We start from the raw sequence: 200,698 nt of genomic DNA, 5'->3' as shown, positions 1-200,698 counted from the left end.
TCACTCAAATTCGAAACACTCACAATTTTACTTAATAAAGCGAATTGACGTGTTTGACTCTCGTAAGACTTCAATTTCTTTTTTGAAGCCCCAGCGAGCGCCCACACAAATTATCTGATTATCTATTTTAAAGAGCGTTGCCACTACATTGTGGCGAGGTCGTGTATATTACGACTTTCTATTCGAGATGCAAGCGTTTTTTCAATAAAAATACCGTTAATTTCTTAATTAACGGCATTTCAATGAGTTAGCCAAATGGATTATTAAATAAAGCGTTTTTATTTAATCTCAATCGCTTGAGCTTCGATCTTAGACTTCCACTCTGCAGGGCCAGTAATGTGTACCGACGTACCTTGAGAATCAACGGCAACCGTGACAGGCATATCCACGACATCAAATTCATAAATGGCTTCCATCCCTAATTCAGGGAAGGCAATCACATCTGCTTTTTTGATAGCTTTAGAAACCAAGTACGCAGCGCCGCCAACAGCCATCAGATAAACCGCGCCGAATTCTTTAATTGCTTCAATTGCAATCGGGCCACGTTCAGATTTACCTATCATACCAAGTAGACCCGTTTCATCTAAGATTGTACGAGTAAATTTATCCATCCGAGTCGCTGTTGTTGGACCTGCTGGACCAACCGCTTCATCTCTTACAGGATCCACAGGACCAACGTAATAAATAAAGCGACCTTTTAGATCCACTGGCAGCTCTTCGCCATTGGCGATCATTTCTACCATTTTCTTATGAGCGGCATCTCGACCTGTTAGCATCTTGCCATTAAGCAAAACAGTCTCACCAGGTTGCCACTCTTTGACTTGCTCCGGTGTGATTTCGTTAAGATCCACTCGGCGAACACTGTCACCCACTTCCCATGTAATTTCTGGCCAATCATCTAAAGATGGTGGCACCAAATCCGCAGGACCAGAACCATCTAACACAAAGTGCGCATGACGAGTCGCGGCACAGTTAGGAATCATAGCAACAGGCAAAGAGGCGGCATGCGTTGGGTAATCCATGATTTTAACGTCTAACACCGTCGTTAAACCGCCCAGACCTTGCGCACCGATACCTAAATTATTGACTTCTTCAAAGATGGCTAAACGCAACTCTTCTACGCGGTTTTGCGGACCGCGTGCTTTTAGCTCATGAATATCGATTGGCTCCATCAGAGATTCTTTTGCCATTACCATGGCTTTTTCTGCTGTACCACCGATGCCTATACCCAACATACCTGGCGGGCACCAGCCAGCCCCCATAGTTGGAACAGTTTTCTTAACCCATTCAACAATGTCATCTGAAGGGTTCAACATGGCCAACTTGGATTTATTTTCCGAACCACCACCTTTAGCTGCCACATGAACTTCAACGGTATCACCTGGAACCACTTCCATATGAATAACAGCAGGGGTGTTATCTTTGGTGTTTTTGCGTGCACCAGCAGGGTCATCAAGAATGGAAGCACGAAGAACATTATCTGGATGAAGGTAAGCGCGACGTACACCCTCGTTAATCATGTCAGCGACACTTTTCGTGCATTCCCACTGCACGTTCATGCCGACTTTAACAAACACGGTAACGATGCCCGTATCCTGACAAATAGGACGCTTACCTTCCGCACACATACGAGAGTTAATTAGAATCTGTGCCATGGCGTCTTTCGCCGCCTGACTCTCTTCGCGTTCGTAAGCCTCATGAACCGCATTAACAAAATCCAGCGGATGGTAGTAAGAGATAAATTGCAGCGCGTCAGCAACGCTATCAATCAAATCATCTTCTTTAATAATGCTCATGCTTCTCTCCTGCTGAGTATTATGAATGAATCAAAGATCGAAATGGTAAAAGATGCGGGGCCGCAAAGAAAGCTTTATGAGGGATTTTGAAAAGATATACCCCTTATTATTGACATGAATAAGGGGTATATTCAGGAAGGAAACTAATTAATTTTGTGCTCTTTGGTTGAGTTGGGCTTCTGCACAGAGTGCTGAATATACTCTTCTAAGATTTTTGCGGTAAATTTTTCACGCTCAGGCAAAGATACAATCTGCTCAGCCTCCCAATTAATCAAACGAATAAACACAGAATATTTTTTGATATATTGATAACCGATATCTCGAACACCAATATCATTTGACTCCATTAAATAAAGCACCTGCTCTAAGCTCTTCTGCGCCTCAAACTGCCCACCTTCACTCGCAGCAACCAATAACCTTTGAATTTGCTGAACAGGATTCTCGGATCTTTTCGTTTCTTTCTTGCTATAGTTTGAAGTTAAGAACTTATCCAGCATCTCTTCGGTATAACCTTCACGCTCCTGAACATCAGGAATGAGTGCCGACTCCCGTTCTAGCAAACGAATAAATAAACTCTTATTCTTGATGTCAGAAAACTCAAGATCCTTTAAGGACAAGCTGTTTTCTTCCATGATTTCAATCACTCTATTGTAAGACGTACTCGCCTCACTTCCTGTCGAGACTGACAACATGAGCTGCCGACGCAATTCATGCATAATTTTAGCAGCTCGATAATCTTCTTTTCTCTGCAAGTGTTGCTGAAAAGCATCTTTATTCTGCTCTAGCGCCTTACTTACTGACTCATAGCCCTGAATGGCCTCTTGCTCATCCCTTAAGCGGTCCATGCGAATATTATTACAACTCGCTTCCCAGGCCTCATAAGATTTGGCTCTCGCTTGAAAAGCACGCTCAATTGCTTCTTCAAAGCTCTGCTCAATTCTGGCTCTTTCAGCACGCTCAAGCACCTCTTCCTGCTCATGCTCGTAACGCTTTTTCTTCTTTAACTGAAGATTTTCTTGAGCCAAAGTCAATTGAGTACCCAGATCTTCGATATCAGACTGAACTTTTGCCTCATCAAAGTCGGCTAATTTTTCGTATACACCAGACCAATACTCATCCTCTGAAAACGGCACACTTGGATCACTGGTGGAATATTGGGTTTTAAGCGCTTCCCCAAAGTCAGTATGAGCAGGACGAAATGCCTGCGCAGCATCAATCACATTGTCATTAAATGCATTGGTAGAGGACACTACCTCCTCTTCCTCTTGATTGCTGGCATTTTCAACATCATCAACAAGATTTTCAGCGGCCATATTATCCATATCCTGATCATCTAACATATAAGTATCGATATCTGAAACCGTATCATCAAAGGTCTCGACCTGAGAATCAGGTCTGAAAGTTTCCTGATCGCTTTCTTTTGAATTGAAATGATGATTAGCGTCACTGCTCACATCTTCTTCCATATCATCTAAAATTGTTCTAACTGACTCATAAGCACGATTAGGATCTACTGTAGACTTTTCGCTAAAACGGCGCTGATACACCGAATCAGATTGCACATTTTTCGGAGCAGGTTCCTTTACAAATCTTGGCGCGCTATTACCCCAGCTTACTTTATAAAGCATGGAACGATCACACAGCTGCAACATCGGCAATTCTCGCTGCGCGATGCTGTATTGCCGAATTAAAGACTCAGCATGGCGCAAGGCCAAATTAGACTCACTCAAATTGCTTGATGTCGCGAGATTAAGTAGTTTAACAACTTTCTGAATGGCCTTTTTTCTTCTGCGTGTGCTCATAAAACAGGCTTCCAAATGGGCTTAGTCAAATTAAAGACAATAATGAATACAAACCAACAACCTAATAATACAAATCCGCTTCATCACTAGGCAATTGCAAATCATCACTTAACAATACTTGAACCTTTTGCAAAACTTCAGCCAACTTTTCCTTATCATACGGAACAGCAGGGAATTTCCCCCAAATAGGGCCAGGCCAGCAAGAGTCCGTATCGTAACGAACAATATGATGGATATGTAATTGTGGAACCTGATTCCCCAAAGCGGCAACATTTAGCTTAGTTGCGGTAAAAGCATCATGCAGGGTTTCCGCCAGCAGGCAACTTTCTGCCATCAATTGCTGTCTATCCTCATCAACCAACTGATAGATTTCAGTAATATTGTTGCGCCGAGGAACCAAAATAAACCAGGGAAATTGAGCATCATTTATCAAACGCAATTCACACAAAGGCAAGTTACCCACCAAGATGGAATCACGGCACAACACGGGATCTAACTGAAACATCTTCACACATTCCTATTTACAAAAAACTCATTCATAAGCACTATAGCACCCTATTTCAAAAACACTCAGTGACTCGGAGCTTCCATGACGGATATGCAATGTGCTGTGGACGCACAAGCAAAATTAGCAGAATGCCCACGTTGGGATGAACGTACACAAACCTTGTATTTTGTCGACATAGACTCTTTTGTACTATACGCCTACGACACACAATCGAAAACCCTAAGCAATCGTAAATTTGATGAAGAAATTGGTTGCTTCTCTTTAGCTGAGAACGGTGGATTCATTGCCGCCTTCCGCTCTGGAGTTTACACATTCGACCATCTAAATGCCGAACTAAAGCCTTATTGGAAAGCCGATTACGACCAGCAAACCACCCGCTTTAATGATGGCCGCTGCGATGCAAAAGGCCGTTTCCTTGCTGGCACCATGTATTCTCCAAAAGATGCTTTTAAAGGCGCACTTCACCAATTTAGTCAAGGTCAACAGAAAGTACTGGATCAAGCCGCTTGGACATCAAACGGCTTAGCTTTTTCCCCTGATCAAAGCATCATGTACTACTCCGACACCCCTAATCATGTGGTATATCAGTTTGATTATGATGTAGAGACTGGTGAAGCGACCAATAAACGTGAGTTCATCCGCTTCCCTCATGGCAACGGACGACCAGATGGCGCGGCAGTTGATACGGACGGAAACTATTGGTCGGCCTTATATCAAGGCCAAAGAGTTGTTAAAATAAGTCCAGCAGGTGACATCCTAGAAGAATACCCAGTGCCAGCGACTTATCCGACTATGGTAGCCTTTGGCGGGCCAAACATGAACACCTTGTATGTCAGCACGTGTCGCGCTGCACAAACAGAAGAAGAGCTGCAAACATTCCCGCACGCTGGCGGTATTTTTGCACTAGAAACATCCGTAACAGGACAGGTTGAACCTCGCTTTGCAGGCTAACCGTCACTCAAATTAATTTAAAGAACTTATATTACTATGCGCGCTAGCAATTATTTATTTTCCACATTACGTGATGCCCCAACCGATGCGGTTGTAACAAGCCACCAACTGATGGTGCGAGCTGGTATGATTCGCCAGATATCCAAAGGACTTTATACTTGGCTCCCTACTGGCGTAAAAGTATTTCGCAAAGTAGAAAGCATTGTCCGTGACGAAATGCAAAAAGCCGGTGCCCTTGAGGTCATCATGCCCGGCGTGCAACCTGCAGAGCTATGGCAAGAATCTGGCCGCTGGCAAAAATACGGCCCTGAATTACTGCGTTTAAAAGATCGCCATGATCGCGACTATTGTGTTGGCCCTACTCATGAAGAGGTTATTACGGAATTAGCACGCAATGAACTAACCAGTTACAAGCAACTGCCTGTTAGCTTCTTCCAAATTCAAACTAAATTTCGAGACGAAGTTCGCCCACGCTTTGGCGTCATGCGCTCACGTGAATTCAGCATGAAAGATGCTTATTCTTTCCACGTTAGCCCAGACTCACTACAAGAAACCTATGATGTAATGCACCAAGCATACTGCAATGTGTTTGACCGCATTGGCTTGGATTATCGTCCAGTCCTCGCCGACACCGGTAGCATTGGTGGCGCCTATTCTCATGAGTTTCATGTATTAGCGGATTCCGGTGAAGACGACATTGCCTTCAGCGATAGTTCAAACTTCGCAGCCAACGTGGAACTAGCAGAAGCCATTTGCCTAAAAGAAAAAGCCGACCCAGCCACTCAAGAATTAACAGAAGTTTTCACCCCGGATTGTAAAACAATTCAAAAAGTCGCTGAATTCTTAAAATTAGAGGTCACGGAAACGGTCAAAACCATGCTCGTTAAAGGTACTGACGAAAACGAACAAGAAACCATAGTGGCTCTTGTTCTGCGTGGTGATCACAACATCAATGAATTAAAAGTTGAAAAGCTGGATGGTATTGTTTCACCATTTGAGTTTGCTAGCGAAAGTGACATCATTCATAAAATTGGTTGCGCGCCAGGCTCCATCGGTCCAAAAGGTCTAAAAGAAAAAGGCATTCGCATTATCGCTGATCGCTCAGCGGCCATAATGTCAGACTTCTGCGCGGGCGCTAACAAAGACGATTACCACTTTACCGGCATCAACTGGGAACGTGACTGCCCCGAGTTTGAAGTCGCTGATTTGCGTAACGTTGTAGAAGGCGATCCTTCTCCAGACGGTCAAGGCACTATTGTAATCAAACGTGGCATCGAAGTAGGTCATATTTTCCAACTTGGCCAACAATATGCTCAAGCCCTGAACGCCAGCGTTCTTGATGAAAACGGCAAAGCACAAATCATGCACATGGGCTGTTACGGCATCGGCGTTTCTCGCATTGTTGCTGCCGCTATCGAACAAAACTTCGATGACAAAGGCATTTTATGGCCAGAGAGCATCGCACCGTTTGATGTTGCCATTGTGGCAATGAATTACGACAAATCTGAAGCCGTTCGTAAAGCTTGCGAAACACTCTACCAAGAATTGACAGCAAAAGGTCTGGACGTGCTACTGGATGATCGCAAAGAACGCCCAGGTGTTAAATTTGCAGATTGTGAACTACTTGGCATTCCGCATCGTTTTGTGATTGGTGACAAAGGTTTGGCAAATAATACCTTTGAATACAAGAATCGTATTCAAGGCGAAAACCAAGACATTGCCATCGGTCAAGCATGTGACTTCATACTGTCCACAAAGAAGTAACAAACCAAACGCCATTCTTTTGAGTGGCGTTTTTCTTTAAAGCAGATTAAGCGACTTAACTATGACGATAATTTACCACAATCCACGCTGCTCTAAATCACGACAAACGTTGGCGCTGTTGGAGGAAAACGGCATTCAGCCTGACATTCGTCTTTATCAAAAAGAGCCTCTCAACAAGAGCGAACTTGAACAGCTTATTGCGCAATTAGACATCCACCCCATTGAACTTATGCGCACTAAAGAGACGATCTACAAAGAACTTGGCTTAAACAAAGACAGTTCAGACGAAGAGCGCATTCAAGCCATGCTTAATAATCCAAGTCTAATTGAACGCCCTATCGTTGTTCACAACAACAAAGCTAAGCTGGGCAGGCCACCAGAAAATGTATTGGATTTATTTTGATAACTTCATCGCCTTACATCTTAATACTCTTCTATAGCCGACATGGCTCCATTGCCGAGATGGCTAAGCATATTGCTCGTGGCGTCAATAAAGTCACTGGAGTGGAAGCTAAAATACGCCAGGTGCCAAATGTCTCGAGTAATACGGAATCAACCGAGCCAGCCCTTCCAGATGAAGGCGCACCTTACTGCACCTTAGAAGAACTGAGTGGATGTGCTGGCCTAGCAATGGGCTCACCGTCTTACTTTGGTAGCATGGCCGCCCCTCTCAAGCACTTTATAGATCAAACTTCGACCTTGTGGATGACAGGTCAACTGATCGACAAACCCGCTTGCGGTTTTACCAGCGCCAGCACAATGCATGGCGGCCAAGAGCAATGCCTACACAGCATGATGACGCCACTTATTCATCACGGTATGATTTGGCTTGGACTTCCTTACAAAAATAAAGAATTGATCAGCACCACCAGCGGCGGCACTCCCTATGGCGCAAGCCACTTAGCCAGCAGCACACAGGAAAACACCCTGACTGCAGAAGAAAAGAAACTGTGTGAGGCTCAGGGTGAGCGAATTGCCCTCATGGCACTTAAGCTTACCTAAAAGAACCCAGCATAATTCAGCAATAGCCATAAAAAAGCGCCGTTTATTTTCATGGAGGCGCTTTTTTATACAAGATTCGCTAATGACGAGGCAGTTCAATGCCTTCAAATAATTGTTCGACTTCTTGGCGATTAGGCGCTTCCATAGCTGCCACAACTAAGTCTTTGGTCAAATGCGGTGCGAAAGACTCGATAAATTTGTACATATAGCCACGAATAAATGTATTGCTTCGTATACCGATTTTAGTACAGCTATCCGCAAATAAGTGCGATGCATCAAGCGCAACTAAATCTGAATCCAATGACTCATCATAAGCCATGGACGCAACAATACCGACACCTAAACCGAGACGCACATAAGTTTTAATGACATCCGAATCCGCCGCAGTAAAGACGACATTTGGCTCTAACTCAGCTTTCTGGAAAGCCTCATCTAACTGAGATCGCCCCGTAAAACCAAACACATAAGTCACAATGGGATAGGCCGCGAGAGCTTCTAGAGTCAATTCACCAATGCCGGCCAAAGGGTGATTTTTTGGCACAACGACAGAACGATTCCAAGTGTAACAAGGCAACATCACCAAATTACCGAACAATTCCAATGCTTCTGTCGCAATCGCAAAGTCCACCACACCATCATTGGCCATTTCTGCGATTTGCATGGGTGTCCCCTGATGCATATGCAGACTGACTTCCGGGTAACCTTCGATAAATTGATTAATAACCTTTGGCAATGCGTATCTTGCCTGAGTGTGTGTCGTTGCTATGTCTAATGAACCTTTGCGCTCGTCACTAAATTCACTCGCGACACGTTTAATATTCTGTGTCTGATTAAGCACTTCACCTGCCAAAGCAATAATTTTTTCACCGGCAGGCGTGATGTGCGTTAAGTGCTTGCCACTTCTTGCAAACACCTCAACACCCAACTCATCTTCCAATAAACGAATTTGCTTACTCACACCGGGTTGAGAGGTATAAAGGCTTTGCGCAGTAGCCGACACATTCAAGTCATGACGCGCTACTTCCCATATATATCTAAGCTGCTGTAACTTCATCGACTACCTTATTCTAAAAAGAGTTAAAAACATAAGAAAATATTACTTTATAGAATAGTAAAAAAGCTCTAAGGTTGCCAGCTCAAATCATTTATTTACGGCAATTCGATGGATTTTATTTGGTATATTTTTGCGGGTGCAGCCGTTGGCTTAGCCGTCGGCATCACAGGGGTTGGTGGCGGTTCATTAATGACGCCACTACTGCTGCTTTTTGGTTTTCCACCACACATCGCAGTTGGAACCGATCTGATGTATGCCGGCATTGCCAAAAGCACCGGCGTTGTGATGCACGCCAAACGTGGCAATGTAAATTGGAGCATTGTCTTTGCCATGGCATCAGGCAGTGTCCCCGCTTCAATTTTAACCATTTGGTTGTTATCACAATTTGACAAACCAGATCATTACCAAGAAATTCTCACCACAAGCTTAGGCTTGATGCTCACACTGACCGCCATTGTTGTACTTTTCCGAAACAAGCTTATTCAATCCCTAAAGCTGAATTTTACAGAACAAAAAAGCCGCAGAATCATTATGGTTTGCGGCTTTATTCTGGGCGTTTTAGTAACACTCACTTCGGTCGGCGCTGGCGCATTAGGCACAGCCATTATGATGCTCCTTTTCCCATTAATGCGCGCCAAAAATATTGTTGGCACCGATCTCGCTCATGCCGTTCCATTAACACTTATCGCTGGTACAGGGCACATTTTCTTAGGCAATGTAGACTACGCACTATTAGCCGCGTTATTAATCGGTTCAATTCCTAGCATTTATATAGGCACACGCATTGCGTCCCATGTTCCTAATAAAATACTACAGCCTATCTTAGCAACCGCCCTACTTTCGTTTGGAGTTAAATACCTTTTCTTCTAAAAGGCTTACAAATAAAGAAAAATCGCCTTCAAAGGTTCATTCGATTTAAAAAAAAGGATATGGTTGACCGCCATAACTAAAAAAGCAGCAAGCAGGAATCCCCCGCAATGAGTAACAAGCGTCTTGAAGACCTAAACATCGCTTCTTTTGACTCCTTGGTAACCCCAAGTGAACTAAAACAAGCACTCCCAGTCAGCGACATTGTCAGCAATCACGTTGCCGAATCTCGTGACACGATCAAAAACATCATGGACGGCAAAGATCATCGCCTAGCGATCGTGATTGGCCCATGCTCCATCCATGACCCAGAAGCCGCTTTGGACTATGCGAAGCGCTTGAAATTGCTGTCAGAAAAATTAGACGACACGCTATACATCATCATGCGCGCTTATTTTGAAAAACCTCGTACGACGGTAGGCTGGAAAGGCTTAATCAACGATCCAAATCTAGACGGCACGTTTGACATCGACAAAGGCATCCGCATTGGTCGTAAATTACTGATTGATCTTGCGGAACTGGGTCTACCACTCGCGACGGAAGCACTTGACCCCATTTCACCTCAGTACATTCAAGACCTTATTAGTTGGTCCGCCATTGGCGCACGTACAACTGAATCACAAACTCACCGTGAAATGGCCTCCGGTTTATCTGGCCCAGTTGGCTTTAAAAATGGTACCGATGGCAGCATGACCGTCGCCGTAAATGCCATGCAATCCGTTTCTCATGGCCATTCATTCCTTGGTATCAATGAAAACGGCAAAGTCAGCATCGTTAACACAAAAGGCAATGCATACGGACACTTGGTACTACGTGGTGGCAATGGCAAACCAAACTATGATGCCGCCAACGTTGCGTTGAGCGAAGCCGCGTTAACGAAAGCCAACCTAAAACACAACATCATGGTGGATTGTTCACACGAAAACTCGAACAAACAACCAGAACGCCAAATAACCGTAATGGAAGACTCAACTCAGCAAATTCTAGCGGGCAATCAATCCATTATGGGCTTAATGATCGAGAGTAATATCGGCTGGGGCAATCAAAAAGTCCCTGCCAATCTTAGCGATCTAGAATATGGCGTTTCAATTACCGATGCTTGTATTGACTGGGAAGCCACAGAAAAAGCCTTAACTCAAATGGCAGATGAACTTCGCAGCACATTACCAAAACGCCAACGCGGCTAATTTTTTTGGCGTTAGTGACTTGAAACAAAAAACGCGAACCTAGGTTCGCGTTTTTATTATCCTGAATGTCTTTTCGCTTTTAGTAACGTTTAAATAAAAGTATAAGACATTACATAAAGGCGTTGTCTGTCACAGTATGATCGGTAGAGTCTTTTACCGCAGTTAAGCCCGCAACTTTTTCAATTAATGTTTTCTCAACACCTTCTTTTAAGGTCAAGTCGACTGCACTACAACCTTGACAGCCACCTCCAAATTTCAATACAGCCACGTCACCATTAATCACTTCAACTAAACTAACTTCGCCACCATGAGCGGCCAAGCCTGGGTTAATTTCAGAATACAGCACATAGTTAATCTGATCTTCAATTGGACTGTCTTCTGTGACTTTTGGCATTTTCGCGTTAGGCGCCTTAATAGTCAGCTGACCACCCATTTTTTCAGTGGCATAATCCACGAATGCCTCATCTAAAAAGTTAACTGAATTTTTCTCAATATAAACTTTTAATTTTGGCAAATTCAGAATTTCATCTGTTTCATTAACTTCATCAGGGCGACAATAAGCCAAGCACGTTTCTGCGTATGGCGTACCCGGTTGTTGGATAAAAATACGCACAGCCATACCTTCAATCCCCTGTTTTTCTAATAAAGAAGCAAGGTATTCTTGAGCGGCATCGGTAATAGTAATGTTCATATACAACCTTAAATCTAGGTAACGATTAATAAGACTTATATTAACTCAGTTAAAGGATAAAACCAAAGACCCAGTAAAAAACTAAGGTATTTTTCCTCTTTTTATTGAGAGTGTTTATCAACAGCATTTAAGAGCCTTTCCCAACAAAAATATGCGAATAAGCCTTATTAGGAAAACCCCTAAAGATATAGATAAATATTCATTTTTAGAATAAAGAGTTTTTGCTAGTATTCGCTTACTTAATTTTATTAATCACGGTTCAATTCAATATGTATCAATACGACGCCATTGACCAACAGCTTGTTGAAGAGCGTGTTGCCCAGTTTCGCGACCAAACTCGTCGCTATCTAAACAAAGAACTAAGCGAGCAGGAATTCCTGCCATTGCGCTTACAAAATGGTTTATATGTGCAGCGCTATGCGCCGATGCTACGTATTGCCATCCCATACGGTATGCTGTCTAGTGTTCAGCTTCGTAAACTGGCTGACATCAGTCGTCGTTATGACCGAGCTTATGGTCACTTTAGTACCCGCCAGAACCTACAGTTAAACTGGCCGAAACTAGAAGATGTTCCAGACATTCTAGCTGAGTTGGCTGAAGTACAAATGCACGCGGTACAAACCAGTGGTAACTGTATCCGTAACACCACCACAGATCAGTATGCTGGCGTCATCTCGGATGAAGTGGTTGATCCTCGCCCATATTGCGAGCTGATTCGTCAGTGGTCTACTTTCCACCCTGAATTTGCGTTCTTACCGCGCAAATTTAAAATTGCCGTCAATGCCACTGAGTCCGCTGACCGTGCAGCCACTCAAGTACACGACATTGGTTTGCATATTAAAAAGAATGACGCAGGCGAAATTGGCTTCAAAGTCATTGTTGGTGGTGGCTTAGGTCGTACTCCAATGGTTGGCGTTACCATCAGTGAATTTGTTCCTCGTGAAGATCTATTGACGTATCTTGACGCCATTATCCGTGTCTACAATCAGCAAGGTCGCCGTGACAACAAATACAAAGCCCGTATCAAGATCTTAGTAAAGGCACTAGGCATCGAAGAATTTCGCCGCCGCGTTGATGCGGAATGGGCGCACCTTCGCGGTAAAGAAAGTACCGTGCCAATGAGCGAATTTGAGCGTTTAGCGTCTTTCTTCACAGCACCGGCTTACCAAACATTGAGCGACCAACCCGCTAAACTAAGCAGTAAGCTTGCAGAAAGTGCTGGCTTTGCACGTTGGTATGAGCGCAATACCTTCGAACATAAACAAGCCGGTTACCGCATCGTTACCCTCACTCTGAAAAAAGCAGGACAAGCACCAGGCGACGCAACATCAGAGCAAATGGAAAAAGCCGCCGATCTTGCGGATCGCTTCAGTTTCGGTGAATTGCGTGTCAGCCATGAACAAAACTTGGTCCTAGCGGATGTTCGTCAAGACCAATTGATTGAACTTTGGGAAGCCGCAAAAGAAGCAGGCTTTGCAACACCAACACTTGGCTTACTCACTGATATGATTTGCTGTCCAGGCGGTGACTTCTGTGCTTTGGCTAATGCCAAGTCCATTCCTATCGCAGCACAAATTCAAGACACCTTCAGTGATCTAGACTACCTGTATGACCTAGGCAATATCGATCTAAACATTTCAGGCTGCATGAATGCCTGTGGACACCACCATGTAGGTAACATCGGCATCCTAGGCGTTGATAAGAAAGGCGAAGAGTTTTATCAAGTCTCTATTGGCGGTGCTTCTGGTCACGACGCCAGCATTGGTAAAATCTTAGGCCCTTCTTTTGCACAAGAAGAAATCAGCAGCGTCATTCAAAAACTGATGCAAGTCTATGTCGATAATCGCTCAGCTGAGGAACGTTTTATTGACACTTTCCGCCGTATCGGTATTGCTGCATTTAAGGAGGCCGCTTATGCCAAAACTAATTAAAGATGGCGCCATTGTCGACAATCAGTACGAATGGCAACAAGACGCAGAAACCACTGCTAATGAAAACAGCATAGTGGCGGCTCAACGCTGGCTAGCAGAGAAAGATTCAATTGGTAAAGTAGCGGGCATCTGGCTGGAAGCTGGTGATGGCACTGAAATCTTAGAAGGCATTGACCTCAACCAATTTGATGTCATCGGGATCCACTTTCCTGCTTTTGCTGATGGTCGCGGATTCAGCTATGCACGACTGTTAAGAGAACGTTTTAATTATCAAGGCGAAGTACGTGCTCTGGGCGGTTTCATTCCGGATCAATTAGGCTATTTATTGCGTGTCGGCTTCAACAGTTTTCAATTCGCCGAAGAAGTGGATCTGGAAAAAGCCTTGTTACTGCATAAGCCTTTTTCAGTCGCTTACCAAGGTGATGTGGCAGATCCTAGACCGATATTTTTACGCCGCTAACTCTCACATTAACTATTTGTCACATAAAAGGCCATTTCGATGGCCTTTTTCTATTGCGTCTTGCCTAAGTCATGATTATCGTTGTAAAAGATCGATTCATTGTGAAAGGAATAACACGTGACAAAGATGCACCTAATCAGCCTATTGGTAGGCAGTGTTCTATCCGCTTCCGCTTCTGCGGTGACGGTATATGTTTCCGACATTCAGTTTGTGGCTATTCGAGAAGGACAAGACAATAGCACCAGAGCTGTCGAGCGAGGCATCAAAAGCGGCACGCCATTGGAGGTGTTAGAGCAATCCAATGGCTACAGTAAAGTACGCACACCGAATGGAGCGGAAGGCTGGGTAGCCGATTATTATCTATCCGACGATATGGTCACCCGTGATCAACTAGAGGAATTGCAAAAACGCCTCACCACCGCCATTCAACGTCGAAACAACATCAACAATGAGCTAAAAGAGAGCCAAGCAGAAGCCCAAGCATTACTCAACACCCAAACCGAACTGCAACAAGAAAACCAAGCGTTAAAAGCACAATTAGAAGATGTTCATTCTATTGCAGAAAAAGCAGAAATCATCGTATCGCAAAACGACACGGTTACGTATCAGATAGAAAGCCTAAAGCAACAAGCTAATATTGCCGAGCAAACCAGTCAGCAATTGCAAAATAGCCACCAACAAAAGTGGTTCATGATAGGGGCTGCCACACTGTTCGGAGGGTTATTACTTGGTACCCTTCTCCCCTTGTTAAGACGAAAAAAAGCAGGCACCGGCAACTGGTAAGAGAGCATACATAAATGGCTGACGTTTCGATTGTTCACTCCTTTTTTCTGATTTTTTCTGGAGCGGCAGTCGTTGCTTCAGTCGCACTGTACACCCGTCAACCCATGATCATTGCCTACATTGCCCTCGGCATTCTACTAGGGCCTTCTGCCCTATCTTTAATTAATGAACCCAAACTAATGGATGAAATGAGCCATATTGGCATCATTTTTCTGCTTTTCTTACTAGGGCTGGATATGCAACCTAGCCACCTTATTAATATGCTAAAGAAAGCATCCTGGGTGGCACTTTTAAGTTCCGCCATATTCGCAGCGCTTGGTTATCTGGTTTCCTTCCTGTGCGGCTACACCCAGACCGAAAGCCTTATTATTGGTGTGGCTATGATGTTCTCTAGCACCATAGTCTGCATCAAACTGTTGCCCACGACCGTATTACACCACAAACATACAGGTGAACTGGTTGTCGGCTTATTACTGCTTCAGGACCTAATTGCGATTGCGGTATTACTCGTCTTATATAGCATGTCTGGCAATGACAGTGCCGGCGTGATGAACTACTTGAAACCTCTCTTTGCTTTGCCCATTTTAATCTGCGCGTCTTTTTTATTCGTTAAATACGTTTTATTAAAATTGATCACTCGATTTGATCGCTTTCACGAATACATTTTTCTCGTGTCCATCGGCTGGTGTTTATCCATGGCAGTACTCGCCGAGACGGCAGGACTGTCTGCTGAGATGGGGGCATTCATTGCAGGCGTGAGCTTAGCCACAAGCCCTATTTCACAATACATAGCAACCCATCTAAAACCCTTACGGGATTTCTTTTTAATACTTTTCTTTTTCTCCATTGGTGCCAGCTTCAATTTAGACTTACTAGGGGCCGTTATCGTACCGGCTTTGATTTTAGCCATTGGCGCCATGCTCATTAAACCCGTCATCTTTCGTTATCTTTTAAAAGGTATGAAAGAAGACTCAAACACAGCTTGGGAAGCCGGTTTTCGTCTTGGGCAAGTGAGTGAGTTTTCGCTATTAATTGCTTATTTAGCCGCTAACATTGGCCTGCTCGGACAAGAGGCCTCTCATGTTATTCAGGCGACTGCAATTTTGAGCTTTGCTTTCTCAACCTATGTTGTGATTCTCAATTACCCAACCCCCATTGCCATCTCCGACAAACTTAGAAGAGATTAACCCCGAATGCGCCATTTTGTTAGGCTAAAGAAAAACGAAACCAACAATTATCAATTGCTTCAATCTAACCCTTTCTTTAGTCACACAAAATATAATAGAATAGCGCGAAATACCTGACTCTTCTCGAGAAGTCTTGTATAATAACGCGCAAATTTCGTCCTCACTTATTTAGAGTAATGTAATGGCTGACTTATCAAAATACAGAAACATCGGTATTTTTGCCCACGTAGACGCGGGTAAAACAACCACAACAGAACGTATTCTTAAACTTACTGGTATTATCCATAAAATCGGTGAAGTTCATGAAGGTGAATCGACTACAGACTTCATGGAACAAGAAGCTGAGCGTGGTATTACCATCCAGTCTGCTGCGGTTAGTTGTTTCTGGAAAGACCACCGTTTCAACGTTATCGACACACCTGGACACGTTGACTTCACTGTAGAAGTATACCGTTCCCTTAAAGTTCTTGACGGTGGTGTTGGTGTATTCTGTGGTTCTGGTGGTGTTGAGCCACAATCAGAAACAAACTGGCGCTACGCAAACGAATCTGAAGTTGCTCGTTTGATCTTTGTTAACAAACTAGACCGTCTAGGCGCAAGCTTTTACCGTGTTGTTGAGCAAGTTAAAAAAGTTCTTGGTGCGACACCTCTAGTTATGGTTCTACCAATCGGCACTGAAGATGAATTCGTTGGTGTTGTTGATTTGCTTACTCGTAAAGCTTACATCTGGGACGAAAGTGGACAGCCTGAAAACTACAAAGTTGAAGACGTTCCTGCTGACATGGTTGACCAAGTTGAAGAATACCGTGAAGCTTTGATTGAAACAGCGGTTGAGCAAGACGACGACCTAATGATGTCTTACATGGAAGGCGAAGAACCATCTTTGGAAGACCTTAAGCGCTGTATTCGTAAAGGTACTCGTGACCTTGCGTTCTTCCCAACTTACTGTGGTTCTGCCTTCAAAAACAAAGGCATGCAGCTTCTTCTTGACGCTGTTGTTGATTACCTACCTAGCCCAACAGATGTTATCCCACAGGATCTTACTGATGAAGAAGGTAATCCAAACGGTGAGAAAGCAATCGTTGATGCTAGCGAACCATTCCGTGCACTTGCGTTTAAAATCATGGATGACCGTTTCGGCGCATTGACATTCGTACGAGTTTACTCTGGTAAGATCAATAAGGGTGACACCATCCTTAATAGTTTTACAGGTAAGACCGAACGTGTTGGCCGCATGGTAGAGATGCAAGCGGATGACCGCAAAGAAATCAGTTCAGCACAAGCTGGTGATATCTTAGCAATCGTAGGCATGAAAAACGTACAAACTGGTCACACTCTTTGTGATCCTAAGCACCCTTGTACGCTTGAAGCCATGGTTTTCCCAGAGCCAGTTATCTCTATCTCTGTGACACCTAAAGATAAAGGTGGTAACGAGAAAATGGGTATTGCAATCGGTAAAATGGTTGCTGAAGATCCAACGTTCCGTGTAGAAACAGACCAGGATTCTGGCGAAACAATTCTTAAAGGTATGGGTGAACTTCACCTAGATATCAAAGTAGATATCTTGAAACGTACTTACGGTGTAGACCTAGTTGTTGGTCAACCACAGGTTGCTTACCGTGAAACCATCACCAAAGAAGTTGAAGATACCTACACGCACAAGAAACAGTCTGGTGGTTCTGGTCAATTCGGTAAGATCGATTACCGCATCAAACCAGGTGAGCTAGGTTCTGGCTTCACATTCTCTTCTTCTGTTGTGGGTGGTAACGTACCAAAAGAATTCTTCCCAGCAGTCGAAAAAGGCTTTAAGTCTATGATGGAAGAAGGCGTTCTAGCAGGTTTCCCTGTACTAGACGTTGAAGTTGAGCTGTTCGACGGTGGCTTCCACGCAGTTGACTCCTCTGCTATTGCCTTCGAAATCGCTGCTAAAGGCGCTTTCCGTCAGTCTATCCCGAAAGCTGGTCCTCAGTTGATCGAGCCTATCATGAAAGTTGACGTATTCACGCCAGACGATCACGTTGGTGACGTAATCGGTGACTTGAACCGTCGTCGCGGCATGATCAAAGACCAAGAGAAAGGCGCAACTGGCGTTCGCATTAAAGCCGACGTTCCTCTTTCTGAAATGTTTGGTTACATCAGTACACTACGTACAATGACATCAGGTCGTGGTCAGTTCTCTATGGAGTTCTCTCACTACCTACCATGTCCATCAAACGTAGCAGAAACTGTTATTGCTGCGCAAAAAGAGAAGAAAAGCCAAGACTAATCTTTCTTGAGCGAATAAAAAAAACCGATGCTTGGCATCGGTTTTTTTTGCCCTATTGGTTGGGCTTTAGTGAAACCAGCCAATAAAAAAGCCGGGCGCATAAAATGCGGCCAGCTTTTCATAAGTCACAAAAGAAAGAGTAAAGCCTTAGAAAGGAACGGGGTACTCTTTAAAGACCGTCATAATGTCATTCAATGCCTGATCACTAAGCATCATATCAAAGGCAGCCATATCTTCTTGCAACTGATCTAACGAAGTAGCACCTATGATGGTCGAGGTGACACCATCCACTTGGTCACACCAAGCCAATGCCAGTTGCGCTGGCGTCATATTATAAGTATGAGCCACATCCAAATACGCCGACACAGCTTTATCCACTAACGGCGTATCACGAAAAATACCATTCCGTTGTGCATAGCTCCAACGACTGCCTTCAGGGCGAGCACCACCAAGATATTTACCCGTTAACGCTCCAGCGGCGAGGGGCGACCATGGCAAATAAGCCACATCTTCATGGACACAGTTTTCAATCAAGTATGGCCAATCTTTGGTATGCAATAGACTGAACTCATTTTGAATGGATGCCACTCTTGGCAAATTATGCTTTTCACTCAAACGAAGATATTCATTAATGCCCCACGTAGTATCATCAGACAAACCAAAGTGGCGAATTTTGCCCGCTTTTATACACACCTCAATGCCTTGTAAGATATCCAACATCTGATTGGAGTGCTCAACACCATCCACATCAGTGAAACGAATGTGATTCGGAAAGTGCTTAGCAAAATGAGGAGATGTACGATTAGGCCAGTGCAGCTGATACAAATCGATGTAATCCGTCTGCAAACGCTTCAAAGACGCATCCACCGCCTCAATTACAGCCTGCCCAGTAATCGGACCGCCATCACGAACGTACTTCAATCCAGCCCCAGCTATTTTAGTCGCCAGTACAAAATCCTCTCGCTTAGAAGGATGTCGCGATAACCAATCACCAATAATCGTTTCAGTCTTACCATAAGATTCTGGTGTCGGCGGAACCGAATACATTTCCGCCGTGTCCATAAAATTAACGCCGTTGTCTAACGCATATTCAATCTGCTCATCTGCGTCCGCCTGCGTGTTTTGAGTTCCCCAAGTCATGGTCCCTAGACAGACCCTTGAAACCTCTAAACCTGTTCGGCCTAATGGCACATATTTCATCGTTCATATCCTTCTTAGGAAAAAGAAAGTATCCATGAAAACAAAAAACTGGTCATCAGACCAGTTTTATCAATGAAAACAATGAGGACGTGAAATAAAAAGCTAATCGATTACGGCAGCGGAATCATCCAATAAAGGCTCATAACGCTGATCTGTTAGCGTTTTCAGAAAAGCGACAATGGCATCCACTCGCTGATCGGGCAATGCAGGCCCTTTTTCCAATTCGACAAAATCAATATTCTCAGACACTTCCGGTTCTGCCCAAGGTTTACCTGTTTCTGGGTTAATTGTGCGCGTTGGGTTGTTATATTTGTCATAGAACAACACCACAGTACGCAAATCTTTAAATACCCCATTGTGCATGTAAGGCCCAGTAACCGCGACGTTTCGCAAAGAAGGGACTTTGAACTTACCCGCCTGCTTAGGATCATGAATATCAGGATTATCCAACAACCCTCGATCAATCACACCGCCACTATGTGCCACTAAAGCCGGATTAGCAGGCACACCAATGTTTCTGTATTCGTAATTTGTAAACGTCTCTTGCGAATTAAATGGCGAACTATTTAATTGGTGGCAAGCATTGCAGTTGGTAAATTGTTGTGAGAAAAATAAAGTTTTGCCTAACTCTTCTTGTGGCGTTAATTTCACCTCTCCGCGTAACGCCCTGTCATACTTCGAGTCAAATGGCATAAAGAGTTCGGTTTTTTCAAAGCTGGCAATGGCGTCAGCAATGGCATCATAACCCGCTTTAGGGTCATCCAATATCCCGTCACCATACAAAGCATTGAACGTCTGCTGATACTGTGGGTTTTCCTTCACTCGCTGAACCACCGCATCGCCATCTGACAACGCCATTTCAACAGGGTTTACAAATGGACCTTGAGCCTGCTCCGCTAACCCTGAAGCCCGACCATCTAAGAACTGTCCACCACGGTATTCGCCATTAGACATTTTATGAAAAGCGGGAGAGAAGGCAGCATAACCCGCCGCTGGTGTATTACGCCCACCCATTGAATGCCCATCACTGCCCAACGAAACAGCCCCACCAACCGCATCTAAGCGTTTATCGACAAACGCCGTGGCAATCGCATGACAGGTCGCACAAGACTGATTTCGCTCTTTGGATAAGTTGGTATCAAAAAACAACTGCGATCCCAACAAAGCTTTAGGATCGGTTAGGGGAATTGGTAACTCGTTTGACGCCTGAGACTGAGACGTTTTGGCGTGATTTACCGCTTTAGTTTGACTGGCAACCTGATTTGACTCGCCACAAGCAGCCAAAACAATAGCAGCGGTGATGCCCAAAGAAATTCGCAATATCATTGACTACTCAGCACTCTGTTTCCATTGTGAGGGCATAATACACCCAAGACAAATATCAGTAAAACAATGACAATCATTATTATCCAATTTCCCCCAAAGAAAGCATTTACCACGATGTAAATCAAACAAGGTGACAAATGCCCTTACACTGGCATGGATTAGATATGAATTATTGGTCGGGAAGGGTCACATTTAATTCTAAAACAGAACATTCATCTGTATTGTCTAATTGAATCTGGACATCTTCACTGCCAATTTGCACATACTTTCGAATGACATCAATAATTTCTTGCTGCATTTGTGGCAAATAATCTGGCTGCTGTCGCTTAGTGCGTTCATGCGCTACGATTATTTGCAGCCGATCTTTTGCTACAGAAGCCGAACTTGGTTCAGCTTTGCTCTTAAAATAATCAAAAATCCCCACACTAACCTCCTAACAGGCGCTTGATAAAGCCTTTCTTTTGAACTTCTAAAAAGCGAAATGGTTTTTCTTCACCCATTAAGCGATCAACCGCATCAGTATAGGCTAAGCCCGCTTCGGACTCAGTCTCTAAAATCACTGGCGTACCTTGATTTGATGCTTTTAAGACGGCCTCAGACTCCGGAATCACACCCAATAGAGGAATCGCCAAAATGTCTTCCACATCAGACACACTCAACATTTCACCCAGCGCAACACGTTCTGGATGGTAACGAGTTAAAAGCAGATGCTCTTCGATTGGCTCTTTACCCTCTTCAGCACGTTTTGACTTACTTTGTAAAATGCCCAAAATACGATCCGAGTCTCGCACCGAAGACACTTCGGGGTTTGTCACAACAATGGCCGCATCAGCAAAATACAAGGCCATCTGAGCCCCTTTCTCAATACCGGCTGGTGAATCACAAATAATGTAGTCAAACTCTTTGGAAAGCGCTTCCAGAACCTCTTGAACCCCTTCGATTGTCAATGCATCTTTATCTCTGGTTTGAGATGCTGGAAGAATAAACAAGTCTTTGGTACGTTTATCTTTAATCAATGCCTGTGATAGGGTTGCTTCTTTGTTGATGACATTAACAAAGTCATACACCACTCGACGCTCACACCCCATAATCAAATCAAGATTACGCAACCCCACATCAAAGTCGATGATGACGGTTTTGTGCCCTTTCAGTGCAATGCCAGTACCAATTGCAGCACTAGACGTTGTTTTCCCAACACCACCCTTACCCGAGGTAACGACAATAATCTTTGCCAATGTTTTATCCTCCAATGACTCGAAATGAACCATTTTAATTAATCTATCAATCTACAACGGAACCACTTCTAATTGTTCGTCCGTTAAATATACTTGAGCGCTGTCTTTCCATACTATCTTCTGCAATGCATCACTCAACATAAAATTACCCGCAATCGAGACCAGCTCAGCCTCTATGCTTTTGCAAAAAATACGTGCTTCTGTATCCCCTTTCACGCCTGCCAAAGCACGCCCACGCAACGCACCATAAACATGAATATTACCATCAGCCAACACTTCAGCACCGGCACTGACTTGGGTTAATACAATTAAATCCCCTTCCGCATACACTTGCTGACCTGAACGAATCGGCTTAGTAATGATTTTTGTGGCTTGCGGAACCCGCTTTTCTTCAACAACCGTTTTGACCACAACATCTGGACTGACCTCGGCTGACGACACTGGCGCCATATTGATCGCACGGGCTTTACTGGCAGGTAACAAAGCAATCGATACCTGCGCATGCCATACTGGCAGCGCTTCGGGATCACATCGCCAACCTATGACACTTAGTCCAAGCGTCGAAATAGCTCGTATTAATGCCTCAAACTCTTCGATACGAATGCCACGCTTCATCTTCGACAGATCTATGATAATCGGTGCTTGATTAAAGAAATTCGGCACTTGTGCAATTTTTTGCTCTAATTGAGTAACAATCCCCTCTAATGAAAACGAGCGAATCTCCAACAAAATAGTAGTAACCACACTTCCTTTTAATTGGAAGCCAGAATCAGTCATCTACATTATCCTTATTAAACAGTCTAAACAGGGCCACATACGCAAGAAATAGCTCACAGCCTTAATACCGCAGCATTCTACCAAGGCCGCCAACGAAAGAAACGCTAATAAACCGTATTTTTACAATAAAGAAACACAATTATTTGCTCTCTTATAGTGCCTCATGTAGCTTAAGTGCTCAATATTGAGCGATCTTTTAACTTTATGATTCCATTAAGGTTTTACAAGTTACTTACATACTTGTTCCCATTAAACTGGGGAAAACTTTTGCACCATAGATAATCATTCTGTAACGGCAAATTCAGGCGCCAATCGACTCACCCCCAAACCACTTTGCTTCGTTAACTTAATTTGCACCGGAATTCGCTCTTTCAACGCACTAATATGACTGATGATGCCAATGGTCTTACCTGAAGAATGCAAATTGTCTAATGCGTCCAAGGCTGATTCCAGCGTTTCACTGTCCAGCGTGCCAAACCCTTCATCAAGAAACAAAGAATCAATGCTGGTTTTATGAGACACCAAATCAGAAAGAGCCAAAGCCAAAGCCAAACTCACCAAGAAAGACTCGCCACCAGACAAGGTTTTGGTGTCTCGACTGGCGTCGGCCTGCCAAGTATCAACAACCTCAAGGGAAAGAGAATCTTCCTCACGACGTTTTAGTTGATAACGACGATGCAATACCTGCAAATGTTGGTTTGCCAAATACACCAAATGATCCAGCGTTAAGCTTTGCGCAAACCGCCTGAACTTAGCGCCATCCGCCGAACCAATAACATAATTGAGACGCTCTAAATGAACAAAATCGATTCGTTTATTCTCCAGCGCCTCAAGCAAACTCGCCACTTGCTTGCTGCGCTGCGCTTCTTGCTTCAACTGTTCAGTGACCACGCCCCATTCGCGATGCAAGGCTTGTTGTTGAGCTTGCAGTTCATCACGTTTTATTTTTAATTCGTCCAAATTAATCAATAACAAAGACGGATCGGCAATTTTTTCTTGCGTCTCTTGGTGCCGCTGCAAGTTCTGCTGCGCTTGAGTGAACAAAGTTTGATGCTCAGCAAAGCGAGTCTGTAAGGTTTTATCCGTTGCTTGCCATTCTTGCCGTTGTTGCTCTGAAATACGCGCAGCTTGCCAGCTTTGCTCGTCGCTAAAGCCTACCTCTTCCAAGCTTGCTAACCATTTAGGTTGCAAAACTTGCTCTTTTTTCACCTGTTTTTCAATGTTAGCTTGCATGGATTTAAGCTGAGTCGTCAGAGCCAATAAGGCATCCTGCAAGTTCTGCCACTGAGTTTGCTGCGTTTGTTGCTCCTGCTCAGCGTTTGCCAACTTCTCGTTCATAGCCAGCTGTAGGGAGTCAATCGACTCTCCCCCAAGCAAATCTGATAAAGCAGCATGAAGCGTCGTACTCTGCTGATTTAGTTGACTCAGCTTGTCTTCAGCTTTTTTCACATTACTCTGACTTTCTTCTAGGGCAGATTTTAGTTTACCCTGCTCAAACTGAGCCTGCTCTCGCGTTTGCAAGAGCTTATCCTGTGACGTTATAACCTCTTTCCACGCCATAACATCTTGCTGTAAACGTGCGATCGCTTGAGTCATAGGTTGATCAAACAAAGACGGCAACACACCAGCCTGTTGCATGGCTTGCTGAAGCGCTTGCTCTGCTTGAGCGATGTTCTTCATCACCTCTTTCTGTCGGCTTTGCTCTGTTTCTAACGCTTGTTTGGCTAACTGCAGATGTGCGTCCAATTCGGCTAATCGAGCATCATAGTTTTGACGCTGCTCTTGCAAAGCTTGTCGCTCTTTTTCGAGCTGCATAACAACATTGTACTTTTGTTGAACACTAGATTGTGTTTGCTGAACAGTTTGCCAAGCTTGCATAAAGGGTAAGATCTGTTGCTGATTGTCCACAACATCAATTCGATCATTTTGGCTCTTTTCTAGATAATGAGGTGACAAACCTAAGCTAGACAACAAAGGCAAAATTTGTTGTTTTCTTTGCTCTTGTTGTTCTTGCAAACCCAATAACTGCTGACCGAGTAAGACTACCTCTTTTGCTAACAGTTTCTCATCTGCCGCTAACGTTTGACCTTGTTGCTTCACGTCTTCTAAAGACTGATTCAAAGCCATCAACTGCTGCGGATGACCGGAATCTTGCTGGTACAAGGCTTGATGCAAATCGTGTTGTTGAGAGCCACACAATGGACAAGCTTGCTCTTCCTGAAGCTGCTCACGAAGCGTGGTTAACGCGGTAATATGACGTTCCGCTTCCACCAGTTGCTCAAGAGTTTTCTGATGCGCTGCTTTTTCTTTATAAGACTGTCGCGCCTCCACCAATTGTTGTTCTATGCTTGCTATTTGATGGTTTAATTGACGGATCTTCTCTTCAAGCTGATTTTGCTCAAGCTCGTAGGACTGATAGTCCTGCAATAATTGCTCTATCTGCCGACTAATTTGCGCTTGCCTTTCTACCTGCAAAGCCTGATCCGACCAAGTCTGCCAATCTTGTCCGCCAGTAAGCTCATGAAAGGCTTGCAAAGCTTCTGCATGCTGTTGTTGATTGACTTGCCAGGCATGGCTTGAGGTCTCACCAATCATCACATGCCGTTGTTGCTGACCCAGTGCATCTTTATAGGCTTGCTGTTTTTCCTGCACCAAGGATGACGATTGCGCTAATGTCTGATGGTTTGCAGACAGACTCTCTAACTGATGTTGCCAATTGGCCAACTCTGCTTCAATCTTTTCCATACCTTGGTATTGGTCAAGCTGTTGCTGGTTATGCTCAATAGAAACCTTGATTTGAGCGAAGACATTTTCTCTTTGGGTTTTTTCATCTAACAGTAATTGATGTTTTTGATGAGCTTGCTCAACAAAATCCTTTTGCTCTTCTAACTGGCTAGATAACGTTTGCTCTTGCAAGACCAAAGGCTGAATTCTATGCTGGATCTGTTGCTGTAATTGCTCAGCTTCCTTCTTGATCGCCGCCAAATTCTCTGTACTGACCTCAAGATTTTTGGTGATCTCTTGTTGTGTTTCAAACGTTTCTTGTTTGCTCTTTTCCAGAGAAACTTGCTCTTCTTTGAGCTGAGACAAAGCATCACGAACATCCACCAGCTTGGCAAAATCTGCCTCAAGGCTTTGTGCTTTCTGAGCCTGTTCCAATGCTTTTTTCTGATCGGCAAAGGCCTGCACTGAGGCTTCAGTGTCGGCTAATGACCGAACAGCATTGCGCTCTTGTTGTTTGAGCTCTGCTTGCTTTCGTTGCCACTCAAAAGCCATTTGATGAAGCGCCACTTGCTTGGCATAAGTTGTGTCTTGTTCGGCAAACCGTGTCTCTTTTTGCTTTAAAGCTTGCAGATCATCGGCTGACATTAAAGGGGTTTGTTGACTGGCCAGTTCTAAAGCCGCAATAGCTTGTTTTTCTTGCTTGTGCTTATCAAACACCCATTTCGATACTTGCCCATAAATTTCCGTGCCAGTAAGCTCTTCCAACAATTCGGCACGCTCATTGGCTTTTGCATTCAAGAAAGCCGAAAAGCCTCCCTGAGCCAACAACATGGATTTAGTAAAACGTGCGAAATCCAACCCAGTTAGCTCGGCAACCTTGTCGATTTTATCGTTTATCTTGGTGGTAATGATGCTGCCATCGATCTCACTCAATTCACAGCTCATGGGTTGCAGCTTGCCATCACTGACATTGCGCGCTCGTCTCTGCGACCAAAAAGCTCGATAGCCCTTACCTTTTACTTCAAATTCCACTTCTGCCAAACATTCCGCAGTATGTCGAGTCATAACATCATTTTGACTGGGCGAGACTTTTAATCTAGGCGTTTCATGGTACAAGGCCAAACAAATGGCATCCAATAAGGTGGATTTGCCTGCACCAGTGGGTCCAACAATGGCAAACACACCCGCGTCATCAAATGGGCTTTTGGTAAAATCGATTTGCCATTCCCCTTTTAGGGAATTGAGGTTCTTAAGTCGTAGCTTACAAATTTTCATTCGACCGTCTCCACTTGCACCTTGCCATGACCTTCCATCTGCTCATTCACGTCTTCTAAGCATTGTTGAAAGAGTTGCGACAAGGCAGTTTTTTCCTCGTCTTTTAAATCTAAGCTGGCAGTAACACTGCGATCAAAAACCTCTTCAACCGATAACTCAGATAAGGTTTGTCGCTCAGTAAATGCCATTGACGTTTCGCCTTGTGCTCTCCTACGCATTACCCTTAACAGTTCAATGGGCTTTCCTTCCACCACTTGTAATAATTGCTTATGCAAGTCACTCAAATATTCGTCCGCTAAGACAGATACTTCCAGCCAAATGGTTTTGCCTTCTTCACAAGACAGACCTTCGATCTGAGACAACAGACTTTGTAGATCCCCTTGTAAGCTGACCATGGGTTGAAAACACGGAATCGGTTTTAACACCACAGGCTCTTCTTGCTCGGCAAACAGATCCGTCATGACATTGCAGTCTTTAGACAGCATGGCTGTAGACAGTAACTCCGTATCAAGGATAACCACCGACTTGTCACGCCCTAGTTCATCAAAACTCAGTGCGATGGGCGAGCCGGAATAACGAAAACAACCATTATTACCGATCGCTTGTGGGCGATGAATATGGCCTAACGCAAGATAATCAAAAGGTGGGAAAACCGAGGTGGGTAAGGTATCCAAAGTGCCCACATACAAGTCACGCACCGATTCGCTTAACTGACTACCAAATGCAGTAAGATGACCCGTTCCAATAATAGGCAATGGCTTTTTCCTATCGGCATTACGCAGTGCTGCTAGTTGATAAAGGCGAAGATAAAAATCTTTAATTTGCTTCAGCAAGCCTTCTTTCTTGTCTTGCTCTGATTGCCCTGATTGGCTTTGCATAATGTCTTTTGGACGCAAATATGGCACAGCACAAAGCCAAGCCGCTTCATTGCCTCGACGATCTTTTAGAGTTACGACGTGTGAATCCAAGTCAGTTAAATCCGCTTGAGAAATGACTTGAACGTCCAGATAGGCCAATAAACTCTTCGACTCGTTGAGCATACTCACTGAATCATGATTGCCCGCTATGACCACCAGCTGACATGTTCTGGCGCGCATTTCCAAGACCAATTGATGGTACATTTCGCGAGCGTAACTTGGTGGTGAGCCTGTATCAAATACATCACCCGCAATAATTACGGCCTCAATTGACTCTCGCTCTACCACAGTCAATAGCCACTCAATAAATGCCTTATGCTCTTCACGACGGGATTTACCCATGAAATGCTGCCCCAAATGCCAATCTGAGGTGTGTAAAATCTTCATTTGGTAACCTAATATGATTATTCAGCGTACGAAATGCAGCTGATGAGTTCGAATACGTAATGGTCTTAAATAGTCTTCCCACTGTTGCAGGGAACGTTTTTGACCATGATACAGAATGTTTAAATCAGTCGAGTTAGTTTTACTCAAAACTTGCGAAAAAACCTCGTTTAAAACAGCCTGCTCCGCTAGGTTTTCAGACTCATCGGATAACGTACAACAGGCTAATAGATCGCAGTTTTCATTCGCAAGCACCTCTCGCCAATGGATTTCATAAGCGATATTTTCGGCGGCCAAAACCACCAACCAAGGCCCTTGATCAACCCCTAATTCATACAACAAACGGCCTTTCCTAACCCCCTGTTGAAGCTGCAAAAAAACACGATCCGCTGGTGCAAGACTCATCGCTTTATGCCAGTCTCTAGCCGATATCTGCGACTTTGCTAACACCAGCGTCAAGGCTTGCCCTGCCGCATTTAAAGCCATGAATTCTTCCGCCAAGCCTTCTTGATCAAATGACAAGCGCAAACGATCCCCAAAAGACTCATCGCTTGGCCCCATCAAGGTCAATTCAATGCTGACTTCATCTAGCTGCTTTTTGGAAATTAAGGAGAAAGGAATACGTGTTGACACAGGTTGCGTGGTCAATGATAAGGAAGAAACAAGCTGAGTTTGGCAAGCCAAGATCGACTCACCATTATTTTGATCGTACAAACGACATGCGCCACAAGCCCCAGCACGGCAGCCATAATGAACGTCAAATTGGTTAGTAAGCAACGCCGTCAGTAAATTCTCACCCGCGGTTACACCAACCTTTTTACCATTCAGACTTATCGTCAGTCCTTGCGACCCCATGATCAAACCTAACCGAATTGAAAGCTATGATTATGACACAGTTTATCAGGGGAAGCTTGGATCCTATTCTCAGGATATCAAGCCAATTTCATTTTACTGTCACTTGCTTTATACGCCTAAATCACTAATCTGTAAGAGTGATCAAATCCCATCCATCACGCTTACAAACAAACCGTCGGAGGTTGTTATCCAGTATAGTAAAGCCATCTACAGTATGATTGTGACGCTAACCTGTTTTGGTATTAGCAACCTAGCCGCGGCGAATCATCAGGCTAAATACGAAGATTCGCCTAAAGTACAGCATGATCATTTCGGCCCAATTATATTTGGCGAACAACTCACGGACACCAAATTAGCGTTTACCGTCCAATCAACGCTTGTTGATGATTGCCAATATATTCGTTTCGACGCCTACCCGAATGTGTCCGTCATGATCATTAATCATGTTATTGAACGCATTGATACCAACCAACTCAATGTCATTGATAAAGAAAATCCTTTCTATGAATTGGCGACACACTCACTTAGCTTGACTGACTTTTCTAGGAAATACCCCACCATTGAAGTAGAACCTCATGAATATGAAAATGGTGTATATTTACGCTGGTATAATCAAAACAAAACCAAGGCCATAGTCGTGGATTACATTAACAATAAAATAGATGTCATCAAGGCTGGACTTGTGCCAAGCGTGTTATACATCGAAGGCTGTGCATAATGACAAAATCAAACCATTCATTCTCACGCCTCTGTTTGCGATCTCTCCACACTGGCCTGATCGCCTTCGTACTCTCTATATTGCTACTTTTAATATCGGCTTGCGTTCCCGTGTTTCGAACTGAATTCACATCGCCGAGCTGGACTGGCACCCTGATTGATATGGAAACGGGAAAGGCTTTATCTGGCATTAAGGTCACCGACTTAACCTCTCTTAACTCAACACTGACTGATTCAGATGGTTTCTTTAAGTTGCCTGCCACAACACAAGAATTCAGTTTCAAACTGCCCGCGGCCAGCATGGCTAAAACCTATCACATGGACATTTCGTTAGAGCAGAGAACGCTTCGTTTCAGCGGTCAACATTTGGCTTTTGACGACCAAGATCCGGACTTTCATCTCGGTTTTTTTCCCATTGAAACACACTATAAAAACGCCCCATTCATGCTGGGCAAGGATTTACAAACTGCGCTGCCAATAGCGCTTATAGAAAATTGCGGGGTACCTCTAAAAAATGCCATCAGCCTAAGTCGAGCAGCACGTCTTAGCCAATCCCTCGCTGAGCAAAAACACTCATTTGGTGGACTCGAAGTTAGCCAAGATCAGGTCTCATTAACGTATTACTGGGCATCACAAGCATGGGAAAACGTCAGTCAACAATGCTTTAAACAAGATTACAAGCAGACGGTGGCGTTTAGTACACTACATGAAATGTTTTTTGAAGAAGCCTATCCTTACTTTGAACCCCTTATCTGACATGTGTTAAGCCATTTACTAAAGGATATAAAATCGATGCGCCAAATACAGATACATACTCTTAGCATTTGCTTTACAACACTACTATTAATGACCGCTTGTGAAGCAAAAGTGGGCGGCGCTTGCCAGTATATTAATGGTGCTGAGCAAGCAACCGTCTCTCATGTCGATAAGAATTATGTAATGTTAAGCAATGAGCATAACCAGTTTGAAACAGCGCACAATCTATTTTCTTCCTCCCCCATCAAAGGGCAAAAATACACAGTCCATTATCAACACATTTCTAAAGGTAGTTGTACACCAATACTAATTGAGTCCGTACGTTTAGAAACAATGCCTTAATCAACCCTCTAACCTTGATTAAACGTCTCTCTCCTGAGTGCCACCTTTAAACCAATTTAAGGTGGCACTATAACAGCGCCTTACGCTTTTGGCGTTGACGCTAATAAGGCCACCAGTAAATCCCAAAAATCAGAGACGGAATCAATTTCCATTCGCTCCGTTGGCGAATGCGCACCACGTATGTTGGGGCCAAAAGATACCATTTCCATGCCGGCATACTTTGCCCCTATGATACCGCATTCTAAACCTGCATGGATGACTTTAACGTTCGCCTCATAGCCCATGACTTCTTTATGCACTTGCAAAAACGCTTTCAGTAAACCGGCATTCGGATCGGGTCGCCAACCAGGATAACCATTTTCCATACGAACTTGAGCATCAATCAAAGAAAATGCCGACTTGGCAACATGAGCTTGATGTTCCACAGCAGAATCAACTAATGAACGGACCAACAAACAGGCATCAAATTTCTTTTTCCCTGATGTAGCCTGACAGAGGTTGATGACGCCTAAATTGCACGATGTTTCTGTCACCCCCTCTAACTCGGTGCTCATTCTATGCACCCCATGAGGCGCACAGTATAAGGCATTTAATAGACGGTCTGTGGTCGCGGCATCCAGCTCAGAGTCGAGTGTCGCTGGCGTTAAGCCCACTTTTAAATCTGGCTCAATGACTGAAAATTCAAGTTTGCAGCGTTTCTCAAATGTTTCAATAAAGCGAAATAAAATGGCTTCGTCTCTGGCTTCCAGATTAATTGTCGCCTTGGCATCACGCGCAATGGCATTACGAAGGGTGCCACCTGAAAACGCGCTTAGCCCAAAATCACATTGTTCTTTCAACAAGGTTAGCAGCCTGACAATTAATACATTGGCACTGGCACGCCCTTTGTGAATGTCCAAGCCTGAGTGACCGCCGCGTAAGCCGGAAACCCTAATCTCATACGCCTTCTTGTCTGCTGTCGCCGGAATCGGCGTATAAAGCTTATCGATGTTGATATCGACCCCACCGGCACAACCAATGTAGACATCACCTCGATCTTCGGAATCTAAATTGAGTAGAATTTTACCCTTTAAGATCCCTTCCTCGAGCTGCAAAGCACCTCGTAGGCTGGTTTCTTCTTCTATGGTAAACAAGGCTTCAATTGGCCCATGGGCAACGTCAGTAGACTCCAATACTGCCAAGGCGGCTGCAACGCCAATACCATTATCCGCACCCAGAGTCGTACCTTTTGCCGACACCCAACCGTCGATGATTTGGGTTTGAATTGGATCCTTGGTGAAATCATGTTCAAGATCCGCTTCTTTTTGCGCCACCATATCCAAGTGACCTTGTAAGACAACGGTTTGTCTGTCCTCCATTCCCTTGCTAGCAGGCTTACGAATCACCAAATTACCCACTGGATCAATATAAGTCGATAAACCAAGTGACTCCGCCCAAGAGATCAGATGATCTCGTAATTGAGCTTCATGAAAAGAAGGCCTTGGAATATTGCATAAGGTTTGAAAATGTCGCCAAACAGGCTCTGGTTGCAAAGTGCTTAATACTTGGTTCATTCGATACTCTTAACAATGGTCGATTTTCACTAGGGTAAAGAAGCCCAAGTACTGAGGCAATCGAAATTAAGACTAGCTCTATACAGAAAACGCATGTGACTGAGTATAACTACCTCATGCGAACGTAAAATTATGAAATGGCGTTTTATTTTATGGATTCGCGTTTGATATTTCGCTAATATGAAAACCAACACCGTCTCTCAAATAATACAAATAAAGAAAAAACAGGACGTCATTATGCAAGTTGTACTGGACTATCTTACTCAATACGCGGAGACTATTTTGCGCGATTATCGCGACCCTTATCATGGCACGCCTTTATTTTTTGATGGTTGTGACCTTCACAACAAACAAGCCGTTGCTTGGAAAAATACCGATGGCCGAATTTGGCAACCCTCCAATATTGCCAGTCAACAAAACCTATTTCGTTTTTTTGTTGGTCTATCCAATATCACACAAGACCCCAAGTACAAACAAGCCGCTCAACACGCCATTCAATGGCATTTTGATCATGCCGATTCCAGTGGTTTGATCCGCTGGGGCGGTCACTCTTTTATTGATTTGAAAACCCTAGATTCAGTCGGTCCAGAAAACAAAAACATGGTGCATGAACTCAAACACCATTGCCCATTTTATGAACTCATGTACGAAACCGATCCGACAGCGACTCGCAAACTCATCAAAGCGATCTGGAACACCCACGTCACCGATTGGCAACAGATGGCAATGTCCCGTCATGGTCAATACGGCTTGGAATTCGATGAATTAAGCGTTTGGGACAAACCAAAGCAAGCCAACTTATCACCGTTACGAGAAATGAAAGGCTTGTCCTTCGTGAATATTGGCAATGATCTGGTGTTCAGTGCTGGCATGCTATACGCCATGGATGGTGATGAAAAAGCCTTATCTTGGGCGGAACATTTGATGAATCAGTATGTTAACTGTCGCCACCCTGACACTCAGCTTGGTTGTTATCAATATAACCAACCCCTTAAAACCGGCGACGCACCAATCGATGAACACCACCCTCAATACACTTTTTCGTTTTGGGGCGACAGAGCACAAAGACAATTTGGCCCAGAATATGGCGATGTCGCCAAAGAAGCCTGGGTGCTATTCAAAGTGGACGAAGACGCGCTCAATGGACCTGAAGGCATTTACGGAGATTGCGCACTGGCTCAAACCTTATTGGCTCGCGATCTAGGAACAAAAGGTGTCGACGCAAAAGGGAAGCAACTACTGGATTGGACCACACAAGGCCTAGAAGCGTGGGCGAAATACGCTTACGATCACCAAACCAATGAAATCAAACCCATGTTTGCCGATGGCAAAGACCTCACTGGGCACAAGATCCCTCGCTTTGGTTACTATGGTCAAAAAAGCCAAGAACTAATCCGCCGCCCTCTGCCAGTTCATGTATTCCTTGCCTATGTTACTAACTGGTGTGAGTCACAAAGCGAAGCTCTCTGGCCGAGCATTTGCGCTATGGCCCAACATTTTGGTCTAGGGAATTGGCAAACACGACAAGATGCAAAATTAGATGGACAAAGCGATCCGCTTTTGCTCTTTGCCAGCTTAGAAATGTACCGCACAACGCAGCAAGCGTTCTTTTTAGCCCTAGCGGATCAATTGGCAAACAAACTGTTCGAACAAACAGCCCATCAAGGGTTATTTACTCCTTCATCGGAACACATTTATTGCCGCTTTGATGATGTACCCCCCCTCGCCCTGCTTACTTGGATCGCCCATAAAAACGGGACATATAACCAAATACCGGTTTATCGCAGCCGAGGTGGCTACATTCATGGGGACATATTGCTTGATAATGGAGAGGTGAAAAACATCATGGACGTGAAGTTTATTTATAGCAAGAAAACTATTGATGACCAGAAGAAAGGGTAATAACAGTGAATTTAAAACCCACTCTAAAGGGGGAGTAAACAGAGTGGGCTTCAAACTATATTGCTTAAAATTGGTAGCCAAGACCGATAGAAAGTGTACTCATGTCATTATCGACTGTAGGATTATTTTTCAAATCAACTTCCATGGACACAAAGGAATAATCAACAGAAAGAAGCAAGTTTTCTTTAATTGAGTAACCTAAGCTTGCACCATAATAAAGGTTATTACCTGAGTCCGAACTCTTATAATTATATAGATCATCTACGCTCTGTACATCATACCCTCGTTCGAAGTCTAGATCCCAAAACATCAATCCGAGTCGAGCGTTCAAAGATAATTTTTCGTTCAATTCTATTTCTTTTTTAATCCCAACAGAAAAAGAAGATACGGATCGAGTGTCTTGACCTGTGTCATTATCACTATCAATGAAGTTAGAAGAAGCTTCTCCGTAATCATAATAAGCAACTTCAGCAGACCACGTATCTAAAAACTCATACCCAAATCTAATTGCAAGAGAAGAGTCACTTGCATCATCTATATTATTGAAACTAATTGATTGGTCTGTATTTCCCAATAATACCTCTGCGGTAAAAGGCTTTTCGACTGCAGCAGCCATAGAAGCACCTGAAACGGCTAGTAAACTCACTAATACTTTTTTCATATCCTTATAAACTCCATGTATTTGTAAAACAGCGTATAAATTACGTAAGGATTTGTAATTTATCAAAACAAATACCGTTAAGCAATTGGAATATAAAGCTTTTATAAACAAAAAAGACGCAGTAGGCGTCTTTTTAGAGGTGGTTATTTATAACTTACGATTCGATTAATCACGCTTTTTCAACGAGCCTTCCGAGAAAGTCACAAATTCTTCTGCGCTGGTAGGATGAACCCCAACCGTTGCATCAAAATCGGCTTTGGTCGCACCCGCTTTAATAGCAATGCCCAGACCTTGAATGATTTCGCCGGCATAATCCCCTACCATGTGCGCGCCAATCACTTTGTCATTCGCGTTGTTTACCAAAAGCTTCATTAATGACCGAGAGGTGCTGGCGCTTAACGTGTGTTTCATTGGACGGAAATCCGTTTGATAAACGCGGAAATCTAAACCTCTGGATTCGGCTTCTTGCTCACTCAAGCCCACAGTACCAATCGCCGGCTGACTGAATACCGCAGTCGGAATATTGTCGTAATCGAACTTAACAGGGGTACCTTCAAACCAGTAATCAATCAAGGCCATGGCTTCTTTGATGGCAACAGGTGTTAATTGAATATTGTCGGTCACATCGCCAAGTGCGAATACACTTGGTGCTGAGGTAGTGAAGTTACTATCAATGACTACCGCACCATTTTTACCTGTGATGATATTGGCGTTATCTAGACCTAAAGAACCAACATTAGGCACACGGCCTGTCGCATATAAAACCAAACCAAATTCTTCACTGCGTCCATCTTTAAAGTGCACTAAACGTGAGCCTTTAGGTTGCTTAGGATTAACCAACTCAATACGTTCCACATCCGTGTTTAATTGCACATCAATACCAGATTTTTCGTATTCGAGGCTAGCAAAGTTGCGTACATCTTCATCAAAACCACGAAGCAGTTGATCACCACGATACGCCAATGTGGTTTTTACCCCCAAGCCATTCAAAATACCGGCAAACTCAACGGCAATGTAACCACCGCCGACAACCAATGCTCTACTAGGAAGTGATTCTAAATAAAACATGTCATTGGAGCTGACCACATGATCATTACCTTCGAAGTCAGGAATAAATGGCTTAGCACCAACCGCGATCAAAATACGCTCGGCCGTGTAAGTTTGACCATTGACTTCGACTGTATTGGCATCAACAAAACGGGCATAGCCTTTGATCAAGTCCACTCCAGCATTGTTTAATAAGTTACCGTAGATGCCATTGAGTCGTTCAATTTCTTTGCTCTTGTTATCACGTAATACAGACCAATCAAACGATACGCCTTCGTGCTGCCAACCAAAGCCCGCCGCCTCTTCAAACCCATGACCAAACTCTGAGCCATAGACAAAGAGTTTCTTAGGCACACAACCAATGTTCACACAGGTTCCGCCTAATGCGCTGCCTTCTGCAACCGCGACTTTGTAACCTTTTGACGCCGCCACTCGACTTGCTCTTACACCACCTGAGCCTGCACCGATAACAAATAAATCGTATTGATAAGCCATTGTGTATTTCTCCAACATCATGCTTTATAAATCTATCTCGCCAGTGTAGCAGGGCTAGGCAAAAAAGTTCAAAAGAATCATTCTATTAGGGTGATCGAAAAAAGCATTTAAATGTGCAAAGCAAAGACAAGATTGACGTAGCCACATCTGCTATTATTGGCAAAAATACAGTTGGAAGCCTGCTATGAAATTTGTCTCTTTTAATATTAATGGTCTGCGCGCTCGACCACACCAAATTGATACTTTAGTAGAAAAACATCAACCTGATGTCATTGGTCTACAAGAAATCAAAGTCCACGACGACGCTTTTCCTCATGAAATTCCTCAAGCCGTTGGCTATCATGCTTACTATTATGGTCAAAAATCTCATTACGGCGTCGCCATATTCAGCAAACAACAAGCCACTCAAGTTGAATACGGTTTTCCAGGTGATGATGAAGACGCACAACGCCGTATGATCATTGCCACTTTTGACACGCCTCACGGACCAGTCAAGGTTTTGAATGGGTATTTTCCACAAGGTGAAAATCGCGATCATGAGACGAAATTCCCCGCGAAACGCAAGTTCTACGCCGACTTAATGAACTACCTTGAAAACCATACTGCGGATGAAAAAATCATTGTCATGGGTGACATTAATATCTCACCAACGGATCTTGATATAGGCATTGGTGAAAATAACGCTAAACGCTGGTTAAAGACAGGGAAATGCAGCTTCTTACCAGAAGAAAGAGAATGGTTTAAAACCTTATTAGATTGGGGGTTCACAGATACCTACCGTCACCTGAACCCCTCTAAAAATGACCGATTCAGCTGGTTTGACTACCGTTCGAAAGGCTTTGACGACGAACCCAAAAGAGGCCTTCGAATTGATGTTATCTTATCCTCAGCTGGATTAACGCCTTATGTGGTCGACGCTGACGTCGACTATGAATTACGAGGTCTGGAAAAACCATCAGACCACGCACCTATTTGGACACGTTTCGACTTTAAATAATCAAGATTCCACAACGGCCACTGTTTGTTTTTTAAACAAATTAGACAGAGGCCGTCTTACTTGATGAGAATATATAGTAACTAACACTACCCCCAGATTTATCCACAGACATTGTGGATGACTTTGCACCTTGTGAAACAATGCAAAGCAATGCGACAGAAAGGAAAGATGTATGGCCCACAATTCAATGACAATGCAGGAGATGATCACACAATCGTCTCAAGCTGCCGTGTTTTTAAAAGCACTGAGCAACGAGAACCGATTGTTAATTTTATGCCATTTACTGGAAGGGGAAATGTCGGTCACAGCCTTGAATGAAAAACTACCGCTGAGCCAATCGGCCTTATCGCAACACCTTGCAGTGCTTCGAAAAGACAATCTGGTCGCTACTCGTCGCGAATCCCAAACCATCTATTACAGCTTAGGCGACCAGCGAGTCAAAACCTTGATTGAAACCATGCACAGTTTGTTTTGTCCAACATTGTAAAAGCCACCAGCTATTCAACAAAACACGCCCTCACGTATTTGGCAAACAGCTGAGGCTGCTCTATCGGCACCATATGACCACAAGCATGGATATCAAACCATTCTGCGGCTTGACTGTCCTTAAACCGTTGTCGATCAGATACTGACAACAAACCATCTTCCGTTCCTGCCAAGACATGAATTGGTATCGTTAACTCTTTAAGAAGAGCAATTAAATCTGGTCGTTCTAAACTGGCTGTTAATTGTTGCACAAAAGAGGCTTCGCCCAACGCGCCATCCATCGCCTGAATCAGGGCAATCAAATCCTCCTTGTCTCGAGCAGATGCCGCCAGCATCGACTGCGCTTTCTTTCTCGGTATACCAGAATAACCTTGCTTAGCCACCCAATTGAGTGCTACTAGCCTTTGTTGACGTTCTGCTTCAGGCAATCCCGTTGCAAGATTAGAGACCAGCATCAAGCGTTTGATTCTATGAGGGTGTTTTACCGTCAATGCAGCGGCTATGTACGCTCCCATCGAAAAACCCAGTAAATTCACTGGCGAGTCAGGCAATCGCTTTAACAAACAAGCCACCATCTCATCCAATGAATTTTCAAACGGAATCGCTTGATGATTTAAAACCGTACTCTGATCTAGATATCGACTGACTTGCTGCCAGAGTCGGTCATCACACATAGTGCCAGGTAAACAATGTATTTCCGTCACGGTTCACTCTTTAGTCATTTAATAGACGGAATATCTTAACCTTTGAAAGACCGCAAAACGAGGAATACCTCGCTGGGTAAAGCCACTGTGCTTGAAGATAACCATTGAGCCCACTGCTGGCGGATGTTCTCTTTCTTGATCACTGAAACCACTGCCAATTTTAAAACGCACACCTGACGGCATTTCGACCAAAATCGCCCCCATTTTATGCTCATATTTGCCCTGACCCGGCAACACAGCAACTACTTTTGCTTCTTTTTCCTCATAAGGTTTGAGCTTCAATAAATTGTCAGTTCGACCACTTTCAAACACCGCCATTTTACGATGTAACATCAAACCTTCCGCACCGGATGCAACGTATTCATTCAAACGATCGTACAGTTCAAGCAAGCTCGTTACGGTAAATTGTTCCACTGGTATCACGTGAGCCAAATCAAGGTGCTCTAAAATACGTTTATAACGAGCATACCGCTGTTCAAACGTCATGCTTCGTTCTTGGTCTGGGGCATCAAAGATCATGTATTTTATTTGTCGCCACTCATGCTCAACTGGCTGCTTCTTTCGCACGATCGACATAACGTTGGCAAAGTCATCCCGCTGAGTCCAAAGCTCACCATCTAACCAAATATTGGGCAGCTTTTCCGTGAACCACAGCGGCGCATTAATGTCATTTCCTTTACGAGTAATCAGCTTAGATCCGGTCCAGATGGCTCGAATACCATCGTATTTTTCACTAATAAGGTAATCTTGAACGCGAGTTTCGTCACTAAATTGAGTGGCTAATTGCACATCTGTTTGAGCAACGCTTAAGGCGGGAAGGCTTATCATAAGCCCAATCAAAAAAAATCGAATCCACATATCTCACTCCTTGAGATCATTTCAAAGTTATCTGTTCCTAAGTATAAAACTAAAGTATTTAATTCTGTTTAGCAATTTTTAAGAAAAAGTTGTCTTTTTTCAAGAAGCGCCCACAAAAAAGCCAAGCATATGCTTGGCTTTTAAACTTGCAAAGAGACTGGCTTAAGCTGCTGATTGACGGCCATATTGAACCGCCTCTTTAATGTTAAATCGAGAAATACCCAACTCAGCCAATTCGCGATCTGAGTAAGATTTCAATTCATTAATCGCTTGTTTCGTTTCACAATTGTCTTTTGTGCTAAAAAGAGAAACAAGGGATGCGAAGAAAGTCGTTAGTTTAGTCATATTGAGCCTCATATGAATGATCGAATTAAACAATCTTGACCCCAATTGCATCTTGAAGCGGTTGCTTTCAAATGCATGACAAGGTTCGTTTTAGGCTGCCGAGCGGCAATTGTTATTTTTCTGAGGCTTTATCGAACGTCTTGACAATGGAATGTGGTAAAATCACCACTTGATCAAGTCGTGCATAGATTAATTTCTAACCAACTTTATGTCTAGTCTTTTACCCCTTAAAACACACTCTTTTCATAATTTTTCGTCATTAACTCACCTCCTTTTCACAACCAACAGATCGATAGACCTCACTCATCAAATATTTCACTCGATTTGGTTGTAAACGACCTTTTCTTTGTACTAAATACAAAGGCTCAGTCACACGATTAGACAGACTATGAACACGGATTAAATCCTGTTTTGCAAACGCCTTTACAGCATAATTTGGCAAAACCGCAAAACCAATTCCTCGGCTAACGGGTTCTAAAATCAAACTAATTTGATTAGAGAATGCTTTTTGGGGAATTTGTCCGACATGTTGAAAGTCCTCAAAGTTAGCCGACAGCAATAAACTGGTATGATGCTTACCATCAGGATGATCCACTAAGCCCAGTGACAATAAGTTTTGCCAAGTCACCTCACAAAATTCAGCCGGTGTTACCAATAGCAAGGCTTCTTCTGCTAATTGACTTGAAACGACATCAAGACTTTTCGCTGGGTAGGTCATCAAACCAAAATCGATCCTATCCTCCAACACCGCGACTTCAACATCCTCGTTTGAAGCAAATCGGTACTCTAACACCAATTCTTTATGGGACTGCTGTAGATCCAGTAGTTGAGGATATAACTTTAATCCAACACTGCCTGGGGACATGATACTCACCCTCCCTTCATAAGGCGGATCGTCAATAACTTTACGCTCAAGGTTGTTCAGCGACTCTAACAACCGCTTTGCCTCTTGATAAAGTTTCTGTCCCCTGTCGGTTAAGCTGAAGCGCTTACCTTCCCGCATTAACAATTCAACAGACAAATGCTCCTCTAGTTTTTTCACTTGCTGACTGACGCCAGACTGCGTCATATGCAAACTGTCGGCCGCTCTGGTGAAATGCCCAACGTCCACCAAGGTAACAAATGTTTTAAGCCAAACCGGATTAATCATTACAAAAAATACTCAAATATATAATTTTTAATAATTTTACAGAATTAAAAAGGGATTGTAACCTGCCTTCCATTAAACGAAGGAGATCATTATGCAAAAGCAATATCCAAGAAGTTTTTCTCATATCGGCATTTCTGTTCCTGATCTAGAAAAAGCCGTTGAATTTTATACTCAAGTATTGGGTTGGTATCTAATCATGGAGCCAACAGACATTACGGAAGATGACAGTGCCATAGGTGAAATGTGCACTGATGTGTTTGGGGCAGGGTGGCATTCATTTCGCATCGCCCACCTTTCCACCGGTGATCGTATCGGGGTAGAGCTTTTCCAATTTGAAAACCAACAAAACCCTGAGAACAATTTTGAATATTGGAAAACTGGCATCTTCCATTTTTGTGTGCAAGATCCAAATGTAGAAGAGTTAGCCGATAAAATCGTCGCTGCAGGCGGAAAAAAACGCATGCCAGAACCAAGATACTACTATCCTGGCGAAAAACCTTATCGCATGATTTATATGGAAGACCCGTTTGGTAATATTTTGGAAATTTATAGCCACAGCTACGAATTAATTTACAGTGCTGGCGCTTACTAATATTCCACAACCGAACAGGCTGCCCTAGCCTGTTCGATCAAGTCATTTTCACGTAAGCTAGGCTTTTATCAATTGAGAATGAAACAAGCTGATGCGTGTCGTTATATTGCTTTCTATTTTGTTAATCAGTGCCTTTGATCCAGTATTAGCCGAACCTGATTTTGCTCACATAAAACACATGGCACAACTGTCTTCGGATACCTATGAAGCCGCTCAGCAAGAAGAGCTGAACACAACCGCTTTAGCAAATAAATTGGCGCAACAAGACGAAGTTTTATTACATGATTCCGTTATACCCAATTCGGATGTACTGTATTTTTTATCGGAAAACAGCCAATACCAAACCATCGCGATTCGTGGCACTGCTAACCTAAATAATGTCATTGTGGATTTAACCGTCTCGCTGCAACCTAATACAGTACTGGGTATCTTGCTACATCAAGGCTTTGCCGAAGCCGCTCAGCAAGTGTTAGAAGATGTTAGACCCTACTTAAGAAGTAACAAACCAATTCGCATCACAGGTCACAGTCTAGGAGGCGCGATTGCCGTAGTATTGGGTATGTTGGTTCAAGAGGAATCCCTACCGCTTGAGCAAATTACGACATTTGGGCAGCCGAAGGTGACCAATGTCAGTGGTGCCAAAAAGTTTGCAGACCTACCTCTAACCCGTGTCGTGACACAAGACGACATTGTCCCCTTAGTACCACCCATCAGCCCATTGCAAATTCGGAATTTAGACATTTTTTGGCACATGGGAGAAGAGATCATCCTGTTAGCACCTCACCAATATTCCATCACCAGTGGCCTGAAGAGTGCCATGAGAGCAACCAAGTTCACTAATAAATTACCGAGTGAAGCGAACTTGCTCGCCCATACCATGGCGCAATATTTGAGTTTATTAGAGCAATTGCAGCAGGACAAACAGGGCATTCCCTATCGCATGGACATAAACCTGTTTGGCATTTCCATTGACTAGTTAGAAGATAAACGCAAACCAATGGGCAAACTCTCGCCCACTAACGAATTTAATTCTTCCGAACTGATTTCGACCTGACTCTCAAGACGGCTTGCCCATTGTGATGGGCATTTGTCTTTGACTAACTTTTTAGACACTTTGTTGCGATAGTCAGACAACCAATCCGATTCCCCAGTTGATATCTGGCACATGAGCACAGCGGCCAAACCGGCTTGCTTACGTTTCTTCCAATCTTCTTTCAATGCTCGATCTAAAATGGCCGGTAACTCCGGCTCAGGCAATCTAGCAGACGCCTCTCCAGACAATAGACGACGAGAAGCAATTCGTCCCAACGTCCACCAAGCAGTGTCTGGCTCAGACGATTTCGTCAAACGTTTTAACAACCACTCGACTAAAGTTTGCTTTTCAGACAGAGGTAAGCTTTCCAACGCGCCCATCAATCGAATGAGATCATCGCTAGAACGGGTGGCGAGCGCCTTCATCTTCTCTCTTGAGCGCTGTCCTGCAGGTGAATAGAACTGGCTGAATTGCTTAAATAAGGTCATTTGTTGATCTAATGACAAACCACCCGCAATACGGCGATACAAGGTCCAATATTGTCCCCAAACGGCCGCACTATCGAACTGAGTACCTGCTTTGGTTAAATTAATGACTTGCTGAACTCGGCTTTCATCGCCTTCTGCGCCATAACCCGGGCGCAGACAATAGCCCAATAACTGAAGCCACTGCCGTTCATGCTGGGCACTTTTCACTCGACCAGACTTTAATACCAGCAATTTATCCACCACTCTTCGAGAAGTGGCCAAACTCCAGTCGTCGCGAGCGCCGAGCAATTGATCCAGATCTTGTTTTAACGATTTCACCAAATCTGGTGATTGCTTTTGACCCGCACTGGAAAAGCATCGCGCCAAATGCTCTTCTGCTTCACCCATTTTGGCGGCGAGTAAACCTTCATTGTCGCGGCTAACACGCTCTTCCGAAGCTTGTGTGGAAAACTCCAAACGCCATTTATCAGATGAACCCGCACTTAACAGTTCCAGCTGCAGAATGCCCACCTCAGTCATTTGCGCAGCAACATTGACCAGCACTTCTGCACTGTCTTGCTGCGCATCCAGCTCAGTGGCCAAGGTAGAAATATAATGCAGACCTGACTCGTCACGCACTTCACCAAGCTTGCCAATAATATGGTCGCCTGCACGATAAAGAGGAAATTGCACTTCCTCTCCCAAGGTCACCATAAAATCCCGTGACAATGTCAGGGGTTCAGCCGTCAATGTGCCTTTCGGCAAGATACAAACAAACTGCTGCTCTGCCAGTTTTAAATACAAACTATGCGGCACACCGCTCTCAATTCGGTGCCCTTCCCCAGCTAAGGCTGTCAGGTACCAAGCAGCCCCTTTGGCAACCGCCTCGTTCGGCGCTTCCGCAAGGCATTCTAAAATAGGCTGATCACTCCAAGTATTTAACTGCTTAAGCAACTGGCTTTTTAGAGGCTCACTGTTAAATAAACCACCATTAAAAAGTACAGCGTCTGGCATAGACGACTGAGTCGCTTGCTGAATATCGGCTTGGTGTTGACGAATAAAATCCGCGATATGACGTGTAAAAGCCGGATCAGATTCATAGGCTAATCCGAGCGTATGCATCGCATATGAGCTTTTATGTACGCTATCGTTCAATGCGACCATAGGGAAAAAGCCAGAGCTAACTTGATCTAATAATGCAGCACGAGAGACATCGAATTTTTGTGCACCTCCAATCAATCGACTGCCGCCGCCTAATACCGTAATACTCAAGGATTCAGGTGCGTCATCACTGAGCAAGGTTTCTTTTGCTCGGCGGGTTTGCTGCACCAAGGCCGCTAATCGAGACGCCGATAAAGCAGAGATTTGCTTGGGATCCAACTGAAACGCCAAAGCTTGATCAAGGTTATCGCCGCCCAATAATAAGTGTTCACCAACAGCGATTCGCTTCAAGGCAATGTGGTTGTTCTTCGTACTAGGTAAAATCGATACCAAACTGAAGTCACTGGTGCCACCACCAATATCCACTACCAGCAGCATTTTTTTATCCGCAAGATCCGCTCGCTTTTGATCATCACTAATATAGTGATAACAAGCGGCTTGTGGCTCTTCTAATAAATACAGATCATTCAAACCTGCTTTCTTCGCCGCTTCTAGCGTCAAAGCTCGGGCTTCTTCATCGAACGAGGCCGGCAAGGTTAACGCCACTTGCTGCAGCTCTAAAGGTGCATCGGCAAATTGCTGATTCCAACTTTGACGAATGTGCTGCAACAAGAGTTCGCTGGCTTTGAGTGGACTGATTTTATTTTTCAGCTCACTTCCCCACGGCAGAATACCCGCACGGCGATCCACTTGACGATGACTAAGCCAACTTTTAGCACTTTGTACCAATTGACCCGCTCGACGTTGACCTAATGCCAAAGCTCCCATACCAACAATGTAGTCTTTATCTTGGCTATTATGCCAGGGTAAAACAGGGTCAATCTTACCCTGTTCATCGTCGGCTAAAAGGTAAATGGCACTGGGCAGATAATCGAACGTTTGTACTGACGCATCTGCCATGAATTGCGGCATGGATAATAACAAGGGTGCAGACGAGTCTGGTGCTAAATAAGACACCACACAGTTTGTTGTCCCTAGGTCAATACCAACTCGATAAGCGCCTTTTGTCATTAACCTTCCCTCACCTGAAACTCAATTTTCCATTGTAAATCCGAACGAGTATCGTGAGCTTGTAACAGCAACAAACCTAAATCTGTCACTTGCGCAGTAACGTAAACACGCACCATCTCGCCCTTGGCGTAATGTCCCTCATCAAGTTGAATACTTAATGGGTTCAATTCGTTTAGCTGAGCCAAGGAGAAAGAAGAAATGACCTTACCCAAGAGTTCGGCTTCACTTTTTTGCGATTGAAAGAAACGGAAATGAACGAGCTCACCCACAACCAATGAGAACTCATTTGGCAGCATTTGTTCATCACTCCCTTCTTCCAACCCAAACGGCGCCACACAGATAGCATCTATTGGTGGCGGCATTCCCGGAATCGCCGGCATGGGACTGGCAACCCCTATGTAATAGTTCGCTGCTAAACCACTTTTTACTTTGACACCGCCATTGGCTTGCACCTGAGCATAATAAGTTGCGCCCTTCGCAACCGCATGATCTAGGTGAGCAGGCGTCAACATAGTAAATTCCGCACCATCAAGCAGCTCACTCAGCCGAGAAGACAAGCTTGTCACCATAGGCAAGGCGTTAAACACACCACCGTTTAGCAAGACTTTGCTCGGTTTCACCTGATGTTGACCTATGAACTCACTGATATGCCGAGTGATCGCCGGGTCACTTTCGTAATCCAGATTGATCGTACTGATACCAGAGCGAGCTATTTTTTGAGTTTGCTCACCCGCGCTCACCGCAGGGAAAAAGCCCTCAATTAATAACTGCTGAACATCACTCTGCGTTAACGTCGCTTTGATGCTTTTGTTAAAGATGCTGCGCCCACGGCTTGGCACAACAACCGAAGCGTCCGTTAGCTCAGGATTAGCGAGCAGACGCTCTTTCGCATCCCGACACACTTGAGTCAAACCACTAATTTGCCATGGCTCTAGCTGGGTGCCTTGTTGTGCTAATTGCCCAGCCAAATGGTAGGTTAACGTCATGTCCATATTGTCGCCGCCAAGCAAAATATGACGACCAACAGCAATACGCTCTAAACCCAACACTCCCGATTCTTCGGTAACTTGAATCAAAGATAAGTCGGTAGTACCACCGCCGACATCAACCACAAGAATCTGTTCGCCTAGCGTTAACTGGCTTTGCCAATCCTGCTGATCCGCTAACCAAGCGTAAAATGCCGCTAAAGGCTCTTCGATGAGTCTCGCCCTTAAGCCTACTTTCTCAGCCGCTTGTTCAGTAACCGTTCGAGCCGCAGGGTCAAATGATGCCGGCACCGTGATCACAACATCTTGTTGTGACATCGGAGACATTGGAAAAGCATGATTCCAAGCAGACACCAAATGACTAAGCAAACTTTCAGTCACCTGCGCGGGCGACACCTTGTCGACTTCTTCCAAAGCATCGATTGGCAATACCGCTTCATCTGGGCCAACTTGCGAATGGCATAACCAACTTTTCGCACTTTGCACCATACGCCCCGATGATTTTGCACCCAATTCACGGGCCAGTTGACCAAGAATGTACGAGGTTTTCCCCCACGGCAACTGTAAGTCACTTTCAAGAAATTCCGTGGCATGAGGGTAATACACAAAGGATGGCAATAGCGGACGTTCTACCACCTGCCCTGCAGCACTTAACTGAGGAATCAGTAATTGCTGTAAGCCAGGAGACAGCTCATTCGCTTTGTTTTTCTCTAAAAAGTAGACAGCCGAATGCGTGGTACCTAAATCGATACCAATAACATACTCACTCATGATTACACCTCGACTTCAGCAGGCGCCAGAATAGACAAGCTTTGGGTTTGGCTGACTTTAGGTAATCGTATGTCTGTCACTTGCCAGCCTGGGTGAATCAAGTTCCCCGAATATGGACCTGTTCCTTCGACACGACCTTCCAGCTTGATTTGCTGTGCATCATAATCCGCTGGGACAGTCACCGAGGTATTTTCAGGCGCCGAATTCACTACCTCAATGGTAAAGTTTTGCGCCAAAACCTTGCCGCTACCAGCGTGAATTTGACGCGCTGCAGCACCCACTTCTTCATCGGAATAAGCATCGATGCTTTCCTGCACGAAGTCAATAAAGCGCGCTTCTTGCTGTAAAAGTTGCAGCAATTGCAATGCACCATCTGTATTCACAGACGCGAGAGCTGGCGCTGCCACCTCGATCTCGCGAATCACTTCAACTTCTTCTGTGATGACTTTCGGCTCTACTTCAAAGGCCAACTTTTCACCTTGGCCTATGGCAAGACAACGTGCCGCATAATCCCCATTGCTCAAATATTTAAAAAATTGACCAAAGGCACCAAATAAGCGCGGAATAAAAGACACTTTCGTTAATGTTTGACTCATGTTTTATCCGTTCTGCATTTCTTCTAACTCAAGCCAACGCTCCATTGTTGTCTCCAGTTCTTGTTCTTTTTCGGCCATTTTCGCTAAGGTGTCCTGTACCTTTTGCGCATCGCCGCTGTAAAAATCTGCCGCACCTGTTATTTGTTGAAAGGTTTCCAGCTCAGCTTCTAACTTAGCAATGGCATCTGGCATGCCATCGAACTCTCGTTGTAATTTGTAGCTCAGCTTACTTTTCGCTTTACTGGCTGGCGCTGGCTTGTTTACTTCCGTTGTCGAGGTATCAGCTTTAGCTTTAGGCTTGCTCTCGGTCGTCTGTGAGGTAGATTCCGCTGGGAACTTACCACCCTGACGTATCCAGTCTTGATAACCACCCACATACTCGCGCACCACGCCTTCACCTTCAAAGGCAATAACGCTGGTCACCACATTGTCTAGAAAAGCACGATCGTGACTCACCAATAACAAGGTACCATCGTAGTTCATTAATAACTCTTCCAATAACTCAAGGGTTTCAACGTCTAGGTCATTGGTCGGTTCGTCCATCACCAAAAGGTTTGCAGGCTTAGTAAAGAGTTTCGCCAGCAAGACGCGATTTCGCTCACCACCTGATAACGCTTTCACTGGAGTACGCGCTCGCTCTGGCGGAAACAGGAAGTCACCTAAATAGCCAATGACGTGTTTATTCTGGCCATTGATCTCAATCGTTTCTTTGCCTTCACCGACGTTTTCGGCCACGGTTTGTTCTGGGTTGAGCTGTTCTCGTAGCTGATCAAAATAGGCAACGTTAAGCTTAGTCCCTTGACGTACGGTACCTGAGCTCGGTGCTAAATCTCCCAGCAGAATTTTTAAGAAAGTACTCTTACCACAACCGTTCGGACCGATTAAACCAATGCGATCACCGCGATTAACCATAAAGTCCATTGGCTGCAGAATCACTTTGTCTTCGAATGCATGACCGACTTGCGCAAACTCAGCGACCAACTTACCGGATTTCTCTTTGGTCTCAATCGACATCTTAGCGTTACCTTGACGATCAATGCGCTCTGAACGCTCAACTCGCAAAGCCTTCAATGCTCTGACTCGACCTTCATTGCGAGTTCGACGAGCTTTGATCCCCTGCCGAATCCAGACCTCTTCCTCGGCCAAACGTTTATCGAATAAGGCATTGGCACGCTCTTCTTCTTCCAAGAGCTTTTCTTTGAAGACTAAAAATTCATTAATATTGCCAGTAAAAGACAACAAATTACCGCGATCTAATTCGACAATACGATTGGCCAATTTTTCAAGGAAGCGTCTGTCATGGGTAATAAACAGAATTAAGCCACGAAACTGTAATAGCTGTTGCTCCATCCATTCGATTGTCGGTACGTCCAAATGGTTAGTTGGCTCGTCCAGTAGCAAAACATCTGGGGCCGAAATTAAAGCTTGCGCTAAAATCACTCGACGACGCCAACCGCCAGACAATTCAGACATCAACTTATCTGCAGGCAACGCCAAACGCTGAATCATGTGATTGACACGTTGTTCTAAATCCCAACCTTGTAGACGATCGAGATCATTTTGAATGTGGCCCAGTTCATCGGAATGATCCTGCTCCATATCTTCCAAAAGCTTAAAATAGCGCGTCATCAATTGATGTATTTCACCCGCGCCTTCACTGACTACTTCACGTACCGTTTTACCATTTGCTTCTGGTAACTCTTGTGGCAATTGCGCAATGCGCATGCCACCTTCTAGACGCACCACACCTTCATCTGGAATTTGTTCACCAGATACCACTTTTAAAAAGGTTGATTTACCAGCACCATTACGACCAATGATTGCAACACGTTCACCCGCCTCTGCGGAAAAACTGATTTTTGACAGCAGCGGGTTATGCCCAAATGCAACACTCACCTGCTCTAAAGACAATAGACTCATATCTATCCAGTTATAATAGGGAAAATTTGTGGCGCTATCATATCACTCTTCCTTTGGAAGGTTTAGCTTAGAGCTTGTGTTATCACTAAGAACTTAAAATTAAAGAATTTTTAACAGGCATTAAGGGCGAGTTTAAAGCAGTTTCAGACATGTGGAAAAAATAAATAACTGATATAACGACATTCTATATACCTAAAACAGTTTTTCTTTATATTATTTAATATAATTATTTCGTTATAACTATATATAACTACAAATTTTACAATTCACGGAGTGGTCGATGGAATTAAAAAGTAAGGCGGGAATGATTACGGCAATCGGCTTAACCTGTGCCGCTGTCGCTTGGATGGTCCTTGGCGGAAACGGCATTACTGTCAGTCCAACTAACACAAACAACGTACCGCAAGAAAATACTCTTGTCACTCAAACCAATGAAAGCCAACTCGCCTATTCAGTACAAGCTAAAACACTGAGTGCACAAATCATTGAAGTTCACCTACCATTAAGTGGCCAAACAGCAGCAAACGAGACTTTAACCCTCGTAAACAATTACCAAGGCAAAGTGTCTAAGTTAGCTGTTGAAAAAGGCGATTCAGTCAAACAAGGTCAAGCGATTCTCGCCATCGACACGCGAACCTTGAAAAGCCAGATTGAACAAGCTCAACTCTTAGTTAAGCAACGTGCTTTGGAATTAGACGGCATCAAAAAATTGAACGCGGGCAATTTCAGCTCAAAAGTCAATCTAGCCCAAGCTGAAACCGATCTCGCTTCCGCAAAATCGGCGCTAAAAGCACTAGAGATCGATCTTGAAAATGCCACCCTAACGGCACCCTTTTCTGGCATAGTGAACAGCTTGGATGTAAAACAAGGACAAGTATTGTCTGTTGGAACACAGGTTGGCAACTTGGTGTCATTAAACCCGATTAAAATCAGCGTGAACATTCCGCAAAACAAAATCCAACAAATTCAGCTCGGCACTGTGGGTAAAGTCACTCTAGAATCAGGCTACGAAGCCGAAGGTGCTGTGTCGTTTATTAACGCAACCGCTAACTCATCCAGCCGAACCATTCAAGTCGAAATGGAGGTGGACAATCCTGATAGCAAAATCGCGGCAGGCTTAACCGCCAGTGTCGATTTTATTTTAGAAGCGCAAAAAGCACATGCTTTCTCACCAGCCCTTCTTACTTTAGATGACTCTGGGCATACAGCCGTAAAAACCATCGATATTGATAATAAAGTGAAAATCATGCCTGTTGTTATCGTAAAGTCGGAGCGTGATCAAATATGGGTCAAAGGCCTACCAAATAATGTGAACATCATCACCGTCGGTCAGGGTTTTGTGTCCGAAGGCGATACCGTTAACGCACATTACCAGGATTAACGAGGCTTTAACCCTATGCAAACATTAATTGAAGCCGCTTTGGCCCGCTCTAGAACCGTTATGATGTTCTTTGTACTAGTGCTGATTATGGGCACCGTCTCCTATATTGAAATACCGAAAGAAAATGATCCAGACATTACGATCCCTATGGCCTATGTCTCGGTGACACTGGATGGCATATCTCCAGAAGACGCAGATAGCCTATTGGTCCATCCTCTGGAAAAAGAGCTACAAGGCTTAGAAGGGTTAAAAGAACTTAAATCCACCGCTTCTGAAAGCCATGCCTCAATCATGCTGGAATTTGAATCCGGTGTAGACATTGATCAAGCGATTAGTGATACACGAGACAAGGTCGATCGCGCCAAAAGTGAGCTGCCTGATGACGCTGAAGAACCCACTGTCACCGAAATAAATCTATCCACCTTTCCAGTCATTCGAGTCAATTTGTCTGGTAATGTTGATTTCGCCACGCTCAGTCAAACAGCACAACACTTACAAGACTCTATTGAAGCCATTGATGGTGTATTGGAAGCCGACATCAGTGGTGATCGCGAGCAACAAGCACAAATTATCATCCGACCTGAACAGCTTGAAACCTATAATTTGTCCTTGACCGAAGTCGCCAACTTTGTGGCGGGAAACAACCGTCTTGTAGCAGCAGGTAACTTGGATACGGGCGCAGGTCGTTTTTCTCTGAAAGTCCCTGGTTTGCTTAAAACCAAAGAAGACATTCTAAATCTGCCCGTCAAAGTTGATGGAGATCAAGTCGTTTTATTAGGTGATATTGCGACTGGCGAACTGACGTTCGAAGACCCAAATAGTTATGCCCGCGTAAATGGTAAGCGCAGCATTACACTCGGCGTTTCTAAGCGTGTTGGCGTTAACATCATTGAAACCATCGAAGCGGTCAAAGCCGTGGTTGAAAAAGAAAGCCAATCTTGGCCTGATGGCGTGCAATATAGCTTAACGGGTGATAAGTCAGTTGATATTAAAACGTCTCTAAACGATCTCTTCAATAATGTTTTAGCCGCGACCTTACTCGTGATGATCGTTATTGTTTGGGCGCTAGGCATACGCAGCTCAATTTTAGTCGGTTTGGCCATTCCAGGGGCTTTTCTAGCAGGCATACTATTGCTTAACCTACAAGGATTCACCATTAACATGGTGGTCTTGTTTGCTTTGATCTTGAGTGTCGGCATGTTGGTAGATGGCGCTATCGTCGTGACAGAATACGCTGACCGAAAACTCGCAGAAGGGGCATCTAAACGTCAAGCTTACAGTGAAGCTGCGAAACGCATGGCCTGGCCTATTACGGCATCGACGGCCACAACCTTGGCCGTGTTTATGCCATTGTTGTTCTGGCCAGACATCGTTGGTGAATTTATGCGATTCATGCCCATCACGATTATTGCCACCCTTGCATCTTCTCTTGTGATGGCCTTGATTGTATTGCCAACCATTGGCTCGATTATTGGCAAAAAAGGTGCTTACAGTCAAAAAACCATGAACACTTTACGAATCACAGAAACTGGCGATTTAAGCCAATTAAGTGGTTTTACGGGTGCATATGGTCGAATGCTAACACGCTTGGTTGAACGCCCTATTTGGGTTTTACTCTTTACCATTACGCTACTGATTTGTGTCCTCGTAGGTTACGGTAAATTCGGTAAAGGTGTTGAATTTTTCCCTAATGTAGAACCTGAATCGGCTAACTTAGACATTCGCGCCCGCGGCGATTTATCCTTGGATGAAAAGGATGACTTGGTCAAACAAGTAGAGGCCCAAGTGCTTGGTACACCTGAACTAAAGAGCGTTGTAGTAAGGTCCTATGCCACACCAGGCAACAGTGCAGCATCAGACAGTATAGGTTCAATCAGCATGGAATTTGTTGATTGGTATGAGCGCCCTTCCGCAAGCCAGATTTTGGACAAAATACGAGAAAAAACTAAGCAAATACCAGGCATTGAAGTCAGTGCCGAGAAAGAGCAAGGTGGTCCACAATCGGGTGCCGATATTCAATTACAACTCAGTTCTAATTACAGTGAAGCCCTGAATATGGCTGCCGACCAGATCTCTAGAGAACTGTTACAACGAGACGAAATCGTTACGGTTAGTGATGATCGTTCCTTGCCTGGAATAGAGTGGCGAATTGATATCAACCGTGAAGAAGCGAGCCGCTACGGTGTCGACGTAAACAGTTTAGGGAATGTCATAAAACTGGTAACCACTGGCATCACCTTAAGTGATTTCTTGCCAGAAGGCGCTGACGATAAAATTGACATTGTCTTACGCTATCCAGTTAACCAACGCAGTCTGGAGCAACTCGACCAACTGCAAATCCCCACTAACCAAGGCAGCATTCCTGCGAGTAATTTTATTCATCGATATGCGGCACCTAAACAAGGAGTCGTAAACCGTACCGATGGAAAGAAAACCATTGCCATTGATGCGGATGTGGTCGACGGACTGGTCGTGGACGAAGTCATCAAGAAAATCAAAGCCAAGCTAGACGCCTCAGATCTAGATCAAACAGTGTCGTATGAGTTCCGCGGAAATACTGAAGAACAACAAAAGTCGATGATTTTCTTGGCAAAAGCTTTTGGTGTGGCCTTTTTCATCATGGCCATTATCTTGGTGACACAGTTCAATAACTTCTTCCAGTGTCTACTCATTCTAAGCGCTGTAGTGTTTTCAACCATGGGAGTTTTCATCGGTTTAATGGTGAAGGGACAACCTTTCGGTGTGGTCATGAGTGGCGTTGGTGTCATTGCCTTAGCCGGCATTGTGGTGAACAACAATATTGTCTTAATCGACACCTTTAATGGCCTACGAAAACAGGGCATGAAGGTAAGAGAAGCCGCCGTACGCACTGGTGTTCAGCGTTTGCGCCCTGTTATCTTGACGACCATCACCACCATTCTTGGTTTAGTCCCCATGGTGTTCCAATTGAACATTGATTTGGTTCATCAGTCACTTAGTGTTGGCGCACCTTCCGCTCAATGGTGGACCCAACTGTCGACAGCCATTGCTGGCGGTTTAACCTTCGCGACCCCGCTTACTTTGATCCTAACACCTTGTCTTTTAGTATTAGGCTACCGTCGCAAAGAACGCAAACAGCTTGAAGCATTAGAAGTGGTAGAAGACTCTGAATTTGACAACATGACCAACACGCCTAATGAGCCGTCCACCCCCCAGTCAACTTAATACCCCTCCTAGTCTTGTTGGTTGAAATTACATTGATTGAAACCAATAAGACAGACACAAAAAAGCGGGCTTAGACTACTCTAACCCCGCTTTTTTTTATTTTCTGTCATTAAGCCAGTTGCGATAATGCCGCTTCTACATCGGCAATAATATCTTCTACATCTTCCAGTCCAACCGAAACACGAACTAGACCTTCTGCAATGCCCGCTTTGGCTTTTTCCTCATCGGTTAGACGACCGTGAGTGGTCGTTGCCGGATGCGTCACGAGGGTCTTGCTATCCCCTAGGTTACCAGTGATCGACATTAACTTAGTGCCATTAATGAATGCCCAAGCAGAATCACGTCCACCCTCTAATTCAAAAGACAACAAGCCACCAAAATCTTTTTGCTGCTGTTTAGCAAGCTGATGATATTTATGACTTGGCAAACCACCATAATTGACCTTGAGCACTTTTGGATGCGCTTCAAGGTATTCCGCCAACTGCAACGCACTAGCAGAATGAGCTTTCATTCGCAAGGATAAAGTTTCAAGGCCATTCAACAAAACCCAGGCATTAAAGGGGCTCATACAAGGGCCAGCACTGCGCATAAACGCCGTGAACACATCCACAATTTCCTGGCTGGCAATTAACGCACCGCCCAAGCAACGCCCTTGCCCATCGATGAATTTTGTTGCTGACTGCATGACAATATCCGCCCCTTGCGTCAACGGATTTTGCAACGCAGGCGTGGCTAATACGGTATCAACACACAATAAAGCGTTTTTCTCATGAGCCAGATCAGCCACCTTAGCAACATCAACCACTTCGTACAATGGATTCGATGGCGTCTCAAAATAGCACAAGCGCGTTTTATCATTAATCGCCGCTTGCCATGCATCGTAGTCGGTGGCATCGACATACACTACTTCCACCCCGAATTTGGTCGTGTAAGTATTAAAAAACTTCACCGTTGAGCCAAAGATGTTACGTGAACAAACGACTCGATCACCCGCACTTAATAGGCTGTACGCCAAGGTCATTAAGGCCGCCATACCAGAACTGGTGGCAATCGCAGCTTCACCTTTCTCCAACGTCGCCAAACGCTTCTCGAACAACTCTACTGTTGGATTGGTAAAACGTGAATAAACATTACCATCCTCATCACCTGAAAATTTACCCGCCGCCTCTTCAGCGCTGGCATAGGCAAAACTGGAAGTGACAAAAATGGCTTCACTGTTTTCTTGCTCTTGAGTTTGACGCGTAGCCGCATGAATCGCATTCGTTGCGTCTTTATAAGCCGACATTTTGTTCTCCACCAAACAATCTAAAACACTTCATTAATAACGCTTTCCAAAAAACTAAGCCAGGTTAGACCTGGCTTAGAATGAACACTAATTAGGTCGAATGAGTATTACATAGGGTGCATCATATCACTAGCTTGCACCGTCTCAACAGAAGCCTTGTTCTCATCATTACGACTGCCTTCCAACTTAGTCAAATACTCTAAGTCAATGTTACCCGCAATGTAAGTTGCATCAAATACTGACGTATCAAACTCTCTTACTTCTGAGTGCTTCTCATCGATACATGCTTCAATCAAATCTTGTAAGTCTTGGAAAATCAGTTTATCCGCGCCAATTAACTCACAAATTTCATCGACATTACGGTTATGAGCAATCAGCTCTTTCGCTGCAGGCATATCAATACCGTATACATTCGGGTAACGGACTTCCGGTGCCGCCGAGGCAATGTAAACTTTTTTCGCTCCTGCCTCTCTTGCCATCTCAATAATTTCTTTACTGGTGGTCCCACGAACAATCGAATCGTCAACCAATAAAACCGTTTTGTCTTTAAATTCAAATGGCACTGGGTTCAATTTTTGACGAACCGATTTTTTACGAACTGATTGCCCCGGCATAATAAAGGTACGACCAATATAGCGGTTCTTCACCAAGCCTTCACGAAATGGGATATTCAATGTCTGTGCGATTTGTAACGCGGCGGTGCGGCTGGTATCCGGAATCGGAATCACCACATCGATATCGTGCTCTTGCCATTCACGGCGGATTTTTTCGGCCAAACGGTCACCCATGTTCATGCGGGCTTTGTAAACCGAAATACTGTCAATCACTGTGTCTGGACGAGCAAAATACACATATTCAAACAAACAAGGACGAGGGGTCTTTTTCGGTGTGCACTGACGAACATGGACATTGTGATTCACATCAAAAAAGATGGCCTCACCCGGCTCTATGTCACGCTCAAGTTTGAAGCCTGCTGCATCCAGTGCCACACTTTCAGACGCCACCATGTATTCGATACCATTGTCTGTTTGGCGAGAGCCATAAATCAAAGGACGAATACCATCCGGATCACGGAAAGCAAGAATGCCGTAACCAGTAATCAATGCGACGACCGCATAACCGCCTTCAATACGATGATAAACACGCTCCAAAGCATTAAAAATATCATCAGGTTTAGGCACTAACTTGCCTTCTTCATGAAGTTCATGAGCAAGCACGTTAACCAAAACTTCTGAATCCGACGTCGTGTTGATATGACGCAAATCAGACTCAAAGACTTCCTGCTTCAACTTAGCCGTATTGGTTAAATTACCGTTGTGCGCCAACGAAATACCGTAAGGGGAGTTTACATAGAATGGTTGAGCTTCTGCTGAACTAGATGTTCCAGCGGTTGGGTAACGAACATGGCCAATACCAATATTACCCAATAATTTTTTCATATGACGAGTGCGAAATACTTCACTCACCGGACCATTGTCTTTGCGCAAACATAAACGTCCATTATGGCTGGTCACCATACCTGCAGCATCCTGCCCACGATGCTGAAGAAGGGTTAACGCATCAAAAATTGACTGATTAACCACCGACGTGCCTACGACACCAACGATACCACACATTATCTAGATCCTCGTGTTGGGGAATTGCGGCTTGATAAACCGCACGATTTTCTCTCTAATTTTCAATCACTTATAAAGTGATTAATTACTCAGGGCGCGCTCAATGAGAGCCGGATCAATCAGTTCCGAACTCTTGCCTAACATATCACGCGTCCAATCATTCAACTGCCCTAGCTGAGGGATCAATTGCGATGTTTTCCAAAAATCTGTTTCTTGGATGGCTGGACTCAAACTCAACAAGGAGACAAACGCCACTACAATTAAGCTACCACGTGCAAAACCAAACAACATACCCATAACTCGATCGGTACTGGATAGCCCAGTCACCTGAATCAATGAGCCTAATAAAAAGCTCACTAACGCCCCCACCACTAAGGAAGCAACGAATAAAGAAATAAAGGCAACGATATAGCGAATCTGATCATTTTGTACCTGTTCAACCAGCAAAGATTGCATCTGATCAGAAAACTTAACAGCCACCACAAAAGCAATAACCCAAGTTAATAAGGATAATACCTCTTTGACAAAGCCTCTTTTCAAACTTAACAAAGAAGACATCACCACGACTGCAATGATCAACCAATCAACTGTTGCCATTAATAACCTTGCTCCATGAACATGCTCGAATCGCGAGGCAGTGTATCAGATGAACACTGGATTCCAAATACTGTTAAAGACAAGTGACATTAATTCACTGAATACTTCACCACAAGACCCGCTAAACCAAATTCTTTTTTGATGTCATCACGAATTTTTTTCGAGGTATCTCGTTTAAACTCAGGTCCAACAAAGACCTTATACAAAGAGTTCGTCGTCATACTGTAGGCGTCATAATTCGCCTTTTTCAATTTCTCGACCAAACGCGTCGCATTACTTTTACTTTTAAAGGTGGCGATCTGAACGGCCCATCGATCTGCCACTTTTTTAGGCTCAGTTTTAGCCGTTTTTACGGGCTCCGGCGTTTTCACTTCTTGTTTAGGCTGAGTCGCTGACGGTGTAACAGACTTAGCAAGTGGAATAAGCTGAATGTCTTGCGGGGCTTTTTCAGCCTCTTCAGAAGCAATTTCTTGCGCCGACTTAACCGGCGAAATCTCTACCACTTCAAACGCCGGTGGATCAGAAACCACTACCTGCATATCCAGTTCAGGTGGTCGCTCGCCATCCAATACTAATGGCAGCACGATGGCAGCAGAGAGTACCATCAAGCCCGCGCCAATCAAACGATAAGTCAAACGTCTGTCAATCATAAATCATTCTTTCCCTTGGCGAATTGTAGATAGTCAGAAACCGTGACAAAAGACCCAAATACCACTAACGAACGCCCTTCTTGTCTTGCTTGTTCAGTCGCACTGATCAAAGCACTAGCCACACTAGAGTAACACCGAGCGCTGACCTCAAGCGGCGTCAAATACGTCACCAACTCTTGCGCTTTTGCTCCCCTAGGCCCAGCTAAATCAGCACAATGCCAAGTCTTAAAAGAATTAGCAAGAATGGACACGACTGAGGCAATATCTTTGTCATGCAACATACCACACACCGCAATGGGTTGCGTATCAAACGCAGCTAATCGCTGTTGTAACTCAATAGCGGCCTCTGGATTATGGGCCACATCAATATACACATCAGGTTGCAGAGATACCTTTTGAAAACGACCTGTCAATTCGACACTGGCAAATAACGCTACCAAATCGGATGCCTGCGGCTCTAACCCCATGTAGGTCAACACCGCCACGACGGTGGCCGCATTTTGCAATGGCAATGACGGAATCGGCAAATTCTCAAATCGATGTTCATTATTTTGCCAAGACCATGTCTTTTGTTTAGCCCAAAACTGGAAATCAATGCCTTTTTGTTTTAGCACAGCACCAATATTAGCCGCGGTATCCGCAATCCCCTTAGGCGGGTTCACAACACCACTGACTAGTAATTTCCCTTCACGCGCGATACCTGTTTTTTCGCAAGCAATGACATTAATGTCGTCACCCAACCAATCAACATGATCGAGAGCAATGGACGTCACCACCGCTACATCCGCATCAATCATATTCACCGAATCAAGCCGTCCGCCTAAACCCACTTCCAATACCCAATAATCCAGTTCAGATTGGTCAAACACCCAAAGGGCAGCTAACGTACTAAACTCAAAATAAGTTAACGGGATATCAACACGCACCTGCTCGATCAACTCAAACGCTTGGCAGATCAAAGCGTCTTCACAAGGTTGGTTGTTTAAGGCAATACGCTCATTGAAATGAAGAAAATGCGGGGAAGTGTAGGTACCGACAGAATACCCTTGAGACACCAAATATTGGGTTAGCATAGCACAAGTGGAACCTTTGCCGTTGGTACCAGCAACGGTAATCACCTTATGCTTAGGGCGTTTTAAGCCCAGTTTTGCTAAGACTTTATTCCCTCTTTCTAGACCCAGCTCAATCTCAGAGGGATGTTGGCTCTCAATGTATGAAAGCCAATCCGCTAATGACGTTGGCGTCATTTAATTATGCAACCTTGTGTTTGGTCAACAACGACAATACATTAAACAAGCGATCACGCATTTCATCACGTTTGATAATGGTATCCAACGCGCCCTTATCCAATAGGAATTCACTGCGCTGGAAGCCTTCTGGCAACTTTTCACGAACCGTTTGCTCAATTACACGAGGACCAGCAAAACCGATCAATGCGTTTGGTTCAGCCACGTTCAAGTCACCTAGCATTGCCAACGAAGCCGATACACCACCGAACACCGGATCTGTCATCACAGAAATGTAAGGAATTCCTTCTTGCTTCATGCGCTCAAGACCGGCACTGGTTTTGGCCATCTGCATCAAAGAAATCAAGGCTTCTTGCATACGTGCACCACCACTGGCAGAGAAACACACCAATGGGATACGCTTTTCAAGACAAACGTTTACTGCTTGAATAAAGCGTTCACCCACGATGGCACCCATGGAACCACCAAGGAAACTGAATTCAAACGCCACCGCTACGACAGGCATACCATTCAATTCGCCTTGCATCGCGACCAAAGCATCTTTTTCGCCCGTTGCTTTTTGAGCATCGGCGATGCGATCTTTGTAGCGCTTGGAGTCTTTGAATTTCAATTTGTCTTCTGGCTCTAAGTGCGCACCAATTTCAGTACGGCCCTCTTTATCTAAAAAGATGTCCAAACGACGACGCGCATTGACACGCAAATGATGATTACACTTAGGGCAAACATCCAGATTTTTTTCTAACTCTGGGCGATACAAAACGTTTTCACATTTTGGGCACTTCTTCCAAAGACCTTCTGGCACAGAACCAGATGATGTACGTCGTGATTCACTACGCACAATGGAAGGTACAAACTTATCTAACCAGCTACTCATTTATTTCTCCATACTTCTGTATTTGCTGCCACTCAGGCGTCCATTTCACTACGCATTGGAGTCAAAATTGCCCCCAGAGCGTCAGCTATATATTCTTTTTGTTGATCTTTATTTTCAGCGATGCAGTTCACTAATACGCTACCGACAATGACACCATCAGAGCAACGACTTACAGCCGCTGCGGTTTTGGCATCACGAATACCAAAACCTACCCCGATGGGTAAAGATGTCACAGTACGTAGGGTATCCACATGCTGTTTAACACTGTCCACGTCCAACTCACTGGAACCTGTTACGCCTTTCACTGAAACGTAATAAACATAACCAGACGCTAAGTCGCAAATTTTCTTTGCTCGCTCAAGTGTGGTGGTCGGTGACAATAAGTAAATCAGATCAATCTCATTTTGTCGGAAGCATTCTACTACATCTGTCGCCTCTTCTGGAGTCAGATCTACTAATAAAACACCATCCACACCAGCTTGTTTTGCCGCATCAGCAAATTTCTGGTAACCGTAAAACTCAATCGGGTTCAAATAGCCCATTAACACGATGGGGGTAGTCGCATTGCCTTGACGAAATTCAGCAATGATATCCAATACTTTTTTGACACTCGTACCGGCCGCCAAAGCGCGCTCACAAGCCAGCTGAATAACTGGGCCATCCGCCATTGGATCTGAAAACGGCATACCGATTTCGATTACATCGGCACCCGCATCTACCAAAGCATTCATCATGGTCACAGTGTATTCAGGTGAAGGGTCGCCTGCTGTGATATAAGGAATGAGCGCCTTTTTACCAGATTTTTGTAGATTTTCAAAACATTGCTTTATTAGGCTCATACTTCAATCCCATCCAATTCAGCCACGGTCAAAATGTCTTTATCACCGCGACCCGACAAATTCACCACGACAACCTGATCAGGACGCATGCTAGCAGCCAACTTCATACCATAAGCAACCGCATGACTGGACTCTAATGCTGGCATTATGCCCTCAAGGCGCGTTAAATCACGGAACGCGTCCATGGCTTCATCATCATTAATAGCCACATAATTGGCACGCCCTACGTCTTTCAACCAAGCATGTTCTGGTCCTACGCCTGGGTAATCCAACCCAGCCGAGATAGAGTGAGTACCGATAATTTGTCCATCATCATCCGCCATGACATAAGTTCGATTACCGTGCAGAACACCGGGACGACCAGCAGATAGCGGCGCAGCATGACGCCCCGTTTCAAGACCATCACCGCCGGCTTCAACACCGTACATGGCCACAGACTCATCCTCAATGAAAGGGTGAAACATACCGATTGCATTGGAGCCGCCACCGACACAGGCAACAAGTGCATCCGGTAAACGACCTTCATGCTCAATACATTGCTGCTTCGTCTCACGACCAATAATGGCTTGAAAATCGCGCACCAACTTAGGATAAGGGTGAGGACCAGCCGCCGTACCTATGATGTAAAAGGTATCATCCACATTACCAACCCAGTAACGCATGGCTTCATTCAAAGCATCTTTCAGCGTTTGCGTACCGGACTCAACCGAAATCACTTCTGCGCCCAACAGTTTCATACGATAGACGTTAAGCGACTGACGACGAATGTCCTCTGCCCCCATAAACACCTTACATTTCAAGCCAAGACGAGCGGCAACCGTTGCCGAAGCGACACCATGTTGCCCTGCTCCTGTTTCAGCAATGATATTCGGCTTGCCCATGTGCTTGGCTAGAAGCGCTTGACCTATGGTGTTGTTAATTTTGTGCGCACCTGTGTGGTTTAAGTCTTCACGTTTTAAATAAATTTTTGCGCCACCGGCTTTTTGTGTCAGGCGCTCAGCAAAGTACAAAGGAGAAGGCCGCCCCACGTAATGAGCCAAATCGTAATCAAAGGCGGCTTGAAAATCTGTATCCTTTGATAAAGTTTCATACATTTTCGACAAATCATCCAATGCCGACATCAGTGTTTCGGAAACAAACACACCACCATAATCACCAAAACGCCCGTGCTCATCTGGCAAATTGATATGATCTTTCTTGCTATCCACGCTTTGCTCCCGTTATAAACTCTGTCACTTTCATATTATTTTTGATGCCTTTTGATTGCTCAACACCACCACTCACATCAACTGCATAAGGCGCCACTTGGTCCACCGCTTGAGTGACGTTATCTGGTGTTAAGCCACCCGCCAATACAATAGGTTTAGGCAAATCACTTGGTATCAAAGACCAATTAAAGGTTTCACCTGTGCCACCGGGAACCCCTTTCTTATAAGCATCCAACAGAATGGCACTTGCACTGGGGTATTGTGACACACTGAGGGCAATATCATCACCCTCTTTCACCCGTAAGGCTTTCATATAGTGACGCTGATAAGACACGCATTCCGCCTCAGATTCATTACCATGAAACTGAATCATCCAACGAGCACTGGCACCAATAACCGACTCAATCAAACTTTTTTCGGCGTCAACAAACAACGCCACTGGCACCACAAATGGCGGCAACTGAGCAACAATGTCGTTCGCCACATCAGGACTCACATAACGTGGGCTTTTTTCATAAAACACAAAGCCCAAAGCATCCGCACCCGCTTCACAAGCCGATAGCGCATCCGCTAAATTGGTCATTCCACAGATTTTAACTCGACAACTCATAACAGGACTCGTCTGCAAAGGGTAAAAAATGAGGGCCTAATTTGCACACAGGCACATTAAAATGTTTTGGGTATTCCGCATCAACAAAATACAAACCATAGGGCGATGCAGTAGTGCCGCCTTTTGTCCTGTCTTTAGCGTCTAATACTTGTTGCGCCCATTCCAACGGCTGCTCACCAGCACCAATCGTCATCAACACACCAGCAAAGTTTCGTATCATGTGATGTAGAAACGCATTTGCTCGCACATCCAAAACGATGTACTGACCTAATTGATGAACGTCAAAATTTAAGATGGTGCGAACCGGTGTATTGGCTTGACAACCAACCGCACGAAAAGACGTAAAATCATGAGTACCAACAAAGGTCGCAGCGGCTTTTCGCATGACATTGACATCAAGTGGCTTGTAGGTCCAAGTGACGCCTTTCGACAAAATAGCGGGACAAAAGTCTGCTTGATAGATCACATAACGATAGCGACGACTTAAGGCACTGAATCGAGCATGAAAATCATCGTCTACGTGGCGGGCTGCCACAACGCTAATGTCATCAGGAAGGTAGGTGTTAACACCCAGAGTCCAAGCTCGCTCATTTCGCTCTGCTTGAGTCTCAAAATGCACAACTTGCGCACTAGCATGAACACCCGAGTCTGTGCGCCCTGCACATACGACTTTTACCGTATGATTGGCGATCACAGACAAGGCTTTTTCTAAATTTTCTTGAACACTTGGAACATCAAACTTTTGGGCTTGCCAGCCCTTATACGCTGAGCCGTTATACTCAACGACCAATACCACTTTCTTAGTCACTTGGGAACATCCGCTCCATCATACTTTGTGCTTCAGCAATTTGCTGTTCATTACCGGATTCAACTACGTCTTCTAAAATCACACGAGCACCTTCTTCGTCCCCCATATCCATATAGGCTCTGGCTAGATCAAGCTTGGTCGCAACTTCATCACCACTGGCATCAAAGAAATCAAACTCTTCTTCATCATCGCTGATTTCTTCATCCGAAGCCGCCTCGGCCTCACCAAATGCTGGCACATCGATCTCTTCGACCTCGTCCTGCATTTCAGCAAGTGTTTCTTCAATAGAATTTTCAACGCTGTCGTCTGGCACACCATTAAAGATCGCAGACTCATCGACATCTTCTTGCTCAGTGTCTTCTAACAAATTTGAAACAAACGATTCTTCTTCACTGTCAATTTGAAGGTCTTCTGGAGCGGTAAATTCGGATAAATCGTCTTCCGCTTCTGCCTCATCTAAAGCATCAAACTCATCCAGCTCAGGCTCCATGGTTGGAATATCATCAGCTTCAAACGCCTCTTCATCAGCACTCTCTTCATCGGCCAAATCCAATACAGGATCAGGCAGGTCATCTATGTCTTCGAACCCAGGAAACTCCTCTTCTGGCTCATCAGCATTTTCAAGAATATCTTCTGCTGCCACCTCTTCCTCAAAGCCCATATCCATGTCATCGGCCACTTCTGGGAAATCAGTTGAAGCAACCTCTTCATCAAAAGCATTAAAGTCTTCAGGCTCGTCTTCTGGTGTGTCAAAATCAAATGCAAAAGGGTCTTCTTCCGCTAATTCTTCTTTCGCTTCTGCCTCATCAATGGATTCATCTAACGCCACAGCGGCCGCAACCGGTGCTGCTGCCACTGCGGCAGTAGATAAATCAAATTCATCCTTTTTTGCGCTGTCGACATCCTCAATTTGTTTCTTACCCGAACGGCGCATGATTAAGCCGATCAAGAAACCTAAAAGAAGCAATACTCCAGCACCAATTGACAAGATGATAGGATTACCAAAAATGGTATTCATCAAGGAATTCGCTTCCGCCTGCTCTTTTTCGCGGCGAATCTGATCGGCTTCTAAAAGCTGATCAACGGTATTTTTTTGCTCTTGTAACGCCTGTTGAGCGCTGGCGAATTGTTGCTGTAATTCCGCCATTTGTTTATCTTTCAGACTGATCAGTTTTTCAAGGGTTTCTAACTGTTTATTTAAGTCTGTTAGCTTGTCAGATAACTCACCTTTCTCTCGCTGCTCTTTGTCTAGCATTTCTTGTGACGCAGACAACTCACTCTTCAATGAGTTCACTATCGCACTGTTACTGTCGCCCGCGTTCGAACTGGACTCTTTTTCTGGCAACACACTTTGTCCGGACGCCAAAGTAAGTTGATCACCCGTTTTGTCAGCAGCAGTCGCTGCAGGCTTGGCTTCGGCCTGAGTATTAAGTTGTGCTTGCTCAACGTTCCCTTGATCACCTTTCGCAGCTTTTAAAGCCATCCAAGCATCATGCTGACGCTGAAATTCGGCTTTGGAAACATTGTTATTAAACAGGGCAATTTGCTCTTGTGTAGGCAGGCGCAATACCGCACCTTCCTTAAGCAAGTTGATGTTTTCAGAATAGAACGCGTCTTTATTCAACGCTTGAATCGCCATCATCGTTTGATAAATGGTCAATTGATTAGTTGAACGATTGCGACCGGCGATAGACCAAAGGGTATTCCCTTTGACCACATTTAGTTCCGCTTGCATAGGCATGCTTTCAGCCGCTGCGGTTGCCTCAGCAAACGCAGATGTGTCCGTTGTTTGATTCGCAGTAGGCGCAGGCGTCACAGGAGCTGCTTGTATTATCTCACTTTGCGCTTTATCCACCAACGCCGTTTGATTTAGCGGCACTTGATATTCCCGCACCACTTGACCACTCGGCCAGCGCGCCGCTAGCACAAAATGCAATTCATCCACCATCAAAGGACGATCAGAGGAAACAGAAACGACAAAGTCGCCATTTTCCTGCGCCACATCGAACGTCAGTTGAGATAAAACACGCGTTGGCATAAAGCCAGCCTGACGAAATTCACTTTCGCTGCCTAAGCGCACCAAAATATCGTCACTGGTTAATGCGCCCACATCAGAAAGCTCAATTTTCCCGCGGTATGGCTCATTTAAGCTTGACTGCGAGGTTAACTCACCCAACTCTAGCGCGTAACTGCTGGAGACATACAAAGCTCCAGACACAGCAATACTGACGAGGGTTTTTCTGAGCATAAGCTTCCCTTTATTTACGAATAACGGACACAAATATTAAACAAGTATCTTACACAGGTGAGCATTTATCAATAGCTTTAGAATCAATGGTTTGGACTAAATGAGTTAGGCTGACTTTTTCGTTCAATATTTACACAAAAGACGCATTCTTAAAAAATGAACAGCCTCTCTAAAATCCCTTCTCAAAAAACTAAGCCCACTCTGATATAAAACGCTCTTTGAAATAAAAACCTTGCACATAATCTACCTCAATCTGACGAGCAAACGCCAAATCAGATTCTTTCTCCACCCCTTCCAATACCACTTTTTTGCCAGTCACCTTAGCAAAATCGATCATTTTTTCGACGAACACCATAAAATTAGCATCTAATCTTTGTTCTAGCACACATTTATCCAATTTAACCCACTCAACCAATTGCAGTACCGCGACCGACAACATGGATTTGGGGTTACATAAATCATCTAAAGCCGTTCTAACACCAAGCTTATTGAACACTTCAATCATCGACAAACTCATCAAGGCATCACTCATTTCAGAGTTTTCAATTAACTCAACAATCACTCTATCTTGGTCATGGTCTTGAATTAACTCTATGAAAGGATTCTCTTCGACGTCAGTTCCACATGCATAAAAGGCATCCTGATCCAGGTTTACAAACACCCTTTGTTGACGAGATAATCCTTCTAACTGAATGCGCTTTTGCGCCAATTCAACTTGCAACAATAACAACGGATTATCATGCAAAGCCGCATACACAAAATCAGGGCGAATCAAACTGCCATCCGCCATCTTAAAGCGCGACAATGCTTCATAGGCATACACATCACCGCTTTTTAATTCCACAATCGGTTGAAACTCTGCACCAAAGCGCTGTGACTCAATTAACTCTAATAACTTTCTATTGGATAACATTCTAAACAAGCCATATCTAACCGCTAAAAAAGGCTAATGATAATGATACTCATATAAAAAAAAGGCAAGCCAATCCGACCAAAAACCATATTTTTATAAGTATTTTCAAAATGTTAGAAAAAAAACAGACAATCAAATCTGCAGCACTTCACCCTTCAGAATCAAGCATTCTGATTATCGACCTAGTATGAAAAATGCGCCTCTTCACTTTTCTCTCGAAATGAGCAAGACACCACAATATAAAATTAAATCAACTAGCCAAGGAGACACTTAAATACCTAGCAGGCCTCATTAATGACACGAACACAAAAAAGCCCCGCTACCTTCCGGCAGCGGGGCTTCATTTTCAGCTAGGCTGAGGTGTTAGGGGCTGATTTACATCATGCCGCCCATGCCACCCATTCCGCCCATGCCACCCATATCTGGCATCGCTGGTGCGTCATCTTTTGGAAGATCCGCAATCATCGCTTCAGTGGTAATCATTAGACCAGCAACAGACGCTGCGGCTTGAAGCGCAGAACGAGTTACTTTCGCTGGATCCAGGATACCCATTTCCAACATGTCGCCGTAAACACCAGTGGCCGCGTTGTAACCGTAGTTACCTTCGCCTTGCTTCACTTTGTCTACCACAACAGACGCTTCGTCACCTGCGTTAGTCACGATCTGGCGCATTGGCGCTTCCATAGCACGAAGTGCTAGTGCAATACCAACGTTCTGATCTTCGTTGTCACCTTCTAGGCTAACCACTTTAGTCAATGCGCGAACCAAAGCAACACCACCACCAGCAACAACACCTTCTTCAACGGCTGCGCGAGTCGCATGAAGCGCATCGTCAACACGTGCTTTCTTCTCTTTCATTGCTACTTCTGTTGCAGCACCGATCTTGATAACCGCAACACCGCCAGCCAATTTCGCTACGCGCTCTTGCAATTTCTCTTTGTCGTAATCAGAAGAAGAGTTCGCGATTTCTGCACGAATTTGCTCAACACGAGACGTAATGTTCGCCGCTTGGCCAGCACCGTCTACGATGGTTGTGCTTTCTTTTGTCAACGTAACACGCTTCGCTGTACCTAGCTGCTCAAGTGTTGTACCTTCTAGGCTTAGACCAACTTCTTCAGAGATCACAGTCGCGCCCGTTAGGATCGCAATGTCTTCCAACATCGCTTTACGACGATCACCGAAACCAGGCGCTTTGGTTGCCGCCACTTTGACAATGCCGCGCATGCTGTTAACAACCAAAGTCGCCAACGCTTCGCCTTCAACATCTTCAGCAATGATCAATAATGGACGAGACGCTTTTGCAACACCTTCCAATACTGGTAGCAAATCACGGATGTTAGAGATTTTCTTGTCAACCAATAAGATGAATGGGTTTTCAAGTTCCGCACTCATGCTTTCTTGGTTATTGATGAAGTAAGGCGATAGGTAACCGCGATCGAACTGCATACCTTCTACTACGGCCAGCTCATCTTCAAAGCCAGAACCTTCTTCTACGGTGATAACACCTTCTTTACCAACACGCTCCATTGCTTCCGCAATGATTTTACCAACAGACGCATCAGAGTTCGCAGAAATAGTACCTACTTGCTCAACTGCACGCGTGTCAGCACAAGGTGTAGACAAGGCTGCGATTTCAGCAACAACGGCTTCAGCCGCTTTGTCGATACCGCGCTTAAGATCCATTGGGTTACGACCCGCTGCAACGGATTTAAGTCCTTCCGTTACCAAAGCTTGCGCCAATACTGTCGCCGTCGTTGTACCGTCACCCGCTACGTCGTTTGCTTGTGACGCCACTTCTTTGACCATTTGAGCGCCCATGTTCTCGAATTTGTTTTCCAATTCGATTTCTTTCGCCACGGTCACACCGTCTTTTGTCACTAATGGCGCGCCGAAAGATTTTTCGATGACAACATTACGACCCTTAGGTCCTAACGTTACTTTCACCGCATCGGCTAGTACGTTAACGCCTTTCAGCATTTGCTGACGTGCACTGTCTCCAAATTTAACTTCTTTAGCTGACATGCTCTAATACCTTTTAACTGTTTTAATGTTACAAAAATAAATAGGAAGGATAAGACGAATTAGGCTTCAATAACGCCGTAAATTTCATCTTCTTTCATGATAAGCAGTTCCTCACCGTTGATTTTTACTGTTTGGCCTGAGTATTGACCGAAAAGAACAGTATCACCAACACTAACAGCAAGCGCACTTACATCGCCATTAGACTGAATACGGCCAGTGCCCACAGCCAAAACCTCACCTTGTGTTGGTTTTTCTGTAGCAGATCCAGGTAGGACGATACCAGATGCGGTTGTTGTTTCTTCTTCTTTACGGCGAACAACGACACGATCGTGCAAAGGACGAATATTCATCAATCATTTTCTCCAATTAAAACAATACCAGGACTCCCCTGGCAGGACTTATCCCGCTTAGCTGCGAGAATCTCTATCGGACTTTTATATACGGTTGCTAATTTATTTTTCAACCCATCCAATAAATTATTTTTTATCAATTAAATCATTGTCTTCGTTAGCGTACTCGCCTTCGATGATGTCACCCTCTTTAGAGGATTCATAATAACCACGACTGCGCCACTGAGTACCGCGTGCCATTACAGAGCTCATTAACTTAACCACCAAACCTGCAGCAAACAACTTACGCAGCATAGGAATCAGCAACAAACCACCAATGGCATCGGTAACAAAACCAGGAATGAGCAAACACAAGCCAGCAAACAGCAACATCACGCCTTCAGCGACTTCTGATGCCGGCAGCTCACCACGACGCATTTTTTCTTGGGCCTTTAAAGAGGTCTCTAAACCTTGCTTACGAATCAGACTCACCCCTACAATAGCGGTTAGAAAGACCAAGCCCACTGTCGCCAAGCTACCGATTTCACTGCCAACTTGAATCAACACGGTCATTTCGATAATGGGCACAAGGATAAATAGTAACAACGCAAATCTCATGATTACCTTCTTTTGTTTTTGACTTACTCTATAACTATGGGCAATACCTTGACTAATCAAGCAATGACGCATTTTAAATCTCAAGTATTTCTGATTTTGCACCAGTCACAAACGGGTGAATGTTTCAGCTACGGAGAAATCGCCAAATTGGCAGGCTTCCCAGGTTACGCCAGGCAAGTTGGTCAGTTACTCAAAAAATTGCCTAAAGACACTAAGCTACCTTGGTATCGAGTCGTCAATGCTCAAAAGCGCATCAGCTTTGCCGAAGGAACAGACGCCTATATTCGACAAAAAGAAAAGTTAGAAAGCGAAGGCTGGCTAATTATGGGTGGAAAACTAAAATACAAAGACCAATAAATCTTGATAAAAACAGCCACCCACATTAGGTGGCTGTTTTTGCTAAAATCAGTCTCTAAAATTATTAAACTGCACGGGCTGTGACAAATCGGCACCGCGCAGTAAGGTCATAACCTGCTGTAAGTCATCACGTTTTTTACCCGTGACACGCAACTGATCACCTTGGATTTGCGCCTGCACTTTGATCTTACTGTCTTTGATCATTTTGACAATTTTTTTTGCTTCTGCTGTCTCAAGCCCTTCTTTCATTTTGACCGCTTGTGAGACACGCATATTGCCTTTTTCAATGTCTTCTTTTTCTAAACTTTTCAGATCAATACCACGATTAACGAGCTTTTGATTCAAAATATCCGACAATTGACGAAGCTGAGGCTCAGCTTCGGCTTGCATAACCACGCTGGATTTATCTTTTATTTCAAAGCTGGCTTTGACACCTTTAAAGTCGTAACGTGTTGTAATTTCTCGGTTTGCTTGATCTACGGCGTTACTTACTTCGTGCCAGTCCAGTTCAGAGACTACATCAAATGATGGCATTTTCTGCTCCTTTGCATTTTCAATCAGTTCGTTTGGCGCGATAATAGCAAGAATTGAAATAAAACACCTAATGGATCAAGTTATGAAACAATCTCCTTGGTTAGTGGTTGGCTCTGGTGCCATCGGCCTATTTTGGGCATGCAAACTTAAAAGCCTCGACCACAAAGTGCATCTGGTTTACCGAAGCACCGACCCCGGAAAAAAAATCACCCTAGATTCCTTAGTGGATGAAAGCGGACAACAGCAAGCCGAAACACACACTTATAAAATAAAGACGTTCACCGCCAACACTCTCGAAAAGCAATATCAAAAAGTACTCTTGTGCACCAAGTCATTTGACCTTGTCGAAGCGTATCAGCAAGTATCAGAACACCTAAGCGATGACGCTGACATCATTTGTCTGTGCAATGGTTTAGGCGCACAGGATCAATTACAAAAGCAAATAAAGCCTAAGCAGATCCTCTGGGCCGGCGTAACCAGTGAAGGGGTGCTTAAAATCGAGCACAATCACATCAAACACACCGGATTAGGCGATACTTATTTTGGCCCTTGGCTACCCTCGAAGGCGACCGCAGATTTTCCGCTAGAAGGGTTTGGGGTGCGTAACATTCACCAAAGAATCATCGAAAAGCTGGCCGTCAATGCCGTCATCAATCCCATCACCGCGATTTTCAATCTACACAATGGGGATATTTTGAATGATGAATATGACACCTTGATGGAAGCAACCCTAGCGGAATTAGAAAGCATCTTTACTCACCCTAAATTTGCTTACGCTGAGCACAGTCAACACTTGTCTTACGACAATCTTAAAAATCGCGTCAACACAGTCGCCAAACTTACGCGACTAAATCGTTCCTCCATGTTTGAAGACCTGCGTTTGCAAAGGCAAACTGAGAACGACTTTATCTCTGGCTTTTTGATGGAAAACAGCCCAATCAAACTAACGGTACAGCCTCTTCTCTACGAAGGCGTTAACCAGCCAAATTCTCGCCCTGAAGTACAAAAAAAGCTGCTAAGTCTTACTTAGCAGCTTTTGATAAACATACCGTTAACGTGAAAATTACAGCTTAGTCACTTTCTCTTTACTCAGGGCGATTTTCTTATCTTTATACAAAGCACCGAGTGCTTTTTTATACGTCGCTTTACTCACTTTAAATACTTTATAGATGGCTTCCGGAGACGCTTTATCAGTCAAATCCGATTCCCCACCTTGTGCATCCAAATAGTCCAATACATCATCCAGAATGTTACGTACTTTTTTGTAGCCGACCTCTTGAAGACTCAAATCGATTTTCCCGTCTTCACGCATCTGCTTAATATACGCGGTGGCTTTCTCGCCTTTGTACAACTGACGAAAAGCGTCTTCGAAGAATAATACCCCCCAAAAACGATTATCAATGATGCATTTGAAGCCAATATTAGTCTTATCACCAATCACCACAGAGACTTTATCACCCACACGATAAGGCGCGTCTTCTCGATTCAATAAAGGGTCAACCTTTGTCGTTGCTACGATACGATTGGTAATTTGATCAAGGTAAATAAACAATAAATGTGTTTCACCTTCTTCGACACGATTTTTTTGCTGGCTAAAAGGTACCAATAAATCTTTCGGCAATCCCCAATCAAAAAATGCGCCGACTTGATTGACCGCAACCGATTTCAAGGCTGCAAACTCACCAACTTGCGCTTTCGGAAAGTCAGTGGTGGCAATCAACTTATCATCGGAATCAAGGTAAACAAACACCTCAATTTCTTGGCCAATTTCAACCTGCTTAGGCACGTAGCGCTTTGGCAGTAAAATTTCACCCAATGTATCAGCATCCAAATAGACGCCAAACTCTTTTTCTTTAACGACTCTTAAGGTATTTAAGCGTCCAATTTGTGTAGCCATGGTTTCTCCGGCAAGGAATTTTTCACGCACTATACTGACTTATCTGTCGAGCGCAAGATTAGTTTGCATCCATGCAAGCTTTAAAAATGTCTTCCAATTTATTTCGCCCTAAGGCTTCCATTTTAGCAATATTTTCATCCGGTATTTGAGACGTATCGCCATAAAACTCAATGGCTTTATCCAAGCTGGCCTCTCGTAATATATGCAGCATAGGGTAAGGCGAACGGTTAGTGTAATTAGACACATCCTCCTCTTCTGCACCAGCAAAACAATAATCAGGATGAAAGGTGGCCAATTGGTAAACGCCTTCACATCCCTGATCAAACATAAGGTTCTCAGACATTTCCACGAAATCCAAGTAACGCTGAAAATCCTTAAACAAGGTAGGGAAAATGAGCAGCGTGGTTTCCGTTTCAGCATGCTCATCTAGCCACTGAATTTCAGACATCAATTCTTCTAAAGCGACATCGGTTTTTTTCGAACGTAACACGACAAGGCGCACGCTGTCTTTTTCCACTTCTCGCTTGGCAAAAGGGCAGACATTGTGACCCACAATAAAGTTTTTCACCCAATTCATTGTTTGGCCAACCACCAAATCATCTGATAACAACATACGACATTCTTCTTTCATAGTGACATTAACCACCGAATTAAATACACCTGTTTTAAAACGGCTTTTGATTTCGAAACAACATAAAACAAGGTATCATTCTGCTTATTAGCCTTTTGTCACTTTTATCGATACGAGGCACTTTTTTTATTGCAACAGAGAGATTACATGTCATTTGCTGAATTAGACCTAGATTACACGATCGAAGAAGCAATCAATAGCCTAGGTTTTGAAACACCTACCGAAATTCAACAGCAAGCCATCCCTGTTATTTTAGAGGGCTCCGACCTATTGGCGACCGCCCCAACTGGCACTGGCAAAACCATCGCGTTTTGCGCACCCGCCGTGCAACATGTTTTAGACCGCGATGAAACCTCCACAACGGCACCTAAAGTACTTATTCTAGCGCCTAGTCGTGAACTTGCCCGACAAATTTTCAATGTCATTGGTGGCCTAACACAACACACGCGCATTCAATCGCAGTTGATCATTGGCGGTACGCCATACGGGATGCAACAACAGCAACTTAGCGAACCTTGTGACATTCTGGTTGCAACACCAGGCCGCTTGGTAGAGCTTGATGAAAAGCAATGGCTAGACTTAACGGATGTCAGCTACTTCGTCATTGATGAAGCCGATCGCATGTTAGACATGGGCTTTGTTAACGCCATCAACAAGATTGCCAAAGAGCTTCCACAGGAACACCAAACCTTAATGTTCTCAGCCACCTTAGAAGGTGAAAAAATGGGACGCTTTGCCAGCGCCTTATTGAGTGCTGAAACGGAGCAAATTCGTCTTGGCGAATCATCGCGCACGGTTCCCGCTCAGATCCGCCAAGTGGCCTATCGAGTTGACGACGACGCACACAAAGAAGCCATGCTAAAGCATCTACTTAATAAAGAAGGGGTACAACAAACCGTGGTTTTTGTCTCCAATCGTGATCATGTGGATGTGTGGGTGCAAAAAATCCGCAACATGAACATCATGTGTGATGGCTTACATGGTGAAATGAAACAAGGCGATCGCAGTGAACATTTAAAACAAATGAAACGCGGACGCTTACAAGTACTCGTCGCCACCGATGTCGCATCACGAGGTATCGATTTACCAGAAATAAACACCGTGATTAACTTACGCTTGCCACGCAAAGCGGACTCTTACATTCACCGCGCCGGTCGCGCTTCACGAGAAGGTGCGCCAGGCGAATGCATTTCTTTGATCGACGTTAATGATTTACCGATGATTGAAAAGATTCAGCGTTTTATGCAAACCAACATTAAATTTGGCCGCATTGAAGGGCTCGAAGCGAAAACTAAAGCTAGATCGCCACGCAGCAAAAAGAAAAAGAAGAAAACAAAATAGACGCTAATTTTTTCCAGCTGAACAGAACAAGCGCCACCATATAAAGTGGCGCTTTTTTGTATTAAGGAAGATGCGAACAAGTCCTCTTCCTTAACACCCCTCAACAGACGTGGCACGAACCACAAACTGTTTGGCCGGACAAGCGACCGAACTCGGTACTTGTGTGGTATCACCAAAGCAGCTTCCCGCATTCATATTGACATGATTTCTCAGCACACCACGGTGTACCACAGGCCCGGTGGACGAACATTGCACGGTGAAATTTACATTCACACACGACACAAGCTCTGGCTTGATAACGGGTAATGTAGCAAAAACATGTTTTTCTCCATAACAGCTTCTTGCCCCCATACGTGCGCCTGACGTCAGTTTGCTTAGGTAAATCTGCTTATTTCTAGCCTCTTCCTCTTTGGCTCTTTGCTGCGCCAATACACGCGCCTCCTTTTCCTGACGACGCTTTTCTTCCGCTAGACGACGTTCTTCATCTTGCTTACGACGTAACGCTTCTGCCTGACGTCTTTGCTCCGCCTGACGTCTTGCTTGTTCTTGTTGTTGCTGTAAATTTGCCATAGCTTTTTGTTGCTGCTGTTGCACACGACGTTGTTGAGCCTGCTGCTCACGCTTTTGACGCTCTTTTGCTTGGCGCTGCGCTTCAATTGCCTGCATTTGACGATTAAAATCCGCTTTCTGACGGGCTAAATCCGCCTGTAGCTGGCTATTCAACTGAGTCAAAGCCGAGCTCAATGCCGCCATAGTACCGCCCGATGATGAGCCGCCTGAGTTATAGCTTGGCGCCTCGTCACGACAGTCCCAAGAATCCAAACGCCCAGCAACACATTGAGAATATTGTCGAGCAATGGGACAACGGCTAGCACAACGAGCTTCTAATTTACGCTGAGCAGCAAGGCGTTGTTTTTCTTTGTAATATTTCTCTTGATCCTTACGATAAGCAATTAACTCGTTAAGACGTTGCTTTGAATCCTGATTAAACATCAAAGGACGCGCTTTCTTGATCTCTTTATCTGCACAAACAAAGTCTTCATCGTCCGCACAGCGATAACCTGCCTCAATGGCATCATCGAACTCCATTTGATCCAGACGATCCAATTGATCCAACTGATCAAGCATTTTCAGCGTATCTTGTTGCGAGGTTTCAGCCATCGCCGTCATGGTCACTGGGCTCAGCAGCAACAAACAGATCAAGCCACCGGTTAATATGGGTTTCTTCATTAGAACAAGGCCTCCAAAGTCTCAATATTATCGAGCGTTTGCACCAGCTCTTGCTCTAGTACTTTTAGCTCTTTCATCTGCTGATGATCGTCTGGTACCGCTGACGCCATCATATTGAATATTTTCTGCTGCGCTTGTTGCGAGCCACATTGCCAATCTGTATTAGACTGAAAATCTGCTAACGCCCCAATATCAGGAATGCCATCAAAACGTGGCACCAACATTTGTATTTGCAATAACGGTTGCACATAGCAATGCTGTAAAAGTTGCTTGTCCAAACTGTTCGGTAAAGCCTGAAGTTGCGCCTGCATAACGTCTATTAACTGTAACTCAATCACAATGTCGATCACTTTACGGAACAGTTCAAATCGCAAAAACACCAACTGTCGCTCTTCAAGCAATAACTGCGCCTCCAACAAATAATCATTGTTGGCTAAGGTCGCATACACAGAATCAGACACCAATACGTCATACATTCGCTGAGCTGCGCGAGTTTGATCATATTGTTCTAGGTTTTCATAAGGATACGAATCGATCACATCCGCCAAGGCAATTAATGCTTGTTGGTAATACATGCGATTGCGAGGAAAAAAGTAACCTTGCGATTCAGCCTTTTCCAAGGAAGCCAACACCTCACCACGTGTAAATGGACTACTTTTCAATGTGTTGAACAGTGAATCTGGGCGAAGGTAGTTCAGCTCTGCATCAGATTGGCCTTCCAGCTGCAAAGCCTTATTCAATAAATCCTGCAGCAATGTGGCGCAATTGGCAGTAATAAACCGATAATTACCTCGATAGCTCCAATGGATTTCCGATAAGTCCCTTACGACTTGTTCAACCTGCTGAGCGGATAAATTTAATGGTAAAGAATACAAATCGCGATCAGCCAATAAGGTATTAGCACGAAATACTTCACGGAAAGTCGAACCAAATAAATGCGCATCATAACCACCGAAAAAGCCCTTCAACAAATTCATGGAAAAGCCATCAATCCGAGCCACATACCCTAAGAACACATGGTTAAACAGATTTCGCTGACAGGCCTCTAAGCTAGATGACATGTCTGGACACACCAGCAGTCGTACCGACACATGGCCAAAAGAAGACGCGATACCCTCACCTTCTGACGCAAACACCAGATGAACCTCTCGCACCTGCTGTGGATCGATTGACACCAATTGACCGCCTTGATTGGAGTCAAATAGATAAAAAGGAACAGGCTCATGGCAGTCGTCATAACTGACGTGCGCTTGATAACGACGAGCGAAATATGAGGCATAAATCGGATGACGGCAGGCAAAGTCTTTCTCTATTAGATATTCGCGTAGAATCAACGCATAAACGGCTTCTTGTGACTGATGCCGGTCTTTAATGAGTTCGCGAGCATGCTGAAAACGTTCATCGGCTTGCAATTCGGATGAAAGTAAATCAACAGAAAACGATTCAGATTCAGTCGGTATCTTATGCACATTGGTCAACTGAGACAACTGCCTGCACAACAAGGCGTCTTGCTGTGCAGTCATCATTAAGGCTGGTGCTTTATCAGATAGCAGCAAAACCATTGCCTCATCACAATGATTTTCTGGCTTATTTGCCTTAGGCGTTATCGTGCATCCTTGCAATAATATAAGCAGGCTAATCAGCGCACTTATTGGTATACAGCGCATCATATTATTCTACTGAGAGGCTTTTGCGACCATAGAATCCGGTTTTGCCCATCGCACCGCATGCCCTTCGATCGCATCCAGCCTTTCTTGAATGTCTTTACGGTCCGAGTACACAGTTGGAGAAGAGATAATGTCACTGAAAGTAAATAATGGCAGCCCCGTCATCAGCGTCGAACTTTCTGATGCATCTGAATTTTGAATCGCCCGTGGAAATGAGTTCAGAAAATAAAAATAAGGATTCTCATCCAACGCTTTCTCCAAGCTTTCAATTTTGGCTAAGCGATCTTTTTGCGCTTTTTGTACGGTATACTGGCGCTGCCAATACTCAGCCTGTTCTTGGCTTTTCTCCACACCATCACCGCTTTCATAGCGACCAATCATGCGCTGCATGGCAGCCAAATCCCCTTGCCCCGCTTTAGCCCAATCATCTTCCAGCGCTTGCTTGGCTAGACGCTCATTTTCAAGCGCCAATTTGCGGGCCGCTTCTGCATCTCGTTGCTTCTTCATCGCCAAACCATAAGCCGTTAAACTGGCCTGTTGCGGCATGGTGATACGAACTCGCTGGGGACGGTTGGAAGTCGCATCCACTTGCTGAGAAAAAACTTTCTCTTGCTCTTTGCTAATGCTTTGCACAGCTTTTACTTGATAAGAACCTTCCTCCAACACCACAGCTTCACGAGCAAAATCCGAACACTCAAACTTTAATTCGTCATTCACATACACCTTGACACCATTAGTGTTTTCCTGACAATAAATTCCGATTAATGCATTATCGGCCATGGTGATTGATGACCCTAAAGCAAGCAAAATAAGAGACGTTTTTTTCATAACCGCACCCTTTTAATGGTTCTATTACTGCACAACGTTATAAAAGCAATTTTTTGATCTATCTGGCTTTTCTGTCAAATATTGGTCAAGACTACTCAAAAAATGCACAGAGTCCAATTCATCAAGGCACAAAAAAGCCCCTTTCGGGGCTTCTGAAACAAAATTTAACATTTTCGCCAAGAGCTTATTAATCAAACTTCAAGGTATGCTGTTTGCGCTTCGCCTTGGTTTCTAGATACTGACGGTTGTGCTGGTTTACATGTACCTTGGTTGGCACCAATTCAACCACATCAATGCCGTGCTCTTTTAGTTGTTGAGCCTTGTCTGGATTGTTGGTGAGTAATCTCACCTTACTCACGCCCAGCGCAAGCAACATATCAGCCGCAACCCCAAAATCACGACCATCGTCTGGTAAATGCAACATTTCGTTGGCCTGATAAGTGTCATAGCCTTGATCTTGTAAAGCATAGGCTTCTAACTTGGCATACAAACCAATACCGCGTCCTTCTTGTCGTAAATACAGAATGTAACCACCCTCTTCGTTAATACGATCAATCGCTTCATCAAGCTGCTCACCACAATCGCAACGGCCGGAGCCAAATACGTCTCCGGTTAAACACTCTGAATGCAGACGAACCAATGGCACATAGTCCGTTTGTTCCGTGTAAGCTGGCTTGCCTTCAAAATATATCCCTATGTGTTCTTTACCAGAGTCATCCCCATTAAAGGAAATAAACTCAGCGGTCACGTCACCGGCGCGTACCGGAATCATTACTCGACGCTTAATGGTCAAATCTGTCATTACTGCTCTCTCTAGGGATGATTTATGACACAAAGTATAACGCCCTTACATTTGGTCAAATATGAAAAAATCAATATTAATCCGTTGTTTCTTTCATTCTTTTCTACTTGATTCACTGATTGCGGATTCACCGGCTTAGGCTAAATGATCTAACGGCAACGCAGTTCGGTTAATAATACGCCTCAATAAAAAGCTGGAATGCACACCTGTGACGCCCGCTATGCGTGTTAATTTCCCCAGTAGAAATTCCTGATATTTATCCATGTCTTCCACCACGACTTCTAATAAGTAGTCTGCAGATTGACCCGTTACCAAATTACAGGATTTCACTTCTGGGTAGGATTCCACCAAGGACTCAAAGACTTCAAACCGTTCCGGTGTGTGCCTGTCCATACTGATCTGGATAAAGGCGGTAAGTTTTAACCCCAGTTTCTTTTGATCTAATAAAGTCACACTGCGATCAATCACACCGGTCTCTTCTAACGCTTTCACACGACGTAAGCAAGGCGAAGCCGATAATCCAACGCGATCCGCCAACTCTTGATTGGTCAAGCTAGAATCTTGCTGTAACTCACGCAAAATATTCAAATCAATCTTATCAAAACCCAAAACATAAGCCTCATATTGCCAATTTATTCTTTATGTACGCAATATAATGCTATTTAGATTGAAAATTCCATAAAAAACGCAATCTTTTACCCTAGAAAATTCGCTATTATATAACCATAACGAAATCACTGAGGAAGCCACCATGCTTCCTTACGACGCAAACTGTTTACCATCGGAGCTTATCCGCTCCTTAACATAAGAAGGGAAAGATCATGACCTCTTTTGATCACACTAAGTACAGACCATTCCAGCCGGTCGCCATTGAAAACCGCACTTGGCCAGACCAAGAAATCACTAAAGCACCGATTTGGTCTAGCGTTGACCTGCGCGATGGCAACCAAGCTCTGGTTGAACCTATGACTGTGGAACAAAAGAAACAATTCTTCGCCTTACTAGTAGACGTCGGTTTTAAAGAAATCGAAGTTGGCTTCCCAGCCGCTTCTCAATTGGATTTTGATTTTGTACGTTGGTTAATTGAAGAAAACCAAGTACCTGACGATGTCTACATTCAAGTACTAACACAAGCACGCCCTGAGTTGATTGAGCGTACATATGAGTCTCTTAAAGGCGCAAAAAAAGCCATTGTTCATGTTTACAACTCAACGTCTAAAACCCAGCGTGAGCAAGTCTTTCGTTTAGGTAAGGACGGCATTAAAGAAATTGCCGTAAAAGGCGCTCAATGCGTTAAAGAACATGCCGCGAAACACCCCGAAACAGAATGGGTATTCCAATATTCACCTGAAAGCTTCACAGGCACAGAAACGGACTTCGCCGTCGAAGTGGTGGATGCCGTTGCCGACGTGTGGCAACCAACCCCAGACAACAAAATCATCATTAACTTGCCTGCAACGGTAGAAGTGGCAACACCAAACCGTTTTGCTGATCAAATCGAATACTTCTGTCGCCAAGTAAAACAGCGTGACAGCATGATCATCAGCCTTCACACTCACAACGACCGTGGTTGTGGGGTTGCGGCGGCAGAACTTGGTCTAATGGCTGGCGCTGACCGTATTGAAGGAACCTTACTAGGCAATGGTGAACGAACCGGCAACATGGATGTGGTCACTATGGCCATGAACATGTACAGCCAAGGCATTGATCCAGAGTTAGCGTTAGGCGACATGGACCGCATCATAAGTGTGGTTCAAGCTTGCACCCTATTACAAGTTCATCCGCGCCATCCTTACGCAGGTGAATTGGTGTTTACCGCTTTCTCTGGCTCTCACCAAGACGCCATCAAGAAATGCTTGGCGAATCAGACTGACGACAAACCTTGGGATGTGGCTTACTTGCCAATCGATCCTCGTGATGTGGGTCGCAGCTACCAAGAAGTCATTCGTGTTAACAGCCAATCAGGTAAAGGCGGTGTAGCTTACACTCTTGAGCAAGAATATGGCTTGGCGTTGCCACGTTGGTTGCAAGTTGAATTCAGCCCAATCGTACAACAATTTGCTGAACAAGATGGTGGTGTGGTAAATGCCGAATCCATGAAAGATTTGTTTGAATCTCGCTTTATGACGGGCAACAAGCCATACCAGCTTGGTAAATACGATCACACTAAAGACGATGTGGATACGGTACATGCAGATCTTAATAGCGAATCGGGTGCTGTGAAGATCACAGGAACGGGCAATGGCGCTCTGTCTGCTTTCAGCGAAGCCTTGGGCAAGCACTTCGGTATGCGTGTGGACATCATTCAATACCAAGAGCATGCGTTAACCGTTGGCAGCGACTCACAAGCCATCGCTTATGTACAAGCGAACATTGACGGCGATCGTTTTAATGGGGTTGCCATTGACAGCGACATCGTATCGGCCTCTGTGCAGGCCTTGATGGCAACGGTAAACCAAAAAGTATTACAAAATACGAATGCCAATGTCGCCTAACTGAATACGCTCTTCCAATCAGCGTTGTTCGAAACGCTGATGATCCCAATCAAAAGCCAAGCTGTTAAAACAGGTTGGCTTTTATTTTGCGACTTCCTCTCTTTTTTTCTGACAATCATGACGTTCGGCATCTGCATCAAATGATGCTAAACTGAAGTTCGAAAAATCTGCAGCAGTCGAAAAAGCCACATGATGCGCCGCGCCAATTAAAGCCGTTTCATAAGGCTTAATCGGCGCTAATATCAAAGTATCCTTTAATGCTTCATCAATCGTCTTCTGTGTCTCTATTAGATGCTGACAAGCATGAGTATCTTCCAAACCATAACGATAAAAACAAGCAAGTGTGTTTGAACATTGGTAACTTAATACTGACAACGCTCTAGCCAGTGAGAAATGACTCGCTCTAGCATTTTTATGCGCTTTTTTCTTTTGGTCGTTCACAGTTTCCTCTCCTGAAAACACAAAACGCTCCATAAACTTCACAGAACGAATATACAAGTTAGCGAATGTATAGCTTAGGATCGTATTTCAATACGCCGTTAGTGAGCTTCTCAATTCGCAATGCTTGTTTTTCAGGGATAACGCGACCCCATTGAGAAACCGAACTTTTAGAGATACTCAACATATTAGCCAGCTGTTGCTGAGTACCAAAATAACGAACGACTTTTTCCTTGTGCATGTTCACCAAACCATAAAGTTAAAAGTTTATTACTTTAAACAATACAAGTGAATAAAAATAAACTCAAGTTAGTTTAGCATTCTTAACATGGATATTTCAGATCGTATTCGACAAAAAATGACAGAACATCACCTAAGGGCTGTCGACCTAACAAAGATGACAGGTGCGACCAAAGGATCGGTCAGCCAGTGGCTTAACGGCATTTCATCGCCTGGTGGTAAATACATCATCCCGCTTACTAAAGCATTACAATGTGATGCCAATTGGTTATTTGGTGGCGTATCAGCCCAGCCACATACCTCATCACACCCACAGCAGGATACATCCTTCAACCCATGCTTTATCAGCAAGCAAGTCCCTATTATCAGTCACGAACAAGCTGAGACCTGGCGAGACTTTGCTGACAAAGCCAGCCTAAAAGACCAATTAGAGTGGGAATACGCGCCTGCCGCCATAAGCCATCAAGCTTTTTGGCTAAAAGTCATTGGTGATAGTATGGTCTCTCCAGTAGGCCACAGCATTAGCGAATCCCACATCATCTTAGTAGACCCTTGCATGCAAGCCCAAAACGGTGACTTAGTGGTCGCAAAGATTGATGCCACAAAAGAAGTGACCTTTAAGAAACTCATCATTGATGCTGGTCAAACGTATCTCAAACCCCTAAACCCGAACTACCGACCAATAGAAGTCACCGATAAATGTCGGGTGATTGGCGTTGTCAGAGAAGCCAGATTGAAACTCTAGGCTATTGGAAACACCAATGAAAAAAGCGAGCCTGGCTCGCTTTTTTCAGGTTTGGACTTTCAACAAATTAAAAAGTTTATTTTTATTGACTTTAAATAGGTTGTTTTTATAAACTTCTCATCATTCATTGCATCCATATTGAGGACCCCATGCTGATTTTAACCCGACGAATCAATCAAACCATCAACATTGACTCGAACATTCAAGTCACCATATTAGGCATTAAGGGAAAACATGTTCGCGTTGGCGTCAGCGCTCCAAAAGACATCACCGTACACAGAGAAGAAATTTTCAAACGCATTGAAGCAGAAAAAGTAAAAGACGATAACCTATCCTATTGGCCTTAATCATCGCACTAAAGGCAAATCTTTCCATTGCGTGGTATAGCAAGGAGATAAATGCTCGCGTTTCATGGACCATTGTGGAGTCACCCCCTGAGCTGCAAAAAACAGATTCCCCAAGCCACTCTGGTTAATATGGTCAACCACTATCATCAATTGCTTTGATTTAGCGTTATGAGTAGCAGAGTCAAAAAGGTCGGTTGGAAAGGCGCCGTGTTCATAAAAATCAGACAACATCACACCAGCCTTCATGTAACGAAACCCAGACCGCCAAATACGATTAAAAATAACATTGGCGACGTCTAGTAAATCCCGCGTATCGTCAGTGGGATTAGGCAATTCAACGGATAAGGTTTTGGCATAAAAAGGCTCATGCGGAATGTGTGGGCTGGTGCGAATAGACACACTCACCACCCGACAACAACGCCTCTCAGCACGTAATTTTTCGGCCGCACGGCACGTGTATTTAGACACGGCTTCTCGTAATTCTCGTTGCTCGGTGATTTTGTAACCAAAAGAACGACTGCAGATAATTTGCTGCTTTACGGGCCGAACAGATTCCAGAGACAGACAAGACACGCCATTAAGTTCTCGCACCGTACGCTCTAATACCACAGAAAACTCACGACGAACCAGCTTAGGATCAACTTGCGCCAGATCTAAGGCGGTATAAATCCCCTGTGCACGCAAACGCTCACTCAAACGTCGTCCGACACCCCAGACCTCACCGACATCGACTAAAGCAAGTAAACGCCGCTGTCGATCAGGGGCCATCAAATCCACCACAGCTCCTGTCGCCGGGTATTTTTTTGCCGCGTAATTCGCCAACTTAGCCAATGTTTTACTGGGAGCAATGCCGATACCAACGCTAATCCCTGTCCATTTGTCTACTTTCGCCTTCACACGCCGACCAAACGACAACAGACCTTCTGCCGCTGCGACACCACTCAAGTCCAAAAACGCTTCATCAATAGAGTACTCTTCGACTTGTGGTGCCTCTTGCTCCAACAAGGTCATCACTCGACTCGACATATCCGCATACAGAGCATAATTAGATGAAAAACATACCACCCCATGCTGCTCAATATCCGCTTGCACCTGAAACATGGGCACCCCCATTTTTATGCCCAATGCTTTGGCCTCCTTCGAACGAGCAACAATGCAACCATCATTATTCGATAAAACCACCACAGGCCTGTCTTTCAGATCTGGACGAAACAATTTCTCACAACTGGCATAAAAATTATTGCAGTCCACCAGAGCAAACACACTTTTCATGCCCCGCGCTCTAGCTTACGAATCACACTGGTAACGACACCAAACACTTCGAATTCTGACTCCTCAGTAATGGGGATCGCTTTATAGGCTTTGTTTTTCGGTCTTAGCACTACATCTGGCTTTAACTCCAATACCTTGACCGTCATTTCTCCGTGTAAGCAAGCAATAATGGTGTCACAATGACATGCCGTTAATGAGCGATCCACCACTAATACATCGCCACTGCGAATACCCGCTTCGATCATAGAATCCCCTTGCGCACGAACAAAAAATGTTGCTGCCGGATGGGGAATACACAACTCATTCAAATCCAATGTTTTCTCAACAAAGTCCTGAGCAGGAGAAGGAAAACCCGCTGATACCGCCTCACCATAGAAGGGAATCAAAATGCTGTTTTCAGCGATATAGGAAGCAGAGCCAGACGCTCCAAGATAAGTCAAACGCATACACGACACCCAAACCATACTGTATAAACATACAGTATAGTTACCAAATCCAAACTGACCAAGTGTATTTTTGTGAAAAATGCAGATTTCAGCCCAAAAATTAAGAAAGACACCGACAAGCAACTATCGAAAATCACCTATTCGATGACCTTTCCACCACTCATCAATTAGGGCCCATAACAAGAAGCCAAAAACCGAACACCAAAACTTACAAAACGAAAACAAACACCAATAGAATAAAACCAGCCACTACGCATAATAAAAACAGGATATGTGTGTACAAGGTTTAACGGTTATCTCGACGCACACGCCATTGTCGTTTCTGACCTTCATAGCATTATGATGAGCGCTTACATAAAGCATGACCTCGACAATATAACTATGACACTCATGATCAAGTAGCTCTAAATTAAGAGGAAGATTGCATGATATCCAAGCTAAAAATCTCTCATAAATTCTTCATAATGAGCACCATTCAATTGCTGTTAATTATGCTTGTTGGTGGCTTTTCGATTAATCAATTCACGAAAATTGGTCACGAAATTGAAGAAATCGCACATGATCACCTCCCTTTAACAAAAGCCTTAACTCTCATTACTGAACATCAGCTACAACAAGCCATTGCGGTCGAAAAAGTCATTTCTCACGCATTATTAGATGACATTAAAGACAAAGGCGTCTCAGCAGAATCAACGACATTAATTACCGATTTAGAAACCAATATTAAAAAGCTACATGGCGAAATCGTCACCGTTGAAGAAACCATAAAAACATTACAAGCCAATCTCGAAAGCGCTGAAGCAAAGCAAAAATACGACCTCATTTTAGAAGAATTTATCAATGTTGAAGCTGAATTTTTTGAATTGGAAAACATTCTTCTGAATTTTTTAGACACGATTAAGAACAACGGAATCAAAAGTGCTCTTGATTCTATCACTGAGATCGAGCATGCAAATGAGAAGCTGGACGAACACATTATTTCTATTTTGAATGAGTCTCAGCAGTTTGCATTAGATTCGGCCAACATTGCTTTCGACGACGAACAATATGCTGTCAATATCATTACGACCGTCCTAGCGGTTGCCATACTGGTAGGGATCATCATTCCGATCCTAATTGGTCGCTCTATCCTTGGACCATTGAGAAACCTGTTAACTCGCTTAGACGATTTGGTTAATGGGGATGGGGACTTAACCCTTAGAATAAACGTCAAACGCAAAGATGAAGTGGGCGAAGTAGCAAGTAAACTGGATCACTTCATTAGCAAACTCCAAACCACCATCACTGGTATTGCAGAATCCTCAACACGCTTAGAAGACAATTCAGCCAAAGCGTCAATCATAGTGCAGAACACGCTCTCCTCAGTCGACAAGCAAGAAACCGAAACCAGCCTTGTCGCTGAAGCGGTAAGCGAAATGAGTGACGCAACCGAAGAAGTCGCCAGAAATACCATTTCCGCATCGGACGTGGCCACTCAAGTGCTAGAACTCGTTGAAAAAGGCAAATCTACCGCAGAAGAAAACCAAAGAATAACCTCTCAACTATCACGAGACGTACAAGCTACGTCCCACAGCATTGATAACTTAGCCAAAGAAACAGACAACATCGGCGTGGTCTTAGACACAATCCAAGGCATTGCAGAACAGACTAACTTACTGGCATTGAATGCCGCCATAGAGGCCGCACGCGCTGGGGAATCCGGTCGAGGGTTCGCGGTTGTTGCCGATGAAGTACGTTCATTAGCGCAAAAAACCCAAACCTCAACAATCGACATTCAGAAACTGGTGGAAAATCTTCAGGCAGGCGCAAAAGAAGCCATGGACAGTATGAATAAAGGCATCGAAGTCACAGAGCACTGCACCATTATCGGCAAAAAAACAGCGGAACATTTTGAAGAAGTGGTCAGTGCCGTCAATAACATCGCCGATTTAAACCAGCAAATTGCCGCCGCAACCGAGGAACAATCCACCGTAGCAACTCAAATTCTCGACAGTGTTAAAAACATTAGTGAGATCTCTCAAACCACCAGCCGAGACACAGGTAAGGTCGCTACCGTCAACTTCAGCATGGCTGAAGAAGCCGAAAGCCTTAAAAAGCGACTATCTCAATTTAAAATATAACCCCAGCGTCATCCCCCATGAGTCTGCCACTGCAGACTCATGGGTATTCCTCATTAAGATCACCTAAACAATCAAGGCGATGGCTTCCACCAAGTGGACAATGCCGGTACATCGTTTATCGAAAAAATACGACCAAACTCAGGTGTACTTAACGTCACGGCTCGGCGTTTTGATTCCGTGACGACTCGATCAAAAGGGTCATACCAAGTGTGAAAAGCCAAATCAAAAGTACCATTATGAATTGGCATCATCACTTTACCTTGTAAATCGATATGAGCCTGAACACTTTCTTCTGGTGTCATGTGAATATCCGACCAGTCTTTATCATAGGCGCCCGTTTCGACCATGGTTAAATCAAACGGTCCATACTTTTCACCGGTTTCTTTAAAGCCTGGAAAATACCCCGAATCACCACTAAAGAAGAGACGGTATTCGGGCGTTGTAATCACCCAAGCCCCCCACAAGGTTCTATTTCCATCGCCCATACCACGACCCGAAAAATGTTGCGTCGGTGTAAAAGCCACTAAACCTTGTTCGGTGCTCAACTCTTGCCACCAATCAAATGTGACGATTTTATTTGCTTCGACACCCCAAGCAATCAAATCGCCATCAACGCCTTTAGGCACCAAAAACTGCTTACTTTTATCTAATAAAACTTTAACGCTGGCCTTGTCCAAATGGTCGTAATGATTGTGAGAAATCAACACTTTATCAATGGTAGGTAAATCTTCTAGGCGAATCGGTGGCTGATGAAACCGTTTTGGCCCGACAAATTGAAACGGCGATGCACGATCTGAAAACACAGGGTCAATCAGCCAATATTCACCGTGATTTTTTAGCAAGATAGAAGAGTGACCAAGTTTAATAATATGCAGGGTATCATCGCTCAGAGCCTCTAAATCGGTTCGACTCACCGCATGAACTGGAATCTGAATGTCTGGCGTAGTATCCACTTTTTTCTCGGTAAAAAAGCGAATCCATAAAGCTGCCATATCAGTAAAAGATACCGGATGGCGTGGCGCAGTATTATGAAACTTAGCGTCTTTATAGGGTGCTGACGCAACCTCTTTAATAGGAGGGACCTTAGCCTTAATATTTAGATTAACAAGATAAACGGTTAGCACGAGCGCAGAAATTACAGCCACAAAGAGCTTTATCATAAGCATGGGAGAGCCAATTTTAAGTTAAACAGCAGTTCATAATTTGGGCTTATAGAGGCATTTCAATCATAGGATTGTGTGAATAATATGCAAACGACAGCGATAAAGCAGAAAACACAGCAAAGACAAGCAATGATCCTTTCGATAAAAAGTACTAAGACATTCTCCGAATTGTTTATTCACTCGATACCACCGACTAGGCAAACTTAGGCTTAGGCCACCTACCCCCTCGCAATAATGTCATTTTTCTAACAAGACGATAGCGATATCACGGCTTTATTGTCACTACCAAACGTCGCTTTAGCTGACGGCTTGCCTTTGCTACTTATCTCGACCGAAGCATTACGCATTTCCGCACCGATGACACGAATGTTGCCTAACTCACTTTGAGGCAATGTATCGTCAACATCAATGGTAAAACTCACAGAGCCATAAGCATCGATTCGTCCAATACTGACCGATAATACGGAATCGCCATCTTTTACATTAGAGGAAGACAATAACGTTAAATCGCCTCGACTAACCTCAAAAGGTTGAAAAACCTCCACTCCGGCACCCGCTTCAGTCGTATCAAAAATAAGCCGTCCCGCACTGTTCGATAGATCCAAGTTCAACACCAAATTTTGTAACTTACATTGCCCAGTATTACTTAAAACAAACCTATCTTTGGGAGCACTTTCAACAAATACGACCTCAACATCCGCATAACTGAACGACACGCTGCCTAACAATACCAAGGCCAAGGCGGGTAAACGTGCATTTAACATAATGATCGCCTTATAAGGTTGATTTCGACATGACGTAAATTAAACGACAAAACCAACAAAATAGATCACTACCTAACCAAAAAAAGGATTTAAAAACCACCAACAAGCCATTTTCCAAATTGAGTACGTAGGCATACCAACCAGAATTCTCCCCTATAAATGCATCGTCATGACCGCGAAAAAATATCTGTATTGGGACCAAAATACACCACAGCATGATGCCGTCATTTTCTTATTTTACGGAGACTATCTAAGATGGATCAAAACAACCATATTGATTTCGAAGGTCAAGAACATCAGCAAATGATGTATTTTTTTATGCATGAAGATCATGGAGAGTTAAAAATCATAAGAAACACAAAAGAAAGGGATAACAGAGAAATCCACTTTACCGTCGAGCTCTCTACATTGGAGGAAGAAAAGAAGAAGAAAAAGAAAAAGAATATTCGAACGACTGTCACCGTAATAATTGAAAACGAGAGCGAACTAATTTGGGAAGACAGTCTTACTAGCGTGTCATCCATAGGCTATGGAGACATTCATTTACCTGAAAACATGCAAGGTAAAAGTATCATTTATTTACTTCATCATGTCTTTGCGCTAACTGGATTGGAATTAGGTGTTCAAGTATTTGAAGTCAGATCTATCGTGAATGAAGCACTAAATCACATTTGCCCTCAATGTGGTATGGAATGCTCTAACCCTTCCAGTTATGTGGGTGGCTGCAATCATGTTCAAGCGATGTCTCTTAAAAAAGCTCAAAGTCATGGTTGGTGCCTAAAATCAATAAGTAATGATATGCATTGACGATCAACGAAAGCTTAGTCTAATAGTGAAGAAAGAATACAACTTGATTAAGCTTTACTGAGATTAAGAATGGATAGAAAAGATTAGGTGGCATCTCTACCAGCCGCACCTCGGCACACAAGTCCATCGCTGTGGCTGCTTCCTTCCGGACCTGACCAGATTCACGATTTATTGTTGCGAGGGGACCAGCAGAGACACCATAAAGGAGGTCTGTTGACCTTGGGGCGAGATTATACGCGGCCAATTTGAAATATCAACCGCCTTCTTAAGGTTTTTCAAATACTTACCTTCATTGCAAGATATTCGACTCGCTCGACATAGTATGGCTTGTGATTCCTCTGCTATATCCTGCTTTTTAATTAGGGTAAGATACGCGCCATCAGATTTAAGGAGTGGCACGTTGAAGCTATTTGTAAAAAACCTAACGCACGTGGATTTTTCCTACTACGATGCTGAACGTGGATTGTTGGGTGAAAGCTGGCAGACAGACATTGTTCTGACCGGTAAATTAAACGATGAAAGCATGATTTGCGATTTCAGTATCGTTAAAAAACAAATTAAGAAATGGCTGGATGACAACATCGATCACATGCTTGCTATTCCGGCTGAGCATCCAAGCACTCAACTCATTGAACTCGACCATGATCGCGTGTCTTTTCAGTTCGCACATGAAGACGGGCGATATTTCCAGTGTGATGCACCATCACAAGCCATTTGCTCCTTACCGTGCCAGCAAATTACGCCTTCTCTAGCAGCAATTTGGGTAGAACAACAAATTCTCGATCTGTTACCGGCTGAATTGGAAGCGGTCAGTATTCGTTTCACACCAGAACCGATAGCAGGTGCTCAGTACCAATATAGCCATGGTTTAAAGAAGCATGCCGGTAATTGTCAGCGTATCGCTCACGGCCATCGATCCACCATTGAGATTTATCGAGATGGCCAAGCCGATGCAGCGTTAGAAGACGATTGGGCAAAACGCTGGCAAGACATTTATTTGGGCACCCAGGAAGATTTGCAAAAAATCGTCGACATTAATGGTCGACCACACCATTATTTCAGCTATACCAGCCAACAAGGCTTGTTTGAACTCACCATTGATAGTCAACAAGTCTATATGTTGGATTGCGATACCACGGTGGAATCTTTATCCGCTCACGTCGCTTATGTATTAGCCCACGAACATGTTGGTAGCCTCATTGAAGCGCATGGTTTTGAAGGTATTGGAAAAGGTGCCATTTCTGAATATAAGGTAACAAAATGAGTTTAAAAGCCTATGAACATTTAGCCAAAGGCGAGCAATTGCCATTGGACACAATACTAGCCAATTTAAAAACAGACGATGCTGGATTAATTGCGGCCATAGCTCAGCAACACGATACGGGTGAAGTCTTGATGTTGGCTTACATGAACGAGAAATCGATTCGCGAAACCTTAGAAACAGGACAAGTCTGCTACTGGTCACGCTCTCGCCAAACTTATTGGCGCAAAGGTGAAAGTTCAGGTCATCGTCAAACATTGATTTCCATGTCTTTTGATTGCGATGGTGATTGCATCTTATTGCAGGTAGACCAAAAAGGTCCTGCTTGTCACACCAACCGCCGAGATTGTTTCTTCTTCAAAGTAGAAGGGAATCACGTCGTCATCAATTCTGCACCAGAAAAATGATCTGAAGACCAACCAGGCATAACAAACGCACTAAAATTGGGCATAAAAAATCACCAGATCCATTTTATGCCCTATTTTTTAACCATCTTATTTTCTAACCACCTTGCATAACTCAGATCTTGTTATATTCTTTTTATTTACACACTCTTGCCATCTTGCCTATCTCACTTCTACACGCAATAATAATAACAAATTATAAAACAAAGGCCTTAACCAAAAGGTTTCCCCTCCTCTACGACTCCCAAAAGGAGAAAAGCACAGTGAAAAATAAACAGCATTTGTATCTAGATGTAACGTTAACTGGCATAGGGATTGCTCACCTCACGACAAAGACAACTCAGGAGCAACCATGCTAAATTTGTCCGTACGCACCAAAATCCTTTCCCTAATTGCTCTATTCTCCATTGTCATCATTGGCTTGAGTATTAGCTCGGCACTATCCAGTAAATCCGTCTCTTCTGAATTGCAAAGCCTTTCCTCGCAAAGTTTGCAACTGGTGAAGCATCTGGAAAAGAGCCGCCAACTACTATTACAACAATCCGTTGAATTTGAACGAGGCTATTTCCAAGTATCGATCGCCAAATCCATGGGGGGTTATGGTACTGAGCTGATCGCTGAATCGGAAGAAAAATTCAAAGCCTATACTGACGAACTACTGACCAGCATTGACAGCGTAAAAGGCATTCTAAATGAGATGCCAGAAAATGACGGACTAACGACTCTATTAGGGCACATTGATTTATTGGAAGAACAACAAGCGACCTTCTTAAAAGCCAGTACCGAAACCTACGGTTGGTGGATTAAACTGAAAACACTGCAGGCCAATAAAGCTCGCCGAATTGCTGACGCCAGCCTTGAAAGCGTGAATGCTCAAATGGAAATTATCATCAGCTCCATCAATGAATACAGCAATCAAGTGGCCGACAATCAAAACAGTAAATTGGACCAAACCATCTATGCAAGTGGTGGTTTAGCCGCATTACTCATCATGATTGGCGTCACCATCAGCTTATTAATCATCAATGGCATCTGTCGTCCTCTTATTAAAGCGGTTCGTCGCGCAGAAGGCATTGCCTCCGGGGATTTATCGCAAGAACCGGTTAACAGCAAACGTACAGACGAAATCGGCATGTTAGAAACCGCTATGGACAAACTGGTTGTTCAACTCAGTAGCATTCTTCACGATGTGGCCAAGTCCAGTGACATGCTAACCAATGCCGCCAACGACCTGAACCGTATCACAGATGAATCTTCCGACATGGTGGATCGTCAACAAGAAGAAACGCAATTGATTTCTCAGGCCATCAGCGAGATTCAGGCCACGGCGGTCCATGTCTCGGAATCCACAACGGATGCCAGTAATGCGGCTCATGATGCCGAAACCGCGGCCAATGAAGGGGCAGAAATTGTCACCAGAACCATTAACAGCATTCAAGAATTGGCAGAAGAAATCGCCGGATCAGCCCAGACGATCAATGAATTGCAAGTGAACACCAATGAAATCAGCAACATTCTGAATGTGATTTTAGGCATTGCAGAACAAACCAACCTGCTGGCCTTAAACGCGGCGATTGAAGCCGCACGAGCGGGCGAACAAGGCCGAGGCTTTGCCGTGGTAGCCGACGAAGTTCGTCATCTCGCGCAGAATACTCAGGATGCCACTCAACAGATTGAAAAAATGATCACTCTGCTGCAATCCGGCACCTCTTCTGCCGTTGCCGCGATGACATCAAGTCATCAACGCTCAACCAATGCCGTAGAGCAAGTGAAACACGAAGAAGAATCGTTATTAAACATCAATCAGTCGGTGTCTAAGATTCGAGAAATGAACGACCGCATTTCAGCCACGGCGGAAGAGCAAGCCTCAGTTACTGCCGAGGTGAACCGAAATGTGTCGAACATTACAAGCATTACAGAAAAAACCACCAACTCGATTCACTCAATCAGCCAGTCGGCTGGGCAGCTGGCCAATTTGGCAAAACAACTTTCAAACAAAATCAGTTACTTTAATGTCTAATCATTAAGATACCTGCAGAGCAAAAGGGAGACATATCGTTTCCCTTTTATCTTTCTAGCCTTATCGGCTTCTTGCAGTCAGGAGAGCAATATGTGTCGTTGGATGGCCTATCAAGGGAGCGAGGTGTACCTTGAGTCATTGTTATTTGAACAGGAGCATTCACTCGTTCACCAAAGTCTGAGCGCGAAAAAATCCGAAGTGACCGTCAATGCCGATGGCTTTGGTTTAGGTTGGTATGATGAGCGTAGTGAACCAGGCTTATATCATGAAATACTGCCAGCATGGAGCGACAGTAACCTAAAAAGTCTCGCGAGACACATCAAAAGCGGTCTCTTTTTTGCTCATGTTCGTGCCTCCACTGGCACCGCCACCAGCCGCTCTAACTGTCACCCATTCAGCTATAAGAACTGGCTGTTCATGCACAACGGACAAATTGGAGGTTATGAATCCATTCGTTATCAGCTAGATCGACTGATTCCAGAATCCCTCTATGGTGAACGCCAAGGAGCAACCGACTCTGAAGTGATTTTCTTATTGATGATTGCCAATGGTTTGGAGCAAGATCCAGAACAAGCCATTGCCGACACCTTGGCACAGATTCTCGACATCATGAAGCAAAAAGACATTCAAGAACCGTTGAGGTTTACCTCTGTGGTATCCAACGGTGATGAAATGATCGCCATTCGCTTTTCCAGTGACGAGCAAGCGCCCAGCCTCTACTGCAAAGCATTTGAAAACCACATTGTCATTGGTTCCGAACCGTTAGAACTGTCCAATCAAGGCTGGACATTGGTACCGGCAGGGCATATTGCGAAAATCAGAGGCAATCAATATCAGATTCAAGCGCTACCCGATCTAATGAAATTGAGCGCGTAGCGCGCTCAATTTCATTGCTGACCGTCAACGCTTCTAACAACCACTTTTTAGTGCTTGTCTTCTCGATACGCATAAGTGGCATCAAATCGCGATTGAATCCAATCTCCCGCTAGAACTTTTTCATACTTAGCGGGCTTACTTTCAGACTGACAACTTGGCACACAACTCACTTCCGTCTCATAGTCAGGCTCAACAAAGAATGGAAAAGAATAACGATGCACATCCGGTAAAGATGCCCGCACACGATGAGCGGTCGAGACATATTCGTCGTTTGTCCAGTGCTGCATTAAATCACCGATGTTTACCACTAAAGCATTCTCTATTGGTGTAGCATCCACCCACTCACCATGGCGATTTTTCACTTGCAAACCACCAATTTGATCTTGTAGCAACAAGGTCACACAACCATAATCTGTATGTGCGCCAGCACCATTATCATGAGCCGCTTCAGGACGTGGCGGATAGTGGATCATGCGCAGCACAGTGACGTGATCAGTAAAGCAACGAGTAAAGAAATCATCTTCTAGAGACAAGGCTTGTGCCATGGCCGTTAATAATTTTTGCGCCACCTGAAACGTCTCTACGTAATAGTCTTGCAAAACTTCAACCGTGGCAGGATCACTTGGGTTTTGGTTTGGCCCATACATGGTCGGGTATTTTGATACCAAAGGATGATCTGTTGGAAAATCCAACGCCATATCAAAGGTTTCTTTCCAGTCCGCATGAGTCACTTCATCAAGCTGTTCTTCACCAATGTTGCCATAGCCTCGGTGATTAGGGCTGTTTTTGATATCAATGGCATTTTTAACCTCTTGAGGCTGGTTAAAAAAACGCTTTGCCTCGCGCATCAACGCCTTCGTCAAAGACGCAGACACTCCGGTGTTGGTTAGATAGAAAAAGCCGATTTCACGACAAGCCTTATCTAAGGCTTTCACTTCTGCTAAGCGTACTGAATCACTTTGATGCGTTAATTTGGCTAAATCGATGAGTGGAATGGACATATAACGTCTCCTGTTACGGATTAACTCCGTGAAGAAAGCTTCACTAATTTCGTATGTTTTGGGTTAAATCGCTTCAACCCGGCTTCGCCAAAATCAACAATAATCATCTGCCTATCGTCTTCTTCTTGTCGGACAACCACCCCTTGACCAAACTGATCATGACGTACCTTGTCCCCCGGCTTGAGTCGCCCTTTACCAGCCACTTTATGACGAAAAGTGACATCAGGAGAAGGCTGAACAAACGCCAAGTAGCGCTGAAAAACAGAGCCTTTTTCCGTATCAATCACATCACCATTGCGAGCCTGATACCAAGCCTCGCAAATCTGGCTGACCGCATGAGGCTGAGCCTCAAATATAAAACGGGATAATGACAACGATTTTAAACCGGCTCGGGGAATGCTCCCCAGCTTCATTTGTTTGTTCTCTTCCGCACTCGGTGTTTCCAATAGCACCAGTTTCTGACGTGCTCGCGTCATGGCTACATAGAATAAACGCCGCTCAGCCGCCAATTCATTGGCTGCTTGCTTGTCGATCGCACTCAAGTCTTCTTCATAATACGGAAACCGACCTTCCTGCAATCCACACAAAAGTACTTGCCCAAACTCCAAGCCTTTGGATTTATGGATCGTCATCAGATGCACACCTTGTGCCACATCAGACTGGCTTTCGTTGAGGCTGGCAAGTTGTTGTAAAATGCTCGCTGCATCGCCTCCAACCCCTCGCACGTAAGCAATAAACGCCTCGCAGGTAGCGATTTTCTCCTGTGCTTGTATGTCTTTACTACTGGTACTTTCGAAATAGCGATAAATTCCCAACTTTTCCATCGTATGCACCAAACCTTGCGCTGGATCCTTGCGATATGCACTTAAACTTCGCAACCAATCCGCTCTTTCATACAGCTTCTTCGCACGCCAACCATCACTCGCATCGGCCATGTTTTCAACAATCTGCGGAAACAAATGTGGCGACTGTTTCGCTTGCTGAATCAGCTGCCGCCGTTGCGCCACCGCGCCACCTAAACTGGGCACCGTTAATAGATACTCAACATCGTCGGTATGAAAAAAATGACTTGCTACTTCAAGGCCACCCGCCATCACAGCGAGATACGCCATTAACATACGAATTTGGCGGTTCTCTAATAAGGGCGAATCACCATGTAACTGATACGGCACGGCTTTGTGCATCAGCGCCAATTGCACTGGTACCATATCACTGTATAAACGCACTAAAACAGCACAGTCAGTTAAAGCTTTGCCCTCTTCAACCCAAGCTTTTAGTTCCCCTAATAAGGCTTTACCTGTTTTTGGCGATTTGGCAAAAGACACCCGTGTCCGTTCACCAAGCCCCACCACTAACGCCTCGGGATCATTCTCACTGATGACACTTGACGCCATTAGCCCGATAGCATGACCAAAGCGAAAACTGGTACTCAATGGGTAGGTTATTGTGCTGGCAAATTCCGCATCAAATTGACGCGCCATAATATCAGGGCTAGCGCCACGCCATTCATAAATGCATTGCTGCACATCACCCACAATCATCCATTGACAAGGCACTGGGTAAAGCCGTTTTAACAATTCATACTGACAAGGATTGATGTCTTGAAATTCGTCAATCAATAAATATTGAAAATTGGGGACTAAAGCGCGCACACGCTGTAAATCTGGTTCAGATAAATCACTAACCAATTGATAAGGGTCGCTTAACAAATCGGCGAAAAAACGTATATTCTGGCGCTGGCGCAGCCCTTCTAATTCGTCAAACAGAGCCACAAAAAAATGGCGTTCCTTCGACCAACCCAGTTGCTCAAACACATCATTTACTGACAAGTTCGACGCTTTTACTTGATCAATAAAAAGTAATACGTCTTCCAACCACTCTTTCTCATCTTGAATGGTGATTTTTTCGCCGCGCTTTAACAGCCGTGACATGGCCTCTCGCAACAACTTAATTAAGCTAAAATCGTCTGTCAGCAATTTAGCGGATGCCAACCAATCTTGCTGCTCTAAGCGACGACAAAAGCGCATACCAAAAGCGTGAAAGGTCATCACACTCGGTGAGCGAATCCCTTGTGGCAGGAGTCGCTGACTCAGGCGTTGGGAAAACTCTTCTTGCGCACTTTTGTTAAACATAAAGACGCCAATTTGTGACGCGTCTATGCCTTGCGATAATAAATACTCAATACGTGAGATGAGTGTCGTGGTTTTACCTGCGCCCGCCACCGCAATGACCTTCGCTGGCTGCTGCAAATCATGATGAACCACCGCCAATTGCTCAGGGGTTAAATTCAGTGACTGGGTAGAAAATGGAGTATCGGTCAAAATAACAGGCCTAGTCTTCAAATAAATGACCGATTTCACGGTGAGCGAGATGTTCTTTACCCGCGATCTTAGCAATGGATTCGCCACACATCACCAAACGGCGTTGCACTCTGGCAAACAACACGCCGTTGGCACGAGAGACTAATGGATAATGCGACGCTTCCACATCATCGTCTAGTAAATTCACCACCTCACCAATCACTTCACCCGCTTCCACAGACTCGCCGATGGCTTTGTGATAACAGACAATCCCAGCACAAGGCGCTTTCACCAGATCCATGGCATCCAATGGGTAATAGTTAACAGCCGACACATCGGGTTCTACAACAACGCCTTGTATGACATCTCGATATATCAAGTAATCGTACAAAGCCTGCGCGTCTTGGTCTGCAAACTCATGACTAATGTCATTTTCCCCTCGTAATTCCACAGTCAAAGAACGACATCCCCAGGGAATTAAATGCGCATAATGAGCTTTTAATGAGCGCCAAACACTGACATTGGTTTCATCAAACGACGCCGCGCCGGATTCCAGTTCAGATAGACCTACAGTTGAATTTAAAAGCCCTAATAAAGGTTTGAAATAGTCTTCAAATTCTTGCGGTACATAAGCATGCATACAAGCTTCACCAGAACAGTGCAAATCAATCACTTCGTCCGCGTCCATCGACAAAGCCAATAAGGTCTTTTTCATCCCTTGCAACTCCGTCATTTCTGGTAACAAAGCCAATTCTTCACGAATTGCTTGACGCACTATGGATACATTCACTTCGGTTTCAGCGGCCACATCTCCCTTAATGCGCTTCTCTACCTTTTCCCCTAACCGAGGCCAGTTACGATTAAAATTGCCACCGCCATCAGAAAAAGCAAAACGACCAGGAATATAGCCATGGAAATTCTGCGCCAAGCCAATCGGATTCGCCACCGGCACGATAATCACTTCACCTTTAATCCACCCAGCTTGCTCGGCTTTTTTCAACCTGGCGATCAGCTTATTCAACACTAGAAAACCGGGCCATTCATCGGCATGAAGACCCGCTTGAAGGTATATTTTAGGACGAGCGCCAGCCTCTCCAAAATGATGCGCTTTCAGTACTCGTTGAGTACCGGGAGAAGCACTGGGTAAGACGTGAGAATAAATTTGGTAAGACATACAACCTCGAACTTGATGGAGCACTAAAATAATAACCTTGGCTCACAAAATAAATTCGTCCATGTTACGCTAAATCACCGTGTTAATAAAAACCAAATACTATAATAAAATCAGTGTAATAAATGGCTCATGTGGTACGTCTAAATCCTAATAGCACGTTAAACATGTGACATTCACCACAAAAATCAGGAGCACAGAGTGATCAAGTCCATCCTAGCCGCCTCCATCAGCAGCGCTTTATTATTTACATCCCCAATCACCAAGGCTGATTGGCAAGACATACAGCAAGAAGCTCAAGGTCAAACCGTCTATTTCAATGCTTGGGGTGGTGCAGACAACATTAATCAATATATTCAATGGGCCGCTGATCGTATTGAAGACCAATATCAAGTCACCTTAAAACAAGTAAAACTTACCGACACGGCCGATGCGGTGAACCGTGTATTAGCCGAAAAAGCGGCAGGACAAGACAAACAAGGCTCTATTGATCTTATCTGGTTAAATGGCGAAAATTTTCGTGCCATGAAAGACAATCAACTCTTGTTTGGGCCTTTTAGCCAAGCTTTACCAAACTACCAACGCTACATTGACGAAAATGCCCGTCAGAGTTTGACTCAGGATTTTGGTACTCAGGTAGACGGCATGGAATCCCCATGGGGTATGGCGCAAGTCATTTTTATGTATGACACAGCCACACTGTCGACACCGCCCAAATCCATGGCTCAATTATTGGCTTACGCACAGGACAATCCAGGACGCATTACTTACCCTGAACCACCACAATTTTTGGGTTCAACTTTCTTAAAACAAGCACTTTACGAACTGTCTCCCCATCGCAAAGTCTTATCACAACCGGTTGATCAAGTGGACTTCAAAAAAGTCACCGCGCCACTCTGGGCCTATTTAGACCAATTACACCCTGTGGCTTGGCGCCGCGGTCAAAACTTCCCCTCTGGTTCTGAGGAAATGATGCGCTTACTCGATGACCAAGAAATCGATGTGGCACTGAGTTTTGATGTCTCTGCTGCATCGGTACAAATTGACCAAGGCAATTTGCCAGATACGGTTCGCTCTTATGTGTTCCAAGGCGGTACCATAGGCAACACTCATTTCTTAGCCATTCCCTATAACAGTAGCGCCACCGCAGGCGCGCAAGTGGTGGCCAATTTTTTACTGTCACCAGAAGCTCAGATCCACAAACAAACCCCGACGGTTTGGGGTGATTTAAGTGTCTTGTCTTATGACAAACTCAGTACGGCAGATCAGCAAAAATTTGATGATTTACCGCGCGGTATCGCCACGTTATCCATTGAAGAGCTTGGCCAAACCCTACCAGAACCACACAGCAGCTGGGTGAGCGCGCTCGAGACAGAATGGCGTAAGCGTTATGCACATTAACACCGCTTACTAATAAACGAACTCACGTGTTGAGAAATGCCATTTCATCAACACGCTTTTTTCAATTTTTGCTCTGGAATATCACTGTTTTATGCCAACCAAATACCGTCGTATGACCACTGGGCTAATTTGCGCTTTATTACTTCTGCCCATTTTAGCCGGACTGGTTGGCACCTTACTGCCTGCTTTTCACTATTTTCCGCCACTTGGGGAAACCAAATTTTCTTTCGCCGCGTGGCAGAATCTGTTCAGTCACACCGAATTTTTCGCCAGCCTCAAGCTCACTCTGATCACTGGCATTCTAGCGTCTATTATTGCTCTTTGGCTGGCTCTAGCCTTATTAGCTTGGGGGTATGAAAAGCCGTTTTTTAGGCCCATTGAAAACCTTCTTGCGCCTATTTTGGCCATTCCTCATGCTGCTATAGCAATCGGCTTAGTGTTTCTCCTCAGCCCATCTGGCTGGCTAGTACGCTTATTCAGCCCATGGCTCACCGGCTTTGAACGACCACCGAATTGGATCAGTGTGCAAGACCCTTATGGGCTTTCTCTGATATTTGCCTTAGTCATAAAAGAGATGCCCTACTTACTCTTTGTGATGCTGGCCAGCATGAAAAGCATTCAAGCACGCGACAGCTTGCAAGCTTGTCAATCACTAGGCTATGGTCGTTTTACCGCTTGGCGTAAGGTTTTGATTCCCCAACTTTACCCTTTAATCCGTTTACCTTTATTTATCGTCATTAGCTTTAGCCTAACGGTGGTGGATTTGGCATTGATTATTGGTCCAAATACTCCTTCTACCTTAGCCGTTACCTTGTTTCGCTGGTTTAATGATCCTGATTTAACAATGCGATTTAATGCCAGCGCAGGCGCCATCAGTTTAATGCTGGTGATTGTCTTCGTGCTCGCCGGTTGGGAGTTAAGTCATCGTTTCTTAGCAAAACTGACTCGTGCTGAGCGAAGTAACGGCAAACGACGAGGGCTGTCTGATTATCTGTTGTCCCTTGGCGCCATGTTGGCGTGTTTGAGTTTGCTGGTTGGTCTGCTGGCTCTGGTCATATTGCCCATCTGGTCTCTGACCAAACGCTGGCGCTTCCCGGATGTTTTCCCTGCCACATGGACATTGGACAATATAGAACGCGCCACACCTTTGTTAATGGAACTCACCAACAACACACTGCTCATTGCACTGGTTAGCACGTTACTGGCGAGCGTGATTAGCCTAATCATGTTAGAAATCAAACGCGTGAGTCATGGCCCATCACAATACTCATCAAACCGACCATCACATGTTTTTGATTGGCTTATCTACGTGCCGATCTTGTTGCCACAAATTGGCTTTCTATTTGGCCTACATGTGTTGTTAATCCACCTCAACCTAAACGGTGATCTCATCACCGTGATGATGCTGCATTTTTTATATGTGTTACCTTACGTCTACCTCACACTAAAAAACCCGTATTTGGCTTACCATCAGGCCTATCTCGAACAAGCAAATCGACTCAAGCCCTGTATTTGGCGTAATTACCTCACGGTTAAACTGGCCATGCTTAAACCCGCTTTGTTCACCGCTTTCGCCATTGGCTTTTCGGTCAGTGTGGCACAGTACCTTCCCACCCTGATTGCCGGTGAAGGACGTTACAGCACCTTAACCACCGAAGCGGTAACACGGGCCGCATCCAGTGACAGAAAGCAAGTGGGCAGTATGGCGTTGTTACAAACTCTGTTTCCTATTTTCGTCTTTTGGCTTGCGTTGGTGGTGCCACCACGCTGGACGAGATGGCGACTGGCCTTTAACTCTCTCTTTATAAGGACGACTCGTGCTTAGTGTAAATCAGTTTTCATTAACCCTAGGTCAGCAACCTCTGATTCAAGACCTAAGCTTTCAGATCCAGCCTGGGGAAGTTTTGTCGATCATGGGCCCCAGTGGCATAGGAAAATCCAGCCTATTGCACTTTTTAAGCGGCACCTTAAACCGCTCGCTTAACGCCAGCGGTCAAGTGTATTTGGACAAGCAAGCCTTACAGGATCGCCCAACCAATAAACGCAAAGTGGGATTGTTGCAACAAATGCCACTGCTGTTCCCTCATATGAGCATCATTGAGAACTTACTCTTCGCCATACCTGCGCATATGCCGAGCAAAACGCGCCAACAAAAGGCATTACAAGCGTTAGAAAAACTGAGCATTCCTGACAAAGCCAATGCCTTGCCATCAGAACTGTCTGGCGGACAACAAGCACGCGTCGCTTTACTGCGCACCTTATTAGCTGAACCGGACTACCTACTCTTGGATGAACCCTTTAGCAAACTCGACCCCGCCCTGCGTCGTGACGTGAGAGCCTTTGTACTAGAGCAAATTCGCCAGTCAAATATACCAGCCTTATTGGTCACACATGACCCAGAAGACGCCAAAGCCATGCAAGGGCGATGTTTAGATCTAAAACCCTTTAAAATGAAAAAGTAGCATTGTTTACGCATTGATACCCTGATCCAGTAGCGATAGTGAGATACGCTAACCAACACCATATTCGCCCAATATCGCAGGGGCATCTGAAGGAGAGCAGAATGAGTACCGTACTGAACCATACCGTTAACAACATTCAAGGCGAGCCAGTCGATTTATCCCACTACCAAGGCAAAACATTACTCATCGTCAATGTGGCCTCAAAGTGTGGCTTAACCCCTCAATACGAAGGATTAGAAGCACTTTATAAAAAATATCACCAACAAGGTTTTGAAATTTTAGGCTTTCCTGCCAATGACTTCGCAGGACAAGAACCCGGTTCCGATGAAGAGATTCAACAATTTTGCAGCCTTACCTATGACGTCACCTTCCCCATGTTCAGCAAACTGGTTGTCACCGGTGAAGACAAGCACCCTTTATATCAAGACTTAATCAAAGCTGTCCCTGTCACACCAAACCGTGAAGCCATGGAAAGTATGCTTAAGCAGCATCAAATTGAGCCAACCGCTGCTCCAGAAGTGGTTTGGAATTTTGAAAAATTCCTCATCACTAAAAATGGTGACATAGCCCGTTTTGCACCGGATACCACACCGGACAATGAAATACTGGTCAGTGCCATCGAAGCAGATTTGTAGAAGCCCTCGTCTCTTCCACCAAAAAAGCAGGAATATACGTATTCCTGCTTTTTGTTTTACGCCATCAAAATACCCGACAAAAGAGCATTAGAAGACACTCTAGCCGACAAATTGCTCTGCCCAAAAGGCGACAGGAGAAGCCATTAATATGGTCAATGCCACACGCTGATACCACACCATTAACATTTGCTTAATGTTGAGCGGAATGTCTGTCGACAAGATACAAGGAATGGAAGCAGAGAAGAATAGAATCGATGAAATCGATACAACACCCACCACAAATTTCACCACAAACACACTTTTCGCCGCGATTAAGGTGGGCAAAAACATCTCAGCTAAGCCAGTTGCAGAAGCGGACGCCACCATCATAGGATCTGGCAATTGCGCAATCCATGCAAACGGATACAACAAGTAACCCAACCACTCGAAAATCGGTGTGTATTTGGCCAACAACAAGCCCAACAAACCAACGGACATAATAGAAGGCAAAATACTCATCGCCATCACCATACCTTCTTTCAAGTTTTTCCAAATGTTCGTGCCAATACTGTCTGCCTGAGTGGCTACGTCTACCCCTTCGATCAAGGCCTGCTTAAACCGTGAATGCTCAAAGTTTTCCGTTTCTCGGTTGGCGGCGGTATCGTCCATTTTACTAAGGGGGAAAATTCGCACTGTGATAGCGGTTACCACAAACGTAATGAGTAACGTCGACCAAAAAAATACATTCCAAACCGACATCAGCCCCAATGTTTTCGCCACAATCACCATAAAGGTGGCCGATACCGTTGAAAAACCGGTTGCTATAATAGCGGCTTCTTTGGCCGAATATTGACCCGATTTATAAACGCGATTGGTGATTAGCAAACCTATCGAATAACTGCCCACAAAAGACGCCACCGCATCAATAGCAGATTTACCAGGGGTTTTAAACAAAGGCTTCATGATGGGTTGCAACAACACACCGACAAATTCCAACAAACCATAGCCGATTAAAAAAGCTAAGAATACCGCGCCAATCGGCACAATAAGCCCAACAGGCACCACCAATTTGTCGAATAGGAATGGCAGCATATCTTTCTCAAACAAGAAATCTGGCCCCATGGACAAAAATGCCATAAACGCCATTACGACACCCAGTAATTTCAGTACAGACAAGACTATCTGTGTGGTAGAGGCTCGCCAATTCCCTTTATAAAAAGGGTAAAGCCCACCAGCGACCACGGCAAGCAATGCGTAAAGCTTAGCCAATTCTAGATGATGACCACGTATCCAAGAGACAATGTGATCTAACGGGATAGTTTCTTTTCCTGCGATTTGGATAGGAACAAAAAAGAAGAACAGACCAATGGCACTAAACACCACCAGCTTAATCAATGAGGACCAAGACAACTCTTTCGCTTTAAGATCGCTCGTATTCATAACGGATTTCCTTTAAAAGTGATCGTTCACATCAAGAAAAGCAAAAATCACACCAATTTGTATATACAACTCAAGAAGGTAGATTTTTGCCTTATTTCTTAACAGACCAATCGTATTTATTTTTGTTTTTTACTTTCAAATTGGTTTTTAACATGGATTAATCGCACAAATAAAGCGCAAAAAACAATTTTTGCACTATTTCGTACCTTTGTAGGTTTAATAATACGGCAGTATTTTATTTACAAAAACACTAAGAATGACAAGATATAAACTTTAATGTATATACATTAAGGGGCAAATTTTTGAATCAATGAATAATAACGCGCCAACACATTATCTAGGTGAAAGTTCGTCACGACAGGCGGCTTTATGAGGTGTTGAGCATAAGATTGTATTAGGTTAGCCGCACTGCTGGCTTCTTTTTCCAGATCATTGAGATGACTTTGATACAAGCATTCAGCGCCAAACAATTCAGGATACACTTGACGGTTAGGCAAAACAGGAACGCAGCCTACTGCCACCGCTTCCAATACAGACAGACCTTGAAATTCATGTAAAGCGGTGGAGAGAAAAAGGTCTGATGACGCTAATATAGCAAAGTATTGATCTCGACTTTCGGCGTAACCAAACTGAGTAATACGGTGTGAAAACTGATGCTGTATTTGAGTAAAAATCTCCGGCACAGTTCGAAACTGCTCCCCCATGATAGCCACTTCATAGTCCAAATCCGTTGTTTCCAATGCTTGTAGAATCGCAAACAATCGCTCTGGACCTTTATCAAATTCCCAACGCGCTGACCAAGCAATTTTCAGCTTAGCGGACTCTGTAGAAATGTCAGCTTGGCGATCTACACCAAACGACCTTTTCAGCAGAGAGCGACTCGGCCACTCAATTGGCACAGGGATGACCTGTGAATTTGTTTCCGTATTCGTTAACCAATCCGGTGACACATAGTCCGGCAGTTTTTTCAGCAGCGCCTTCGCCCCTTGAAAAAAAGACGTTTGATTAAACGCACTATTAAACACACAAAGATCCGCCGCCAAAGCGCTGTATAAGGTCACCATTTGCATCTCGATCAAACCTTGCTGGTTATCACTCGCTGGATAAGCAAACTGATTTTCATGGAAATATAGAATCCAAGGAATGTTTTGCAGATCAGGACAAAAGGCTTTTAGCCCGACACAATCGGTCATGGAGGTCGCAATGACCAAATCGTACGGCTTTTGCAATGCGTCTTTAAACTTGGGATCGAAAGCGAAACTCATGGCATTCCCACGGATACGCCAAGCAAAGTGGCGAGCTGGCAGCGAGATATATTGCCAATCATGTTGATTAAGGCCGCTCATTAACGCATTGGCCCAAACCTTATGACTGCTCGCTTCGTAAGCACTGATGATTAAAATTCGCACAACGGGACCATTTATTTATTCAGTTAATAGAAACACACCATAAGACGACATGCTTTGCGTCTAGCTCAATCAAGGCTGGTCGCTTATCATGTAAGAAAGCAACAACGCCTTTAAGGACTCACATGATCATTCAGCGTCACGACCAAGATATTACCACGCCAACCGGTACAATGCGTTGCACCGTCTATCGACCTCAAGCGGAAGGTCGCTTTCCTTGCATTATTTTTTATTCTGAAATTTTCCAACAAACAGCCCCGATTGCTCGTTCCGCCGCCATCATGGCCGGACACGGTTTTATTGTCATCGTTCCGGAAGTATTCCATGAACTGAATCCGATCGGCACCGTACTCGGCTATGATGACGAAGGCAAAGACAAAGGCAACAATGATAAATTCACCAAGCCTCTGGAATCACACGATTCTGACACCGTCGCTATGCTAACCTACTTTGAGCAGCAAGATTATTGCACTGGCCAATTCGGCAGTATGGGAGTGTGTCTAGGTGGCCATCTGGCGTATCGAGCCGCTTTAAACCCTCGTATCCAAGCGACTTTTTGTCTGTACGCAACTGACATTCATTCCAACACCATTCCTTGCCAAGAAGGCAATGATTCCTTTACCCGCACGAACGAAATACAGGCCGAATTAGTCATGGTTTGGGGGAAGCAAGACCCACACGTGCCCACCGAGGGGCGAAAGAAAATTTATCAGCAATTGATCGATACAGACCGATTATTCACCTGGTACGAAGTCAATGGTCAACATGCCTTTATGCGTGACGAAGGCGATCGATACGATCCGGCATTGGCTCTAGAATATTACGGCAAAGCCGTGGCGCTATTTCAGCGCGCATTAAATAAAGCGGTATAACAGAAAGGACGTGGTGAGCTTATTGCTCGCCACGCCATGTTGGTGTTAACGCACATTCCCCAAGCTCACCAGAAACCCACATTTCACCATCCTGAATGGTCACATTTAATTGCATTGAACGCTCACATATTTTGGCCAGCGCTAGCACTTGATGCTCTGGAAATTGCAACACACGTAGGTTATCAAAACGGCTATTTTTACCTCGATTTTGTTCCCACCAAATGTCTGATTTGTCATTGTAATTCACTACCACAACCTGCTGAGCACGACCACAGGCTTTACGCAAACGTTTTTCATCGGGTTGACCCAACTCCACCCAAAGTAAAATCTCATCGGAAAAGTTTTTCTGCCAAAGATCTGGCTCTTCTTCTGTGCTGATGCCTTTGGTAAAACTTAATTGCTCATCGCCCTCTTTTTCATCGGCCAACAAGGCAAAAGCAGCAAGTCGTACCATCATCCGCTCTTCCGTTTCAGACGGATGCAATGCCAAGGTTAAGTCGTATCCTTGATAATGATGTCTATCCATATCAGACACCTGTACCGAGGCTTTATATACCGTTGCTTTAATCGCCATAATTACTTCTCAAATAGGAACAGGAAAAATTGCGGAGCATTGTACAGTAAAAATGCTAACCACACCTTTTTATCGCAAAAAGATAAAATACGTTATTTCGATATAATGGTTTGACATAAGACAAATAATAAGGCTCAATTAAAAGGCTCAACGAGCAAAATTACCTAAATGGACCAACAGACACTAAGGAGAAGCAAGATGACCACATTCATTCTGAATAATCACCGAACTTCTTCTATGGCAACTTGTAATAAACAAGTTCGATCAACCTCAATCTGTTCGCGTTCAATGCCTGTGTAATTTTACTTCATTGACCGCGGAATTTACGCGGTCATTCCTACTAAAAACCTCGTAAGTTCCGCCTTAAATTTCATTATTTTGGAGAACACTTATGAGTATCATTGCCTTATTCAACGCCGCTAAAGACTACTTCGAAGCTCGTCGTACAAACCAAGTATTCCGTCATCTGGATGACCACTATTTAAAAGACATTGGTTTTTATCGCGATAATGGCCGCATTCGCCCCATTACTGGCGCAAACCATGATGAAAATGAATTGCAGCAAAAAAACATCCTACCGCCGGGAGAACAACCGAGCGACAGCTAGTCAGACCGTCGCATTAGAATGATCTGATGCGACGGTAAACGCCAAGCCATGACGGCATAAAACGCCTTTCCCTCAACGCAGCGAAAGGCGTTTTTATTGACATCGCTTTTCATGGTCAATTAACAACTCCGTCTCACTCACTTCTCCCTTCGTGGCCAATGCGGTTAAGCGGATATATTTTGCCGGACACCTGTGATGAACGTGTAGCCAATTCCAGACATGTGATTGCTTAACGCCTAATATTTTAGCCAACCCAGTCTGACTCCCGACGACTTCGATTGCTTTTTCTATCGCTGACATACTACCTCCTTATATACAACCTTTGCTGTATATAAAAACAACCTATACTGTTTGTCAAATACAGATAAAGTTGTAACTATCATTAGATGAGTATTTCAAAGCGCGTTAAAGAAAAACGAATGGAATTGGCACTGACTCAAGTAGAGTTAGCCAAACGTGTTGGCATTACACAGCAATCATTGCAGAAAATCGAAGATGGCCGAACGCAAAATCCGCGTAAGTTACTGTCCCTTGCCAAACAACTTCATTGTGATCCAGAGTGGCTGCTATCAGGTCATGTTGACGAGATCCGTGAAAAGCAAACCCAGTATCAACAAACGACTGCACAAATGCGTCCGCTGCTAAATCAAGACACACTGTTTGGCAAACAAGACCCGACAACTGAAAAAACCATGCTCGAAGCCCCAAGCAATGTATCACCGAACGCGTTTTGGTTTAAGGTAACTGGCGACAGTATGAGCAGCTTATCTGGCTTAAGCATTCCTGAAAGCTATCTCATTTTAGTCGAACCAGAAACCCAACCAACACATGGCGACCTGGTACTGGTCAAATTGCATACCTCACAAGATATTACGTTTAAGCAACTGGTAATGGATGCTGGAAATCGCTATTTAAAGCCCCTTAATGCCAGCTATCTTCCTGTGCAACTGGGCGCTGACATGGAAATTATCGGCGTGGCAACAGAAGCCAAACGACCGCTTCGCTAAGCCTCTATGAGAATGAATAAAAATAAACAACAAAAACTGTTGACCGCAATACAGCTTTAACTGTATTTTTAAACAGTACTCATAATTAAAGGAATATCATTATGCTCGTAGTCACTCGACGTCCAGGTGAAACCATTAATATTGGCGACGATATGGAAGTCACTGTACTCGGCGTACAAGGCAACTATGTCCGAATTGGGGTCAAAGCACCGCGCAAAATTAGCGTGCACCGCCACGAAATTTATAAGCGTATACAAGCCGATAAAGCGAAGGAACATGCGACCGAGTCGAGTAGCATGACCTAATTTTCTGAAAGATCCAATCGCAATTGGCTGTGTTTGGTTTATCACTTTTCTACCACTAAACAAGACAATTGAACCTAGTTTAGTGATTGTTAAGCGGATTAACCCATATCACGCAGATTATCTGGTCAGCTCGAAACACATTTGCAAGAGCAAACAGCATGGCGGGGACTTATTCGCATGTTCCCTTATGTTCCCCGCCTTTTTATAGATGCTTGATATTGATTCACAAGGGACTATTCTAATTTTTCCAGTACTTTCCTTTTTCTGTTTTCCCAATCCCTGGATTTAAGCTGTTCGTCGGGTCGCTCTCTTGATAAAACTTTTTAAGTGGCTCTTTAGCTTTATACAACTGCCCCACATTATGTTCAGCGGGATACTCCGCGCCTTTTTGGTCTAAAAAGGCCAACAACTGGGCCTTCACTTTTTCCGCATCGACTCCTTTTTTAAGGAAATAATCTTGATGCATAACGTGACACATGAAATGCCCCGTGTATAACTTTGTCTCGATCAAATTATCGATTTCAGGTGGCAATGTTTCAAACCAATCGGTTTCATTACGACGCAATGCAATATCAAGGGACAGCAATTCTCCAAATGTTGGATTTAACGCATAATAACGTTTCGAAGCGCCACCTGCGACAAAGCGATTCAAGAACGCACGCTTCCCTTCGTCATCGGAGCACTCGAAATACTCCCCCTCATGTTGATCAAAGAACTGACTAAGGTATTCTTTCGCTTCCTCTATCCCTTCATCAGACATTTGCAGCATTAAGTGATGTTCATATTCGTCACGATAAACACGCATCTTCTTCGGTATATGATCTGGGAAGAGCCCAGCAATCGCTTGCAGCATTTTATCGGACAAATTGTCTGGCAACATCGGCAGCTTATTGAAAAAGCGATCGACTTTATTTTTCAGTGAAAATAGCTTAGGCATATTTTCACTGCCCAACTTTTGAATAACGATAAAAGCGTCTTTGCCATACTTTTCACAAACGTCAAAGTAACTACGATGAACATACTCCCCCGCAACGGGAAGATGCTTAAAACCACTTAAAATATCTCGTCTTAAACTCGTGAGCGTCTCGGGGTTATTCACGCCTATATAAAATACCTTTTCTTTCTTCACTTTAGGGAAGGTGTCCAAACGAACAGCAAACACAATAAGCTTACCGGCACAGCCCGAAGTCTCGTATAATCGACGGCTGTCATTGTTAAAACGCGACGGCGTATCAGCGTCAACATCTCGTACACGTTCTTGATATTCTTGATCACTGGCCAAGCGCTCAGGATATTTTATATCGCTTTCTGTATAACCCCTGCTTTCTAACTTACTCAGTATCTCTTCAGGCTCCTCACCCAGCTCAATGCCTAGATGATTCACTAAGGTAAGTTGCTGATTTTCATCGATTCGTGCGTACAAAGCTAATTCCGTATAAGCTGGGCCACGTTGAACCAAAGCGCCTCCCGAATTATTGCAAACGCCGCCAACAATCGATGCTCCAATACACGAAGATCCGATAACAGAATGCGGTTCGCGATCATATTCTTCCAACGCTTTCTCTAATTCATATAAACGACTACCAGGAAAAGAGACAACCTGCTTTCCTTCATTAATTAAATGCAGGGACTGTAACTGAATGGTGCTAATGATCACCACATCTCGATCATACTCTCCGTTCGGTGTTGATCCGCCAGTTAAACCAGTATTCGCAGCTTGCATGATCATAATCACATCAGCCTCAACACAGATTTTTGCAACACGCCAAAGCTCGATGAGCGTGCTAGGGGTAATAACCGCCAAGACTTTTCCGTTTCCAAAACGAAAACCGGTCGCATAAGCAGCCGATTTTTTGGCATCGGTGATAACGTTTTTATCACCGACAATTCTTCGCTGATTAACTAAAAAATCCTTTGAATCAAAACTCATCTTTTTCATTGGGCTGCCCATATATAAACGCTAGATTTCATGGAAAAACAAAAGTAAGGAACCAACTATCCGTATATTCTAAATATTTTGTTGGTGATAACAGTATGTCAATTGATGCGGTAAGAATAATGCAGCGCCTTATTGGATACAAGGCAATCATAAGGACCAGAAAGTGATTGGAAATCAACGTAAAATCGAAGCCAATATCAGTCAATCTTTGCTTGCTTCAAACCGCCTCAGAAATAGGTTGTGATCGAAGAATGGCCTCGTCATACCATGGGCAAAGTTCAAAATAACCTACTTTTTGAGTAGTTCGGCAACGTAGTTACTGCCCAAGATCGCTAGCAATAACACGAATCACAACTTCGTCTTCTTTTGCTATTGAATATAAGAATAAGACCCTGTCATGAGACAAACCTATTTTAAGCCTTCAAGCCTTAACCACGCTCTTGCTCACACTAGCATCATGAACTTCAAGTATTCATTATAGAAACACAAACTATCACGCCAGCTTTTTAAAGAAGTAAATACATGCTTATCTGACACACCCTAAACATACTGCCCAGCAGCGAAGCCGCTACTCCAAGCCCATTGGAAGTTATAGCCACCGAGCCAACCGGTCACATCAAGGACTTCCCCAATAAAGTAGAGGCCTTTTTGCTTTTGCGACTCAAAGGTCTTAGAAGATACTTCATTGGTATTGACGCCACCTAATGTCACTTCTGCAGTGCGATAGCCTTCTGTACCATTGGGCGCCACATCAAAATGACTCAAGTACTGAAACAGTTGCTCAATTTGCTCATTAGACACTTGAGCAAACTTTTGGTCTAACCAAGGGAATGCTGCTTTTATTAAGTCAACCAATCGTTTTGGCAATTCGTTAGTCAGGTAGTTTTCCACTGTCTTTTTTGGTTGTTGATCCCGCTCTCTAACCAAGATCTCTAGGCTGAGGTGTGGTGCGATGTGAATTTGCAAGTCTTCGCCAGGCTGCCAAAAATTGGTAATTTGTAATATTGCGGGGCCACTGACACCTCGATGGGTAAAGAGCATAGGCTCTTGAAACGCCATATTGTTAGACGACGCCGTAATGTCACAAGCAACACCAGACAAAGCAGCAAGCTGTTCTTTTCGTTCTGGTTGAACCGTAATCGGTACTAGGCTTGCTCGGGTTGGTAAAACATCGTGACCAACTTGTTTCGCCATCTCATAACCAAAGCCCGTCGCCCCCATGGTTGGAATCGACAAACCACCAGTAGCAACCACTAATGACTCACAAGAGAACACACCTTGATTGGTCGTCACTACGGTTATGTCATCTTGATACTCTACGTTTAAAATACGAGTATTCAGTTTTACTTGTGCACCAGACCATTCCAATTCCGTCATGAGAATAGCCAATAAGTCTTTCGCAGAGTGCTCACAAAACAGCTGCCCAGGGGCTTTTTCAACATAATCTAAACCATGACGATCCACTAAATCGACAAAATCCTGTGGTGTGTAGCGACGCAATGCTGAGATGCAAAAGTGAGGGTTATCCGATAAGAAGTGTTTAGGCGCGGCATCCATATTAGTGAAGTTGCAGCGACCTCCTCCAGACATAAGTATTTTTTTACCTGGTTTATTCGCGTGATCAAGTACTAAAACATTTCGGCCACGATACGCTGCCGTCGCTGCGCACATTAAACCTGACGCGCCTGCTCCAATTATGATCACATCTAGCTTATCCACAACCTACCTCACGTTAATTTTGGCTGCATTATAGTGCCTTAGCTGTATTTTTTCATTGCTTACTCTTTCCCTCCTGCAAAAATAGGCAAAATTTTATTGTGCATTTTATTTTCCACAGAATCCGTGAAGAAGCTTGTGGGAAGATTGTTTTTTTCCATGTTTTTCAATCAATTACACAAAATCAAACATTTTTTATTTTTTCTTTACAAAAAAGGCAATAAGACAAAAGCAAGTGTTTTTTTAAAAAAGTTCCTAAATCCATCATTCTGAGGCTTTACATATAAACTGTATACTTATACAGTACTGTATAAACAAACAGTAAAAATTCATATTCTTAACATGAAAATAAGGATTTGGTTATGATCAAGCGCTTTGCTTCTGCCCCTAGCCTTCAAAAATTGGCTCTATTAGGACTTGCTGTCCTCGCTCTGTACGCCCCAGTAAAAGATCTTATCGATTACACGGGAACCTTGTTTGCTAAACAAAACATCCAGATAGTCGATGTCTCATTTGGTGCGAACATGCCATGGCAGAAAAGTCAGGGGCGTTATTTAAATGTCAGTAACAACGCTCAGAACAGTCTTTCACGGGCTCAAGTCATTTACACCAAATTGCGTTTTGAAAACCCCACATCCGAACCACAAACCTACCGTAAAATTTGGCTTAATTTTTCCCATGACAATGGTGATCTGGAATACACAACAGACTATACGCTTTACAATAAAGAGACTCGTCAACGCTTAATTGGTCAATCTGTACAAGTTGGCCCACACAGTTCTGTCGATGTCATTGCCGCTTATCGGTTTATTCCAAGCTACAAACATAAATCCCCTGTTAGCATGAGTGTTTCTTGGGAAGGTAAGAGCTTATTGCGTGAAAAAGCATGCGAATACGATTTGGCTAAGACAGCCGAAAATGCGTTTTATCATCAGTGCGAACTATAAGCATAATTTATCACTTAACTAAGTGGTTAACATTAAGATACAAATTACGTAAAGAGCGTGTAAAAGGACGCATTGATAATCGTTTTCATTTCAAATATAGTGTTGCAACAATTCAATATTGGAGCATCAAATATGAAACGATTACTGACCCCCGTTGCGGTTTGTGTAGCGGGTGCGCTGCTAACAGCATGTGGCACAACCAATCTTAAAAATGATTCCGCTTCTGTCACAGCAGATTCTGTTGTGACACATTATGCAGACATTGCAGAAGCCATTTATGGTGACTCTTTAACTACTGCGCAAGACCTTCGCACATCGATTAATCGTTTCCTAGACAACCCTACCGAAGCCAATCTAACAGCGGCTCGTACTGCTTGGGTGGCTTCTCGTGTTCCTTATCAGCAAAGTGAAGTTTACCGTTTTGGTAATGCCATCGTTGATGACTGGGAAGGCAAAGTGAATGCTTGGCCACTGGATGAAGGTCTTATCGACTATGTATCAACCAGCAGTTACGGTAGTGAATCAGATCTCAATCCACTTTACACAGCGAATGTCATCGCTTCTAAGAGCTTAGTGATTGGCGGTCAAACCGTTGACACAAGCAAGATCACACCAGAACTTATTGCTGAATACTTGCAAGAAGCCGATGGTGTAGAAGCCAACGTCGCCAGCGGTTACCATGCCATTGAGTTCCTGCTTTGGGGTCAAGACTTACACGGCACTAACCCAGGTGCAGGCGAGCGTAAAGCCACTGACTTTGACCTAAACAATTGCACCAATGGTAATTGTGATCGTCGTCGTGAATACCTAACTGCGGCAACAGATTTGCTAATTTCTGACTTAGAAGAAATGGCTGATAACTGGAAACAAGACGGCGCAGCACGCCAAGCCTTATTAGATCAGTCTACGGAAGAAGGTCTTTCTACTATCTTAACCGGTATGGGCAGTTTAGCTTACGGTGAGTTGGGTGGTGAGCGTACGAAATTGGGCTTGATGCTACATGACCCAGAAGAAGAACACGATTGCTTCTCTGACAACACTCACTGGTCACATTACTACGATGCGAAAGGCATTAAAAATGTATACCTAGGTGAATACCAACGTGTTGATGGCAGCTGGGTTAAAGGCGCTTCTTTATCACAACTAGTTGCACAGCAAGATACCGCGCTAGACAGCGACATGAAGCAAAAATTGGAAATGACAGAAGACGCAGCACAAGCGATGGTCGATGCCGCTGCGCAAGGTCAAACCTTTGATGTTCTGATTGCAATGAACAACACACAAGGCAACCAGTTGGTTCAAGATTTTGTTGATTCCCTAGTGCTAGAAACTCGCGTAACGGAAGAAATCATTCAAACACTTGATCTACAAGGCATCGCATTAGAAGGTTCTGATAGCCTTGATAACCCAAGTGCTGTATTTGAATAATAACACTGTTATCAAATAGTCCTAACGCGATAACAAAAGACCGTCGCGTTATAATAGGGAAGGCGTGAAATACCGAGTCATAACACACTCGGTATTTTGCCCCTTCCCTTTTACATGTATAGGGTTACAAGACGTTTGTGTTAATGAGTCAATCAATGGTGTTTGCCTAACCTATGACCAGATCGAAAAATGAAAACTTGCTCATGTTCACTGGCCTTTTCGCCAGTTTTTTGGGTTTTACCAATATGTCGGTTGCCAGTGAATATTCACAGCCACTGCCTAGCTTATCAGCAGAAGAAAAGCTGGAATTTCGCATTGGCGAAGGCGTGTTTCAGAAATTTTGGGTCCCCTCTCCCTCCTCCACAACCGCCAGTGATGGTTTAGGGCCACTGTACAACACTCGCTCCTGTAACAATTGCCATGTCAACAACGGCCGCGGCCATGCACCAGAAGCGCATGTCAGTGGTGCGACGATTCCCTCGTTTATGGTTCGTTTTGGCAAGCGCTATCCAGGCTCAATGCAGCATCACGATGGCATCTTCCCGAGTGTTGGTGACGCTCATTATGGCGGTCAACTTCAAGGTCAAAGTGCCAACGGCACTCTGCCGGAAGGCGACTTTCATCTTACCTATCAAACTCATGTCGAGGTCTTAGCTGACGGCCAGCAAGTATCACTTAGAAAGCCTATTTTGCACTGGGACAAATTGCATTATGGTCCTTTTGAAGCCGATACAGGCGTTACGCTACTTAACACCCCGTCACTGGTTGGTATGGGACTACTCGACAATATTCCTGACCCATACATAATAGCCAATGCCGACCCAGATGATTTAGATCAAGATGGCATTAGCGGTAAAGTCAGTTGGATACCGGGGCAACACAACCCAGTCGTTGGTCGTTTTGGCTATAAAGCCTCTACCCCCAGCGTCACCGCGCAGAATCAACTCGCATTTAATACCGATTTAGGATTATCAACCCTTCTGTTTCCTGCACCTTCAGGCGACTGTACCCCATTACAACTAGAGTGCTTAAACAGCCCAAATGGCAATAGCCCTCATTTGGATAATCTCGAGGTCGACAAACAGCAATCTCGACTGGTCGATTTGTTTGTTTCCTTAGCCGCGCCACCCGCCATGCGTAATTTATCGGAGCCTGATTTCCTTGCAGGAAAAGACATTTTCATCGACTCTGGTTGTGCCAGTTGCCACACTCCCAAAATGGTCACTGGCAATGATTCACCGTATTCGGTTTTAAAAAATCGCACTTTTTACCCTTTTACCGATATGCTTCTTCACGATATGGGGGCAGAATTACGTTCAGGGTTTCCCGTTTACTCTGCCGAACCTCAAGAATGGCGAACCGCCCCTCTTTGGGGAATTGGCTTATCCGAAAAGGTATCGGGACGAGTAGGCTTTCTTCATGATGGACGGGCTCGCACGATCGAAGAGGCCATCTTATGGCATGGCGGCGAAGCCCAATCGAGCCAGCAAGCTTACAAACGTTTAAGCAAAGAATATCGCCAAAAACTCATTTATTTTCTGGAGTCGTTGTAATGAAGTACCTTCCAAAAATCATGGCTGTTGCGATTAGCGCCAGTGCCCCTTTACTAGGCTTTGCAGGACAATGGCAAGGCCCTCTAAATGGCATTATTTCTGACGTTATTCGCAGCGGCTATGACTCTTATGCCGTTTCTGCTAACGCACTCGCACAACAAGCCACTCAATTATGCCGTGTTCCAAATAAAGCAAACCAAGCTGAGGCGCAAACCGCTTTCCAAAAAAACGCTCTCGATTGGCAGCAAGTACAATGGTTAAACTTTGGCCCGGTCACTTATTTCATGCGTTATTATGCATTTGAATATTGGCCAGACAAAAAAGGCGTTACTCAGCGCCAGTTACGAGCGCTGGCTCAGCAAGATCCAAGCGTGATGAAAACACCTAAATTTTGGACGTCGGCCAGTATTGCAGTACGCGGCCTAACCGCCATAGAAAGCCTTTTGTATCACCCAGACTTCTCTCCAATGGCCTCCAAGGACCACTGCCATGTATTAGAGAAAGTGACAGAGCATCAATATAGCAGCGCCAACGCTGTGGCCAAGCAGTGGCAAGACAGTCGAGCGCAGGATTGGGTATTTGCAGAAGATGGCGCGGAGTTCGATGCAGAACAAGCTGCACTGGAGCAAGTACTACAACAGTGGCTTGAGCACATGTCTGCCGTGAAAGACGCCAAACTGGAAACACCGATTGGCTACAAAGGACATGAGAATCTAAAACTGGCGGAATTTTATCGCAGCAATCTGTCATTACCTTCTATTCAAGCCAATTTATTGTCTTACCGTAAAATTTATCATGCAGGACAACCGTCACTGTACGACATTGCACAGCAACAGTACCCAAAATTGGCCGATCAACTTGAAAAAACGTTAATCAATAATCAAAAACTGGCTCTGCAACTGCCAGCGGATTATTTCCAATCTGGCTATTCAAAAACACAACGCATTGAGATGGCGACGCCACTCATCAAATCCATTTCGGCCAGCCAAACCTACTTGACTCAATTGGTTACCCAGCTTGGTTTCCAGATTGGCTTTAACAGTCGCGATGGAGATTAGCATGTTATCAAGACGACGTTTTTTAGCACTGGGCGGAGCGCTTGCTAGCGCACCGTCTTGGGCTGCAATTGCCGTCTCTGATGATAAAAGCTTATTTGCTTCGGCTTTCTCTCAGAGTAAAACAGAACATTTTTTCGGTCTATTTAACGCCAAAGGTAACCTAGTTTGGCAAACCGAGTTACCGGATCGCGCTCACGCACCAGTTGTCCACCCAAACCAGGCTATTGTTGGTATTGTGGCACGACGGCCTGGCTTTTTTATCGATTTTTTCAATGTCACAAATCATGAAAAAATAATGCGAATTGAACCAGAAAAAGATCACCACTTTTATGGCCATGCGCTCTTTACTCGAGATGGCCAACGTTTAATCACACAAGAAAATCATTACCCTTCTGGTGAAGGCAAAATTTTTGTACGCGAATGGCCAAGTGGCCAAATTTTAAACCGTTACGCCAGCCACGGCATTGGTCCTCATGAAGCTGTTTTACTCAATGACGACATTCTGGTCATTGCCAATGGTGGTTTAAAAACTCATCCAGACAATGACCGCCAAGTTCTTAACTTGGATACCATGTCACCAAATGCGACCTATTTATCATTAAAGGATGGCAAGTCATTAAACCAAGTTAGCAATGCCAAAGAGTTACATCAGCTGAGCATTCGTCACTTAGATGTTAATCAAAATGGCACGGTGGCACTTGGTTTTCAATATCAAGGTCCACTATGGGACCAAGTCCCCTTGGTTGCTTTATCTCGCATTGATCATCCTAAGTTAGATTATTTACCCATCCCAGAACAAGTAAGAACCCGTTTTAAACAGTATTGCGGTAGCGTGTGTTTTGATCAGTCCGGAGAAGTGTTAGCTATTAGCACCCCTCGTGGCGGTTTTGTCGCCTACTGGCACGTAGACACAAAAACCTTTTTAGGCGTTGATAATTGCCGTGACGTTTGTGGTTTAGTCGCTCATGACAATGCTCATGAATTTATACTGACAGCAGGCACAGGCAACCAATATGTCAGCAACCCAGTTCGTGAACACATTGATTTGATTAATAAACACCCAGCAGTTCACTGGGACAACCATTTACGGCAAATTAATACATAATTATTTAGATATAAGCCATTTCTTGCATGGTCAAAGCCATTATTTTTCGGTACTGTCTAGAACGAGCCGTTAGATGTGGTTTTTTTCTTTTTACATTATGAAGTTGATTAATGTTGATAGACTCTCTTAAGCAGTATTTTTTTATTGATTCGAATCACACCAGTGAACAGAGCGAGGGCTCCTTTCAACTGAGCATACTTCGAATCTTGATCGCATTGACCATCAGTATTTTCTGTATTTCAGAGCTACACTCACTGTTTACCCATGGTGAGCTTTTCTTCTTTGAAATGAACAGCTTATATTTATGCGTATTATTCGCTCTGCTGTATTTTAGTAAGGATCATTCTCAAACCTGCGCTTTTTTATTCGTCTTATCGCTTGTCCTTGTCAGTGGCATTATGCTATTCACCAACCCAGAACAAGACTCTGAGAAATATGCCCTTATCGCACTTTACTCCATCCCTTTAATTACTCGACTACTGTTTAGCTTCAAAGCCTCTTTAGTCGTCATGATGCTCAATTTTGTCCCTTTTTATCTCGTCACAACACAATGGCTAGACAGCTTAACGGTCAATGAATCCTCTTCATTTTACTTCCAATTGCTAACCTTTATGACGCTAAATATCGGCTTGCCCTTGGCGGTTTCACAAATCATACATTCATTAGAAAACCACAGTGCTCGAATGCGAGCCTTGTACCGTAAGCTCAACGAAAACTATCTGTTGTACGAAGAATTCTTTGAGAATACAGGCACGCCGACTCTCTTGTGTGATCAGCGCGGCGTGTTAATAAAAGCGAATCAATTAGCCAAAAAATTACTCGGACAAAAAGACAGTGCCGCATTTTCCGGTACTCGAATGGGCGACTGGCTCTCTCCACTTAACAATGACTCAAAGCTCTTTTGGCAGTCAAACAAAGCCGAGTGCACACTAAAATACAACACAGATACCCACATTCAAGTTCGTCGTGCTTCTCTCACCAATCATGGTCACTATATTTTACATTTGGATAATATGACCGAGTTTCGCGCAATCCAGCAAAAATTGGAAAACACGCAGCAAACCAACAGTCGACTCGCACACTTTGACCTACTGACCTTACTTCCCAATCATTTAAATTTTTGTCGCCAAGTAAACATCAAGATTAATGAGCAAGAGCATCACTTAACTGGTGCCATGTTTATTATTCGCATCAGTCAGTTCAAACTGCTCAATAAGCAATACGGTAAAGACAATGCCAATAAGATCATTCTCAATTTTTCCAAAGCCTTGCAGAGTAAACTTTCAAAGCAGGCTATTGTTGGTCGTTTGCGTGGCGTAAAATTTGCGTGTTTTGTGCCACTCAGCCAAACTCATCTGATCCAAAAAAATCTATCTACTCTGATTCAATCTTTACTGCCTACACAGCTAATGTTAGATGGTCAGAGACTCAATATGGACTATCAGCTCGGTATTTCTTACTACCATACAGATGGCAAAACAGCTGAAGAATTATTAGAACACTGTGAAATGGCATTAGAATATTCCACCAGCACAGATAAATTTTCTTTCTACAATCACAACCTAGAAAGCAAGCTGGTCAGAGAGCACAACCTAGGTTTAAAGCTTAGCGCCGCCATTAAAAACAGAAAAATTGATATTTGGTTGCAACCACAAGTCAGCGCGAATGGTGAAGTCCGCTCTTTTGAAGCCCTTGCCCGTTGGAATAACGAGGGAGAATTCGTTTCCCCAATGGTATTCATCAAGCTAGCGGAAGATTTAGGCATGCTGCCATTATTGGCTGAAAACCTGGTCAGAGAACTGGTCGAGACTCTAACCGTTTGGCATAAAGAACACATCAGAACGCCCATTGCGCTAAACTTAGCCGGACAAGAACTGATGAATGACGCGTTCTTTGCCTTGCTGATGACCCTGATCGCAGACAATCCTTGGTTAAGCGACATGTTAGAGCTAGAGATCACAGAAACCAGCTCTGTCATGACTCACCCATTAATACATAAACGCTTACGCAGTTTGTCGCAATATGGCTATTCCATTGCCATTGATGACTTTGGGACAGGCCAAGCCTCTCTTGGACAATTAGTCGACATTCCAGCCAACATTCTGAAAATTGACCGTCGCTTTGTGTCGCCATTACCGCAAGACCAACGACACGTTGATATTGTAAAATCCACCATCCAACTGGCTGAGTCTTTAAACATGCAAGTCATTGCAGAAGGGATTGAAACTAAAGAGCAAGCCACGCTACTTATTGCCCTTGGCTGCCACACGTTACAAGGCTATTATTACGCCAAGCCATCACCGCTTTCGGACTGGACAGCCAATGGCCACGAAAAAGCCAAACAACATAGAATGGTGTATTAATCCGCCATCTGACACCGCACCCTTTACCACTTCATTCATACAACCAACAGACATACCTGTCTTCAAGACGTCTTAGTACTTAATCACCTAGCCTCTCATCGCAAGACCATCACACCTTCCTAGTAAAATACAGAGTCACCTCTTCACCAAAACGTCCCATTAATCTATGTAAAAATAATCATTGAATTCAATGACAAGACCATGACCGACTAAATTCAGAGCAAAAAAAACCAGAACCTAGGCTCTGGTTTTATATTGAATAGAATCAATGCAGATTAGAACGCCATAGTAACAGACGCGGAGAAAACGTTTGCAGAAGATTCATAGTCTGCGTTTAACGTTCCTCGTGAAGCATCTTCCGTTAAGGAGCCATCACGATTTACTGTAACATCCTCGATCATGACGTGTGTGAAGGCAAAGCTCGCCGACGTCATATCATTGAAGTCATAAGTGGCACCAACCGAAATCCACTTACGGTCACCATCTGGTGTACGCGCTGAGCGGTATTCATCCGTAACTGGCGAGTTATCCATCGCAATACCAGTACGAAGCGTTAGTTTGTCAGAGTAAACGTAGTTTACACCGGCAGAATACATCCACTGATCTTCAAATCCAAAGCTTAATACAGAGTTAGCTTGATTACTGTCAAAATCAATGTTGATACCATCCATTGACCCCCAGCCCGTTCTAATTGCAGACAAACCAAGAGTTAATTTATCTGAAAGATCGTGTTCAACACTCAGAGTTAAAACAGATGGAAAAGTGATTGAATCAGTTACATCAGCATTTTCAAGGCTATTATTTGCTGCTAATGCGGCTGTTACATTTGTATATTTGACATCACCTTCAAAATCGAAATCGACTTCGCTTCGATAACCCGCACCTAGTCGAGTCCCTTTAACGGGTTCAAACATCACACCAACACTAAACCCTACGCCTGTAGCATCCGCTTCAATACGGCCAATACCCTCTTGTAGAGTAGGATGATTAGGTGCACCAACCGCTGATTCTAAAATAACTTCGGCTTGATGAAGTTGTAAACTCGCACCGACTGAAAGCCGTTCAGAAACACGATGAGCCAAGGCAAAACTTAAAGCAATATCTTGAATACCAGTTTCGGTGGCATGTAAACGACCAGACCATTCTTGACCATAATCTCCAGACAAACCAAAAGGTACATTTAAGGAAATACCGGCGACTGTTTTATCAGAAATAGGTTTGGCAAAATACAATGCAGGAACCAAACTATTGTCAACAGAATCGTCCGTTGCTTCAGTTCCTAAGCTACCAGTCGTTGCATCTGTAGAAGAATTAACAGTCACATCCATACTCGGCATAACATAAGCACCAGAGGCTACGAAAGTCGTACTCTCAGCATTTGTAAACAGCGCAGGGTTCCAGAAGCTAAAAGAAATGTCACTAGTCGAAGCGGCAGCACCAGCAAGCGCTGCACCAGAAGCGGTCGCACTGTGGTCGTTTAAAGCAAAACCAGCTGAATAGGCACTAGACGCTGCTGCAACGGATACAGCAACAACACTTGCTTTAAACAAACCTTTAGATGAGGTAGTCATAATAATCTCCATTATTATTTTTATTGGAATATACGATTGATCACTTTATACGTTTCTATTATAGAGTCCCGTCACATGATATTACCAGTATGTATTTCATGCGCAATACAATATGCAAAAAATAACTTCGAAACATTACGTTTGGACACATTAAAAACCTGCTGCAACAGAAAGAATATAGTGAAAAGTATAGACTTCATTCCTTAGACTAAACGTAGTAAATAAGTTCCGTAAACCCGACAAAAACAAAGGAAATGAAACAACATTGGCCAACGGACACCAAGAAAAAAACGATAAAACTGCTTTTGAATACATCATCTATCACCAGCGACACCTAAGTGGTGTAGTACTGACGTACTAACACTCATATCGGTACTATCGACTCAAATACTAAGATATAACAAGAACCGCTTATCCAATCAAAAAGCCAATCTGCCGCCCTATTTCGTTTAGAAAAGCAGTCAAAGATAAATTTCCCTTTGTGCTTTCGGACCTTGTTCGCTTGGCACTGATCATTGGCTTTCCAGCTTTAGCTATTGGCCTTATATAAAAAGTCAAGTTGATAATATCAACAGGTTACGTTGCAATTATCAACTTAATACTAAAGGTTTTTTTTCCTAATATATTGCCCATGTTGAAAAACAAAATAACAATAAGAGGTATCTTATGAAACCATCCAGTACACGACGTATTGTCGATTTATCTGTATCCTTAGACAACAATCCTTACACAGATCCACCACCTCTCTTACCAAAAATTGATTACACAGATCATCAAGAAGGCTGGCCCGAAATGGCCGCTATGTTCCCAGGTCTAAAAAAAGAAGACATGCCTGGTGATGAGGCGTGGGCGGTGGAAAAAATGGTAATGAGTGCTCACAATGGCACTCACATGGATGCGCCTTGGCACTATGCCTCTACCACTGATGGTGGCAAACCCGCATATGGTATCGATAAATTACCGTTAGATTGGTGTTTACAGCCAGGCGTAAAACTGGACTTTCGTAAGTTTCCAGATGGCCATATTATTACGGCAGCCGAAGTCGAAGCCGAGCTAAAACGCATTAAACACAAATTGCAACCTCTCGATATTGTCTTGGTTAATACTCGTGCTGGTGCGATCTACGGTGAAGCAGGCTACTTAGAAGCGGGGGTTGGCATGGGACGTGAAGCCACTATGTACTTACTAGAACGTGGGGTACGAGTGGTGGGGACCGATGCCTGGAGCTGGGATGCGCCGTTCAAATACACACGAGAAAAATTCGCCGAATCGGGTGATGCTTCTATTATCTGGGAAGGTCACAAAGCCGGACGAGATATTGGCTACGGACAAATGGAAAAACTGTCCAACCTAGAAAGCCTACCTGCGAATGGCTTCATGGTGTCTTGCTTCCCTTATAAAATCAAAAACGGCTCAGCGGGTTTTATCCGTGCCGTCGCAATTTTTGACTAGCAGTCGCTTATCAAAAGCACTCGTCGCTAAGCAAAGCATGAAATAAAAAAGCCAATACTAAGAAAGTATTGGCTTTGAACAAAAAGTTGTTAGAAAAATTTATTTATTAAATTGTACGATTGGTAATACAACACGAGGTAAACGCAAACGCTCGCACTGAGAGCTTAAAAACTCACGCCAATATGGCCAAACATGGAAACTAGCATTTTGATGCGAGAATTCGTCAATGGCTTCTTGTTCCAGTGGTTCTGTCATTTGATATTCAGCAATAAAGTCAGCTTCAACAAAGGCCTTAATATTAGGTTCTTTACTGTCGGTTGTAGCAACCCAACGCGCTCCTAAACGAATATAAATCCTCACTAGCAACTCGTCCGTATTGATTCTTAATACTTCACTTTTTATTACTGCATGCATTTGTTGGACAAGCAGTTCATTTAATTCTGTTGACTTAGGGTCAAAGTCATCTTCACATTGAGCTTGCGACGATTTTAAATAGACGTCTTGAATCTTTAATTTATCAATAGCCCGTTGTAAATTTTTACTGATCTTAGTCGCCATAACAGGCCTCATACTCAGTGAAATGAGACGTAATTAATTCTGGCTTTTCCATATTTCTATAGTCTGCAAAGTTAACTACATCAACATTGTCCCACTGAGTAGTTTGCTTACTGCGAATACCTGAATTTGCCATTAACTTATCTAACGCAACAGGTACTTCACCTGCCACTCGTAATAGCTTATCCATAGCATCGGATTGCATAATATCGTCTGTCTCGTATTTAGAAAAAGCAACTGGACCTCCACCGAAAACTTTTGCGGCTTCATCTTGGCTCAATCCCCAACGCTTACGTAATTTACGTACTTGCTCACCCGTCAATAAGCCTTGCGCCTGCTTTTTAAAAGCCACCATGGCACGTTTATTCAAACGAGCTTCTTTTGCACCAGCTTGCTCACTACCGCAAGCATCACACTCTGAATAGTGGCTTTCAATTTTGCCTTGTTGGCCTAAATGCTCAACGTTAATCCATTCACTTTGCGTATGTAATTGCCCTGCTTCACAAATCGGACACATCCTTTTTTTCATCACCATTCTCCTACTGCGATAAATGACAAGAGACAAGTAGCAATAGCTTCCCGCTCTTAGCAATCGCAAATTTCACATAATATTCGTAGCGCAAGTTTTTATAGGCATTGTCATTCCACTCATCACGGAACAAACGGTAACTATCACAAGCTGCCCAAGGACCCGTTGGCCTTTGAACACACCATTCCGAATTAACATATATGCCAGTGGTTATAATGCTTGTTTTAACAGTTCACGAACATCGGCGGTATCAAAAGCTAATTGCGCAACATCCTGTATACACTTTCGAGTCCACAGGTGCGTTTTACTATCACCTTTAGCCAATAGAGCAAGCACATCTGCAACATTATAAAGAGGGCCACCTGTTATTCGAGACCGTCCATTACTAACCTCGTTAGGCGGATGTCCCTCATAAGCGCTAATATTTGATGCATTATTTACCATAATGGTAACTTTATCCAGTTAAATTTATTCTTTCCATAATTAATGCAAAAAGAAAACAGACTTCTCTTTTGCGCTTCAGTTATTCATACAAATACTTCTGAAAACCAATAAAGGTGTCGCCTATTGCAGCGGGTGAACCAAACTCTGCGGCGGCGTCGCTTATGGTGTTGTATTTCAGTTCAACCAAGCTACGCATTTTTTTAGCCGCCAGTTCTTCTACACCATCTTCTATGTATTTATCTAAAATGAACTCGATAAACTCGACTTGTTTGTAGGTAAAAGCTTTCGATATATTTGGCTTAGCGTTGAAGACACGTTCCTTGCGGGTATGGGTCTCTCTTGCATAAGCGACAAAGGCTAATAAGTCATAAACATCACTGTCTTTGGCGTCGATAATATGTCTCATGCTATCGAGCTTTTCATCGTCGTAACCCGCTTCATGCAAATCCGTTAGTAGCTTTTCACGAGTCATCGGGTCGCTCCATATTTCACGCAATTCATCTTCGTTACCAAAAAAGCGCGGCAAGTCGCCAAACAACTGCTCGACAAACTGTGCAGCGGTGAGCATTTCACCGTCAGCGCCCATAAACAGCACGCTTTTCATGTGTTGGATTTGACGAGCTTTACCGTCTTTTAGTGTGATGACTATTTTTTCTTTACCGCCAGTTTCGCCATCGTCTTCGTCTGTATTACAAAGACAAGGTGCGTAACCACAGTCGCTACAAGGCTCACCGTTATTACCAGCACACAAACAGGGCGATTGACGACACTCATCACAAGGGTCATCAAGCGTCTCGTCTGGGCAATTACACGGGTTAAAGCCACAGGTATCACACACACAAAGACAGGGGTGACTTTCGCAAATATCGCAAGTATCAGCATCTGGTTTTTCATCGGGTGGTAATGGTTCACCGTCCCACTCTGGGTCTGAAAAGTTATGGTGCGCTTTTACAAAGTCGTAAACAGTGAAAAAGGATTTGCCATCATACATGCGCGTACCACGGCCAATAATCTGCTTAAACTCAATCATGTTTTTGCATTCACGCATCAACACAATATTACGCACATTTTTAGCGTCTACACCGGTCGATAACTTACGCGATGTGGTTAATATGGTCGGAATGGTTTTTTCGTTATCGCAGAAGGTACGCAAATCGTTTTCGCCTGCTAGGCCATCATTGGCTGTAATGCGCACACAATAATCGGGGTTTGTTGTCCATTTTTTTGCACGGGCGTATTGGTTAATGTAATCGCGCACCATGCCAGCGTGTTCTTGAGTGGCACAAAAAACGATGGTTTTTTCCTTTGGATTGATGTGATCCATCCAATACTGAACACGTTTCTCTTCCCGTTTTGGAATGGTGATAATGCGGTTAAAATCACCTTCTTTGTATACTCGGCCGGGTTCGGGTTCACCTTTAAAGCTGGCGGCATCGCCCGGCGTGTAAAGGTATTCGTCCATAGTGCCAACAATGGGATACACCTTAAACGGCGTTAAAAAACCATCACTAATGCCCTGCTTTAAGGTGTAGCTGTAAACGGGTTCACCAAAGTATTTATAACTGTCGGCATTGTCTGTGCGTTTTGGTGTGGCGGTTAACCCTAATTGCACGGCGGGAGAAAAGTAATTAAGAATATCGCGCCACGAACTTTCGTCATTGGCTCCACCGCGGTGACATTCGTCGATGATAATGAAATCAAAAAAGTCTTCTGGGTAGTGTCTGAAATTACAAGCGCTGGTGTCGGTCAATAATGGTTGTTCATAGTCTTCACTTTCCTGCTCTTCTTCTGAATCTGTATTCCCATTAGTGGCGGCATTCGTTGCTGAATCTGTCATCAAGGTTTGGAAAATCGCCATAAAGATACTGGCGTTTTTAGGCACGCCTTTGGCTTTTTTGATTTCGCTCGGTGTAATCCGTACTACCGCGTCCTCGCCAAAAGCACCAAAGTCGTTAAAGGCTTGTTTGGTTAATACATTACGGTCGGCAAGAAATAAAATACGAGGACGCTTTTTCGCATTGCTGGGATTTTTTGCCGCCTGCAAGCTCCAGCGGCTATGAAATAACTTCCATGTAATTTGAAACGCAATACAGGTTTTACCTGTGCCTGTGGCAAGAGTCAGTAAAATACGGTCTTTGCCTTGGCCGATGGCTTCTAAAGCTTGGTTAATGGCGTTTTCTTGATAATAGCGCGGTTGCCAATCGCCTTTTCTTTCGAAAGGGATTTGAGAAAAACGCTCACGCCATGAGCGGGTAAACTCAGGTTCTGCGACGCCATCGTCTCCATTAAAGACGGCTGCCCACATTTCCTCAGGGCTTAAATAACGCTCTACTTGTTTTTCTTCACCCGTTACCCTGTCTATTTGGTAAATGTCATGACCATTGGTGGCGTAAGCAAAACGACACTGTAGGCGCTGGGCGTAGTCTTTGGCTTGGCGTACGCCTTCGGTGTAACTTAGGCTTTCTCGTTTTGCCTCAACCACCGCGAGTTTTCTGCCTTTAAACTCTAATACATAGTCGCACTTGAGGTTTGCAGCACGCTTGCCGCCACCTAAAATACGGCCAGCGGTTATTTCTACTTCACGACGAATGAAACTTAGGTCACTAGCAGTCGGATCACTAACATTAGAGTCGCTAACATTAAGGTTAATTGCGCCCCAGCCGTCTAACGCCAATTTCGGCGAAATTAACTCAGCACGAGTTTCAGATTCATTTCTAGTCATGATTATCGTCCGTTTGTTTGACCGTGACATAACGCTGTTTAGGGCTTTTAGGTTTGTCTGGAATGGTCATTTCTAGTTGTCCTGAATCGAGCAATGGTATTAACAGGCTATCCCTAAAATGCTCTCGGTGACTGAGCTCTAAATGCGTCATCATTTCTTTTGTCGTTCTTGGTTCTACGCAATAGAGTAATAGCGTTTCAGCTTGTCCGGTAGCTTGTCCGGTAGCTTGTCCGGTAGCTTGTCCGGTAGCTTGTCCGGTAGCTTGTCCGGTCGCTTGCGCCTTCGTTTCCAGTACTTGGCTAAAAGGCAAAACCAAACGGGTGAAGTTATCGGTAAAATGAAAAGCGTCTTTGCTGTAGCTTTGTAATATACGCGGTATGCCAGAGCCTAGCTGTTCCACTAAATCCACGTCTCTGAACACCCGCATGAGTTCTTTGTTTTGCGGTACCGAATAGCCCATAAAGAATTCATCTTGGCTAAAGCCTTGTGGCAAACTGCCTGCGGAAGTGATTTCTAAACGATCCGCAAACAGCTCAAATTTAGGCGGTACATCGCGGCTGTAGGCATTATGGATAATCGCATTAATCACGGCTTCACGTAGGGCTATCGGGTTTAACAGCTTGGTTTCGTTACGGGTGCTATCGGTAATGGTGGCGAGGGTTTTGTTTTCTACCTTGAGTTTTTCTAGCACGGCTTTGGTCGCTTTGATCAAACAGCAATAACCGTATTCTTCGTTCTCGATGAGATCCACACGATCCAGCCCAGCGTATTTCGCCACCTTGATCGACATGCCGTTATCATCGGCTAATAAATAGGCCGCATAGTTAAAATCGCCTTCCGTGGTTAATAGCTCTAGGTTACGGGCAAATTGCTCGTTAAGGGGTAAACCACGCTCTTGGTAATAAATTTTAAGCTGCTCAAAGTGTAGGTCTTGATTGCGTGAGCGCATATTGCCAATGGAGTTACGTGTGCGGGTAGCAAATAAGGTTTCGATCATGCGTTGCGGCATAGGCTCCGCTGCCGAGCCAATACGAATAAAACAGCCTTTGGGTGACATACCCGCTTTACGTAAGTAATAAGGTTGTTCTGAACCACGGGCGACGACGATTTTGATGATGTTTTTATCTTGATAACCTTCTATCAAGACATCGAACAAGCCCATGGTCGAAGGGCTGATGTTTTGTTTAATGCGGTCTTTAATTTGTAATTGCAGTGTGTCGAGATGATCAACACTCAGGGCTTGGCCTGCGTCATCTAGGCCAATGTAAATCAAGCCGCCATCGTGAGCGTTTAAAAACGCCACCACTTCTTTTTCTAGTCCATCCGTCAACTGGCGTTTGAACTCCACTCGCTGACCTTCGACTAAAGGCGGTTGATTGACATGGCGATTGTTCAGCATTAGATCGTCCTTATCTAGTTACTCGACTATTTTTGTTAACTCGCCACTAAAGGCTTTTTGTAAGATGGATTTTTTGAGTTCGTCTAAAGCTAATAGTTTTTGCTTGTATATCTCTTCAGCTCTTGTTAAATCAGGTCTTATACTATCCAATTTCTTTACTAATGCCTTTTGTACTTTTATTGACGGAGTACTTACTTTGATTTTTCTAAAATCCCTGATGTTAATTTGCATTAAGGCTGCACCGTAAGTGGCATCCTTAATTTGGCTTTGGACCAAAGGGGATATGAATTGATAATAACCAAACCTACTCGAAATCAATTCTGGGTTAAAGCGAACAGGTACAATCCCTCTTGTTACGTTTGCACCAGCTAAACTTTTACATGCGATAGAAGTAATGCCTGTACTTCCTCTGACACACACAAGTAATTCCTCACCCTGTAAAACAGTTCTTTTATAACCTTCAGATTTGGCAGGTTCTATAAGCTTCAGACCATTAGGAGTTATAAACTCAGTTTTTAAGTCCGTAGGTCTGACAACTGGCAACCCATTATTGAAATCATCACCTGGTTGAACTATTCCATATGATAAAGAGCAATCATCGCTGACTAAACTTTCTAAATCTAGTTCTTCCCAACTTTCACCTTTCTGGCTGAAAACCTGCTGTAGATAGCTATCAAATAACTCGCGGGCGTTTTTTAGGTTTTGTTCGGTTTTGGCGCGGGTTTGTTCTAAGTCGAAAAACACAGTGTCGAGGATTGATACGATGCGTTTTTGTTCTGGAAGTGAAGGGAAATTAATTTCTAAATTTGATAGCTTCGATGCATTAAATCCACCTTGTGCACTTCCCGAGCTTCCGGCTTCAACCAGATCCCAGTACATCGATGTTTGAAAAAATATATATACAAATTCAGGAAGTATTTCACAGCTAGTTAAACGTAATCTAATTAAATATGATGCAGCAACAGAATTTTCTATTTCCTTAATTAGGAAGCTTTTTCCCGTAGTTGCTCCTGTTCGGGCAAAAACAATATCATTAGTTTCTAATTTATGCTTTATGAAATCTTGATCTGACAACTCACAAGATGGGACTGTTGACCAATTTACAACGCCATTTTGTATATCTGTAATCCGTAAAAATTTTGGCCCATCAGTTTCAAATGAGGCTTTAGCCGTATAACCATAATTAATCTGAGCTAACTCACCAAGTTTTGCTGTTGCCCAAACCATTACAACATCTCCTGAATCTTAGCCAATATCGCTTCCGACTCTTTATCCAGTGCAATGATGTCTTCAATGATAGCTTTCGGCTCGCGTAATGCTTCAACTTCTCCAATAGTGGGGTTTTTCACCGATAAATCGTAGGTAGTTTGGTCTATGTCGCTGATGGCGAGTGACCATGATTGGTCGGTTTCACCATCGGCTTTATTGCTGATAGCGGCTTTTTGCAGGGTAACGAATTCAGCAAGGTCGTTGTCGTTTAAAGGGTTGGTTTTGCCCATGTTGCGACCCACATTCAGCTCGTAAAACCAGGTGTTTAAGGTTGGCTCCCCTTTGGTAAAAAACAGCACCACGGTTTTTACGCCAGCGCCCAAAAAGGTACCGCCGGGGCAATCTAACACGGTATGTAAATTACAGTTTTCCAATAGTTCTTTACGCAATTTGATCGCGGCATTGTCGGTATTGCTTAAAAAGGTGTTTTTAATGACTATGGCGGCGCGGCCACCGGGTTTGAGCATTTTGATAAAGTGCTGCAAAAACAAGAAGGCGGTTTCGCCAGTTTGGATGGGGAAGTTTTCTTGCACCTCTTTGCGTTCTTTGCCGCCAAACGGAGGGTTAGCCAAAATGATGTCGTGCTGCTGGCTTGGTTGAATGTCCATGAGGTTTTCAGACAAGGTATTGGTGTGCAATACATTAGGCGCTTCGATGCCGTGCAATATCATGTTCATGATGGCGATCACATACGCCAATGACTTTTTCTCTTTGGCGTAAAAAGTACGGGTTTGCAGGATTTCTAAATCGCTGGTACTGAGTTGCTTTTTACCTTCTATTCCTGCTCTGCCACCTTGGCGTAAATAATCAAAGGCTTCACATAAAAATCCAGCGGAGCCTGCGGCACCGTCGTAAATGGTTTCGCCAATGTTGGGTTGTATTACATCGATCATGGCGCGGATTAACGGGCGCGGTGTGTAGTATTCGCCACCGTTACGGCCTGCGTTGCCCATGTTTTTGATTTTGGCTTCGTATAGGTGGCTAAGTTCGTGTTTTTCTTGCTGGGATCGAAAGCGTAATTCATCAATTTTTTCCAATGCGTCACGCAGTGAATAACCACTTTGAATCTTGTTTTTGATTTCGCTAAAAATCTCGCCAATTTTGTATTCAATGGTATTGGCGTTGTCGGCACGTTGCTTAAAGCCTTTTAAATAAGGGAATAGCTCACCGTCAACAAAGTCCATTAGGTCATCACCGGTTAAGGCGTTGTTGTGATCAAACTTGCCGTTTTCGTCTTTTGGGGCGGCCCATGCGCTCCAACGGTAAGGTTCGTCGATGATGAATTGGTAGGTTTCCATCATCATTTCGGCTTCTTGGGATTTGGTAAACTCCAGATCATCGAGGTATTTTAAAAACAGCATCCATGAGGATTGTTCGGTGTAATCTAGCTCGGAAGAGCAGCCTGCGTCTTTGTGAAAGATGTCGTCGACGTTTTTAAATACTTGTTCAAACATTTATTTTCCCTAGCGAGCCTACGCCCATTTTGTTCATCTGGGGTGTATTCCAGTCATCAAGCTGACACTCAGCTTATAAAGGACAACATTATATCGTAACTGCTTAGAGCGTCAGTAAGCATTTTGTATTTTACTGACCATGGCGTTAGTCGTTGAAATGATGACAAGAATACCTAATTTAGAGGAAGCATGTTGATTTAAATAAAAAAGGGAATGCCTTTTCTAAGGCATTCCCTTTTTTATATCACTTCTCTTATCTACCTACTTAAGACGATTAAAAAGAAGGAGGATTATCTCCCCTAGAATTGCCCTCGGTGAACACTTACATTGTTACTTAACACGGTGGAAATGCCCCAAAAGACAAACAGCCATTAAAGAAGAAAATAAGTCGACTAAGGCTGAGTGTATTCCCTTAACACTCAGCCTCTTTAAAGTAGAACAAGTAGGCTCTTACTTTGTCAGCCAGCTTATTCTTTATGCACTTGTTTCGGCTTGGATCAATTCCTGTAATTTTCGTCTCGCCCGCATACCAGCGACATCACCGGGAAGGTACACAGGTTTTAGTGCAATCAGATCTGTTTCTGGCATGCGTTCATGACAGGCTTCGACCATAGGTTCGTCTTCAAACTCGAACGCGTTATTGATTTGAATGCGTATGCCTTCACTTAAACCGGCATCGTCAAGTTTCTTATTGCGGGCAACCGCATAGAAATAATGGGAGGAATGTTCGGTTTCTGGTGTAATTAAATGAATACCGGGGAAACAAGCACCGTCTTCAATGGTGCCATTTTCTGCTGAAAAGCCTGTATCCAAATACAACACACTCGGTGGCTGCCAGCACATATGAGCACGCAGTGTGCCAATCGCGGGAGCGTCGTCCCAAAGCAGAGAAAATAATGGCGAAACCGGACAATTGTAATTCCAGTGCATAGACCACACGGTATTGCCCTCTACTTCTACTTTACGCTCCTCTCTAAAACCTGCTGGTGGCTCTCCATCCGAGGAAAGAAAAGAATGTAAGTAAGGAACATGACTCAGATCGAGCAGGTTATCTGCCACTAGTTCGTAGTGGCATTTTACATTGAGGTAACCATGTACCGCTGTCCAACCTTCACGGTTATCGCACTCACCAATATCGATAATACTGGCTGGGTCTGCTTGGCTTGCCTCGCCCATCCAAATCCAAATAACACCTTGTGCTTCAATGACTGGGTAATTTTTAACGCTGCACCCTTTCGGGATAGTTCCATCGCCATGGGGATTGTGCGTCCCATTTCCTTTAGAATCGAATACCAGTCCATGATACCCACAGGCAATATTATTGCCTTGTACCTTCCCTTTGCTTAGGGGTGCAAACCGGTGAGGACACCGATCTTCTAAAGCGATTGCTGTGCCATCTTCACCGCGGTAAAGCACAACAGGTTCATTAAGTAATGTAATAGCTAATGGTTTATCAACTAAGTCGTGGCTCCAACCAGCGCAATACCACGTATTTCGAAGAAATTTCATGCCCTTATCCTTCTTATTTTTATTGGAAGAACAGAATAGGAGATAAAAATTGGACAATATACACCACATAATCCATATTATCGGTCATATAATCCAATAATAAACATGTAGACTTCATTATGGACTTACTGAGTGACGTACTTTTATCGCTGAAATTACGCTCTACTATTATCTCGAACTGGCAGTTGAGTGAACCTTGGGGTTTTGAAACCAAGTCATTCCCTGCGGGGTATTGCTTTAATATTGTTGCGGGAGAGCTTTGGTTTTCTGCGCCTGACAGTGAGCCAGAATTATTGCTAGCCGGTGACTCTGTTCTGGTTCCCATCGGAGGTGAGTTTAATTTCTACTCGTCTGATAATGCACCGATAGCACCATTACACGCCCTTTGGAAAGGAGATAATTTTGCGGGTTTTGATCACTATCTGCCGAGTGAGTTGCATCAGATCGATTGGGGTGGTGGCGGAGCAAAGACAACACTACTCTCTTTTGCCTTTGAATTTCAGCCTAATGTGCAACTCGATCTATTAAAGGCATTACCCAGCGCGATCATTCTACGACAGTACCAAGGTACGGAGTTCCCCTCCTTTCAATCTGCCATTGCTTTTCTCAGTCAGGATGCCAGTAATAAGCAACCGGGTTTTGTGGCTATTGCGGCTCAATTAGTAGAGTTGATTATTATCGGCCAGCTTCGATCTTATATCTTGTCAGAGACAAAACACCCCAAAGGTTGGCTGCCAGGTTTATTGGATAAAAAAATCGGTAAAGCCCTCGCCGCGATTCATCGGCACCCAGAAAAACAGTGGAGCGTCACTCGCTTGGCGGTTCATGCAGGAATGTCTCGATCCAGTTTTGCACAACGCTTCCAACAATTAGTTGGCGTTGGCCCAATAACCTATTTAAGCCACTGGCGTATACAGCTGGCAGCGGAGCTCCTACAAACGACCAAACATTCGATAAGCGACATTACAGAGATGGTAGGCTGGACCTCTGACCGTAGTTTCAGGCGTCTTTTTAATCAAAGAATGGGCAAATCGCCACTGGCGTTTCGGCGGGATACAAAACAATAAATGCTTAAAAGTATATTGTGTTTCCCGCCCTCGCACTTGGACTGTTATAAACACCATTAAATGGTCTTTGCGACGTCTGCGATGAGTTGTCGTAGCCAAGTCAAGCCGGCATCGTTTTCGCGGTTACGGTTGTACTGCATGGTTTGCGTTAGCATGGGGATGTTCATGGGTGGCTCTAAAACTTTTATAGGCAGAGATTTGCGCACTATGCTGGCTAGCCGACTATGGACGGTGGCGATACGCTGGGTACCAATAATCAGTGCCGGCGGCGCAAGTAGGTTGGTGGTGGTAATTTCGACCCTTCGACTGATGCCATAGTTGCTCATAAACCACCCATCAAAGGCAGGGGAGTGATTTTTACCATAGCTTACGGCAACATGACCTGCTGTTTGATAATCCTCAAAGGTGATTTTGTCACCAATCGAGGTATTGCCTTCCCAGCAAATGCATTTATAGCCTTCTTGATAGAGTTCATCGTAGGGGTGGTCTTCTAAAACAAATTGACGAGGGATAAACATCAGGTCAACACTGCCCTTGTCGATTAATTCGATATCACTGGTGGATGATAGCTCTAAGCGTATATTGGGCGCTTCTTGAGCCAAGCGACTAATAACGCTAGTCATTAGCACCATGGTGGTGAGTTCCGAGGCGACAATTTTATAACAACGATCATCGGTTGTTGGGTCAAATTTCGGCTGGTTAATGATGGTGTTTTCCATCTCGACAAGGATCCGACGTACCGGCTTTGCTAGTGTCTCTGCTAAGGAAGTAGGAATCAGTTCTCTGCCGACTTGCACAAATAACTCGTCATCAAAGTATTCACGTAACCGAGAGACGGCCGAGCTCATGCCGGACTGACTCAGGTGTATACGCTCGCCTGCTCGCGTTATATTGCGCTCAGAAATAAGCGCATCTAATGCGACCAACAGATTTAAATCTAGGCCTTTAAATCGCATAGCTGTTTTACCATTATTTTTATCGTTATATAGGAGTCTTATTAATCTATTTTAAAGATGCCTTTTCGTAAATAAATAGAATTTTTTAAAGGCGACCTTAACTAAATCAACAAGCACGGTACTTAGGCTCACCCTTTACTATTGAAATTAGCGATACCAGCTAGCGCTGTTAAGGATTGGTGCATCGTGATTTGCATTGCTATATTGCTGAAAAATCACCGATGCTATTAACGCTATAACGCAGCGTGAAGTGATATGTCATCGGTAAGGTTTTACTGAATAAGATCACTCCGGGCAGGAAGTGGTCTCCTATATTATAAAAATAAAGATAGGAAAATTATCATTATGTATCCATTCAAATACAAAAGCTCTATCGTCAAAAACCGTTGGTACATGGCGGCTTTCTCTACCGAGATTACCCGTGAACCAATGGAACGTACGATGCTTAACAAGCCAGTTGTTATGTACCGTAAAGAAGATGGCACGCCTGTAGCCATGTATGGACTCTGTCCGCATCGCTATTTGCCCTTGGTAGAAGGACGAGTTGAGGGTGATGCCATTGTCTGTGGTTATCACGGTTTTAAGTTTGCCGATAACGGCGACTGTATCGATATTCCTTCACAAGACAAAGTTACTGGCAAGATGTGTCAGCCGGTCTATAAGCTGGTTGAACGTGGCCCAATCTGCTGGATTTGGATGGGCGATGAAGACAAGTGCGATACGGATTTAATCCCGCCTTATGAAGATTTTGGTTTGGATCAACCAGACTGGGATTTCCACTCAGAAAACTATTTTCATCTTGATGGCCGTTCTCAATTATTGATCGACAATTTAATGGATTTGACTCATTTACCCTATGTTCATCATCATGTTGATGGCAAAGATGCGATGGCAAAAATCCCATTGGTCACCGAAGAGCATGAAAAAAGCTACCGCGTTTTAAGACATGGTAAAGCGCCTTGGAATGATTATTTCAAACTAGTATTTGGCCCTGAAGCGCAATTCGATGGTCTTTGTGACTTCTCAATTCGAAGCGATTTCTACGGCCCTGAATTCATTTCAACCAGCCTGCCTATTATTTCCTCCATACCAGGAAAAACAGAAGTACCTAAAGAACTAGGTACCTTAATGATTCTACATGGCATCACCCCAGAAACCGACCACACGACGCATTATTTTGGTTTTTCTACCCGTAACTTCAGACTGGGTGATGAATCGTTAGATAACTTTCAACTGGCTGCTGATAAGAAAATTCGCGGACAAGATGTTGTTGCCATCAATGCGGTTGAGAAACGCTTAGATTTTGCCGTCACACAACAACGAGAGTTGTTAGTCATCGCAGACAAACCGGCCGTGCAAGTACGCCGGAAAATTGAAGCTATGTTAGCGGAAGAGAAGATTCCATTAGAAGAAGCATAACCGTTAAGTCGCCGTGACAGGAGGGCTTAATCGGCCACTCTGTCACACTCTTAGCAAAATATACTTAAAAAGGAAGTCGTCAATGATGCTATCTACATATGAGATATACAGCCGTGCCGCTTTGCGAGTCATTAGTGCGTTTTTGTTTATGCAACACGGTGCGCAAAAACTCTTTCATTACCCGCCCGGTGGCCATAACCAAGGACCATTGGAATTATTTAGCTTAGTGGGTGTGGCTGGCGTTTTAGAATTTTTCGGTGGTTTGTGTCTGCTCGTGGGCTTGTGCACTCGCAGTGTGGCGTTCCTACTATCCGGTCAAATGGCGGTTGCGTACTTTATGTTTTATCCCGCCAAAGCCTTTTTCCCCGTAGTGAATGGCGGGGAGCTCACTATTATGTTCTGTTTCGTCTTTTTTTACTTCATCTTCGCAGGCTCAGGTGCTTGGTCAATTGATGAAGTGATTAAGAATCGTCTAAATCGCTCTAAAAGCGATTGAGGTAAATTATGTTTGATGTTGTTGTTCGTAATAAAACCTTAGAAACACCTAACATCGCCAGCTTTGAACTGGCGCATGTAGGTAATGAAAAAATGCCTAGTTTTACCACTGGTAGCCATATTGATGTACATATAGCGGATGGTTTGATCCGCCAATATTCGTTGATTAACCATGATCAGTCTGATGAGTTTTATAAAATTGCCGTGCTGAATGACACGCAATCAAGGGGCGGCTCTGTCGCTTTGCATAACAATGTTCAGATTGGCGATACCCTTACTATTTCTGAGCCGCGTAATCTTTTTCCACTCAACGTCAACAGCGACAAGGTCATGCTCTTTGCGGGTGGTATCGGTATTACACCCATTATGTCGATGGCGATAGAACTGGATAGTCTTGGTGTTGATTTTGAACTGCATTATCACGCTAAATCACAAACTGAAGCGGCATTTTATGAACAGCTTAAAAACGCTTCATTTGCTGCCAAGGTATTCTTTCATTTTTCTGGTGAACGTGAAAAAAACGACGCTGCGATCAATAGCGCCTTAAGTACTTTTACCGAAAATGCCCATTTGTACACCTGTGGCCCGGTGGCTTATATGGATTATGTGTTTGACAGCGCTAGAGCAAATTCATGGCCAGAAGCTAACCTCCATAAAGAGATTTTTAAAGCCGAGCCAAAGGTGTCGGAATCTGGCGATGGTGCCTTTAAGCTTATTCTTAGTCGTTCTAGCTTGGAATTAGAAGTAGCAGCGGATCAGACGGCACTAGAAGTCATTGACGCGGCAGGCATTGCCGTGGATGTATCTTGTGAAATGGGGATCTGTGGGGCTTGTTTAACTAAAGTAACGGATGGCATTCCCGACCACAGGGATGACTTTTTAACGGATGCTGAAAAAGCAAAAAATGATCAATTCACTCCTTGTTGCTCAAGAGCGCTAAGCGATACGTTAACCTTGGATTTGTAGGGCAACAGGTTAGTTGACAAGGCATAGAGTGGGATGTTCCTTTTGGATAACTACAAGGTAACCGCCTAGCAACATAAAAAAGGTTCTGCCGGAAGGTAGAACCTTTTTTATGCTTTTCATGCTTTTTATGTTTTTATAGTCAAGGCGCTTTTGTATTAGCTGCCATCACTGATGGTGGTACCACCATCCACAACAATATTTTGCCCAGAAATAAAGCCACCAGCCTTACTGGCGAGCATCACGGCAACGCCGGCGATCTCTTCTGGTTCGCCTACTCGACGCAGCGGTGTTAGGGATAATCTACGTTCCATAAAGGGAGTGTTTTCAAGTAACTCTGTGGCTAAAGGTGTACGAATCAAACCGGGGGAAATACAGTTTACTCGAATCCCTTTCGGCCCCCACTCCACCGCCAAGTTACGAGCTAATTGAGCCAATCCGGCTTTAGATAAACCGTAAAGCCCGATGGCTTTGTTGCCTCTTAAACCTGCGATACTCGACATTAAAATCACCGAGCCCTGCCCGCGTTCCGCCATGTCAGGAAGCAAGGCAGAGCAAAGCCGTAGCGCGCTTTTTAAGTTGATCGACATCACAGAATCCCAATCATCGTCCGTGGTAGAACCTATCGGGCCCGCTGGACCTTGTATCCCTGCATTTGACACCAAAACATCAATGCGACCATAAAGTGCTTTAGCGCGCCCTACGAGCTCGTCAATGTCTTCATTGCGACTAAGATCACAGGGAATAAAATCCACACCGCTTTGGGGCTTATTGTGGTTATTAAGATCGGAAGCTATGACATTAGCACCATGGGAATGCATAGCAGAGACAATCGCGGAACCTAACCCGCCAGATGATCCGGTCACAAGAATCACTTTGTTCTGCAAAGAAAACAGTGTATTAACATCCATCTTCGTATTCTCTCTTATCAAGTGGAGCAGCAATATTAGAAGAGACTTTTGCACGATTATTGCGCGCAAAGACCTCGGCCTCTAGCAGAAAAAAGCCCCCCATTATTTTTCAATGATGGGAGGCTTTAAGCCATCTACGATGGCGGCTTACTAAAATGGTAACTGACTAAGGTGACAACTTACTCAAATAGTAAGATGAGTCGCCTACCATTCTGTTTTGAAGGCACCGTAAGTCACAGACTTACCTTCGGTCTCTTCTATCACAATCTTGTTACGTTGACGGCCAAGGTAGGTGATTTCAGAATCCATGACATCTCCTTCTTTCAGCCATGCTCCGCCGAAGTTTGCCCCATTTCCTGGAGGAGAACCCATAATGAAAAGGTCACCGGGCATTAGTCTAAGTCTCTCAGAAGCATGGGAAAGCACTTGTGATGGGCCGAAGATCATATCTTCTGCTGGCCAGTCTTGGCGCTTTTCTCCGTTCACATTTAGCCTGACTTGCATTTTATTACGATCAACAAACTCTTTAGGTACAGCAAAAGGTCCGAAAGGTTTGAAGTTAGGCTGGAACTTACTGCACCAGTCAAAGTTGAATTTGATGTCTGCACGTTTAAATTCATCAACCGTACCGATATCGTTTACCATAACGTAGGCGGCGATCATATCTTCAGCATTTTCAGGTTTAACATAACGCTCGCCTTTACCAAGGATAAAACCAAGCTCTAGTTCCCAATCAGGCTGTTCGCCAATTAACGGCAATGGCACATCGTCATTGGCACCACATAAAGAGGAATGCAAGCCAGTAAAGAAGAAAGGCGTGCCTTCACGACCACGACGGTCCACTTCTTCATAGTTACGTTTAAAGAAGGCTTCATCGTCTTCGCCTGGTAAACGCTTATCTTGGTTGAATTTATTAAAGGTCATCATCTCAGCAACGTGCTGACGATAGTTAGATGCCGCACAAATAAAGTTGGGATGAGCCAGGACCGGCAAAATATTCAATTCTGCAAAAGGTTTGGCAGGACGGTCAGGTTTTGCTGCGACTTCCTTTAACCACACCAAAGCATTATCCCAGTCGTTAAAGATAGCGTGGGTATCGGCATAACGATCAGAAACATTTAAAACATCCCCATTTGGCAACACTAACCCTGGGAAAGCGGCTTCATTTTTAAATTGATAAGTACCAATACCAAATGTGCCTTCAACTAACCCAGTAGCAGGGTTAATATTGTCAGGTTCAACGGCAGGTTTTACCTTATACATCATAAATTCACTCATAATTTCTATTCCTATATTAAATTTATTATCGAACGGATATTATTCAAAATAGCGATCAGGTGGATCGGAACGCCATACATCAATCTCTACTTTAGATATGTCATGTACTCGAGTACCGTCACTGGCTTTCAGTCGATCTGTGTCTGAGAAGGTTTCAAAGCGATTGCGATCTGGATCACGCCATACATCAAAGATATGACTGCCATGGGGATGGCGTCCCACGCCCCACACCAATTCATAGTCTTTAGATTCTAAATAACGATGGGTCATAAACTGAGCTTCAAAGTCTTGTGCTTCAAAACTAATGTGATGGCAAGCCGCTTCCCCTGTTTGACTTTGCATCAGCGAGATAACATGGTGATCCACCAGCTCTTCACCACGGTCAAGACGAACGAAGCCGACTATTTCAGCCTGTGGCATACCTGGAACGTGATAAATATCACTTGGTATTAAACCTAATACTTCTTTATAAAAAGGGAGTGTTTCAGCAAAGCTTGGGATAAACAGACCCACATGCCCTAAACGAAAGAGTTTTGCGGGTCCCAAATTACGCTTAGGCTCAAAACGACCGTCACGGCTATATTGACCTGGTGCGTTCATTTCTAAGTGCTTATAAGCTTCTTCCGGATTAACCCGTTCAATGCCATAAACCAGATCAATTTCAAAACCATTAGGGTCTATTAAAGTAACGGCAAGGCCACCGCCCGGAGTGGTTAACTCGCGAATTGGACTCGCACCGTGCTCACTAATCGCGCTTTCTAAATCGCTTTTACCTTCTACTTCAAAAGCGAGGCCAAGGAACTTAGCTTCATCGCCTTTTTCAGCGCTATAAGCAAAGGCATCGCCACCGCCAGTACGCATCACTAAGCGCTGCTCAGTACGTTCTACTGTCAGCAAACCAAAGTCTTGTGCAAAGGTTTCTGTTTTGTCCAGGTCTGGCACCTGGAACCTCACATGATGAGGACTTTTAATACGCATCTTGTTCTCCTGTTTATATTTATTTTTAAATGAGTAAGTCATCGGTACGCACAAATAGGTTTGCCCTCCTAAACCGCTATTCGCGCTAACCTTGTAAGGAATATAAAACTCAAACCTATCAGCGTCCAATACAAAAATAATAGTTTTACTATTGGCATTACTTATAGGTTAAGACAAATTCAAGTCCGCCCACTCTTCAGGCTTTATTAAGATTTAACACTCAACCCAAGAAGGCCCGCGGCGTTTAACCCTAGAATTTTAGCCTTGTCCTCTTCATCCAACTGATCATGGAATCCAAGCGGATCAGGCTCAGCCATATCAAAAGGATAATCTGTCCCCAGACATAAGCGATCAGAACCGTGAGTGCGGACGAGAGAAGCCAGTTGTTCCTTGTCGAAAACCAGCGTATCGAACCATAATTTACGAAGGTAACTGGATGGCAGTTCTTTACAATGTTCACTGCAATCAGCGCGGGCACGCCAACCATGATCCATGCGCCCCCAATAACCGGGAATGTAACCGCCACCATGTGCTACGCAGATTTTTAATCCCGGATAGCGATCTAATACACCACCAAAAATTAAGTGACCAACAGCAAGAGTCGACTCCAGTGGGTTACCAATCAGGTTATTGAAATAATATTCTTTCATGCGAGTTGCATGGGTAAAACCAAGCGGATGAATAAAAAGCAAGATCCCCAGCGCTTCGGCCGCGGCAAAAAATCTGCCTAACTCTTCATCATGCAAATCTTTACCATTCACATTGGTGTTTATTTCAATACCGCGCAAATTAAGCTCTTTGGCACAGCGCGTCATTTCTATGATCGCCATATCAATGTCTTGCATCGGTAAAGTTCCCATACCGACAAATCGTTCTGGGTTAGTCGCAACCGCTTCTGCAATACCATTGTTAATCGCTTGCGCCGCCTTTAAGCCGGTTTCTGCATCGGTATAGTAAAAGTACTGACCCGGGGTTGGGGAGATAACTTGGACATCAATTCCCTGTTTATCCATATCCTCAATGCGCAAGTCAATATTGTTTAAGGTTGCCCCTATGGTACAAAACTGCGCTTTATTGACTTCGTTGGTTTTTTCGCTAGAAAACTCATGGAGACCGGGCGGTGGACCAGGATACTTGGCCTGTACAATTTTATCGGCGGCTGGCACATTTAAATGGCAATGAATATCCACCACCAAATGCTTACCTTTTTGATTCACTAAAATAACATTATTATTCGAACAGCAATCAGTACTCATAAACTCAACCTAATCATAATTATTTTTATAGAAAAGATATCGCGTGTAGTAAGGCTGGCACATCATTCACTGTCGTATTTCAAAATGAAAATTAAACGTGCAATGCCTTCATTTAAACGGATAAATAGACCCACCAATGGTGAGAACAAGCTTACTCTTTCATTTAATACCTATAAGCGTCCAATCAGAATTATACTTGCAAGCAATAAGTATGGCTGATAGATTTGGCGTATGAGATTCGACGGATTAGATTTAAACTTACTGGTAGCCCTTGAGGCTTTAATTGAAGAGCGACACGTTTCTGCGGCCGCTAGACGCATACATTTAAGTCAACCGGCTGTTACCGGTGCACTGAAGCGATTACGAGAATATTTCGATGATGAGCTTCTTGTGCAACGTGGTCGCCGCATGTTTCTGACACCAAAAGCCGAATCCTTAGCCGAACCAGTACACAGAGCATTGCTTCAAATCAGAGGCGAAATCACTCGAGCGGGTAGTTTTGACCCGGCGACAACAGCACGCCACTTTGTGGTATCCGCTTCAGATTATGCCTACACAACCTTGTTAGCCAAGGTCATTGCTAAAGCGGCCACCTTAGCCCCTGCTGTTACCTTCGAAATTATTCCCCTTAATGAGCAAACCAATGAATGCTTTGATAGAGCCGAAATAGACCTGCTGCTCATTGTCAAAAAGCTCTCATTGCCAAATCACAACTTTATCGAGCTTTGGCAAGACGAAGAAGTCGTTATCAGTTGGGCTGAAGCAGGCTTCGACAACATAGATAAAGAAACCTTTTTTGCCTCCGGCCATGCCGTTGCAACCTTTGGGCTTGAACGCAGACCTTCTATTGCAGACAGTCATATCATCAGTAATGGATGGAAGCGACATGTCGAGGTCCAACTCCCAGAATTCGGCGCACTTTGCCAAGCCGTAGTGGGAACCAAACGACTTGCCACCATGCATCGTCGCTACGCACAGCACTTCGCCAAGCTTTACCCCATTAAACTTCATGACACTTGGGAGCCTTTCCCACATATCATTGAAGGTATGCAATGGCACAACGTAAGAAATTCGGATCCAGGATTGCAATGGTTAACGGGGCTATTAACCGATGCAGCCAAAGAGCTCAAACATGCTTAATATGTATGCTGGCAGACATGATTGATAGATCAGCCTACCAGTAAGCATGACTTCTTTATGAACCTAATAACGCTCGCTTTACTAGGTTTTTCAACTCCCCATCATGCTGAAAACCAGCACCATCCGCTGCTGGTGTTTCTAGGGGCGGAAAACGACCAAACAGGGTTTCAATCATTGGGTTCACTTCATAACGAATCCGTTCATCCGTAGGTTGTTGATAAACCGAGCCAATCGCCGCCACTAATTCCGCCATGCTGAAGCAAAGTGTCGGTAAGGTGAGTGTTCGGTGGTCTTGTATTTTGTTTTCTTGCACCGCGGCACCATGGATAAGGTTGTCGATGATGTTTGGTAAAGAAGACGCCCATGTTTTGGCTTGTGGCGACATGGGGCACACAAATGCATGGCCTTGGGATAGTTCACGAATGATGTCACTCAAGAAGGCGGATAACTGCCCTGTTTCAGCGGGAGGTCGTGCCAGTACACCCGGTAGGCGTAAAGAACGACCGTCTACCCAGCCTCGGCGGCTAAAGTCGTTGATCATGACTTCACCCACGATTTTATGAGCGCCATAGCTTAGCTGAGGTTTAAGGGGAGTGTCGTCGTTGACAAAGTCCGGCATCTTGCCAAATACGGCAATGCTGCTGGCAAAAACGAAGACGGACTTACCTTGCCCATTTTCCGTTTGTGACTTGGCGATTTCAAGCAAGGTCATGGTGGCGTCGATGTTGACTTTACGGGCCAAACTATCGTTTTGTTCCGCCATACCACCGGGAATGCTGGCCAAATGAAAAACCACGTCGATGGTGGAACCGCTCAGCGTGTCCCACAACCAAGTGCCATCGGCTAGGTCTCCCGCGTATTTTCCGATTTTAATTGAAGACACTTTTGTTGAAGGCATCTTTTCAAAAAGTGCCTCGTCAAATTGTCGATCAAGTAAGGTCAAACGGGTGATGGTTTGCTGCCCTATTTGACCGACCTCAAGTAATCGTTTTGTTAACCCTTGGCCGACAAATCCATTCGCACCCGTTATCACTACATGCATCGCATCAACCTTCTGACTAGTTAGAAACCACTTTTTGTTCAATCACACCGAATGGGCCATCGGTTCCATCGTCAAATTTAGCTTGCATACGTACTGTGTCGCCAAATTTCATGAACGCGGTTTTGATCTCTCCAAGGTCGATTTTTTCGATGACGCGACGTTCAGAAATACAGGCAGACCCTGCTTCACGCGCACTATTCGAGACGGTGCCAGATCCTATAATGCAACCTGCGGTGAGTTTACGACTACGAGCGGCGTGTGCCATTAGTTGCGGAAAGGAGAAGTTCATTTCGCTGCCGTGAGGTTCGCCAAAACGCTCGCCATTCCAACTTACATGTAATGGCATGTTCACTCGGCCATTGGCCCAAGCATCGCCTAGTTCGTCAGGCGTAACCGCCACAGGTGCGAAGCTAGAAGAAGGTTTGGCTTGTAAGAAGCCAAAGCCTGAGTTCATCTCACGTGGCCCAAGGGCGCGTAAGCTCCAGTCGTTAATTTGCACTATCAAGCGTATTGATTTGGCAGCTGCTTCGGGGGTTGCGGACATAGGCACTTCACCCATGACAACGCCAAACTCCCCTTCAAAGTCGATGCCGTCAGCTTCGCTTGGCATGGGAATGTCTACGGTTGGGCCTTGAAAGTCATCGCTGGCACCTTGGTACATAACAGGAATGGTGTCGAAGTCAGCAATAGGATCTGTGTTAAAAGCTTCTTCCATTAATTTGCCATGGTTCAAGAAGGCCGAAGCGTCTAGCCATTGGGGGCTTCTTGGTAATGGCGCAAGACAAGCGGATGGGTCAAAGTCAAAAGCAGCTTCCAGTTTGCCTTCATTCAAAAGGTCATACATGGCTTGCAGGTCTATCCATTTACTTTGCCAATTTTGTACAGCAGAAAGTAAGTTAGGGGTAATAGAGGATGCGTCTGCCGCCTGGGTTAAGTCCTTTGAAACAATGATTAAGCGACCGTCTAAGGTGCCATTAGGTAAGGTTGCAAATTTCATAAATATTCCATGTTAAGCTAAAGATTTGGCGAGTTCTTCATCATACTGTCCGCCAACTAAAATAAATAAAATGCGGCACATCTTTCCCGAACGGTTCGCCCAGGCATGGTTGGTTCCACGCTGCACGACTACACTACCGGGCTTTAAAATGGCTTCGTCTTTGTCAACGATAAGGGTTAGTTCCCCTTCGATGACAATGCCGTAATCAATGGATTCGGTACGGTGCATAAGCGGATGTGGTGAGTCGTCTTTTACTGTCGATGCACTTTCGTCGCCGACTTTAGAGAACATGTCTTTCATTTTGCCATGCCCCTGATTTAAGAACTCTTCGCTGTCTGGCGGTATATCTACATATCGAATGCGTGTTCCTGTCGGCGTAGGAGGTAATACGACCGGGCCAAGTGTTGGATCGGTTTGCACATGAGTGACAGGGGCGGGAGCTTGGTCTGTACTCCACACTTCATGGAATCGAGTACCAGGAACCGCCTCTAAATCCATAACCGTTTTCAGCGGACCATTTTCGACAATCATGGATTTACCATTGTCATCATGCCCCGTTACGATTCGATAAATATCAGGAAAGCCCATAAAAAAGCTCCTTTACAGAAAATTATAGACAACACATGAAATAAAAAATGGTAGCGATCAGTCTCAAACCATCACGCTACCCAAGGGAGTTTCAAATCAGAATTAAATAGGCTGAGCTAGAGCACCTAATGACTGCCCCATAATTTTTGAATGCTCAGCTTTGTCGCCACCATTGATTTCGATATGACATAAACGCGCCGAATTTTCCACGACCATACGACAACGCTCCCAACGACGCTCATGGAATGTATCTAATGCGACCTGAAGGTTGGTGTTAGCCGCCAATTCATCGGCTAAGACTATGCCACTTTCAATACCAATTCCTGCACCAGAAGCAAGGTGTGGAGTCGTCGCAGCAACGGTGTCACCGATCATAACCAAGCGACCTTTATTCCATGGTGTTTTCACCAACAAATTTGCCAGCGGGCGATAGTCAATATTGGCTTCTTCTTTTAGTGCATGTGGAATCAATGCTTTAACTATTGGGTTAGGGAAATTTTCCATCAGACTGGCAAAAACTTGAGGCCAAGTCGCTTTGTCGATGTGCTCTTTCTTAGGACGATCTTCTGTAATAAACATATACATATGTGTATCTGATACAGGATTTACACCAAGCTTAAGATGGTCGCCCATCCACATAGTCACACGATTAATTTCAGCAGGGCGTGGCATAATGGCACGCCAAACACCTTGACCTATGTATTCAGGGTCAGCCACTTCAGGGAAGAACTCTTTGCGGATTTTAGAATGAACACCATCCGCACCAACAACAAGATCATAGTCTTGAGTACTGCCATCAGTGAAAGACACAGTCGCGCCTGATTCTGTCTGCTGAATATCAGTGTAGGTGCAGCCTAAACGGACATTAACACCAGACTCAAGTGTTGCTGACGACATAATACGAGCAAGCGTAGGACGAAAAATGCCACCACTACCTCCCACAGTAGAACCCACAGGACTCGGAGTTGGCAGCTCCATAACCAGAGGACCGTGCGCTAAGTGAATCGCCACACCATCCGTTACACAACCTTGCTCAACAACTTGTTGATACAAACCAAGATTTTCTAATGCTCGCATGGAGGCACCATTAATAGTGATACCCGCTCCTAGTTCACACCACTCTGGATCAATCTCAACCAGATCGACTTGAATGCCGTGACTACGCATTTTGATTGCTGTGGCCATACCGGAGAAACCACCACCAATGACCAATACTTTATTTACTGCAGTCATTTAATGACTCCTTATTTTTGTTGTTAGTACAATTAATTAATGTCTGTGATTAACACTGAAACCATGCCCGCTTGATCCACATGAACTGGGACTTTTGCTAAACTCTGACCAAGGCAAGGGCCTTGAATACACAAACCAGTATCAGGCTCAAACAAAGCGCCGTGGGCATGACAAGCCACATGTTGCTTCTTGGCGTCCATATACGCATCCTTGCGCCACGCCATTGGTGCACCAGACACATGTGGACAAGCATTTCGCCAAGCGAATAAGCGACCATCAAGTTTCACAACGAAAAACAAATCATGTCCTGCGTCGTTCTCCAAAAACCCTCTTGTCGCCCCTTCTTCTATCTCATCGATATGACAAAGAACTTTAGCTTGAACCTCTTCCATCACTCAGATATATCCTGCGATTTTTGATCACTTGCGTATTTTGGCTTAAGTAAAAAGTGCGCCAGAGCAGGAAGAAGAATCAATGCGCCCAACATGTTCCAAATGAACATAAAAGCCAGCAACAAGCCCATGTCAGCTTGGAATTTAATTGGGCTTGCCACCCAAGTGATCACCCCGACAGCTAAAGTAACGCCAGTTAACATAACGACTTTACCTGTAAAGTTAAGCGCCCTTAGATAAGATTCAGATAAACTATTGCCGTTACGTAGTCCGACCAGAGTAATAGATAAAATATATAAGGCGTAATCGATACCAATACCGACCCCTAAGGCAATTACGGGTAGAGTAGCGACCTTTACCCCCATACCAAGTTGCACCATCAGCGCTTCTACCATGATGGAAGTCAGCATCAATGGCAGAATCGCAACGACCACGGCTTTAAAGGAGCGGAAGGTAATTAACGACAATAACGCAACCGCACCGTAAACAAGGAACAGCATTTGATACCAAGCCGCTTTTACTGAGATATTCGTAGCGGCTTGAATCCCCGCGCTACCTGCCGCCAATAAGAACTGCACATCCTCTGTATTATTGTCTTTAGCAAATTCCTCTACGTGATTTACAATATTAGTTAGTGTGTCGGCCTTATGATCTTGCAGATACACATACACTGTTAACAAATTACAGCTGTTGTTATACAAACCTCGCGGTGCACCTGCCGTAATGTAGTTCAACATACTTTGGTTCGGTAAAAACTCGTACCATTTAGGATTACCTTCATTCAAACCGGACAACACACGACGTGTTAACAAAGACAAAGAATTGGTCGATTCCACCCCAGGAAGCTGACGCAATTGCCATTCAAGTACGTCAATTTTTTTCAACGTATCGTATTGAGAACAAGCACCGTCAGGGGTTTTAACCATAATCGCCATCACATCACTAGAAGCACCGTAATGTTCATTCATAAAAGCAACGTCTTGGTTATAGCGACTGTCTTGACGTAACTCTGGTGCACCCTGATCTAGATCTCCTATCTTTAATTGGGTACTTAATGCAAAGGCACCAACAGTTAAAAGGAATCCACCAATCAAAGCGCCTATAGCCCATTTTCGTTGAGTGAACTTGTCTAAAAATACCCACAAAACAGGCATATTCTTCGTATTAGAAGAATCAATGTCATTTACGACACTACGTTGTGCCGCTTTTGCTCCTACACCAACGTAGGACAACATAATAGGCAGTAGAATAAGGTTCGTAAAAATAAGGACTGCCACACCAATAGAGGCAGCAATGGCTAATTCTTGAATCACTTTAATATCAATAACCAACAGAACGGCAAAACCTACCGCATCGGCTAACAAGGCCGTCAATCCGGCTAAGAACAATCGTCTAAAGGTAAAACGTGCTGCGACTAATTTATCAAAACCTCGTCCCACGTCCTGCATGATGCCGTTCATTTTTTGTGCACCATGGCTCATACCAATCGCGAAGACCAAAAAAGGCACCAAAATAGAATAAGGGTCTAATACATAACCTAATGTCGGTAAAATACCCAGTTGCCAAATGACCGCTAATATTGATGCAAATACCACAAGCAAGGTGGAACGCACACATCGGGTATACCAGAAGACCATGAGAGTCGCGATAATCACCGCTAACACGAAGAAACCAAGGACTGCCTCAACCCCTTCAATAAGATCCCCCATTACCTTGGTGAAGCCGGTTATATGGATCTCTAAACCTTTGTCTTGGTACTTTGTTCGTAAACCTTCAAGCGCTTCGGAGTATTTCGCATAATCCAATGCTTCTCCTGTCGCATCTTGGCTCAGCAACGGCATGTATATAATAGTGGACTCTTCGTCCGCTGCGATTAACTGACCTATTTGACCCGAACGAGCCACGTTGGCTTTTAGTTTTTGTAAACTAGCCGGTGAACCATCGTAATCTTCAGGAATCACCGGACCACCATCCAAACCTTCTTCAGTGACACCAATCCAGCGAGTGGAAGGTGTCCATAAAGACTTCATTTGCACGCGGTCGACGCCAGGAAGAAGAAACACGTCATCGCTTAATTGACGTAAAAACTCTAAATATTCCGCATCATAAATCGTGCCTTTGGGACTAACGACCGCAATTCTTAATGCATTACCTAAGCCAGTCAGCTCTTTTTCATAGGTCAAATAATTTTGAATGTACTCTTGATGTGTTGGTAAGGTTTTTTCAAAACTCGCATTGATGGTTAACTTAGTTGCTTGCCAACCCAATAAAGCAGTCAGTAAGGCACAAACAATAATGACAATTAAACGATTGTTAAATAATACTCTCTCAATAATAGAGCCCGTATTTGGATCAAACTGATCTTCTGGAGAAGCAAGCGTAGACGAATGATGTTTCATTTCAAATCTCCTACATCAATGGAAACAGGCCCATTAATGCTTAAAGCAAGAACACTACCATTGGCTTTTTCTAGCATGTTGTTAAGAGGTGGAAGGCGTTTACGTGTAAGTGGCACTAACCGATTTTCGGTTAAACCAAGTAGAATCCCAGCCTGATTGGCCATAATCACTTGACCATTTCCATTCATAAAAGACGCAAAAATAGAGGCATTAATTGGGTTTTTAATGCTTTCCCAAACATCGCCATTATTATTGGAAACAAAGGTATTTCCACGAAGTCCAGCAAGAACAAGTGTGCTCTTCCCGGATAATTGAGCCGTGAAAAAACTTCCTTCGTATGGAGTATCAAGAATATCGAAGGTTTGACCATTGTCCTTTGAAAGTGCAATAAAGCCCTGTTCACCGGCAATCAGAATACGATCAGCCTGCTTGCGAATGCTGTATAAATGAAAGCCAAAGTAGTTTTGAATCCGCCCCATCCAAGAGCCCCAGGTTTTTCCTCCATCCTTGGTTTCCAGTGCCAAGCCGTAAGCACCGACCACAATTAAATGATCTGGGCCGAGTAACAACATGTCTAAAAAAGGTTTATCAGGGCCATCGGAGACTAACAATTTTGCCTGATAAATAGCCTCTTCGTCCTTGGAGGCTTCGGCTTGTTGCAACAAATTTTGAGCGAGAGTGCGACCGTCCAGTAGAACCTTCCACTCTGCCCCGCCATTCGTCGTACGCAACACGATGCCACCATGACCAATCGCATAGCCAATTTTTTCATCTGAAAAATCGACTCCTGTTAAGGTCACACTGACTGGTGAGGGTTGCTGCTGCCAGCTTTTCCCTTCATCATCTGAACGGAGAATTAACCCACGCTCACCAACAGCAATCAGATGATCTCCTGCATAAGATGCAGCCATTAACACTGAATGCTCTACTAGGTGAGACTTTATAGCAGGGCGTTCTATCGCATCCGCAACGGCTGAAACAGCACCATCAATACGACAAAGTAACAATGCCATGATGGTATAGCGGCCAAGTTTGCGCCAAAAGTTAACCGAGGTGGCGGATGTCTCGGTAGTATTTTTATACAACATCATCCACCTCACACCACTGACTCAGATTGAGCCACCGCTGAACTACTTCTGAAAACACGCATGAAGCAAATAAGTGAAATGGATCCAAATACTAATGCGGCAATACCAATACCATGGTAACCCGCTAACTTAATAATGGTTCCACCTAAAATAGGACCAATGGCAGCCCCTATCATTAGCATTGCTGGCGTTGCTGCCATAGCACGACCCGATGTATCTAAACGGGCCAATAACCCAAACACAAAAGTATGAGTAAACAACATAATAGAAACAAAAAATGCAGCGGAAGCAGCGTAGAGAGCAAAACCTGTTGAGTTCATCATGATATTAGACAAAAGAATTTGCAGAACTGGGCCTGAAAATAAGACGACACGGGTCGAAATACGCTTTTCCAAAATCCCTGCTAGGGCCGCTGCGACAATATTAATCAACGCTAGAGCAATCAAAACCATAGTAATAGAGTCAGTAGCGAATCCCCTTTCGTTCCCTACTCGCTCCATAAAGCTAAAGGTCATAGCCTGAGTAATTGCCATTAAACTAATACCAACAATGCCATACCAAACACTAGTTGGAATTTTTTCAGCCTTAGTTAGTGACTCCTGTTGTTTTTCAGCGGCGCTCAATGAAGGGAAAGTTAATAAGCAAACAAACGAAGCCAACAACATAATTCCGCCAAAGATAATAAATAGTGAATACCCTCCGACGGCCTGAGTGATGTTAGGAGTTGCCCCCATGAAAAAGAACCCCATTACGCCTAACGTAAAGCCTGCAATAGCAAACAACTTATGAGGATTTTCACCGCGAGCTAGAGTGCCATGAGCCATACTCAATGCTGAACTTGCACTCAAACCAGCGACAAAATGCAATGCAGCCAACAACACAAATTCAGACGTTTGTGAGGCGCAAACAAAGCATAAACCCGATACAAAAAAACCAAATGTAGCAACCAAACGAGTGTTAAGGCGCTTGAATTTAGGGGCTATAAATAAACTGGCACAGACTGCACCAATTAGGAATAAAGTGACTAAGCTACCAGATTGCTGACTATCCAGCTTATAGTAAGAAACCAACACACCGATCCACAAAGGAAGAGCGACTAAATCCAACATACCAGCACAATGGGAAACCATCAAAGCGAGGTTACCTTTAAATCCAAAACGATAGCTCATCGTACACCTCCCGTTAGAAAGGCTGCTTCTCTTCGATCCGTAAAGCAAAAAATCCCGTATCTCACAGATATCATCAACATACTATTGTCATCCACTTTGTTTATTGTTATTTCGTGGTAGCTGCACATTTGCCGCTTACAACTTTTACGAGGCAGTAATAAACATCACTGCTCCCCCCCGTAAAAGCCTCTCGATTTATAATCAAACTCTTGTTTTTTTACACTTAATTAAAATAGGCTATTCGTATGCGCCGTTTTTACCTGAATCTTTACCCGGGGCCCATTTATCTCTATAACGCATGAGAAAAGTCTGTGAGGTGTCTGCATCAGAGGTTGCAACACGAGGTTCCCAGTTTTCATCATGCAAATCCATGTCTGCATCCATCTCGATATGGCAACCAAATGGACTGTTAAAGTACCAAAACCAATTTGATCCGAAGATGTGTCGACCTGGCCCCCAAAACGCCTGATAACCCTTTTCAATAAAGCGAGAGCCATTTTGCATCATCTCAGTTGGACCGCCAAAATGGAACGTAAAATGCTCTACACCCTGCATAAATGGTGGCGCACCAATCAAAAAGTGTGTGTGATGATCTAAAGTGCCAGCAGGTTGTAAGAATGGTCCAGTGCCTTCAAAACGATCAGTACAACGGAACCCTAAACGCTCCACATAAAACGCTTCCGCTTTGACTGGGTCAGGCACAAAATAAACGATGTGCGACAGTGTGCGTGGACGTATTTGTTCTGCGTCGTCATTAACCGCAAGATGGTTTACTGGGCGTTGAAATGGCGAACCTGGTACGTTCGAGATTTCACCTGGCAAGGTTAGCTGTTTACGTTCAGTAACTTTAAAACCAATAACAAAACCTGAATCATCGGTAGATTCGATTGAACCGTCGCTTAGCTTACGTACCTCGCGATCTTTACTTAACTCTGCGGTAATCGCTTGGATAGTAGCTTCATCCGCTACGCCCATAATGGTTTTACGCATCATGCAGCCATTACCAATACTCGCAGGCAAACTGTCATCGTCAGCGTGAGCTAACACAACAGAAGTACCATCTAATGCTTCAAAACGGCCGCCTTTATCAGTGACATCAACAGGAAACAAACCGTAATCCGTCAGAAAAGTAGCGCAACCAGGCACATCCTCAACCCCAAAAACGATGCTTTCTAAACCTACTATTTTCATTCTTATATCCTCTTTGGATTTAGGCTGTATGGCCTTTAAGCGTTTCAGCTACCCAATCAGCGATGTAAGCGCCAGCGTTAGCTGAATTATCAAAGCTAGAGTGCTGCACACCACCTTCACGATCGGTAAAAACTTTTAGCTCTCGGTTAGGGCTGTTCACCAATTGTTCATAGGTACGATGAGCCCATTTCAGCGGGATTTGTGAATCTTTTTCGCCGTGGGTCACAAGGAATGGCACTTTAATGCGATCCAGAACGCCATCAAGGTGAACTTTTTCCGCAATCTCCATGAACTCATCCATGTCTTTTGCACCCCAAACCCAACGCACGTGTTCCCAATAATGTGGAACCGGAAAACTGCCTTCTTTTTCTAAACGACGTTTTTGTACATCACGCCAGTCATGGTTCGCTCCCCAAACTACGCCACAAGCAAATCTTGGCTCAAACGCTACCGCACGAGGACAGTAGTAACCACCCAGAGATACACCTTCCATACCAATACGTTTCGCATCAATTTCTTCACGTGTTTCCAACCAATCCACTACTCGGCTTGCCCAATGCTCACTGTCGAAGCGCGCAGTAAAACCTTGTTGACGAATGGCATCGCCTGTACCAGGCTGATCCACAATTAATGAAGAGACGCCGCGTTTCGCTAACCAAGCAGGCAAACCTACTCGGTATTTCATTTCTTTTGTTGAATCCAAACCGTTCACCTGCACTAACACAGGCGCTTTGCCTTCCACGCCTTCTGCTCTAACATACAATGCAGAAAGGTACTTTCCTTCATACGGAATCTGAACTAACTCACAATTCTCTTTAGACAATTCAAGACCACGAGCAAAGATGTCTTGGAAACGCTTATATAACGCTTCTCGACCCGGTGAACCATGCCCTTGCAGACGCTCAGCCGTTAAATAATAAGTCGCTGCACGTCCATATTTATCACCAGCGGATATCATACGACCACGCTTTTCATCTTCTTCCGCTAACACACATAACTTATCCGCCATGCGCTCCCAACTTTCACGAAACGCTTTTGAGCCCGCAGCATCCTTAGCATCAGCTGCTTCTTTCAATGGTGCGCACATCTCTTGGATCTCACCAATACGAGCGCCCATTTCTAAAGCAAGGTTAATAGAAAGATCCCATGGGTAATTAGTGGGAAAGTAACGAAACATAAATACTCCAACTTCTTTTATTTGAAAGCGAACAAACAGCTTGATTTGCAAAAATTAAACTCATCAATCTGTTAAAAACCTGTATCAAAGGACGAGTAAAGCCAAAAGGGGGAAGGCAAAACTCACCCTTTGATACAAAAGAAACAAGATTAATCAAACATTAAATAAACTTATCGTGTACCCTGACGCGCCAAACCTTGACCAGTGAAAGTACTGGTAGGAAAACGTGCGACTGGCTTATTGTGAAATGATTTATCATTCATCACGTTCGCCACATACGCTTCACCTGAGAGCAAATTATAAAAACCAAAGGTTTGCGGAATGGTGCCAGGGAACTCAGGCATAACGTAATTGAACTGCCATAATGTTTTCCAAAGTTCACCATTTGAATCCCAGCGATCACCCAAAGATGCCTGCCAAGTATCTTCATCTAAGTAGTAACGGCTACGGACTGCTTGATGGCGTTTACCTTCAGCAAGTGTGGCCTCTACCACCCAAACACGGTGTAACTCCCAACGAACCGTTTCAGGGTTAATGTGGTTACCAGAAACAATTTGATCGTCACTATACTGAAGGAAGCGATTTTCATTGTATGGAATCAAGATTTCTTTCTTACCCAACAACTTCCAATCAAACACATCAGTACGACCTGAAAAAACACTTAGCTCATCGAAGGACATCAAGCCCGCTGTTGCTGGAGTAGGCGTATCGCAGCAAGCATTCGGCAACTTACGAACACGACGTTGACCCGTTAGGTAAACGTAAGATTGCGATTTATCTGCTTGTAGATTAGTACGACCAACAATCCTTTCACCTGCACGAATTGGCGGCCCATAATTTTCTAAGTTAATTTCGTTAAAATACCCATCAAACTCTTCGCTCGATCCCTCTTCGAAGTAATAAGGCTTTTGCACCTTCAATAAACCATCTGTTGTCAATACCACCTTACCGCTTGAGGTGATTTGATACTGATTAATTTCCGTTTCCCAACTCACGCCACGCCACGCTAAACGATGGTTATTAATGGCTTCCAACCCATTTTTCGGGATCGGAAACGGAATACCACCATATCCACCCTCAAGATCATGGCCTTTTAAAGTGGCTTTTAATGCATTTTGAGCGGTAAAGTTATAAACCCAATCTGGTGCTGTTGCCGTTCTATGTGTTGGGTAAACGTTCAAACGATATGTGTCTGGGTACTTTTTCAGCATCGCCTTCACACCATCCGTTAATTTTTCAGCATACTCATCCATATTCGCCGCAGTCACAGTATACAAAGGCTTCTCATCAGCAAAAGGATCAAGACGTTTACCGCCTAACTGTTCGCCAGGGATAGGTTTGTTATATCCTCCAGTCCACGCAGGAATAGAACCATCAGCACTGCCTGCTTTTTCAGCACCAAAAGGCGTTAAATCCGCACCTAATCGAGCGGCTTGTTCAGGGCTAACAGCTGCATTAGAAGCCATTGAAAAACAACCTAATACTGCAGATGCAACTAACACACTAAGAGAGTGTTTTTTATTGTTATACATTATCATTCTCCAAAAATTAAAAGGTGGTACTAACAGAGGCAGAGATAAAATCACGATCTTTTAGAGCTTGTTTAAACTGAGCCCTTGGCTTATCACCAGCATTAGGCCCATCGGTCAAGAAAGGACCTTCCTCACCATAATAAGTCACGTAGTTCATGGAGAAATTCCACTTATTTAGGTAAACCGCTTTTAGACCTAAGTTAATATCACCACCGCCGTCGACACCAAAAGCAGGCCCTAATGCGCCAGATTTACCAAATGCTCGGCTTATACCTATGGTTGGGTTTAAATCAACACCATCAAAGACTTGACGATATTGCGGGCTGTAGATCATTCGTATTGCAACAGCAGACTTGTCTGCTAGAGGGTTAGCCATCTCTTTATTCTTCGTGGTTTTAACAACCGTATTCCAAGCAATTTCCCCTAAAAATGAGGCTTCTTGAGCGATAAAAGTAGGCACATTTGCTATCCAGCTAAACTGAGCATGCGCGGTCTCACCGACGGCATACCCTGGATTTTTATCATTATCAAAATTGCGATTGGGGTCATCTTGAGAAACGCTGTTTAATGGCGCATTCATACGATATGACACTTCACCGGCAAGACTCCAACGACCGACCGTTTTGGCCATACTCGCCCCGTAGGATTCAATGCCTTCAGCAAACGCCCAACGGTAGGTGCCTGTACCAGGACCAGTAGGAATAAAGTAGTTGTTGCTAGGCCCAGCGGCATGATAACGGGTCGCGTAAAAACCATAATCCACATCAGAATCATAATCGGTGATACGAAGTTGCAGACCATATTGACCTGAGTCTGAAGCATCCATATCGGATTCATTTGTAAATTGATTTGGGCCAAATGTTTTGACCGAAGTACCTTCAACTGGATCACCCGCGGACAAATACGCACCTTGTGGAGGCAAACGCGACTTCTCCCATTCGTAACCCACAAATGCACCAAGAGAAACGGTGTCTGTCAAAGGCAGATCTAAAGAGACTTTACCAGTAGGACGAATGGTTTCTTTCGTCTTTGAACCCGGAACCGAGGTTAGCTTAACAATGTCCATAGGGCCGTTTGCCGCAGCAACACCATTCGCGCCATAGAACAAGCTTTCACCCCACAAAAGAGAGTGGCGACCTACGCGCACCGTACCTTCCATTCCATCTTTAAAAGGGAATCGAGCATATACAAAGGCGTCTAATATTTCGGCATCATCACCCATTACTTTTTTAGTATTATCGACAAACTCGTTAGTAACGGGACTATTTGAAGTGGAGGTATCATTATCATTTTTTTTGTTGTATTCGGCGTCGTACCAGGCCGCGCCACTTAGACGCACACCAAAACGATCTTGATACGAAACATCAAATTCACTGAATAAATCCAAACGATTGGAAACCAAACCTTTATCAAAGTTATTGTTACCATCATCTAAGTTTTTGACAGCATCTCCTGTTGATAAAGCATCGGACTGATCTTTAAGACGAAAAGCCGTACTGTATTTCACCGTATTATTTAAGCTCATTCTCAAATCAGAATTGCTTGTATCTATCTGAAATGCATAAGCTGTAGATGTGCTAGAAACAATTGCGAGCGCAAGCGCTTTCAGCCTAAATGGCGTCGAGTTGATTGTTTTCACGTGTTCTTCCTCTCAAATTTTATTTTTATGTTTTAAGAACAAGCTAAATGTAAATTACAGCAACCTTTCAGAAAAACCCTTTAAACTGAATCAACCATTCGATATCATCGAATGATCAAATAAGAACAACTATTGACGAGAATCTTTATGCGATTTAAAAAGCTCGACCTTAACCTTCTGGTGGCTTTAGATACTCTCCTCACCGTCCAGAGCATCACCAAAGGCGCAGAACAACTCAATATGAGCCCTTCTGCCCTAAGTAATTCACTATCGAGATTACGAGATTATTTTGAAGACGATCTGCTGACACAGATCGGCAGAAGAATGGTCATCACCCCCATGGGAGAGAGTCTAAAAGCAAATGTACGCAACGCTTTGAACAATATTGAAAGCACGATTCTGGTACAACCTAGCTTCGACCCCAAGACAACCGACAGGATATTCAGCGTATTTTGTTCAGATTACACACAAACCGTTCTAGCACCTCATGCCTTAGAATTAGTAGGAAAACAACAAAGTACGGCCCGTTTTCAATTTTTAGCACAGGTTCACAACCCCGACGAGCAGTTAGAGCAAGGCAAGGCTGATCTACTGATCATCCCATCGGATTTTGTCTCAACGAGTCACCCGAGCAAAGTTCTCTATGAAGAGGAATTTGTTTGCGTTGTCTGGAAAGACAGCGAAATAGCAAAAGGTAAGCTAACCACAGAAAAATACGCGGAGGCTGGACATGTCTTAATGCGCCCTGCGGTAGTTAAAAAAGACTTTTTTGAGACATCATTCGCACAAAGGTATGGCGTTAAACGTCGTTTAATTGCAACAACCTTCAGTTTTGCCTCATTGCCAGCCCTCGTTATAGGCTCCGAAAACATCGCCACGATACACGCAAGACTGGCAAGAAAAATGGCCAAAGTATGGCCACTTAAAATTCTACCACTGCCTTTTGACATTCCACCGATGAAACAATGCGTGCAGTGGCATCAATACCGAAATAACGACGAAGGGCTTATTTGGTTAATAGACACACTGAAATCAGCTGCAACTAACATGGACGCAGAATAACGCAAAGAAAAGAAAAGGATCTGTTCTGGCAGGTCAGGAATAGAACCTTTTCTTTATCTCTTGCCTCACCTTCTTTATTGGCGTTTGATGACTCAACAAACCGATCGTTTCGGACATTTTAGGTACAGCATGAGAAAAGTGTGACTTAAAGCCATCACATAGATAATTACGATTTAATAAGCCATCACTAGAGGGCTCAAATCGATGCTTTGGACAACCGCCATGACAAACTGAACGCACCTCACATTGATGACAATCGGTACTGATATTGGTCAACTTATCTTCCCCGAATTTCAGGTTTTGCGGCAAATTTACTAGCTCGATTAACGAGGTTTCATTCACATTACCCAGCTTATGTTCAGGGTAAACATAATGATCACAGGAATAAACATCCCCATTGGACTCCATTGCCAAACCGTTGCCACAGGTTTCACTAAACACGCAAGCCCCCGGCCGACCTGCTAGCTGGCTCATGGTTTGCTCAAAGTTCATGACGAAAATCTTACCCAGATCCTGCTGAATCCAATGATCAAAAATCGTATTAAGAAACTTACCATAAGCCTTCGCTGGAACCGACCATTCCGCTAGGTTAGATTCCCCTTCAAACGTTGGCTGAATCAATATCAAACCATCTCTATCTGGCACAATGGCTTTGCGTTCAACCAAAGGAATAAACTGCATATATTGACTGCCTATTCGCTTTAAAAAAGCATAAACATTCAACGGTCGCTTTACATTTTCGGCATTCACCACCGTTAACGTATTGAAATCAACATTATGCTTTTTAAGTAACGCAAGACCATTAAGGGTATCATCAAAGGTACTTTTTCCTTTACGAGAAAGGCGATAGGTATCATTACTGATGCGGTCTCCATCGATAGACACCCCAATCAAAAACTGGTGCTCTTTTAAAAAAAGTGCCCACTCCTCATCCAGCAAGGTTGCATTCGTTTGCAGCGAGTTGGTAATGGTCTTATAGCCTCGGTACTGCTGCTGAAACGCAATCGCTTGGCGAAAGAAGTCCACCCCCAACAACGTGGGCTCACCTCCTTGCCAAACAAAATCAATCACATCGCCTTGCTGGGATTGAATCTGATCACGTATGTAATTTTCTAGCGTCGTATCATCCATACGCCACTGTTTTTTTCTATCTGGATAAAGATGCTCTTTCTCCAGATAGAAACAGTAAGTACAGTCAATATTACAGACCGAACTACTTGGCTTAGCCATCACACCAAAGTGATTAATTCGATCCATTACCTTTTGACGCATCTTTCCCCCAGCAACTGACATGTCCGTTTATCGACCACTATAAGAGCCAGCATGCTCAACCACTTTGTTTGTACGAATGTATTCGCGATACGCTTGCTTCAATTCAGCCACCACTTCAGGATACTGAGCTGACAAATCTTTTGTTTCTCCGCGATCATTTGACAAATCATATAAGGCAAAAGGAACGTCTTTCGTGAATATTGGTGCTTTCTTTAATGGCGCTTGCTGACTCAACTTCCATTTACCACGAATGACATAGCTCGCCCCCATTAATTCATCGGCCAACACAGTACCATCGGAATGCACCTTAGTAAAAGTATCTGATTGCTGCAAGGCCGATAAGAACGACGCCCCTTTAGGCGGATAGATAGATTTACCTTTATAATGATCACCTGGCAACTCAACACCAACAGCGTCTAAGAAGGTAGGTAAAATATCAACTACCTGCATTCGAGCAGAAGACATCGGCTTACCCTTGGTTTGTCCAGCCAACTTAACGATGAAGGGCGAAGCGGTCCCACCTTCAGCGCCAGTAAAGCCTTTAAACAAACGGAAAGGCGCTGAACTTACCTCAGCCCAACGAGGCCCATAAGCAACAGCAGATCCAGGCTTACCCATATTATCCAATGAATTATCAAATTGTGTGCCCGGTATTTTCGGCAAATAAGCTGGAGCACCTTCCGCACCGTTGTCCGACATAAAAACAATCAGCGTATTGTCGTATTCACCAATATCTTTCAAATGAGACACCAAACGACCAACATGGTGATCTAGGTTACTCACCATCGCAGCGTAAATCTCCATTGATTTAGCTTCTTTCTGTTTTTCGTCGGAATTCAATTCATTCCAATGCTTTGGACCAACCGAATCTTTCGCTGGCTCTATCACATTATCAATTAAACCAAGGCGTTTCATTCTAGCCAAACGCTGCTGTTTAATAACATCGTAACCTGCATCGTAGCGCCCTTTTTGTGCATCGATATCGGCTTGAGGCGCCTGCAGCGGCCAATGTGGAGCAGTGTATGCTGCATAAGCAAAGAAAGGCTTACCATCTCCATGGTTGGCATCAATATAATCGATCAGCTTATTCGTATAGAATTCCGTAGAAAAGAAATCTTTTGGTAGCATTTTAGATGGAAACACTCGATCATCTTCAGCATACATTGTGATATCAAGCGGAGTGGGCGGCATCGAAGGTGCAAAATGCGACCCTCCACCATTGACCAGTGTAAAAGACTTTTCAAACCCTCTAGCAAACGGCAACGCACTTTTGTTAATCCGATACCAGAGTTTATGATTTTTATCTGGGGCTTTCACATCATACGCCAAATGCCATTTACCAACCATATAGGTGTGGTAGCCGGAATCAGAGAGCAACTCTGGCATAGTGGCGGTTTTTTCACTTATATGACCACGATAACCCTCTGGAATGTTATCAAAATCATAAGTATTCGATTTACCCCAAGGCGCACTGATTGGCTTATTTTGCAAAATGTTTATGCCAACCACTTCCCCCATGTTTCCGATGCCTGCCAAATGATGATCCACACCCGTCATTAGGCTTGCTCGAGTCGGTGAACACACTGCAGCGGTATGAAAATTCGTCAGTATTCGCCCTTGTGTTGCTAGCGCATCAATATTAGGCGTGTTTATTTCACTGCCATAAGCACTTAAATCGGAGTAACCCAAATCATCTGCCATAATCAATAAAATGTTGGGGCGACTTGGAGTAGAAGGAGAGGCATCAGCCTGAACAGCAACCGCAGGACTCAATAAAGAGACGGCAACTAGGCCAAGACGTAAATGAGGGACTTTGAATTTCAACAAGGCACTCATGCCATTGTTTTTAAAGCAATCAATCATAGATATATCCACTAACTAGCTGTGTGTTATTTTTATTAATGACAAAACTATCAGTTATTTGATTTAGATCAAGCCCTTAAAATTGAAACAATGTGTTTATGAAATCGAATGATAGGGTAATGAAATATGGTTCATTCAATTACAATGAATGATGATCACAGCTCTAATCGCTCATTGAACGCACAATAACAAGGCGAGAAAGCCCGTGTTATATCAAGTATCGTTTCACCCTTAGCACATTCTAAAAGACCTTGATCTGCGCCAAAGAGCTCGGGTAGAAAACGACCTAAACGGGTTAATCTAGGTTGATCAAATACTGGGCTGAGCATCAACAATTCCGTATCGTTTACCATTCCGCCATTGCGTTGAGTGAAGAGAACCGTAAAGCCCTCTTCTGTTTCAGGAAGCTGGCAAAAACCATAGAGATCAAGATTAGACGCCGCCATCATTTGCTCACTGGTCTGACCATCAATCAAACTCAAGGTCATTTTTTCATTGGGAATGCCCTTTAGAGACAATCGCAACGTTCGTGGAAAAATCACTATGGATTATGTACAAAGTGTCTTGATAAGGCATCCAACGTTTTTCTAACGCAATTTGATTAACCTGATTCAACTGAAGTAATAAACGATTGGACTCAGAGCTAAAGGCGCTCACCGATAACGCAGCACAACAAAACAATAGAAAAGATGATATGATTCTATTCATCACTCTTCACTCACTGCAAGGGTGTTTTCATAGATCTTCGCTTGTTGAATCAGGTAATTTTCAACTTCTCGAACCGTCCCTAAGCCATAACCCTCTTCATCCATTTTGTCTACACGATAACGCGCCGCTAAGTTCGCCATGTTTGGCAAGACTCTCTCAAAGTACCCCAATAATTCTTCGTCATCCTGCATGCTAATAATGCTTTTGCATTGCTGCGCGGCGGTCTCAACTTGCCAACCAATGTTTCCCCAATGACTCGTATTTTGTTGCTTATTTTTGGCGTCCTGAAACTGCCTGCTCAATAATGCCGTTATTCTAGCTTGCAGCACGTCTCGTGATATGACGTCACTCATGGCTAAAGGATTGGAAAGGGTTTCATCACTTTCTCTGCGATCATGCCAAGCCCCAGAAAACAAAGCTCGTTTTAGTTTAAAAATGTATTCAACTAAAGACGTCATAAGCCCTCTCCTTAATTAGACATTGACACTAGTTTTAGAGTAAACGAGTCACAACCACAATGAATTAAACTTTCAGCTTCAAAGTCCAAGCTGAGTTATGGACAGGCCTCGCTAAATCAAGCAAGATCCAACCGACCTTGCCATCGACCCGCCTTAAACTCCTGTTCAGTCACTTGATGAATCAAAGGAATAATGACTCTTAACATGGCCGTTTCAGGGCGATTCAACGACGTTGAAATATACACATCCCGCCATAAACGTGGCTCAACCACTTCCAACGCGTGTATCTGACCCACTTGTTGTAAATGATAAAATGCAGACGTTGGCGATAACAACATACCATAACCGTCAACAACGTAACGTAACGTGGTCATTAACTGCCCATAGGCTGGTTTATGAGGGATTTTAATACCGGTTTCCTTCTCGTACCGCCGTAATACATAACCTAATGAATCCCGTTCACCAGTGACAATCACTTCATGTTCGGCTAAATCAGCAAAGGTAATGGTCGACTTTTCTTTAAGCGATTGATGTGCAGGTACTTTAGGATCCGTTCCCATTGAAATAAACAGTTTTTCTTGGAACAGTCTTTCTTGACGAATCTGACTCAAATCACTGCCATCCGGAGAGGAAATCGCAATATCGATTTCACCCGCTAAGAGCTGATTAGAAAGGCTATAAGATAAGCCTGTATAGAGTTCTAATTTAATATTAGGGTAATGTTGCTCAACTAACGCCAACAAAGGCACTGAAATAATGTTACCAATAGGCTGTGTCATACCAATGGACAACTGCCCTGCTGGTTCTCTTTCAAATTGATGTACATCTAACTTGGCTTGCTCGACTTGACGAATAATCGACTCAGCATGTGCTTTAAAAATCTGCCCGCTCTCGGTTAACACAACGCCACGAAAACTGCGATCGAACAATTTAGCACCAACCTCATGCTCCAAATTTTCAAGTTGCAAACTAACACTGGGTTGTGCCACGTCTAACGCTCGTGCTGCTGCAGCAATACTATTGATTTCTGCGGTTTTTAAAAAGAACAGAAGTTGTTTGGTATTCATACTCACCAGCTATAAAAAAAATATGGAGCTACACCATAATCATTTTAGTTTTTTATATCCAGCCAATTATTTAACATGTTAACACTAAGTTTTTTCCATAAACAAAAATACCTAGAAAGAGAATTAACATGGCTTCTACTACTCCTCGCAATTTTGAACATCCAACTCGTTTTAACGACGCCGAATGGAAAGCCCGTGTCGACTTAGCGGCAATGTATCGCATTTTCGCTTACTTAAAGTGGGATGAATCCATCTACAACCATATTTCAGTACGAGTTCCAGGCGAAGACAATCATTTTTTAATTAACCCATTTGGTCTTCATTACAGTGAAGTAACGGCTTCTAACCTGGTAAAAGTCGATCTAGAAGGCAATATTATCGGTCACTCCGACTGGCCAATTAACCCTGCCGGCTTTACCTTCCACAGCGCAATTCATGACAAAGTAGACGATGCACATTGTGTGATGCATGTTCATACAACGCCGACTCTTGCCGTCTGTTGCTTAGAAGATGGATTGTCTTACAGTAATTTCTACTCGGCTCAACTGTGGGATAAAGTCGCTTATCATGATTTTGAAGGCATCACTTTGCATATGGATGAAGGCCAACGCATTTTAGACAGCGCGGGCGGCAAGCCACTATTAATGCTTCGCAATCATGGCCCTGTTGTGATGGGCGCATCACTTGCACAGGCATTCTCACTGATGTGGCTAGTCAACCGTGCTTGTGAAATACAAATGGCTTCGATGTCGATGGGTGCTGTAAGAGACATTCCTGAAGAAATTTGCAAAAAATGTACCGCTCAGTCACTTAACTTTGATCCGAAATTTGGTGCCGGTGAAGACGTTTTTGCGGCGATGAAACGCATTGTTGAAAAACAAGACCCATCCTTTAAGAACTAAGATTAAAACCTGTGCTAAAAAACCCAAAAAGGTCAGAAAAACAGGCAAAAATGCGTAATAACTGCGCATTTAAGCCTGTTTTTTAAATGAAGCATTGACCGAATTCTATGCGCCTCTCATCATCAAAAATCGGCTCTTCAAAGGCAAAAATTTCTATCTGATAAACACAAGCATGTCAAAGTTTGACGTGAATTTCCTATCGTGCCATTTGCCGTTGACTGGAAAATTATCACCTTGATGGTATGTCATACCTTAGTGACAGATGGAGAGCGCTCAACGATTACTGAACCATTAACAAAGAGAATTAGTCATGAAACCCTATATAAAAACGATGATAACAAGCAGAATAATGGCTTGTATTCTATTGCTTGGAACAGGCCCTATGTATGCAGCGAACATAAATACGCTCGAAATAACGACTCAACAAGGTCTCGTAAATGGACTGCTTCAACAAGATGTAGGGGCTTTCTATGGCATTCCTTACGCCAAAAACCCCTTTGTCAAAGAGCGTCGTTTTCAAGCCCCTCAAGCGTACGGGAAATGGCAAGGAGTATTGGACGCAACGAATATGGGCCAACCCGTGCCTCAACCCAGTCGAGGTAGAAATGTCGAGTTGGTTGGCAAACCAGGAGATTTGACGCTGAATATTTGGATGCCAAAAGATGCCATCCATTCAGATAAAAAATTACCGGTTATGGTATGGCTGCCTGGTGGCGCTTTTATTCGTGAAGATGCCGGCGAGCAAGTTTATAACGGAACCAGCTTTGCTAAAAATGGCGTCATTGTTGTGACTGTCAATTATCGGGTCGGTGTTGATGGTTTTATGCACCTTCAAGGCGCACCAGATAACCGAGGTACTTTGGATCAAATAATGGCCTTAGAGTGGGTCAATAAAAACATCTCTTCGTTTGGTGGAGATCCCAAAAAAGTGACATTGTTTGGTCAGTCTGCCGGTGCAGAAAGTGTCGCCATTTTACTCGGCATCAAAAAAGCACAAGGTCTTTTTCAAAAAGCGATCATGCAAAGCCCACCGATGCAATCTTTTACTCAAGCAGAAGCCGCTCGTATCACTAAGAGCTTTGCCGATAAACTGTCCGTACCGGCAACCATCGAAGGAATCGCCAGTGTCCCATTTACTCAACTGGTCTCAACCGTTATAGATCAAGGCCAAACCATCACCAACCATGATGAATGGGGTATGATAGCGTGGGGAGGAACGGCTTTTTTACCCGTTGTTGATAATAAACTCATTACGGGCTCACCAATGCAATCGTTGGTAAACAATGCCGATCCGTCCATCCCTATTATTGTCGGCAGCACAGATCAAGAAGCGAGATTATATTTGGTCCCTAACGGTGCTATCGACAATATCGCTAAAGAGGAAGTCTCTCTATTTATAAACGACCTTTCACTCAAGGGTCACCCTGCTGAAGCCTATGCAAATAAATCCATCGGTGAACGTTACGTCAATCTCCAATCTGACTACACATTTAGAATGCCTGCATTGCATATTGCTGAGCATTTGGTGAATAACGGTAATACTGTATGGCACTATAACTTCTCATGGTTTTCAACTGCATTTGGCGGTCGATTAGGCCCTGCTCATTTTGTTGATGTACCCTTTACGTTTAACACAACCCTTAGTGATGAAGCGAAAGGCATGGTGGGTGAGAATCCTCCCGAATCATTAGCTCAAGCGATGCATGATAACTGGATCCGCTTTGCAAAATCAGATCGCGCTGACTGGACGCCATACAATTTAGACACACGTCCGACAATGCGTTTTGATACTAAATCGCAACAGGTAGACGACCCAGAGGCCTCAATTCGTGAGCTATGGAGGGATTACCCCTTCTAGTCTCGAAGACCTTAATTTAACGCAACTCTAAGCGATTTCTCATGCATTCTTAGCAGACGAATCAGCAGACAAACAATATAAGCACGCCTTTACCCTGCGCATAAGGCGTGCTTATTTTTACTCATATCTTAGCGTCCAAAGTTACTTTTAAAATGCTCTTTAAGCCAAAAAAGTCGTTACCAACCGCCTCAGTCTAGTACTCAATAAAAAACCATGAGCTGCACCATATTTTTTAGTGTTTTGCTATCGTTATGCTTTTTTTACCATGCTGGGCGTCATAGAGAGAACATAGATTGAAAGGAAAAATAACATGAAAATATGTATCGTTGGTGTTGGGGCTATTGGCGGCTTCATAGGTGCACGTCTTGCTACGAATAGTCACTTCACTGTCAGTGCGTTAGCTCGTGGAGAAAGTTTAGAAGCCCTTAATAAGTATGGTTGGCGATTAGAGCAAGGCGGAGAAGTCATTCAGCGACCTTGTATTGCCGCTAAGTCTGCCGAAGAGCTTGGCGTCCAAGACATTGTATTTATTGCGTTAAAAACACCTGCCTTAGCACAGGTTTTGCCGACGCTGGCGCCACTGATTAATGAAAAAACACTGGTTGTTTCTGCAATGAATGGCATTCCTTGGTGGTTCTTCCGCGATCTTGAAAAGCAATCCGGACAAGCATTCCAGTCCGTTAATCCTGATGGCAAGAACAGCCTCGCTGTCCCCTATGAAAATATCATTGGCTTGGTGGTCCATGCGGCCGCCATTCGAAAAGAACCGGGTGTCATTCAGCATAAAGCCGGAGATAAATTGATCATCGGAGAACCTAGCAGTGGTAAATCAGAACGAGCTGAGATGCTGACCAATATATTGTCTGAAGTAGGTTTTGACGCCAAACACTCAGACAATATCCGAGCTGAAATTTGGTTTAAACTGTGGGGCAATATGACCACCAATCCGGTCAGTGCCATTACCGGAGCGACGGCCGATAAGATATTAAAAGACCCTCTTGTTCGAAAATATTGTTCAGCTGTGATGAATGAAGCCGCGATTATCGGTGAACAGATCGATTGTAAAATTAGTGAAGACCCAGAGACTCGACACATAGGAACGGAAAAGCTAGGTGCCTTCAAGACCTCCATGCTACAAGACGTTGAAAACAACCGCGCCATCGAGTTGGACTCCATCCTAGGCATTGTCTATGAACTCTCACAAAGACTGGAGATAGAGTCGCCACATATTGAATCTCTCTTTGGACTCACTCGACTTTTTGCGACAACCAAAGGTTTGTATAAAGAAGCCTAACCATAAAAAACGCCGGATGACCTAGATAAGTCACCCGGCGTCTCTTAGAACCCCTTCCTTAAGAAGAAACGATTTTCACTTTAGCTGTGTTTAGTGGCTACTATTTTTGACTGTCGATTTCATTGACGTATTTTCTGAAATCGGCCAAAGCGGCTTTTGCATCAACATCACGATCAGCAACTGAGTTAATCCAAAGCTGATCAATACCTTCAGCCAATTTATTTAGGTCTTTCACTCGCTGGTCATTTTCAGCAAGGAATACCACGTTCACCCCTTTTTCTTTCGCTTCCAAAATCCCGTTATCATCCGCTTTACCCCAAGCTGCACCAGCAAGTTGCGATAACCGTTCACCAGAAACACTCATAATGGCTTGTTGATCTTCTTTACTCAGATCTTCGAATACATCTGGATTCATGACAATACTAAAGGCAGTGGTATATAAACCTTTGGGGAATAACGTCAGGTCAGTACTCACTTCACTTAAACGGAAAAATTTCTGTTCCTGTGCCGGTAAAAATGTCCCATCAACCACACCTTGCTGCATCATTTCATAAGACTTAGGCGATGGCGCTGACACTGGAGTGACCTCAAGACGCTCAGCAAGGTCGTTAATCAACCCACCGCCGATGCGCATTTTTTTACCTTTTAAATCGTCTAACGAATTCACAGGAAATTTGGTATGAAGCTGACCAGGCCCATGCACAAACAAGCCTAATAGGTGTAAGCCTTCGTATTCATCCGCGGCTTCAAAATAGTCTTTGTAGGTACGCCATAAAGCGACAGAACCCGTTTCAGCATCGGTGATTTCACCCGGAATTTCAGCCACACCTGACAACTTAAAACGACCAGGCAAATAGGCTTCTACACTAAAACCGACATCATAAATACCATCTTCAACGGCATCATAAATGGTTTTTGGATGGCCTGTATAGTTTTCAATAACCACTTCAACTCGACCTTCGGTAGCCTCTTCAACCCACTTTTTCCAAGTTGGCCAAACGGTGGCATTTTGTGGATTGGTTGGCGGTAACCAGGTGGCAACACGTAATGTTGTTTCAGCAGCCGTCGCTGAAAGAGAAAGCACTGCACCAGCCGTTACACAAAGTAGGCTTTTCTTAAAATTCATCATTTTTATTATTCCTATTGTTTATGATTCCTATTTATTCGTCACCGCCTTAACCGTAAAGTTGGTGACACCCCTTACTAAACGCACACTATCTATAAAGAAGCTCTGGTAAAAACATCGACACTTGAAACACAAAAACAATGATCAAAAGCCGAAGAATATCCACACACCAAAAAGGCGTTACCCCTTTAAAAATGGTTCCCGCCTTCACGTCTTTCAACACCGCACTGAGCACAAAGACATTCATCCCTACGGGTGGTGTGATCAAACTGATCTCGGTGACCACCACAACGACAATACCGAACCAAACAAGATCAAACCCTAAACTGGCGACCAAAGGATAGAAAACAGGCACCGTAAGTAACAGCATTGAAAGGCTTTCAAACACCATACCCAACACAACGTAAATACATAGAATGACCAAGATCACCACAATTGGCGCAACATCCAATGCTGTGACAAAACTCAACAATGCATCAGGTAAGCCTGCACGGTTAATAAAGTCCGAAAATATAAGCGCCCCAATAACCACACTAAACAACATTGCTGAGGTTCTGGCCGTATCAATGAGTGTTTCGTATAAGCCAGAAAGGCTCAAGCTGCGGCGGGCGAAACCAATCACTAAGGCACCACCAGCACCAATGCCTGCGGCTTCGGTTGGTGTAAAAATACCTAAATAAATTCCTCCCATGACGATAGTAAACAGCATAAGTACACCCCAAATACCTTTTAGTGCAAGCATGCGCTCTTTGAATGTCATGCGTTCACCTGCAGGACCTGCAGAAGGGTTACGCCAAACCACATAACGTACGGCGGCCATATACAGTACGATACCCAACATGCCAGGAATAAAGCCTGCCGCGAATAACTCACGGATACTGGATTCGGTTAGTAAACCGTATATAACTAAGATGACACTCGGTGGAATCAATATCCCTAAGGTTCCACCTGCTGCAATAGAGGCCGTGGCCAAACTGTCTGAATAGCCAAATTTACGCATTGGTGGCATAGCCACTTTCGCCATAGTCGCTGAGGTCGCCAGACTCGAACCACAAATAGCCGAAAAGCCGCCACAAGCCAGTACAGTCGACATGGCAAGACCACCTTTACGATGCCCCAAAAAAGCATAAGAGGCGTTGTATAATTCTTGAGAAAGACCAGACCGAGTCACAATATTCCCCATTAAAATAAATAAGGGGATGACTGACAGACTATACTCCTGCACGGTTTCGACCACCCGACTAGACGCCAGAGTAAGCGGTGCGGTCCAGCGGAACGAAAATACGTTATCAAAGCCAAGACCTTGCAAGATAGCAAAGCCGAAAAAACCTACAATGCCCATCGCAAACGCAATAGGCATACGCAGGACGAGTATCAGAATTAACAGTACGGCAAAACCAATAAATACAACGGACACGTTATTCTCCAACCGACTGTGAAACGTTTTTACTTTTCAATACACAATAAGCGCCATAGGTCAGCATGCAAGCGGCCGTTACCCAACTCATTAATGCGATGTATTGAGCAATATGGCCTGAGGGTAACCCAAGATACTCAGTGAGCTCGCCGCGGCGAAGGGAACGCTCTGCCAACTGATAAATGCGAACGGCTAAGAAGTAAAAAGACGTCGATATAATAAAGACAGAAAAGATAGCGAGGATTTTGACAATGCGATTGCCTAAAACGTGATCTAAAAGATCAACAACAACATGACTACCGCGCCAAGTAATGATAGGCATTTGAGCAAATACCATGATAGCCAAACCGATTTGAGTCAGTTCAACAGCGCCATTAATAGAATTGTTAAAAAGGTATCGACCCGCTACATCAAAACAAGTCAATAATACGATCAATAGCAATACCGTCGCAGCGATCCCTTCAAGTATCAAACCAATCCATCGGTAGACATTGGGTTCTGGATATTGCTTCTCTATCCATCCACTTAATTGCATGGAAACTCCTACTTAATATTCTAGTTATTATTTTTATTTAGTTATCATGTTAACTAAATAGCCGTGAAAATAAAACCGCTTTTGCTTAAAAAAGAATCCAAACAGCGATTATTAAACAAGCCTATAAAACTTCAAAAATTTGCAGCTCAACTAAATCAGGCTGACGTACACCGGTTCCAACAAAAACACGTTCGGTTATCCATTGCATGGATGGCGAACTCGTTTCAAAAACCGGACTACAGCGGAAATAAATAAGCTCTGGATCTACTGATATGCCAGCCTTTATTTTTTGTGTGACTTCTGCTGATGCGACACGAATGGCTTTGTTCTGAATAAAGATTAACTCACCATTATCTAACTCAATGACGTATTGAGCATCGAGATGCGTCATTCTAGGGGTAACGATTAACTGGAAGTCCGCGCCACCTTTTAACACGCTTCCCTTCCAGCCATCGCCTTGCACATGACCACCCGTAATCGGAATGACTCGACGTTCACCATGAATTGAAACTCCCACTTCCAAGGGCGCATCAATTTCCACTTTTAACGTCGCAAAGTGTTTTAATTGCGGGGCTTGGATCATAGCGTACTCCTATCAGAATCAAACCCATTAAAGACGGCTTTTACCATAAGTAAAAGTACCATTTTCCACTGATGCTTGAGGCTTAGGAACCGCTGCTCCGGTTTGTGGCGATACTGGGAAAATGGCGTTGATTTGACCTGTTCCAGACGCACCAAAATACGGTGTTAGTACTTCTACTTTTTGATCGTATTCCGACCACCCAAGCGCCCCAAGCAACATAGCCGTGTCATGCATGAAGCCTTCGCCATGACCTTTTGCGGCGTACTCAGGTAGCATTTCACAGAACGTATCCCATTCAGCGTTTTCCCACATTTTGACCACAGATTCATCTAAGGACTCAAGGAATGGACTCCAGATTTTATGAGCAAAATCAGGCGCTGTACCGTTTTGAGCAAATCGATGCGACAACGAACCACTGGCTAAAATCGCCACATTACCGTCATAGTGCTTCTCGATGGCTTCTCGCAGCGCCCAGCCAAAACGAGCGGAATCATTAAGGTAATGAACCGTCAACAACGCCGAAACAGAAATGACTTTAAAATGCAGGTCTTGGTTCATATAACGCATTGGCACCAGTGTGCCGTATTCTGGCGCAAGTGTGGTTTCATCATGAGCGAGAGTTTCTACCCCTTGCTCATTACAGACTTTCGCAATGATTTTGCCTAACTCAGGATTACCATAAACCTCATAGTCCATATTCTTAATAAAGTGTGGTAACTCATTACTGGTGTAAGTGCCCTTGAAATGCGGGGCGCAATTGATGTGATAATTGGCGTTCACCAACCAATGCGTATCAAACACAATAATGGTATCCACGTTGAGTTCTTTGCAACGGCGGGCTATTTCATAATGCCCATCAATGGCGGCTTGACGAGTTCCCTTTCTTGGGCCATCTAACTCTGAAAGATACATGGATGGCACATGTGTTATTTTGGCGGCTAGCGCTAACTTACCCATAGGTAAAACCTCTTAACGTGTCACACCCTACTTAAAGAGAGCGTGAATATTATTTTTATTAAACTTAAGGACTGGGTGTAATTCCGTTAATTCAAATGATATTTGGCAGTAACTCGTATCCGTGATGGGTTTCATCCAATCACAGAGTATTTCAAATACTCTTTCTGCCACTTCTTGGCGCAATTCCATACTGCGACCGTGACCAATTTTGAGCGTCAGATTCAGCAAAGCAAAGTCTTCTCGCCCATCCGCAACACGATAATCATCACAACGAATGGCGCGACTGCGTACACCGCCCAATGGAAACGCCCCCGTCGAGACAACATACTCGTGGAAGGCTTTAAAAAGCGGCTGAAAATCCAATCTCTCTTCCAAGTTTGCTGAGTATTCAATAATAAAATGTGGCATATAACTCTCCTCCTAAAGAGATACTGTTTCAAATAAAAGGAAATAATTTCTCTTTTATTAAGTCCTCTTAACGACGTCATGAACGAAGCAAAGACAAGGCATAAAATGGACGAGGAAGCGGAGTTTATATGTCATAAATGAGCATTCCGAGTCCATTTTTAACGCTGTATTTGCGAGCGCAATAGTCGTATCTAAAAGTTAAACGCCCCACTTAGGAATATGATGACTCCCCATACTAATACACACATTCTTTGGTTCGCAGAAAATTTCGTAACTGTATGTACCACCTTCACGGCCAGTACCAGACGCTTTCATGCCGCCGAATGGGGTACGTAAATCGCGCACGTTTTGGCTATTCACAAATAACATACCCGCTTCAATACGACGCGCAATACGATGTACTTTGCCATTGTCTTGAGTCCACAAATAAGACGCCAAGCCATAGTCGTTGTCATTGGCCATACGAATCACGTCTTCTTCGTCTTTAAATGGAATCAAGACAGCAACTGGGCCAAAAATTTCTTCACGGGCAATACGCATATCGTTAGTCACATCACGGAAAGCCGTCGGACGCACAAAATGCCCACCCTTTAGATGATCTGGTAACTCTGCTGTTGGTTTTTCAGGTCCACCAGCAATTAGCGTTGCGCCTTCTTCGATACCGGTTTTGATATAGCCTGTAACTTTTTCCCAATGAGACTGACTGATCAAGGAACCCACTTTGGTGTTCATATCCGTCGGATCACCCACTTCAATCTTACTCGCACGGGCGGCAAAATCTTCACAGAATTTATCGTAAATAGTTTCTTGTACGAAGATACGTGAACCTGCAGTACAGCGCTCGCCATTGATAGAAAAAATCCCAAATACGGCCGCATCAAGAGCGCGGTCATAATCGCAATCATCAAAGATCATCACTGGAGATTTACCACCCAGTTCCATAGAGAACTTCTTCAAACCCGCAGTGGAAATAATATGTTTGCCTGTTGACGTACCGCCGGTAAAAGATATCGCCGCCACATCAGGGTTAGTGATCAAGGCATTACCTGTGGTCGCACCAAAACCATGAACCACATTAAATACACCAGCAGGAATACCCGCTTCCATTGCCAGTTTCCCTAGAAAATCCGTTGTCAAAGGCGATAATTCAGACTGTTTCATGACCGCCGTATTACCCAACGCCAAACAAGGCGCGGTTTTCCAAGTTCCCGTCATGAAAGGCACGTTCCAAGGGGAAATAAGCGCACAAACACCGGTTGGCTGATACAAAGAATAATTCAACATTTGATCGTCCATAGGATAAGTATGGCCGTTCATTTGTTTTGCCATTTCAGCAAAGAAATAGAAATTATTGGAAGCGCGCGGCACCAGCGCATTTTGTGTCTGATACAGAGGCAACCCGGTATCGGCGGTTTCCATTTGTGCCAATTCTTCTACATTATCGGCAATCAAATCGCCTAATTTGGTGATGATTTTAGAACGTTTTGCCACAGGCATGTTCGCCCAAGCAGGGAACGCCGCTTTCGCAGCCGCAACCGCTTCTGCTACCTGCGCATCCGAAGCATGAGCCACCTCAGCAAGCATTTCGCCCGTGGCTGGATTGAAGGTTTGGAAGGTTTCTTTGCTTTCGACCCATTTGCCGTTGATTAAGTTTTTTATCATTTTTATAGCCTCTTCAAAGCAGATTATTTTTCTTCTCTACAAGATTATTAGAACCTAATAAAAAAGATCTAAGTGACATCAAGCAGAGCAAAACTCATTAACATGTTAAGTAAATTATTCCTCATAAAGGAAATTGTCAAGAGACAAAAATAGGACAAAACAAATTTTCTTGAGTTCGATTCGGCAATCTTTTCTACGCTTAGTTTTAAACCAACCGATTTTTTTGAGTTGACAGAAGAAAAGGATTAAGCAAATATAGTTAACATGTTAAGCACATTAGGACGAACACCACATGCTCCATTACAAAACAAAAAAAAATGATCAGGTGATCAATTTACAAGCACAAGCGGCCTTTGAAGTACCGTTAGAAAACAGTCTTCTTCCGGCAGTTAGTGGCGCGGTTATTGGCGTGGCACTGAATGACAAAACACTTTATCAATCGTTAGAAAAACAATTCAACGAAAAGCCTCATGTTAGCCCTCCTAAAACGCCGGTTTTGCACATCAAAACCGACAACACCCATATTGGCTATGGCGATACCATTCGAATCCCAAGTGATATGGGCGCGGTGTTTTCTGGCCCTTCTTTGGGCATTGTCATCGGCAAAAAAGCCTGCCGAGTCACGGAAGAAAGCGCGCTTGATTACGTCCAAGGCTACACCATAGTGAATGAGGTTAGCTTAGCGGAAACGTCTTTCTATCGCCCTGCGGTAAAAGCAAAATGTCGTGACACTTTCTGCCCTATTGGGCCTTGGGTTATGGATGCGGCAGATGTCGAGACACCTCAAAACTTAGCCATCAAAACCTACATAAATGATACGCTCTGCCATGAAACCAGCACCAACCAAATGATTCATAGCATTGAACAAGTCATCGCGTATATCAGCAGTTTTATCACTCTAGAAGCTGGCGACATGATTATCGCAGGCACACCACTTCGCACCGAAAGCCTTGAGATTAAGGCGGATGATGTGGTCATGGTTGAGATCGAAAAAATTGGCCGCCTCGTTAACCCAGTTGCCGCAGAATAAGGAGTGATAACCATGAAACGCGCAAAGATTTTATTAAATGAAGAAACTGTCAACGTCACCATTAACGAGGCGAACCAAGTCCTTACCGAAACAGGCTCGGTGGTAGAAGAAGGGACATTTACTTGGTTACCACCTTGTGAAGGCAAAGCCTTTGTTTTGGCGATCAACTACGCTGACCACGCGGCGGAGCTGTCTTTCAAAGCGCCTGATGAACCTTTGGTATTCTTAAAATCCAGCAACACCTTAATCGGTCACGATCAAAAAACCTATCAACCTGACAACATCGACTATATGCATTACGAGTGCGAGCTGGTGGTGGTGATTGGTAAAGAGGCGAAGAACGTGTCCCTAGAAGATGCTATGGATTACGTGGGCGGCTACACAGTCGGTAATGACTACGCCATTCGTGACTATTTAGAAAACTACTACCGCCCTAACCTACGTGTAAAAAGCCGTGACACTTGCACCCCAATCGGCCCTTACATTATTGATGCCAGCGAAGTGCCAGACCCTCATAATTTGACGATCCGCACCTACATCAATGGAGAGCTGAAACAAGAAGGCTCGACTAAAGACTTGATCTTTAATGTGCCCTATTTGGTGTCTTACTTAAGCAACATCATGACGCTAACACCGGGCGACATGATTTTCACTGGCACACCAGAAGGCCTTGCCCATGTGTATCCAGGCGATGAAGTCATTACCGAAGTGGAAGGCGTTGGCGTATTGAAAAACACCATTATTTCAGAAACCGACTATTTGAATAGCCTCTAACAAAAACAACAAGGAACTCACCATGCTATCAGCCGACATCATCAAACAGTGTGCTCAGAACTTGCATCAGGCGGAAAAGGACTGCGTTCAGATTCGTCAAATATCGTTGGAATACCCCGATATTGACATCGATGATGCTTACGCAATTCAAAGTGAATGGCTCAAAATCAAATTAGCAGAAGGTCGTCAAATTATCGGTCATAAAATAGGCCTGACCTCTCGCGCTATGCAATTGAGTTCACAAATTGACGAGCCCGATTACGGCACCCTACTTGACGATATGCTCTATCACGACGGTTGCGAGATCGATACCAGCAAATTCATCGTGCCGCGCATCGAAGTCGAGTTAGCGTTTATTTTGAAAAAACCATTAAAAGGCCCAAACTGCACCATGTTCGATGTGTATAACGCAACAGATTACGTAGTCCCTGCACTTGAACTGATCGATGCACGCAGCCAATCTATCGATCCAGAAACCAAGCGCCCACGTTTGGTATACGACACGATTTCAGACAATGCTGCTAATGCGGCCATTATTCTAGGCGGCCGCCCTATTAAAATGGATGAAATGGATCTGCGTTGGGTATCGGCGATCATGATGCGTAACGGCATAGTAGAAGAAACAGGCGTTGCCGCCGGTGTCTTAAATCATCCAGCCAATGGCGTGTCTTGGTTAGCCAATAAACTGGCCCCATTTGATGTCGAACTCGAAGCGGGGCAAATTATTTTGGGCGGTTCGTTTACACGCCCAACAGCGGCTAGAAAAGGCGATACCTTTACCGTCGATTATGGTCCATTAGGAACGGTTTCTTGTCACTTTAAATAACCGATAAAATAACAAAAAAAACATGAGGATAATCGGATGAGCGCGCCAAAAAACGAATTTAAGATGGCTCTTAAAAACCGTGAAACACAAATTGGTTTATGGCTTGGCCTTGCCAATTCCTATACGGCGGAGCTCATTGCCTCCGCTGGGTTTGATTGGTTATTAATCGATGGCGAGCATGCGCCAAATACCTTGCAAACCATGGTTAGCCAACTGCAAGCCATCGCGCCTTATCCGAGCCATCCTATTGTGCGTCCAGCGTGGGCGGATCATGTCAGCTTAAAGCAAATACTGGACCTTGGTGTACAAACCATATTGGCCCCCATGATTGATAGCGCCGAACAAGCCGAACAAGTGGTGAAAGCAACACGCTACCCTCCCCAAGGCATTCGTGGTGTGGGTAGTGCTTTAGCTCGTGCTTCCCAGTTCAACCGTACACCCAATTATTTGACCACCGCCAATGACGAAATTTGTGTCTTGGTGCAAATTGAAACCCTAGCAGGCGTGAATGCGCTAGACGCCATTCTGGATGTAGAAGGTGTCGATGGTGTGTTCATTGGCCCTGCGGATTTAAGTGCATCCATGGGCTTTATTGGACAACCCAATCACCCTGAGGTGGTTGCCGTTATCGAAGCCAGTATTGCCAAAATTGTCGCAAAAAATAAAGCTCCGGGCATTTTAATGGCGGCACAAGAGCAAGCAAAACGTTACATCGCGCAAGGTGCACTATTTGTCGCGGTCGGCAGTGACACTGGTTTATTGATGAACAGTACAAAAAATCTGGTTGATACATTCTCAACAAAGACAACCAATACTGATGAAGGTGGTGACTCAGTTTATTAAGCTGAGCCTGTCAATTAGACCTTTCTTTTCTATAAAGATAGCCACCAAACAGGTAAAAAAACCATGACAAAAGAATGGATCCCCAATCTACAAATCGGTCAAGACTACGACAGTAAATACCGTGATGCAGACATTCATTTTGACCAACTTGGCGCCATGGCCGACTTTTTCGGTCGCGATATGCCTGTGCACATGCACGCTGATTTTTGCCAAATTCATTTTGTCCTAACAGGCGATACTCAGTTCAATATTGACCAGAACCTTTATAAAACCTCTGGCACGGCCATTTTTTATACACCACCAGCGACACCCCACGCCTTTCTTACCCAAGCAAATGCGCCAGGGTACGTGCTAACACTGCATCATTCTATTGTGAATAAAATGGCCGACGAGTTAGGCGCTCATGCACAAAATCGTTTCTTAATTCTGCCTATTTGCCTTACTTCTGAGAACATGAGCCCCGAAAAAGAAAAGCTTTTCAAAACAACATTAGAGCTAATCGGGATGATTAAATCCGAATGGAGCAGCGAATTATCTTATAAACATGATGCCATTTTAGGGCTCATCAAACTATTGCAGCTCAATCTTTTTCGTCTTTCTGAATCGGATAAAAAAACCAATAGCAGCACCCGTCATGAAGTTGAGATGTATAAGCACTTCAATCAACTGGTGGAAAATCACTATAAAGCAGAAAAAGCCATTTCCTTTTATTGCCAACAGTTAGATATCAATGAAAGCCGACTGAATTACGTCTGCAAAAAAGTCTCTGGTTCTCCCCCTAAAGCCATTATTAACAGTCGTATCATTCTGGAAGCAAAACGCCACATCCTTCACGCCAATCAAAGCTTGAACGAACTGTCTTATGACCTTGGCTATTTGGACCCGTCTTATTTTTCACGTTTCTTCCAGATCAAAACTGGCCTTACGCCCAGCGAATATAAAAAACGGCATAGCCAAGGGTAATACGATGCTAAACGCGATTAAACAAACGACAGAATTAAGCCATGAGAGTGCCGTTCAGCTGTGCCTCACCGCCATCATTCACGCCAATACCTTCTCCGCAAACATTGGCGTCGTGGTGTTAACACCAGCCGGAATAGAGCTCGCGGCAGTGCGAATGAACCAAGCACCATTACATGCCCTAAACATTGCACGAAAAAAAGCCTACACCGCCGCCAGTTTCAAAGTCTCTAGTCAATCTTGGCAGGAAAAACTCAAACACAAGCCCGATACCATGAGCGCCCTATTGAGAGAAGACAATTTTACCTATTTAGGCGGAGGCCTTCCGGTAATGGTCGACAACGAAGTCATCGGTGCGATCGGCGTCTCTGGCGCAACCGAAGCACAAGATGTTGACTGCGCGGAACAAGCCATCACAGCATTACTAGATTCATTATCCCAAGCAAAATAACAAGAGAATTAAACATGTTGCAATCAAGCTATCCCTTTTACCTTGCTAACAAACCCGTTTATGCCAATCAAGACTTAGCGGTTACGAACAAATACAGTAACCAAGTCGCGACTCATGTAGCGATGGCCAGCGTAGCCGATATCGATAAAGCCATTGCCGCGGCGGACAACGCCAAACATGCGATGCAAGCCATGCCAGCCTACAAACGTCAGGCCATCTTGCAACATTGTATTGCTCGCTTTAAAGAGCGTTATGAAGAACTGGCGTATGCTCTTTGTATCGAAGCGGGTAAGCCCATTAAAGATTCCCGTGGCGAAGTGACTCGCCTAATTGACACTTTCCAAATTGCCGCGGAAGAAGCGACACGTATCTATGGCGAAGTCATGCCGATGGACATTTCTCCTCGCGCAGAAGATTACCAAGGCATGTGGAAACGCGTGCCGATCGGACCCTGCTCTTTCATCTCGCCGTTTAACTTCCCTCTTAACTTGGCGGCCCATAAAATCGCGCCTGCCATTGCCGCAGGTTGCCCTTTTATTCTAAAACCAGCCAGCTTAACGCCAGTCAGTGCGTTGATCGTCGCCGAAATCCTCGCAGAAACCGATTTACCAGAAGGGGCATTTTCCATTTTGCCTTGCCACCGTGATGGCGCCGATTTATTCACTACAGATGAGCGCTTGAAACTATTAAGTTTCACCGGCTCGCCAGAGGTTGGCTGGACCTTAAAAGCCAAAGCAGGTAAAAAGCCTGTCGTGCTGGAACTTGGCGGGAATGCGGCGTGTATTGTTGATCACGACATCGACCTAGACGATGCCGTACAACGCATTATCTTCGGAGCTTATTATCAATCAGGTCAAAGTTGCATCAGTGTTCAGCGTATTATGGTGCATGAATCACTTTATGACGAAGCCAGAGCACGTCTTACCAGTGCGGTGAACAATCTAGTCATGGGCGATCCATTAGAAGAGACAACCTTCATCGGCCCAATGATTTCCGAAAAAGAAGCGGCTCGCTTATCTGGCTGGATAGAAGAAGCCCGTGCAGGTGGCGCAAACATTCTAGCCGGTGGTCATCGTGAAGGCGCCATGCTAGACGCCACATTGCTTGAAAACGTTCAGCCCGATATGTCTATTTCGTCTCAAGAAGCCTTTGGCCCTGTGGCTATCTTATCTAAGTTTTCAGATTTTGATGTGGCACTAGAAGAAGTGAACAACTCAGACTTTGGTTTGCAAGCTGGCATTTTCACTAAGGACATTTATAAAGCTTACAAAGCATGGGATGTCTTGGAAGTAGGCGGTGTCGTCATTGGCGATGTGCCATCTTGGCGTGTGGATCACATGCCCTATGGCGGTGTAAAAGACAGTGGTTTAGGTCGTGAAGGCGTCCGTTTTGCCATTGAAGACATGACAGAACTCAAACTAATGGTACTAAGAACACCAAAATAAAGCGTTTTAGACGTTCAAGAAAGCCGACGAGACAAGCTCTCGTCGGCTTTCTGCTCTGTGAGATACCTTAACAAGGACATGGTTATGACCCAAACCAATACTCAAACGCACTCTAAATGGATGGTTCCTTTACTTGGCTATTTAGTCGCTTTTGGGCCCTTATCAGTGGATATGTATTTGCCCAGTTTGCCTGCGATTGCCAGTGATCTCAGCAGCTCACAAGCCACCATTCAGTACACCATCACGTCTTTTTTGTTCGGCATGGCCATTGGCATGCTGTTCTTCGGTCCACTGTCAGATCTGATGGGGCGTAAAAAGCTATTGTTAATTGGTACCGCTTCTTACGTCATCAGTAGCATTGGCTGTGCTCTCGTTAACAATGGTGAATCCTTGGTGTTGTTGCGATTTTTACAATCCCTTGGTGCCGCCGCTGCCGGCGTGCTTGGACGAGCCTTGGTTCGAGATTTATTCCCGCTGAATAAAGCCGCGGGGATTCTCTCGAATATGCATATTATCTCGATGGGAGTGATGCTGATGTCACCTATTTTGGGTGCTTATATTGTCACTTGGTTAAATTGGCGATGGATTTTTTATTTTTTATCTGCCCTGTCATTTTTATCCCTGATTGGCATTTTCTGTATCTTACAAGAACCCCCACGAGACACGAGTAACAAGACCAGTATTAAAGGCTATCTAAAGAACTATGCTGACTGCCTTTCCCATCCAAAAGTCACTTTTTATTTACTGGCAAATGGCTTTTCCTTCGGTGGCATGTTCGCCTTTATTGCCGCATCGGCTTTCGTTTACATCGACTTTTTTGGCTTCTCTGAAACCACCTACGCCATCACGTTTTCCACCAATGTGGCCATGATCATTGCCGCCACCGTGATCAATAAAAAGTTAGTCAGCCAATTTAACGTCTACAAAGCGTTACGAGTGACCTCCGCCACCTCGTTAACGGCCGCCTTACTGATCTTTATGGTAGCAATTTTCTTCCCTAACACGGCTCCACTCTTCATTGCCGTCACCATGCTTTACATCAGTGTAACTGGTGCGATTGGCGCAAACAGCCTAGCCTGTTTGTTTGACCTCGCCCCCACAAAAGCCGGTACCATGGCAGGCTTACTCATCGCCACCCAATTTATTGTCGGTGGTCTCTCAAGCTCGGTCACCAATATGGTCTTTGATGGCACCGCCAGTTCATTGTTGATTGTCATGGGAATATGCGGCGGCTTAAGTTATGGCTTTCACCGCTTGTCACAAAGTAAAACCACATAATCAAAAAAGCCTGACAAAACTGACAGGCTTGGATTGTTTATGATGTTTAGCGCTTCAATCAGCCGACGCTTTAGCGGTCGGCTGATTGACTTGTTAGCCTTCGTTTATTACCGAACTAATAATTTTATTATTTGAAACATCATCACCAACTTTAGTTATCATGAATAACATTTCATTCGTATTAAAAAACTCTAAAGACTTTTCAAAATATTCTCTGTACAGAATAGAAGCCTTGCCACTCTCAACTAATGCTAAAAGTCGACTAGCACTAGAGTATTTTGAGCCCGAGCTATCTAAAATACTAAAATTAGCTCGAAGTAGCATATCGCTCAGCAACTGATCTTGCATAAAACGTATTACTCGCGTTTCAGTAACAACATTCCCCTTTTTTTCTGAGGAAACTTTTTCTTGAGCGAAACAATTCAAAAACAAGTTTAATGCTAAAGTTTCTTTATCTAATTTAATAGAGAATTTTTCAGTTCTGACATTCACACAATTTAAGTACCCGTTAAATGGGTCGAAAATTTTAGACTCATTAGGGCTGGGGCTAAAAGAAAGCTCAACATAAACATCTTGAGCAGCAGTAACAAAATAATCGTTAAAAGCAATGTGACTAATACAATTAGATAAAGACTCTACACTTGCTTTTCGACCATAACCCTCAAACTGAGCTTGAGTTTGAAGTATCCACCATTGTTGTTGCTCATTTAGTTTAAGGCGTGAAGCTATTAAAAGAGGTAAACCAAAATTTTCTGCGTAGGCTGAGTACTTTTTTAAAAAGCCGGCACCTATTTTTTTAGTTTCTATATTATTTGTTGTTTTAACTTCGACAAAAGCGTTTAGTTTTTTCAACTCACGCTTTGAATCATATATTGAGTTATTTAAATTAAATGAAGCCAAATAATCTGGCGTTTTATAGTGATTCTCTATACTTAGGCCTTGTTCAAGCCCAGAAACTGAATCACAACACCTCATGATTTTACATAAAAGTAAGAATTCATCTTCTAATAAAAGCCCTTCAACTCTTCGTCTTGCCTCATCAGTACTAAGTTCACCGGAGTATTTTTCTAAGTATTCCTCAAAGTCTAATTGGGACGTACAACCAATGCTAATTGACTTTAGAATTTTTAATCTTTCAATTGTTGAAAGTGCCTCAACCCCTTCCATATACTCGGCTCCATGATTTAGAAGGCTACGCCGCGCTCTGCGGAAAATTTATCCGACAGCAGCGCCTTGTTATGCCTAAAGCACTTTGTGAACATACAACCCGCAATATCGCTTCTTAATTAGTGCCCTAATATCATCAAGAGAAGTTAAGGCGCGAATATCATCCATTGTGATAACGATGACTCTTATTCCATCTTGTAAGGCGCTAGTTAAAATTCCTACTGCACCAGGGTCGGTGCCATCACCTCTCACAAAACCTCCAGTGACTCCATTGGCTGCCACAAAGATTCCAGTGGTTAATGCACGCCTTCTTACTTTATTTACAAAGTTATCTAACACTGGGGCACCAACTGTAGCGCTCCAATTTTTACATTCAACCAGTATGACGGAATCCCATGGGCGTAATATTTCTTCAGTTTGAGCATTCCAAAGTACTATGTCTATTTCTTCAGAAGGCATCCGAATATCATGCTCAGTAATATCTACACCTTCTAGATGCTCAAACATATATATTGACAGAAGCTCGAAAGACTGACCTTTCTGCTGATTTGTGGTCGCGGCATCAACTTGAGTGATTAAAGTTCTAAAATGATTAATATCGAACATCACTAGAACTCCTGACCGTACAGGAGTTCTCTAACTTTTGATTTCACGAGGAATAGTAAGTCGCTAGGATTTCTTACATTTATAAGATCGTCCCGATCCAACGCGATAGCGTTGATACCCTCTTCAACGCGAAGCCTATTAAGTAAATTTTTAGTCCTTTTATCATTTAATCCAGTAGTTGCTAGGATAAGACCTTTGATTCCTGACTTTTTACTCATATGGAGGAACTGATGGAGCATAGAGATATTCATTGATCCAATAGCTTTAATTTCTACTGCTATTGGATTTCCTAAAATCGCTAGCTCTGAGTCCTCCTGTGAGTTCCATATTACAAGATCAAATCCCCGATCTCTTCTGCTATCAGATTCAATAACTTCCCAGCCTTCGATGCCCGCCGCGATTTCTGCAAACCACCGCTCAAACAATTGGCCTCTTCTAGAGCCCTCAGCGGCAAACAAATCACGGAAATTCCCAGACGGACTAAAGTCTTGAGATACAGAATATTGCTTTTGCTCATTTCTAGGACCGAGATAACCAGATTTTTTTCTAGTCGCATCTTCGATAGCTTCTTTGAGTTGAAACATAAAATTGTTATCAAAAAGGCTACGTTGAGACGTACTTAAGATACGCTGCCCTCTGATTTCAGGTGGTAGAGAGTATTCGTGGTCGGTGACGATAACTACAGGCTTTCTTGCTCCATGTGCTAGCCCTATTTGATAATAAAGACTGTCATTTTTATTATTTACGAAAGCAATCAACACATCACATAGATTGATTAACCCCCAAATAGCCCCTGAAATAGTCTCTTGAAATTGAAAATCTTCAATTGTCTCGATTTCATAACCTTCAATTTCAGAGATATGCTTGAGTGCATTTTTTAGCTCGTCTGCTTCATAAGAAAAGCCATTCAAAAGTCCAATTCGTTTCATTTTTCACTCATATATTGCATCTATTATCTGTGAACCACTCAAGGGCATAATTTAAATAATACGAATGCGCGTTATTATTTTTATCCACGGCCTGTTATTTCTGCTGTGGATGCTCTTATCTATTGATACTAAGAGACTTTTTATTTTTCTACCAGCGCAAACGCGCAAAACTGTGATTATTTTTTAGGCAAAGTGAGCCAGCAATTGGCAAAATCAGAAATAAACTGTGTATTTACACAGCTTTATAGCAATGACCCACAAAGAGTGCGTGATGTCTTCTAGCCCTTTCCTCCACTTTATCCGTCATGAGCTACGCCTTCGCGGTTATCGCTAAAAACAGACAAGCCTTACCTTTAATTGGATTAAATATTTTATTCGATTCCAGAAGCGACAATACCCTCAAAACATGGGTGCTGAAGAATATGCCGAGACAAATGATAGAACCCGAAATATCACGAGGTGAGCTGGTGGTTTTAGACTCCGAACAATGGGATTCATCAAATAAAATGCCACGCATCACCGCCCTTATAGCAAAACGAAAAGACAAAGCCATGGGCCCTGCTGCAAGCTTTATAATGGATGAAATAGCGAATTGCCAGACAAAGTAAAGGAAGGTCTGAACATTAAAATACTCGTACGTTTACCCATAAAAAAACAGCTTCTAGTGAAAAATAGAAGCTGTTTAATCGTGTTCTTGTTGTGTTCTATAAACGCTTTTTCTTGGCCTTTTCAATTTCAACTCGGTCTTCAGCGATCCCTCGTAAACGTAATAACTGCGCTTCAAAGCCTTCTTTATCCACCATAGGATGAAGTTCGCCTTCTTGTCGCGTTTTTAGCTTAGCAGCATTTTCTGGCAGATTATTCGAAAAGCCATGGGCAGACAAATGCACTTGTAAGGGTTTTTCATCTCGTTCAACCATCGCCAATATGGCCTCTACACTGCCAATGTAATCTTCCGCTTGCTCTTGGCTACGAATGGCATTCATACCTAGGCCGCCAACAGTGAAGGCTTGATAGGATTTACTGCCATCGTTTACTGTGTATTCATAAGAGGCCGTTCCTGGTGTGTGACCTGGCGTTGCGTAAGCGGTAAAAACATTATCGCCCAGTGTAATTTTAGTGCCATTGTAAACCACCATATCCGGCTCGATCATCTTCCAAGCTCGAGGCGATACTTTCGACATTTCAGCACCTTTTTTCGCTTCGGCAAAACCTTCTGCCGTCATCACAAAACGAGCATTAGGCAATAGAGACTTAAGCTGATAAGCGCCGCCAGCATGGTCAAAATGGCCATGAGTGATCAAAACATATTTCACGTCTTCTGGTTTGACCCCCACTTTATCTAATTTGCCAATCAACTGATCGGCGAAAGGCCCATAAAGAGTATCAATCAACACCGCACCGTCAGACGTTTTGACAACCCAGGAAGAGACCCAACAGATACCAACATAATCGACATTGTCGAACACCTGATAAGGCTCAATAGCCTGAGCCTCTGGGTTTCCAAGCCACATTCCCAACTCTCTTGGCATCTTGCCTGTTTCACCAAATTTTTCGAATTTTTCTAAAATTGGTGCAGATTGACAGCCATTTAAATCCGCCGCGAAAGAAGGTGCTGAGAGTAAGCCTAATGAACACACAGTGAAGGCAGTAACAAGACTCGATGTACGCTTAAAGTAGGTTGTTTCAAACATTGCTTTCTCCATTTTTTATCGATGAACACCATAACAACTAAGCAGAACATTGTGTCGCTTGTGCATGATGTCAAAATCAGTTTTATTATTTTAGAGGAGTGAACCCTTTGTTGATACTAAATATTGTTTAATAACCAAACAATACACTAATCTAGAAATTCTTGACCTATTACTTCCCCCTTTATTTTTTGATCAATAGGCTGAATTCCAGAAAAGTACCAGCAATTGTCTTAAATCTGCATTCTCTTCTGTCGTCATAACACCAATACTTCAAACATCCGCTTTTCCTAAAGCACCCTATAAAAATAATTAAGGTACCTACTATGCAAAGAGCGAATCCATTACTGACTGAATTACAATCCGTGCTGCCAAAAATTGCAGCAAATGCCTCTCAAGCCGAAGAGCTTCGTCAAGCCCCGCAGGAGAACATCGACCTACTGAAGCAAGTCGGGCTTCACAAGGCCTTCTTACCAAAAGCCTACGGTGGTTATGAAATTTCCTTGCCTGAATTTGGTGACTGCATTGCAGCACTCGCGGGAGCCTGCGCCAGTACCGCATGGGCATTCAGTTTATTGTGCACGCACAATCATCAAATCGCCTTGTTCCCCAAACAAGCTCAAGACGACATTTGGAAAGAAGACCCAGATGCCTTAGCCAGCAGCAGTATTGCGCCTTTTGGTAAATATCAAGAAACGGATGGTGGCGTGATGTTCACCGGTGACATGCGCTGGAGCAGTGGTTGTGATCATGCCCAATGGGCGCTGTGTGGCTTCTTACGAGAAAACTCAGAAGGGACAAAAGACCATTGCTTTGCGCTCATTCCTGCCACGGATTACACCATAGATGACGATTGGCAAGCCGCCGCAATGAAAGGCAGCGGAACGAAAACACTCGTCATTCGTGACAAATTTGTACCAGAGCACAGAATTCAAAAAGCCAAAGACATGATGGAAGGCAAGTCCGGTGGTTTTGACTTATACCCTGACAGCAAGATTTTTTATGCTCCCTACCGCCCTTACTTTGCGTCTGGCTTTTCTGCCATCAGTCTAGGTATTGCTGAGCGCATGTTGGAAGTATTCAAAGAGGCAACGCAAGGACGTATTCGTGCTTATACCGGCGCCAAAGTCGGTACGGCGACACCGGCTTTATTACGTATTGCTGAATCGTCTCATCAAGTTATGGCGGCACGGGCTTTCTTAGAAAAAACGTGGGATGAACACGCTGAATATGCTGAAGCACATCGTTATCCAGACCGAGCCAAATTAGCCGAATGGCGTACCAACCAAGCTTATGTGGTAAAAATGTGTATCGAAGCCGTAGATCGTTTGTTCAGCAGCATGGGCGCGAGTCATTGGTATCTAGATAAAGAAGCACAGCGCTTGTTTCGTGATAGTCATGTTACCGGGGCTCATGCCTACACAGATTACGATGTGTGCGCGCAAATCTTTGGACGAGAGTTAATGGGTTTAGAGCCTGATCCTTCTTTACTGTAATTTTCCTTTTTAATCTAGAACAAGAATAAGAGAGAAACGTATGAACTTCGACCCAAAAGAATTTAGAAGAGCACTGGGCAATTTCGCCACTGGCGTGACCGTGGTTACCGCTCAAGACCCCGAAGGCAACAAAGTTGGTGTCACGGCAAACAGCTTTAACTCTGTCTCACTCGATCCACCATTAGTTTTGTGGAGCTTGGTCAAAACCTCCAGCAGCTATGATATTTTTGAAAAATCGGCCCATTTTGCCGTGAATATTTTAGCCGCCGACCAAATCGATTTATCGAATAATTTTGCCAAGCCAAGCGATGATAAGTTCGCAGGCATTGAATACACCCTTGGCGTCGGTAATAGCCCGATTTTGAAAGACACTACCGCCAATTTTCAATGTGAAAAATATCAAGTCATCGACGGCGGAGATCATTGGATTATGATCGGCAAAGTGGTCGCTTTCGAGCACATTGGACGCAATCCATTACTCTATGTCCAAGGCAGTTATGCTGGTGCGATTCCGTTTACCGGGTTAACCGCAACGGATCGAAACAGCACGCCAACTGACGACTTAAAAAGATTGCACAACAATGCCTTCTATTTAATGAATAAAGTTTTGCAAAAAATTCAGGAAAACTACCTACCGAAACAAGCGTCAATTGGTTTAAATACCAGTGAAGCTCGTCTTCTTTTGGTATTGAGTGATGCCCAACAGATCAGCTTAGACACATTAAAAGACTTCGTCACCATTCCTGAAACAGATGTAGAAGCTGGTGTAGAGCGTTTAACCCAAACTGGGCTGATTACCGACTCATTGATACTGACAACAAAAGGCCAAGATATGGCGGCCCGTCTATGGGAGATAGCAAACCAACAACAAGAAGACATTTTTGGTGATTTCAGCGATGAAGAATACAGCAACTTTAAACAGCTAATACAAAGTGTCTTAAAGCAGCTTAATTAACCAGGCTGACGTCGTCGAAAAATCAATGGTCATAACTAAAAAGCAAAAATCTCCTTGTCGAGATTTTTGCTTTTCGTATTTTACAATCCATACACCACACCATGAACCGATGAGTAACCTATGCCCAGCTTCCCCATTAGCTATTTAATTTTTATCGCGATGAGCAGCCCAATTGCTATCAATATACTACTGCCAGCGCTGCCAAACATCGCTAAGCAACTCAATGTTGATATCAGCTTGGTGCAACTGAGCTATTCCCTTTACTTGTGTGCTCTCGCGTTTGGTCAGTTATTAGTGGGCGGTATTGTTAATCACTTTGGCTATCGAAAGACCATGCTACTTGGTCTTTCCAGTTTTACGTTAGGCAGTGCCATTGGTGGCGGTTTCGGCAATATCGAGGGGCTGCTTATCGGCCGTGTTTTACAAGGATTGGGCGGAGCCATTGCGATGTCGTTAGCACGAGCTCTGTTGGTGGACGGCTCAGGAAAAGAAAAAGCCTCACAAAAAATGGGCTACATTATCATGGCAATTGCCATTTCTCAGAGTATTGCACCTCTGATGGGTGGTTTTATTAATAGTGCACTCGGCTGGCAAATTATTTTTGCTGTCTCTGTCCTACAAGGCAGTCTGTTACTAATGCTGACATTAAAGCTTGTCCCTCATCAGGCACAACAAACACAGCGACCCTCATTTAGAGAAAATCTCTCTCAGTATAGAAGCCTATTAAAAGACCGCGACTTTAGAACCTATGCCATCGCAAACACACTCGTTGCGATCTGCTTTTATATTTTTGTCAGTTCATCACCTTATATTGCTGATGCCTTCGATGGTGGTATTCATGCATATGGCTATTGGTTTATGTCCATTTCCATTGCTTTTATGGTGGGAGGCTACCTGAGTACGTTAATTAATCGATATTTGACTCTCGATAAAACCATCGCCATCGGTAACACGATCAGTTTACTTGGCGCATTGCTCTTATTACTCACTCAAGTCTTTTTAGACAGCGGCTACGCTGCGCTATTCTTGCCGATGTGCTTGGTGACTTTTGGTCGGGGCATCAGCCAACCAACCAATCAAACGGCCGCGATTGCCAGTATTACTAGCCAATCCAGTATGGCCGCTGGTTTGATGGGATTTTTACAACTCTTATCTGGAGCAGTATTTGCCCAGTTTATTCCGCTCATCGTTACCAATTTGTCCACGTTGGTTTTTGGGCTCATTTTCGTTTGTATGAGCTTAGCCGTATGGTTACATTTACAACATTGGTCACAAAAAACGATGCGTAATGAAATCAAATAAATCACACTAACAGTACGAAATAGACCAAAACACAAAATAGCCGCCCATTTCGCCCTATGCAAACTGGCAAGCATTTTGCTATATTATTTAGTTAACATATTAAGCACTTTAATGACATTTACCCTCATCGAGTTACCATAAACCCTATGAAAAAATTAGAAGACTCTCTCACGCTACAATTATTAAGATCACGTGAATCCGCCATGCAGTTTTTCCGCCCTATTCTTCAAGAAACCGGCTTCACTGAGCAACAGTGGCGAGTGATTCGAGTCTTAAATGATAACAAACAGATGGACGCCAAACAGCTTGCTGAACGCTGCTGTATTTTAAGCCCAAGCCTCACCCGAATCATTAGTCGCTTTGAAGCAGATGGACTAATCATTCGTAACCGTTCTGAACATGATCAGCGCATTACCTTGCTATCACTGAGCGATAAAGCCACCGAAATTTTTAAAGAAGTCAGTCCTAAAATCGACCAGGCTTACGCCAGTTTGATTGGCAAATTAGGTGAAGAAAAAATGCAGCAATTAAGTCGATTACTCACCGAAGTGACTCGACTAACACCTTAAAATTAATGCGATTCTATTTTATCTAGCTCCGCTTTAGCACATTTTGCTGAGGCGTTAAAAACACTTGTTTGAAATACTCTCTAATAGCATTCATTGCTGGCGTAAAGCGCTTTCCTCGGCGCCAAGCAAGCCCTACATTCATAGGTAAAACGTCTTTATTTAATGAACGCGTATCAATTCGCTTCCCCTCTAAAGACCATGGTCGATAAACAAGATCAGATAAAATAGCAATTCCCAAACCATTGGCCACCATGCTACGAACGGACTCCACTGAAGACGTTCTTAAAATCACATTAGGTTGTAAGTTTTCCCTTTTCCAATATCGCATGGCACTCTGGTCTGCTTCATCGACAGTCAACATGATAAATGGCTCATCAACCAAATCATATAAATGCAAATTAACCTTTTCAGAAAGGGGATGATGACTTGGTAACCAAAGTCTTCGCTCTGAAGCAAAAAGACGCTCAGACACAATCTCAGGATGTGTCAAATTATCCGTTAACACCAGTGCCATATCGATCAAATCGTCCGCTAACCTAGCTTCAATATGCGCTCTCTCATATTCAAATAAGGCCATATCAATATTTGGATACCACTGTGACAAACGCTGTAAGTGATAAGGGAGAAAATAGCCTTGCACAGTATAGCTCGCAGCAAATCGAACCTTACCTTCTGCTTCCTCATCAGTGTGCGGTAGATTCATGGCCTCATCAACGCTTCGCAATACTTGATAAGCATGGTTTAAAAAGTCTCGGCCCCTGTCCGTTAGGCTAACTCCCTGAGTACTTCTTACAAAAAGCTCAACACCCAATAACTCTTCTAAATCCCTTATTGCCGTAGTGACAGCTGACTGAGAGATATTTAAGTGAATAGCCGCCTGTGAAACCTGACCGATTTCGGCTGTCGCCACAAAATACCTTACTTGTTTTAGTGTTAATGCCATTCAATCACCCAGCCATCTGTTTTTCAGATACTACCCTATCAAAAAATAGATCTTTTTAAACACCTTATTTCATTTATATAGTGAACACACGAATAACGCTAAGGAAAAAAAATGAAAGCTGTAGATCTTAATTCGGATATGGGAGAAGGCTTTGGCCCTTGGACAATCGGAGACGGAGTGGATGACGAGATCATGCCACTCATTAGTTCAGCAAACATTGCTACAGGATTTCATGCTGGAGATCCAACCATCATGTCTCATACCGTCAAAGTCGCGGCACAACATGGCGTTGCCATTGGTGCTCACCCTGGTTTCAGGGACCTCGTAGGCTTTGGTCGTCGTCATATCAATGCCAACCCTGAAGAGTTAATCAATGACGTCATGTATCAAGTCGGTGCTTTGAGAGAGATTGCAAAAATGCATGGCTTGACTCTTCAACATGTCAAACCTCACGGCGCCCTGTACATGCATGCTGCCAATAATACAGAGCTAGCAGAATTATTGGTCTCTCGATTACATGCGATGTCTCCGGAACTCATCCTGTATGTAATGAATGGATCCGCGGTTCACAAAGCAGCATGCAAAATGGGTCATCCTGTAATCTGCGAATTTTACGCGGATAGAGATTACGACTCTTCTGGTTCAATCGTGTTTACTCGAAAAGTTGGCGCGTTAGATGCAGATGTCGTTGCACAGAAAGTGTTAAGGGCTTGCCAGGAAGGAAAAGTTCACACTGTTGATGGTGTGGACATAGATATTCATTTTGAATCTATCTGCATACACAGTGACACACCAGGGGCACTTAATTTAGTGAAAACCACACAAAAATTACTCTTGCAAAACGGCATAGATATTCGCCCACCAAGTAAATAATTATTTTAAAACGACATTATCACAAAGATAAGGAACACATTATGACTACTATTGAAATTGTTTCACCGCTTCCCGGCATATTCTATCGAAGACCATCTCCAGACTCTGATGCTTATGTAGATGAAGGAGATGTTGTTGAAAGCACCAGCATTATTGGCTTGATAGAGGTTATGAAACAGTTTTCAGACCTTACTGCTGACACTAAAGGTAAGCTAGTGCGCTTTTGTGTCGAGGACTCTGAACCCGTCGAACCAGGCCAAGTCATCGCTCTGATCGAGGCCGAGGAGTAACGCATGTTTTTTACAAAGCATAAATTATTAGTCGCCAATCGTGGTGAAATTGCAGTACGAATTATTCGTGCAGCACAACAACTTGGCATACCAACCGTAGCAGTCTGCAGTGAAGCCGATAAACTCTCTTTGCCTGCCATGCTAGCAGACGAAGTGGTTAACATTGGCCCCGCTCGAGCGGATCAAAGCTATTTAAAAGGCGAACTGATCTTAAAAGCAGCAAAAGAAACGGGAGCGACAGCCATTCACCCTGGTTATGGTTTTCTGTCGGAAAGTGCCGATTTTGCTGAAGCGGTTGTAGAAGCAGGTCTAATTTTTGTCGGACCAAGTGCAACAACAATTCGTCAAATGGGCGATAAAGCTTGTGCCCGCTCCACAGCTCAGGCCGCTGGCGTGCCCGTCGTACCCGGTTCAGAAGGTGAAATCCATTCCCTTGAAGAAGCGATAAGCACAGCCAAACACGTAGGTTACCCTCTATTAATCAAAGCTTCTGCCGGTGGCGGTGGTCGTGGCATTCGTATCGCGCATGACGACAGCGAACTCGCGAAAGAGTTTGTCATTGCACAGAGTGAAGCCAAAGCCGCTTTCGGCTCAGGGGCCGTCTATTTAGAACGTTTCATAACACAAGCAAGACACATCGAAGTGCAAATCCTAGGTGACGGCGAACAGGCTATTCATCTCTATGAACGGGAATGCTCTTTACAGCGCCGCCGTCAAAAAGTGTTTGAAGAAGCACCGTCGCCGGTATTATCACCTTCGATTCGTGAGAAACTTTGCCACAATGCTGCGGCTTTAGCTCAGCAACTTCATTATAAAGGTGCAGGCACTTTAGAGTTTCTTTACGACGATGCCTCTCAAGAGTTTTTCTTTATCGAAATGAACACTCGCATTCAGGTCGAGCACCCTGTTACCGAAGCAATCACTGGGGTGGATTTAGTGCAATGGATGATCAAAATTGCGCTAGGAGAGCCATTATCCTTGCAGCAGAAAGATATTCATATACAAGGGTCCGCCATCGAGATGCGCATTAATGCTGAAAATCCAGCGAAAGGCTTTTTTCCAAGCCCAGGCTTACTGGAAAGCGTGTCTTGGCCAATCGGTGAAGGGGTCCGTATCGACACACATTTATTCGACAATTACATCATTCCACCATTCTATGACTCTCTTTTAGCTAAATTAATCATACACGGTAATAACCGTCAGCAAGCATTTGAACGCGCCATCATGGCGCTAGATGAAACGCAAATAAAAGGGGTTATAACCACATTACCACTTCACAAAGCATTACTGAAAGAGCCGGACATTCAAGCTGGATTATTTCATACCGGCACATTGGAAGTGTGGTTATCAGAAAACCATGAAAAGCTCATTGATGAGGAGAAGGCTCATGCTGTCACAACCCATTAGATATACTTTCGGTGGCGATGAACAACTGTTTGCGGAAATTTCTGACGAAATGTCGTTAGACGCCTTTTTTAAAAGTTTGAGCATGGTTGAAGCGATAAAAAAACAAGCAATGGAAGGCATCTTAGATGTCTGTTTAGCCAATGCTTCTTTTCAAATTCGTTTTAATCCTGATGTGATTCATCCTGATGACTTATTAATTAAGGTGAAAGCCATTGAAAGTTTAACTCGTCATCAACAATCACAATGCTTAGAAACTAGAATTGTTGAAATACCCGTTTTATACAATGATCCATGGACTCATGAAACGCTAATGCGCTTTCGTGACCGACACCAAGACCCTAATGCGACTGACCTCGAATACGCGGCTCGCATCAACGGCCTACAAGATACTCAGGCCTTTATCGACGCTCACTCAGGATCACCTTGGTTTGTGTCCATGGTAGGATTTGTTTCTGGCTTACCTTTTATGTTTCAAATGGTTGAGCAAGAAAAACAACTAGAAGTTCCAAAATACCTTAGCCCAAGAACCGACACACCCAAGCAAACCCTAGGACACGGTGGTTGCTTTGGCTGTATTTATTCTGTTCGTGGCGCTGGTGGTTATCAAATGTTTGGTATCACTCCCTCTCCTATTTATGACCCACAACAAAGCCTGTCGTATTTTAAAGATTCTATGGTGTTTTTTAGAACGGGGGATATTGTGCAATTCAAGCCACTGGCCAGAGACGAATATGATCATATTCTGGAACAGGTAGAAGCCGGTGACTATGCGCCTAAAACACGTCCTTTTTCTTTTAATTTAGAAGACTATCAAGCCGATCCTGAAGGCTATAAAAAAACCATTATGGAGGTGCTTTATGTCGATTAAAGTCATCAAACCAGGACTCGCGACATCCGTTCAAGACAAAGGTCGTGAAGGTTATTATCATTTAGGCATACCGCCTTCAGGAGCAATGGATCAATACGCCATGACTCTAGCAAATTTATTGCTCAAAAATGATGAAAATGCGGCCGTTCTGGAATGCGCGTTACTTGGTCCTGAGTTACTTTTCCAGCAAGACGCCATGGTCGCCATTTGTGGCGCTCGTATGGCGCCTAAAATTGATGGTCAAATCATGCCATTGGACACCGTCTTAAACATAAAAGCAGGGCAGACTTTAAGTTTTAATTACCCAACGTCTGGCGCACGGGCTTATTTAGCCGTTGCTGGTGGAATGGATGTCCCCATGGCTCTTGGTAGTCGGTCGACCTATACATTGGGTTCCTTAGGAGGATATGAAGGCCGTAGGTTAATCGCGGGAGACGAACTCCCTATTGGACAACCTAACGTTCATTGCCAAGTAGGACAAAGTCTTCCAGAAGAATTCATCACGAACATTGGCAAAGAAACAATACTTCGCATTATTCCAGGTATGTACATTCATCGTCTAACAGATGACGCTGTCGAACGCTTTTATGAGGACAGTTGGACCGTTGGCAGTGAGGCAGACCGCATTGGGTATCGATTTAAAGATGGTCGTCCGATGGATTTCATTCCTCGAAAACCACCTTTTGGCGCTGGCTCCGACCCTTCTAACATCGTTGACGCTTGTTACCCTATTGGGTCTATTCAAATTCCTGCTGGTAAAGAACCCATTGTCTTGCATCGTGACGCAGTATCAGGTGGTGGTTACGCAACCATAGGGACCGTTATCAGCACGGATATGGATTTAATTGGCCAGATGCAGCCAAACTATAAAGCTCGATTTAAACCCATATCGATGGCTGAAGCGTTAACCGCTCGTAAGCTGAAACAAGAAAAATTACAACGAGTCAGAGAGCGACTTAAGCACAGTTAATCTTACCAATTCAGTTGAATCAATTAACGATAGAGTGGCCAAAATAACAATACCTAGCCGCTCAGATCTTTTTGTTTCAAATATCACTGAATCATTCCCCAAAACGCTAAAAAATCATTAAGAGGAACAAAAAATGGCCAATTTAGCATCTGAAGAATCAACTCAAGACAGCTCTAGCTTGCCTATCCCTGATAGTGCAAGAATGGGAGCATTTTCACTAACCATGGCATGGTGGGCTGTTTGTAGCGCCATATTTTATATTGTCGTTGGTGCGTCTCTAGCGCTTAGCTATGGTGCACAAAATGCCATTATTGGTATGGTACTTTCCGTCATTAGTTACGGCATTATTAACGGCATAATGAGTCGCTATGCCATAAAAGAAGGTTTATCTGTTGCCCTCTTCTCTCGGCGTTTATTTGGTAACGCTGGCGCCGCATTAGCAACTCTGATCTTTTTCTCTACTGCCATTTACTATGCGGTATTTGAAGGTTCTGTTATTGCTGTCGCAATCAACAGTGTTTTTCCTTGGTTGGATTACAAATGGGCATCTTTGTTCGTAGTGGTGTACAGCGTTATATTGATTTTTGGCAGCGTGCAAAAATGGTTGGATAAATTTAACGGTGTTCTGCTGCCATTTTATATTCTGGGCTTAATTGCAGCCGTTGTCGTTTCAATTAGTGAATACGGTTATCAATCTGACTGGATGAGCTTAGGCTCTGAAAACCATACTACTTATGGATGGTGGGATTGTTTCACCTATTACATGGGGGTGTGGATTCTCATGCTGTTTACATTCGACTATGCTCGATTTGGCAAAAAGAAAGACAGTAATTATCATGCAAAATACAATTTTGGCATGCCTTTTTACCTCGTCACCTTCTTAATCAATGGTGTCATCGGCATTTACCTAATCGCCAGCATCCCTCAAGATGCCGCACTTAGTGAGGTGTCCGTTGTGTTATCCATCATTAAACTATTAGGCATTTGGGGATTGTTTTTTGTTTGGGTCACACAGACCCGGATCAATACTGCCAACTACTACCTTGCAACCATGAACATGCAGGCGTTTTTTGACAGTCTTTTATCACTCAAAGCACAAAAACTTCTCTGGTCTATCGTTGTCGGCATCGTAGTGTACGCACTCATGCTCTCTGACGTCTTCTCTTATCTTCTACAGGCATTGGCTTATCAAGGTGTCTTTGTGGTCGCGTGGGTTGGCATTGCTTTGGCTCATATTCTATTCAAAAGTCAGCATGACTCGCATGAAAACGTCGAACAGTTTAATGCTTCCGGTTTAGCAGCGTGGTTAATTAGTACACTGGTTGGTTTACTTATCATGAATTCGGGAAACAGTTTCGCTTCTTTCGCAGCGCCACTGACCTTTATCGTGTCGATTGGTATCTACACTGGACTAAAGGGTAAAAATAACAAGGTAATCGTACCAGCCAAATAAATCATGACTGGTCACAAATAAATCGCGACGCTCAATAAGAGTTACCCTATTTGAAAGAGACATCATCTCGATCAAATAAAAAGGGTAACTCTTTTTTCTTTGATCGCATTAAAAGTAACTAACTGGGCATGAAAAATTAATGAACAGAAGGGAATGTCAAACAGAATGATGATGGAATAGTTTTAGATGGTGGGTGTGGAGAGGTTCGAACTCCCGACATTCGCCTTGTAAGGGCGACGCTCTCCCAACTGAGCTACACACCCATTGCCATTTTAGATCTGTCGATCGGAGTTCTTAACTCCCGCTATCTATGCGCCTTGTTAGGACAAAATCCCAACTGAGCTACACACCCATCGTAATGATGGTATTTCTAACCAACTTACCCTATCAAAAGTAAGTGGCGGAACGGACGGGACTCGAACCCGCGACCCCCTGCGTGACAGGCAGGTATTCTAACCAACTGAACTACCGCTCCATTGTCATAGGTTGTTTAGCCACTTTCCTATAAGTGGTGGGTGTGGAGAGGTTCGAACTCCCGACATTCGCCTTGTAAGGGCGACGCTCTCCCAACTGAGCTACACACCCGACTCGTGGTTTTACATCTTGTCGAAAGATGGCGGAACGGACGGGACTCGAACCCGCGACCCCCTGCGTGACAGGCAGGTATTCTAACCAACTGAACTACCGCTCC

Annotated in this window: 180 protein-coding genes, 4 tRNA genes and 1 other RNA gene; 75 read left to right on the top strand and 110 right to left on the bottom strand. The window is 44.0% G+C overall.

What is annotated here, in order from left to right:
• Positions 1 to 278: 278 nt before the first annotated feature.
• The 3 genes from ACHUFM_RS09085 to ACHUFM_RS09075 all read right to left on the bottom strand — a co-directional run bounded on the left by ACHUFM_RS09085 (position 279) and on the right by ACHUFM_RS09075 (position 4,103).
• Positions 279 to 1,796, bottom strand: a complete 1,518-nt coding sequence (locus ACHUFM_RS09085) for a fumarate hydratase (protein WP_394181595.1) — start codon at positions 1,794 to 1,796, stop codon at positions 279 to 281.
• Between the two features lie 143 nt (positions 1,797 to 1,939).
• The gene (locus ACHUFM_RS09080) at positions 1,940 to 3,598 is read right to left on the bottom strand and encodes a DUF2786 domain-containing protein (RefSeq protein WP_394181593.1); all 1,659 of its coding nucleotides are present in this window, start codon (positions 3,596 to 3,598) and stop codon (positions 1,940 to 1,942) included.
• A gap of 61 nt (positions 3,599 to 3,659) precedes the next feature.
• The gene (locus ACHUFM_RS09075; RefSeq protein WP_394181591.1) at positions 3,660 to 4,103 is read right to left on the bottom strand and encodes an HIT domain-containing protein; all 444 of its coding nucleotides are present in this window, start codon (positions 4,101 to 4,103) and stop codon (positions 3,660 to 3,662) included.
• Between the two features lie 84 nt (positions 4,104 to 4,187).
• Between ACHUFM_RS09075 and ACHUFM_RS09070 the strand changes: the two genes are divergently transcribed.
• The 4 genes from ACHUFM_RS09070 to wrbA all read left to right on the top strand — a co-directional run bounded on the left by ACHUFM_RS09070 (position 4,188) and on the right by wrbA (position 7,823).
• The gene (locus tag ACHUFM_RS09070; protein WP_394181589.1) at positions 4,188 to 5,057 is read left to right on the top strand and encodes an SMP-30/gluconolactonase/LRE family protein; all 870 of its coding nucleotides are present in this window, start codon (positions 4,188 to 4,190) and stop codon (positions 5,055 to 5,057) included.
• Positions 5,058 to 5,093: 36 nt separating this feature from the next.
• Positions 5,094 to 6,821 (top strand): proline--tRNA ligase, encoded by a 1,728-nt coding sequence (locus ACHUFM_RS09065; RefSeq protein ID WP_394181587.1) that lies wholly within the window; start codon positions 5,094 to 5,096, stop codon positions 6,819 to 6,821.
• A 61-nt stretch (positions 6,822 to 6,882) separates the two neighbouring features.
• On the top strand, positions 6,883 to 7,224 hold the full coding sequence (gene arsC, locus ACHUFM_RS09060) for an arsenate reductase (glutaredoxin) (RefSeq protein WP_394181585.1): 342 nt from the start codon (positions 6,883 to 6,885) through the stop codon (positions 7,222 to 7,224).
• Positions 7,224 to 7,823 (top strand): NAD(P)H:quinone oxidoreductase, encoded by a 600-nt coding sequence (gene wrbA / locus ACHUFM_RS09055; protein ID WP_394181611.1) that lies wholly within the window; start codon positions 7,224 to 7,226, stop codon positions 7,821 to 7,823. The genes arsC and wrbA overlap by 1 nt, the downstream gene beginning before the upstream one ends.
• Before the next feature lie 79 nt (positions 7,824 to 7,902).
• On the opposite strand, the gene cysB is transcribed toward wrbA, so the two are convergent.
• Positions 7,903 to 8,877 (bottom strand): HTH-type transcriptional regulator CysB, encoded by a 975-nt coding sequence (cysB, locus tag ACHUFM_RS09050; protein ID WP_394181583.1) that lies wholly within the window; start codon positions 8,875 to 8,877, stop codon positions 7,903 to 7,905.
• 108 nt (positions 8,878 to 8,985) lie between these two features.
• Here cysB and ACHUFM_RS09045 point away from each other — a divergent pair, with 108 nt between their 5' ends.
• Both ACHUFM_RS09045 and ACHUFM_RS09040 read left to right on the top strand, forming a co-directional pair.
• A complete protein-coding gene (locus ACHUFM_RS09045; protein ID WP_394181581.1) occupies positions 8,986 to 9,747 on the top strand; it encodes a sulfite exporter TauE/SafE family protein in 762 nt (253 codons plus the stop codon).
• 107 nt (positions 9,748 to 9,854) lie between these two features.
• Positions 9,855 to 10,931, top strand: coding sequence for a 3-deoxy-7-phosphoheptulonate synthase (locus ACHUFM_RS09040; protein ID WP_394181579.1), 1,077 nt, complete (start codon positions 9,855 to 9,857; stop codon positions 10,929 to 10,931).
• A 109-nt stretch (positions 10,932 to 11,040) separates the two neighbouring features.
• Here the strand turns inward: ACHUFM_RS09040 and nfuA are convergent, their stop codons facing one another.
• Positions 11,041 to 11,622 (bottom strand): Fe-S biogenesis protein NfuA, encoded by a 582-nt coding sequence (gene nfuA / locus ACHUFM_RS09035; RefSeq protein WP_394181577.1) that lies wholly within the window; start codon positions 11,620 to 11,622, stop codon positions 11,041 to 11,043.
• A gap of 269 nt (positions 11,623 to 11,891) precedes the next feature.
• On the opposite strand from nfuA, the gene ACHUFM_RS09030 reads away from it, so the two are divergent.
• From ACHUFM_RS09030 to fusA, 5 genes are all read left to right on the top strand, one after another.
• Positions 11,892 to 13,553, top strand: a complete 1,662-nt coding sequence (locus tag ACHUFM_RS09030) for a nitrite/sulfite reductase (protein WP_394181609.1) — start codon at positions 11,892 to 11,894, stop codon at positions 13,551 to 13,553.
• The gene (locus tag ACHUFM_RS09025; protein WP_394181575.1) at positions 13,537 to 14,013 is read left to right on the top strand and encodes a DUF934 domain-containing protein; all 477 of its coding nucleotides are present in this window, start codon (positions 13,537 to 13,539) and stop codon (positions 14,011 to 14,013) included. The genes ACHUFM_RS09030 and ACHUFM_RS09025 overlap by 17 nt, the downstream gene beginning before the upstream one ends.
• Positions 14,014 to 14,139: 126 nt before the next feature.
• Positions 14,140 to 14,796: a TIGR04211 family SH3 domain-containing protein gene (locus ACHUFM_RS09020; protein ID WP_394181607.1), complete on the top strand. Its 657-nt coding sequence runs from the start codon at positions 14,140 to 14,142 to the stop codon at positions 14,794 to 14,796.
• A gap of 14 nt (positions 14,797 to 14,810) precedes the next feature.
• Positions 14,811 to 15,983 (top strand): cation:proton antiporter domain-containing protein, encoded by a 1,173-nt coding sequence (locus ACHUFM_RS09015; protein WP_394181573.1) that lies wholly within the window; start codon positions 14,811 to 14,813, stop codon positions 15,981 to 15,983.
• Positions 15,984 to 16,164: 181 nt separating this feature from the next.
• Positions 16,165 to 18,249 carry an elongation factor G gene (fusA, locus tag ACHUFM_RS09010; RefSeq protein ID WP_394181571.1) on the top strand — a complete coding sequence of 695 codons (2,085 nt, stop codon included), beginning with the start codon at positions 16,165 to 16,167 and terminating at the stop codon, positions 18,247 to 18,249.
• Positions 18,250 to 18,396: 147 nt separating this feature from the next.
• On the opposite strand, the gene ACHUFM_RS09005 is transcribed toward fusA, so the two are convergent.
• From ACHUFM_RS09005 to ACHUFM_RS08970, 8 genes are all read right to left on the bottom strand, one after another.
• Positions 18,397 to 19,449 (bottom strand): aldo/keto reductase, encoded by a 1,053-nt coding sequence (locus ACHUFM_RS09005; protein WP_394181569.1) that lies wholly within the window; start codon positions 19,447 to 19,449, stop codon positions 18,397 to 18,399.
• A gap of 102 nt (positions 19,450 to 19,551) precedes the next feature.
• Positions 19,552 to 20,775, bottom strand: a complete 1,224-nt coding sequence (locus ACHUFM_RS09000) for a cytochrome-c peroxidase (protein WP_394181567.1) — start codon at positions 20,773 to 20,775, stop codon at positions 19,552 to 19,554.
• Positions 20,776 to 20,944: 169 nt separating this feature from the next.
• Positions 20,945 to 21,199, bottom strand: a complete 255-nt coding sequence (gene minE / locus ACHUFM_RS08995; protein ID WP_063331204.1) for a cell division topological specificity factor MinE — start codon at positions 21,197 to 21,199, stop codon at positions 20,945 to 20,947.
• A gap of 1 nt (position 21,200) precedes the next feature.
• Positions 21,201 to 22,010 (bottom strand): septum site-determining protein MinD, encoded by an 810-nt coding sequence (gene minD, locus ACHUFM_RS08990; RefSeq protein WP_394181565.1) that lies wholly within the window; start codon positions 22,008 to 22,010, stop codon positions 21,201 to 21,203.
• A 51-nt stretch (positions 22,011 to 22,061) separates the two neighbouring features.
• Positions 22,062 to 22,787 carry a septum site-determining protein MinC gene (gene minC / locus ACHUFM_RS08985; protein ID WP_394181563.1) on the bottom strand — a complete coding sequence of 242 codons (726 nt, stop codon included), beginning with the start codon at positions 22,785 to 22,787 and terminating at the stop codon, positions 22,062 to 22,064.
• 282 nt (positions 22,788 to 23,069) lie between these two features.
• Positions 23,070 to 26,786, bottom strand: coding sequence for an AAA family ATPase (locus tag ACHUFM_RS08980; protein WP_394181561.1), 3,717 nt, complete (start codon positions 26,784 to 26,786; stop codon positions 23,070 to 23,072).
• Positions 26,783 to 28,090 (bottom strand): exonuclease subunit SbcD, encoded by a 1,308-nt coding sequence (gene sbcD, locus ACHUFM_RS08975; RefSeq protein WP_394181559.1) that lies wholly within the window; start codon positions 28,088 to 28,090, stop codon positions 26,783 to 26,785. Before sbcD ends, ACHUFM_RS08980 begins: the two co-directional genes overlap by 4 nt.
• 21 nt (positions 28,091 to 28,111) lie before the next feature.
• Positions 28,112 to 28,942 (bottom strand): 2Fe-2S iron-sulfur cluster-binding protein, encoded by an 831-nt coding sequence (locus ACHUFM_RS08970; protein WP_394181557.1) that lies wholly within the window; start codon positions 28,940 to 28,942, stop codon positions 28,112 to 28,114.
• 214 nt (positions 28,943 to 29,156) lie between these two features.
• On the opposite strand from ACHUFM_RS08970, the gene ACHUFM_RS08965 reads away from it, so the two are divergent.
• The 3 genes from ACHUFM_RS08965 to ACHUFM_RS08955 all read left to right on the top strand — a co-directional run bounded on the left by ACHUFM_RS08965 (position 29,157) and on the right by ACHUFM_RS08955 (position 30,757).
• On the top strand, positions 29,157 to 29,660 hold the full coding sequence (locus tag ACHUFM_RS08965; protein ID WP_394181555.1) for a hypothetical protein: 504 nt from the start codon (positions 29,157 to 29,159) through the stop codon (positions 29,658 to 29,660).
• A 110-nt stretch (positions 29,661 to 29,770) separates the two neighbouring features.
• Positions 29,771 to 30,415, top strand: a complete 645-nt coding sequence (locus ACHUFM_RS08960; RefSeq protein ID WP_394181553.1) for a peptidase associated/transthyretin-like domain-containing protein — start codon at positions 29,771 to 29,773, stop codon at positions 30,413 to 30,415.
• 36 nt (positions 30,416 to 30,451) lie between these two features.
• Positions 30,452 to 30,757: a hypothetical protein gene (locus ACHUFM_RS08955; RefSeq protein WP_394181551.1), complete on the top strand. Its 306-nt coding sequence runs from the start codon at positions 30,452 to 30,454 to the stop codon at positions 30,755 to 30,757.
• Between the two features lie 80 nt (positions 30,758 to 30,837).
• Here the strand turns inward: ACHUFM_RS08955 and ACHUFM_RS08950 are convergent, their stop codons facing one another.
• A complete protein-coding gene (locus ACHUFM_RS08950; protein ID WP_394181549.1) occupies positions 30,838 to 32,310 on the bottom strand; it encodes an aminoacyl-histidine dipeptidase in 1,473 nt (490 codons plus the stop codon).
• 237 nt (positions 32,311 to 32,547) lie between these two features.
• Here ACHUFM_RS08950 and ACHUFM_RS08945 point away from each other — a divergent pair, with 237 nt between their 5' ends.
• Positions 32,548 to 34,212: a pectate lyase gene (locus tag ACHUFM_RS08945; RefSeq protein ID WP_394181547.1), complete on the top strand. Its 1,665-nt coding sequence runs from the start codon at positions 32,548 to 32,550 to the stop codon at positions 34,210 to 34,212.
• 64 nt (positions 34,213 to 34,276) lie between these two features.
• On the opposite strand, the gene ACHUFM_RS08940 is transcribed toward ACHUFM_RS08945, so the two are convergent.
• Positions 34,277 to 34,873, bottom strand: coding sequence for an outer membrane beta-barrel protein (locus ACHUFM_RS08940; RefSeq protein ID WP_394181545.1), 597 nt, complete (start codon positions 34,871 to 34,873; stop codon positions 34,277 to 34,279).
• A gap of 165 nt (positions 34,874 to 35,038) precedes the next feature.
• The gene (gene gorA, locus ACHUFM_RS08935; RefSeq protein WP_394181543.1) at positions 35,039 to 36,415 is read right to left on the bottom strand and encodes a glutathione-disulfide reductase; all 1,377 of its coding nucleotides are present in this window, start codon (positions 36,413 to 36,415) and stop codon (positions 35,039 to 35,041) included.
• Positions 36,416 to 36,599: 184 nt separating this feature from the next.
• On the opposite strand from gorA, the gene xthA reads away from it, so the two are divergent.
• On the top strand, positions 36,600 to 37,412 hold the full coding sequence (xthA, locus tag ACHUFM_RS08930) for an exodeoxyribonuclease III (RefSeq protein ID WP_394181541.1): 813 nt from the start codon (positions 36,600 to 36,602) through the stop codon (positions 37,410 to 37,412).
• A 172-nt stretch (positions 37,413 to 37,584) separates the two neighbouring features.
• Positions 37,585 to 37,899, top strand: coding sequence for an ArsR/SmtB family transcription factor (locus ACHUFM_RS08925; protein ID WP_394181539.1), 315 nt, complete (start codon positions 37,585 to 37,587; stop codon positions 37,897 to 37,899).
• A gap of 10 nt (positions 37,900 to 37,909) precedes the next feature.
• Here the strand turns inward: ACHUFM_RS08925 and ACHUFM_RS08920 are convergent, their stop codons facing one another.
• The 4 genes from ACHUFM_RS08920 to ACHUFM_RS08905 all read right to left on the bottom strand — a co-directional run bounded on the left by ACHUFM_RS08920 (position 37,910) and on the right by ACHUFM_RS08905 (position 40,955).
• A complete protein-coding gene (locus ACHUFM_RS08920) occupies positions 37,910 to 38,602 on the bottom strand; it encodes an alpha/beta fold hydrolase (protein WP_394181537.1) in 693 nt (230 codons plus the stop codon).
• Between the two features lie 18 nt (positions 38,603 to 38,620).
• Complete coding sequence (locus tag ACHUFM_RS08915; protein WP_394181535.1) at positions 38,621 to 39,460, bottom strand: DNA ligase; 840 nt, start codon at positions 39,458 to 39,460, stop codon at positions 38,621 to 38,623.
• A 162-nt stretch (positions 39,461 to 39,622) separates the two neighbouring features.
• Positions 39,623 to 39,805: a DUF1127 domain-containing protein gene (locus ACHUFM_RS08910; RefSeq protein WP_113875516.1), complete on the bottom strand. Its 183-nt coding sequence runs from the start codon at positions 39,803 to 39,805 to the stop codon at positions 39,623 to 39,625.
• A 259-nt stretch (positions 39,806 to 40,064) separates the two neighbouring features.
• Entirely contained in the window at positions 40,065 to 40,955 is an 891-nt protein-coding gene (locus ACHUFM_RS08905) for a LysR family transcriptional regulator (RefSeq protein WP_394181533.1), read from the bottom strand.
• Positions 40,956 to 41,046: 91 nt separating this feature from the next.
• Here ACHUFM_RS08905 and ACHUFM_RS08900 point away from each other — a divergent pair, with 91 nt between their 5' ends.
• A complete protein-coding gene (locus tag ACHUFM_RS08900) occupies positions 41,047 to 41,547 on the top strand; it encodes a lactoylglutathione lyase family protein (protein ID WP_394181531.1) in 501 nt (166 codons plus the stop codon).
• A 91-nt stretch (positions 41,548 to 41,638) separates the two neighbouring features.
• Complete coding sequence (locus ACHUFM_RS08895; protein ID WP_394181529.1) at positions 41,639 to 42,523, top strand: lipase family protein; 885 nt, start codon at positions 41,639 to 41,641, stop codon at positions 42,521 to 42,523.
• Here ACHUFM_RS08895 and ACHUFM_RS08890 read toward each other — a convergent pair.
• From ACHUFM_RS08890 to ACHUFM_RS08875, 4 genes are read right to left on the bottom strand one after another with little or no spacing between them, the layout of a single operon-like run.
• A complete protein-coding gene (locus ACHUFM_RS08890) occupies positions 42,520 to 45,219 on the bottom strand; it encodes a hsp70 family protein (protein WP_394181528.1) in 2,700 nt (899 codons plus the stop codon). The genes ACHUFM_RS08895 and ACHUFM_RS08890 overlap by 4 nt on opposite strands.
• Positions 45,219 to 46,976: an Hsp70 family protein gene (locus tag ACHUFM_RS08885; RefSeq protein WP_394181526.1), complete on the bottom strand. Its 1,758-nt coding sequence runs from the start codon at positions 46,974 to 46,976 to the stop codon at positions 45,219 to 45,221. The genes ACHUFM_RS08890 and ACHUFM_RS08885 overlap by 1 nt, the downstream gene beginning before the upstream one ends.
• Positions 46,977 to 46,978: 2 nt before the next feature.
• Entirely contained in the window at positions 46,979 to 47,572 is a 594-nt protein-coding gene (locus ACHUFM_RS08880) for a DUF2760 domain-containing protein (protein WP_394181524.1), read from the bottom strand.
• A 3-nt stretch (positions 47,573 to 47,575) separates the two neighbouring features.
• On the bottom strand, positions 47,576 to 49,492 hold the full coding sequence (locus ACHUFM_RS08875; protein WP_394181522.1) for an ATP-binding cassette domain-containing protein: 1,917 nt from the start codon (positions 49,490 to 49,492) through the stop codon (positions 47,576 to 47,578).
• A 280-nt stretch (positions 49,493 to 49,772) separates the two neighbouring features.
• Between ACHUFM_RS08875 and ACHUFM_RS08870 the strand changes: the two genes are divergently transcribed.
• Positions 49,773 to 50,873, top strand: a complete 1,101-nt coding sequence (locus tag ACHUFM_RS08870; protein WP_394181520.1) for an efflux RND transporter periplasmic adaptor subunit — start codon at positions 49,773 to 49,775, stop codon at positions 50,871 to 50,873.
• 15 nt (positions 50,874 to 50,888) lie between these two features.
• Positions 50,889 to 54,077, top strand: a complete 3,189-nt coding sequence (locus ACHUFM_RS08865; RefSeq protein WP_394181518.1) for an efflux RND transporter permease subunit — start codon at positions 50,889 to 50,891, stop codon at positions 54,075 to 54,077.
• Positions 54,078 to 54,186: 109 nt separating this feature from the next.
• Here the strand turns inward: ACHUFM_RS08865 and ACHUFM_RS08860 are convergent, their stop codons facing one another.
• The 15 genes from ACHUFM_RS08860 to ACHUFM_RS08790 all read right to left on the bottom strand — a co-directional run bounded on the left by ACHUFM_RS08860 (position 54,187) and on the right by ACHUFM_RS08790 (position 69,941).
• Positions 54,187 to 55,362 carry an O-succinylhomoserine sulfhydrylase gene (locus ACHUFM_RS08860; protein WP_394181516.1) on the bottom strand — a complete coding sequence of 392 codons (1,176 nt, stop codon included), beginning with the start codon at positions 55,360 to 55,362 and terminating at the stop codon, positions 54,187 to 54,189.
• 107 nt (positions 55,363 to 55,469) lie between these two features.
• The gene (gene purF, locus ACHUFM_RS08855; RefSeq protein ID WP_394181514.1) at positions 55,470 to 56,978 is read right to left on the bottom strand and encodes an amidophosphoribosyltransferase; all 1,509 of its coding nucleotides are present in this window, start codon (positions 56,976 to 56,978) and stop codon (positions 55,470 to 55,472) included.
• 81 nt (positions 56,979 to 57,059) lie between these two features.
• On the bottom strand, positions 57,060 to 57,575 hold the full coding sequence (locus ACHUFM_RS08850; protein ID WP_394181512.1) for a CvpA family protein: 516 nt from the start codon (positions 57,573 to 57,575) through the stop codon (positions 57,060 to 57,062).
• A gap of 89 nt (positions 57,576 to 57,664) precedes the next feature.
• Positions 57,665 to 58,225: an SPOR domain-containing protein gene (locus ACHUFM_RS08845; protein WP_394181510.1), complete on the bottom strand. Its 561-nt coding sequence runs from the start codon at positions 58,223 to 58,225 to the stop codon at positions 57,665 to 57,667.
• A complete protein-coding gene (gene folC, locus ACHUFM_RS08840) occupies positions 58,222 to 59,472 on the bottom strand; it encodes a bifunctional tetrahydrofolate synthase/dihydrofolate synthase (protein WP_394181508.1) in 1,251 nt (416 codons plus the stop codon). The genes ACHUFM_RS08845 and folC overlap by 4 nt, the downstream gene beginning before the upstream one ends.
• 4 nt (positions 59,473 to 59,476) lie before the next feature.
• Positions 59,477 to 60,346: an acetyl-CoA carboxylase, carboxyltransferase subunit beta gene (accD, locus tag ACHUFM_RS08835; protein WP_113875531.1), complete on the bottom strand. Its 870-nt coding sequence runs from the start codon at positions 60,344 to 60,346 to the stop codon at positions 59,477 to 59,479.
• Between the two features lie 32 nt (positions 60,347 to 60,378).
• On the bottom strand, positions 60,379 to 61,185 hold the full coding sequence (gene trpA / locus ACHUFM_RS08830) for a tryptophan synthase subunit alpha (RefSeq protein ID WP_394181504.1): 807 nt from the start codon (positions 61,183 to 61,185) through the stop codon (positions 60,379 to 60,381).
• Positions 61,182 to 62,393 (bottom strand): tryptophan synthase subunit beta, encoded by a 1,212-nt coding sequence (gene trpB, locus ACHUFM_RS08825; protein WP_394181502.1) that lies wholly within the window; start codon positions 62,391 to 62,393, stop codon positions 61,182 to 61,184. Before trpB ends, trpA begins: the two co-directional genes overlap by 4 nt.
• Positions 62,386 to 63,003, bottom strand: a complete 618-nt coding sequence (locus tag ACHUFM_RS08820) for a phosphoribosylanthranilate isomerase (protein WP_394181500.1) — start codon at positions 63,001 to 63,003, stop codon at positions 62,386 to 62,388. The genes trpB and ACHUFM_RS08820 overlap by 8 nt, the downstream gene beginning before the upstream one ends.
• On the bottom strand, positions 62,987 to 63,811 hold the full coding sequence (gene truA / locus ACHUFM_RS08815; protein ID WP_394181498.1) for a tRNA pseudouridine(38-40) synthase TruA: 825 nt from the start codon (positions 63,809 to 63,811) through the stop codon (positions 62,987 to 62,989). The genes ACHUFM_RS08820 and truA overlap by 17 nt, the downstream gene beginning before the upstream one ends.
• On the bottom strand, positions 63,804 to 66,059 hold the full coding sequence (locus ACHUFM_RS08810; RefSeq protein ID WP_394181496.1) for a motility hub landmark protein FimV: 2,256 nt from the start codon (positions 66,057 to 66,059) through the stop codon (positions 63,804 to 63,806). The genes truA and ACHUFM_RS08810 overlap by 8 nt, the downstream gene beginning before the upstream one ends.
• Before the next feature lie 190 nt (positions 66,060 to 66,249).
• Positions 66,250 to 66,972, bottom strand: coding sequence for an EAL domain-containing protein (locus tag ACHUFM_RS08805; RefSeq protein ID WP_394181494.1), 723 nt, complete (start codon positions 66,970 to 66,972; stop codon positions 66,250 to 66,252).
• Positions 66,973 to 67,347: 375 nt separating this feature from the next.
• Positions 67,348 to 68,994, bottom strand: a complete 1,647-nt coding sequence (gene groL / locus ACHUFM_RS08800; RefSeq protein WP_394181492.1) for a chaperonin GroEL — start codon at positions 68,992 to 68,994, stop codon at positions 67,348 to 67,350.
• Between the two features lie 59 nt (positions 68,995 to 69,053).
• Positions 69,054 to 69,344 (bottom strand): co-chaperone GroES, encoded by a 291-nt coding sequence (locus ACHUFM_RS08795; protein WP_013796108.1) that lies wholly within the window; start codon positions 69,342 to 69,344, stop codon positions 69,054 to 69,056.
• A gap of 126 nt (positions 69,345 to 69,470) precedes the next feature.
• Complete coding sequence (locus ACHUFM_RS08790; RefSeq protein ID WP_394181490.1) at positions 69,471 to 69,941, bottom strand: FxsA family protein; 471 nt, start codon at positions 69,939 to 69,941, stop codon at positions 69,471 to 69,473.
• Between the two features lie 48 nt (positions 69,942 to 69,989).
• On the opposite strand from ACHUFM_RS08790, the gene ACHUFM_RS08785 reads away from it, so the two are divergent.
• Positions 69,990 to 70,298, top strand: coding sequence for an MGMT family protein (locus ACHUFM_RS08785; protein WP_394181488.1), 309 nt, complete (start codon positions 69,990 to 69,992; stop codon positions 70,296 to 70,298).
• A 48-nt stretch (positions 70,299 to 70,346) separates the two neighbouring features.
• Here ACHUFM_RS08785 and ACHUFM_RS08780 read toward each other — a convergent pair whose 3' ends face one another.
• Positions 70,347 to 70,832, bottom strand: a complete 486-nt coding sequence (locus tag ACHUFM_RS08780) for a YajQ family cyclic di-GMP-binding protein (protein ID WP_063331242.1) — start codon at positions 70,830 to 70,832, stop codon at positions 70,347 to 70,349.
• Between the two features lie 82 nt (positions 70,833 to 70,914).
• On the opposite strand from ACHUFM_RS08780, the gene ACHUFM_RS08775 reads away from it, so the two are divergent.
• Positions 70,915 to 71,862, top strand: a complete 948-nt coding sequence (locus tag ACHUFM_RS08775) for a ketopantoate reductase family protein (protein ID WP_394181486.1) — start codon at positions 70,915 to 70,917, stop codon at positions 71,860 to 71,862.
• A 33-nt stretch (positions 71,863 to 71,895) separates the two neighbouring features.
• Here ACHUFM_RS08775 and ACHUFM_RS08770 read toward each other — a convergent pair whose 3' ends face one another.
• Positions 71,896 to 72,729, bottom strand: coding sequence for a CvfB family protein (locus ACHUFM_RS08770; protein WP_394181484.1), 834 nt, complete (start codon positions 72,727 to 72,729; stop codon positions 71,896 to 71,898).
• 58 nt (positions 72,730 to 72,787) lie between these two features.
• A complete protein-coding gene (locus tag ACHUFM_RS08765) occupies positions 72,788 to 73,342 on the bottom strand; it encodes a DUF1415 domain-containing protein (protein WP_394181605.1) in 555 nt (184 codons plus the stop codon).
• A 165-nt stretch (positions 73,343 to 73,507) separates the two neighbouring features.
• Between ACHUFM_RS08765 and ACHUFM_RS08760 the strand changes: the two genes are divergently transcribed.
• Entirely contained in the window at positions 73,508 to 74,701 is a 1,194-nt protein-coding gene (locus tag ACHUFM_RS08760; RefSeq protein WP_394181482.1) for a DEAD/DEAH box helicase, read from the top strand.
• A 90-nt stretch (positions 74,702 to 74,791) separates the two neighbouring features.
• Here ACHUFM_RS08760 and ACHUFM_RS08755 read toward each other — a convergent pair whose 3' ends face one another.
• From ACHUFM_RS08755 to ACHUFM_RS08735, 5 genes are all read right to left on the bottom strand, one after another.
• Positions 74,792 to 75,931: a hypothetical protein gene (locus tag ACHUFM_RS08755; RefSeq protein WP_394181480.1), complete on the bottom strand. Its 1,140-nt coding sequence runs from the start codon at positions 75,929 to 75,931 to the stop codon at positions 74,792 to 74,794.
• Positions 75,931 to 77,487: a lipoprotein N-acyltransferase Lnb domain-containing protein gene (locus ACHUFM_RS08750; RefSeq protein WP_394181478.1), complete on the bottom strand. Its 1,557-nt coding sequence runs from the start codon at positions 77,485 to 77,487 to the stop codon at positions 75,931 to 75,933. Before ACHUFM_RS08750 ends, ACHUFM_RS08755 begins: the two co-directional genes overlap by 1 nt.
• A 120-nt stretch (positions 77,488 to 77,607) precedes the next feature.
• Positions 77,608 to 78,426, bottom strand: a complete 819-nt coding sequence (locus tag ACHUFM_RS08745; RefSeq protein WP_394181477.1) for a hypothetical protein — start codon at positions 78,424 to 78,426, stop codon at positions 77,608 to 77,610.
• Positions 78,427 to 78,613: 187 nt separating this feature from the next.
• Complete coding sequence (gene ribA, locus ACHUFM_RS08740) at positions 78,614 to 79,228, bottom strand: GTP cyclohydrolase II (RefSeq protein ID WP_394181475.1); 615 nt, start codon at positions 79,226 to 79,228, stop codon at positions 78,614 to 78,616.
• A gap of 135 nt (positions 79,229 to 79,363) precedes the next feature.
• Positions 79,364 to 79,837 (bottom strand): Lrp/AsnC family transcriptional regulator, encoded by a 474-nt coding sequence (locus ACHUFM_RS08735; protein ID WP_113875551.1) that lies wholly within the window; start codon positions 79,835 to 79,837, stop codon positions 79,364 to 79,366.
• 212 nt (positions 79,838 to 80,049) lie between these two features.
• Between ACHUFM_RS08735 and leuA the strand changes: the two genes are divergently transcribed.
• The gene (leuA, locus tag ACHUFM_RS08730) at positions 80,050 to 81,723 is read left to right on the top strand and encodes a 2-isopropylmalate synthase (RefSeq protein ID WP_394181473.1); all 1,674 of its coding nucleotides are present in this window, start codon (positions 80,050 to 80,052) and stop codon (positions 81,721 to 81,723) included.
• Between the two features lie 81 nt (positions 81,724 to 81,804).
• Here the strand turns inward: leuA and ACHUFM_RS08725 are convergent, their stop codons facing one another.
• Positions 81,805 to 82,164, bottom strand: coding sequence for a hypothetical protein (locus ACHUFM_RS08725; RefSeq protein WP_394181471.1), 360 nt, complete (start codon positions 82,162 to 82,164; stop codon positions 81,805 to 81,807).
• A 58-nt stretch (positions 82,165 to 82,222) separates the two neighbouring features.
• On the bottom strand, positions 82,223 to 82,402 hold the full coding sequence (locus ACHUFM_RS08720) for a Cro/CI family transcriptional regulator (RefSeq protein WP_394181469.1): 180 nt from the start codon (positions 82,400 to 82,402) through the stop codon (positions 82,223 to 82,225).
• 87 nt (positions 82,403 to 82,489) lie between these two features.
• Here ACHUFM_RS08720 and ACHUFM_RS08715 point away from each other — a divergent pair, with 87 nt between their 5' ends.
• Positions 82,490 to 83,146 (top strand): S24 family peptidase, encoded by a 657-nt coding sequence (locus ACHUFM_RS08715; RefSeq protein ID WP_394181467.1) that lies wholly within the window; start codon positions 82,490 to 82,492, stop codon positions 83,144 to 83,146.
• Positions 83,147 to 83,295: 149 nt separating this feature from the next.
• Complete coding sequence (csrA, locus tag ACHUFM_RS08710) at positions 83,296 to 83,493, top strand: carbon storage regulator CsrA (protein ID WP_394181465.1); 198 nt, start codon at positions 83,296 to 83,298, stop codon at positions 83,491 to 83,493.
• Here the strand turns inward: csrA (ACHUFM_RS08710) and umuC are convergent, their stop codons facing one another.
• Positions 83,494 to 84,765 carry a translesion error-prone DNA polymerase V subunit UmuC gene (gene umuC, locus ACHUFM_RS08705; RefSeq protein WP_394181463.1) on the bottom strand — a complete coding sequence of 424 codons (1,272 nt, stop codon included), beginning with the start codon at positions 84,763 to 84,765 and terminating at the stop codon, positions 83,494 to 83,496. It abuts the gene before it with no gap.
• On the bottom strand, positions 84,762 to 85,211 hold the full coding sequence (umuD, locus tag ACHUFM_RS08700; RefSeq protein ID WP_394181461.1) for a translesion error-prone DNA polymerase V autoproteolytic subunit: 450 nt from the start codon (positions 85,209 to 85,211) through the stop codon (positions 84,762 to 84,764). The genes umuC and umuD overlap by 4 nt, the downstream gene beginning before the upstream one ends.
• Positions 85,212 to 85,636: 425 nt before the next feature.
• On the opposite strand from umuD, the gene ACHUFM_RS08695 reads away from it, so the two are divergent.
• On the top strand, positions 85,637 to 87,331 hold the full coding sequence (locus ACHUFM_RS08695) for a methyl-accepting chemotaxis protein (protein ID WP_394181459.1): 1,695 nt from the start codon (positions 85,637 to 85,639) through the stop codon (positions 87,329 to 87,331).
• Positions 87,332 to 87,402: 71 nt separating this feature from the next.
• On the opposite strand, the gene ACHUFM_RS08690 is transcribed toward ACHUFM_RS08695, so the two are convergent.
• The gene (locus tag ACHUFM_RS08690; protein ID WP_394181457.1) at positions 87,403 to 88,476 is read right to left on the bottom strand and encodes an MBL fold metallo-hydrolase; all 1,074 of its coding nucleotides are present in this window, start codon (positions 88,474 to 88,476) and stop codon (positions 87,403 to 87,405) included.
• Positions 88,477 to 88,739: 263 nt separating this feature from the next.
• Positions 88,740 to 89,258, bottom strand: a complete 519-nt coding sequence (locus ACHUFM_RS08685; protein WP_394181455.1) for a hypothetical protein — start codon at positions 89,256 to 89,258, stop codon at positions 88,740 to 88,742.
• Between the two features lie 255 nt (positions 89,259 to 89,513).
• Here ACHUFM_RS08685 and ACHUFM_RS08680 point away from each other — a divergent pair, with 255 nt between their 5' ends.
• Positions 89,514 to 90,065, top strand: a complete 552-nt coding sequence (locus ACHUFM_RS08680) for a hypothetical protein (protein ID WP_394181453.1) — start codon at positions 89,514 to 89,516, stop codon at positions 90,063 to 90,065.
• A gap of 94 nt (positions 90,066 to 90,159) precedes the next feature.
• Here ACHUFM_RS08680 and ffs read toward each other — a convergent pair.
• Positions 90,160 to 90,256, bottom strand: an RNA gene (gene ffs / locus ACHUFM_RS08675) — signal recognition particle sRNA small type.
• 209 nt (positions 90,257 to 90,465) lie between these two features.
• Between ffs and ACHUFM_RS08670 the strand changes: the two genes are divergently transcribed.
• The 4 genes from ACHUFM_RS08670 to ACHUFM_RS08655 all read left to right on the top strand — a co-directional run bounded on the left by ACHUFM_RS08670 (position 90,466) and on the right by ACHUFM_RS08655 (position 94,626).
• Positions 90,466 to 91,329, top strand: a complete 864-nt coding sequence (locus ACHUFM_RS08670) for a hypothetical protein (RefSeq protein ID WP_394181451.1) — start codon at positions 90,466 to 90,468, stop codon at positions 91,327 to 91,329.
• A complete protein-coding gene (gene hisI, locus ACHUFM_RS08665; RefSeq protein ID WP_394181449.1) occupies positions 91,326 to 91,733 on the top strand; it encodes a phosphoribosyl-AMP cyclohydrolase in 408 nt (135 codons plus the stop codon). Before ACHUFM_RS08670 ends, hisI begins: the two co-directional genes overlap by 4 nt.
• Before the next feature lie 349 nt (positions 91,734 to 92,082).
• Entirely contained in the window at positions 92,083 to 93,750 is a 1,668-nt protein-coding gene (locus tag ACHUFM_RS08660; protein ID WP_394181447.1) for a methyl-accepting chemotaxis protein, read from the top strand.
• A gap of 90 nt (positions 93,751 to 93,840) precedes the next feature.
• The gene (locus tag ACHUFM_RS08655) at positions 93,841 to 94,626 is read left to right on the top strand and encodes a class II glutamine amidotransferase (RefSeq protein ID WP_394181445.1); all 786 of its coding nucleotides are present in this window, start codon (positions 93,841 to 93,843) and stop codon (positions 94,624 to 94,626) included.
• Between the two features lie 47 nt (positions 94,627 to 94,673).
• Here the strand turns inward: ACHUFM_RS08655 and ACHUFM_RS08650 are convergent, their stop codons facing one another.
• The 3 genes from ACHUFM_RS08650 to ACHUFM_RS08640 are packed head-to-tail and all read right to left on the bottom strand — an operon-like array spanning position 94,674 to position 99,101.
• Positions 94,674 to 95,627, bottom strand: a complete 954-nt coding sequence (locus ACHUFM_RS08650; RefSeq protein ID WP_394181443.1) for an isopenicillin N synthase family dioxygenase — start codon at positions 95,625 to 95,627, stop codon at positions 94,674 to 94,676.
• 20 nt (positions 95,628 to 95,647) lie between these two features.
• On the bottom strand, positions 95,648 to 97,948 hold the full coding sequence (locus tag ACHUFM_RS08645) for an ATP-dependent helicase (RefSeq protein WP_394181441.1): 2,301 nt from the start codon (positions 97,946 to 97,948) through the stop codon (positions 95,648 to 95,650).
• A gap of 10 nt (positions 97,949 to 97,958) precedes the next feature.
• Positions 97,959 to 99,101, bottom strand: coding sequence for a succinylglutamate desuccinylase/aspartoacylase family protein (locus ACHUFM_RS08640; protein WP_394181439.1), 1,143 nt, complete (start codon positions 99,099 to 99,101; stop codon positions 97,959 to 97,961).
• Positions 99,102 to 99,299: 198 nt separating this feature from the next.
• Between ACHUFM_RS08640 and ACHUFM_RS08635 the strand changes: the two genes are divergently transcribed.
• The 4 genes from ACHUFM_RS08635 to ACHUFM_RS08620 all read left to right on the top strand — a co-directional run bounded on the left by ACHUFM_RS08635 (position 99,300) and on the right by ACHUFM_RS08620 (position 103,596).
• Complete coding sequence (locus ACHUFM_RS08635) at positions 99,300 to 100,499, top strand: ABC transporter substrate-binding protein (RefSeq protein WP_394181437.1); 1,200 nt, start codon at positions 99,300 to 99,302, stop codon at positions 100,497 to 100,499.
• A 91-nt stretch (positions 100,500 to 100,590) separates the two neighbouring features.
• On the top strand, positions 100,591 to 102,324 hold the full coding sequence (locus ACHUFM_RS08630) for an ABC transporter permease (RefSeq protein ID WP_394181435.1): 1,734 nt from the start codon (positions 100,591 to 100,593) through the stop codon (positions 102,322 to 102,324).
• Positions 102,317 to 102,961 carry an ATP-binding cassette domain-containing protein gene (locus ACHUFM_RS08625; protein ID WP_394181433.1) on the top strand — a complete coding sequence of 215 codons (645 nt, stop codon included), beginning with the start codon at positions 102,317 to 102,319 and terminating at the stop codon, positions 102,959 to 102,961. Before ACHUFM_RS08630 ends, ACHUFM_RS08625 begins: the two co-directional genes overlap by 8 nt.
• 101 nt (positions 102,962 to 103,062) lie before the next feature.
• Complete coding sequence (locus ACHUFM_RS08620; protein ID WP_394181431.1) at positions 103,063 to 103,596, top strand: glutathione peroxidase; 534 nt, start codon at positions 103,063 to 103,065, stop codon at positions 103,594 to 103,596.
• 99 nt (positions 103,597 to 103,695) lie between these two features.
• Here ACHUFM_RS08620 and ACHUFM_RS08615 read toward each other — a convergent pair whose 3' ends face one another.
• Complete coding sequence (locus tag ACHUFM_RS08615; protein ID WP_394181429.1) at positions 103,696 to 105,015, bottom strand: YjiH family protein; 1,320 nt, start codon at positions 105,013 to 105,015, stop codon at positions 103,696 to 103,698.
• Positions 105,016 to 105,302: 287 nt separating this feature from the next.
• Positions 105,303 to 106,424 carry a tRNA-queuosine alpha-mannosyltransferase domain-containing protein gene (locus tag ACHUFM_RS08610; RefSeq protein WP_394181427.1) on the bottom strand — a complete coding sequence of 374 codons (1,122 nt, stop codon included), beginning with the start codon at positions 106,422 to 106,424 and terminating at the stop codon, positions 105,303 to 105,305.
• Positions 106,425 to 106,546: 122 nt separating this feature from the next.
• Here ACHUFM_RS08610 and ACHUFM_RS08605 point away from each other — a divergent pair, with 122 nt between their 5' ends.
• Positions 106,547 to 107,293, top strand: a complete 747-nt coding sequence (locus tag ACHUFM_RS08605; protein ID WP_394181425.1) for a dienelactone hydrolase family protein — start codon at positions 106,547 to 106,549, stop codon at positions 107,291 to 107,293.
• A 19-nt stretch (positions 107,294 to 107,312) separates the two neighbouring features.
• Here the strand turns inward: ACHUFM_RS08605 and ACHUFM_RS08600 are convergent, their stop codons facing one another.
• Positions 107,313 to 107,867: a YaeQ family protein gene (locus tag ACHUFM_RS08600; RefSeq protein WP_394181423.1), complete on the bottom strand. Its 555-nt coding sequence runs from the start codon at positions 107,865 to 107,867 to the stop codon at positions 107,313 to 107,315.
• A 391-nt stretch (positions 107,868 to 108,258) separates the two neighbouring features.
• Here ACHUFM_RS08600 and ACHUFM_RS08595 point away from each other — a divergent pair, with 391 nt between their 5' ends.
• On the top strand, positions 108,259 to 108,474 hold the full coding sequence (locus ACHUFM_RS08595) for a hypothetical protein (protein WP_394181421.1): 216 nt from the start codon (positions 108,259 to 108,261) through the stop codon (positions 108,472 to 108,474).
• Between the two features lie 93 nt (positions 108,475 to 108,567).
• On the opposite strand, the gene ACHUFM_RS08590 is transcribed toward ACHUFM_RS08595, so the two are convergent.
• Positions 108,568 to 108,774, bottom strand: a complete 207-nt coding sequence (locus ACHUFM_RS08590) for a YdaS family helix-turn-helix protein (RefSeq protein ID WP_394181419.1) — start codon at positions 108,772 to 108,774, stop codon at positions 108,568 to 108,570.
• Positions 108,775 to 108,860: 86 nt separating this feature from the next.
• Here ACHUFM_RS08590 and ACHUFM_RS08585 point away from each other — a divergent pair, with 86 nt between their 5' ends.
• Both ACHUFM_RS08585 and csrA (ACHUFM_RS08580) read left to right on the top strand, forming a co-directional pair.
• Positions 108,861 to 109,481: a helix-turn-helix domain-containing protein gene (locus ACHUFM_RS08585; RefSeq protein ID WP_394181417.1), complete on the top strand. Its 621-nt coding sequence runs from the start codon at positions 108,861 to 108,863 to the stop codon at positions 109,479 to 109,481.
• 101 nt (positions 109,482 to 109,582) lie between these two features.
• Positions 109,583 to 109,786, top strand: coding sequence for a carbon storage regulator CsrA (csrA, locus tag ACHUFM_RS08580; RefSeq protein ID WP_394181415.1), 204 nt, complete (start codon positions 109,583 to 109,585; stop codon positions 109,784 to 109,786).
• A gap of 238 nt (positions 109,787 to 110,024) precedes the next feature.
• Here csrA (ACHUFM_RS08580) and dld read toward each other — a convergent pair whose 3' ends face one another.
• Both dld and ACHUFM_RS08570 read right to left on the bottom strand, forming a co-directional pair.
• On the bottom strand, positions 110,025 to 111,725 hold the full coding sequence (gene dld / locus ACHUFM_RS08575; RefSeq protein WP_394181413.1) for a D-lactate dehydrogenase: 1,701 nt from the start codon (positions 111,723 to 111,725) through the stop codon (positions 110,025 to 110,027).
• A gap of 540 nt (positions 111,726 to 112,265) precedes the next feature.
• Entirely contained in the window at positions 112,266 to 113,396 is a 1,131-nt protein-coding gene (locus ACHUFM_RS08570) for a BaiN/RdsA family NAD(P)/FAD-dependent oxidoreductase (RefSeq protein WP_394181603.1), read from the bottom strand.
• Between the two features lie 407 nt (positions 113,397 to 113,803).
• Between ACHUFM_RS08570 and ACHUFM_RS08565 the strand changes: the two genes are divergently transcribed.
• The 6 genes from ACHUFM_RS08565 to ACHUFM_RS08540 all read left to right on the top strand — a co-directional run bounded on the left by ACHUFM_RS08565 (position 113,804) and on the right by ACHUFM_RS08540 (position 121,895).
• A complete protein-coding gene (locus ACHUFM_RS08565) occupies positions 113,804 to 114,388 on the top strand; it encodes a hypothetical protein (protein WP_394181411.1) in 585 nt (194 codons plus the stop codon).
• A 132-nt stretch (positions 114,389 to 114,520) separates the two neighbouring features.
• The gene (locus ACHUFM_RS08560; RefSeq protein WP_394181409.1) at positions 114,521 to 115,816 is read left to right on the top strand and encodes an imelysin family protein; all 1,296 of its coding nucleotides are present in this window, start codon (positions 114,521 to 114,523) and stop codon (positions 115,814 to 115,816) included.
• Between the two features lie 173 nt (positions 115,817 to 115,989).
• Entirely contained in the window at positions 115,990 to 117,369 is a 1,380-nt protein-coding gene (locus ACHUFM_RS08555; protein WP_394181407.1) for a di-heme oxidoreductase family protein, read from the top strand.
• Positions 117,369 to 118,427 (top strand): imelysin family protein, encoded by a 1,059-nt coding sequence (locus ACHUFM_RS08550; protein ID WP_394181405.1) that lies wholly within the window; start codon positions 117,369 to 117,371, stop codon positions 118,425 to 118,427. The genes ACHUFM_RS08555 and ACHUFM_RS08550 overlap by 1 nt, the downstream gene beginning before the upstream one ends.
• A gap of 1 nt (position 118,428) precedes the next feature.
• Positions 118,429 to 119,532: a DUF1513 domain-containing protein gene (locus ACHUFM_RS08545; RefSeq protein WP_394181403.1), complete on the top strand. Its 1,104-nt coding sequence runs from the start codon at positions 118,429 to 118,431 to the stop codon at positions 119,530 to 119,532.
• Positions 119,533 to 119,642: 110 nt separating this feature from the next.
• Positions 119,643 to 121,895, top strand: coding sequence for an EAL domain-containing protein (locus ACHUFM_RS08540; protein WP_394181401.1), 2,253 nt, complete (start codon positions 119,643 to 119,645; stop codon positions 121,893 to 121,895).
• 275 nt (positions 121,896 to 122,170) lie between these two features.
• On the opposite strand, the gene ACHUFM_RS08535 is transcribed toward ACHUFM_RS08540, so the two are convergent.
• Complete coding sequence (locus ACHUFM_RS08535; RefSeq protein WP_394181399.1) at positions 122,171 to 123,466, bottom strand: OmpP1/FadL family transporter; 1,296 nt, start codon at positions 123,464 to 123,466, stop codon at positions 122,171 to 122,173.
• A 666-nt stretch (positions 123,467 to 124,132) separates the two neighbouring features.
• On the opposite strand from ACHUFM_RS08535, the gene ACHUFM_RS08530 reads away from it, so the two are divergent.
• Entirely contained in the window at positions 124,133 to 124,918 is a 786-nt protein-coding gene (locus ACHUFM_RS08530; RefSeq protein ID WP_394181397.1) for a cyclase family protein, read from the top strand.
• A gap of 99 nt (positions 124,919 to 125,017) precedes the next feature.
• On the opposite strand, the gene ACHUFM_RS08525 is transcribed toward ACHUFM_RS08530, so the two are convergent.
• The 8 genes from ACHUFM_RS08525 to ACHUFM_RS08490 all read right to left on the bottom strand — a co-directional run bounded on the left by ACHUFM_RS08525 (position 125,018) and on the right by ACHUFM_RS08490 (position 134,799).
• Positions 125,018 to 125,476, bottom strand: coding sequence for a hypothetical protein (locus tag ACHUFM_RS08525; protein ID WP_394181395.1), 459 nt, complete (start codon positions 125,474 to 125,476; stop codon positions 125,018 to 125,020).
• Entirely contained in the window at positions 125,466 to 126,002 is a 537-nt protein-coding gene (locus ACHUFM_RS08520) for a type II toxin-antitoxin system MqsA family antitoxin (RefSeq protein WP_394181394.1), read from the bottom strand. Before ACHUFM_RS08520 ends, ACHUFM_RS08525 begins: the two co-directional genes overlap by 11 nt.
• 210 nt (positions 126,003 to 126,212) lie before the next feature.
• Complete coding sequence (locus tag ACHUFM_RS08515) at positions 126,213 to 126,446, bottom strand: hypothetical protein (protein WP_394181392.1); 234 nt, start codon at positions 126,444 to 126,446, stop codon at positions 126,213 to 126,215.
• Positions 126,447 to 126,525: 79 nt separating this feature from the next.
• The gene (hsdR, locus tag ACHUFM_RS08510; RefSeq protein ID WP_394181390.1) at positions 126,526 to 129,168 is read right to left on the bottom strand and encodes an EcoAI/FtnUII family type I restriction enzme subunit R; all 2,643 of its coding nucleotides are present in this window, start codon (positions 129,166 to 129,168) and stop codon (positions 126,526 to 126,528) included.
• Positions 129,161 to 130,567: an RNA-binding domain-containing protein gene (locus ACHUFM_RS08505; RefSeq protein ID WP_394181388.1), complete on the bottom strand. Its 1,407-nt coding sequence runs from the start codon at positions 130,565 to 130,567 to the stop codon at positions 129,161 to 129,163. The genes hsdR and ACHUFM_RS08505 overlap by 8 nt, the downstream gene beginning before the upstream one ends.
• 18 nt (positions 130,568 to 130,585) lie before the next feature.
• Positions 130,586 to 131,794 (bottom strand): restriction endonuclease subunit S, encoded by a 1,209-nt coding sequence (locus tag ACHUFM_RS08500; protein WP_394181386.1) that lies wholly within the window; start codon positions 131,792 to 131,794, stop codon positions 130,586 to 130,588.
• Positions 131,794 to 133,290: a class I SAM-dependent DNA methyltransferase gene (locus ACHUFM_RS08495; RefSeq protein WP_394181385.1), complete on the bottom strand. Its 1,497-nt coding sequence runs from the start codon at positions 133,288 to 133,290 to the stop codon at positions 131,794 to 131,796. Before ACHUFM_RS08495 ends, ACHUFM_RS08500 begins: the two co-directional genes overlap by 1 nt.
• A gap of 474 nt (positions 133,291 to 133,764) precedes the next feature.
• Entirely contained in the window at positions 133,765 to 134,799 is a 1,035-nt protein-coding gene (locus ACHUFM_RS08490; RefSeq protein ID WP_394181383.1) for a Rieske 2Fe-2S domain-containing protein, read from the bottom strand.
• Positions 134,800 to 134,918: 119 nt separating this feature from the next.
• On the opposite strand from ACHUFM_RS08490, the gene ACHUFM_RS08485 reads away from it, so the two are divergent.
• On the top strand, positions 134,919 to 135,866 hold the full coding sequence (locus tag ACHUFM_RS08485; protein ID WP_394181381.1) for an AraC family transcriptional regulator: 948 nt from the start codon (positions 134,919 to 134,921) through the stop codon (positions 135,864 to 135,866).
• Positions 135,867 to 135,922: 56 nt separating this feature from the next.
• Here ACHUFM_RS08485 and ACHUFM_RS08480 read toward each other — a convergent pair whose 3' ends face one another.
• Positions 135,923 to 136,822, bottom strand: a complete 900-nt coding sequence (locus tag ACHUFM_RS08480; protein WP_394181379.1) for a LysR substrate-binding domain-containing protein — start codon at positions 136,820 to 136,822, stop codon at positions 135,923 to 135,925.
• 345 nt (positions 136,823 to 137,167) lie between these two features.
• On the opposite strand from ACHUFM_RS08480, the gene ACHUFM_RS08475 reads away from it, so the two are divergent.
• The 3 genes from ACHUFM_RS08475 to ACHUFM_RS08465 all read left to right on the top strand — a co-directional run bounded on the left by ACHUFM_RS08475 (position 137,168) and on the right by ACHUFM_RS08465 (position 139,702).
• Positions 137,168 to 138,241, top strand: coding sequence for a Rieske 2Fe-2S domain-containing protein (locus ACHUFM_RS08475; RefSeq protein ID WP_394181377.1), 1,074 nt, complete (start codon positions 137,168 to 137,170; stop codon positions 138,239 to 138,241).
• Positions 138,242 to 138,323: 82 nt separating this feature from the next.
• Positions 138,324 to 138,737, top strand: a complete 414-nt coding sequence (locus tag ACHUFM_RS08470) for a DoxX family protein (RefSeq protein WP_394181375.1) — start codon at positions 138,324 to 138,326, stop codon at positions 138,735 to 138,737.
• 8 nt (positions 138,738 to 138,745) lie between these two features.
• Positions 138,746 to 139,702 carry a PDR/VanB family oxidoreductase gene (locus ACHUFM_RS08465; RefSeq protein ID WP_394181373.1) on the top strand — a complete coding sequence of 319 codons (957 nt, stop codon included), beginning with the start codon at positions 138,746 to 138,748 and terminating at the stop codon, positions 139,700 to 139,702.
• 155 nt (positions 139,703 to 139,857) lie between these two features.
• Here the strand turns inward: ACHUFM_RS08465 and ACHUFM_RS08460 are convergent, their stop codons facing one another.
• From ACHUFM_RS08460 to ACHUFM_RS08445, 4 genes are all read right to left on the bottom strand, one after another.
• Positions 139,858 to 140,610 (bottom strand): SDR family NAD(P)-dependent oxidoreductase, encoded by a 753-nt coding sequence (locus ACHUFM_RS08460; RefSeq protein WP_394181371.1) that lies wholly within the window; start codon positions 140,608 to 140,610, stop codon positions 139,858 to 139,860.
• A gap of 204 nt (positions 140,611 to 140,814) precedes the next feature.
• Positions 140,815 to 141,888, bottom strand: a complete 1,074-nt coding sequence (locus ACHUFM_RS08455; RefSeq protein WP_394181369.1) for a fumarylacetoacetate hydrolase family protein — start codon at positions 141,886 to 141,888, stop codon at positions 140,815 to 140,817.
• Between the two features lie 39 nt (positions 141,889 to 141,927).
• The gene (locus ACHUFM_RS08450) at positions 141,928 to 142,866 is read right to left on the bottom strand and encodes a VOC family protein (protein ID WP_394181367.1); all 939 of its coding nucleotides are present in this window, start codon (positions 142,864 to 142,866) and stop codon (positions 141,928 to 141,930) included.
• A 206-nt stretch (positions 142,867 to 143,072) separates the two neighbouring features.
• The gene (locus tag ACHUFM_RS08445; protein WP_394181365.1) at positions 143,073 to 144,122 is read right to left on the bottom strand and encodes an amidohydrolase family protein; all 1,050 of its coding nucleotides are present in this window, start codon (positions 144,120 to 144,122) and stop codon (positions 143,073 to 143,075) included.
• Between the two features lie 231 nt (positions 144,123 to 144,353).
• Between ACHUFM_RS08445 and ACHUFM_RS08440 the strand changes: the two genes are divergently transcribed.
• Entirely contained in the window at positions 144,354 to 145,262 is a 909-nt protein-coding gene (locus ACHUFM_RS08440) for a LysR family transcriptional regulator (protein WP_394181363.1), read from the top strand.
• A gap of 55 nt (positions 145,263 to 145,317) precedes the next feature.
• On the opposite strand, the gene ACHUFM_RS08435 is transcribed toward ACHUFM_RS08440, so the two are convergent.
• From ACHUFM_RS08435 to ACHUFM_RS08380, 12 genes are all read right to left on the bottom strand, one after another.
• Positions 145,318 to 146,304: an NAD-dependent epimerase/dehydratase family protein gene (locus tag ACHUFM_RS08435; protein WP_394181361.1), complete on the bottom strand. Its 987-nt coding sequence runs from the start codon at positions 146,302 to 146,304 to the stop codon at positions 145,318 to 145,320.
• A 16-nt stretch (positions 146,305 to 146,320) separates the two neighbouring features.
• Positions 146,321 to 147,301, bottom strand: a complete 981-nt coding sequence (locus ACHUFM_RS08430; protein ID WP_394181359.1) for a fumarylacetoacetate hydrolase family protein — start codon at positions 147,299 to 147,301, stop codon at positions 146,321 to 146,323.
• A 12-nt stretch (positions 147,302 to 147,313) separates the two neighbouring features.
• Positions 147,314 to 147,889 (bottom strand): cupin domain-containing protein, encoded by a 576-nt coding sequence (locus tag ACHUFM_RS08425; RefSeq protein ID WP_394181357.1) that lies wholly within the window; start codon positions 147,887 to 147,889, stop codon positions 147,314 to 147,316.
• A 102-nt stretch (positions 147,890 to 147,991) separates the two neighbouring features.
• On the bottom strand, positions 147,992 to 149,122 hold the full coding sequence (locus ACHUFM_RS08420; RefSeq protein ID WP_394181355.1) for an FAD-dependent oxidoreductase: 1,131 nt from the start codon (positions 149,120 to 149,122) through the stop codon (positions 147,992 to 147,994).
• A gap of 32 nt (positions 149,123 to 149,154) precedes the next feature.
• Complete coding sequence (locus ACHUFM_RS08415; RefSeq protein WP_394181601.1) at positions 149,155 to 149,514, bottom strand: Rieske (2Fe-2S) protein; 360 nt, start codon at positions 149,512 to 149,514, stop codon at positions 149,155 to 149,157.
• Positions 149,514 to 151,913, bottom strand: coding sequence for an efflux RND transporter permease subunit (locus ACHUFM_RS08410; protein WP_394181353.1), 2,400 nt, complete (start codon positions 151,911 to 151,913; stop codon positions 149,514 to 149,516). Before ACHUFM_RS08410 ends, ACHUFM_RS08415 begins: the two co-directional genes overlap by 1 nt.
• Positions 151,910 to 153,004: a YCF48-related protein gene (locus tag ACHUFM_RS08405; protein WP_394181351.1), complete on the bottom strand. Its 1,095-nt coding sequence runs from the start codon at positions 153,002 to 153,004 to the stop codon at positions 151,910 to 151,912. Before ACHUFM_RS08405 ends, ACHUFM_RS08410 begins: the two co-directional genes overlap by 4 nt.
• A gap of 5 nt (positions 153,005 to 153,009) precedes the next feature.
• The gene (locus tag ACHUFM_RS08400; RefSeq protein ID WP_394181349.1) at positions 153,010 to 154,170 is read right to left on the bottom strand and encodes an MFS transporter; all 1,161 of its coding nucleotides are present in this window, start codon (positions 154,168 to 154,170) and stop codon (positions 153,010 to 153,012) included.
• A 237-nt stretch (positions 154,171 to 154,407) separates the two neighbouring features.
• A complete protein-coding gene (locus ACHUFM_RS08395) occupies positions 154,408 to 155,361 on the bottom strand; it encodes a VOC family protein (RefSeq protein ID WP_394181347.1) in 954 nt (317 codons plus the stop codon).
• A 19-nt stretch (positions 155,362 to 155,380) separates the two neighbouring features.
• Positions 155,381 to 156,538, bottom strand: coding sequence for an alpha/beta hydrolase family protein (locus ACHUFM_RS08390; RefSeq protein WP_394181345.1), 1,158 nt, complete (start codon positions 156,536 to 156,538; stop codon positions 155,381 to 155,383).
• A gap of 170 nt (positions 156,539 to 156,708) precedes the next feature.
• On the bottom strand, positions 156,709 to 158,070 hold the full coding sequence (locus tag ACHUFM_RS08385; RefSeq protein WP_394181343.1) for a DUF1329 domain-containing protein: 1,362 nt from the start codon (positions 158,068 to 158,070) through the stop codon (positions 156,709 to 156,711).
• Between the two features lie 16 nt (positions 158,071 to 158,086).
• Positions 158,087 to 159,709 carry a DUF1302 domain-containing protein gene (locus ACHUFM_RS08380; RefSeq protein WP_394181341.1) on the bottom strand — a complete coding sequence of 541 codons (1,623 nt, stop codon included), beginning with the start codon at positions 159,707 to 159,709 and terminating at the stop codon, positions 158,087 to 158,089.
• A gap of 147 nt (positions 159,710 to 159,856) precedes the next feature.
• Between ACHUFM_RS08380 and ACHUFM_RS08375 the strand changes: the two genes are divergently transcribed.
• Entirely contained in the window at positions 159,857 to 160,771 is a 915-nt protein-coding gene (locus ACHUFM_RS08375) for a LysR family transcriptional regulator (protein WP_394181339.1), read from the top strand.
• A 33-nt stretch (positions 160,772 to 160,804) separates the two neighbouring features.
• Here ACHUFM_RS08375 and ACHUFM_RS08370 read toward each other — a convergent pair whose 3' ends face one another.
• The 5 genes from ACHUFM_RS08370 to ACHUFM_RS08350 form a co-directional block, all read right to left on the bottom strand.
• The gene (locus ACHUFM_RS08370) at positions 160,805 to 162,043 is read right to left on the bottom strand and encodes an anaerobic sulfatase maturase (RefSeq protein WP_394181337.1); all 1,239 of its coding nucleotides are present in this window, start codon (positions 162,041 to 162,043) and stop codon (positions 160,805 to 160,807) included.
• A gap of 27 nt (positions 162,044 to 162,070) precedes the next feature.
• A complete protein-coding gene (locus tag ACHUFM_RS08365; protein WP_394181335.1) occupies positions 162,071 to 163,906 on the bottom strand; it encodes an arylsulfatase in 1,836 nt (611 codons plus the stop codon).
• Between the two features lie 155 nt (positions 163,907 to 164,061).
• Positions 164,062 to 164,394: a hypothetical protein gene (locus tag ACHUFM_RS08360; RefSeq protein WP_394181333.1), complete on the bottom strand. Its 333-nt coding sequence runs from the start codon at positions 164,392 to 164,394 to the stop codon at positions 164,062 to 164,064.
• 219 nt (positions 164,395 to 164,613) lie between these two features.
• Positions 164,614 to 165,072 carry a hypothetical protein gene (locus ACHUFM_RS08355; RefSeq protein WP_394181331.1) on the bottom strand — a complete coding sequence of 153 codons (459 nt, stop codon included), beginning with the start codon at positions 165,070 to 165,072 and terminating at the stop codon, positions 164,614 to 164,616.
• A gap of 116 nt (positions 165,073 to 165,188) precedes the next feature.
• Positions 165,189 to 166,139, bottom strand: coding sequence for a LysR family transcriptional regulator (locus tag ACHUFM_RS08350; RefSeq protein WP_394181329.1), 951 nt, complete (start codon positions 166,137 to 166,139; stop codon positions 165,189 to 165,191).
• Positions 166,140 to 166,267: 128 nt separating this feature from the next.
• Here ACHUFM_RS08350 and ACHUFM_RS08345 point away from each other — a divergent pair, with 128 nt between their 5' ends.
• The 3 genes from ACHUFM_RS08345 to ACHUFM_RS08335 all read left to right on the top strand — a co-directional run bounded on the left by ACHUFM_RS08345 (position 166,268) and on the right by ACHUFM_RS08335 (position 170,193).
• The gene (locus ACHUFM_RS08345; protein ID WP_394181327.1) at positions 166,268 to 167,041 is read left to right on the top strand and encodes a class II aldolase/adducin family protein; all 774 of its coding nucleotides are present in this window, start codon (positions 166,268 to 166,270) and stop codon (positions 167,039 to 167,041) included.
• 349 nt (positions 167,042 to 167,390) lie between these two features.
• Positions 167,391 to 168,899: a carboxylesterase/lipase family protein gene (locus ACHUFM_RS08340; protein WP_394181325.1), complete on the top strand. Its 1,509-nt coding sequence runs from the start codon at positions 167,391 to 167,393 to the stop codon at positions 168,897 to 168,899.
• A 310-nt stretch (positions 168,900 to 169,209) separates the two neighbouring features.
• Positions 169,210 to 170,193: a 2-dehydropantoate 2-reductase gene (locus ACHUFM_RS08335; protein WP_394181323.1), complete on the top strand. Its 984-nt coding sequence runs from the start codon at positions 169,210 to 169,212 to the stop codon at positions 170,191 to 170,193.
• Positions 170,194 to 170,293: 100 nt separating this feature from the next.
• On the opposite strand, the gene ACHUFM_RS08330 is transcribed toward ACHUFM_RS08335, so the two are convergent.
• From ACHUFM_RS08330 to hpaE, 7 genes are all read right to left on the bottom strand, one after another.
• Positions 170,294 to 171,322: a TRAP transporter substrate-binding protein gene (locus ACHUFM_RS08330; RefSeq protein ID WP_394181321.1), complete on the bottom strand. Its 1,029-nt coding sequence runs from the start codon at positions 171,320 to 171,322 to the stop codon at positions 170,294 to 170,296.
• An 85-nt stretch (positions 171,323 to 171,407) separates the two neighbouring features.
• Entirely contained in the window at positions 171,408 to 172,736 is a 1,329-nt protein-coding gene (locus ACHUFM_RS08325) for a TRAP transporter large permease (protein WP_394181320.1), read from the bottom strand.
• 1 nt (position 172,737) lies between these two features.
• Complete coding sequence (locus tag ACHUFM_RS08320) at positions 172,738 to 173,271, bottom strand: TRAP transporter small permease (protein ID WP_394181318.1); 534 nt, start codon at positions 173,269 to 173,271, stop codon at positions 172,738 to 172,740.
• A 121-nt stretch (positions 173,272 to 173,392) separates the two neighbouring features.
• Positions 173,393 to 173,854, bottom strand: coding sequence for a DUF3237 domain-containing protein (locus ACHUFM_RS08315; RefSeq protein ID WP_394181316.1), 462 nt, complete (start codon positions 173,852 to 173,854; stop codon positions 173,393 to 173,395).
• 27 nt (positions 173,855 to 173,881) lie between these two features.
• Positions 173,882 to 174,811, bottom strand: a complete 930-nt coding sequence (hpaD, locus tag ACHUFM_RS08310) for a 3,4-dihydroxyphenylacetate 2,3-dioxygenase (protein WP_394181314.1) — start codon at positions 174,809 to 174,811, stop codon at positions 173,882 to 173,884.
• A gap of 27 nt (positions 174,812 to 174,838) precedes the next feature.
• Complete coding sequence (locus ACHUFM_RS08305; protein ID WP_063331321.1) at positions 174,839 to 175,219, bottom strand: 5-carboxymethyl-2-hydroxymuconate Delta-isomerase; 381 nt, start codon at positions 175,217 to 175,219, stop codon at positions 174,839 to 174,841.
• 198 nt (positions 175,220 to 175,417) lie between these two features.
• Positions 175,418 to 176,881 (bottom strand): 5-carboxymethyl-2-hydroxymuconate semialdehyde dehydrogenase, encoded by a 1,464-nt coding sequence (hpaE, locus tag ACHUFM_RS08300; RefSeq protein WP_394181312.1) that lies wholly within the window; start codon positions 176,879 to 176,881, stop codon positions 175,418 to 175,420.
• A gap of 292 nt (positions 176,882 to 177,173) precedes the next feature.
• Here hpaE and ACHUFM_RS08295 point away from each other — a divergent pair, with 292 nt between their 5' ends.
• From ACHUFM_RS08295 to ACHUFM_RS08260, 8 genes are all read left to right on the top strand, one after another.
• On the top strand, positions 177,174 to 177,911 hold the full coding sequence (locus ACHUFM_RS08295) for a fumarylacetoacetate hydrolase family protein (protein WP_394181310.1): 738 nt from the start codon (positions 177,174 to 177,176) through the stop codon (positions 177,909 to 177,911).
• A 12-nt stretch (positions 177,912 to 177,923) separates the two neighbouring features.
• Positions 177,924 to 178,685 (top strand): fumarylacetoacetate hydrolase family protein, encoded by a 762-nt coding sequence (locus ACHUFM_RS08290; protein ID WP_394181308.1) that lies wholly within the window; start codon positions 177,924 to 177,926, stop codon positions 178,683 to 178,685.
• 22 nt (positions 178,686 to 178,707) lie between these two features.
• Positions 178,708 to 179,511, top strand: coding sequence for a 2-oxo-hept-4-ene-1,7-dioate hydratase (gene hpaH / locus ACHUFM_RS08285; protein WP_394181306.1), 804 nt, complete (start codon positions 178,708 to 178,710; stop codon positions 179,509 to 179,511).
• Between the two features lie 36 nt (positions 179,512 to 179,547).
• The gene (hpaI, locus tag ACHUFM_RS08280; RefSeq protein WP_394181304.1) at positions 179,548 to 180,354 is read left to right on the top strand and encodes a 4-hydroxy-2-oxoheptanedioate aldolase; all 807 of its coding nucleotides are present in this window, start codon (positions 179,548 to 179,550) and stop codon (positions 180,352 to 180,354) included.
• A gap of 63 nt (positions 180,355 to 180,417) precedes the next feature.
• Positions 180,418 to 181,317: a 4-hydroxyphenylacetate catabolism regulatory protein HpaA gene (gene hpaA / locus ACHUFM_RS08275; protein ID WP_394181302.1), complete on the top strand. Its 900-nt coding sequence runs from the start codon at positions 180,418 to 180,420 to the stop codon at positions 181,315 to 181,317.
• Between the two features lie 4 nt (positions 181,318 to 181,321).
• Positions 181,322 to 181,765 (top strand): GlcG/HbpS family heme-binding protein, encoded by a 444-nt coding sequence (locus ACHUFM_RS08270; protein ID WP_394181300.1) that lies wholly within the window; start codon positions 181,322 to 181,324, stop codon positions 181,763 to 181,765.
• A gap of 14 nt (positions 181,766 to 181,779) precedes the next feature.
• A complete protein-coding gene (locus tag ACHUFM_RS08265) occupies positions 181,780 to 183,210 on the top strand; it encodes an aldehyde dehydrogenase family protein (RefSeq protein ID WP_394181298.1) in 1,431 nt (476 codons plus the stop codon).
• Between the two features lie 84 nt (positions 183,211 to 183,294).
• Positions 183,295 to 184,488, top strand: coding sequence for a multidrug effflux MFS transporter (locus tag ACHUFM_RS08260; RefSeq protein WP_394181296.1), 1,194 nt, complete (start codon positions 183,295 to 183,297; stop codon positions 184,486 to 184,488).
• 93 nt (positions 184,489 to 184,581) lie between these two features.
• Here the strand turns inward: ACHUFM_RS08260 and ACHUFM_RS08255 are convergent, their stop codons facing one another.
• The 4 genes from ACHUFM_RS08255 to ACHUFM_RS08240 form a co-directional block, all read right to left on the bottom strand.
• Positions 184,582 to 185,655: a hypothetical protein gene (locus ACHUFM_RS08255; protein WP_394181294.1), complete on the bottom strand. Its 1,074-nt coding sequence runs from the start codon at positions 185,653 to 185,655 to the stop codon at positions 184,582 to 184,584.
• Positions 185,656 to 185,730: 75 nt separating this feature from the next.
• Positions 185,731 to 186,261 (bottom strand): restriction endonuclease, encoded by a 531-nt coding sequence (locus ACHUFM_RS08250; RefSeq protein WP_394181599.1) that lies wholly within the window; start codon positions 186,259 to 186,261, stop codon positions 185,731 to 185,733.
• Between the two features lie 2 nt (positions 186,262 to 186,263).
• Positions 186,264 to 187,190, bottom strand: coding sequence for a hypothetical protein (locus ACHUFM_RS08245; protein ID WP_394181292.1), 927 nt, complete (start codon positions 187,188 to 187,190; stop codon positions 186,264 to 186,266).
• 704 nt (positions 187,191 to 187,894) lie between these two features.
• Positions 187,895 to 188,884, bottom strand: a complete 990-nt coding sequence (locus tag ACHUFM_RS08240; RefSeq protein WP_394181290.1) for an MBL fold metallo-hydrolase — start codon at positions 188,882 to 188,884, stop codon at positions 187,895 to 187,897.
• A gap of 323 nt (positions 188,885 to 189,207) precedes the next feature.
• On the opposite strand from ACHUFM_RS08240, the gene ACHUFM_RS08235 reads away from it, so the two are divergent.
• From ACHUFM_RS08235 to hpaR, 4 genes are all read left to right on the top strand, one after another.
• On the top strand, positions 189,208 to 190,377 hold the full coding sequence (locus ACHUFM_RS08235; RefSeq protein ID WP_394181288.1) for a p-hydroxyphenylacetate 3-hydroxylase oxygenase component: 1,170 nt from the start codon (positions 189,208 to 189,210) through the stop codon (positions 190,375 to 190,377).
• A 40-nt stretch (positions 190,378 to 190,417) separates the two neighbouring features.
• A complete protein-coding gene (locus ACHUFM_RS08230; protein WP_394181286.1) occupies positions 190,418 to 191,332 on the top strand; it encodes a p-hydroxyphenylacetate 3-hydroxylase reductase component in 915 nt (304 codons plus the stop codon).
• A gap of 120 nt (positions 191,333 to 191,452) precedes the next feature.
• Positions 191,453 to 192,634, top strand: coding sequence for an MFS transporter (locus tag ACHUFM_RS08225; protein ID WP_394181284.1), 1,182 nt, complete (start codon positions 191,453 to 191,455; stop codon positions 192,632 to 192,634).
• Between the two features lie 146 nt (positions 192,635 to 192,780).
• A complete protein-coding gene (gene hpaR / locus ACHUFM_RS08220) occupies positions 192,781 to 193,203 on the top strand; it encodes a homoprotocatechuate degradation operon regulator HpaR (RefSeq protein WP_394181282.1) in 423 nt (140 codons plus the stop codon).
• A gap of 22 nt (positions 193,204 to 193,225) precedes the next feature.
• Here the strand turns inward: hpaR and ACHUFM_RS08215 are convergent, their stop codons facing one another.
• On the bottom strand, positions 193,226 to 194,146 hold the full coding sequence (locus tag ACHUFM_RS08215; RefSeq protein ID WP_394181280.1) for a LysR family transcriptional regulator: 921 nt from the start codon (positions 194,144 to 194,146) through the stop codon (positions 193,226 to 193,228).
• Between the two features lie 111 nt (positions 194,147 to 194,257).
• Between ACHUFM_RS08215 and ACHUFM_RS08210 the strand changes: the two genes are divergently transcribed.
• From ACHUFM_RS08210 to ACHUFM_RS08185, 6 genes are all read left to right on the top strand, one after another.
• Complete coding sequence (locus ACHUFM_RS08210; RefSeq protein WP_394181278.1) at positions 194,258 to 195,019, top strand: 5-oxoprolinase subunit PxpA; 762 nt, start codon at positions 194,258 to 194,260, stop codon at positions 195,017 to 195,019.
• Positions 195,020 to 195,060: 41 nt separating this feature from the next.
• On the top strand, positions 195,061 to 195,309 hold the full coding sequence (locus tag ACHUFM_RS08205; protein ID WP_394181276.1) for an acetyl-CoA carboxylase: 249 nt from the start codon (positions 195,061 to 195,063) through the stop codon (positions 195,307 to 195,309).
• Positions 195,310 to 195,312: 3 nt separating this feature from the next.
• Complete coding sequence (locus ACHUFM_RS08200) at positions 195,313 to 196,716, top strand: acetyl-CoA carboxylase biotin carboxylase subunit (protein WP_394181274.1); 1,404 nt, start codon at positions 195,313 to 195,315, stop codon at positions 196,714 to 196,716.
• Entirely contained in the window at positions 196,697 to 197,584 is an 888-nt protein-coding gene (locus ACHUFM_RS08195; protein ID WP_394181272.1) for a 5-oxoprolinase subunit B family protein, read from the top strand. Before ACHUFM_RS08200 ends, ACHUFM_RS08195 begins: the two co-directional genes overlap by 20 nt.
• On the top strand, positions 197,574 to 198,554 hold the full coding sequence (locus tag ACHUFM_RS08190; RefSeq protein ID WP_394181270.1) for a 5-oxoprolinase subunit C family protein: 981 nt from the start codon (positions 197,574 to 197,576) through the stop codon (positions 198,552 to 198,554). The genes ACHUFM_RS08195 and ACHUFM_RS08190 overlap by 11 nt, the downstream gene beginning before the upstream one ends.
• Positions 198,555 to 198,687: 133 nt before the next feature.
• Positions 198,688 to 200,007 carry a purine-cytosine permease family protein gene (locus tag ACHUFM_RS08185; protein WP_394181268.1) on the top strand — a complete coding sequence of 440 codons (1,320 nt, stop codon included), beginning with the start codon at positions 198,688 to 198,690 and terminating at the stop codon, positions 200,005 to 200,007.
• A 187-nt stretch (positions 200,008 to 200,194) separates the two neighbouring features.
• Here the strand turns inward: ACHUFM_RS08185 and ACHUFM_RS08180 are convergent.
• From ACHUFM_RS08180 to ACHUFM_RS08165, 4 genes are all read right to left on the bottom strand, one after another.
• Positions 200,195 to 200,270 (bottom strand) — tRNA-Val (locus ACHUFM_RS08180).
• Positions 200,271 to 200,405: 135 nt separating this feature from the next.
• Positions 200,406 to 200,482, bottom strand: a tRNA-Asp gene (locus ACHUFM_RS08175).
• Positions 200,483 to 200,516: 34 nt separating this feature from the next.
• Positions 200,517 to 200,592, bottom strand: a tRNA-Val gene (locus ACHUFM_RS08170).
• A 29-nt stretch (positions 200,593 to 200,621) separates the two neighbouring features.
• Positions 200,622 to 200,698: transfer RNA gene (locus ACHUFM_RS08165), tRNA-Asp, on the bottom strand.

Source organism: Marinomonas posidonica (genome assembly GCF_043643765.1).
GTDB lineage: Bacteria > Pseudomonadota > Gammaproteobacteria > Pseudomonadales > Marinomonadaceae > Marinomonas > Marinomonas posidonica_A.
This window is presented reverse-complemented; position numbering and strand designations above follow the sequence as displayed.

Bases quoted from the DNA above. Each gene is read 5' to 3' on its own strand.
- ACHUFM_RS08745 (WP_394181477.1), bottom strand. From the start codon at position 78,426: ATGAAAAAAACGTCTCTTATTTTGCTTGCTTTAGGGTCATCAATCACC.
- ACHUFM_RS08860 (WP_394181516.1), bottom strand. From the start codon at position 55,362: ATGTCGGCTTATAAAGACGCAACGAATGCGATTCATGCGGCTACGCGT.
- minC (WP_394181563.1), bottom strand. From the start codon at position 22,787: ATGACTGATTCTGGCTTCCAATTAAAAGGAAGTGTGGTTACTACTATT.
- ACHUFM_RS08890 (WP_394181528.1), bottom strand. From the start codon at position 45,219: ATGACAAAAGGCGCTTATCGAGTTGGTATTGACCTAGGGACAACAAAC.
- ACHUFM_RS08970 (WP_394181557.1), bottom strand. From the start codon at position 28,942: ATGGGGTCGCAAGGACTGACGATAAGTCTGAATGGTAAAAAGGTTGGT.
- ACHUFM_RS08205 (WP_394181276.1), top strand. From the start codon at position 195,061: ATGACTACTATTGAAATTGTTTCACCGCTTCCCGGCATATTCTATCGA.
- ACHUFM_RS08525 (WP_394181395.1), bottom strand. From the start codon at position 125,476: ATGGCGACTAAGATCAGTAAAAATTTACAACGGGCTATTGATAAATTA.
- ACHUFM_RS08410 (WP_394181353.1), bottom strand. From the start codon at position 151,913: ATGAAACATCATTCGTCTACGCTTGCTTCTCCAGAAGATCAGTTTGAT.
- ACHUFM_RS08405 (WP_394181351.1), bottom strand. From the start codon at position 153,004: ATGATGTTGTATAAAAATACTACCGAGACATCCGCCACCTCGGTTAAC.
- folC (WP_394181508.1), bottom strand. From the start codon at position 59,472: ATGACGCCAACGTCATTAGCGGATTGGCTTTCATACATTGAGAGCCAA.
- ACHUFM_RS08810 (WP_394181496.1), bottom strand. From the start codon at position 66,059: ATGCTCAGAAAAACCCTCGTCAGTATTGCTGTGTCTGGAGCTTTGTAT.
- ACHUFM_RS08210 (WP_394181278.1), top strand. From the start codon at position 194,258: ATGAAAGCTGTAGATCTTAATTCGGATATGGGAGAAGGCTTTGGCCCT.
- ACHUFM_RS08900 (WP_394181531.1), top strand. From the start codon at position 41,047: ATGCAAAAGCAATATCCAAGAAGTTTTTCTCATATCGGCATTTCTGTT.
- ACHUFM_RS08590 (WP_394181419.1), bottom strand. From the start codon at position 108,774: ATGTCAGCGATAGAAAAAGCAATCGAAGTCGTCGGGAGTCAGACTGGG.
- ACHUFM_RS08650 (WP_394181443.1), bottom strand. From the start codon at position 95,627: ATGTCCATTCCACTCATCGATTTAGCCAAATTAACGCATCAAAGTGAT.
- ACHUFM_RS08770 (WP_394181484.1), bottom strand. From the start codon at position 72,729: ATGGCTACACAAATTGGACGCTTAAATACCTTAAGAGTCGTTAAAGAA.
- ACHUFM_RS08555 (WP_394181407.1), top strand. From the start codon at position 115,990: ATGACCAGATCGAAAAATGAAAACTTGCTCATGTTCACTGGCCTTTTC.
- hpaR (WP_394181282.1), top strand. From the start codon at position 192,781: ATGAAAAAATTAGAAGACTCTCTCACGCTACAATTATTAAGATCACGT.
- ACHUFM_RS08535 (WP_394181399.1), bottom strand. From the start codon at position 123,466: ATGACTACCTCATCTAAAGGTTTGTTTAAAGCAAGTGTTGTTGCTGTA.
- ACHUFM_RS08470 (WP_394181375.1), top strand. From the start codon at position 138,324: ATGATGCTATCTACATATGAGATATACAGCCGTGCCGCTTTGCGAGTC.
- ACHUFM_RS08775 (WP_394181486.1), top strand. From the start codon at position 70,915: ATGAAACAATCTCCTTGGTTAGTGGTTGGCTCTGGTGCCATCGGCCTA.
- ACHUFM_RS08485 (WP_394181381.1), top strand. From the start codon at position 134,919: ATGGACTTACTGAGTGACGTACTTTTATCGCTGAAATTACGCTCTACT.
- ACHUFM_RS08880 (WP_394181524.1), bottom strand. From the start codon at position 47,572: ATGAGTCAAACATTAACGAAAGTGTCTTTTATTCCGCGCTTATTTGGT.
- ACHUFM_RS08640 (WP_394181439.1), bottom strand. From the start codon at position 99,101: ATGTCTTACCAAATTTATTCTCACGTCTTACCCAGTGCTTCTCCCGGT.
- ACHUFM_RS08925 (WP_394181539.1), top strand. From the start codon at position 37,585: ATGGCCCACAATTCAATGACAATGCAGGAGATGATCACACAATCGTCT.
- ACHUFM_RS08235 (WP_394181288.1), top strand. From the start codon at position 189,208: ATGCAAAGAGCGAATCCATTACTGACTGAATTACAATCCGTGCTGCCA.
- ACHUFM_RS08520 (WP_394181394.1), bottom strand. From the start codon at position 126,002: ATGAAAAAAAGGATGTGTCCGATTTGTGAAGCAGGGCAATTACATACG.
- ACHUFM_RS08600 (WP_394181423.1), bottom strand. From the start codon at position 107,867: ATGGCGATTAAAGCAACGGTATATAAAGCCTCGGTACAGGTGTCTGAT.
- ACHUFM_RS08475 (WP_394181377.1), top strand. From the start codon at position 137,168: ATGTATCCATTCAAATACAAAAGCTCTATCGTCAAAAACCGTTGGTAC.
- ACHUFM_RS08245 (WP_394181292.1), bottom strand. From the start codon at position 187,190: ATGAAACGAATTGGACTTTTGAATGGCTTTTCTTATGAAGCAGACGAG.
- purF (WP_394181514.1), bottom strand. From the start codon at position 56,978: ATGTGTGGTATCGTTGGTGTCGTAGGCACGTCGGTGGTTAATCAGTCA.
- ACHUFM_RS08465 (WP_394181373.1), top strand. From the start codon at position 138,746: ATGTTTGATGTTGTTGTTCGTAATAAAACCTTAGAAACACCTAACATC.
- ACHUFM_RS08290 (WP_394181308.1), top strand. From the start codon at position 177,924: ATGAAACGCGCAAAGATTTTATTAAATGAAGAAACTGTCAACGTCACC.
- ACHUFM_RS08315 (WP_394181316.1), bottom strand. From the start codon at position 173,854: ATGATCCAAGCCCCGCAATTAAAACACTTTGCGACGTTAAAAGTGGAA.
- ACHUFM_RS08755 (WP_394181480.1), bottom strand. From the start codon at position 75,931: ATGAAGAAACCCATATTAACCGGTGGCTTGATCTGTTTGTTGCTGCTG.
- ACHUFM_RS09075 (WP_394181591.1), bottom strand. From the start codon at position 4,103: ATGTTTCAGTTAGATCCCGTGTTGTGCCGTGATTCCATCTTGGTGGGT.
- ACHUFM_RS08560 (WP_394181409.1), top strand. From the start codon at position 114,521: ATGAAACGATTACTGACCCCCGTTGCGGTTTGTGTAGCGGGTGCGCTG.
- hpaI (WP_394181304.1), top strand. From the start codon at position 179,548: ATGAGCGCGCCAAAAAACGAATTTAAGATGGCTCTTAAAAACCGTGAA.
- hisI (WP_394181449.1), top strand. From the start codon at position 91,326: ATGAGTTTAAAAGCCTATGAACATTTAGCCAAAGGCGAGCAATTGCCA.
- ACHUFM_RS08495 (WP_394181385.1), bottom strand. From the start codon at position 133,290: ATGTTTGAACAAGTATTTAAAAACGTCGACGACATCTTTCACAAAGAC.
- ACHUFM_RS08550 (WP_394181405.1), top strand. From the start codon at position 117,369: ATGAAGTACCTTCCAAAAATCATGGCTGTTGCGATTAGCGCCAGTGCC.
- ACHUFM_RS08605 (WP_394181425.1), top strand. From the start codon at position 106,547: ATGATCATTCAGCGTCACGACCAAGATATTACCACGCCAACCGGTACA.
- ACHUFM_RS09070 (WP_394181589.1), top strand. From the start codon at position 4,188: ATGACGGATATGCAATGTGCTGTGGACGCACAAGCAAAATTAGCAGAA.
- ACHUFM_RS09025 (WP_394181575.1), top strand. From the start codon at position 13,537: ATGCCAAAACTAATTAAAGATGGCGCCATTGTCGACAATCAGTACGAA.
- ACHUFM_RS08355 (WP_394181331.1), bottom strand. From the start codon at position 165,072: ATGACGTCTTTAGTTGAATACATTTTTAAACTAAAACGAGCTTTGTTT.
- ACHUFM_RS08435 (WP_394181361.1), bottom strand. From the start codon at position 146,304: ATGCATGTAGTGATAACGGGTGCGAATGGATTTGTCGGCCAAGGGTTA.
- ACHUFM_RS09000 (WP_394181567.1), bottom strand. From the start codon at position 20,775: ATGATATTGCGAATTTCTTTGGGCATCACCGCTGCTATTGTTTTGGCT.
- ACHUFM_RS08370 (WP_394181337.1), bottom strand. From the start codon at position 162,043: ATGCGTCAAAAGGTAATGGATCGAATTAATCACTTTGGTGTGATGGCT.
- ACHUFM_RS08875 (WP_394181522.1), bottom strand. From the start codon at position 49,492: ATGAGTCTATTGTCTTTAGAGCAGGTGAGTGTTGCATTTGGGCATAAC.
- ACHUFM_RS08430 (WP_394181359.1), bottom strand. From the start codon at position 147,301: ATGAAATTTGCAACCTTACCTAATGGCACCTTAGACGGTCGCTTAATC.
- ACHUFM_RS08660 (WP_394181447.1), top strand. From the start codon at position 92,083: ATGCTAAATTTGTCCGTACGCACCAAAATCCTTTCCCTAATTGCTCTA.
- hpaE (WP_394181312.1), bottom strand. From the start codon at position 176,881: ATGATAAAAAACTTAATCAACGGCAAATGGGTCGAAAGCAAAGAAACC.
- ACHUFM_RS09040 (WP_394181579.1), top strand. From the start codon at position 9,855: ATGAGTAACAAGCGTCTTGAAGACCTAAACATCGCTTCTTTTGACTCC.
- ACHUFM_RS08895 (WP_394181529.1), top strand. From the start codon at position 41,639: ATGCGTGTCGTTATATTGCTTTCTATTTTGTTAATCAGTGCCTTTGAT.
- ACHUFM_RS08720 (WP_394181469.1), bottom strand. From the start codon at position 82,402: ATGCACAAGGAAAAAGTCGTTCGTTATTTTGGTACTCAGCAACAGCTG.
- dld (WP_394181413.1), bottom strand. From the start codon at position 111,725: ATGAAAAAGATGAGTTTTGATTCAAAGGATTTTTTAGTTAATCAGCGA.
- ACHUFM_RS08685 (WP_394181455.1), bottom strand. From the start codon at position 89,258: ATGTTAAATGCACGTTTACCCGCCTTGGCCTTGGTATTGTTAGGCAGC.
- ACHUFM_RS08765 (WP_394181605.1), bottom strand. From the start codon at position 73,342: ATGTTGTTATCAGATGATTTGGTGGTTGGCCAAACAATGAATTGGGTG.
- ACHUFM_RS08850 (WP_394181512.1), bottom strand. From the start codon at position 57,575: ATGGCAACAGTTGATTGGTTGATCATTGCAGTCGTGGTGATGTCTTCT.
- ACHUFM_RS08505 (WP_394181388.1), bottom strand. From the start codon at position 130,567: ATGCTGAACAATCGCCATGTCAATCAACCGCCTTTAGTCGAAGGTCAG.
- ACHUFM_RS08540 (WP_394181401.1), top strand. From the start codon at position 119,643: ATGTTGATAGACTCTCTTAAGCAGTATTTTTTTATTGATTCGAATCAC.
- umuC (WP_394181463.1), bottom strand. From the start codon at position 84,765: ATGAAAAGTGTGTTTGCTCTGGTGGACTGCAATAATTTTTATGCCAGT.
- ACHUFM_RS08350 (WP_394181329.1), bottom strand. From the start codon at position 166,139: ATGAATACCAAACAACTTCTGTTCTTTTTAAAAACCGCAGAAATCAAT.
- ACHUFM_RS08950 (WP_394181549.1), bottom strand. From the start codon at position 32,310: ATGAACCAAGTATTAAGCACTTTGCAACCAGAGCCTGTTTGGCGACAT.
- trpA (WP_394181504.1), bottom strand. From the start codon at position 61,185: ATGAGCCTAATAAAGCAATGTTTTGAAAATCTACAAAAATCTGGTAAA.
- cysB (WP_394181583.1), bottom strand. From the start codon at position 8,877: ATGAAGTTACAGCAGCTTAGATATATATGGGAAGTAGCGCGTCATGAC.
- ACHUFM_RS08565 (WP_394181411.1), top strand. From the start codon at position 113,804: ATGATCAAGCGCTTTGCTTCTGCCCCTAGCCTTCAAAAATTGGCTCTA.
- ACHUFM_RS08570 (WP_394181603.1), bottom strand. From the start codon at position 113,396: ATGTGCGCAGCGACGGCAGCGTATCGTGGCCGAAATGTTTTAGTACTT.
- ACHUFM_RS08390 (WP_394181345.1), bottom strand. From the start codon at position 156,538: ATGTTTCGTTACTTTCCCACTAATTACCCATGGGATCTTTCTATTAAC.
- ACHUFM_RS08760 (WP_394181482.1), top strand. From the start codon at position 73,508: ATGTCATTTGCTGAATTAGACCTAGATTACACGATCGAAGAAGCAATC.
- ACHUFM_RS08200 (WP_394181274.1), top strand. From the start codon at position 195,313: ATGTTTTTTACAAAGCATAAATTATTAGTCGCCAATCGTGGTGAAATT.
- csrA (WP_394181465.1), top strand. From the start codon at position 83,296: ATGCTGATTTTAACCCGACGAATCAATCAAACCATCAACATTGACTCG.
- ACHUFM_RS08230 (WP_394181286.1), top strand. From the start codon at position 190,418: ATGAACTTCGACCCAAAAGAATTTAGAAGAGCACTGGGCAATTTCGCC.
- ACHUFM_RS08910 (WP_113875516.1), bottom strand. From the start codon at position 39,805: ATGACTAAACTAACGACTTTCTTCGCATCCCTTGTTTCTCTTTTTAGC.
- ACHUFM_RS09030 (WP_394181609.1), top strand. From the start codon at position 11,892: ATGTATCAATACGACGCCATTGACCAACAGCTTGTTGAAGAGCGTGTT.
- ACHUFM_RS08490 (WP_394181383.1), bottom strand. From the start codon at position 134,799: ATGAAATTTCTTCGAAATACGTGGTATTGCGCTGGTTGGAGCCACGAC.
- ACHUFM_RS08455 (WP_394181369.1), bottom strand. From the start codon at position 141,888: ATGAGTGAATTTATGATGTATAAGGTAAAACCTGCCGTTGAACCTGAC.
- accD (WP_113875531.1), bottom strand. From the start codon at position 60,346: ATGAGTAGCTGGTTAGATAAGTTTGTACCTTCCATTGTGCGTAGTGAA.
- ACHUFM_RS08530 (WP_394181397.1), top strand. From the start codon at position 124,133: ATGAAACCATCCAGTACACGACGTATTGTCGATTTATCTGTATCCTTA.
- ACHUFM_RS08440 (WP_394181363.1), top strand. From the start codon at position 144,354: ATGAGATTCGACGGATTAGATTTAAACTTACTGGTAGCCCTTGAGGCT.
- sbcD (WP_394181559.1), bottom strand. From the start codon at position 28,090: ATGAAGATTTTACACACCTCAGATTGGCATTTGGGGCAGCATTTCATG.
- ACHUFM_RS08805 (WP_394181494.1), bottom strand. From the start codon at position 66,972: ATGTTATCCAATAGAAAGTTATTAGAGTTAATTGAGTCACAGCGCTTT.
- ACHUFM_RS08915 (WP_394181535.1), bottom strand. From the start codon at position 39,460: ATGTGGATTCGATTTTTTTTGATTGGGCTTATGATAAGCCTTCCCGCC.
- ACHUFM_RS08790 (WP_394181490.1), bottom strand. From the start codon at position 69,941: ATGAGATTTGCGTTGTTACTATTTATCCTTGTGCCCATTATCGAAATG.
- ACHUFM_RS08215 (WP_394181280.1), bottom strand. From the start codon at position 194,146: ATGGCATTAACACTAAAACAAGTAAGGTATTTTGTGGCGACAGCCGAA.
- ACHUFM_RS08450 (WP_394181367.1), bottom strand. From the start codon at position 142,866: ATGCGTATTAAAAGTCCTCATCATGTGAGGTTCCAGGTGCCAGACCTG.
- ACHUFM_RS09065 (WP_394181587.1), top strand. From the start codon at position 5,094: ATGCGCGCTAGCAATTATTTATTTTCCACATTACGTGATGCCCCAACC.
- xthA (WP_394181541.1), top strand. From the start codon at position 36,600: ATGAAATTTGTCTCTTTTAATATTAATGGTCTGCGCGCTCGACCACAC.
- umuD (WP_394181461.1), bottom strand. From the start codon at position 85,211: ATGCGTTTGACTTATCTTGGAGCGTCTGGCTCTGCTTCCTATATCGCT.
- ACHUFM_RS08780 (WP_063331242.1), bottom strand. From the start codon at position 70,832: ATGCCATCATTTGATGTAGTCTCTGAACTGGACTGGCACGAAGTAAGT.
- ribA (WP_394181475.1), bottom strand. From the start codon at position 79,228: ATGACAGATTTGACCATTAAGCGTCGAGTAATGATTCCGGTACGCGCC.
- ACHUFM_RS08940 (WP_394181545.1), bottom strand. From the start codon at position 34,873: ATGAAAAAAGTATTAGTGAGTTTACTAGCCGTTTCAGGTGCTTCTATG.
- gorA (WP_394181543.1), bottom strand. From the start codon at position 36,415: ATGGCTTATCAATACGATTTATTTGTTATCGGTGCAGGCTCAGGTGGT.
- ACHUFM_RS08305 (WP_063331321.1), bottom strand. From the start codon at position 175,219: ATGCCACATTTTATTATTGAATACTCAGCAAACTTGGAAGAGAGATTG.
- ACHUFM_RS08545 (WP_394181403.1), top strand. From the start codon at position 118,429: ATGTTATCAAGACGACGTTTTTTAGCACTGGGCGGAGCGCTTGCTAGC.
- ACHUFM_RS08715 (WP_394181467.1), top strand. From the start codon at position 82,490: ATGGATATTTCAGATCGTATTCGACAAAAAATGACAGAACATCACCTA.
- ACHUFM_RS08460 (WP_394181371.1), bottom strand. From the start codon at position 140,610: ATGGATGTTAATACACTGTTTTCTTTGCAGAACAAAGTGATTCTTGTG.
- ACHUFM_RS08820 (WP_394181500.1), bottom strand. From the start codon at position 63,003: ATGAGTTGTCGAGTTAAAATCTGTGGAATGACCAATTTAGCGGATGCG.
- ACHUFM_RS08340 (WP_394181325.1), top strand. From the start codon at position 167,391: ATGGCTTGTATTCTATTGCTTGGAACAGGCCCTATGTATGCAGCGAAC.
- ACHUFM_RS09045 (WP_394181581.1), top strand. From the start codon at position 8,986: ATGGATTTTATTTGGTATATTTTTGCGGGTGCAGCCGTTGGCTTAGCC.
- ACHUFM_RS08680 (WP_394181453.1), top strand. From the start codon at position 89,514: ATGGATCAAAACAACCATATTGATTTCGAAGGTCAAGAACATCAGCAA.
- ACHUFM_RS08295 (WP_394181310.1), top strand. From the start codon at position 177,174: ATGCTCCATTACAAAACAAAAAAAAATGATCAGGTGATCAATTTACAA.
- groL (WP_394181492.1), bottom strand. From the start codon at position 68,994: ATGTCAGCTAAAGAAGTTAAATTTGGAGACAGTGCACGTCAGCAAATG.
- hsdR (WP_394181390.1), bottom strand. From the start codon at position 129,168: ATGACTAGAAATGAATCTGAAACTCGTGCTGAGTTAATTTCGCCGAAA.
- ACHUFM_RS08845 (WP_394181510.1), bottom strand. From the start codon at position 58,225: ATGATTGACAGACGTTTGACTTATCGTTTGATTGGCGCGGGCTTGATG.
- ACHUFM_RS09020 (WP_394181607.1), top strand. From the start codon at position 14,140: ATGCACCTAATCAGCCTATTGGTAGGCAGTGTTCTATCCGCTTCCGCT.
- ACHUFM_RS08795 (WP_013796108.1), bottom strand. From the start codon at position 69,344: ATGAATATTCGTCCTTTGCACGATCGTGTCGTTGTTCGCCGTAAAGAA.
- csrA (WP_394181415.1), top strand. From the start codon at position 109,583: ATGCTCGTAGTCACTCGACGTCCAGGTGAAACCATTAATATTGGCGAC.
- ACHUFM_RS08515 (WP_394181392.1), bottom strand. From the start codon at position 126,446: ATGGTAAATAATGCATCAAATATTAGCGCTTATGAGGGACATCCGCCT.
- ACHUFM_RS08195 (WP_394181272.1), top strand. From the start codon at position 196,697: ATGCTGTCACAACCCATTAGATATACTTTCGGTGGCGATGAACAACTG.
- ACHUFM_RS08945 (WP_394181547.1), top strand. From the start codon at position 32,548: ATGCAAGTTGTACTGGACTATCTTACTCAATACGCGGAGACTATTTTG.
- ACHUFM_RS08965 (WP_394181555.1), top strand. From the start codon at position 29,157: ATGATTGTGACGCTAACCTGTTTTGGTATTAGCAACCTAGCCGCGGCG.
- ACHUFM_RS08865 (WP_394181518.1), top strand. From the start codon at position 50,889: ATGCAAACATTAATTGAAGCCGCTTTGGCCCGCTCTAGAACCGTTATG.
- ACHUFM_RS08270 (WP_394181300.1), top strand. From the start codon at position 181,322: ATGCTAAACGCGATTAAACAAACGACAGAATTAAGCCATGAGAGTGCC.
- ACHUFM_RS08655 (WP_394181445.1), top strand. From the start codon at position 93,841: ATGTGTCGTTGGATGGCCTATCAAGGGAGCGAGGTGTACCTTGAGTCA.
- ACHUFM_RS08870 (WP_394181520.1), top strand. From the start codon at position 49,773: ATGGAATTAAAAAGTAAGGCGGGAATGATTACGGCAATCGGCTTAACC.
- ACHUFM_RS08595 (WP_394181421.1), top strand. From the start codon at position 108,259: ATGAGTATCATTGCCTTATTCAACGCCGCTAAAGACTACTTCGAAGCT.
- hpaH (WP_394181306.1), top strand. From the start codon at position 178,708: ATGCTATCAGCCGACATCATCAAACAGTGTGCTCAGAACTTGCATCAG.
- ACHUFM_RS08260 (WP_394181296.1), top strand. From the start codon at position 183,295: ATGACCCAAACCAATACTCAAACGCACTCTAAATGGATGGTTCCTTTA.
- ACHUFM_RS08445 (WP_394181365.1), bottom strand. From the start codon at position 144,122: ATGAGTACTGATTGCTGTTCGAATAATAATGTTATTTTAGTGAATCAA.
- leuA (WP_394181473.1), top strand. From the start codon at position 80,050: ATGACCTCTTTTGATCACACTAAGTACAGACCATTCCAGCCGGTCGCC.
- ACHUFM_RS08330 (WP_394181321.1), bottom strand. From the start codon at position 171,322: ATGATGAATTTTAAGAAAAGCCTACTTTGTGTAACGGCTGGTGCAGTG.
- ACHUFM_RS08425 (WP_394181357.1), bottom strand. From the start codon at position 147,889: ATGGGCTTTCCTGATATTTATCGAATCGTAACGGGGCATGATGACAAT.
- hpaD (WP_394181314.1), bottom strand. From the start codon at position 174,811: ATGGGTAAGTTAGCGCTAGCCGCCAAAATAACACATGTGCCATCCATG.
- ACHUFM_RS08980 (WP_394181561.1), bottom strand. From the start codon at position 26,786: ATGAAAATTTGTAAGCTACGACTTAAGAACCTCAATTCCCTAAAAGGG.
- ACHUFM_RS08360 (WP_394181333.1), bottom strand. From the start codon at position 164,394: ATGACCTTGAGTTTGATTGATGGTCAGACCAGTGAGCAAATGATGGCG.
- ACHUFM_RS08400 (WP_394181349.1), bottom strand. From the start codon at position 154,170: ATGAGCTATCGTTTTGGATTTAAAGGTAACCTCGCTTTGATGGTTTCC.
- ACHUFM_RS08320 (WP_394181318.1), bottom strand. From the start codon at position 173,271: ATGCAATTAAGTGGATGGATAGAGAAGCAATATCCAGAACCCAATGTC.
- ACHUFM_RS08955 (WP_394181551.1), top strand. From the start codon at position 30,452: ATGCGCCAAATACAGATACATACTCTTAGCATTTGCTTTACAACACTA.
- ACHUFM_RS08225 (WP_394181284.1), top strand. From the start codon at position 191,453: ATGCCCAGCTTCCCCATTAGCTATTTAATTTTTATCGCGATGAGCAGC.
- ACHUFM_RS08620 (WP_394181431.1), top strand. From the start codon at position 103,063: ATGAGTACCGTACTGAACCATACCGTTAACAACATTCAAGGCGAGCCA.
- ACHUFM_RS08375 (WP_394181339.1), top strand. From the start codon at position 159,857: ATGCGATTTAAAAAGCTCGACCTTAACCTTCTGGTGGCTTTAGATACT.
- ACHUFM_RS08480 (WP_394181379.1), bottom strand. From the start codon at position 136,822: ATGCGATTTAAAGGCCTAGATTTAAATCTGTTGGTCGCATTAGATGCG.
- ACHUFM_RS08240 (WP_394181290.1), bottom strand. From the start codon at position 188,884: ATGTTTGAAACAACCTACTTTAAGCGTACATCGAGTCTTGTTACTGCC.
- ACHUFM_RS08335 (WP_394181323.1), top strand. From the start codon at position 169,210: ATGAAAATATGTATCGTTGGTGTTGGGGCTATTGGCGGCTTCATAGGT.
- ACHUFM_RS08420 (WP_394181355.1), bottom strand. From the start codon at position 149,122: ATGACTGCAGTAAATAAAGTATTGGTCATTGGTGGTGGTTTCTCCGGT.
- ACHUFM_RS08615 (WP_394181429.1), bottom strand. From the start codon at position 105,015: ATGAATACGAGCGATCTTAAAGCGAAAGAGTTGTCTTGGTCCTCATTG.
- ACHUFM_RS08695 (WP_394181459.1), top strand. From the start codon at position 85,637: ATGATATCCAAGCTAAAAATCTCTCATAAATTCTTCATAATGAGCACC.
- ACHUFM_RS08185 (WP_394181268.1), top strand. From the start codon at position 198,688: ATGGCCAATTTAGCATCTGAAGAATCAACTCAAGACAGCTCTAGCTTG.
- ACHUFM_RS08265 (WP_394181298.1), top strand. From the start codon at position 181,780: ATGTTGCAATCAAGCTATCCCTTTTACCTTGCTAACAAACCCGTTTAT.
- ACHUFM_RS08500 (WP_394181386.1), bottom strand. From the start codon at position 131,794: ATGGTTTGGGCAACAGCAAAACTTGGTGAGTTAGCTCAGATTAATTAT.
- ACHUFM_RS09005 (WP_394181569.1), bottom strand. From the start codon at position 19,449: ATGAAATATGTGCCATTAGGCCGAACAGGTTTAGAGGTTTCAAGGGTC.
- ACHUFM_RS08395 (WP_394181347.1), bottom strand. From the start codon at position 155,361: ATGAAAATAGTAGGTTTAGAAAGCATCGTTTTTGGGGTTGAGGATGTG.
- ACHUFM_RS08585 (WP_394181417.1), top strand. From the start codon at position 108,861: ATGAGTATTTCAAAGCGCGTTAAAGAAAAACGAATGGAATTGGCACTG.
- ACHUFM_RS08250 (WP_394181599.1), bottom strand. From the start codon at position 186,261: ATGTTCGATATTAATCATTTTAGAACTTTAATCACTCAAGTTGATGCC.
- fusA (WP_394181571.1), top strand. From the start codon at position 16,165: ATGGCTGACTTATCAAAATACAGAAACATCGGTATTTTTGCCCACGTA.
- arsC (WP_394181585.1), top strand. From the start codon at position 6,883: ATGACGATAATTTACCACAATCCACGCTGCTCTAAATCACGACAAACG.
- ACHUFM_RS09015 (WP_394181573.1), top strand. From the start codon at position 14,811: ATGGCTGACGTTTCGATTGTTCACTCCTTTTTTCTGATTTTTTCTGGA.
- ACHUFM_RS08190 (WP_394181270.1), top strand. From the start codon at position 197,574: ATGTCGATTAAAGTCATCAAACCAGGACTCGCGACATCCGTTCAAGAC.
- ACHUFM_RS08255 (WP_394181294.1), bottom strand. From the start codon at position 185,655: ATGGAAGGGGTTGAGGCACTTTCAACAATTGAAAGATTAAAAATTCTA.
- ACHUFM_RS08885 (WP_394181526.1), bottom strand. From the start codon at position 46,976: ATGAGTGAGTATGTTATTGGTATCGATTTAGGTACCACGCATTCGGCT.
- ACHUFM_RS08345 (WP_394181327.1), top strand. From the start codon at position 166,268: ATGGCTTCTACTACTCCTCGCAATTTTGAACATCCAACTCGTTTTAAC.
- ACHUFM_RS08385 (WP_394181343.1), bottom strand. From the start codon at position 158,070: ATGTATAACAATAAAAAACACTCTCTTAGTGTGTTAGTTGCATCTGCA.
- ACHUFM_RS09080 (WP_394181593.1), bottom strand. From the start codon at position 3,598: ATGAGCACACGCAGAAGAAAAAAGGCCATTCAGAAAGTTGTTAAACTA.
- hpaA (WP_394181302.1), top strand. From the start codon at position 180,418: ATGACAAAAGAATGGATCCCCAATCTACAAATCGGTCAAGACTACGAC.
- ACHUFM_RS08630 (WP_394181435.1), top strand. From the start codon at position 100,591: ATGCCAACCAAATACCGTCGTATGACCACTGGGCTAATTTGCGCTTTA.
- nfuA (WP_394181577.1), bottom strand. From the start codon at position 11,622: ATGAACATTACTATTACCGATGCCGCTCAAGAATACCTTGCTTCTTTA.
- ACHUFM_RS08415 (WP_394181601.1), bottom strand. From the start codon at position 149,514: ATGGAAGAGGTTCAAGCTAAAGTTCTTTGTCATATCGATGAGATAGAA.
- ACHUFM_RS09085 (WP_394181595.1), bottom strand. From the start codon at position 1,796: ATGAGCATTATTAAAGAAGATGATTTGATTGATAGCGTTGCTGACGCG.
- ACHUFM_RS08365 (WP_394181335.1), bottom strand. From the start codon at position 163,906: ATGATTGATTGCTTTAAAAACAATGGCATGAGTGCCTTGTTGAAATTC.
- ACHUFM_RS08905 (WP_394181533.1), bottom strand. From the start codon at position 40,955: ATGATTAATCCGGTTTGGCTTAAAACATTTGTTACCTTGGTGGACGTT.